This window comes from Curtobacterium sp. 458, from assembly GCF_030406605.1.
GTDB lineage: Bacteria > Actinomycetota > Actinomycetes > Actinomycetales > Microbacteriaceae > Curtobacterium.
This window is the reverse complement of sequence record NZ_CP129104.1, coordinates 3,107,798-3,338,483: the sequence shown is the minus strand read 5'-3', so window position 1 is coordinate 3,338,483 and position 230,686 is coordinate 3,107,798. Positions and strand designations below refer to the sequence as shown.

206 protein-coding genes, 3 tRNA genes, 1 pseudogene and 1 riboswitch (2 of these 211 cut by a window edge) are annotated in these 230,686 nt (G+C 70.7%); of the genes and pseudogenes, 143 read left to right on the top strand and 67 right to left on the bottom strand.

Annotated features, from left to right (window positions below; all coding sequences use genetic code 11):
* From QPJ90_RS16090 to QPJ90_RS16080, 3 genes are all read left to right on the top strand, one after another.
* Nucleotides 1–6 carry the 3' end of a VOC family protein gene (locus tag QPJ90_RS16090; protein ID WP_290132147.1) on the top strand. Its footprint begins 456 nt before the window's first position, so only the last 6 of its 462 coding nucleotides appear in the window; its start codon lies beyond the left edge, outside the window; its stop codon occupies nucleotides 4–6.
* A 166-nt stretch (nucleotides 7–172) separates the two neighbouring features.
* A complete protein-coding gene (locus QPJ90_RS16085; RefSeq protein WP_290132146.1) occupies nucleotides 173–646 on the top strand; it encodes a MarR family winged helix-turn-helix transcriptional regulator in 474 nt (157 codons plus the stop codon).
* Nucleotides 643–1,146 carry a metallophosphoesterase gene (locus QPJ90_RS16080; protein ID WP_290132145.1) on the top strand — a complete coding sequence of 168 codons (504 nt, stop codon included), beginning with the start codon at nucleotides 643–645 and terminating at the stop codon, nucleotides 1,144–1,146. The genes QPJ90_RS16085 and QPJ90_RS16080 overlap by 4 nt, the downstream gene beginning before the upstream one ends.
* Before the next feature lie 40 nt (nucleotides 1,147–1,186).
* On the opposite strand, the gene thiD is transcribed toward QPJ90_RS16080, so the two are convergent.
* The 3 genes from thiD to thiM form a co-directional block, all read right to left on the bottom strand.
* Nucleotides 1,187–2,638 carry a bifunctional hydroxymethylpyrimidine kinase/phosphomethylpyrimidine kinase gene (gene thiD / locus QPJ90_RS16075; RefSeq protein WP_290132144.1) on the bottom strand — a complete coding sequence of 484 codons (1,452 nt, stop codon included), beginning with the start codon at nucleotides 2,636–2,638 and terminating at the stop codon, nucleotides 1,187–1,189.
* Entirely contained in the window at nucleotides 2,635–3,351 is a 717-nt protein-coding gene (gene thiE / locus QPJ90_RS16070; protein WP_290132143.1) for a thiamine phosphate synthase, read from the bottom strand. The genes thiD and thiE overlap by 4 nt, the downstream gene beginning before the upstream one ends.
* Complete coding sequence (gene thiM / locus QPJ90_RS16065) at nucleotides 3,348–4,241, bottom strand: hydroxyethylthiazole kinase (RefSeq protein ID WP_290132142.1); 894 nt, start codon at nucleotides 4,239–4,241, stop codon at nucleotides 3,348–3,350. The genes thiE and thiM overlap by 4 nt, the downstream gene beginning before the upstream one ends.
* Nucleotides 4,230–4,324: riboswitch (TPP riboswitch) on the bottom strand. (Overlaps the previous gene by 12 nt.)
* Nucleotides 4,325–4,428: 104 nt before the next feature.
* Between thiM and QPJ90_RS16060 the strand changes: the two genes are divergently transcribed.
* Complete coding sequence (locus tag QPJ90_RS16060; RefSeq protein ID WP_290134257.1) at nucleotides 4,429–5,337, top strand: NUDIX domain-containing protein; 909 nt, start codon at nucleotides 4,429–4,431, stop codon at nucleotides 5,335–5,337.
* A gap of 70 nt (nucleotides 5,338–5,407) precedes the next feature.
* On the opposite strand, the gene QPJ90_RS16055 is transcribed toward QPJ90_RS16060, so the two are convergent.
* Both QPJ90_RS16055 and QPJ90_RS16050 read right to left on the bottom strand, forming a co-directional pair.
* On the bottom strand, nucleotides 5,408–6,637 hold the full coding sequence (locus QPJ90_RS16055; protein ID WP_290132141.1) for an MFS transporter: 1,230 nt from the start codon (nucleotides 6,635–6,637) through the stop codon (nucleotides 5,408–5,410).
* A gap of 26 nt (nucleotides 6,638–6,663) precedes the next feature.
* A complete protein-coding gene (locus QPJ90_RS16050) occupies nucleotides 6,664–7,305 on the bottom strand; it encodes a GntR family transcriptional regulator (RefSeq protein ID WP_290132140.1) in 642 nt (213 codons plus the stop codon).
* 153 nt (nucleotides 7,306–7,458) lie between these two features.
* Between QPJ90_RS16050 and QPJ90_RS16045 the strand changes: the two genes are divergently transcribed.
* The 5 genes from QPJ90_RS16045 to QPJ90_RS16025 all read left to right on the top strand — a co-directional run bounded on the left by QPJ90_RS16045 (nucleotide 7,459) and on the right by QPJ90_RS16025 (nucleotide 11,168).
* Nucleotides 7,459–8,199: an aminoglycoside phosphotransferase family protein gene (locus QPJ90_RS16045; RefSeq protein ID WP_290132139.1), complete on the top strand. Its 741-nt coding sequence runs from the start codon at nucleotides 7,459–7,461 to the stop codon at nucleotides 8,197–8,199.
* A gap of 21 nt (nucleotides 8,200–8,220) precedes the next feature.
* A complete protein-coding gene (locus QPJ90_RS16040) occupies nucleotides 8,221–9,303 on the top strand; it encodes a winged helix DNA-binding domain-containing protein (protein WP_290132138.1) in 1,083 nt (360 codons plus the stop codon).
* Between the two features lie 128 nt (nucleotides 9,304–9,431).
* Nucleotides 9,432–10,388 carry a J domain-containing protein gene (locus tag QPJ90_RS16035; protein ID WP_290132137.1) on the top strand — a complete coding sequence of 319 codons (957 nt, stop codon included), beginning with the start codon at nucleotides 9,432–9,434 and terminating at the stop codon, nucleotides 10,386–10,388.
* Nucleotides 10,388–10,759, top strand: a complete 372-nt coding sequence (locus tag QPJ90_RS16030; protein ID WP_290132136.1) for a hypothetical protein — start codon at nucleotides 10,388–10,390, stop codon at nucleotides 10,757–10,759. The genes QPJ90_RS16035 and QPJ90_RS16030 overlap by 1 nt, the downstream gene beginning before the upstream one ends.
* A gap of 37 nt (nucleotides 10,760–10,796) precedes the next feature.
* Entirely contained in the window at nucleotides 10,797–11,168 is a 372-nt protein-coding gene (locus QPJ90_RS16025; RefSeq protein ID WP_290132135.1) for a hypothetical protein, read from the top strand.
* Here QPJ90_RS16025 and QPJ90_RS16020 read toward each other — a convergent pair.
* Nucleotides 11,162–11,524 (bottom strand): RNA-binding S4 domain-containing protein, encoded by a 363-nt coding sequence (locus tag QPJ90_RS16020; protein WP_290132134.1) that lies wholly within the window; start codon nucleotides 11,522–11,524, stop codon nucleotides 11,162–11,164. The two genes, QPJ90_RS16025 and QPJ90_RS16020, sit on opposite strands and share 7 nt — an antisense overlap.
* 42 nt (nucleotides 11,525–11,566) lie before the next feature.
* Between QPJ90_RS16020 and QPJ90_RS16015 the strand changes: the two genes are divergently transcribed.
* Both QPJ90_RS16015 and QPJ90_RS16010 read left to right on the top strand, forming a co-directional pair.
* Entirely contained in the window at nucleotides 11,567–11,812 is a 246-nt protein-coding gene (locus QPJ90_RS16015) for a hypothetical protein (RefSeq protein WP_290132133.1), read from the top strand.
* An 80-nt stretch (nucleotides 11,813–11,892) separates the two neighbouring features.
* Nucleotides 11,893–13,047: a hypothetical protein gene (locus tag QPJ90_RS16010; protein ID WP_290132132.1), complete on the top strand. Its 1,155-nt coding sequence runs from the start codon at nucleotides 11,893–11,895 to the stop codon at nucleotides 13,045–13,047.
* A gap of 131 nt (nucleotides 13,048–13,178) precedes the next feature.
* Here the strand turns inward: QPJ90_RS16010 and QPJ90_RS16005 are convergent, their stop codons facing one another.
* Complete coding sequence (locus QPJ90_RS16005) at nucleotides 13,179–14,711, bottom strand: trypsin-like peptidase domain-containing protein (RefSeq protein WP_290132131.1); 1,533 nt, start codon at nucleotides 14,709–14,711, stop codon at nucleotides 13,179–13,181.
* Between the two features lie 176 nt (nucleotides 14,712–14,887).
* Here QPJ90_RS16005 and QPJ90_RS16000 point away from each other — a divergent pair, with 176 nt between their 5' ends.
* From QPJ90_RS16000 to QPJ90_RS15970, 7 genes are all read left to right on the top strand, one after another.
* Complete coding sequence (locus QPJ90_RS16000; RefSeq protein ID WP_290132130.1) at nucleotides 14,888–15,919, top strand: iron chelate uptake ABC transporter family permease subunit; 1,032 nt, start codon at nucleotides 14,888–14,890, stop codon at nucleotides 15,917–15,919.
* Between the two features lie 5 nt (nucleotides 15,920–15,924).
* Entirely contained in the window at nucleotides 15,925–16,929 is a 1,005-nt protein-coding gene (locus QPJ90_RS15995) for an iron chelate uptake ABC transporter family permease subunit (protein WP_290132129.1), read from the top strand.
* A 458-nt stretch (nucleotides 16,930–17,387) separates the two neighbouring features.
* Nucleotides 17,388–19,931: a glycosyltransferase family 2 protein gene (locus QPJ90_RS15990; RefSeq protein WP_290132128.1), complete on the top strand. Its 2,544-nt coding sequence runs from the start codon at nucleotides 17,388–17,390 to the stop codon at nucleotides 19,929–19,931.
* Nucleotides 19,931–21,484 (top strand): carbohydrate-binding protein, encoded by a 1,554-nt coding sequence (locus QPJ90_RS15985; RefSeq protein WP_290132127.1) that lies wholly within the window; start codon nucleotides 19,931–19,933, stop codon nucleotides 21,482–21,484. Before QPJ90_RS15990 ends, QPJ90_RS15985 begins: the two co-directional genes overlap by 1 nt.
* A 305-nt stretch (nucleotides 21,485–21,789) precedes the next feature.
* Nucleotides 21,790–22,200, top strand: a complete 411-nt coding sequence (locus tag QPJ90_RS15980) for an FHA domain-containing protein (RefSeq protein ID WP_242863018.1) — start codon at nucleotides 21,790–21,792, stop codon at nucleotides 22,198–22,200.
* Complete coding sequence (locus tag QPJ90_RS15975; RefSeq protein WP_290132126.1) at nucleotides 22,200–22,904, top strand: MerR family transcriptional regulator; 705 nt, start codon at nucleotides 22,200–22,202, stop codon at nucleotides 22,902–22,904. Before QPJ90_RS15980 ends, QPJ90_RS15975 begins: the two co-directional genes overlap by 1 nt.
* Nucleotides 22,905–23,094: 190 nt before the next feature.
* Entirely contained in the window at nucleotides 23,095–23,655 is a 561-nt protein-coding gene (locus tag QPJ90_RS15970; protein ID WP_058725924.1) for a MerR family transcriptional regulator, read from the top strand.
* A 543-nt stretch (nucleotides 23,656–24,198) separates the two neighbouring features.
* Here QPJ90_RS15970 and QPJ90_RS15965 read toward each other — a convergent pair.
* On the bottom strand, nucleotides 24,199–25,011 hold the full coding sequence (locus QPJ90_RS15965) for a ParA family protein (protein ID WP_027465232.1): 813 nt from the start codon (nucleotides 25,009–25,011) through the stop codon (nucleotides 24,199–24,201).
* 60 nt (nucleotides 25,012–25,071) lie between these two features.
* Here QPJ90_RS15965 and QPJ90_RS15960 point away from each other — a divergent pair, with 60 nt between their 5' ends.
* The 3 genes from QPJ90_RS15960 (at nucleotide 25,072) to QPJ90_RS15950 (ending at nucleotide 29,229) form a co-directional block, all read left to right on the top strand.
* Complete coding sequence (locus QPJ90_RS15960) at nucleotides 25,072–28,482, top strand: pyruvate carboxylase (protein ID WP_290132125.1); 3,411 nt, start codon at nucleotides 25,072–25,074, stop codon at nucleotides 28,480–28,482.
* 1 nt (nucleotide 28,483) lies between these two features.
* Entirely contained in the window at nucleotides 28,484–28,987 is a 504-nt protein-coding gene (locus tag QPJ90_RS15955; RefSeq protein ID WP_290132124.1) for a peptide deformylase, read from the top strand.
* A gap of 110 nt (nucleotides 28,988–29,097) precedes the next feature.
* Nucleotides 29,098–29,229: a hypothetical protein gene (locus QPJ90_RS15950; RefSeq protein ID WP_290132123.1), complete on the top strand. Its 132-nt coding sequence runs from the start codon at nucleotides 29,098–29,100 to the stop codon at nucleotides 29,227–29,229.
* A gap of 114 nt (nucleotides 29,230–29,343) precedes the next feature.
* Here the strand turns inward: QPJ90_RS15950 and QPJ90_RS15945 are convergent, their stop codons facing one another.
* On the bottom strand, nucleotides 29,344–31,308 hold the full coding sequence (locus QPJ90_RS15945) for a long-chain fatty acid--CoA ligase (RefSeq protein WP_290132122.1): 1,965 nt from the start codon (nucleotides 31,306–31,308) through the stop codon (nucleotides 29,344–29,346).
* Nucleotides 31,309–31,452: 144 nt separating this feature from the next.
* Between QPJ90_RS15945 and QPJ90_RS15940 the strand changes: the two genes are divergently transcribed.
* The 3 genes from QPJ90_RS15940 (at nucleotide 31,453) to QPJ90_RS15930 (ending at nucleotide 34,646) form a co-directional block, all read left to right on the top strand.
* On the top strand, nucleotides 31,453–32,406 hold the full coding sequence (locus QPJ90_RS15940; protein ID WP_290132121.1) for an ROK family glucokinase: 954 nt from the start codon (nucleotides 31,453–31,455) through the stop codon (nucleotides 32,404–32,406).
* Nucleotides 32,407–32,439: 33 nt separating this feature from the next.
* Entirely contained in the window at nucleotides 32,440–33,165 is a 726-nt protein-coding gene (locus QPJ90_RS15935; RefSeq protein WP_290132120.1) for a lysophospholipid acyltransferase family protein, read from the top strand.
* 95 nt (nucleotides 33,166–33,260) lie between these two features.
* Nucleotides 33,261–34,646, top strand: coding sequence for a class II 3-deoxy-7-phosphoheptulonate synthase (locus QPJ90_RS15930; RefSeq protein WP_290132119.1), 1,386 nt, complete (start codon nucleotides 33,261–33,263; stop codon nucleotides 34,644–34,646).
* A 317-nt stretch (nucleotides 34,647–34,963) separates the two neighbouring features.
* Here QPJ90_RS15930 and pknB read toward each other — a convergent pair whose 3' ends face one another.
* Together pknB and QPJ90_RS15920 are read right to left on the bottom strand one after the other, a co-directional pair.
* Entirely contained in the window at nucleotides 34,964–37,033 is a 2,070-nt protein-coding gene (pknB, locus tag QPJ90_RS15925; RefSeq protein ID WP_290132118.1) for a Stk1 family PASTA domain-containing Ser/Thr kinase, read from the bottom strand.
* A 128-nt stretch (nucleotides 37,034–37,161) separates the two neighbouring features.
* On the bottom strand, nucleotides 37,162–38,454 hold the full coding sequence (locus QPJ90_RS15920; protein ID WP_290132117.1) for a LysM peptidoglycan-binding domain-containing protein: 1,293 nt from the start codon (nucleotides 38,452–38,454) through the stop codon (nucleotides 37,162–37,164).
* Nucleotides 38,455–38,626: 172 nt separating this feature from the next.
* On the opposite strand from QPJ90_RS15920, the gene QPJ90_RS15915 reads away from it, so the two are divergent.
* Complete coding sequence (locus QPJ90_RS15915; protein WP_290132116.1) at nucleotides 38,627–38,983, top strand: Rv2175c family DNA-binding protein; 357 nt, start codon at nucleotides 38,627–38,629, stop codon at nucleotides 38,981–38,983.
* A gap of 90 nt (nucleotides 38,984–39,073) precedes the next feature.
* Here QPJ90_RS15915 and QPJ90_RS15910 read toward each other — a convergent pair whose 3' ends face one another.
* Nucleotides 39,074–40,171: a polyprenyl synthetase family protein gene (locus tag QPJ90_RS15910; protein ID WP_290132115.1), complete on the bottom strand. Its 1,098-nt coding sequence runs from the start codon at nucleotides 40,169–40,171 to the stop codon at nucleotides 39,074–39,076.
* Between the two features lie 104 nt (nucleotides 40,172–40,275).
* Between QPJ90_RS15910 and QPJ90_RS15905 the strand changes: the two genes are divergently transcribed.
* The 22 genes from QPJ90_RS15905 (at nucleotide 40,276) to QPJ90_RS15800 (ending at nucleotide 66,926) form a co-directional block, all read left to right on the top strand.
* Nucleotides 40,276–40,668 carry a DUF3040 domain-containing protein gene (locus QPJ90_RS15905; RefSeq protein ID WP_290132114.1) on the top strand — a complete coding sequence of 131 codons (393 nt, stop codon included), beginning with the start codon at nucleotides 40,276–40,278 and terminating at the stop codon, nucleotides 40,666–40,668.
* 733 nt (nucleotides 40,669–41,401) lie between these two features.
* The gene (gene mraZ / locus QPJ90_RS15900; RefSeq protein ID WP_290132113.1) at nucleotides 41,402–41,833 is read left to right on the top strand and encodes a division/cell wall cluster transcriptional repressor MraZ; all 432 of its coding nucleotides are present in this window, start codon (nucleotides 41,402–41,404) and stop codon (nucleotides 41,831–41,833) included.
* A 107-nt stretch (nucleotides 41,834–41,940) separates the two neighbouring features.
* On the top strand, nucleotides 41,941–42,900 hold the full coding sequence (gene rsmH, locus QPJ90_RS15895; protein ID WP_290132112.1) for a 16S rRNA (cytosine(1402)-N(4))-methyltransferase RsmH: 960 nt from the start codon (nucleotides 41,941–41,943) through the stop codon (nucleotides 42,898–42,900).
* Nucleotide 42,901: 1 nt separating this feature from the next.
* Nucleotides 42,902–43,588, top strand: coding sequence for a hypothetical protein (locus QPJ90_RS15890; protein WP_290132111.1), 687 nt, complete (start codon nucleotides 42,902–42,904; stop codon nucleotides 43,586–43,588).
* Between the two features lie 88 nt (nucleotides 43,589–43,676).
* Nucleotides 43,677–45,446, top strand: a complete 1,770-nt coding sequence (locus QPJ90_RS15885) for a penicillin-binding protein 2 (protein ID WP_290132110.1) — start codon at nucleotides 43,677–43,679, stop codon at nucleotides 45,444–45,446.
* 14 nt (nucleotides 45,447–45,460) lie between these two features.
* A complete protein-coding gene (locus QPJ90_RS15880) occupies nucleotides 45,461–47,098 on the top strand; it encodes a UDP-N-acetylmuramoyl-L-alanyl-D-glutamate--2,6-diaminopimelate ligase (protein WP_290132109.1) in 1,638 nt (545 codons plus the stop codon).
* A complete protein-coding gene (gene murF / locus QPJ90_RS15875; protein ID WP_290132108.1) occupies nucleotides 47,095–48,624 on the top strand; it encodes a UDP-N-acetylmuramoyl-tripeptide--D-alanyl-D-alanine ligase in 1,530 nt (509 codons plus the stop codon). The genes QPJ90_RS15880 and murF overlap by 4 nt, the downstream gene beginning before the upstream one ends.
* The gene (gene mraY / locus QPJ90_RS15870; protein ID WP_290132107.1) at nucleotides 48,621–49,724 is read left to right on the top strand and encodes a phospho-N-acetylmuramoyl-pentapeptide-transferase; all 1,104 of its coding nucleotides are present in this window, start codon (nucleotides 48,621–48,623) and stop codon (nucleotides 49,722–49,724) included. Before murF ends, mraY begins: the two co-directional genes overlap by 4 nt.
* A complete protein-coding gene (gene murD, locus QPJ90_RS15865; RefSeq protein WP_290132106.1) occupies nucleotides 49,714–51,252 on the top strand; it encodes a UDP-N-acetylmuramoyl-L-alanine--D-glutamate ligase in 1,539 nt (512 codons plus the stop codon). The genes mraY and murD overlap by 11 nt, the downstream gene beginning before the upstream one ends.
* Nucleotides 51,224–52,615, top strand: coding sequence for a putative lipid II flippase FtsW (ftsW, locus tag QPJ90_RS15860; protein WP_290132105.1), 1,392 nt, complete (start codon nucleotides 51,224–51,226; stop codon nucleotides 52,613–52,615). The genes murD and ftsW overlap by 29 nt, the downstream gene beginning before the upstream one ends.
* On the top strand, nucleotides 52,612–53,847 hold the full coding sequence (locus QPJ90_RS15855; protein ID WP_290132104.1) for a UDP-N-acetylglucosamine--N-acetylmuramyl-(pentapeptide) pyrophosphoryl-undecaprenol N-acetylglucosamine transferase: 1,236 nt from the start codon (nucleotides 52,612–52,614) through the stop codon (nucleotides 53,845–53,847). Before ftsW ends, QPJ90_RS15855 begins: the two co-directional genes overlap by 4 nt.
* On the top strand, nucleotides 53,844–55,262 hold the full coding sequence (murC, locus tag QPJ90_RS15850; protein WP_290132103.1) for a UDP-N-acetylmuramate--L-alanine ligase: 1,419 nt from the start codon (nucleotides 53,844–53,846) through the stop codon (nucleotides 55,260–55,262). Before QPJ90_RS15855 ends, murC begins: the two co-directional genes overlap by 4 nt.
* Nucleotides 55,259–56,479 carry an FtsQ-type POTRA domain-containing protein gene (locus QPJ90_RS15845; RefSeq protein ID WP_290132102.1) on the top strand — a complete coding sequence of 407 codons (1,221 nt, stop codon included), beginning with the start codon at nucleotides 55,259–55,261 and terminating at the stop codon, nucleotides 56,477–56,479. The genes murC and QPJ90_RS15845 overlap by 4 nt, the downstream gene beginning before the upstream one ends.
* Before the next feature lie 170 nt (nucleotides 56,480–56,649).
* Nucleotides 56,650–57,816, top strand: a complete 1,167-nt coding sequence (ftsZ, locus tag QPJ90_RS15840) for a cell division protein FtsZ (protein WP_290132101.1) — start codon at nucleotides 56,650–56,652, stop codon at nucleotides 57,814–57,816.
* 115 nt (nucleotides 57,817–57,931) lie between these two features.
* Nucleotides 57,932–58,609: a YggS family pyridoxal phosphate-dependent enzyme gene (locus QPJ90_RS15835; protein WP_290134256.1), complete on the top strand. Its 678-nt coding sequence runs from the start codon at nucleotides 57,932–57,934 to the stop codon at nucleotides 58,607–58,609.
* A 43-nt stretch (nucleotides 58,610–58,652) separates the two neighbouring features.
* Nucleotides 58,653–59,207, top strand: a complete 555-nt coding sequence (sepF, locus tag QPJ90_RS15830; protein WP_290132100.1) for a cell division protein SepF — start codon at nucleotides 58,653–58,655, stop codon at nucleotides 59,205–59,207.
* Nucleotides 59,208–59,324: 117 nt separating this feature from the next.
* The gene (locus QPJ90_RS15825) at nucleotides 59,325–59,624 is read left to right on the top strand and encodes a YggT family protein (protein ID WP_290132099.1); all 300 of its coding nucleotides are present in this window, start codon (nucleotides 59,325–59,327) and stop codon (nucleotides 59,622–59,624) included.
* Nucleotides 59,625–59,803: 179 nt separating this feature from the next.
* Complete coding sequence (locus QPJ90_RS15820) at nucleotides 59,804–60,493, top strand: DivIVA domain-containing protein (protein WP_290132098.1); 690 nt, start codon at nucleotides 59,804–59,806, stop codon at nucleotides 60,491–60,493.
* A 2-nt stretch (nucleotides 60,494–60,495) separates the two neighbouring features.
* The gene (gene lspA / locus QPJ90_RS15815; RefSeq protein WP_290132097.1) at nucleotides 60,496–61,149 is read left to right on the top strand and encodes a signal peptidase II; all 654 of its coding nucleotides are present in this window, start codon (nucleotides 60,496–60,498) and stop codon (nucleotides 61,147–61,149) included.
* A gap of 10 nt (nucleotides 61,150–61,159) precedes the next feature.
* Nucleotides 61,160–62,083, top strand: a complete 924-nt coding sequence (locus QPJ90_RS15810; RefSeq protein WP_290132096.1) for an RluA family pseudouridine synthase — start codon at nucleotides 61,160–61,162, stop codon at nucleotides 62,081–62,083.
* Between the two features lie 510 nt (nucleotides 62,084–62,593).
* A complete protein-coding gene (gene dnaE, locus QPJ90_RS15805) occupies nucleotides 62,594–66,127 on the top strand; it encodes a DNA polymerase III subunit alpha (protein WP_290132095.1) in 3,534 nt (1,177 codons plus the stop codon).
* A 1-nt stretch (nucleotide 66,128) separates the two neighbouring features.
* Complete coding sequence (locus QPJ90_RS15800; RefSeq protein WP_290132094.1) at nucleotides 66,129–66,926, top strand: hypothetical protein; 798 nt, start codon at nucleotides 66,129–66,131, stop codon at nucleotides 66,924–66,926.
* A gap of 115 nt (nucleotides 66,927–67,041) precedes the next feature.
* Here the strand turns inward: QPJ90_RS15800 and QPJ90_RS15795 are convergent, their stop codons facing one another.
* On the bottom strand, nucleotides 67,042–68,496 hold the full coding sequence (locus tag QPJ90_RS15795) for a glycosyltransferase family 2 protein (protein ID WP_290132093.1): 1,455 nt from the start codon (nucleotides 68,494–68,496) through the stop codon (nucleotides 67,042–67,044).
* Complete coding sequence (locus QPJ90_RS15790; RefSeq protein ID WP_290132092.1) at nucleotides 68,493–69,863, bottom strand: glycosyltransferase; 1,371 nt, start codon at nucleotides 69,861–69,863, stop codon at nucleotides 68,493–68,495. The genes QPJ90_RS15795 and QPJ90_RS15790 overlap by 4 nt, the downstream gene beginning before the upstream one ends.
* A gap of 161 nt (nucleotides 69,864–70,024) precedes the next feature.
* On the opposite strand from QPJ90_RS15790, the gene QPJ90_RS15785 reads away from it, so the two are divergent.
* The 3 genes from QPJ90_RS15785 to QPJ90_RS15775 are packed head-to-tail and all read left to right on the top strand — an operon-like array spanning nucleotide 70,025 to nucleotide 74,295.
* On the top strand, nucleotides 70,025–70,846 hold the full coding sequence (locus QPJ90_RS15785) for an ABC transporter permease (RefSeq protein WP_290132091.1): 822 nt from the start codon (nucleotides 70,025–70,027) through the stop codon (nucleotides 70,844–70,846).
* Between the two features lie 11 nt (nucleotides 70,847–70,857).
* Nucleotides 70,858–71,571, top strand: a complete 714-nt coding sequence (locus QPJ90_RS15780; protein ID WP_290132090.1) for an ABC transporter ATP-binding protein — start codon at nucleotides 70,858–70,860, stop codon at nucleotides 71,569–71,571.
* 39 nt (nucleotides 71,572–71,610) lie between these two features.
* Entirely contained in the window at nucleotides 71,611–74,295 is a 2,685-nt protein-coding gene (locus QPJ90_RS15775) for a CDP-glycerol glycerophosphotransferase family protein (protein WP_290134255.1), read from the top strand.
* A gap of 6 nt (nucleotides 74,296–74,301) precedes the next feature.
* Here QPJ90_RS15775 and QPJ90_RS15770 read toward each other — a convergent pair whose 3' ends face one another.
* On the bottom strand, nucleotides 74,302–75,912 hold the full coding sequence (locus QPJ90_RS15770; protein WP_290132089.1) for a hypothetical protein: 1,611 nt from the start codon (nucleotides 75,910–75,912) through the stop codon (nucleotides 74,302–74,304).
* 134 nt (nucleotides 75,913–76,046) lie between these two features.
* Here QPJ90_RS15770 and QPJ90_RS15765 point away from each other — a divergent pair, with 134 nt between their 5' ends.
* Both QPJ90_RS15765 and QPJ90_RS15760 read left to right on the top strand, forming a co-directional pair.
* Entirely contained in the window at nucleotides 76,047–78,134 is a 2,088-nt protein-coding gene (locus tag QPJ90_RS15765) for an acyltransferase family protein (RefSeq protein WP_290132088.1), read from the top strand.
* 17 nt (nucleotides 78,135–78,151) lie between these two features.
* Nucleotides 78,152–79,798, top strand: a complete 1,647-nt coding sequence (locus QPJ90_RS15760) for a glycosyltransferase family 2 protein (protein ID WP_290132087.1) — start codon at nucleotides 78,152–78,154, stop codon at nucleotides 79,796–79,798.
* 6 nt (nucleotides 79,799–79,804) lie between these two features.
* Here the strand turns inward: QPJ90_RS15760 and QPJ90_RS15755 are convergent, their stop codons facing one another.
* The 5 genes from QPJ90_RS15755 to QPJ90_RS15735 form a co-directional block, all read right to left on the bottom strand.
* Nucleotides 79,805–80,857, bottom strand: a complete 1,053-nt coding sequence (locus QPJ90_RS15755; RefSeq protein ID WP_290132086.1) for a glycosyltransferase — start codon at nucleotides 80,855–80,857, stop codon at nucleotides 79,805–79,807.
* A 20-nt stretch (nucleotides 80,858–80,877) separates the two neighbouring features.
* Nucleotides 80,878–81,033, bottom strand: coding sequence for a hypothetical protein (locus QPJ90_RS15750; protein WP_176491703.1), 156 nt, complete (start codon nucleotides 81,031–81,033; stop codon nucleotides 80,878–80,880).
* A gap of 92 nt (nucleotides 81,034–81,125) precedes the next feature.
* Complete coding sequence (locus tag QPJ90_RS15745) at nucleotides 81,126–83,717, bottom strand: glycosyltransferase family 2 protein (protein WP_290132085.1); 2,592 nt, start codon at nucleotides 83,715–83,717, stop codon at nucleotides 81,126–81,128.
* Nucleotides 83,717–85,171, bottom strand: a complete 1,455-nt coding sequence (locus tag QPJ90_RS15740) for a glycosyltransferase family 2 protein (protein WP_290132084.1) — start codon at nucleotides 85,169–85,171, stop codon at nucleotides 83,717–83,719. Before QPJ90_RS15740 ends, QPJ90_RS15745 begins: the two co-directional genes overlap by 1 nt.
* Nucleotides 85,168–86,628 carry a hypothetical protein gene (locus QPJ90_RS15735; RefSeq protein WP_290132083.1) on the bottom strand — a complete coding sequence of 487 codons (1,461 nt, stop codon included), beginning with the start codon at nucleotides 86,626–86,628 and terminating at the stop codon, nucleotides 85,168–85,170. Before QPJ90_RS15735 ends, QPJ90_RS15740 begins: the two co-directional genes overlap by 4 nt.
* 72 nt (nucleotides 86,629–86,700) lie before the next feature.
* On the opposite strand from QPJ90_RS15735, the gene hisD reads away from it, so the two are divergent.
* Genes hisD through QPJ90_RS15720 form a run of 3 tightly spaced genes read left to right on the top strand, consistent with a single transcriptional unit; the run spans nucleotide 86,701 to nucleotide 89,573 of the window.
* The gene (gene hisD / locus QPJ90_RS15730) at nucleotides 86,701–88,008 is read left to right on the top strand and encodes a histidinol dehydrogenase (protein ID WP_290132082.1); all 1,308 of its coding nucleotides are present in this window, start codon (nucleotides 86,701–86,703) and stop codon (nucleotides 88,006–88,008) included.
* Nucleotides 88,009–88,020: 12 nt separating this feature from the next.
* On the top strand, nucleotides 88,021–88,500 hold the full coding sequence (nrdR, locus tag QPJ90_RS15725) for a transcriptional regulator NrdR (protein ID WP_290132081.1): 480 nt from the start codon (nucleotides 88,021–88,023) through the stop codon (nucleotides 88,498–88,500).
* Nucleotides 88,497–89,573: a quinone-dependent dihydroorotate dehydrogenase gene (locus tag QPJ90_RS15720; protein ID WP_290132080.1), complete on the top strand. Its 1,077-nt coding sequence runs from the start codon at nucleotides 88,497–88,499 to the stop codon at nucleotides 89,571–89,573. The genes nrdR and QPJ90_RS15720 overlap by 4 nt, the downstream gene beginning before the upstream one ends.
* A 574-nt stretch (nucleotides 89,574–90,147) precedes the next feature.
* On the opposite strand, the gene QPJ90_RS15715 is transcribed toward QPJ90_RS15720, so the two are convergent.
* Nucleotides 90,148–90,723, bottom strand: a complete 576-nt coding sequence (locus tag QPJ90_RS15715) for a DUF3043 domain-containing protein (RefSeq protein ID WP_290132079.1) — start codon at nucleotides 90,721–90,723, stop codon at nucleotides 90,148–90,150.
* 52 nt (nucleotides 90,724–90,775) lie between these two features.
* On the opposite strand from QPJ90_RS15715, the gene QPJ90_RS15710 reads away from it, so the two are divergent.
* From QPJ90_RS15710 to QPJ90_RS15685, 6 genes are all read left to right on the top strand, one after another.
* Nucleotides 90,776–92,224, top strand: a complete 1,449-nt coding sequence (locus QPJ90_RS15710; protein WP_290132078.1) for a dipeptidase — start codon at nucleotides 90,776–90,778, stop codon at nucleotides 92,222–92,224.
* 241 nt (nucleotides 92,225–92,465) lie between these two features.
* Complete coding sequence (locus QPJ90_RS15705) at nucleotides 92,466–92,846, top strand: iron-sulfur cluster assembly accessory protein (RefSeq protein WP_290132077.1); 381 nt, start codon at nucleotides 92,466–92,468, stop codon at nucleotides 92,844–92,846.
* A 234-nt stretch (nucleotides 92,847–93,080) separates the two neighbouring features.
* A complete protein-coding gene (gene coxB / locus QPJ90_RS15700) occupies nucleotides 93,081–93,980 on the top strand; it encodes a cytochrome c oxidase subunit II (protein WP_290132076.1) in 900 nt (299 codons plus the stop codon).
* Nucleotides 93,981–93,992: 12 nt separating this feature from the next.
* On the top strand, nucleotides 93,993–95,732 hold the full coding sequence (gene ctaD, locus QPJ90_RS15695) for a cytochrome c oxidase subunit I (RefSeq protein WP_290132075.1): 1,740 nt from the start codon (nucleotides 93,993–93,995) through the stop codon (nucleotides 95,730–95,732).
* Nucleotides 95,733–95,736: 4 nt separating this feature from the next.
* Nucleotides 95,737–96,156 carry a cytochrome c oxidase subunit 4 gene (locus QPJ90_RS15690; protein WP_290132074.1) on the top strand — a complete coding sequence of 140 codons (420 nt, stop codon included), beginning with the start codon at nucleotides 95,737–95,739 and terminating at the stop codon, nucleotides 96,154–96,156.
* Between the two features lie 216 nt (nucleotides 96,157–96,372).
* Complete coding sequence (locus tag QPJ90_RS15685; RefSeq protein WP_290132073.1) at nucleotides 96,373–97,746, top strand: glucose-6-phosphate dehydrogenase; 1,374 nt, start codon at nucleotides 96,373–96,375, stop codon at nucleotides 97,744–97,746.
* A gap of 93 nt (nucleotides 97,747–97,839) precedes the next feature.
* Here QPJ90_RS15685 and QPJ90_RS15680 read toward each other — a convergent pair whose 3' ends face one another.
* Nucleotides 97,840–99,735 carry a glycoside hydrolase family 15 protein gene (locus QPJ90_RS15680; protein ID WP_290132072.1) on the bottom strand — a complete coding sequence of 632 codons (1,896 nt, stop codon included), beginning with the start codon at nucleotides 99,733–99,735 and terminating at the stop codon, nucleotides 97,840–97,842.
* Between the two features lie 92 nt (nucleotides 99,736–99,827).
* Nucleotides 99,828–100,877 carry a phosphatase domain-containing protein gene (locus tag QPJ90_RS15675; RefSeq protein ID WP_290132071.1) on the bottom strand — a complete coding sequence of 350 codons (1,050 nt, stop codon included), beginning with the start codon at nucleotides 100,875–100,877 and terminating at the stop codon, nucleotides 99,828–99,830.
* A 199-nt stretch (nucleotides 100,878–101,076) separates the two neighbouring features.
* Between QPJ90_RS15675 and QPJ90_RS15670 the strand changes: the two genes are divergently transcribed.
* The 15 genes from QPJ90_RS15670 to holA all read left to right on the top strand — a co-directional run bounded on the left by QPJ90_RS15670 (nucleotide 101,077) and on the right by holA (nucleotide 120,509).
* Nucleotides 101,077–101,724 (top strand): TetR/AcrR family transcriptional regulator, encoded by a 648-nt coding sequence (locus QPJ90_RS15670; RefSeq protein ID WP_290132070.1) that lies wholly within the window; start codon nucleotides 101,077–101,079, stop codon nucleotides 101,722–101,724.
* 180 nt (nucleotides 101,725–101,904) lie between these two features.
* Nucleotides 101,905–102,819, top strand: a complete 915-nt coding sequence (locus tag QPJ90_RS15665; protein ID WP_290132069.1) for an ATP-binding cassette domain-containing protein — start codon at nucleotides 101,905–101,907, stop codon at nucleotides 102,817–102,819.
* Nucleotides 102,816–103,532, top strand: coding sequence for an ABC transporter permease subunit (locus tag QPJ90_RS15660; protein WP_290132068.1), 717 nt, complete (start codon nucleotides 102,816–102,818; stop codon nucleotides 103,530–103,532). The genes QPJ90_RS15665 and QPJ90_RS15660 overlap by 4 nt, the downstream gene beginning before the upstream one ends.
* Nucleotides 103,529–104,257 carry an ABC transporter permease gene (locus QPJ90_RS15655; RefSeq protein ID WP_290132067.1) on the top strand — a complete coding sequence of 243 codons (729 nt, stop codon included), beginning with the start codon at nucleotides 103,529–103,531 and terminating at the stop codon, nucleotides 104,255–104,257. Before QPJ90_RS15660 ends, QPJ90_RS15655 begins: the two co-directional genes overlap by 4 nt.
* Nucleotides 104,254–105,174 carry an ABC transporter substrate-binding protein gene (locus tag QPJ90_RS15650; protein ID WP_290132066.1) on the top strand — a complete coding sequence of 307 codons (921 nt, stop codon included), beginning with the start codon at nucleotides 104,254–104,256 and terminating at the stop codon, nucleotides 105,172–105,174. Before QPJ90_RS15655 ends, QPJ90_RS15650 begins: the two co-directional genes overlap by 4 nt.
* Nucleotides 105,175–105,453: 279 nt before the next feature.
* Complete coding sequence (locus tag QPJ90_RS15645) at nucleotides 105,454–106,866, top strand: cytochrome ubiquinol oxidase subunit I (RefSeq protein WP_290132065.1); 1,413 nt, start codon at nucleotides 105,454–105,456, stop codon at nucleotides 106,864–106,866.
* Nucleotides 106,866–107,870, top strand: coding sequence for a cytochrome d ubiquinol oxidase subunit II (gene cydB, locus QPJ90_RS15640; RefSeq protein ID WP_290132064.1), 1,005 nt, complete (start codon nucleotides 106,866–106,868; stop codon nucleotides 107,868–107,870). Before QPJ90_RS15645 ends, cydB begins: the two co-directional genes overlap by 1 nt.
* A gap of 59 nt (nucleotides 107,871–107,929) precedes the next feature.
* Nucleotides 107,930–109,579: a thiol reductant ABC exporter subunit CydD gene (gene cydD, locus QPJ90_RS15635; RefSeq protein WP_290132063.1), complete on the top strand. Its 1,650-nt coding sequence runs from the start codon at nucleotides 107,930–107,932 to the stop codon at nucleotides 109,577–109,579.
* Complete coding sequence (gene cydC / locus QPJ90_RS15630) at nucleotides 109,576–111,264, top strand: thiol reductant ABC exporter subunit CydC (RefSeq protein WP_290132062.1); 1,689 nt, start codon at nucleotides 109,576–109,578, stop codon at nucleotides 111,262–111,264. Before cydD ends, cydC begins: the two co-directional genes overlap by 4 nt.
* A gap of 84 nt (nucleotides 111,265–111,348) precedes the next feature.
* Nucleotides 111,349–113,904, top strand: coding sequence for a leucine--tRNA ligase (gene leuS, locus QPJ90_RS15625; protein WP_290132061.1), 2,556 nt, complete (start codon nucleotides 111,349–111,351; stop codon nucleotides 113,902–113,904).
* Between the two features lie 132 nt (nucleotides 113,905–114,036).
* Complete coding sequence (locus tag QPJ90_RS15620) at nucleotides 114,037–115,161, top strand: AAA family ATPase (RefSeq protein ID WP_290132060.1); 1,125 nt, start codon at nucleotides 114,037–114,039, stop codon at nucleotides 115,159–115,161.
* Nucleotides 115,148–115,834 carry a DUF4276 family protein gene (locus QPJ90_RS15615; protein ID WP_290132059.1) on the top strand — a complete coding sequence of 229 codons (687 nt, stop codon included), beginning with the start codon at nucleotides 115,148–115,150 and terminating at the stop codon, nucleotides 115,832–115,834. The genes QPJ90_RS15620 and QPJ90_RS15615 overlap by 14 nt, the downstream gene beginning before the upstream one ends.
* Before the next feature lie 389 nt (nucleotides 115,835–116,223).
* Nucleotides 116,224–116,985: a ComEA family DNA-binding protein gene (locus QPJ90_RS15610; RefSeq protein WP_290132058.1), complete on the top strand. Its 762-nt coding sequence runs from the start codon at nucleotides 116,224–116,226 to the stop codon at nucleotides 116,983–116,985.
* Nucleotides 116,978–119,641 carry a ComEC/Rec2 family competence protein gene (locus QPJ90_RS15605; RefSeq protein ID WP_290132057.1) on the top strand — a complete coding sequence of 888 codons (2,664 nt, stop codon included), beginning with the start codon at nucleotides 116,978–116,980 and terminating at the stop codon, nucleotides 119,639–119,641. Before QPJ90_RS15610 ends, QPJ90_RS15605 begins: the two co-directional genes overlap by 8 nt.
* Nucleotides 119,526–120,509 carry a DNA polymerase III subunit delta gene (holA, locus tag QPJ90_RS15600; RefSeq protein ID WP_290134254.1) on the top strand — a complete coding sequence of 328 codons (984 nt, stop codon included), beginning with the start codon at nucleotides 119,526–119,528 and terminating at the stop codon, nucleotides 120,507–120,509. The genes QPJ90_RS15605 and holA overlap by 116 nt, the downstream gene beginning before the upstream one ends.
* 525 nt (nucleotides 120,510–121,034) lie before the next feature.
* Here holA and rpsT read toward each other — a convergent pair.
* Nucleotides 121,035–121,295, bottom strand: a complete 261-nt coding sequence (gene rpsT / locus QPJ90_RS15595; protein WP_022904294.1) for a 30S ribosomal protein S20 — start codon at nucleotides 121,293–121,295, stop codon at nucleotides 121,035–121,037.
* 236 nt (nucleotides 121,296–121,531) lie between these two features.
* On the opposite strand from rpsT, the gene QPJ90_RS15590 reads away from it, so the two are divergent.
* Nucleotides 121,532–122,698 (top strand): aminotransferase class I/II-fold pyridoxal phosphate-dependent enzyme, encoded by a 1,167-nt coding sequence (locus tag QPJ90_RS15590; protein ID WP_290132056.1) that lies wholly within the window; start codon nucleotides 121,532–121,534, stop codon nucleotides 122,696–122,698.
* 230 nt (nucleotides 122,699–122,928) lie between these two features.
* Nucleotides 122,929–124,776: a translation elongation factor 4 gene (gene lepA, locus QPJ90_RS15585; RefSeq protein ID WP_290132055.1), complete on the top strand. Its 1,848-nt coding sequence runs from the start codon at nucleotides 122,929–122,931 to the stop codon at nucleotides 124,774–124,776.
* A 4-nt stretch (nucleotides 124,777–124,780) separates the two neighbouring features.
* Here lepA and QPJ90_RS15580 read toward each other — a convergent pair whose 3' ends face one another.
* On the bottom strand, nucleotides 124,781–125,269 hold the full coding sequence (locus QPJ90_RS15580; protein WP_290132054.1) for a hypothetical protein: 489 nt from the start codon (nucleotides 125,267–125,269) through the stop codon (nucleotides 124,781–124,783).
* Nucleotides 125,270–125,539: 270 nt separating this feature from the next.
* Here QPJ90_RS15580 and QPJ90_RS15575 point away from each other — a divergent pair, with 270 nt between their 5' ends.
* Entirely contained in the window at nucleotides 125,540–126,187 is a 648-nt protein-coding gene (locus QPJ90_RS15575) for a DUF1990 domain-containing protein (RefSeq protein WP_290132053.1), read from the top strand.
* 118 nt (nucleotides 126,188–126,305) lie between these two features.
* Here the strand turns inward: QPJ90_RS15575 and QPJ90_RS15570 are convergent, their stop codons facing one another.
* A complete protein-coding gene (locus QPJ90_RS15570; protein ID WP_290132052.1) occupies nucleotides 126,306–126,998 on the bottom strand; it encodes an HAD family hydrolase in 693 nt (230 codons plus the stop codon).
* A gap of 28 nt (nucleotides 126,999–127,026) precedes the next feature.
* On the opposite strand from QPJ90_RS15570, the gene hemW reads away from it, so the two are divergent.
* Complete coding sequence (hemW, locus tag QPJ90_RS15565) at nucleotides 127,027–128,244, top strand: radical SAM family heme chaperone HemW (protein ID WP_290132051.1); 1,218 nt, start codon at nucleotides 127,027–127,029, stop codon at nucleotides 128,242–128,244.
* 23 nt (nucleotides 128,245–128,267) lie between these two features.
* Here the strand turns inward: hemW and QPJ90_RS15560 are convergent, their stop codons facing one another.
* Complete coding sequence (locus tag QPJ90_RS15560; protein ID WP_290132050.1) at nucleotides 128,268–128,666, bottom strand: DUF4870 domain-containing protein; 399 nt, start codon at nucleotides 128,664–128,666, stop codon at nucleotides 128,268–128,270.
* A gap of 109 nt (nucleotides 128,667–128,775) precedes the next feature.
* On the opposite strand from QPJ90_RS15560, the gene hrcA reads away from it, so the two are divergent.
* The 15 genes from hrcA (at nucleotide 128,776) to QPJ90_RS15485 (ending at nucleotide 144,469) form a co-directional block, all read left to right on the top strand.
* On the top strand, nucleotides 128,776–129,795 hold the full coding sequence (gene hrcA / locus QPJ90_RS15555) for a heat-inducible transcriptional repressor HrcA (RefSeq protein WP_290132049.1): 1,020 nt from the start codon (nucleotides 128,776–128,778) through the stop codon (nucleotides 129,793–129,795).
* Nucleotides 129,796–129,882: 87 nt separating this feature from the next.
* Nucleotides 129,883–130,992: a molecular chaperone DnaJ gene (dnaJ, locus tag QPJ90_RS15550; RefSeq protein ID WP_290132048.1), complete on the top strand. Its 1,110-nt coding sequence runs from the start codon at nucleotides 129,883–129,885 to the stop codon at nucleotides 130,990–130,992.
* Entirely contained in the window at nucleotides 130,992–131,729 is a 738-nt protein-coding gene (locus tag QPJ90_RS15545; protein ID WP_290132047.1) for a 16S rRNA (uracil(1498)-N(3))-methyltransferase, read from the top strand. The genes dnaJ and QPJ90_RS15545 overlap by 1 nt, the downstream gene beginning before the upstream one ends.
* A 34-nt stretch (nucleotides 131,730–131,763) precedes the next feature.
* Nucleotides 131,764–132,117, top strand: coding sequence for a histidine triad nucleotide-binding protein (locus QPJ90_RS15540; RefSeq protein WP_290132046.1), 354 nt, complete (start codon nucleotides 131,764–131,766; stop codon nucleotides 132,115–132,117).
* Between the two features lie 52 nt (nucleotides 132,118–132,169).
* Nucleotides 132,170–133,231: a PhoH family protein gene (locus QPJ90_RS15535; RefSeq protein ID WP_290134253.1), complete on the top strand. Its 1,062-nt coding sequence runs from the start codon at nucleotides 132,170–132,172 to the stop codon at nucleotides 133,229–133,231.
* Nucleotides 133,228–133,689: an rRNA maturation RNase YbeY gene (gene ybeY / locus QPJ90_RS15530; protein WP_290132045.1), complete on the top strand. Its 462-nt coding sequence runs from the start codon at nucleotides 133,228–133,230 to the stop codon at nucleotides 133,687–133,689. Before QPJ90_RS15535 ends, ybeY begins: the two co-directional genes overlap by 4 nt.
* 4 nt (nucleotides 133,690–133,693) lie before the next feature.
* Nucleotides 133,694–135,016 (top strand): hemolysin family protein, encoded by a 1,323-nt coding sequence (locus QPJ90_RS15525; RefSeq protein ID WP_290132044.1) that lies wholly within the window; start codon nucleotides 133,694–133,696, stop codon nucleotides 135,014–135,016.
* The gene (gene era, locus QPJ90_RS15520; RefSeq protein ID WP_290132043.1) at nucleotides 135,013–135,942 is read left to right on the top strand and encodes a GTPase Era; all 930 of its coding nucleotides are present in this window, start codon (nucleotides 135,013–135,015) and stop codon (nucleotides 135,940–135,942) included. Before QPJ90_RS15525 ends, era begins: the two co-directional genes overlap by 4 nt.
* 92 nt (nucleotides 135,943–136,034) lie before the next feature.
* Entirely contained in the window at nucleotides 136,035–137,270 is a 1,236-nt protein-coding gene (locus tag QPJ90_RS15515; RefSeq protein WP_290132042.1) for a histidine kinase, read from the top strand.
* A complete protein-coding gene (locus QPJ90_RS15510; protein WP_290132041.1) occupies nucleotides 137,267–137,953 on the top strand; it encodes a response regulator transcription factor in 687 nt (228 codons plus the stop codon). Before QPJ90_RS15515 ends, QPJ90_RS15510 begins: the two co-directional genes overlap by 4 nt.
* 173 nt (nucleotides 137,954–138,126) lie before the next feature.
* Nucleotides 138,127–138,879 (top strand): ABC transporter ATP-binding protein, encoded by a 753-nt coding sequence (locus tag QPJ90_RS15505; protein WP_290132040.1) that lies wholly within the window; start codon nucleotides 138,127–138,129, stop codon nucleotides 138,877–138,879.
* Between the two features lie 5 nt (nucleotides 138,880–138,884).
* Nucleotides 138,885–140,279 (top strand): ABC transporter permease, encoded by a 1,395-nt coding sequence (locus QPJ90_RS15500; protein WP_290132039.1) that lies wholly within the window; start codon nucleotides 138,885–138,887, stop codon nucleotides 140,277–140,279.
* 445 nt (nucleotides 140,280–140,724) lie between these two features.
* A complete protein-coding gene (gene leuA, locus QPJ90_RS15495) occupies nucleotides 140,725–142,500 on the top strand; it encodes a 2-isopropylmalate synthase (RefSeq protein ID WP_290132038.1) in 1,776 nt (591 codons plus the stop codon).
* A 335-nt stretch (nucleotides 142,501–142,835) separates the two neighbouring features.
* Entirely contained in the window at nucleotides 142,836–143,675 is an 840-nt protein-coding gene (recO, locus tag QPJ90_RS15490) for a DNA repair protein RecO (RefSeq protein WP_290132037.1), read from the top strand.
* Complete coding sequence (locus QPJ90_RS15485) at nucleotides 143,672–144,469, top strand: isoprenyl transferase (protein WP_290132036.1); 798 nt, start codon at nucleotides 143,672–143,674, stop codon at nucleotides 144,467–144,469. The genes recO and QPJ90_RS15485 overlap by 4 nt, the downstream gene beginning before the upstream one ends.
* 221 nt (nucleotides 144,470–144,690) lie before the next feature.
* On the opposite strand, the gene QPJ90_RS15480 is transcribed toward QPJ90_RS15485, so the two are convergent.
* The gene (locus QPJ90_RS15480) at nucleotides 144,691–145,689 is read right to left on the bottom strand and encodes a LysR substrate-binding domain-containing protein (protein ID WP_290132035.1); all 999 of its coding nucleotides are present in this window, start codon (nucleotides 145,687–145,689) and stop codon (nucleotides 144,691–144,693) included.
* Nucleotides 145,690–145,759: 70 nt separating this feature from the next.
* Here QPJ90_RS15480 and QPJ90_RS15475 point away from each other — a divergent pair, with 70 nt between their 5' ends.
* Entirely contained in the window at nucleotides 145,760–146,809 is a 1,050-nt protein-coding gene (locus tag QPJ90_RS15475) for an aminotransferase class V-fold PLP-dependent enzyme (protein WP_290132034.1), read from the top strand.
* A 66-nt stretch (nucleotides 146,810–146,875) separates the two neighbouring features.
* On the opposite strand, the gene QPJ90_RS15470 is transcribed toward QPJ90_RS15475, so the two are convergent.
* The 3 genes from QPJ90_RS15470 to QPJ90_RS15460 form a co-directional block, all read right to left on the bottom strand.
* On the bottom strand, nucleotides 146,876–147,538 hold the full coding sequence (locus QPJ90_RS15470; protein ID WP_290132033.1) for an ATP-binding cassette domain-containing protein: 663 nt from the start codon (nucleotides 147,536–147,538) through the stop codon (nucleotides 146,876–146,878).
* The gene (locus QPJ90_RS15465) at nucleotides 147,535–149,574 is read right to left on the bottom strand and encodes a hypothetical protein (protein WP_290132032.1); all 2,040 of its coding nucleotides are present in this window, start codon (nucleotides 149,572–149,574) and stop codon (nucleotides 147,535–147,537) included. The genes QPJ90_RS15470 and QPJ90_RS15465 overlap by 4 nt, the downstream gene beginning before the upstream one ends.
* A 68-nt stretch (nucleotides 149,575–149,642) precedes the next feature.
* Nucleotides 149,643–149,993: a lactococcin 972 family bacteriocin gene (locus tag QPJ90_RS15460; RefSeq protein WP_290132031.1), complete on the bottom strand. Its 351-nt coding sequence runs from the start codon at nucleotides 149,991–149,993 to the stop codon at nucleotides 149,643–149,645.
* A gap of 168 nt (nucleotides 149,994–150,161) precedes the next feature.
* Between QPJ90_RS15460 and QPJ90_RS15455 the strand changes: the two genes are divergently transcribed.
* From QPJ90_RS15455 to QPJ90_RS15445, 3 genes are all read left to right on the top strand, one after another.
* Nucleotides 150,162–151,547 carry a glycine--tRNA ligase gene (locus QPJ90_RS15455; protein ID WP_290132030.1) on the top strand — a complete coding sequence of 462 codons (1,386 nt, stop codon included), beginning with the start codon at nucleotides 150,162–150,164 and terminating at the stop codon, nucleotides 151,545–151,547.
* Nucleotides 151,548–151,624: 77 nt separating this feature from the next.
* Nucleotides 151,625–152,359 (top strand): DsbA family oxidoreductase, encoded by a 735-nt coding sequence (locus QPJ90_RS15450; protein ID WP_290134252.1) that lies wholly within the window; start codon nucleotides 151,625–151,627, stop codon nucleotides 152,357–152,359.
* Nucleotides 152,356–152,574, top strand: a complete 219-nt coding sequence (locus tag QPJ90_RS15445) for a hypothetical protein (RefSeq protein ID WP_290132029.1) — start codon at nucleotides 152,356–152,358, stop codon at nucleotides 152,572–152,574. Before QPJ90_RS15450 ends, QPJ90_RS15445 begins: the two co-directional genes overlap by 4 nt.
* A 31-nt stretch (nucleotides 152,575–152,605) precedes the next feature.
* On the opposite strand, the gene QPJ90_RS15440 is transcribed toward QPJ90_RS15445, so the two are convergent.
* Nucleotides 152,606–153,091, bottom strand: a complete 486-nt coding sequence (locus tag QPJ90_RS15440) for a YbaK/EbsC family protein (protein ID WP_290132028.1) — start codon at nucleotides 153,089–153,091, stop codon at nucleotides 152,606–152,608.
* A gap of 47 nt (nucleotides 153,092–153,138) precedes the next feature.
* Here QPJ90_RS15440 and dusB point away from each other — a divergent pair, with 47 nt between their 5' ends.
* The 11 genes from dusB to QPJ90_RS15385 all read left to right on the top strand — a co-directional run bounded on the left by dusB (nucleotide 153,139) and on the right by QPJ90_RS15385 (nucleotide 166,830).
* Nucleotides 153,139–154,293: a tRNA dihydrouridine synthase DusB gene (dusB, locus tag QPJ90_RS15435; protein ID WP_290132027.1), complete on the top strand. Its 1,155-nt coding sequence runs from the start codon at nucleotides 153,139–153,141 to the stop codon at nucleotides 154,291–154,293.
* A complete protein-coding gene (locus QPJ90_RS15430) occupies nucleotides 154,290–155,579 on the top strand; it encodes a deoxyguanosinetriphosphate triphosphohydrolase (protein ID WP_290132026.1) in 1,290 nt (429 codons plus the stop codon). Before dusB ends, QPJ90_RS15430 begins: the two co-directional genes overlap by 4 nt.
* 166 nt (nucleotides 155,580–155,745) lie before the next feature.
* Entirely contained in the window at nucleotides 155,746–157,683 is a 1,938-nt protein-coding gene (gene dnaG, locus QPJ90_RS15425; RefSeq protein ID WP_290132025.1) for a DNA primase, read from the top strand.
* Between the two features lie 584 nt (nucleotides 157,684–158,267).
* The gene (locus QPJ90_RS15420) at nucleotides 158,268–159,884 is read left to right on the top strand and encodes an ABC transporter substrate-binding protein (RefSeq protein ID WP_290132024.1); all 1,617 of its coding nucleotides are present in this window, start codon (nucleotides 158,268–158,270) and stop codon (nucleotides 159,882–159,884) included.
* A gap of 103 nt (nucleotides 159,885–159,987) precedes the next feature.
* The gene (locus tag QPJ90_RS15415) at nucleotides 159,988–161,061 is read left to right on the top strand and encodes an ABC transporter permease (protein WP_290134251.1); all 1,074 of its coding nucleotides are present in this window, start codon (nucleotides 159,988–159,990) and stop codon (nucleotides 161,059–161,061) included.
* A 2-nt stretch (nucleotides 161,062–161,063) separates the two neighbouring features.
* On the top strand, nucleotides 161,064–162,059 hold the full coding sequence (locus QPJ90_RS15410) for an ABC transporter permease (protein WP_290132023.1): 996 nt from the start codon (nucleotides 161,064–161,066) through the stop codon (nucleotides 162,057–162,059).
* Nucleotides 162,056–163,762, top strand: coding sequence for an ABC transporter ATP-binding protein (locus QPJ90_RS15405; RefSeq protein ID WP_290132022.1), 1,707 nt, complete (start codon nucleotides 162,056–162,058; stop codon nucleotides 163,760–163,762). The genes QPJ90_RS15410 and QPJ90_RS15405 overlap by 4 nt, the downstream gene beginning before the upstream one ends.
* A gap of 146 nt (nucleotides 163,763–163,908) precedes the next feature.
* On the top strand, nucleotides 163,909–164,895 hold the full coding sequence (locus tag QPJ90_RS15400) for a dipeptide/oligopeptide/nickel ABC transporter ATP-binding protein (RefSeq protein WP_290132021.1): 987 nt from the start codon (nucleotides 163,909–163,911) through the stop codon (nucleotides 164,893–164,895).
* Nucleotides 164,892–165,920 (top strand): D-isomer specific 2-hydroxyacid dehydrogenase family protein, encoded by a 1,029-nt coding sequence (locus tag QPJ90_RS15395; RefSeq protein ID WP_290132020.1) that lies wholly within the window; start codon nucleotides 164,892–164,894, stop codon nucleotides 165,918–165,920. The genes QPJ90_RS15400 and QPJ90_RS15395 overlap by 4 nt, the downstream gene beginning before the upstream one ends.
* Nucleotides 165,921–166,031: 111 nt before the next feature.
* Nucleotides 166,032–166,104: transfer RNA gene (locus QPJ90_RS15390), tRNA-Asn, on the top strand.
* Nucleotides 166,105–166,347: 243 nt separating this feature from the next.
* A complete protein-coding gene (locus tag QPJ90_RS15385; protein ID WP_290132019.1) occupies nucleotides 166,348–166,830 on the top strand; it encodes a hypothetical protein in 483 nt (160 codons plus the stop codon).
* A gap of 51 nt (nucleotides 166,831–166,881) precedes the next feature.
* Here the strand turns inward: QPJ90_RS15385 and def are convergent, their stop codons facing one another.
* Nucleotides 166,882–167,457 carry a peptide deformylase gene (gene def, locus QPJ90_RS15380; protein WP_290132018.1) on the bottom strand — a complete coding sequence of 192 codons (576 nt, stop codon included), beginning with the start codon at nucleotides 167,455–167,457 and terminating at the stop codon, nucleotides 166,882–166,884.
* A 39-nt stretch (nucleotides 167,458–167,496) separates the two neighbouring features.
* Between def and QPJ90_RS15375 the strand changes: the two genes are divergently transcribed.
* The 6 genes from QPJ90_RS15375 to QPJ90_RS15350 all read left to right on the top strand — a co-directional run bounded on the left by QPJ90_RS15375 (nucleotide 167,497) and on the right by QPJ90_RS15350 (nucleotide 172,561).
* Nucleotides 167,497–168,411, top strand: a complete 915-nt coding sequence (locus QPJ90_RS15375; protein WP_290132017.1) for a DMT family transporter — start codon at nucleotides 167,497–167,499, stop codon at nucleotides 168,409–168,411.
* A gap of 120 nt (nucleotides 168,412–168,531) precedes the next feature.
* The gene (locus QPJ90_RS15370; RefSeq protein ID WP_290132016.1) at nucleotides 168,532–169,743 is read left to right on the top strand and encodes a glycosyltransferase; all 1,212 of its coding nucleotides are present in this window, start codon (nucleotides 168,532–168,534) and stop codon (nucleotides 169,741–169,743) included.
* Between the two features lie 14 nt (nucleotides 169,744–169,757).
* Nucleotides 169,758–169,832: transfer RNA gene (locus QPJ90_RS15365), tRNA-Ile, on the top strand.
* Nucleotides 169,833–169,980: 148 nt separating this feature from the next.
* Nucleotides 169,981–171,111 carry an AI-2E family transporter gene (locus QPJ90_RS15360; protein WP_290132015.1) on the top strand — a complete coding sequence of 377 codons (1,131 nt, stop codon included), beginning with the start codon at nucleotides 169,981–169,983 and terminating at the stop codon, nucleotides 171,109–171,111.
* Nucleotides 171,108–171,914, top strand: coding sequence for a DUF1684 domain-containing protein (locus QPJ90_RS15355; protein WP_290132014.1), 807 nt, complete (start codon nucleotides 171,108–171,110; stop codon nucleotides 171,912–171,914). The genes QPJ90_RS15360 and QPJ90_RS15355 overlap by 4 nt, the downstream gene beginning before the upstream one ends.
* A 167-nt stretch (nucleotides 171,915–172,081) precedes the next feature.
* Entirely contained in the window at nucleotides 172,082–172,561 is a 480-nt protein-coding gene (locus QPJ90_RS15350) for a DUF3145 domain-containing protein (protein ID WP_290134250.1), read from the top strand.
* Between the two features lie 419 nt (nucleotides 172,562–172,980).
* On the opposite strand, the gene fabF is transcribed toward QPJ90_RS15350, so the two are convergent.
* From fabF to aceE, 6 genes are all read right to left on the bottom strand, one after another.
* Nucleotides 172,981–174,225, bottom strand: a complete 1,245-nt coding sequence (gene fabF, locus QPJ90_RS15345) for a beta-ketoacyl-ACP synthase II (RefSeq protein WP_290132013.1) — start codon at nucleotides 174,223–174,225, stop codon at nucleotides 172,981–172,983.
* Between the two features lie 203 nt (nucleotides 174,226–174,428).
* Nucleotides 174,429–174,677 (bottom strand): acyl carrier protein, encoded by a 249-nt coding sequence (locus tag QPJ90_RS15340; RefSeq protein WP_022903951.1) that lies wholly within the window; start codon nucleotides 174,675–174,677, stop codon nucleotides 174,429–174,431.
* A gap of 82 nt (nucleotides 174,678–174,759) precedes the next feature.
* Nucleotides 174,760–175,749 carry a beta-ketoacyl-ACP synthase III gene (locus QPJ90_RS15335; RefSeq protein ID WP_290134249.1) on the bottom strand — a complete coding sequence of 330 codons (990 nt, stop codon included), beginning with the start codon at nucleotides 175,747–175,749 and terminating at the stop codon, nucleotides 174,760–174,762.
* A 44-nt stretch (nucleotides 175,750–175,793) separates the two neighbouring features.
* The gene (locus QPJ90_RS15330) at nucleotides 175,794–176,735 is read right to left on the bottom strand and encodes an ACP S-malonyltransferase (protein WP_290132012.1); all 942 of its coding nucleotides are present in this window, start codon (nucleotides 176,733–176,735) and stop codon (nucleotides 175,794–175,796) included.
* Between the two features lie 133 nt (nucleotides 176,736–176,868).
* On the bottom strand, nucleotides 176,869–178,071 hold the full coding sequence (locus QPJ90_RS15325; protein ID WP_290132011.1) for a PucR family transcriptional regulator: 1,203 nt from the start codon (nucleotides 178,069–178,071) through the stop codon (nucleotides 176,869–176,871).
* Between the two features lie 28 nt (nucleotides 178,072–178,099).
* On the bottom strand, nucleotides 178,100–180,844 hold the full coding sequence (gene aceE, locus QPJ90_RS15320) for a pyruvate dehydrogenase (acetyl-transferring), homodimeric type (RefSeq protein WP_290132010.1): 2,745 nt from the start codon (nucleotides 180,842–180,844) through the stop codon (nucleotides 178,100–178,102).
* Nucleotides 180,845–181,085: 241 nt separating this feature from the next.
* Between aceE and QPJ90_RS15315 the strand changes: the two genes are divergently transcribed.
* Both QPJ90_RS15315 and QPJ90_RS15310 read left to right on the top strand, forming a co-directional pair.
* Nucleotides 181,086–181,574: a peroxiredoxin gene (locus QPJ90_RS15315; RefSeq protein ID WP_290132009.1), complete on the top strand. Its 489-nt coding sequence runs from the start codon at nucleotides 181,086–181,088 to the stop codon at nucleotides 181,572–181,574.
* 167 nt (nucleotides 181,575–181,741) lie between these two features.
* A complete protein-coding gene (locus QPJ90_RS15310; RefSeq protein WP_290132008.1) occupies nucleotides 181,742–182,557 on the top strand; it encodes an alpha/beta hydrolase in 816 nt (271 codons plus the stop codon).
* Between the two features lie 99 nt (nucleotides 182,558–182,656).
* Here the strand turns inward: QPJ90_RS15310 and QPJ90_RS15305 are convergent, their stop codons facing one another.
* From QPJ90_RS15305 to QPJ90_RS15285, 5 genes are all read right to left on the bottom strand, one after another.
* Complete coding sequence (locus QPJ90_RS15305; RefSeq protein WP_290132007.1) at nucleotides 182,657–184,228, bottom strand: alpha/beta fold hydrolase; 1,572 nt, start codon at nucleotides 184,226–184,228, stop codon at nucleotides 182,657–182,659.
* Nucleotides 184,225–185,190, bottom strand: coding sequence for an amino acid--[acyl-carrier-protein] ligase (locus QPJ90_RS15300; RefSeq protein ID WP_290132006.1), 966 nt, complete (start codon nucleotides 185,188–185,190; stop codon nucleotides 184,225–184,227). The genes QPJ90_RS15305 and QPJ90_RS15300 overlap by 4 nt, the downstream gene beginning before the upstream one ends.
* Nucleotides 185,187–186,563, bottom strand: a complete 1,377-nt coding sequence (locus tag QPJ90_RS15295) for an acyl-CoA dehydrogenase family protein (RefSeq protein WP_290132005.1) — start codon at nucleotides 186,561–186,563, stop codon at nucleotides 185,187–185,189. Before QPJ90_RS15295 ends, QPJ90_RS15300 begins: the two co-directional genes overlap by 4 nt.
* On the bottom strand, nucleotides 186,560–186,847 hold the full coding sequence (locus QPJ90_RS15290; RefSeq protein WP_290132004.1) for an acyl carrier protein: 288 nt from the start codon (nucleotides 186,845–186,847) through the stop codon (nucleotides 186,560–186,562). The genes QPJ90_RS15295 and QPJ90_RS15290 overlap by 4 nt, the downstream gene beginning before the upstream one ends.
* Nucleotides 186,848–186,980: 133 nt before the next feature.
* The gene (locus tag QPJ90_RS15285; RefSeq protein ID WP_290132003.1) at nucleotides 186,981–187,358 is read right to left on the bottom strand and encodes a 4'-phosphopantetheinyl transferase superfamily protein; all 378 of its coding nucleotides are present in this window, start codon (nucleotides 187,356–187,358) and stop codon (nucleotides 186,981–186,983) included.
* A gap of 131 nt (nucleotides 187,359–187,489) precedes the next feature.
* Between QPJ90_RS15285 and QPJ90_RS15280 the strand changes: the two genes are divergently transcribed.
* Together QPJ90_RS15280 and QPJ90_RS15275 are read left to right on the top strand one after the other, a co-directional pair.
* Entirely contained in the window at nucleotides 187,490–188,527 is a 1,038-nt protein-coding gene (locus QPJ90_RS15280; protein ID WP_290132002.1) for a hypothetical protein, read from the top strand.
* On the top strand, nucleotides 188,524–190,110 hold the full coding sequence (locus QPJ90_RS15275) for a CoF synthetase (protein ID WP_290132001.1): 1,587 nt from the start codon (nucleotides 188,524–188,526) through the stop codon (nucleotides 190,108–190,110). Before QPJ90_RS15280 ends, QPJ90_RS15275 begins: the two co-directional genes overlap by 4 nt.
* A 30-nt stretch (nucleotides 190,111–190,140) precedes the next feature.
* On the opposite strand, the gene QPJ90_RS15270 is transcribed toward QPJ90_RS15275, so the two are convergent.
* The 3 genes from QPJ90_RS15270 to QPJ90_RS15260 form a co-directional block, all read right to left on the bottom strand.
* On the bottom strand, nucleotides 190,141–190,737 hold the full coding sequence (locus tag QPJ90_RS15270) for a hypothetical protein (RefSeq protein WP_290132000.1): 597 nt from the start codon (nucleotides 190,735–190,737) through the stop codon (nucleotides 190,141–190,143).
* Nucleotides 190,734–191,714: an aldo/keto reductase gene (locus QPJ90_RS15265; protein WP_290131999.1), complete on the bottom strand. Its 981-nt coding sequence runs from the start codon at nucleotides 191,712–191,714 to the stop codon at nucleotides 190,734–190,736. Before QPJ90_RS15265 ends, QPJ90_RS15270 begins: the two co-directional genes overlap by 4 nt.
* 105 nt (nucleotides 191,715–191,819) lie before the next feature.
* Entirely contained in the window at nucleotides 191,820–192,398 is a 579-nt protein-coding gene (locus tag QPJ90_RS15260; RefSeq protein ID WP_290131998.1) for a hypothetical protein, read from the bottom strand.
* A gap of 113 nt (nucleotides 192,399–192,511) precedes the next feature.
* Here QPJ90_RS15260 and QPJ90_RS15255 point away from each other — a divergent pair, with 113 nt between their 5' ends.
* Complete coding sequence (locus tag QPJ90_RS15255) at nucleotides 192,512–192,988, top strand: GNAT family N-acetyltransferase (RefSeq protein WP_290131997.1); 477 nt, start codon at nucleotides 192,512–192,514, stop codon at nucleotides 192,986–192,988.
* A gap of 196 nt (nucleotides 192,989–193,184) precedes the next feature.
* Nucleotides 193,185–193,943: an MBL fold metallo-hydrolase gene (locus tag QPJ90_RS15250; RefSeq protein WP_290131996.1), complete on the top strand. Its 759-nt coding sequence runs from the start codon at nucleotides 193,185–193,187 to the stop codon at nucleotides 193,941–193,943.
* A gap of 21 nt (nucleotides 193,944–193,964) precedes the next feature.
* Here QPJ90_RS15250 and QPJ90_RS15245 read toward each other — a convergent pair whose 3' ends face one another.
* From QPJ90_RS15245 to QPJ90_RS15230, 4 genes are read right to left on the bottom strand one after another with little or no spacing between them, the layout of a single operon-like run.
* Nucleotides 193,965–194,789 carry a carbohydrate ABC transporter permease gene (locus QPJ90_RS15245; protein ID WP_290131995.1) on the bottom strand — a complete coding sequence of 275 codons (825 nt, stop codon included), beginning with the start codon at nucleotides 194,787–194,789 and terminating at the stop codon, nucleotides 193,965–193,967.
* Nucleotides 194,786–195,742 (bottom strand): sugar ABC transporter permease, encoded by a 957-nt coding sequence (locus tag QPJ90_RS15240; RefSeq protein WP_290131994.1) that lies wholly within the window; start codon nucleotides 195,740–195,742, stop codon nucleotides 194,786–194,788. The genes QPJ90_RS15245 and QPJ90_RS15240 overlap by 4 nt, the downstream gene beginning before the upstream one ends.
* An 11-nt stretch (nucleotides 195,743–195,753) precedes the next feature.
* Nucleotides 195,754–197,112: an extracellular solute-binding protein gene (locus tag QPJ90_RS15235; RefSeq protein WP_290131993.1), complete on the bottom strand. Its 1,359-nt coding sequence runs from the start codon at nucleotides 197,110–197,112 to the stop codon at nucleotides 195,754–195,756.
* A 51-nt stretch (nucleotides 197,113–197,163) separates the two neighbouring features.
* Entirely contained in the window at nucleotides 197,164–198,129 is a 966-nt protein-coding gene (locus tag QPJ90_RS15230) for a PfkB family carbohydrate kinase (RefSeq protein ID WP_290131992.1), read from the bottom strand.
* A gap of 173 nt (nucleotides 198,130–198,302) precedes the next feature.
* Here QPJ90_RS15230 and QPJ90_RS15225 point away from each other — a divergent pair, with 173 nt between their 5' ends.
* Nucleotides 198,303–199,112, top strand: coding sequence for a DeoR/GlpR family DNA-binding transcription regulator (locus tag QPJ90_RS15225; RefSeq protein ID WP_290131991.1), 810 nt, complete (start codon nucleotides 198,303–198,305; stop codon nucleotides 199,110–199,112).
* Nucleotides 199,109–200,467, top strand: a complete 1,359-nt coding sequence (locus QPJ90_RS15220) for a 6-phospho-beta-glucosidase (RefSeq protein ID WP_290131990.1) — start codon at nucleotides 199,109–199,111, stop codon at nucleotides 200,465–200,467. The genes QPJ90_RS15225 and QPJ90_RS15220 overlap by 4 nt, the downstream gene beginning before the upstream one ends.
* Before the next feature lie 322 nt (nucleotides 200,468–200,789).
* On the opposite strand, the gene QPJ90_RS15215 is transcribed toward QPJ90_RS15220, so the two are convergent.
* Nucleotides 200,790–201,470 carry a hypothetical protein gene (locus tag QPJ90_RS15215; protein WP_290131989.1) on the bottom strand — a complete coding sequence of 227 codons (681 nt, stop codon included), beginning with the start codon at nucleotides 201,468–201,470 and terminating at the stop codon, nucleotides 200,790–200,792.
* A 53-nt stretch (nucleotides 201,471–201,523) separates the two neighbouring features.
* Between QPJ90_RS15215 and QPJ90_RS15210 the strand changes: the two genes are divergently transcribed.
* Nucleotides 201,524–201,826 (top strand): hypothetical protein, encoded by a 303-nt coding sequence (locus tag QPJ90_RS15210; RefSeq protein ID WP_290131988.1) that lies wholly within the window; start codon nucleotides 201,524–201,526, stop codon nucleotides 201,824–201,826.
* 3 nt (nucleotides 201,827–201,829) lie between these two features.
* Here the strand turns inward: QPJ90_RS15210 and QPJ90_RS15205 are convergent, their stop codons facing one another.
* Complete coding sequence (locus tag QPJ90_RS15205) at nucleotides 201,830–202,675, bottom strand: PHP domain-containing protein (protein ID WP_290131987.1); 846 nt, start codon at nucleotides 202,673–202,675, stop codon at nucleotides 201,830–201,832.
* 53 nt (nucleotides 202,676–202,728) lie between these two features.
* Between QPJ90_RS15205 and QPJ90_RS15200 the strand changes: the two genes are divergently transcribed.
* Nucleotides 202,729–203,166 carry a GNAT family N-acetyltransferase gene (locus tag QPJ90_RS15200; RefSeq protein WP_290131986.1) on the top strand — a complete coding sequence of 146 codons (438 nt, stop codon included), beginning with the start codon at nucleotides 202,729–202,731 and terminating at the stop codon, nucleotides 203,164–203,166.
* Nucleotides 203,167–203,169: 3 nt separating this feature from the next.
* Here QPJ90_RS15200 and QPJ90_RS15195 read toward each other — a convergent pair whose 3' ends face one another.
* Complete coding sequence (locus QPJ90_RS15195) at nucleotides 203,170–203,715, bottom strand: hypothetical protein (protein ID WP_290131985.1); 546 nt, start codon at nucleotides 203,713–203,715, stop codon at nucleotides 203,170–203,172.
* A 242-nt stretch (nucleotides 203,716–203,957) separates the two neighbouring features.
* Nucleotides 203,958–206,300, bottom strand: a complete 2,343-nt coding sequence (locus QPJ90_RS15190) for an AAA family ATPase (protein ID WP_186317533.1) — start codon at nucleotides 206,298–206,300, stop codon at nucleotides 203,958–203,960.
* 164 nt (nucleotides 206,301–206,464) lie between these two features.
* Here QPJ90_RS15190 and QPJ90_RS15185 point away from each other — a divergent pair.
* Nucleotides 206,465–206,537, top strand: a tRNA-Val gene (locus QPJ90_RS15185).
* A 60-nt stretch (nucleotides 206,538–206,597) separates the two neighbouring features.
* Here QPJ90_RS15185 and QPJ90_RS15180 read toward each other — a convergent pair.
* Nucleotides 206,598–207,023: a hypothetical protein gene (locus tag QPJ90_RS15180; protein ID WP_290131984.1), complete on the bottom strand. Its 426-nt coding sequence runs from the start codon at nucleotides 207,021–207,023 to the stop codon at nucleotides 206,598–206,600.
* Nucleotides 207,024–207,250: 227 nt separating this feature from the next.
* Here QPJ90_RS15180 and QPJ90_RS15175 point away from each other — a divergent pair, with 227 nt between their 5' ends.
* A complete protein-coding gene (locus QPJ90_RS15175) occupies nucleotides 207,251–208,441 on the top strand; it encodes a hypothetical protein (protein ID WP_144759186.1) in 1,191 nt (396 codons plus the stop codon).
* Nucleotides 208,438–208,878 (top strand): hypothetical protein, encoded by a 441-nt coding sequence (locus tag QPJ90_RS15170; RefSeq protein WP_186317532.1) that lies wholly within the window; start codon nucleotides 208,438–208,440, stop codon nucleotides 208,876–208,878. Before QPJ90_RS15175 ends, QPJ90_RS15170 begins: the two co-directional genes overlap by 4 nt.
* Before the next feature lie 51 nt (nucleotides 208,879–208,929).
* On the opposite strand, the gene QPJ90_RS15165 is transcribed toward QPJ90_RS15170, so the two are convergent.
* On the bottom strand, nucleotides 208,930–210,015 hold the full coding sequence (locus QPJ90_RS15165) for a tyrosine-type recombinase/integrase (protein ID WP_186317531.1): 1,086 nt from the start codon (nucleotides 210,013–210,015) through the stop codon (nucleotides 208,930–208,932).
* Nucleotides 210,015–210,227, bottom strand: a complete 213-nt coding sequence (locus QPJ90_RS15160; protein ID WP_186317530.1) for a helix-turn-helix domain-containing protein — start codon at nucleotides 210,225–210,227, stop codon at nucleotides 210,015–210,017. Before QPJ90_RS15160 ends, QPJ90_RS15165 begins: the two co-directional genes overlap by 1 nt.
* Nucleotides 210,228–210,453: 226 nt before the next feature.
* Here QPJ90_RS15160 and QPJ90_RS15155 point away from each other — a divergent pair, with 226 nt between their 5' ends.
* Complete coding sequence (locus QPJ90_RS15155) at nucleotides 210,454–211,179, top strand: hypothetical protein (RefSeq protein ID WP_144759176.1); 726 nt, start codon at nucleotides 210,454–210,456, stop codon at nucleotides 211,177–211,179.
* Between the two features lie 17 nt (nucleotides 211,180–211,196).
* Here the strand turns inward: QPJ90_RS15155 and QPJ90_RS15150 are convergent, their stop codons facing one another.
* On the bottom strand, nucleotides 211,197–211,496 hold the full coding sequence (locus tag QPJ90_RS15150; RefSeq protein WP_144759173.1) for a hypothetical protein: 300 nt from the start codon (nucleotides 211,494–211,496) through the stop codon (nucleotides 211,197–211,199).
* An 881-nt stretch (nucleotides 211,497–212,377) separates the two neighbouring features.
* On the opposite strand from QPJ90_RS15150, the pseudogene QPJ90_RS15145 reads away from it, so the two are divergent.
* Both QPJ90_RS15145 and QPJ90_RS15140 read left to right on the top strand, forming a co-directional pair.
* Nucleotides 212,378–213,256: pseudogene (locus tag QPJ90_RS15145) on the top strand (MFS transporter); the annotation flags it as partial.
* Nucleotides 213,257–213,773: 517 nt separating this feature from the next.
* A complete protein-coding gene (locus QPJ90_RS15140) occupies nucleotides 213,774–214,286 on the top strand; it encodes an ATP-binding protein (protein WP_260855656.1) in 513 nt (170 codons plus the stop codon).
* A gap of 47 nt (nucleotides 214,287–214,333) precedes the next feature.
* On the opposite strand, the gene QPJ90_RS15135 is transcribed toward QPJ90_RS15140, so the two are convergent.
* The 3 genes from QPJ90_RS15135 to QPJ90_RS15125 form a co-directional block, all read right to left on the bottom strand.
* Entirely contained in the window at nucleotides 214,334–215,503 is a 1,170-nt protein-coding gene (locus tag QPJ90_RS15135; RefSeq protein ID WP_290131983.1) for a permease, read from the bottom strand.
* Between the two features lie 130 nt (nucleotides 215,504–215,633).
* Entirely contained in the window at nucleotides 215,634–216,248 is a 615-nt protein-coding gene (locus QPJ90_RS15130; RefSeq protein WP_290131982.1) for a DUF305 domain-containing protein, read from the bottom strand.
* A gap of 111 nt (nucleotides 216,249–216,359) precedes the next feature.
* The gene (locus QPJ90_RS15125; protein WP_290131981.1) at nucleotides 216,360–216,830 is read right to left on the bottom strand and encodes a hypothetical protein; all 471 of its coding nucleotides are present in this window, start codon (nucleotides 216,828–216,830) and stop codon (nucleotides 216,360–216,362) included.
* 293 nt (nucleotides 216,831–217,123) lie between these two features.
* Here QPJ90_RS15125 and QPJ90_RS15120 point away from each other — a divergent pair, with 293 nt between their 5' ends.
* From QPJ90_RS15120 to eno, 6 genes are all read left to right on the top strand, one after another.
* Nucleotides 217,124–217,630 carry a universal stress protein gene (locus tag QPJ90_RS15120; RefSeq protein WP_144759161.1) on the top strand — a complete coding sequence of 169 codons (507 nt, stop codon included), beginning with the start codon at nucleotides 217,124–217,126 and terminating at the stop codon, nucleotides 217,628–217,630.
* A gap of 11 nt (nucleotides 217,631–217,641) precedes the next feature.
* The gene (locus tag QPJ90_RS15115) at nucleotides 217,642–218,373 is read left to right on the top strand and encodes a 2,3-diphosphoglycerate-dependent phosphoglycerate mutase (RefSeq protein WP_290131980.1); all 732 of its coding nucleotides are present in this window, start codon (nucleotides 217,642–217,644) and stop codon (nucleotides 218,371–218,373) included.
* Nucleotides 218,370–218,873 carry a CrcB family protein gene (locus tag QPJ90_RS15110; protein WP_031261894.1) on the top strand — a complete coding sequence of 168 codons (504 nt, stop codon included), beginning with the start codon at nucleotides 218,370–218,372 and terminating at the stop codon, nucleotides 218,871–218,873. The genes QPJ90_RS15115 and QPJ90_RS15110 overlap by 4 nt, the downstream gene beginning before the upstream one ends.
* Nucleotides 218,870–219,241: a CrcB family protein gene (locus QPJ90_RS15105; RefSeq protein WP_144759154.1), complete on the top strand. Its 372-nt coding sequence runs from the start codon at nucleotides 218,870–218,872 to the stop codon at nucleotides 219,239–219,241. Before QPJ90_RS15110 ends, QPJ90_RS15105 begins: the two co-directional genes overlap by 4 nt.
* A gap of 47 nt (nucleotides 219,242–219,288) precedes the next feature.
* Nucleotides 219,289–219,774: an inorganic diphosphatase gene (locus tag QPJ90_RS15100; protein WP_144759151.1), complete on the top strand. Its 486-nt coding sequence runs from the start codon at nucleotides 219,289–219,291 to the stop codon at nucleotides 219,772–219,774.
* 135 nt (nucleotides 219,775–219,909) lie between these two features.
* Nucleotides 219,910–221,244 carry a phosphopyruvate hydratase gene (gene eno / locus QPJ90_RS15095; protein ID WP_290131979.1) on the top strand — a complete coding sequence of 445 codons (1,335 nt, stop codon included), beginning with the start codon at nucleotides 219,910–219,912 and terminating at the stop codon, nucleotides 221,242–221,244.
* On the opposite strand, the gene QPJ90_RS15090 is transcribed toward eno, so the two are convergent.
* Nucleotides 221,229–222,155 (bottom strand): LysR family transcriptional regulator, encoded by a 927-nt coding sequence (locus tag QPJ90_RS15090; RefSeq protein ID WP_144759148.1) that lies wholly within the window; start codon nucleotides 222,153–222,155, stop codon nucleotides 221,229–221,231. The genes eno and QPJ90_RS15090 overlap by 16 nt on opposite strands.
* A 70-nt stretch (nucleotides 222,156–222,225) precedes the next feature.
* Between QPJ90_RS15090 and QPJ90_RS15085 the strand changes: the two genes are divergently transcribed.
* Together QPJ90_RS15085 and QPJ90_RS15080 are read left to right on the top strand one after the other, a co-directional pair.
* Nucleotides 222,226–223,383, top strand: a complete 1,158-nt coding sequence (locus QPJ90_RS15085) for a TDT family transporter (RefSeq protein ID WP_144759145.1) — start codon at nucleotides 222,226–222,228, stop codon at nucleotides 223,381–223,383.
* Nucleotides 223,380–223,964, top strand: a complete 585-nt coding sequence (locus tag QPJ90_RS15080) for a uracil-DNA glycosylase family protein (RefSeq protein WP_144759142.1) — start codon at nucleotides 223,380–223,382, stop codon at nucleotides 223,962–223,964. Before QPJ90_RS15085 ends, QPJ90_RS15080 begins: the two co-directional genes overlap by 4 nt.
* 586 nt (nucleotides 223,965–224,550) lie before the next feature.
* Here the strand turns inward: QPJ90_RS15080 and QPJ90_RS15075 are convergent.
* Together QPJ90_RS15075 and QPJ90_RS15070 are read right to left on the bottom strand one after the other, a co-directional pair.
* Entirely contained in the window at nucleotides 224,551–225,606 is a 1,056-nt protein-coding gene (locus QPJ90_RS15075; protein WP_144759139.1) for a hypothetical protein, read from the bottom strand.
* Nucleotides 225,607–226,098: 492 nt separating this feature from the next.
* Entirely contained in the window at nucleotides 226,099–226,785 is a 687-nt protein-coding gene (locus tag QPJ90_RS15070; RefSeq protein ID WP_290131978.1) for a hypothetical protein, read from the bottom strand.
* An 812-nt stretch (nucleotides 226,786–227,597) separates the two neighbouring features.
* Between QPJ90_RS15070 and QPJ90_RS15065 the strand changes: the two genes are divergently transcribed.
* A complete protein-coding gene (locus QPJ90_RS15065; protein WP_144759133.1) occupies nucleotides 227,598–228,110 on the top strand; it encodes a hypothetical protein in 513 nt (170 codons plus the stop codon).
* Complete coding sequence (locus QPJ90_RS15060) at nucleotides 228,107–228,523, top strand: hypothetical protein (RefSeq protein WP_144759130.1); 417 nt, start codon at nucleotides 228,107–228,109, stop codon at nucleotides 228,521–228,523. The genes QPJ90_RS15065 and QPJ90_RS15060 overlap by 4 nt, the downstream gene beginning before the upstream one ends.
* A 58-nt stretch (nucleotides 228,524–228,581) precedes the next feature.
* Here QPJ90_RS15060 and QPJ90_RS15055 read toward each other — a convergent pair whose 3' ends face one another.
* The gene (locus QPJ90_RS15055) at nucleotides 228,582–229,148 is read right to left on the bottom strand and encodes a DNA N-6-adenine-methyltransferase (RefSeq protein ID WP_186317528.1); all 567 of its coding nucleotides are present in this window, start codon (nucleotides 229,146–229,148) and stop codon (nucleotides 228,582–228,584) included.
* A gap of 393 nt (nucleotides 229,149–229,541) precedes the next feature.
* Nucleotides 229,542–230,285, bottom strand: a complete 744-nt coding sequence (locus tag QPJ90_RS15050) for a hypothetical protein (RefSeq protein WP_290131977.1) — start codon at nucleotides 230,283–230,285, stop codon at nucleotides 229,542–229,544.
* Between the two features lie 65 nt (nucleotides 230,286–230,350).
* Here QPJ90_RS15050 and QPJ90_RS15045 point away from each other — a divergent pair, with 65 nt between their 5' ends.
* Nucleotides 230,351–230,686, top strand: partial view of a hypothetical protein gene (locus QPJ90_RS15045; RefSeq protein WP_290131976.1) — the 5' portion only. Its footprint extends 219 nt past the window's final position; only the first 336 of its 555 coding nucleotides appear in the window; its start codon is at nucleotides 230,351–230,353; its stop codon lies beyond the right edge, outside the window.

The following is a 230,686-nucleotide window of genomic DNA, read 5'->3' as shown; positions in this document are numbered from 1 at the left end:
AGCTGACCCGGCGGGCCGTGCAGTCGGGGGCCGGCAGTCGGCCGGGTCTGGCAGTCGGCGGGTCTGGCATTCGGCGGGTCTGGCAGTCCGGTCAGCGACCGATCGGTATCCTCTGACCGCAAGGTACCGGGACGAGCCGGTGCGAGACGGCCCTCGACAGGCAGGAGCCACCATGGACCACCCGAGGTCCGATGTCCGGAACGCCGACGTCGGACGCGCCTACACCGAGCTCTCCCGCATCACGAGGCGGGCCAGCATCCGGGCGCGCGGGTCGGACGAGGTGCTCAGCGTCGTGGACCAGTCGCTCGTGGACTTCGTCGTCGAGCACCCCGGCTGCATGGCCATCGACATCGCCCGCTACCTCCGACTCAACCGGTCGACGATCTCCCGGCAGCTCTCGGGGCTCCTCGCGGCGGGACTGGTGCGGACGACCGACGGCGGTACCGGCAACGCGAAGCCGCTGATCGCGACCGAGGCCGGCTGCGCGGCACTCGAGCGGTCCGTCCGGCTGCACCGCGATGCCCTCGAGGAACGCCTCGCCGACTGGTCCGACGATGACATCGCCCTGCTCGCCGGGCTGCTCGAACGCCTCGGCACCGCGGACGAGGCCGGTCTTCCGATGCCGGCCCGCGGCGCCGCATCGTGACGACCTCGTTCGTCCTGCTGTCCGACACCCACCTGCCGAAGCGCGCGAAGGACCTCCCGGCCGCGCTGTGGGACGACGTCGACGCCGCCGACCTCGTCGTGCACGCGGGGGACTGGGTGGACCTCGCGACGCTCGACGCCGTCGCCGGCCGGTCGCGTCGGTTCGTCGGGGTCCGCGGCAACAACGACGGCCCGGAGTTCGACGACCGGCTCCCGCTCGAGGCCCGCTTCACCGTCGAGGACCTCCGCTTCGCGGCCGTGCACGAGACGGGCGCCGCGACCGGACGGGAACGCCGCGCCGCCGCCGCCTTCCCGGACGTCGACGTGCTCGTCTTCGGCCACTCGCACATCCCCTGGGACTCGGTCGCCGACACCGGACTCCGCCTGCTCAACCCCGGTTCGCCGACCGACCGCCGCCGCCAACCGGACCACACCTGGATGCGTGGGACGGTCGACGGCACGGAGCTGACCGTCGAGCTCGTCCGGCTGCCCCCGCGCTGACGCACGCAGCGGTCGCACGGCGGCGACCGCCCCTCGGCGGTCACAGCGCCATCCGGAAGAACGCCTCCTCCCACACGGTCGACCGACGGTGGGCACGCGCCATGCGCCCTCGCTCCTCGGCGGTCGCCACGGCGGCCAGGCGTTCCACCTGCTCGGTGGCCTCGGCGCTCGCCGCGGCGAAGCCCGGGTCGCCGTACGCCGAGACCCAGTCCGCGTACGGGTGCCCCTCGGGCGCGACGCCCAGCCGCGTCCCGACCCAGGCGTACACCCGGAAGCAGGGCAGCACGGCGGCCGCGAGCACGGCCGTCGAGCCGGAGTCCGCCGCGGCCTGCAGGTGCGCCAGGTAGCCGGCGCACACGGGGTGCACCGGATCGTCGGCGTGCGCGTCCCCGAGGCGTCGGTGGTGCAGGTCCCGCGCCTCGGCGGCACACCCGTCGGCGGCGGTGCGCCAGAACGTCGCGGCCGCGCCGGACGACCGGTCGGCCAGGGTTCTGAGGTGGCGTTCGTACGTCCGGAGGTAGTGCACGTCCTGCGCGAGGTACGCGTCGAACACGGGGGGCGGCAGCGTCCCGTCGGCCAGACGACGGAGGAACTCCCCGGCCAGGGTCGCGTCGCGGACGTCGGCGACGTCCTCCCACCACGTCCGGGTCCACGGGACGGGCGGCAGCGCGGCCCGCGTCGCGGCACCGTGGTCGACGGGGCCGTTCCCGGCGCCGACGTCGAGCGCGTCGGCGTGCTCGAGCGCGGTCGTGAGCCACCGTTTGGCCGCTCCGACCGCGAGCTCCCAGTCGCCGTGCCGTGCGGCGAGCGTGGCGATCGCGCTCGACAGGGAGCAGCCGGTGCCGTGGGTGTTCGCCGTTCGGATCCGCGGTCCGCGGAAGACTCGCGAGCTCCCGTCCGGGGACACCAGTACGTCGTCGGACGTCGGGCCGTCGTCGTGCCCGCCCTTCGCGAGCACGAGTACGTCCCAGGTCCGGGCCACCAGGGCTGCGTCGTCCGGCGCAGCGTCGCCGTCGGCGGTGGCTCCCGCGCTGGTCGTCCGCCGCGCCAGGTCGGCGAGCACCCCGAGCTCCGCCCGGTTCGGCGTGAGCAGGTCGGCGTGCGCGAAGAGGTCGGTGAGCGCGGCCTCGGCGTCGACGGACAGCAGTCGGTCGCCGCTCGTCGCCACCATCACCGGGTCCACCACGACGACCGGCGGTCGGTGCTCGGCGAGCCATGACGTGACCGTCGACACGACCTCAGCCGTCCCGAGCATCCCGACCTTGACGGCGTCGATCGTCACGTCGTCCGACACGGCGTCGAGCTGCTCGCGCAGGAACGTCGTCGCCGGGAGGTGGACGGCGCGCACACCGGTGGTGTTCTGCGCGACGAGCGCGGTCACGACACCCATGCCGTAGCCGTCGTGGGCGGCGATCGCCTTGAGGTCCGCCTGCAGTCCGGCGCCGCCCGTCGGGTCGGTCCCCGCGATCGTCAGGACCCGTGGGACGCTCACCGGACACCGTCCTGGAGGCGCGGTGCACCCGGCCGGTCAGCTCCGGTCCGCCAGGCGGTCACGTACGCGGCAGCGGCCGCCCCGGGGTCGGCAGCCGCGCAGATGCCGGAGACGACGGCCACCCCCGCCGCTCCGGCGGCGCGGAGCGGCGCGACGTCGTCGAGGGTGACGCCGCCGATCGCGACGCACGGCAGCCCGGTGACGGCGGCGATCCGGGCGAACCCGTCGACGCCGAGCGGCGCGGGGTGGTCGGGCTTCGTCGTGGTGGGGTGGACGACGCCCACACCGAGCAGGTCGACCGTCCCGGCCGGCAGGGCAGCGACGGCCGCGAGGTGCTCCGGCGTGTTCGCGGTCAGACCCACGTGGGCCGCCGGTCCGAGCAGGGCACGCGCGGCGGTCACCGGCACGTCGGACTGGCCGAGGTGCACGCCCGCGACGCGGTGTCCGGCGTGCCGCGCGGCGAGCACGACGTCGAGCCGGTCGTCCACCACCACCGTCGCCCGGTCGCCCACCGCATCGGCCACGGCGGCCGCCAATCCCGTGAGGCCTCGCGCCGAGGCCTGCTTGTCCCGCACCTGCACGGTGCGGACCCCGGCGGCGACCGCGGCCCGGACCACACCGAGGACGCCGAGGCCGTGCCGTCCGGCCAGTTCCGTGTCCGTCACGAGGTACACGCCGAGGCCGTCTCCCGCCGTGCGAGCAGCCGCGGTCACCGCTCGCTCCGAGTCGGCACGGCAGGGGTGGAGTCCGCCGTGCCCGTGCCGTCCTCGGTGGACACGCGGGAGCGTTCCACGAGGTCCTCCGGTGTGAGGGACGCGAGCCGGTCGAGGAACAGCGGCTGGAACGTCCCCGGACCACCGGCGTCCCGGGCGGCCAGCTCGGCCGCCACCGTGTACGCCACGGTCGCGGCCACGGCGGCGTCGCCGGGGTCGGCGGTGACCGACGCGAACGCGGCGACCACCGCACCGAGCGCGCACCCGCCGCCGGTGATCCGGGTCAGCAGGTCCGTCCCGTTCGCGACCCGCACGACGGTCCCGTCCGGGGCGACCACCAGGTCGACCGGACCGGACACCGCCACGGCGCCCACGCGCCTCCCGGCCGATGCGCTCGCAGCGGCCCTCGCGTCGTCCGTGGTGGCCGTCGCGTCGGTCCCTCGGCCTCCGGCCGCGCCGTCGAGCAGGGCGAGCACCTCCGAGGCGTTGCCCCGCAGAACGGTCGGCCGCAGGGCCAGCAGCTCGTGCGCGAGCGCGGTCCGGACGGGGAGCGCCCCGACCGCCACGGGGTCGAGCACCCACGGCGTCCCGGCGTCGACGGCCGCGGTCGCCGCCTCGACGGCGGCGTCACGGGTCTCCTCGTGCGGTGTGCCGGTGTTCACGAGCAGCGCGTCGGCGACCCGGGCGAACGGACCGGCCTCGGTGCGTACGTCGACCATGGCGGGGGAGGCCCCGACCGCGAGGAGCACGTTCGCCGTCACGTTCTGCACCACGGTGTTCGTGACGCACTGGACGAGCGGGGCCCGGGCACGGACGGCCTCGAGCAGGTCGGCGCACCGGAGCACGAGGTCCGGCGCAGCGGTGGTGGGTACGGGCGCAGCAGTGCGCATGGACGATCCCTTCGCGAGTACGAGCTCGAGCAGGTTCGACGGGTGTGATCTCAGCCGCGGTCGCGGCACCCCGCGTCTCGATCGTCACCGTACACGACGCTCCGTGACCCACGGCGGTCACACGGACAGCCGTGTGTGGGAAGGTGGACCGGTGCCCGACGTCCCTGGTGTGAACCGCCTCCCCGGTGTGGACGGCACCACGCCGCCCGGGCCGCCGCCGGGCCCCCGCGACCCCGGTGACGCGTGGGCGATCGGCCCCGACGGCACCAAGGCGTGGGGACGCTTCGGCGCGGCGGGCCTCCTGGTCGACGACGGCTCCGGACGCGTGCTCCTCCAGCACCGCGTCGAGTGGAGCCACCACGGCGGCACCTGGGGCATCCCCGGCGGCGCCCGGCACCAGGGCGAGGACGCGGTCTCGGGCGCCCTCCGCGAGTCCGCCGAAGAGGCAGGTGTCCCCGAGGAGGGCATCGACCTCCGACACACCGCGGTCCTCGACCTGGGGTTCTGGACCTACACGACCGTCGTCGGACGCGCCTCCCGGCCGTTCGAACCGGTGATCGCCGACCGTGAGAGCCTCGCGTTGTCCTGGATCCCCGTCGGCGAGGTCGCGGACCTCCCGCTCCACCCCGGCTTCGGTGCCTCCTGGCCGGCGCTCCGCGCGTCCCTCGACACCTCGCCCCGGGTCGTGGTCGACGCCGCCAACGTCGTCGGCAGCCGACCCGACGGCTGGTGGCGGGACCGCGCCGGCGCCGCCGCCCGGCTGGTCGACGGCGTCAGGGTGCTCGCCGCGGACGGCGTCGCCTCGGCCGAGCTCGACCTCCCGTTCGCCCACTGGTGGCCGCGCTGGACGGTGGTGCTGGAGGGCGACGCCCGGGAGGCACGGCTCGCCCCCGACACGTCCCCCCGCCCCGTCGACGTGGTGCGGGCAGCGGCGTCGGGTGACGACGCGATCGTCGCCGCCACCGAGCAGGCACTCGCTGACAGCGACGCGCCCGTGCTCGTCGTCACGGCGGACCGGGAGCTGCGCTCCCGCGTCGAGGCGCTCGGCGCCGGCGTGCGCGGCCCGGCATGGCTACGCGACGCGCTGCCGGGCTGACCTGCCGCGCTGCCGGCGCACCGCACCTGCCCGCACTCGGTGACCCACCGTCGGGCGCGGGGCGGCGCGCTCAGGCCGGGATGTGCCTCCCGGACGACACCGCGATCGCGACCCACGAGACCACGCCGAGCGCGACGACCACGGCGAGGACGACCGGGACGGCCACGAACCCGGCGACCGCCGCGATCACGGCGGGCGCGAGGAAGCCGGCGTACGCCGCGGCGTAGAAGACGCCGGTCAGCCCGGCGAGGTCGCGCGTGCCGGCGATCCGCTGGACCTCGAGCAGTGACGACACGAGCGCGAGGCCGATGCCCACGCCGATGACGACGTTCGCGCCGAGACCGATCCACACGGACTGCAGGGCGATCGCGAGGGCGACGACCGCGATGCCGACCGTCATGAGTGCCACCGCCACGGCGAGGCCCCGCGCGGAGGTCACGGAGTGCACGCGCTTCGCGATCGGCTGCACCGCGCTGGAGACGCCGAGGGCGATCACGGTCGCTGCGGTGGCGAAGACGAGCCCCCACGTGCCGGTCGCGCCGGCGAGCTGCGTCGGCAGGTAGCCGTACCCGATCGCCACCGAGCCGAAGATCCACGGCGCCGCGACGAGCACGACGCGGGTGAACCGACGGTGTCCGGCGCTCGGGATGCGCAGCTGGCGCCACCAGGGACCCGGGAGGCCTCCGGCTGTGTTCGTCTCCGGGGTCCGCCAGACGATGATGGCGAACGGCAGGGCGACCGCGATGTGCACGAGGAACGGCAGGACCTCGGGGATCGGCCCCCACTGGGCGATGACCCCGGCGACGAGTGCTCCCGACGCCGATCCGAGGGTGAACGCGAGCGACGCCCGTCGGGCCCCCGAGCCGGAGTCGGCGCGGGGGTCGAAGCGGCCCTGCGAGAGCTCCTTCACCCAGCTGTTGCCGACCGCCATCGCGATGCCGACCGTGGCGCCGGAGAAGAGCCTCCCGGCGGCGAGGAACGCGGGACTGAACGGCCCGAGCGCCAGGAGCCCGCTCCCGACGACGGCGGTGCCGATGCCCACGAGCAGGAGCGGGCGCCGGCCGTGCCGGTCGGACAGCGACCCGGCGACGAGCAGCGCCGGCGCGAGTCCGAGGACGTAGACCCCGAGGAACACATTCACGAGCACGGACGAGTAGTGCTGCCGCTCTTCGTACATGAGCAGCAGCGGCGAGAACTGGTTGCCTCCCCACGAGCACACGAACACGGCACCCCAGGCGGCCACCCACGGCAGGACGCGGCTGCGCGTCCGCGGCAGCGCGACCGAGCCGGTGGTGGGCACGCTGCCGGTGGTGGCGTCGGCCGCGCTCACAGGGCGCCCCGGTGCGACGCGACGTGGGCGCGCAGGACCTCGGCGTACCGGGCGGCGTCACCGGCCTCGATCGCGGCGGCGAGGGCGTGGTGGTCGTCGAGCGACGCCTGCAGCTGTTCGGGCCGGAGTCGCATGAGGTGGTGGCGGAGTCGTTGCTGGCGGTCCCGCAGGGTCTGCGCGAACATCACCGCGATCCCGTTCCGCGAGGCGCCGATGACCGCGCCGTGGAACTCGGCGTCCACCTCGACGAACCGGTCGACGTCCCCCGCGGCGACCGCCTCCTGCTGCTCCGTCAACATCGACCGGAGGACGGGGACGAGCTCCGCCGCCCGGCCGTCGGTGACCACCCGGGTCGCCGCGGTGGACTCGATCGCCTCCCGCATCTCGAGCACGTCGGCTGCCTCGTTCGGGGACATCGGGCGGACGACGGCTCCCTTCCGGGACTCCAGGGTGATGAGGCCCTCGGCCGCGAGCCGCAGGAACGCCTCGTGGACCGGTGTCCGGGACACGCCGATCTCCTGGCAGAGCGCGTTCTCGCTGATCGCGGTCCCGCCGGGCAGGTCGCCGCGGATGACGGCGCGCTTCACGTGGTCGTAGGCGCGGTCCGACGCTGCTGCGGTGCTGGTCGAGGCTTCCACGACGAACGATCCTACGCCTTGCATGCAACGCTGCACGCATTTCCTCGACGTGACGTTCCCGTGACGTCGTGCGTCGGATCACTCCAGCGGGCAGGCGGCACGGATACGCTGGCGGCCAACGTCAACGTCGACGCTCAACAGGAGGTACCCCTGATGGAACGCATCACCAGGGCTGACGACCGGGTCCACCGCCCGGCGGGCCCGTGGACGCCCACCGTCCACCGGCTGCTCGAACACGTGCACGGTCACGGTTTCGTGGGGGTGCCGGAACCGATCTCGCTCGGGGACGCCCTCGAGACCGTGTCGTTCGTCCCGGGCACCGCCGGTGACTACCCGTGGAACCAGGACATCGCGAGCGAGGCCGCGCTCGTGACCACGGCACGCATGCTCCGCCACTACCACGACGCCGCGGCCGACTTCCCCCGCAGCGACGCCGACGTGTGGTCCCAGGCGGAGCGCGCTCCCGTCGAGACGATCGTCCACGGCGACTTCGCGCCGTACAACTGCGTCTACGACGGCATCGCGGCCGTCGGCATCATCGACTTCGACACCGCACACCCGGGGCCCCGGGTCTGGGACGTCGCGAGTGCCGTGTACCGCTTCGCGCCGTTCACGACCGGCGTCGTCGAGGGCGGCACCGCGTCGCTCGACCTCCGGCTCGGGCGCGCCGCCGAGTTCTGCCGGGCCTACGAGCTCGACGCCCGTTCGCGATCGGTCCTCGTCGACACCATGGTGTCCTCGCTCGTGGCGCTCGTCACGACCATCGAGACCGAGGCAGCGGCAGGCGACCCGAAGTTCGTCAGCGACCTCGCGCACGGACACGTCGAGCTCTACCGCGCCGACGTGGCGTTCATCGAGCAGCACGTGGACGCCATCGCGGCGGCCGTGGCCTGACGCCCGGTGTCCCGGCCGCCCGTGTCCGTGCAGCCGACCCCTGCGCGGCTCCGGGCCGAGCGTCTGGCCGCGCAGGGCATCGCCGCCCCGGGCACCGCGCCGACCGCGGCGGTCGCACGCATGACGGCCGTGCAGGGCCAGGACCTCGGGCAGGTGCTCTGGGCGATCGGTGTCCGCACGCCCGGGTCCACGCGCGACGACGTCCGGGCCGCCTTCGACCGCGGCGAACTCGTCCGGGGCTGGCCGATGCGGGGCACCCTGCACGCCCTCCGACCGGACGACCTCCGGCTGATCGGCTCGCTCACCGCCGACCGCACCGTGCGCTCGATCGCCCGTCGCGCCGCCGAGCTCGGGATCGACGAGGCGCTCGTCACCACGGCCCGCGACGCCACGGTCGAGGCGCTGGGCGGTGGTCGCTCGCTCGTCCGCGACGACCTCTTCGACCGCTGGCGCGCCGTCGGCATCGACCCTGCCGGTGGACGCGGCTACCACCTCCTGCTCCGCCTGTCGCTCGACGGACTGGTCGTCTGGGGGCCGACCGCCCGGGTCGGCCAGGGCATCGTGCTCCTCGACGAGTGGGCGCCCGCCGTCGAACCCGTGCCGGACCGTGACGAGGCGCTCCGCCGGCTCCTCACGGGCTGGCTGCGGGGCAGGGGTCCGGCCACCGAGGCAGACGCCGCCGCGTGGACGAAGCTCCCGCTCGGGGACGTGCGCCGTGGCATCGCCGCCGCCGGCGACGCCGTGGAGCACCTCGGCGGAGGACTGCTCGCACTCGCCGACCGTCCGCCGACGGGTGGCACCCCGACCGGACACCTGCTCCCCGGCTTCGACGAGTACCTGCTCGGTTACGCCGACCGCTCCGTGCAGCTGCCCGCCGAGCACCAGGACCGCGTCGTGCCGGGCGGCAACGGCATCTTCCTGCCGATGGCCGTCGTCCGGGGCGTCGTCGTGGGGACGTGGACCCGAGCGGAACGCGCGTCCGGGGTCCGGGTGACGGTCACGCCCTTCGCCCCGCTCGACCCGTCGGCCGTCCGCGCACTCGGTGCCGCCGCCGACCGGTACGCCCGCTGGCTGAGCGCCCCGGTGACGTTCACGGTCGCCTGACCGTCCGCTCGACCCTGCGCACGCGCGGACACGCGCGGACACGCGCCTCCGCAGACCAACGTCGCCCAGCCAGCACCCAGCGCGTGTGCGGCTGACGCCGACGCTCCCTCGGGTAATGTCGCAGGGCCATGACCGACAGCCCGGCCGACGCCACCCCGTACGAGGTCCTCGGCGTCCCCGCGACCGCCGACGACGACGAACTCCGCCGCGCCTACCGGAAGGCCGCCCGCGAGTCCCACCCCGACCTCGGCGGCGACCCCCAGTCCTTCCGGCGTGTCCAGCTCGCCTGGGAACGCATCGGAACCCCCGCCGCCCGCCGCGCCTACGACGCGGGATCCCGCCACGGCTCGGCCCCGACGTACGAGGCCGGGTCGGCAGGGTCCGGCTCCTCGGCCTGGAGGCACGGATCACCCCGCGACGCCTACGCACCCCCGTCGGCTCGTCGCGACTCACGCCCCCGTGCCCGCTCCCACGGACACCCCGGCGGGCGGTCCCGCGAGGTCTTCCTGCAGGCCGAACGCGAGTGGGTCGGTCTGGGCGACCCCATCGAGGACCCCTACGACCCCGCGCTCATCCGCTCCGCGCCCCGACACATCCGCCGGCTGCTGGGCGAGGCGCTCGCCGAGGAGGCCACGGCGTCGATCGTCGCGGACATGGGCATCGGCGTCACCGTCTGGCACGACCTCGACGCCGGACCCGAGGGCAAGCTCGACCACGCCGTGCTCACGAGCTCGGGGCTGTGGGCGCTCGAGTCCATCGACTGGGGCGGACCCGTGGAGGTCGAGGGCGGCGAGATCGCTGGCGAGACCCTCGCGCCGGGGGAGCGCCCCGTCAAGGAACTCGTCCGCGCCGCCCGGGCCGTGCAGAAGCAGACCCGCGTCCGCTTCACCGGCCGGATCCTCGTCGTGCCGGACTCCGCCGTCGACGAGGACGTCCAGCTCGTCGGCTCGCAGCGGAAGCCCACCGCGTTCGTCGTGAAGCGCAGCGCCCTGGCGTACGTGCTGTCCGGCGCGCTCTCGCCCGTCGGGTCGGTCGACGTGTTCGACGTCCGCGACCGCCTGCAGCAGACGGTCCGCTTCGTCTGATGCCCGAGCCGGTCGTGGTCGAGGTCGGGGGCTGGGAGCACCTCTGCTGCGGCGGGGCCGTCGAGATCGGGGACGAGGTCGAGTACCCGGTCGTGCAGGCCGACGGCTCTCGGCGGTTCGCGGAGGTCCGACACGGCACCGTACGGACGCAGACGATCCGCGGGCGGGTCGTCGAACTGTACGCCGTCGGCCGCTCCGGTCGCGTCGCCGTCGAACGGATCCCGGACGGTCGGGCGCTGCGGGGGTTCGACGAGGATGACGACGGTCACCTCGAAGCACGGTGGACCGGGCAGCCCGTCGAGGTCGAGTGGGACGGGGACCCCGAGTTCGAGGTCGTCGTCGATCCCTTCGGCAGACGTCCTCGTCGCTGACCGCGCCGTGACACGGGCCTCGTCGTAGCATCGCGACATGCGCGAGGAGGTCGAGGTCGAGGTCGGCGGCTGGGAGCACGACTGCTGCGGCCCCGCCTACGAGCGCGACGCCCGGGCGGACTTCACCGCGTACGGCGAGGGGGCGGAGTACTCGGAGTCGCGGCACCACGAGGACGACACCGACATCGTCGAGCTCCGTGGCCGGGTCGCCGACCTGTTCGTCGTCGCCGAGGACGGCACGCGGATCCCGGTGCAGCGCATCCCGTCGGGCAGTGCGATCTGCGGCTTCGACGACCATGACGACGGCCACCTCGAAGCGCCCTGGACCGGGGAACCGGTCGACGTCGACTCCGGTTGGTTCGTCGTCGTCCTGGACCGGTACGTCCCCGGCAGCGGCAGCCGTCAGTAGCCGCGGAGCTTCTCGAGGTCGCGGCGCTCCCGCTTGCTCGGACGCCCCGCACCCCGGTCACGCTGCGGCACGAACCCGGCTTCCTCCCGGGGGAGTCGCGGCGGGGTCTTGTCCTCGAAGTGCTTCGCGGCCTCGGGGGCGCTCGTCCGCTTGAGGATGATCCCGCGCACCACGACGATGCGGTCGAAGCCGTTCTGCCGCACCCGGACCTCGTCGCCGGGGCCGATCGGCTGCGCCGGCTTCGCGCGCTCCCCGTTCACCCGGACATGGCCGGCCTTGCACGCGGCCGTCGCGGCGGAGCGGGTCTTCGTGATGCGGACCGCCCAGATCCAGCTGTCGACCCGTGCCTTCTCCATCCCGACACCCTACGACGCCCCGCCCGCCCTACCCTGGGCAGCATGACCACCGACCCGGCCGCCGTCGCACGGGCCCTCGCGCTGGGCGTGCTGCACGACGCGGCACTCGGCGACCGGCTCGTCGTCCGTGCACACCACGGCGACGGCGCGCGGGACGCCCTCGGCGAGCTGCGCGCTCGGACGGACGCCACGGTGACGATCGACACCCGCCGGGGGCCCGTCGAGGTGGCGCTCGCCGACGTCGTCGCCGCGAAGCCCGTGCCGCCCCCGGCCGTCCGCCGCCGCTGAGCCCGCCCGCTGCCTGGACCGCTGCCGCCGCCCGGCGCGCCGCACCCGACCTCCCGGGTACGCCCCCGTAGCCTCGGAGCATGGCTGTCCCCGTCCCGCTCGGCACCGAGGACCGCACCGCACGCCTCACGCTCCGCCGACCGGACGCCTGGCGTCGCGAGGACGCCCCGCAGGCCGACCTCCGGCTCACCGGCGACGACGTGGTCCTCACCGTCCGCTCCCGCCCGAGCGACCGCACGATCGCCGAGGAGCACACGAGCCTCCTCGAACGCCTGCCGGGGTCGGTCGAGGGCCTGCTGCTCGTCGGCGTCGACGTCTGGACCGTCGCGGGCGCCCCCGCACGGCTCGTCGAGTACGTCCGGCCCGACGAGGACGGCGCCGTCGCCGGAGCCCACCTCGTGTTCGTCACCGGGCGGCACCGCGTCGACCTCACCGTCGAACGGCCGCTGGCCCGCATGCTCGCGACCGACGACCTCGTGTTCGCCGTGCTCGACACCGTCCGCGCGACCGAGCCGACCGAGGCACGACCGCGCCGCGACCTCGAGACCCTCCCGGACGCGCCCGCCGCCGCCGAGCTCGACGGCCCGCGCCTCACCGCCGAGGCCGTGTCGACCCTCCGCAGCCTCGCCGGGCGCCGGTGGAACCCCGGCCTCCTCCGCAGCCCCGCCGGCCGCGAGCTCATCGACGCCGGCCTCGTCGGACGCCTCGGCACCCTGCCCGAGGCCACGCAGTCCCTGATCGGCCCCTGGGCCGAGGACACCCAGCCGACCACCCTGGAGCAGCGGCTGCCCGACGGGAGCGAGTCGCGCCTCCAGGCCTGGGACGGCACCGTCGTCGACGGGACGGACGACCAGGTGGTCGCCGCCGTCCCGCCCGAGCGCGTGGTCGCGGTCATGGCCGGGAGGCTCGGCATCCGCCCGGTGTGGACCTTCCCGTTCCGCACGGGGTCGGTCCGGGCAGACCTGGTGGCGCGCCGCCTCGACGGCGGCGACACCGCGCCGGACCTGCCCGCGGACGTCGCCGAGGGCGACCCGCGGCTCGCCCGGTTCTGGGCCGCGCCGTGGACGGTCGCGCACCTCCGACGGCCCGGGGCGCAGCACCCCGTCACGATCGTGCACGCCGAGGGGCAGGGGTTCGCCCGGGTCGGACGCACCGAGGCCGGGGCGACCGCGTTCTCGGCGGACGCCCCGGCCAACGTGTTCCGGTCGGTGGTGCGGGCGGTGCTCGGCGCGTAGGCGGACGACACCGTCACTCGCGCCAACGTGTTCCGGTCGGTGGTGCGGGCGGTGCTCGGCGCGTAGGCGGACGACACCGTCACTCGCGCCGACGTGTTCCGGTCGGTGGTGCGGGCGGTGCTCGGCGGCGCCTAGGCGGCCGGTCCTGCGGTCAGTGTGATCGTCACCGTGTGGGAGGTCCCGGCGCTGTCCGTGTAGGTGACCGTCACCCGGTCGCCGACGCTGTGCGCCTGGATCGCCGCCGTCAGCGCGTCCGAGGTCGAGACCGCGGTGCCGTCGAGCGCCGTGATCACGTCACCGGCACCGAGGCCGGCCTTCGCCGCACCCGAGCCCTCGACCGTGCCGGCGACGGCGACGCCACCGGTCGTGGCGGTCCCGCTCACCTCGACTCCGAGGAACGCGGGCAGGCCGATCGTGATCGTCGACGAGGACTCACCCGCGAGGATCTTGTCCGCGATCGACTTCGCGGTCGAGATCGGGATCGCGAAGCCCGTGACGTCCGCCGACCCCGAGGACGCCGCGGTCGCCATGCCGACGACCTCGCCCTCGCTGTCGAGGACCGGGCCGCCCGAGTCGCCCGAGACGATGTCCGCCGCGACCTGGATCATGCCCGTGAGGGACTCGGTGCCGGAGCCGGAGTCGCTCTGCACCTGGATGTCCTGGTCGGTCGCGGTGACGGTGCCCTCCGCGGCGACGAGGTTGCCCGTGCCCTCGGCGTTCCCGACGTCGGTGACCGAGTCGCCGGTCTTCGCGCCGCCGTCGTCGTCGAGCGTGACGGTCGACAGGCCGGAGGCATCCTGGAGCTTCAGGACCGCGACGTCGTGGGTGGCGTCCGTGCCGACGACGTCCGCCTTGTACTGCTTGCCGGTCGTCTCATCGGTCACGACGATGCTCGTGGCGCCCTGCACGACGTGGTTGTTCGTCAGCACCGTGCCGTTCGACGTGAGGATCATCCCGGTGCCGGCGGCCTGCGAGGACTCGTCGTAGTTGAGGACGGTGTTGATCGTGACGACGCCCTTCTTCTGGGCCGCGGTCGCGGCGGTGGCGGCGGACTGCGTGCTCGTCCCGGAGCTGCCGTCGCTCGTGCCGGTGCCGTCGCCCGTGCCGAGTCCGTTGCCCGGCACCGTGAAGCCGTTCGTGCCGCTGCCGTCGCTGCTCCCGCTGCCGCTGCCGGTCCCGGGGAGTGTCGTCGTGCCCTGCGACTGGCTCGACGTCGTCGACGTGTGCTGGGAGGAGAGTCCGAGCGCCGTCCCGCCCGCGGCCCCGAGGATCGCGAGCGCCGCGATGCCCGAGCCGATCATGAGCCCGAGGCGGCGCGGGCGCTTCGTCGGCGCGGACGCCCACCCACCGTGGTTCGCGGCGGCGGCCCCGGTCGCCCAGCCCTGCGGGTTCGACCAGCCCTGGCCGTTCGACCAGTGCTGCCCGTCGAGGGCGGGGCTCCCGACGAGGTACGGGCCCCGGCCGTCGTGCGTGTAGGCGTACGGGCCGGAGCCGTCGGGTGCGTACAGGTACGGACCGCTGCCGTCGAAGGCGTAGGCCGGGCGGAGGGTCGACCGGTCGGCGTGCGGAGCCTCCCAGCCGCCCTGCGCGCGGGCGGCGGCTCCGTCGGTCGTCGCGCCGTTCGTCCCGCCAGGGGTGGCGTCGGGGTTCGGGGTCTCGTTCATCGGTGCTCTCCGGTCGTCCCTCGACGGCCCGGTCGGGCGTCGATGGATGCCAGTACAGGCCCGTTCCCCAAGGAGACCCTATGAACGAGCACTGCGCACGCTCACGGCTCGCTCGGGGAAGGCCGAACGTCGGGCCGATCCGCTCGGGGCGCGCACGTTAGGGTTGCCTCACCCCCATGGCAGCTCCCGTCCTCGCTCCTGCGCCCAGCTCCGTCGGCCGGCTCGTCCGCGCCACCGTGCTGGCGGTCGTGGTCCTCGGCGTCGCGGTCGCGCTGTCCGTGGCGTTCGGCTCACGGCCGATCCCGCTCGGGACCGTCCTCGACACGGTCCTGCACCCCGGACGCCGGGACGAGATCGGCCTGATCGTGCTCGGCAACCGCGTGCCCCGCACCGTCGTCGGGCTCCTCGCCGGAGCCGCACTCGGGGTCGCCGGTGCCGTGATGCAGGGCGTGACGCGGAACCCCCTCGCCGACCCGAGCGTGCTCGGCATCAACGCCGGGGCCTCCCTCGCGGTGGTGACCGGCATCGCGGTGTTCGGCATCAGCGGCACGGGCGCGTACCTGCCCTTCGCGTTCGTCGGCGCCGGACTCGCGGCGCTGCTCGTCTACGGGATCGCCGCGGTCGCCCGGCGCGGGCTCTCCCCGGTCGGGCTCGCGCTCTCCGGGGCCGTGGTCGCCGCGGCGCTGTCCTCGGTGACGACCGCCGTCCTCGTGACGAATCAGTCCCTGCTCGACCAGCTCCGGTTCTGGCAGGTCGGCGCGCTCGCGGGCAAGGACCTCGGCACCGCCGGGGTCATCGTCGTCCCGGTGCTGGTCGGCCTCGTCGTCGCGATCGGCCTCGGTCGGTCGCTCAACACCCTCGCGCTCGGCGACGAGCTCGCCGCGTCCCTCGGCCAGCGGGTGGTGCTCGTCCGGGTCGTCGGCGGTGTCGTGACCGTGCTGCTGGCCGGGTCCGCCGTGGCAGCCGCCGGGCCGATCGCCTTCGTCGGACTCGCCGTCCCGCACGCCGTCCGTCGCCTCACCGGCCCCGACAACCGGTGGACGATCCTGCTCTCCGCACTCGTCGCACCGGCCCTCCTGCTCGCGGCCGACGTCATCGGCCGCGTCGTCGCGTACCCGGGGGAGCTGCAGGTCGGCATCGTCACGGCGCTCATCGGGGCGCCGGTGTTCATCGCGCTCGTCCGGTCCCGGGCGGTGCGGGGACTGTGACGGCCGTGGAACCCCGGAGCCGTCGCCGGGTCGTCGGAGCACGCCGCGAGCTGCTCGTGCTCGGCGTGCTGCTCGTGGTGCTCGTCGCGCTCGTGCTCACCGGCCTCGGCGTCGGCGAGATCCCGCTGTCACCCGCGCAGGTGGCCGCCGCCGCGTTCGGGCAGGGGGACACGATCGCGGACTTCGTGATCGGGCAGCTCCGCGGGCCGCGGGTGTTCGGCGCGGTGTTCGTCGGCGCGGCCCTCGGTGTCGCCGGCGCGATCGTGCAGAGCGTGGTGCGGAACCCGATCGCGAGCCCGGACGTCATCGGCATCACCTCGGGAGCGAGCGCCGCCGGCATCACCGCGATCGTGCTGTTCGGGGCGTCCGGGATCGCGCTCTTCGGTACCGTGCTCGTCGGGGCCGTCGTGGTCTCGCTCGTCATCGCCGCACTGTCCTGGCAGCGGGGGATCACCGGCAACCGGGTGGTCCTGGTGGGCATCGGCGTCGCGGCGATCTGCCTGGCCGTGACCGGGTGGATGCTCACGAGCGGCACCGTGACCCAGGCGGGCACCGCGCTGCTGTGGCTCTCCGGCAGCCTGAACGCCGTCGACCGGGACCTCGTCGGCGTCCTCGGCATCGCCTTCGTCGTGCTCATGGCGCTCGCCCTCGCGCAGTCGCCCCGGTTGACGGTGCTCGCCCTCGGGGACGACGTCGCGTCGGCGCTCGGGCTCCGTCCCGACCGCGCGAAGGTGCTGCTGCTCCTCACCGCGGTGGCGCTCACGGCCGGCGCCGTGGCCACCGCCGGCCCCGTGTCGTTCGTCGCGCTCATGTCGGCGCCGATCGCGCGCCGGGTCGTCGGCGGCGGACGGGTAGCGCTCGCCCCCGCGGCCGCCGTCGGCGCGGTGGTGACGCTCGCGAGCGACCTCGTGGCCCAGTTCGCGATCCCGGGCACCGCGCTCCCCGTCGGCGTCGTCACCGGTGTCGTCGGTGCGCCGTACCTCCTCTGGCTGCTCGCCCGCGGCCGCTGACGCACCCGGCCGCCGGAACACTCGGCCGCCGACGCGCGCGATCCCGGGGTCGCAACTCCCCGGGTGCGCGCCGCCCGGGGGTCACGGAACGTCGCTCCCGCGCACTCCGAGCGACCGTTCGTGACCCTCCGCCGGGCGTCGACGGGGCGTCGTGACCACCTGCGCGCGGATCGCGACGGGCGCGGCGGAGCCGAGCCGTGCCTCCAGGCCGACCGTCGGGGGACCGCGCGCGCAACGTGAGCGGCGCGTCGTCCGGAGCCCCGTCGGGCCCGGAGCGACACGCCGCGGACCGGCCGTCCCGCAACATCGTGCGGGTTCCCGCACGAGGAGGCCAGAACCCCCCTTCCGGGTGTCTGCACCGTTCGTTCTGTCCCCATAGGTTCGCAGTCGACCGTCGGGGGCAACCCGACAGCGTGCCGACCCGATGGTGCGCTGACCTCCGCGGAAGAAGGACCGTCATGCCCGAACAGCTCGACGGCGCCCCCGTGCGCCGGAGGCAGTGGGGTTCCGAGCGTCGTACCCGCCCGCTCGACACCATCCACGCCCGTCCCTCCGACCGGAAGCTCGTCTCCGGTCGCGTCGCCATCATCCTGACCATCGCGTTCTGGCTCGCCTACGTCGTCTACACGGTGATCCGCCAGTTCCTCGACTACGGCACCGAGAGCTTCCGCTTCACCACCGAGGCGATCTCGTACCTGGTGGTCGTCACCTTCCTGACCTTCTCCGCCCTCATGCACCTCATCGCCCGCCAGGGTGCGATGGAGCGGTTCGCCGCGCACGTCCGCGTCCCGCGCGCCGAGCTCGACCGCCACTTCGCCGAGGGGCACGAGGCGCCGATGACGGTCCTCGTGCCGAGCTACGCCGAGGAACCCGACGTCGTCGCCACCACGCTCTGGTCGGCCGCGCTGCAGGAGTACCCGGCTCTCCGCGTCGTCCTGCTCGTCGACGACGCCCCCTTCCCGACCGACCCCGAGGTGGCCGACAAGCTCGAGCGCACCCGTGCGGTCGCCGGGCGGATCCAGTCGCAGCTCGCCGCACCCTCCCGGCGCTTCCAGGAGGCCCTGCTCGTCGCGGAGATCGACGCCGACACCGCGCCGCACGCCTCGGTCGACGCGCTCCGGACGCTCGTCGAGCACCACCGCTGGGCGGACGCCTGGCTCCGGCGGCACGCCCGTGAGCACGAGGTCGTCGACCACGTGGACCACTTCTTCCACGACCAGGTGCTCGTCGCGCTGGCCGACGAGTTCCGTCTGACGTCCGAGGCGCTCGAGGCCGCGATCGTGGACGCGGTCGGCGCCGGCGCTCCTGCCGGCCGCGCGGTCGGAGCTGCCGTGGGCGGCGACGCCTTCACCGAGGTCACCAGCGCCCGTGCCCTCGAGCTCACCCGCCGCCTGGCGTGGACCTTCACCGCCGAGATCACGACCTTCGAGCGGAAGCGGTTCGTGAACCTCTCCGACGAGGCGAACAAGGCCATGAACCTCAACTCGTACATCGGGCTGCTCGGCGGCTCGTACGCGTTCGAGGAGACCGCGAGCGGGACGATCCTCCGCACGGTCGCCTCGCCGGAGGACGCCGACCTCGTCGTCCCCGCGTCCGACTACGTCCTGACGCTCGACGCCGACTCCGTGCTGCTCCGCGACTACTGCCTGCGGCTCGTGTACTTCCTCGAGCAGCCGGAGAACGCCCGCGTCGCCGTGACGCAGACCCCGTACTCGTCCTTCCGGGGTGCAGCGACGCGCATCGAGCGGCTCGCCGGTGCGACCACCGACATCCAGCACATCCTCCACCAGGGCATGTCGCGCCACAACGCGACCTTCTGGGTCGGCGCGAACGCGGTCATCCGCACCCGCGCGCTCCGCGACATCGAGGAGGTCGAGACCGTCGGCGGCTTCGAGGTCAAGCGGTACGTGCAGGACCGCACGGTCATCGAGGACACCGAGTCGAGCGTCGACCTCGGCATGCACGGCTGGACCCTGGTGAACTACCCGGAGCGCCTGTCGTACAGCGCGACCCCGCCGGACTTCGGCTCGCTCATCGTGCAGCGACGCCGGTGGGCGAACGGTGGCCTCCTGATCCTGCCGAAGTACCTCCGCCAGGTCCGCGAGCGTCGGCAGCGCGGGGAGCGGGTCGGCCTCGTCGAGATGTCCCTCCGCGTCAACTACATGGCGTCGATCGCGTGGGGTTCGCTCGGCCTCATCTTCCTGCTGGCCTACCCGTACGACTCGCGGCTCCTCAGCCCGATGGTGCTCCTCGCCGCCCTGCCGTACTTCTGGCTCTTCGCGTCCGACCTGAAGTACTGCGGCTACAAGCGGACCGACATCCTCCGGATCTACGGGTTCAACCTGATCCTCATGCCGGTCAACGTCGCCGGGGTGCTCAAGAGCATCCAGCAGGCGCTGACGGCGAAGAAGATCCCGTTCGCCCGCACGCCGAAGGTCCGCGACCGCACGGCGTCCCCCGCGCTGTACGTCCTCGCGCCGTACGCCATGGTCGTCTTCTCGGTGTTCACGTTCCTGCGGGACTACCAGGCGCAGAACTGGGGCAACGCGGTGTTCGCGGCGTTCAACGCCCTCCTCGCGTTCTACGCGATCGTCGCGTACATCGGCATCTGGAACTCGGTCGTCGACGTCTGGCTGTGGGCCACCCGGTGGATGTACTACGACCCGTCCGCCCGGGCCGCACGTCGCGCCGCCCGTCGGCAGGCGAAGCAGGACCGGAAGGCGGCCCGCAAGGGTCTGCTGCCCGAGGCTGAGCCGGTCGCCGAGGACTGGCGTGCCGTCCTGTACTTCGGGCACGGCGGTGCGGAGCTGCCGACCCGCCACGGTGCCGGGACGGTCGGCGCCCCGGCGACCCGCAGTACCCCGACGGTCGTGACCGCACCCGCCGGGCCCACTGCGTCCGACGCGCCGACCGGGCACGCCGCGACGGCCGCCCCCGCCGCCCCCGCCGCCCCCGCCGCCCCCGCCGCCCCCGCCTCCACCGACGAACGGACCGCTGCCTGATGTCCTCCACCAGACGACTCTCCCCGCTGCGGGTCGGCCTCGCGGTCGTCCTGACCGCTGCCGTCGCGGCCGGGGGCTACCTCGGCTTCGACCGCTGGCAGTCGGCGCAGGCCGCGGACGCCCAGAAGAGCTGGTTCGCCGCGTACACCGACGTCACCGCCACCCCGACGTTCGCCTTCGAGGACGTCAAGTCCGCCAAGGGTCGCGACGTGATGCTCTCGTTCGTGGTCGCCGACCACGACGCAGCCTGCACCCCGACCTGGGGTTCGGCGTACTCGCTGCAGGGCGCGTCCGACTCCCTCGACCTCGACCGCCGCATCGCCCGGCTCCAGCAGCAGAAGGGCGAGGTCGGCGTCTCGTTCGGCGGCCTCGCGAACGACGAGCTCGCGACGACCTGCACGGACACGTCCGACCTGGTCGGCGCCTACGAGACCGTCGTGCAGCGCTACGACGTCAGCACGGTCGACTTCGACGTCGAGGGTGACGACCTCACGAACCACGCCGCGGGGGAGCGCCGGGCTGCCGCCGTGAAGAAGCTGCAGGACGCGCGTCGTGCTGCGGGGCACCCCCTCGCCGTGTGGCTCACCCTTCCGGCAGCGCCCGGGGGCCTGACGAGCGACGGGACCACCGCGGTCGCGCAGTTCCTCAAGGCCGGGGTCGACCTCGCCGGCGTCAACGCGATGACGATGGACTACGGCCAGGCCAAGGGCTCGAGCCAGAGCATGTACTCCGCCTCGGTCCAGACCCTGCAGGAGGTCCACCGGCAGCTCGGCATCCTCTACACGAGGTCGGGCACCCCGCTCACCGACGCGACGCTCTGGCACAAGGTCGGCGCGACCCCGATGATCGGGCAGAACGACATCCAGGACGAGGTGTTCACGCTCGCCGACGCGAGGAAGCTCAACGCCTGGGCGCGGGAGCGCGGGCTCGGCCGCATGTCCATGTGGTCCCTCAACCGCGACACCACGTGCGGCTCGAACTACGTGAACCTGTCGACCGTGTCCGACTCCTGCTCGGGCGTCGACCAGGACGGCGTACTGTTCGCCGACGTCCTCGGCAAGGGCTTCACGGGCGGCATCGTCGCGGCGGCCTCGGACGTCACGGAGGCCGAGCCGAGCGCGACCGTCCAGCCGACCGACGACCCGAAGACGAGCCCGTACCCGGTGTGGAGCGCGGACGCGTCCTACCTCGAGGGCACGAAGATCGTCTGGCACCACAACGTCTACGAGGCGAAGTGGTGGACCTCGGGCGACCTCCCGGACGACCCGGTGCTCAGCGCCTACGAGACGCCGTGGCAGCTCATCGGGCCGGTGCTTCCGGGTGAGAAGCCGGTCAAGCAGGTCACCCTGCCGGCGGGCACCTACCCGTCGTGGTCCGGTACGAAGCAGTACGACACCGGGGCGCGGGTCCTGTTCGACGGTGTGCCGTACCAGGCGAAGTGGTGGAACACCGGCGACAGCCCGGAGGCGTCGACGAGCGATCCCGACGGCTCGCCCTGGGTGAAGCTCAAGGACTCCGAGATCAAGGAGCTCCTGTCGGAGCTCCAGCAGTGACGGACCGGCGGTGCGTGTCCGCAGGCGGTGACGGTCCGCCGTGGTGACGAGATGACGGCCGGGAGGCGCGGTGCCAGCTGGCACTGCTCCTCCCGGCCGTCTCGGTGCGCGTTTCGTGGACGTTCGCTGATCGCGCACTGCCGAGTTGTGCACAGCCCCGTTCTGGGCTCCCGCGGGGTCACCCGTTTCCGATACGCTGATGGGCCAAGAGAGGGAGGTCCACGATGTCCGATCCAGTGGTCCCGCAGCAGGGTCCGGCAGGCAGCGACGGTCGCACCCAGCAGCAGCGACTCGTCGACACCACGATGACCTTCAGTCTGGAGCAGGCGGCGGCCCTCACGCCCGAGTCCGGCATCTCGACCGAAGAGCGCGACGCCATCACGGCGCTGCCCTCCGGTTCGGCGCTGCTCGTCGTGCGCCGCGGTCCGAACGTGGGCGCGCGGTTCCTGCTCGACTCCGACGTCACGACGGCCGGTCGGCACCCCGACGCCGACATCTTCCTCGACGACGTCACGGTCTCGCGCAAGCACGCGCAGTTCCTCCGGCACGGCACGAGCTTCACCGTGAAGGACCTCGGTTCGCTCAACGGCACCTACTTCGACGGTGCCCGCATCGACGAGGCCCTGCTCACCGACGGGTCCGAGGTTCAGGTCGGCAAGTTCCGCCTGACCTTCTACGCCTCCCGGGTCGACCTGGCGCGCCTGGCGAACGCGTAGTGCCCGCGCGGTCCGCCGCGGCCCGGGCGGGGTCCGCGGCGTCGGAGCTGCTCACGATCGGGCAGGTCCTCGCTCGCCTGAAGCCCGAGTTCCCGGACCTCGCCGGCTCGAAGCTCCGGTTCCTCGAGGAGCGCGAACTCGTGACTCCGGTGCGCACCGCCAGCGGTTACCGCAAGTTCTCGCCTGCCGACGTCGAACGGCTCCGGATCATCCTCGGGCTGCAGCGGGACCACTACCTCCCGCTCAAGGTCATCAAGGAGTACTTGGCGGACCTCGACGCCGGTCGCGAGCCGACGCTGCCGGGTGGGGGCGAGGCGCCGAAGCCGTCGATCCTCGGCCGTGAGCGTCGCTACACCCGCGACGAGACCGTCCGGGCGGCGGGAGCCACGCCGATGCTGTTGTCCGACGCCGTCTCGTCGTCGTTGCTCCCCGCGACGGACACCTACGGCGAGGACTCCGTCGCGGTGCTCAAGGCGCTCGTCGAGCTCCAGCGTTCGGGGATCGAGCCGCGGCACCTCCGGACCTTCCGTGCGACCGCCGAGCGAGAGGTCGGTCTGATCGAGTCCGCGCTCATGCCGGTGTCGCGCCGCGGGGACGCCACCTCGAAGGCGAAGGCCACCGAGCTCGCGCGGGAGATCGCCGGGCACCTCGAGACCATCCGGTCGCAGCTCATCCGGTCGGCGATCGGTCGTCTCGACGCATGAGGCTCGCGCTGCAGGACTCTCGCGTCGCTGGCGGGTGTCGGAGGGCGGGGCGTATCCTCGACACGCCGGACGCGCCGGAGCGGATGTCCCGCGCGCGACGGCTCGGAGTCGCTACCGTGGACCTCGGAACAACTCTCAACCCGGCATTGAAGCTTCGGGTGAGGGCTCGATCGTCGTGGAAGGCAAGCGCATGAGTGGGACTGACACCCCCGGTACCGGGTCGGACATGACGCGGTACGACCTCGGGCTGCTCTTCACCGACGGCATGCCGGAGCACGACGAACAGAACGGCTACCGCGGCACCGTCGCCGCCCGGGCAGCCGGCATCTCCTACCGGCAGCTCGACTACTGGGCCCGCACCGAACTCGTGCAGCCCACCATCCGCGGTGCTGCCGGCTCCGGCTCGCAGCGGCTCTACGGCTTCCGCGACATCCTCGTGCTCAAGCTCGTGAAGCGTCTGCTCGACACGGGCATCTCGCTGCAGCAGATCCGCACCGCGGTGAACCAGTTGCGGGAGTCGGGCGTGTCCGACCTCGCCCAGACCACGCTGATGTCCGACGGCGCCTCGGTCTACCTCTGCACCTCCGACGACGAGGTCATCGACCTGGTTTCGCGCGGCCAGGGCGTGTTCGGCATCGCCGTGGGCAAGGTCCTGCGTGAGGTCGAGTCGTCGCTCGTGGAGCTCGACGCCGCCCCCGCTGCCGATCCTGACGACGAGCTCGCTGCCCGTCGGGCCTCCCGCGCGTCCTGACCCGTCGTCCCTCGGCCAGTCGGCGCCCCGACGTGGCAGTCGCCTGATGCGCCGCGCGTCGTCGTAGCCGCGCCCAGCGTCGTCCGCGCGTCGTCGTCGTGTCTGACGTTGGTCGCACGACATGCCGCGTGCCGTTCGTCATGGTCGCAGAACGTGTCGCTCCCTCGACGCCGACCCGACACTTCGTGCGACCAGCACGGACGTGAGCGGCACGTCTTGCGACCAACGGCCGGGGCGTCGGGCCGACTCGTTCTGCGACCAATGGGAACGTGAGCGGCACGTCCGGCGACCCCGCTCGGCGCTGGCCGAGGCACAAGCGGCAGGCCAGCGGGGCCGACGACGATCCGGTTGGTCGCACGACGTGCCGCGTGCTGATCACTGCGGTCGCAGAAGCCGTCGCTGCCGGTGCTCCGAGGCGACACGATCTGCGACCAACGCGAACGTGAGCGGCACGTCGTGCGACCAAGCGCCCGCCGAACGCCTGTGCCCGCCAAACGCCCGCGCAATAGCCCGCCCGCCCGCCCGCGCGGACCGGAGCGGACGCTACGCGGCGCCGCCCTCGGCGTAGGGGCCGATCTTGCCCGTGCGCATGATGCGCTCGAGCAGCTGGTCGAAGTTCTTCGCCATCTCCTGCGCGGACTCGCCGGGCCACACGTGCAACGGCTTCGCCGCACCCTGCGCCTGCTGCAGCGACGTGCGCTCCGGCAGCTGCGGCGACAGTACGAGCGGCCCGAACATGTCGCGGAGCTCCTTGATGCGGAACTGGTGCTCGAGCGACTGCACGCGGGCACGGTTCACGATGATGCCGAGCGGCTGGAGGCGCGGCGAGAGACCGCGGCGGATCTCCTCGATCGCGCGGAGGGCACGGTCGGCAGCCGCGACGGAGAAGAGCCCGGGCTCGGTGACGACGGTGACGCGGTCGGACGCGGCCCACGCCGTGCGGGTGAGGGCGTTCAGTGACGGGGCGCAGTCGATGAGGACGAGCTCGTAGTCCTGCTCGACGTTCGCGAGGGCCTCTTCGAGCTTCCAGATGTCGCGGATCGACGGGTGCGGCCCGTCGAAGTTGATGGCCGAGGGCGATCCGACCATGACGTCGATCTTGCCCTGGGAGCCCTTCGTCCACCCGGACGGGGCGATCGCCTGGCGGACGATCTTCTCCTTCGGGTTCTCGAGCACGTCGGCCACGTTGAGGTGCCCGGCGAGGTTGATGTCGAGGCCCGTCGAGACGTCGGACTGCGGGTCGAGGTCCACCACCAGCGTGCGCAGTCCCTTGGCGAACGCGGCCGAGGTCAGGCCGAGCGTCACCGTCGTCTTGCCGACACCACCCTTGAGGGAGCTCACGCTGAGTACATGCACGGTGAGCAACGTTACCGCGACTAGGGTTGTCTCACCTCAACCCGGGCTGAAAGGGACCTCGTGTTCAGCAAGATCCTCGTGGCGAACCGTGGCGAGATCGCCATCCGTGCATTCCGTGCCGCGTACGAGTTGGGCGCCCGGACCGTGGCCGTCTACCCGTACGAGGACCGCAACTCCCTCCACCGGTTGAAGGCGGACGAGGCCTACCTGATCGGTGCGCCGGGTCACCCCGTCCGTGCCTACCTCGACGTCTCCGAGATCATCCGCGTCGCGCGGGAGTCCGGCGCGGACGCCATCTACCCGGGCTACGGCTTCCTCTCCGAGAACCCCGAGCTCGCCGCCGCGGCCGCCGCTGCCGGCATCACGTTCATCGGCCCCGGTGAGCACGTGCTCGAGATGGCCGGCAACAAGGTGACCGCGAAGGAGCACGCGATCGCGGCCGGCGTGCCCGTCCTCGCGAGCACACCGGCGAGTCGTGACATCGAGGAACTCCTGGCGGGCGCCGACGCGATCGGGTTCCCGGTGTTCGCGAAGGCCGTCGCCGGCGGTGGTGGTCGTGGCATGCGCCGCGTCGAGACGAAGGCGGAGCTGCGGGAAGCGCTGGAAGCGGCCATGCGCGAGGCCGACAGCGCCTTCGGCGACCCGACGATGTTCCTCGAGCAGGCCGTCATCCGGCCGCGGCACATCGAGGTGCAGATCCTCGCCGACGCCACCGGCACCGACGAGGGCACGATCCACCTCTTCGAGCGCGACTGCTCCGTGCAGCGCCGCAACCAGAAGGTCGTCGAGATCGCCCCGGCGCCGAACCTCGACCCGTCGATCGCGGCGGCACTCCACCGCGACGCCGTCGCGTTCGCCCGGTCGATCGGCTACGTCAACGCCGGCACGGTCGAGTTCCTGCTCGACACCGAGGGGGAGCGTGCGGGCCAGCACGTCTTCATCGAGATGAACCCGCGCATCCAGGTCGAGCACACGGTGACGGAGGAGGTCACCGACGTCGACCTCGTGCAGTCCCAGATGCGGATCGCCGCGGGGCAGTCCCTCGTCGAGCTCGGCCTGACCCAGGACACCGTCCGGGTGCACGGTGCTGCGCTGCAGACCCGCATCACGACGGAGGACCCGACGCAGGGCTTCCGTCCGGACACCGGGAAGATCACCACCTACCGCAGCCCCGGCGGTGCCGGCGTCCGGCTCGACGGCGGCACGATCGCGACCGGCGCCCAGATCAGCCCGCACTTCGACTCGATGCTCGCGAAGATGACCTGCCGCGGACGGGACTTCCCGGCGGCGGTGTCCCGCGCGAAGCGCGCCCTCGCCGAGTTCCGGATCCGGGGCGTGAGCACGAACATCCCGTTCCTGCAGGCCGTCCTCGAGGACCCGGACTTCGCCCGCGGGGACGTCTCGACGAAGTTCATCGAGGAGCGACCGCAGCTCTTCGGCGGCCACGTGTCGAAGGACCGCGGCACGAAGATCGTGGGTTGGCTCGCCGACGTCACGGTGAACACGCCGAACGGTGTGCGGCGCCCGCAGACGGTGGAGCCGAGCGAGAAGCTCCCCGCAGTCGACCTCTCCGTCGCACCCCCGCCCGGGCAGCGCGACCGGCTGCTCGAGCTCGGGCCGGCGGAGTGGGCACGGCAACTGCGTGCGCAGACCGCCCTCGCCGTGACCGAGACGACGATGCGCGACGCGCACCAGTCCCTGCTGGCCACCCGTGTCCGCACGAAGGACCTCGTCGCCGTCGCGCCGCACGTCGCACGGCTGACCCCGCAGCTGCTCTCGATGGAGGCCTGGGGCGGCGCGACCTACGACGTCGCGCTCCGCTTCCTCGGTGAGGACCCGTGGGAGCGCCTCACGGCGCTGCGTGCGGCGATGCCGAACATCCCGATCCAGATGCTGCTGCGCGGCCGGAACACGGTCGGCTACACGCCGTACCCGACCGAGGTCACCGACGCGTTCGTGGCCGAGGCCGCCGCGAGCGGCGTCGACGTCTTCCGGATCTTCGACGCGCTCAACGACGTCAGCCAGTTGCGACCCGCCCTGGAGGCCGTGCTCGCCACCGGTACGTCGGTGGCCGAGGCGGCGCTCTGCTACTCCGGCGACCTCCTCGACCCTGCGGAGGACCTCTACACGCTCGACTACTACCTCCGCCTCGCCGAGCAGATGGTCGAGGCCGGCGCGCACGTCATCGGCATCAAGGACATGGCCGGACTGCTCCGCGCCGGCGCCGCCGAGCGGCTCGTCGGCGCCCTGCGCGAGCGCTTCGACCAGCCGGTGCACGTCCACACGCACGACACCGCCGGCGGCCAGCTCGCGACGCTCCTCGCCGCCGCGCGGGCCGGGGCCGACGCGGTCGACGTCGCCGCAGCGCCGATGGCCGGTACCACGAGCCAGCCGAGCATGTCCGCGCTCGTCGCCGCCCTCGCGCACACCGAACGCGACACCGGCCTCGACCTCGCTGCGGTCGGCGACCTCGAGCCGTATTGGGAGGCCGTCCGCCGCGCGTACGCCCCGTTCGAGTCGGGTCTGCCCGGTCCGACCGGACGCGTGTACCAGCACGAGATCCCGGGAGGTCAGCTGTCGAACCTCCGGCAGCAGGCGATCGCGCTCGGCCTCGGCGACCGCTTCGAGCAGGTCGAGGACTGGTACGCGGCGGCGAACCGCATCCTGGGCCGCCCGACCAAGGTCACGCCGTCGTCGAAGGTCGTCGGTGACCTCGCACTCCAGCTCGCCGCGGTCGACGCCGACCCCGAGCACTTCGAGCAGCACCCCGAGCAGTACGACATCCCCGACTCCGTCATCGGCTTCATGGCCGGCGAGCTCGGCGACCTGCCCGGCGGCTGGCCGGAACCGTTCCGCTCGAAGGTCCTCGCCGGTCGCGACGTCCGCATCGAGGTCACGCCCGTGCCCGACGCCGAGCGCGCGCACCTCGACCGCCCGGGCCCGGAGCGGCAGCAGGCCCTGAACCGCCTGCTCTTCCCGCAGCCGACGCGGCAGTTCGAGGCCGTCCGGCAGCAGTACGGCGACCTCTCGGTCGTGCCGACGGTCGACTACCTCTACGGTCTCCGTCCCGGGCAGGAGCACACCGTGCCGCTCGGGAAGGGCGTCGACCTCTTCGTCGGCCTGGAGGCCATCGGCGAGGTGGACGAGCGCGGGTTCCGCACGGTCATGACGACCCTCAACGGGCAGCTCCGCCCGGTGTCGGTCCGCGACCGCTCGGTCAAGGTCGAGACGAAGGCCGCCGAGAAGGCCGACCCGTCCGACCCGAAGCACGTCGCCGCGCCGTTCTCCGGCGTCGTGACGCTCAAGGTCGCCGCCGGTGACGTCGTCGCAGCCGGTCAGGCCGTGGCGAGCATCGAGGCGATGAAGATGGAAGCGGCCATCACGGCGCCCGTGGCGGGCACCGTCGGCCGTCTCGCGATCCCGGCGACGCAACAGGTCGACGCCGGAGACCTCCTGGTGGTGCTGCAGTAACGTGACCGTCCGTCCCATCCGCCTCTTCGGCGATCCCGTCCTCCGTTCCCCGTCCGACCCGATCCGCCCCGAGGCGCTCGGTTCCCAGGGCGTCCGGGACCTCGTGCAGGACCTCATCGACACCGTCAAGGAGCCCGGCCGCGCCGGGGTCGCCGCACCGCAGATCGGCGTCGCCCTGCGGGCGTTCTCGTACAACGTCGACGGCGAGGTCGGGTACGTCCTCAACCCCGAGGTCGTCGAGGTCTCCGGCGAGCCCGAGCTCATGGACGAGGGCTGCCTCTCCGTGCCCGGACTCGGCTACCCGACGAAGCGGTACCCGCACGCGAAGGTCCGGGGCCTGGACGTCGACGGGAACGAGGTCGTGCTCGAGGGCGACGGGCTCATGGCGGAGGCCCTGCAGCACGAGGTCGACCACCTCGACGGCACCGTCTACGTGATGACGCTCGACCCGGAGATCCGCCGTCAGGCCCTCCGCGACATCCGCGCGCAGGACTGGTTCCACTGAGTCGTCGGGTGACACCCCCACGGGGGATTGTCGTCTTGTCCTGACGAGGAGGTACCGTACCGTCGTCGGCTTCCCACCGGCGACGTATCCCACACCCCCAGGACAGCATCATGGCCGCTCAGGACAACGAGCTCAGCTCGCACCGCACCCGCACCAACCTCCGACCGCAGACGGTCGCCTCGACGACGTCGTCGACGGCCGTGCTCGACGCACCCAGCACGGAGCAGCCCGCGCAGGGCTGAGCGCAGGAGGGCGCGTCGCGCCCCGCGCACACCGCAACCGCCGGGAGGCCCGGTGCCGGTCCCAGGGACCGGCACCGGGCCTCCCGGCGGTTGCGTCAGTGCTGTCGCGTCCCGTCAGCCGCGTCGGCGACGGCTGGTCACCACCGGCGTGGCGGTGGTCTGCACCTTCGAGCCCGAGTAGATGTGCTCGATGTCCGCGGCGAAGTCCCGCATGATGACCGGACGCTTGATCGTCAGCTTCGGGGTGAGGTGCCCGGACGCCTCCGTGAGGTCGGTGTCGAGGATCGTGAACGACCGGATCGACTCCGCACGCGACACCCGCTGGTTCGCGGTGTCCACGGCCTCCTGCACGGCCTGGTGCACCCGCTCGTCGTAGGCCGCCTCGTGCGGGTCCAGCACGGGGGAGATGCCCCGGGCCTCGCACCAGCCGGGGAGCATGTCACGGTCGAGCGTCACGAGCGCGGCGACGAACGGCTTGCCCTCGCCGACGACGATCGCCTGCCCGACGAGCGGGTGTTCGCGGATGCCGTCCTCGAGCGGGGCCGGGGCGACGTTCTTGCCGCTCGCGGTGACGATGAGCTCCTTGGCCCGACCGGTCACCGTGAGCACGCCGTCGGCGTCGAGGCGGCCGAGGTCGCCCGTCCGGAACCAGCCGTCGGCGAAGGCCTTGTCCGTCGCCTCGTCGTTGTGCCAGTACCGGTCGAAGACGTCGACGCCGCGGATGAGGATCTCGCCGTCGTCGGCGATGCGGACCTCGACACCGGGGAGCGCACGTCCGACGGTTCCGATCCGGAGCTCCGCGGCCCGGTTGACCGTGGCCGGCGCGGTGGTCTCGGTGAGGCCGTAGCCCTCGAGGATGTGGACGCCGATCGAGCGGAAGAAGTGCGACAGCCGCGGCGAGAGCGGCGCCGAGCCGCTGACGGCGTAGCGGACGCGCCCACCGATGGCGTCCCGGAGCTTGGCGTAGACCAGCTTGTCGAACAGGGCGAACCGCAGCCGGAGCCCGAGCGGCACCTTGCCCGTGTTCAGCGCCTCGGAGTGCGCGACCGCGGTGGCCGCCGCCGCGCGGAAGATCCGGCCCTTGCCGCCGAGGTCCGCCTTCTGCTCGGCCGAGTTGTAGATCTTCTCGAAGACCCGAGGGACGGCGAGGAGGAACGTCGGCTTGAAGGTCGACACGGCCTTCATGAGGTCCTTCGTGTCCGGCTCGTGGCCGACCAGCACGCCCGCGGAGAGCGACATCGCCGCGATGAACCGCGCGAACACGTGGGCCATCGGGATGAACAGCAGGGTGGACGACCCCTCGGAGATGACCTCGGGCATGGCCTCGGACGCGCCCTCGACCGTGCCGGTGAAGTTGTCGTGCCGGAGGACGCAGCCCTTCGGCCGGCCGGTGGTCCCCGACGTGTAGATGATCGTCGCGTCGTCGTGCCCGTGCACGGTGGCCGTGCGGGCGTCGAGTTCTTCGTCGCTGACGTCCTCGCCGAGGCGGGCGAGGTCGTCGAGACCGCCGCCGTCCATCGTCCAGTGCTGCCCGAGGTGGGGCAGGTCCGGCGCGATGCCCGCGACCCGGCGCGCGTGCTGCTCCTGCTCGACGACGATCGCGACGGCCTCGGAGTCCGAGAGGATCCAGCGGATCTGGTCGGGGGAGCTCGTCTCGTACACGGGGACCGAGACGAGTCCGGCGGTCCACACCGCGAAGTCGACCAGGGTCCACTCGAGGCGCGTGCGGGAGAGGATCGCGACGTGCGCGCCCGGCTCGAGGCCCGCGGCGACGAGGCCCTTCGCGATGGCACGGACGCGGGCGAGCGTCTCGGCCGCGGTGATGGGCGTCCAGGTGTCGCCCTGCCGCTGCGCGAGGATCGGCCGGTCGGGCGTGAGCCGCGCACGCTCGGTGAGGAGGCGGGCTGCCGAGCCGTGGTCGGGCGCGACAGGACCGGCGCTGGGACGCGAGGCGTGCCTCCCGGACGGTGCGGCGTCCGCCGGGGCCGCGGCAGACCGCGTGGTGGGCTCGGTGCCGGTCGCGGCGGCGTCCTGTTCGGCGGCGGCACTGGTGAGGCGCTCGGGTCGCTGATCGTTCACGGTGACTCCCTCGTCGGCCGGTTCGATTCGAGTACGCCTCATCGTCGAGGCGACACCGCCAGCATAAGGGCCGTCGCACGGAGAACCCCGTGGAGCCGGCCGTGCGTTCGGTGTGGACACGGCGAACCGGTAGGCTCGTGGACCGTGCACGCCATCGGAATCGACATCGGGGGCACCAAGATCGCGGGAGCGGTCGTCTCGGAGCTCGGCGAGATCCTCGCCGAGGACCGCGTCGCCACGAACGCTGCGGACCCGGACGCCATGCTCGACGACGTCGTGACGATGGTCACGCGCCTCCGGGCCTCCCACGAGGTCAGCGCGGTGGGGGTCGCCGCGCCGGGCTTCATCGACGCGTCGCAGTCGATCGTCTACTACACGCCGAACATCCGGTGGCGGAACGAGCCCCTGCGCCAGAAGCTCCAGGAGCGCATCGGCGACCTGCACATCACCGTCGACAACGACGCGAACGCGGCCGGCTGGGCGGAGTTCCGCTTCGGGGCCGGTCGGCTCGTGTCGGACATGACCATGCTGACGATCGGTACCGGTGTGGGCGGCGCGATCGTCACCGAGGACCGCCTGTTCCGCGGTGGCTTCGGCACCGGCGGCGAGATCGGTCACCTCCGGATCGTCCCGAACGGCCTGCCCTGCGGCTGCGGCGCCCGCGGCTGCATCGAGCAGTACGGCTCGGGTCGTGCACTCCAGCGCATGGCGAACGACGTCGCGGACGCCGGCGGCATCGGGTCCGCGCTCGCCGACGCCCGCGAGCAGAACGGTGGACAGCTCGACGGCAAGGTCGTCGGCGACCTGATCCTCGCGGACGACCCGGGTGCCCTCGCGGCCCTCCGGCGGCTCGGGCGGCACCTCGGTGAGGCCTGCGCGTCGCTGTCGGCCGTGCTCGACCCGCAGCTGTTCGTGTTCGGCGGCGGCGTCGCCAGCGCGGGGGACCGGCTGCTCGAGCCGATCAAGCAGGCATACCTCAGCAACCTCCCGGCCCGGGGCTACCACCCGGAGCCCGACTTCGTGATCGCGGAGCTCGTGAACGACGCGGGTGTCGTCGGAGCAGCCGACCTCGCCCGGATCCACGCCCGGACGGCGTAGGGTCGGCCACACCCCACCCCCTCGGAGTCATCGATGACCTACTGGCTGCTGAAGAACTTCCTGCTCGGCCCGCTCATCCTCACGCTGTTCCGACCGTGGGTCGTCGGCCGTGAGCACGTGCCCACCGAGGGGCCGGTCATCTTCGCGTCGAACCACATCTCGTTCATCGACTCGGTGATCCTCCCGGCGGTGCTCGACCGCCGCATCTCGTTCCTCGCCAAGAGCGACTACTTCACCGGGCGCGGACTCAAGGGCTGGGCGACGAAGACGTTCTTCAACGCGATCGGTCAGCTGCCGATCGACCGCTCCGGCGGCAAGGCGTCCGAGGCCTCGCTCCGGACGGGGCTGCAGGTCCTCGCCCGGGGGGAACAGCTCGGCATCTACCCCGAGGGCACCCGCAGCCCCGACGGCAAGCTCTACCGCGGTCGCACGGGCATCGCACGGATGATCCTCGAGGGTCGCGTCACGGTGGTCCCGGTCGCGATGGTCGGCACCCGTGAGGTCCAGCAGATCGGCCAGCGGTTCCCAAAGTTCAAGCGCGTCGGCGTCGTGTTCGGCAAGCCGCTCGACTTCTCCCGCTTCCAGGGGTTCGAGACCGACCGCTTCATCCTCCGCAGCGTCACGGACGAGGTAATGCACGAGCTCGCCGGGCTGAGCCGGCAGGAGTACGTCGACGTCTACGCGACGAGTGTCAAGGAGCGTGCGAGCTCCGCGCGGGAGCAGGTCATGAAGGAGCGCGGCGGGGCCTCCGGACGGTAGGCTCACAGGGTCCGGCAACCCGGCCGGACGGCGGGTCGCGACCGGACATCCGGTCGCCCGACCGGCCGTGAGCCCAGAACACCGAGGTAACGCCCTTGTTCGAGTCGACCGACTTCGTCGCCCTGCAGGATCCGGACGTCATCGAGGGACTCGACCATTGGCGCACGCTCCCCATCAAGCAGCAGCCCACGTGGCCGGACGCGGCAGCAGCAGAGGCCGCCTCGGCGGAGATCGCGACGCTGCCGCCCCTCGTCTTCGCCGGCGAGGTCGACAAGCTCCGTGAACGGCTCGCCGCCGCGGCCCAGGGGAAGGCGTTCCTGCTCCAGGGCGGTGACTGCGCCGAGACCTTCGCCGGCGCCACCGCCGACTCGATCCGCGACCGCGTCAAGACGATCCTGCAGATGGCCGTCGTCCTCACGTACGGTGCCTCGATGCCCGTCATCAAGATGGGCCGCATGGCGGGGCAGTTCGCGAAGCCGCGCTCGAGCGACTTCGAGACCCGCGGGGACGTCACGCTGCCGGCGTACCGCGGTGACATCGTCAACGGGTACGACTTCACGCCGGAGAGCCGGCAGGCCGACCCCCGTCGACTCGTGCAGGGGTACCACACGGCTGCGTCGACGCTGAACCTCGTCCGCGCCTTCACGCAGGGCGGGTTCGCCGACCTGCGCCAGGTGCACTCGTGGAACAAGGGCTTCGCGTCGAACCCGGCGAACGCCCGGTACGAGCACCTCGCGAAGGAGATCGACCGCGCGATCCGCTTCATGGACGCCTGCGGTGCCGACTTCGAGGCGCTGAAGCACGTCGAGTTCTACGCCTCGCACGAGGGGCTGCTCATGGACTACGAGCGCCCGATGACCCGCATCGACTCCCGGTCCGGCCAGGCGTACGACACCTCCGGCCACTTCATCTGGATCGGGGAGCGCACCCGTGACATCGACGGCGCGCACGTCGACTTCCTGTCCCGTGTGCGGAACCCGATCGGTGTGAAGCTCGGCCCGACGACCTCGGTCGACGACATGAAGGCACTCGTCGAGAAGCTCGACCCGAACCGCGAGCCTGGACGCCTGACCTTCATCACGCGCATGGGCGCCGGCAAGATCCGCGACGAGCTGCCGAAGCTCCTCGCGGCCATCAAGGGCATGGACGCGAACCCGCTCTGGGTGACCGACCCCATGCACGGCAACGGCCTCACCACCCCGACCGGCTACAAGACGCGCCGCTTCGACGACGTCGTGGACGAGGTGCTCGGGTTCTTCGAGGCCCACCGCCAGGTCGGCACGTACCCGGGCGGCATGCACGTCGAGCTCACGGGCGACGACGTGACGGAGTGCCTCGGCGGCTCCGAGCACATCGACGAGGCGACGCTCGCGACCCGGTACGAGTCCCTCTGCGACCCGCGGCTGAACCACATGCAGTCGCTCGAGCTGGCGTTCCTCGTCGCCGAGGAGCTCGGGGCACACCCGCACACCGCGCGCTGAGCGCGCTGCGCGGGCGCGGCGCGCGTGCGCGTGTTGCGCGCGCGCCGCGTGCGGCGCATCTGCCCGCGAAAGCGACAGAACCCCGCGACCCCGTCGCGGGGTTCTGTCGCTTTCGCGGGGTACCCGGCGGCGCGCCGCGCGCTCCTGTCGCCTCCGCGGTGCGGTCGCGTCGGGTGGTCGCGAAAGCGACAGTTCTGCGCGGAGCGGTGGCGCACATCTGTCGCTCTCGCGGAGCGGACGGCGGCCGGCAGCGCGCTTCTGTCGCTTTCGCGGGGCGGTCGCCCGCGCGCCTGCGCGTCCGCGCGCCGCGCTCGGCGCTACTGCTCGTACGCGAGGGTGATCGTGTCGCCGCGGTGCACGGTGGTGCCCGCGGGCGGGTCCGTGCCCGTCACGGGGAGCGTGGCCTTCCAGTCGTAGAAGCCGCAGAGGATGTTCGTGCAGTCCGGGACGGAGACCTTGAGCCCGAGGCCCTCGAGGGTGCTCGTCGCGTCGTTGATCGTCTTGTCGTGCACGTCCGGCAGCTGGATCGGTGCCGGACCCTTCGACACGACGACGTCGATCTTCGTGCCCTGCACCGCGGGGTCGTCGGTCGCGGACGCCGAGATGATCTGCCCCTCGGGAACCTGGTCGTCGTACTTGGCGTCCTGCGACCCGAGCTCCAGGCCGACGCCGCTGAGTGTCGAGCGGGCATCGTCCACGGTCTTGCCGACCACGTCGGGCACGGGGCCGAGCGAGACGGTCAGCGTCACAGGGCCGCGCTCGGCGTAGGTCTCCGTCTTGCCGAGGTCGACCGCGCCGGAGGCATCGCGTCCGGTCGCGGCGATGACGGTGTCCTTCGCGGCGTCCGCGGAGAACTGGTACCGGGTGTCCTGCAGCTCGAAGTCGTCGTCGAGCGCGGCGGTGACGGTCGACTCCGGCTGGCCGATGATCGCGGGGAGGGCGATCATGCGCGGCCCGTCGGAGAGGACGAGCTGGATCGCGGTGCCCTTCCGGACCTCGCGCTTCGCGGCCGGCTTCGTCGTGGAGACCTCGCCCTTCGCGATGACCGCGTCGAACCGGTGGCCGTTCGACGCCGCGGTGCGCAGCCCCTGCGCCTCGATCAGTTGGCGGGCCTGCGACACGCTCTTGCCGGCGACCTCCGGGATGCGGACGTTGCCGAGCGGCCCCGGCCCGTACACCCAGCCGATCGTCCCGCCGATGAGCGCGAGCAGCACGACGATCGCGAGGACGATCCACCCGCGCTTGCGGCGCTTCGCGGACTTGTCGGCGAGCCGCTGCGCCGCGGGGGAGAGCACGCCGGGTTGGCCGCCGGTGCGGCGCGGACCGGGCTGGTTCCGTCCGCGCTGCCGTGGTGCGGTACCGGCTGCGGCGGCGCCCGTGCCGACGCCCGCTGCCCCGGAGGCCGCGCGGTCGAGGACGGTCGTGTCGTCGGCGTCGTCCTCCGGTGCCGAGCCGTACGAGGCCGGGGTGTGCGAGGCCGGTCCGTCGGACGGGAGGATCGCGGTGGCGTTCTCGGGGCGGAGCACGGCGGTCCGGTACTGCCCGGTCGCGCGCTGGGTACCGCCCGACATGTGGTCGAGCATCTCCCGCGCATCGGCCGGCCGGTCGTCGGGGTTCCGTGCGGTCGCCCAGGCCACGAGCTCGTCGAGCTCCGGCGGGACGCCGGGGACCGCCGCGCTCGGGCGGGGCACGGTGTCGTTCGCGTGCTGGTACGCGATCTGCATCGGCTGGTCGCCCTTGTACGGCTGCTCACCGGTGAGCATCTCGTAGAGCATGATGCCGAGCGCGTAGATGTCGCTGCGGGAGTCGGCGGCGCCACGGGTCACGAGCTCGGGGGAGAGGTACGCGATCGTGCCGAGCAGCGCGGCCCCGGTCGCCGTGTTCGCCGTCGTGGCGCGCGCGAGGCCGAAGTCGCCGAGCTTGATCCGACCGTCGTCGGCGAGCAGGACGTTCTCCGGCTTGAGGTCGCGGTGCACGATGCCGGCGCGGTGTGCGGACGCGAGCCCCGCGAGGACGGCGCGGAGGATGTCGGTCGCCTGCTCCGGCGTGAGGGCGTGGTGCTCCTGCAGGAGGTCCCGCAGCGTGATGCCGGGGATGTACTCCATGACGATGTAGGCGGTGTCGTCCTCGGCACCCTGGTCGTACACGCCGACGAGGTTCGGGTGCGAGAGCCGGGCGGCGGAACGGGCCTCCTGGATGAAGCGCTCGCGGAACGCCTGGTCGTCGGCGAGGTGCCCGTGCATGATCTTGATCGCGACGCGCCGCTCGAGTCGGACGTCGGTGGCGAGGTAGACCGTCGCCATGCCGCCGCGGGCGATGCGGGAGCGCACACGGTACCGTCGGTCGATCATCCGACCGATCATGGGGTCCGTGGCGTTCGTGGTCATCTGCGGCATTCTACGAATCCGGGCTGCACGAGCCCGTACTGACGCTCCGACCGTTACCCGATCTCGACCTCTGGGATGAGTCGCACTGGCCGATCGGATGAGCGATCGTCAGGAAGAGGTGCCCGCACTCAGAGCGAGGCGAGCCAGGTCTCGGCCGGGCCGGCCCACTTCGCGTACGCCTTCGGGTACGCCGACACCTGCACGGCCTGCGCGGCGTCCGTCACGCTCATCGACGCCCAACCCGAGACGCCGAGCAACCCGCGGGTCTTGCCGGGGTTCCCCGCGAAGAACCGCTTGGCCGCGGTCGAGGGGTCCTGCAGGGAGGCGGCGCTGCCCCATCCCTGGCTCGGCCGCTGCTGGAAGAGGCCGACCGAGTCGCGGTCGCCGTGCGAGAGGTTCCGGAGGCTCGACTCCTGCATCGCGGCGGCGAGGGCGACGACGAGCCCGCGCTGCGGGACGCCGAGCGAGCGCCCCACGCTGACGATCGTGGCCGCGTTCCGCCACTGCTCGGCGCTGAGGACCGTGCTCGAGACCGACGCTCCGGTGGACCCGGTCGAGGTCGCCGCAGCGGTCGACACGGTGGCTCCCGGCAGTACGAGCGTCTTGCCCGCGTAGATCGTGCTCGTGTAGCTGAGGCCGTTCGCGGCGAGGAGCGCCTTCACCGACACGTGGTGCGCGGCGGCGATGGACGCGATCGTGTCGCCGGAGGCGATCTTCACGTGTCCGCTGCTGGTGGACGCCGTGGATGCGGGCCGCGGGGAGGCACTCGACGACGAGGTGCTCGGAGTGCTCGGGGCCGAGGCGGAGGGCACCCGGAGGGTCTGCCCGGGGTAGATGACGCTCCGCTGCGAGAGGTTGTTGGCGCGGAGGAGGGCCTGCGTCGACACGCCGATCCGGGAGGCGATGCCCGACACGGTGTCACCCGAGCGCACGTGGTAGCTCCCCGTGGTCGACGTCGTCGTCGTCCGTGCCGGAGCGGCCTGCACCGCGGGGGTGCTGGCGAGGTGGAGGGTCTGCCCGGGGTGGATGATCGTGTTCCAGCCGAGGCCGTTGCGCACGAGCACCTCCTGCGCGGAGAGGCCGTAGCGTGCCGCGATCGCGGACACGGTGTCGCCCTGCCGCACGGTGTAGTTCGTGGGCACAGCGGTGGTGGGGGCCTTGGAGACGGCGGCGACCGTCGTGACCGTGGTCTCGGCCGGACGCGCGACGGCGGTGGTGAACACCGGGCCGTCGCTCTCGTTGCGGTCCTGGTCCACGTGCCGCTTGTTGGCACCGCCCTCGTCGTCGTGCCGCGCTTCGAGGTGCGCGACCGGTCCGGTCAGGCCGGCGGTCACGGCGATCGTCCCGGCGAGGACGATCGGCATGGTCGCGAAGCGGGCGGATCGCGCGCGTCGGGCGGCCTCGTCTGCAGCGTTGTCCACGGTGGTCTCCTGTCCTCGGTGAGCCGGTCACGCGCGCGTGTGCGCACTCACAGGTGGCTCAACGCTGGCATGGGCTGATTCCCAAGTCAACCAGAGAGTCGAATGTTGCGTGTGTGACTCGTGTGACGAACGGGGTGCACGACACCTCGCGTCGCTCTGGCAACATGGGCGTGTGAGTCCTGCACCCACTGACGACGCGACCCTTTCCGAACGCTGGCTGACGGTCCCCGACCTCGTCGAGCTGTTCGGCGTGACCCCCGGCCGGGTCCACCGGCTCTTCGAGCAGAAGACACTGCTGCCCGCCCGGGTGGACGGTGTGCTCCGGGTGCCGAGCGAGTTCCTCGACGGCTCCGAGCCGCTCCCCGAGCTCCGCGGCACGCTGATCGTGCTCGCCGACAACGGCTTCTCCGACGACGAGGCGGTGCGCTGGATGCTCGCCGTCGACGACGCGATCGGCGACTCGCCGATCAACGCGCTGCGCGCCGGCCGCAAGGCCGAGGTGCGCCGCATCGCGCAGTCACTGCTCTAGCTGCGACCGCGGCTCTGGCGGCGACGCGCTGACGGACTGGAGGCGCGGTGCGGGCCCGCACCGAGCCTCCAGTCCGTCCGTCGGTTCCGTCTACGCGACGCGGCGCGTGACCGTGTCGGCCAACGACGCGAGCTGCTCACGCGCCGACGGCGTGAGCGGTGCTGCGTCGAGCGCGGCCTTGGCGCGTTGCACGTGCCGGTCGATCGAGCGCTCGACCGCCGCCACGGCGCCCGAGTCGGTGAGGGTCGCACGGAGCATCTGCACCTGCGCCTCGTCGAGGTCCGGGTCGCCGAGCAGCTCGTCCAGCAGCTGTCGAGGGCCGGGGGAGAGCGTCTTGCGGGCGCTCGCGATGAGGACGGTGCGCTTGCCCTCGCGGAGGTCGTCGCCGGCGGGCTTCCCGGTGACCTCGGGGTCGCCGAAGACGCCGAGCATGTCGTCGCGGAGCTGGTACGCCACGCCGAGGGGCAGTCCGAAGGAACGGAGGCCCTCGAGCTGCGACTCGCTCGCGCCGGCGACCAGGGCGCCGATGACCAGCGGGGCCTCGACCGAGTACTTCGCCGACTTGAAGACGATGACGCGCTGGGCGCGGAGGAGGTGCTCACCCTCGTCGATCGCCGGCCACGCGGTCTCCTCGTGCACGTCGAGGTACTGCCCCGCCGTGACGTCGAGGCGCATCGCGTGGAACTCCCGGCGGACGATCCGGGCGCGGGCGGGGTCGAGGAGCGCGAGGCCCTCGTCGAAGACCGCGTCGCTCAGGGAGAGCAGCAGGTCCCCGAGCAGCAGCGCCGAGTTCGTGCCGTACTGCGCACGGTCGCCGGTGAACCCCGAGTCGCTGTGGAGCGCCTCGAACCGACGGTGCACCGCGGGGAGGCCGCGGCGGGTGTCCGAGCGGTCCATGATGTCGTCGTGCACGAGCGCCGCGGCGTGGAACACCTCGAGCGCTGCGGCAACGGTGACGACCGCCTCGGCCGTGGTCTGGCGGGAGCCCTCGGCGAGGGGGTCGAACGACCCGGAGCGCCCGGCCACGGACTGCCAGCCCCAGTAGCAGAACAGGGCCCGGAAGCGCTTGCCGCCGGACAGGAGGTCCCGCGCGTACTCGTCGAACGGAGCGAGGTCGGGGCTGATCGCGAGGAGCCGTTCACGCTGCTCGTCCAGGGCCCGTTCGATCCGAGCGGAAACGAGGTCCACTAATCGCGTACTCTCAGCCACACTCCCTACCCTAGTGGAGTGGTCGGGACGTAGAATCGGCCGACCAAGACCTTGCGTCGATCCCAGGAACAGAGGGAACACAGATGCCACTCTCGGAGCAAGAGCAGCGCCTCCTCGAAGAGATGGAGCGCAGCCTCTATCAGAACGACTCCGACTTCGTCGCGCGCGTCACGCGCCGCCAGGGTCGTCCGACCTACACGTCGATCGCGCTCGGGGTGCTCGGTGCACTCGCGGGCGTCGCCGTCGTCATCGTCGGACTGGTCCTCCGCCAGCCGCTCGTCGGGATCCTCGGGTTCGTGATCATGCTCGCCGGTGTGTTGTTCGCGCTGCGCCCGGGCATGCGGGCCCCCAAGGCGAAGCCGGGCCGGACGCCGAGGTCCGGCGGCTCGTCGGGGTCGAAGCGGTCGTCGTCGGGCGGGTCCTTCATGGACCGCATGAACGAGCGCTGGGACAAGCGCAACGAGCAGGGGCAGTAGCTCCACCTCCTCCACACGTCGCAACGGGGTCGGTCCTTCGGGACCGGCCCCGTTCCGTGTGTCCGGGGCGCGTGGCGCCGAAGCGCGGAGCGCGCGGGAGCGGCGGGGTGGCTGGGCCGAGCGACGGTCGAGGGTTGGTCGCAAGACGTGCCGCGTGCGGGTTGCCGTGGTCGCACGAAGTGTCGGCCGCGGCGCAGGTGAGCGGCGCGTTGTGCGACCAAGTGCTCGGCGTCGTCCGGAAGTACGGAGCGTCGCGCGGCGCGCATTCGGCTCGCCTGATCGCGAGACGTGCGGGGCGGTGAACTGGGTTTGGTCGCACGACGTGCCACGTGCGGGTCGACGTGGTCGCAAGAAGTGTCGGCCGCGCCGAAGGTGAGCGGCACGTTGTGCGACCGACGCCGGGCGGGCGCGCCGGGCGGGCGCGCGCCCGACCGACGGGCGCGGGGCACCGGGGTGAGCGCACGGCGGAGGTGAGCGGCGTGGCGGGGGTGCGGCGCGCCTCCAGGCCGTGCCGGGGCCGTGAAAGTCCTCCACTTTCCTCCACACCCTCCACTGCCCTCCACACCCCCGGATTTCCGGGGGTACTGCGCGTTTGAGCGGCTGAGTATCTCGATGGAAGCCGCCCCAGAAGGGGGCACAGGGGTGTTTTCGGGAGCGGAAACCTGGGCACGGGGAGGGGAGTGGAGTAAAGTGGGGCCAGCAACGGTCCGGTGGAGCGGAGGGGAGGCCCGACGTGCTGCTCGGTACCTACGCCCCGAAGCTCGACGAGAAGGGTCGCGTGATCCTCCCCGCCAAGTTCCGGGACGAGCTGTCCGGGGGGCTCGTGATGACCCGCGGGCAGGAGCGCTGCGTCGTCGTCTTCAGCGCGGACACGTTCGAGGAACTCCACGAGCGCATCCGCACCGCTCCGATGACGTCGAAGCGCACCCGGGACTACATGCGTCTGTTCCTCTCCGGAGCGAGCGCCGAGCAGCCCGACAAGCAGAACCGCGTCACGATCCCGCAGAACCTCCGCGACTACGCGGGGCTCGAGCGGGACCTGACGGTCATCGGCTCCGGTGACCGTGCCGAGATCTGGTCGACCACCGCGTGGGAGGCCTACTACGCCGAGGTCGAAGAGGGCTTCGCCGACAACGACGAGGAGGTGATCCCGGGGATCTTCTGATCCGCGGATCGGGACTCCCAGCCGTGGTGCCCTGACGTCACTTCCCCGACGTCAGGTCGCATGGATGGGGATCCGGACCCGCGGCCCGGAAGGACACAGGGGCTGACATGGCCGAAGACCAGAGGGAACGCTTCCCGCACACGCCGGTGATGCTCGAGCGCATCGTCGAGCTGTTCACACCGACCCTCGAGGGACCCGGCAAGGTCGTGGTCGACGCGACGCTCGGCATGGGCGGCCACTCCGAGGGACTGCTCGAGCGATTCCCCGAGCTGACGCTGATCGGTCTCGACCGGGACACCGACGCCCTCGGGATCGCGGGGGAGCGGCTCGCACGGTTCGGTGACCGCGTCCGGCTCGTGCACACCGTGTACGACGGCATCGCCGACGCGATCGCGGGCGAGGGCTTCGACGAGGTCGACGGTGTGCTGTTCGACCTCGGTGTCAGCTCGCTGCAACTCGACCGTGCCGAGCGTGGCTTCGCCTACAGCCAGGACGCCCCGCTCGACATGCGGATGGACCGCACCGAGGGGCAGACCGCGGCCGACGTCCTCGCGACGTACGACGAGGGTGAACTCCGTCGGATCTTCCAGCGCTACGGCGAGGAGAAGCTCGCCGGCCGGTACGCCCGGGCCATCGTCGAGCGTCGTGCGACGAAGCCGTTCGAGATGTCGGGCGACCTCGTGCAGGTCCTCCACGACGCCACGCCGGTGGCCGTCCAGCGCCAGGGCCACCCCGCGAAGCGCGTGTTCCAGGCGCTGCGCATCGAGGTGAACGCCGAGCTCAGCGTGCTCGAGCGGGCGATCCCGGCAGCGCTCGACGCGATCGCGGTGGGCGGCCGGATCGTCGTCGAGTCGTACCAGTCCCTCGAGGACCGCATGGTGAAGCGCGAACTCGTGGCTCGCACGACCTCGAGCGCCCCCGCGGGCCTCCCCGTCGAGCTGCCCGAGCACCGTCCCACCTTCCAGCTGGTCGTCAAGGGCGCCGAACTGGCCGACGAGGCCGAACGCGCCGCCAACCCCCGAGCCATCCCCGTGCGCCTGCGCGCGGCCGAACGGATCCGGAAGTGACATGAGCACGAACCTCGCACTCGTCGACCCCGTCGTCCCGTCCCGCGCGCCCCGACCGTCCCGCCAGGACCAGCGTGACCGGCCCGAGCTCGTCGAGGTCGCGCCGAGCAAGGCGCAGCGTCGTGCCCGGCCGCGGATCGCGTACGCCATCGTGGCGGTGTCGGCGCTCGGCATCCTGCTCCTGGCGCAGCTCGGGATCAGCATGGTGCTCAGCCAGGGGGCCTACACGCTGAACTCGCTCGACGCCGAGCAGACCAAGCTCACGCGGACGCAGCAGTCGCTCTCCGAGGAACTGCGCGTGCTCGACTCGCCGCAGAACCTCGCCCGGAACGCGCAGGGCCTCGGGATGATCGCGAACTCGACGCCGGTGTACCTCGACCCGAAGACCGGGCGGGTGTACGGCACGCCGACGCCGGCGAAGGCGGACGAGGCGACCGCGGCGACGGAGAACCTCGTGCCGAACTCGCTCCTGCAGGACGTGCCGCTCGTCACCAAGGGCAAGGGGACCGAGAAGGCCGCAGCGGAGGAGGGCGACGCGACGAGCAAGACCGACGCGACGAGCAAGACCGACGCGACGAGCACGACCGACGCTGAGAAGACCGGCGGCGCCAGCGCGTCGGACGGGGCAACGTCGAAGTCGTCCGTAGAGTCCGACCCGAACCAGCTCCAGGCACCCACCACCCGGTGACCGTGGCGCTGGTGGCCGCCACCACCGGCACCGCCATCACTGGGACCGGCACCACCGGGACCGCCACCACCGGGAAGGACCGCGCCGCGTGACCAAGACGATCCGCAACCGACGACTGCGCTACAGCGTGGTGATGATCGCCGTGATCGCCCTCGTGGCGGTGTTCGTCGTCCGGCTCGTCGACATCCAGGTGGTCCAGGCTGCCGACCTCGACAAGGCGTCCGAAGCGAAGCGGAGCATCCCGGTCACGGTGTACGGGGACCGCGGCTCGATCGTCGACCGCAACGGCGTCGAACTCGCCGACAGCGTCACCCGGTACAACATCACGACGGCGCCCCGCCTGGTCTCGAAGTTCACGGGCAAGCTCGGTGGCACGCGGGTGAAGGAGGTCAGTGTCGACACGGCCCTGGACGCCCTCGTCAAGGCCTCCGGCGGCGACCTGAAGACCATGCGCGAGAACATCGCGGCCGACCCGAAGTCGGACTTCGCGTACCTGGTCAAGGGCCTCGACGTGAAGCACTACGAAGCCGTCATCGCCCTGCAGATCCCGTGGGTCTACGCCGCACCGCAGGCCGCCAGGGTGTACCCGACCGGCGCCACCACCGGCAACATCACCGGCTTCCTGGGCACCGACGGCGCCCAGGCCGGCCTCGAGTACGCGTACGACAAGTGCCTCGCCGGGGTGAACGGCTCGCAGACGTACGAGCGCGGCGCGGACGGCGTGCAGCTCCCCGGTTCGACCGTGACGACGAAGCAGGCCAAGGACGGCGGGACGCTCGAGACGACGATCGACAGCGACCTGCAGTACATGGCGAACCAGACGATCGCGTCCGCGGGCAAGCAGCTGCAGGCGCAGTCCGCGACCGCCACGGTCACCAACGCGAAGACCGGCGAGGTCCTCGCGGTGGCCGACTGGCCGACGGTCGACCCCAACGACGTGGACGCGACGACCGACAAGGGCGCCTACGGGTCCAGGGCGATCACCGACACCTACGAGCCCGGGTCGACGATCAAGGCCGCCATCGCCGCCGCCCTGATCAACGAGGGCAAGTCGAGCCCGACCGACGGCACCACCGTCCCGTACTCGCGGACGTTCCCGTGGGGTGGGACCATCCACGACGCCGAGTTCCACCCGACCGAGCAGCTCACGCTCACGGGGATCCTGCAGGACTCGTCGAACGTCGGCATCACCGAGCTCGGTGAGCGCCTGACGAAGCAGCAGCGCTACGACTACATGAAGAAGTTCGGCCTGTTCGAGCCCGAGTCCGCGATCGACTACCCGGGCCAGCCGGGGATGCAGTACGGCTCGACCCCCGACTGGGACTCCCAGACGAACATCAACTCGATGTTCGGGCAGGGCATCTCGACGACGGCCCTCCAGGTGGCGAGCATCTACCAGACGCTCGCGAACCAGGGTGTCCGGATCCCGCTGCACTTCGTCAAGGGCTGCGAGACCGCGGACGGCAAGACGATCGACGCGCCCGACGTGCAGCCGGAGCGGGTCGTCTCGGCCAGCGCGGCCCAGCAGACGGTCAAGATGCTGCAGAGCGTCGTCAAGGGCGGCACGCTCGTGGGCATGCAGCCGATCTCGGGCTACAACGTCGCCGCGAAGACCGGTACCGCCGAGGTGGCCGAGGGCTCGAAGGGCTACGGCGGCCAGCGCATCATCTCCGTGGCCGGAATGGCACCTGCGGAAGACCCCCAGTATGTTGTCACGGTGACGTTCACGAAGCCGCAGACGAGCAAGTTCTCGTCCGGTGCGGCTCCGGCGTTCCGAACCCTCATGTCCCAGGTGCTCGAGAAGTACCGAGTAACCCCCTCCGCGTCCGAGGCGAAGCTGTACCCGTCCACGTGGTGAGGAAGAAGGAGCACTTGTCCGCACGGATCCCCCCGGTCCTCCGGCCCGAACACCCCACCCCCCGATCGGTCGCCGAACTGGCGAACGGCTTCGGGCTGCGCGTCGTCGGCTCGCTCGACGGCGTCGAGACCACGGGTGTCACCCTGAGCGCTGCCGAGGTGCAGCCCGGTGACCTGTTCGTCGGTGTGCACGGCGCGAACCGCCACGGCGCCCAGTTCGCGACCGAGGCCGCCGAGCGCGGTGCGGTCGCGGTCCTCACCGACGCCGACGGCATGGCGCTCGCGGAACCGTCCGGCCTGCCCGTGCTCGTGGTCGACGACCCCCGTGCGGCGCTCGGCGACGTCTCGGCGTGGGTCTACCGGACCCACCCGGACGAGGCGACCGACCTCCCGCAGCTCTTCGCGACGACCGGGACGAACGGCAAGACCAGCACCTCGTACATCCTCGAGGGCATCCTCAAGCAACTCGGCCTCGTCGCCGGCCTGAGCTCCACCGCCGAACGGCACATCGGCGCCCTCAGCGTGACGAGCCGTCTGACCACACCCGAGGCGAGCGAGATGCACGCGCTCCTCGCCCGCATGCGCGAGGCCGAGGTCCGCGCCGTGGCCGTCGAGGTGAGCGCGCAGGCCCTCAGCCGCCACCGTGTCGACGGGATCGTGTTCGACGTCGCCGGGTTCACGAACCTCTCGCACGACCACCTCGACGACTACGCCGACATGGAGGAGTACTACCAGGCCAAGCTGCCGCTCTTCCAGCCCGAGCACGCCCGCCGCGGGGTCGTCTCGCTCGACACCGACTGGGGTCACCGCGTGGTGCAGGACTCCCGCATCCCGGTGACGACCATCACGGTGCACCCCGAGGTCGAGGCCGAGTGGCACGTCGACATCCTCGAGGCGCACGCGGCGTACACCGAGTTCCGGCTGACCGGGCCCGAGGGCCGCGAGCTGACCACCCGCGTGCCGCTCATCGGCTGGCACATGGCCGCGAACGCCGCGCTCGCGATCGTGATGCTGGTCGAGGGCGGGTTCGAGCTCGGTGCGATCGCGCAGGCGCTCGAGACCGGCCACCGCCGCTACCCCGACGAGGACGAGCGTGAGGGACGCGGCGAGCGGACGAGCGCCATCGAGTGCTACCTCCCCGGACGCACCGAGCGCGTCTCCGGTGAACACGGCCCGAGCGTCTACGTGGACTTCGGCCACAGCCCCGACGCGTTCGAGAACACCCTCGCGGCCGTCCGCCAGTTCACGCCCGGTCGGGTCCTCATGCTGTTCGGCGCCGACGGCGACCGCGACACCACGAAGCGTGCGGACATGGCGCGGGTCGCCGCCGCCGGCAGTGACGTGCTCGTGATCACCGACCACCACCCGCGCTTCGAGGACGCCGCGTCGATCCGGAAGACCCTGGTCGACGCCGCACGCGAGGCGTACCCGGACCACGAGCTCTACGAGGTCAGCCCGCCCGAGGCCGCGATCCGGAAGGCCGTGGGTCTGCTCGGCGAGGGCGACTCGATCCTCTGGGCCGGCCCCGGCCACCAGGACTACCGCGACATCCAGGGTGTCCGCACGCCCTACTCGGCTCGCGACGAGGCCCGTCAGGCCCTGCGCGAGGCTGGCTGGGAACCGAACAGCGGCCCGGTGGAGGAGACCCGATGATCCCCATGACCCTCGCCGAGATCGCCGCCGCGGTCGACGGCGAGCTGATCGGTGGCGCCCAGGCGGACCTGGTCGTCGACGGCTCCGTCGAGACGGACTCCCGGCTCGTGACCCCCGGCAGCGTCTTCTTCGCCCTCCCCGGCGAGGTCACCGACGGCCGCCGCTTCGTCCCGGCCGCGACCGAGGCCGGCGCCGCCCTGGTCATCACGCCCGAGCGCGTCGAGACCGCCGCGCCGCAGATCGTCGTGGCCGACGGGTACGCCGCCCTGGCCGCCCTCGCCCACGAGGTCGTCGCCCGCGTGCGCGCCTCCAGTGCCGACCGCGTCGACGCCGACGGCCGTCCCGCGCCGCTGCGCGTCGTCGGCATCACGGGCTCGAACGGGAAGACGAGCACGAAGAACATGCTCGCCACCATCCTGTCGACGCAGGGCGAGACGATCGCGCCGAAGGGCTCGTTCAACAACCACGTCGGCGCACCGATCTCGATGCTCCGGATCACGCACGACACCCGCTTCCTCGTGGTCGAGATGGGCGCGAGCGGCAAGGGCCACATCGCCAAGCTCGTCTCGATCGCGGAGCCCGACGTCGGCGTCGTCCTCAAGGTGGGCCTCGCGCACGCCGGCGAGTTCGGCGGGATCGAGGCCACCCAGAAGGCCAAGTCCGAGATGGTCACCGACCTCCCGGAGACCGCCACGGCGCTCCTCAACGTCGACGACGACCGCGTCGCCGCGATGCGCGACCTGACGCGCGCTCGCGTCGTCGGGTTCGGCACGTCGGCCGACGCCGACTACCGCATCGGCGGCATCGAGACGGACCGGACCGGCACGCGGTTCACGCTGACCGGGCCGACGGGTGACCAGCCTGGGCCCACGCCGCCGGTTCCGGATCGACGCGCCAGCGGCGAGACGGCCGTGCCGGTGGGGAGAGGCACGGATCGCCCCGCCGAGACCGCCGACGTCCGCCTCGCCATCATCGGGGAACACCACGCGATGAACGCCAGCGCGGCGCTCACGGTGGCGAACCTGTGGGGCGTCCCCCTCGCCACCGGCGCCGAGGCGCTCGCGTCGATGACGCGAGCCGAGCGCTGGCGCATGGAGATCCTCCCGGGAGGCCCGGAGGGCGTGACCGTCATCAACGACGCGTACAACGCGTCCCCGGACTCGACCGCAGCGGCGCTGCGGACCCTGGCGCAGATCGTGCGGCCGGGGGAGCGCGCGGTCGCCGTGCTCGGCGAGATGAGCGAGCTCGGCGAGTTCGCGACCGAGGAGCACGACCGGCTCGGCCGGCTCGTGGTCCGGCTCGGCATCGGGCAGCTCGTGGTCGTCGGCCGCGGCGCGATGCCGATCCACCAGGCCGCCACCCTCGAGGGATCGTGGGACGGCGAGTCAGTGTTCACCGAGGACGTCGACGAGGCCGTCCGCACCCTCGAGACCATGCTCCGCCCCGGCGACGTGGTCCTCGTCAAGTCCTCGAACTCCGCCGGACTGCGCTTCCTCGGAGACCGACTCGGAGGAGTCACCGAATGATCGCGCTCCTGGTCGCCGGCGCCGTGTCGCTGGTGTTCACGCTGCTGCTCACGCCGCTCTTCATCAAGCTGTTCCACCGTCTCGGGTGGGGGCAGTTCATCCGCGACGACGGACCCCAGTCGCACCACACCAAGCGCGGCACGGCCACGATGGGCGGCATCGTCCTCATCATCGGCTCGGTGATCGGCTACTTCGTCGGACACCTCGTCGGCCGCGACTCGGTGACGCTCTCCGGCCTGCTCGTGCTGTTCCTCATGGTCGGCCTCGGGTTCGTCGGCTTCGTAGACGACTTCCTCAAGGTCCGGCGCCAGCGGAGCCTCGGCCTCGGCGGCTGGGCCAAGGTGCTCGGCCAGGTGATCGTCGGCGTCATCTTCGCCACCGTCGCCCTCGTGGTGCCCTCCGGCAACGGCAAGCCCCCCGCGTCGACGATGATCTCCGCGATCCGGGACATCCCGTGGCTCGACCTCATGGCGCTCGGGACGGTCATCGGGACGATCCTGTTCCTGGCGTGGATCGTGCTGCTCACGGTGTCGACGTCGAACGGCGTCAACGTCGCGGACGGCCTCGACGGGCTCGCGACCGGGTCGAGCATCCTCGCGATCGGCTCCTACGTCATCATCGGGTTCTGGCAGTCGAACCAGCAGTGCGGCAGCCCGCGCCTCGACGAGACCACCGCCCACGCCTGCTACACGGTGTCGAACCCGCTCGACCTTGCGGTGGTCGCCGCGGCCGTCGTCGGCGGGCTGATCGGGTTCCTCTGGTACAACACGTCCCCGGCACAGATCTTCCTCGGCGACACCGGCTCGCTCGGCCTCGGCGGTGCCCTCGCCGGCCTCGCGGTCCTCAGCCGCACCGAGCTGCTGCTCGTCCTCATCGGCGGTCTGTTCTTCATCGTCACCGGTTCGGTCATCCTGCAGCGGGCGTACTTCAAGATCACGCACGGCAAGCGCATCTTCCGGATGAGTCCGCTGCACCACCACTTCGAGCTCAAGGGTTGGGCCGAGGTGACGGTCGTCGTGCGCTTCTGGATCATCGCCGGGCTGTGCGTCGTCGGCGGCGTCGGCCTCTTCTACCTGGAGTGGATCACCCGTGTCGGCTGACGCCACGACCCCCGACCGGCTCAGCGGTCTCGACAGCTGGTACGCGGAGGGCTGGAAGGGGCTCCGGGTCGCCGTGCTCGGCCTCGGGTCGACGGGCTTCTCGGTCGCGGACACCCTCGTCGAGCTCGCCAGCGAGGTCACGGTGTACGCACCGGACGGCCCCGCGGACACGATCGAGCTGCTCGACGTGATCGGGGCACGGTTCGAGCGCACCCCGCTCGACGCCGTCCCGGACGCGCTCGTCGAGCAGGCGCCCGACGTCGTCGTGGTCTCGCCCGGTCTGCCGCCGCACAACGCCTCGGTCCGGTGGGCCGTCGAGCACAGCACAGTGTGGGGCGACATCGAGCTCGCCTGGCGGGTGCGCGACAAGGTCGTCCGCGGCCCGGTCGCCGCCCCGTGGGTGACCATCACCGGCACGAACGGCAAGACCACCACCACCCAGCTGACCACCGCGATGTTCGAGGCCGCCGGGCTCCGTGCCGTGTCCTGCGGCAACATCGGTGTGCCGGTGCTCGACGTCGTCCGCGACCCGGACGGCTTCGACGTCCTCGTGGTCGAGCTGTCGAGCCACCAGCTGCACTACATGGCCGACGCCGGCGACGGCGCGGTCGTGCCGCTCGCGAGCGCCTGCCTGAACATCGCCGACGACCACCTCGAGTGGCACGGCTCGGCCGAGGCCTACCGCGCGGCGAAGGCGAAGGTCTACGAGCGCACCGTGATGGCGTGCGTCTACAACACGACCGACGAGGTCACCCGGACCATGGTCGAGGGCGCCGACGTGGTGGAGGGCTGCCGCGCCGTCGGGTTCACCCCCGGGGTCCCCGCACCCGGTGACGTCGGGATCGTCGAGGACGTCCTCTGCGACCGCGCGTTCGGGGAGGACCGCCGGTCGAGCGCCCTCGAGCTCGCGACCCTCGCGGACCTCGAGGAGGCCGGGCTCGCGAGCCCGCACATGACGATGAACGTCCTCGCCGCCGCCGCGCTCGCCCGAGCCGCCACCGTGCAGCCCGCCGCGATCCAGCAGGCCGTCCGGGGCTTCCGCGCCGACCACCACCGGACCGAACTCGTCGCCTCTGCGGACGGCATCACCTGGGTCGACGACTCGAAGGCGACGAACCCGCACGCGGCGACCGCGTCCCTGGCGTCGTTCGACACCGTCGTGTGGATCGTCGGGGGGCTCTTCAAGGGCGTCGACGTCGACGGGCTCGTGCAGCGGTTCGGCCCCGGTGTCCGCGGCGTCGTCGTCATCGGCACCGACCGTGCGCCGGTGCTCGAGGCATTCGCGCGACACGCGCCGTCGGTCCCGGTCCTGCAGGTCGAGGCATCGGACACTGATCAGGTCATGCCCGAGGCGGTCCGGCATGCCGCATCGGTCGCGAGGCCGGGCGACACGGTCCTCCTCGCCCCGGCGGCGGCGTCGTTCGACCAGTTCGACTCGTACTCCGACCGGGGGCGTCGGTTCGCGGCGGCGGTCCACGAGCACCTGGGAGGAAACGGCGATGGCGGACCTTCCGGCGAACGGCCCTAGCGGCGCAGCGGGCGCGCGCGGCACGAGTGCGACCGGCACGTCGAGCGCGCGCGGCACGGGCGCGACCGGCACGTCGAGCGCGACCGGCGCGGGATCGTCGCGGCGCCGCCCGACAGGCGCCGTCGTCGCGGTGAAGAACGTGTTCGTCGCCGAGTCGGCCACGTTCTACACGATCCTCGGCGTCACGCTCTTCCTCGTCGTCTTCGGCGTCGTCATGGTGCTCTCGTCCTCCAGCGTCGAGCAGTACGCCGCCACGCACGACTTCTTCGGCGCAGCGTCCCGGCAGGGGCTCTACGCGGTGCTCGGCGTGCCGCTCATGCTCATCGCCAGCCGGGTGCCCGCCCGCGCCTGGCGGAAGTGGGCGATGGGGATCCTGGGCGCGGCGCTCGTGCTGCAGCTGCTCGTCTACACACCGCTCGGCGTGGAGATCCAGGGCAACCGGAACTGGATCTCGATCGGCTCGTTCAGCGCGCAGCCCTCCGAGGCCGTGAAGCTCGGACTCGCCCTCGCGGTCGGCGCGATCATGTACGTCAAGCGGGACAAGCTCGACAACTGGAAGGAGCTGTTCGTCCCGATCGGCATCGCCATCGTGCTGCCGCTCGGCCTCGTGCTCCTCGGCGGCGACCAGGGCACGGCGATGATCATGCTCATCCTCGTCCTCGGCGCCCTCTACGTCGGTGGCGCGCGGGCGAAGCACCTGCTCGTGGTCGTCGGCACGATCGCCGTCGTGCTGCCGTTCATCACGATGACGTCGGCGTCGCGGTCGTACCGCATCAACGCCTGGCTCTCCGGCTGCACCGACTCGAACCAGTTCCAGGACCTCTGCTGGCAGCCCGTGCACGGCATGTGGGCGCTGGCGTCCGGCGGCGTCTTCGGTGTCGGACTCGGCAACTCCAAGGCGAAGTGGTCCTGGCTGCCCGAGGCCGACAACGACTACATCTTCGCGATCATCGGCGAGGAACTCGGGCTCATCGGCGCCGTCGTCGTCCTCGCGCTCTTCGTGGTCCTCGCGGTCAGCATGATCAAGGTCATCCGGCAGAGCCGCGACCCGTTCGTCAAGACCGTCACCGGCGGCATCCTCGCGTGGATCATCGGGCAGGCGCTCGTCAACATCGCGGTGGTCCTCGGGCTCCTGCCGGTGCTCGGGGTGCCGTTGCCGCTCATCTCCGCGGGTGGCTCGGCGCTCATCATGACCCTCGTCGGCATCGGTGTGGTGCTGTCGTTCGCGCGGGACCTGCCCGGCAAGCGCTCCGACGACCCGGGCATCGACCACCGGACCGCCCTGCGCGGCTCGGGCGCCAGCACCGGCGCCCGCGCCGGCACCACCCCGCGCAGTCCGCGCACGAACGGAGCCCAGCGGTGAGCCGCTACCTCTTCGCCGGCGGCGGGACCGCCGGCCACGTGAACCCCCTGCTCGCGGTCGCCGACCGGCTGACCGAGCGCGACCCCGACGCCGAGGTGCTCGTCCTCGGGACCGCCGAGGGCCTCGAGTCCCGGCTCGTCCCGATGCGCGGCTACGAACTGCTGACGATCCCGCGCCTGCCCTTCCCGAGGAAGCCGAACGCCGCAGCGCTGCGCTTCCCCGGCGCCTTCCGGCGCGCGGTGCAACGCACCGAGCAGATCATCCGCGACCGCGGCGTCGACGTCGTCCTCGGGGTCGGCGGCTACGCGGCCGCTCCCGCCTACATCGCGGCCCGTCGCACCGGCACGCCGATCGTCGTGCACGAGCAGAACGCCAAGCCCGGCCTCGCGAACCGCCTCGCCGCGTTCCTCACCGAGCACGTCGGCGTCACGTTCTCGAACACCCGACTCCGGCACGGCCGCGTCGTCGGCATGCCGCTCCGTCGCGAGGTCGAGTCCCTGGACCGCCGTGCGAGCCGGGCCGAGGGGCTCGCGGAGTTCGGCCTCGACGCCGACCGCCCCGTCCTGCTGGTGACCGGTGGGTCCTCGGGAGCCCGGAGCATCAACCGCACGGTGAACCGCAGCGCAGCCGCGATCGTCGGCGCCGGGTGGCAGGTGCTGCACGTCGTCGGTGCGAAGTCGGACATCGGGCCGAGCGACCTCGACGGCTACCACGTGCTGCCCTACTGCGACCGCATGGACCTCGCGTACGCCGCGAGCGACTTCGTGGTCTCGCGGTCCGGCGCCGGCATGGTCTGCGAGCTCACCGCCGTCGGGCTGCCGAGCGTCCTCGTGCCGTACCCGGTCGGCAACGGCGAACAGCGGCACAACGCGAAGGACGTCGTCGACGCCGGGGGAGCGGTCCTCGTGGCCGACGGGGAATTCGACCAGGACTGGGTGACGTTCCAGCTCCTGACGCTCCTGCAGGACCGCGCCCGCGTCGCGAGCATGGCGGTCCGCGCGGGCAGCGTCGGACACCGCGACGGCGCCGACCGGATGACCGACCTCGTGCTCGACGCCGCACGGAGCGCAACCCGCGCCGGGCAGAGCGAGACGACCGGCGACGCAACCCGCGCCGGACAGAGCGACACGTCCGGCGACGCAGCACGGAACGCACCGCGCGCCGAGACCGGCGACACAGCACGCGACGCCGACGGCCGGCCGACCACCGGCAGCACCACGGAGGAACCATGACCATCAAGCCGGACCTGACCCAGCCGATCCCGGACGACCTCGGTGCCGTGCACTTCGTCGGCATCGGTGGTTCCGGGATGAGCGGCATCGCCCGGATGTTCCTCGCCGCCGGCCACCGCGTCAGCGGGAGCGACGCCCGCGAGACCGCGACCACGCAGACGATGCGAGAGCTCGGCGCCGACGTGCACATCGGTCACGACGCCGCGAACGTCGCCGAGGCGGACACGATCGTCGTCACGAGCGCGTTGTGGCCGGACAACCCCGAGCTGCTCGAGGCCCAGCGCCGCGGCATCCCGGTGCTGCACCGGTCCCAGGCCCTCGCGGCGCTCATCGCCGGGCAGCGCCTCGTCGCGGTCGCCGGTGCCCACGGCAAGACCACCTCGACGGGCATGATCGTCACCGCCCTCGTCGAGCTCGGCCTCGACCCGAGCTTCGTGAACGGCGGCGTCATCCAGTCCCTCGGCACGAGCTCGGCCCCGGGTTCGAGCGACCTCTTCGTCGTCGAGGCCGACGAGTCCGACGGCTCCTTCCTGCTCTACGACGTGGCCGTGGCGCTCGTCACGAACGTCGACGCCGACCACCTCGACCACTACGGCAGCGTCGAGGCGTTCACCGAGGCGTTCGTCGACTTCGCCGCGAAGGCCTCCGAGCGCCTGGTCATCTCGAGCGACGACGGCGAGGCCAAGCGCGTCACCGCGGGAGTCCGTGCCCGACCCGACGCGCCGGAGATCGTCACGTTCGGCGAGGCGGACGACGCCGACGTCCGCATCGAGCGCATCACCGAGTCGGCCGGGGTCGAGGTCGACTTCCGCGCCGGCGGTGAGTCGCACCACCTGACCCTGCGGGTGCCCGGGCGGCACAACGCCGTGAACGCGGTCGGGGCCTTCGCGGTCCTCACCGGCCTCGGCGTCGCGCCCGCCGACGCGATCCGTGGGATCGAGGCCTTCGGCGGCACCCAGCGACGCTTCGAGCTCCACGGCGTCGAGCGCGGGGTGTCGGTGTACGACGACTACGCGCACCACCCGACCGAGGTGGCGGCGGCGCTCCGGGCAGCGCGCAACGTCGTCGGGGACGGCCGGATCATCGCGATCCACCAGCCGCACCTGTACTCGCGCACACGGCTCATGGCCGGCGACTTCGCGAAGGTCTACGAGGAGCTCGCGGACCACACCGTCGTGCTCGACGTCTACGGTGCGCGCGAGGACCCCGAGCCCGGCGTCACGGGCGCGCTCGTGCAGGAGCGCTTCGCGGACCAGTCCCGCGTCGACTTCCTGCCCGACTGGGACGAGGCCTCGGCCCGCGCGGCCGCGGTCGCGCAGGACGGCGACATCATCATGACGCTCAGCTGCGGTGACGTGTACCGGATCATCCCGCAGGTGCTCACGGCGCTGCACGACGGAGCGCAGTCCCGGTGAAGCGTCCCGAGGGGTTCGACGAGCGTCCGGAGCCGACCGCTCCGGACGAGGGCGCCCCGGCGCCCCGGCAGCGTCGTGCCCCCCGGCTCCCGCGTCGACCGGTCGCGCCGACACCCGAGGACGGCCTGGAGGCACGGGTCGACCCCGCCCCGCCGGCTGCGGGACCCGAGGCGGCCGGGCCGGAGGACGAGGCAGCGCCGTCCTCGCGTGACCGCGCCTCCGCCCTCGCCGGTGCCGCCGGCCGCCGCCTGGGCGCCGGGCTGTCGTCCGTCGCCGGGCGACTCCGCGAGTACGCACCGGACGAGGACCACCCCTCCGACGACCGCGGCGGACCGCGCCCCCGTCCGGACGATGCGACGTCCGGCGGCTCCGTCCACGACGATGGCCGGGTCACCGACGTCCTGGAGACCCCGATCGGGACGAAGGTCCGCGCCGCCGAGACCGCTCGAGAGGCCCGCATCGCCAGGCGCCGCCGCCGTCTCCTCGAACGCGCCGAGGTCCGCCGCTTCACCCGGCGCAGCCGCCACCGCCGTGCCGCGTGGATCACGGCGGCCGGGATCGTCGTGGTGCTCGGCGCTTCGATCCTCGTCGCGGTGTACTCGCCGCTCATGGCCCTGCAGACGATCGAGGTCAAGGGCACGAACCGGGTGGACGACGTCGCGCTCCGACGGGCGCTGTCCGGTCAGATCGGCACGCCGCTCGCCCGACTCGACTTCGACGAGGTCAAGCGCGACATCGCGCAGTTCCCGCTCGTCGAGAGCTACGTCACCGAGGAGGCGCCGCCGCACACCCTCGTCGTGACCGTCACCGAGCGCACGCCCGTGGTCGCCGTGCAGTCCGGCCGCACCTTCGATCTCGTCGACCCGGCCGGCATCGTCGTGCAGTCGGCGAAGGACCGCCCGGCGTCGATGCCCCTCGCCGACATCGGCAGCGCGAAGCTCGGTTCCCCGGTGTTCCGCACCATGTCCGAGGTGGTCCTGGCGCTCCCGTCGTCGGTGCGCTCGCAGACGAAGGCCGTCAAGGCCTCCACCGCGGACGACGTCACCCTGACGCTCAAGGACGGCTCGAAGGTCGTCTGGGGGAGCCCCGACGCGTCGGACGCGAAGGCCCGGCTCCTGGCCGCGCTCGTGCGGGACCACGAGACCCGTGACCCGGGGTCGGTCGTCGAGTACGACGTCAGCGCGCCCGACAACGGCGTCATCCGCTCGGCGAAGTAGGCGTCGGAGCCGTCCCGGGCACCGGAGTCGGGCGGAATCGGGCGACACGCGGCGTGGCGGCTGTGCCTCGTCGGGAGGGCACCCGTAGCGTCGACGCAAGCACCACACCTAGCAGCAAAAACCCTGACTTTCAAGTAGAGGTTGAGGGTTCAACCGGAGGCCGGACTGACGTGACCACGAACCACAACTACCTCGCCGTCATCAAGGTCGTCGGTGTCGGCGGCGGCGGCGTCAACGCCGTGAACCGCATGATCGAGCTCGGCCTCCGCGGCGTGGAGTTCATCGCGATCAACACCGACGCGCAGGCCCTGCTGCTCAGCGACGCCGACGTCAAGCTCGACGTCGGTCGCGAGATCACCCGCGGCCTCGGCGCCGGCGCGGACCCCGAGGTCGGCCGTCGCGCCGCCGAGGACCACGCCGAGGAGATCGAGGAAGCCCTCGCGGGTGCCGACATGGTCTTCGTCACCGCGGGCGAGGGCGGCGGGACCGGTACGGGTGGTGCTCCCGTGGTGGCCCGCATCGCGAAGTCGATCGGCGCGCTGACCATCGGCGTCGTCACGAAGCCGTTCAGCTTCGAGGGCAAGCGTCGGCAGTCCCAGGCCGAGAACGGCGTCGCGTCGCTCAAGGACGAGGTCGACACGCTGATCGTCGTCCCGAACGACCGCCTCCTCGAGATCTCCGACCGCGGCATCTCGATGGTCGAGGCCTTCGCGACCGCCGACCAGGTCCTCCTCGCCGGCGTCCAGGGCATCACCGACCTCATCACGACCCCCGGCCTCATCAACCTCGACTTCGCCGACGTCAAGTCGGTCATGCAGGGTGCGGGCTCGGCGCTCATGGGCATCGGCTCCTCGCGCGGGGCCGACCGGGCGATCAAGGCCGCCGAGCTCGCGGTCGCCAGCCCGCTGCTCGAAGCCTCGATCGACGGCGCGCACGGCGTGCTCCTGTCGATCCAGGGCGGATCGAACCTCGGCATCTTCGAGATCAACGACGCCGCCCGCCTGGTGCAGGAGGCCGTCCACCCCGAGGCGAACATCATCTTCGGTGCGGTCATCGACGACACCCTCGGCGACGAGGTCCGCGTGACCGTCATCGCCGCCGGCTTCGACGGTGGCGAGCCGACCGCGCAGCAGAAGGAGCGTCGCTCGAGCTGGGTGGAGGCGGACGGTGGCGGGTCCACCGGCGCCGCGGCCGGTGCCGCCGGCGCGACCGGTGCCATCGAGGACTCGTCGTCCTCGTGGGCGTCGCAGGAGCACGAGGCGCCGGCGCAGCGCGCCGCCGACCCGGCCTTCGACGATGACGACGACGAGCTCGACGTCCCCGACTTCCTGAAGTAACACTGCCGTGGCAGGTGATCCGCGCCTCTCCCAACCGGCACGGCCGGACCGCCGCTGGCGCGTCGCTCCGGAACCGGCGGTCGGGGCCCAGTCCGACTCGTCTCCAGACGACGGACTGGAGGCGCGTCTCGCGTCCGTCAGGAGCGGCATCGCCGACGCGGCGCGGGTCGCGGGGCGCAGCCCCGACGAGCTGACGCTCATCGTCGTGACGAAGTACCACCCGGCGTCGCTCGTCCGCGAGCTCGCCGCGCTCGGCGTCACCGACGTGGGGGAGAACCGCCACCAGGAGGCGCAGGCGAAGGCCGCCGAGCTCGCCGACCTGCCGCTCACGTGGCACTTCGTCGGGCAGCTGCAGTCGAAGAAGGCGCGGCAGGTGCGTCGGTACGCGCACGTCGTGCAGTCGCTGGACCGGGATTCGGTGGTGGACGCCTTTGCCCCGACGGACGCCGAGCCGGAGCCGCCCGTGATCGACGGTTTCGTGCAGGTCAACCTCACGGACGACCCCGAGCGCGGAGGCGTCCGTCCCGATGCCGTCGAGGCCATGGTCGACCGCGTGCTCGGCACCGGGACGATCCGGCTGCGGGGCGTGATGGCGGTCGCGCCGCTCGACGAGGAGCCCCGGGCGGCGTTCGCCCGGCTGCGCGGGATCTCGGAGCGCGTGGTCTCCCTCGCGCCCGGTGCGACGGACATCAGCGCCGGCATGAGCGGCGACTACGCGGAAGCGATCGCCGAGGGCGCGACACACCTCCGGATCGGGACCGCAATCACGGGGAAACGCCCGGACGCACCGTAGCCTCGACAGCAGGGCAACCACGAGCACGAACCCGGGAGGAACCATGGCTGGTCCGCTGAAGAAGACGATGGTCTACCTCGGCCTCGCCGACGAGGAACTCGAGTACGAGGACGAGCCGCAGGCCGCCCCGGCGCGTGCCCAGGCCGCCCCGGCGGCGACTCCCGCTCCGGCTGCTCAGGAAGCCCCGGCGGCGGCTGCACCCGCACCGACCCCGGCCCCCGAGCCCAAGGCGCACACCCCGCAGCGCGGTGCCCAGGTCACCCCGCTCCGCCGCTCGCACACGACCGCACAGAAGGCGACCCCGGTCCAGGAAATGAACGAGATCCTCACCGTCCACCCCCGTGAGTACAAGGACGCGCAGTCCATCGCCGAGAGCTTCCGCGACGGCATCCCCGTGATCATCAACCTCACGCAGATGACCGAGGCGGACGCGCGGCGCATGATCGACTTCGCCTCGGGGCTGTCGCTCGGCCTGTACGGCAAGATCGAGCGCGTCACCAACAAGGTCTTCCTGCTCTCCCCGGCCCACGTCGCAGTGAGCGGTGAGGCGCCTGAGGTAGAGTCCGACATCGAGGCGAACTTCTTCGCCCAGTCCTGAGCCGGACCCGGCGCGCGCTCACCGCCTGCGCCGTACCGGCCGGCCCACCCGCCCGTGACCGACAGTCCGTGAGCAGCCAGCGCGGCTGACGGTCACCCGAGACGAGCGAGCCCCACCGTGACCGCGATCCTCCTGGTCTTGTACTACGCACTCCTGCTCTACATCATCGTGCTCTGGGGTCGGTTCGCCCTGGACCTCGTGCAGACCTTCAACCGGCAGTGGCGTCCGCGGGGCGGGATGCTCGTCGTGGCGGACGTGGTCTACACGATCACCGACCCGCCCATCCGGTTCGTGCGCCGGCTCCTCCCGCCCATGCGGATGGGGCCCGTGGCGCTCGACTTCGGCTGGACGATCGTGCTGCTCGTCGCGATCATCGTCCGGTTCATCGTCGGACTGCTCATCACGGCCTCGGCCTGATCGACAGCCCCGACACGCGCCACGCCAGGCGCGGTGACGACTCCCCACCCCCGTCGGTGTACGGTGGTCGGGATCGATGCTCGCCCCGGCGCGGCATCCGCACCACACGGTACGACTGGTAGATTCGGTCGCACCGGTAGTGGTTCCACACGTTCAGCAGTTCTATTGAGGTGACGGCAATGGCTTTGACGCCGGAAGACGTAGTCAACAAGCGGTTCCAGCCGACGAAGTTCCGCGAGGGCTACGACCAGGACGAGGTCGATGACTTCCTCGACGAGGTCGTGGTCGAGCTCCGCCGCCTGACCGCGGAGAACGACGAGCTCCGTCAGCGCCTGCAGGCCGCCGAGTCGGCGCCGAAGCCGGCCGCGACCGAGCAGGCCGCGGAGCAGCCCGCCCCGACCCCCGAGCCCGAGCCGGCCCCCGTCGCCGCCGCTCCGGAGCCCGCGCCGGTCGCCGCTGCCGCACCCGCCGCTGCCACGGTCTCCCCGGACGAGGACACCGAGGGCACCACGAACCTCCTCACGCTCGCTCGTCGTCTGCACGAAGAGCACGTCCGCGAGGGCATCGAGAAGCGTGACGCGCTCATCGCCGAGGGCACCGCGCAGGCCGCTCGCCTCGTCTCCGACGCCGAGGCCAAGCAGCGCCAGATCATCGCCGACACCGAGAACACCAACCGTCAGCGTGTGGCGGTGCTCGAGCAGGAGCAGCGCCAGCTCGAGGGCAAGATCGACGAGCTCCGCACGTTCGAGCGCGACTACCGCGCTCAGCTGAAGAGCTACATCCAGGGGCAGCTCAACGAGCTCGACACCTCTGGCGGCACCGAGCAGTCCGGGTTCGCCCCGGCCTCTGCCTCGGGCGTCGGCAACTGACGTTGTCACGACCAGCACCACGAGCGAAGGTCAGTGTCCGCGCGATCGCGGCACTGGCCTTCGCCGCTGTCGTCGTGGTGGCACTCGACCAGGTCGTCAAGGCGATCGTCGTCGCGAACCTGCCGTACGGCCGGCCCGTGGCGGTGCTCGGCAACGCCCTGCAGTTCTTCTACGTCCGGAACCCCGGGGCCGCGTTCTCCTTCGCGGTGAACATGACGTGGGTGTTCTCGATCGTCTCGGCGGCCGTCGTCGTCGCGATCATCGTGTTCGCCCGACGGATCCGGTCGATGTGGTGGGCGATCGTTCTCGGCATGCTGCTCGGTGGCGCGCTCGGGAACCTGCTCGACCGGCTCTTCCGTGAGCCCGGCTTCGGCCGCGGGCACGTGGTGGACTTCATCTCGACGCCGTGGATGATGCCCGCGATCTACAACATCGCTGACTCGTTCATCTGCGTGAGCATGGTCATCTTCGTGCTGCTCGTCATCCTCGGGGTGAACCTCGACGGCACGCGCGCGGTCAGCGAGAAGCAGCGTCGCGAGCAGGACGCCGCGGTCGCGACCAGCGAGGCGGAGGCGAGCACTGCCTCCCGGCCGCTCGTCGAGGACCCGCGTGCGCCGCGCGACGGCCGCGACCCGCTCGGCCACGACGCGACGTGAGGTCCCGCACGTGACCGAGTCCCGTTCGCTCCCCGTCCCCGACGGTCTCGCCGGTGAGCGTGTCGACGCCGCCATCGCGAAGCTGCTCGGGTTCAGCCGGTCGTTCGCGGCCGAGGTCGTCGCCGCCGGCGGCGTGACCGTCGACGGCGTCACCGTGGACAAGTCCGACCGGCTGCACGCCGACTCGTGGCTGCAGGTCGAGTGGACGCCGAAGGAAGCCCCGCGGATCGTCCCGGTCGAGGTGCCGGGCATGACGGTCGTGCACGACGACGAGGACATCGTCGTCGTCGACAAGCCCATCGGCGTCGCAGCGCACCCGTCACCCGGGTGGGACGGCCCGACCGTCCCCGGGGGCCTCGCCGCCGCGGGCTTCACGATCGCGACCTCCGGGGCCGCCGAGCGGGCGGGCATCGTGCACCGGCTCGACGTCGGCACGTCGGGGCTGATGGTCGTCGCCAAGACCGAGCTCGCCTACACGCACCTGAAGCGGGCGTTCAAGGAGCGCACGGTCGACAAGGTCTACCACGCGCTCGCGCAGGGCCACCCGGACCCGACCTCCGGCACGATCGACGCCCCGATCGGCCGGCACCCGTCGAGCGACTGGAAGTTCGCGGTGACGGCGGACGGCAAGCCGAGCGTCACGCACTACGAGACCCTCGAGGCCTTCCGGTCGGCGACCCTGCTCGAGGTGCACCTCGAGACCGGGCGGACGCACCAGATCCGCGTGCACATGGCGGCGACGCGGCACCCGCTCGTGGGCGACACGATGTACGGAGCCGACCCGGTGCTCGCCGAGGAGCTCGGGCTGACCCGGCAGTGGCTCGACGCCGTGCGGCTCGGGTTCGAGCACCCGCGCACCGGGTCGTGGGTGGAGTTCGAGGCCTCGTACCCGGACGACCTGCAGCAGGCGCTCGACCGCATCCGCGCGGCGTAGGGGCGCCGGGGGCGCTCGGCGTCGTGCCGAGGTTCCGGGATCGCGGCACCTCGCGCCGCGTACGGCCGATCCGTGGAACCTCGGCGACACGGGGGCGGCGAGTCGTGGGACCTCGGTGGGCGCCGGGGCGGGACCGCTCGGCGTCGCGCCCGCGCGGCGCGGCGCGACCACGGCCTGGAGGCGCGGTGCCCGGCAGCCACGCGCCTCCCGTCCGTCAACGGGGCGCCCTGCCGGCCTGCGCCGCGCCCGGCTGGAGGGCGACGCGCCGGCTGGCGGCCGACGCGCCCGACCACGTTCGCCGGGGTCGCAGAATGTGTCGCTCTCGACTGTCCGAGGCGACACTCTGCGCGACCTCGGCGGCACGCACGCGGCGTGTCGTGCGACCTCGGCGATGCGTGCCCGCGCGTGTCGCCGTGCACGCACGCACCGCCACGCCGACGCGCCGTGGATGTGGGTGGTCGCGGTTAGGCTGTTCCCACACCGCAGCAGCTCCCGCGAACCGGAGGTTCCGTGTCGGATTCCGACTCCTTCGTCCACCTGCACGTGCACAGCGAGTACTCGATGCTCGACGGTGCCGCGCGTCTCGGCGACCTCGTGGCCGAGACGGCCGCGCAGGGCATGCCCGCCGTCGCCGTCACCGACCACGGCAACATGTTCGGCGCGTTCGAGTTCTGGAAGGCCGCCAAGGCCGGCGGCGTGAAGCCGATCATCGGGACCGAGGCGTACATCACGCCCCGCACGCACCGCTCCGACAAGACCCGCGTGCGCTGGGGCGACGGTGGTGGGGACGACGTGTCCGGTGCGGGTTCGTACACGCACATGACGATGTTCGCCGAGAACACGACGGGCATGCACAACCTGTTCCGTCTGTCGTCGAAGGCCTCGCTCGAGGGGTACTACTTCAAGCCCCGCATGGACATCGAGCTCCTGCAGGAGTACCACGAGGGCATCATCGCGACGACGGGCTGCCCCTCGGGGGAGATCCAGACGCGCCTGCGCCTCGGACAGTACGACGAGGCCGTCAAGGCAGCGGCGGACTACCGCGACATCTTCGGCAAGGAGAACTACTTCGCCGAGGTCATGGACCACGGGCTCGAGATCGAGCGGCGGATCATGAGCGACCTGATCCGCCTCGCGAAGGACCTCGGTATCCCGCTGGTCGGCACGAACGACCTCCACTACACGCACGCCCACGACGCGAAGTCGCACGCGGCGCTCCTCTGCGTGCAGTCCGGCGCGACGCTGAACGACCCCAACCGGTTCAAGTTCGACGCCGACGAGTTCTACCTGAAGACCCCGCAGCAGATGCGGCACCTCTTCCGCGACACTCCCGAGGCCTGCGACAACACGCTGCTCATCGCCGAGCGGTGCAACGTCGAGTTCGACACCGCCGCGAACTACATGCCGAAGTTCCCGGTGCCCGAGGGGGAGACCGAGCACTCCTGGTTCGAGAAGGAGGTCCGCGCGGGCCTCGAGTACCGCTACCCGAACGGCATCACGCCCGAGGTGCAGGAGCGCGCCGACTACGAGGTCGGCATCATCAACCAGATGGGCTTCCCGGGGTACTTCCTCGTGGTCGCCGACTTCATCAACTGGTCGAAGAACAACGGCATTCGTGTCGGCCCCGGCCGCGGTTCCGGCGCCGGCTCGATGGTGGCGTACGCGATGCGCATCACCGACCTCGACCCGATCCGGCACGGCCTGATCTTCGAGCGGTTCCTCAACCCCGACCGCGTCTCGATGCCCGACTTCGACGTCGACTTCGACGACCGGCGCCGCGGTGAGGCGATCAAGTACGTCACCGAGAAGTACGGCTCGGAGCGCGTCGCGCAGATCGTGACGTACGGCACGATCAAGGCGAAGCAGGCGCTGAAGGACTCCTCGCGCGTCCTCGGCTTCCCGTTCGGCATGGGCGAGAAGCTCACGAAGGCGATGCCGCCGCCCGTCATGGGCAAGGACATCCCGCTCACCGGGATCTTCGACAAGGACCACCCGCGCTACAAGGAAGCCGTGGACGTCCGCACCGTGGTCGAGACCGACCCCGAGGCGAAGACCGTCTTCGACACCGCGCTCGGGCTCGAGGGGCTGAAGCGCCAGTGGGGCGTGCACGCGGCCGGCGTCATCATGTCGAGCGACCCGCTGATCGACATCATCCCGATCATGAAGCGGGAGCAGGACGGCCAGATCGTCACGCAGTTCGACTACCCGGCAGCGGAGTCGCTCGGCCTGATCAAGATGGACTTCCTGGGGCTCCGCAACCTCACGATCATCAGTGACGCGCTCGACAACATCCGGACGAACCGGGGGATCGAGCTCGACCTCGAGACCATGGGCCTCGAGGACGACGACGCCTACAAGCTCCTGCAGCGCGGCGACACCCTCGGCGTGTTCCAGCTCGACGGCGGCCCGATGCGTGGCCTGCTCCGACTGATGAAGCCGGACAACTTCGAGGACATCTCCGCGCTCATCGCCCTGTACCGTCCGGGGCCGATGGGTGCGAACTCGCACACGAACTACGCGCTCCGCAAGAACGGCGAGCAGGCGATCACGCCGATCCACCCCGAGCTCGCCGAGCCCCTGGCCGACATCCTGGACCAGACCTACGGTCTGATCATCTACCAGGAGCAGGTCATGGCGATCGCGCAGAAGGTCGCCGGCTTCTCGCTCGGACAGGCGGACATCCTCCGCCGTGCGATGGGCAAGAAGAAGAAGTCCGAGCTGGACAAGCAGTTCGCCGGCTTCGAGCAGGGCATGAAGGACAACGGGTACTCCGACGCGGCGATCAAGACGCTGTGGGACATCCTGCTGCCGTTCTCCGACTACGCGTTCAACAAAGCGCACTCGGCGGCCTACGGCGTGGTCTCGTTCTGGACGGCATACCTCAAGGCGCACTACCCGGCCGAGTACATGGCGGCGCTCCTCACGAGCGTCGGGGACGCCCGCGACAAGCTCGCGCTGTACCTCAACGAGTGCCGGCGCATGGGCATCAAGGTCATGCCGCCGGACGTCAACGAGTCGATCGGCTTCTTCGCGGCCGTCGGTGACGACATCCGCTTCGGCATGGGCGCCATCCGCAACGTCGGCTTCAACGTGGTCGACGACATCGTGAAGGCCCGCACCGAGAAGGGCGCGTTCGAGTCGTTCCACGACTTCCTCCGCAAGATCCCGATCTCCTCGGCGAACAAGCGCACGGTCGAGTCCCTCATCAAGGCCGGTGCGTTCGACGAGTTCGGCAACACCCGGCGCTCCCTGGTCGAGATCCACGAGGGATCCGTCGAGTCCGCGGTGAAGGTCAAGCGCGACGAGGCGAACGGCAACGTCGGGTTCGACTTCGACTCGCTGTTCGCCGAGGTCGCCGAGGAGCAGCCGTCCGCCGCGCCGGTGTCGCAGGTGCCCGACCGACCGGAGTGGTCGAAGCGCGACAAGCTCGCGTTCGAGCGGGACATGCTCGGCCTCTACGTGTCCGACCACCCGCTGGCCGGCCTCGAGATCGAGCTCGCGAAGCACCAGTCGATCACCATCGCCGACCTCATCGCGGCCGACGACTCGGTCGAGGGCGAGACCGTCACGGTCGCGGGCCTCCTGACGAGCGTGCAGCACCGTGTGGCGAAGTCGTCGGGCAACCCGTACGGCATCGTGCAGATCGAGGACTTCGGCGGCGAGATCGGCGTCATGTTCCTCGGCAAGACCTACCAGGAGTTCGGCCCGTCCCTCGTGGCGGACTCCATCGTCGTGCTCCGTGGGCGGGTGAACGTCCGCGACGACGGCAAGGCCCTGCACGCGGTGAGCATGTTCCAGCCGAACGTGGGGGACGTCATGGGTTCCGGCCCGCTGACCCTCAGCCTGCCCGAGCGTCAGGCGACGACCGAGATCGTCACCGAGCTCGCGGCGGTGCTCGGACGGCACAGCGGTGCGACGGAGGTGCGGCTGAAGCTCCTCAAGGACGACGTCGCTCGGACGTTCGAGTTGCCGTTCCCGGTCAACCTGACGCCGGACCTCTTCGGCGAGCTGAAGAGCCTGCTCGGACCGCGCTGCCTGGTGTGACGTGACGCCTGACCGCCCCGACGCCGCCGTCCTGCGTGCGTTCGGGGTGGCCGGCGTCACTCCTGTCCGGCTGGACGGGGGCCGCGGGCTGACCTGGCGTGCGGGCGACGTCGTGCTCCGGCCCGACGACGGCGCCACGGTGACCGACTGGCGCGCGGAGGTCCTCGCGACGCTCGCGCACACCCCGGCGTTCCGCACATCCCGCCCCGTCGCGACGGCCGACGGCGCGTGGCGCTCCGGCGGCTGGGAAGCCTGGGAACACCTCGACGCCCGTGCCGACCCCTCCCGCGTCGAGGACGTCCTCGACGCCGGCCGCGCCTTCCACCGGGCGATCGCGCACCTCGAGCGGCCATCGTTCCTCGACGACAGCGCGTCGGAGCGTTCCGGCGACGCCTGGTCGCGTGCCGACCGGATGGCGTGGGGCGAGCTGCCGCTCCCGGCTGACCCGACGCTCGCCCGGCTCGCGCGGGCGTTCCGCCCCGTCGACCTGCCGTCGCAGCTCGTGCACGGCGACCTGCTCGGCAACGTCCTCTTCGCACCCGGCGCACCGCCCGCCGTCATCGACTGGCCGCCGTACTGGCGGCCCGCCGCCTTCGGGGAGGCCGTCGCCGTCGTCGACGCCGTGTGCTGGCACGGCAAGCCCACGGCCCGCATGCACACGCTCGGCCACGGCACGGCCGACTGGCCGCAACTGCTGGTCCGCGCCCTCGTGTTCCGCATCGCCACGCTGCACCTGCTGGGCGCGTGGGACGCGGCCGCGGCGGCGCACCACCGACCGGTGGTCGACGCGGTCACGTGACCAGCGATCGGACGGGAGGCGCGGTGCGGGCCCGCCACGGGCCTCCCGTCCGGCGACCGGCCGCCGGTCAGGCGACGAAGCCGTCAGGTGACGGATCGAGCGGCGCCGGTCGGTGTCAGGCCCCGCGGCCGATGATCCCGCGCAACCGCTGCGCGATCCGCGGGTTGCGCGCACCGAAGGTGAGCGCCGTGAGGCGACGGATCGACACCGTCGCACGGTGCACGAGGAGTCCCGTCGCCTCCGCGATGTCGGACACCGCGTGCCAGCGCGCGCGCAGTGCGGCCGCGTCGATCTCCGTCCCTGCGGTGGTGCGGACGAGGTTGAGGAGGTCCTCGCCGGTCGTCCAGGTCGTGCTGCGGTTCTCGAAGCGGCGCAGGATGCGGTCGATCGCGGACGCACGGTGGTTCGAGACGGCGTGCGACCAACGGACGTCCTGCGACACGGGGTCGACCAGGATCCACCGGGGTGCGTTCGCGTTCAAGGCCGAGAGCTGTCCGAAGGTCGTCAGCGCTCCGAGCGCGATGGCGACGTCGAAGATCTGTCGAGGGCGTCCGCCGACCGCGATCGCTGCGCCGGGGAACGCCTGACGCGCGGTCCGGAGCTGCGGCTTCGCGACGATGAGCGTCACGACGACGTCGTCGGGAGCCGCGGCGAGGATCTGGTCCGTGCGGTCGATGACGTTGCTGGTGAGCGCCTCGGGGAGGTGCAGTGCGACGCGGACCACGTCGTCGTCCGGCAGGAAGGCGTCGGCGAACACGTCGACCGCGTCCCGGTAGCGCGCGAGGAACAGGGCGACGGCGCCGGCGTAGAACGGGTACCGCTCGAGCAGGATGCGCTCGTGCTCGAGTCGCAGCGACGGGCCCCGGTCGCCGCTGAAGCTCGTCGACCCGGTGTGCAGGACGAGGGCGCGGTTCGCGAGGACGGACTGGAAACCGTACTCGTTGATGCGGAGGCAGAAGTCGTTCTCCTCGCCGTAGCCCGGCGAGAACACGTCGTCGAACAGGCCGAAGCGGTCGACCATCTCGCGGCGGATGAGGAAGCAGAAGCCCATCGCGACGGGGGAGACCGTGTACTGCGGCAGCAGGTACTTCGTGCGGCCGTGGAGCTCGCGGGTGCGTCGCGGTGCGAGGCTCGCCCGCGGGTTCCGCCGTGCGTACGGGTAGGAGGCGATCGTCGCGTTGTCGCTCCGCGCGCACACCACGCCGATCGAGTCGTCCGCCTGGAGGACGGCCGTCATCTCGTCGAGGAAGCCGGGCAGCGGCACGGTGTCGCTGTTCAGCAGCAGGACGTCGTTGCCGGTCTGGTCGAGTTCGAGCACGGCGCGGTTGCAGTTGCCGACGAAGCCGAGGTTCCGCGCGTTGCGCGTGTACTCGAAGCCGGCGTGGTCGCCCACGAGCTCCAGGACGCGGGCCTCGATCTTGTCGACCCGCGGGCCGACGTCGTTCGCGAGGAGCACCCGGTCGACGCTGAAGTCGACGGTCTCGAGCAGCGCCTCGATGCAGCGCTCGAGGCCCGGCAGGTCGTCGTAGACCGGGACGACGATGGTGACCGGCCGACGTGCCGCGCTCACCGGCGGACCAGCTTCCGGACCACGGCACCGGGCCGCGCCAGCATCCGGCCGACCGCACCGCTGCGGGTCCGCACGCGGTTCGCGAGGAGACCGACCGCGGCACGGGCGCTCGTCGCGCCGAGGGACGCGTACGCGCCGGGCAACTCGAACCAGTACCGCGCTGCCCGGGGGAGTCGGTAGCCCTCGGTGCCGACCAGGGCGGACAGGCGGGCGATCGCGGCCGCGTTGTCGTGGCCGGCACCGAGGACCGACGTGAGCCGGTCCCGGGCAGCCGCACCGTGCCTCCCGGCCGAGTCGGGGTCGGCTGCGTAGGCCGCCAGGGCGTCCGCGAGGGCCGTCGTGTCGTCCGCGTCGACGAGCATGCCGGTGACGCCGGGCTCGATGAGCTCGGCGCTGCCGCCGGTGCGGGTGGCGACCACGGGCTTGCCGAGCGTCATGTACTCGGCCGTGGTGCGACCGAACGCCTCGATGGTCGACGGCGTGACGCAGACGTCGGCCGCCTCGACGAACGGTGCCGGCGCGGCCTGCTCGCCGGCGAACACGACGCGGTCCGCGACGCCGAGCGAGCGGGCGCGGTCGGTCAGGCGCTGGTCCTCGCCGGGGTGCTTCCACCCGCCGACGAAGCAGACGCTCGCCGCGATGCCGCGCTCGTGCAACTGACCGAGGGCGTCGATGACGCGGTGCTGGCCCTTCGACTCCTCCACCCGGCCCACGACCGTGATCCGGAGCCCGGGCTCGGCCTGCGGGAACGGCGCGACCGCGGGGGCGTCCGACCGCGTGGCGAGCAGCCGCTCGGTGTCGACGGTCGGGTAGGCGATCGAGAGCTTCTCGTCCGGGATGTACTGCGCGAGGTGCGTGCGCATCGCCTCGGAGTTCGTGACGACGGCACCCGCCATGAGGCCGATGTCGCCGAGGACGCCCGCGCGTCCGGTCTGGAAGTGCAGGCCGTGGTCGAGGTCGCCGTACTCGCGGACGAACCACGCCTGGGGGATCCCGAGCACGGCGGCGGCGAAGGACGCCCACGGGGCGACGAGGGTGTTCGTGACGACGAGGTCGGGACGCTCTCGCTCGTACAGCCGGATGATCGCGTTCACGGCGGCGTAGTCGACCGTCGCGAAGGCCGCGCGTTCCGCGGCGGGGGCCGGCTGGGGGCTCGGGAGGGCCCAGCCGCGGTACCGGAACGCGGCGTACTCCCAGCCTCGCTCGTCGAGCGCGGCGGTGAACTTCCCGCGGGGGGCCTTCGTGACGAAGGTGGGACGCATCGACGGGTCGGCGGCCTGCCAGTCCTCGACGAACCTGAGCAGGCTCCGCTCTGCGCCCCCGAGGCTCACAGGCGCCGTCGAGTGATTGACGAAGCTGATGAGCACCGGGACAGCCTACGCGTTCACCGAGGGTTCTTCATGCAGTCACATGAACGGACTTGCAGGCGTGGCATCCAGGCTCGGGGTCGGGCTGTGCGAGAATACCTCGTCACCCTACCGATCAGGAGCGCGGTCGAACGCGCCCCGGAGGAGCCTTCGCCCCAAGCATGTCCTACCTGAACGAGCTCGTGTCGTCACGGGAACTCTTGGCGAACCTCACAGCACGAGAGGTGAAGGGCAAGTACCGCCGCACCGTCTTCGGTCAGCTGTGGTCGCTCATCAACCCGCTGGCGACGATGCTGATCTACACCATCGTCTACTCGTTCATCTTCCGGGCGCGGCTCGAGGTCGGTGACCCCAGCGGGCTCAACATCTACCCCCTCTGGCTCATGTGCGGTCTGCTGCCGTGGATCTTCGCCAGGAACGTCATCAACTCCGGCATGACCTCGATCGTGTCGAACGGGTCGCTGATCAAGAAGGTGTACTTCCCGCGGATGACGCTGCCGCTCGCGGCCGTCGGGTCCTTCGGGTTCACCTGGGTCGTCGAGATGGGCGTCCTGCTCATCGCCCTCGCGATCGCCGGCTCCAAGTTCTGGTTGTTCATCCCGCTCATCGCGCTCACGATGGTGTTCCTCGCGATGTTCGCCGCCGGCCTCGGGCTCATCCTGTCGATCGTCAACGTGCACTTCCGCGACATGCAGCACCTCGTCGGCATCGCCCTGCAGATGTGGATGTACCTGTCGCCGATCATCTACCCGCTGTCGCTCGTCGAGGATGCTGCGAACAAGGCCGGGCACCCGTGGATCATCCACGTCTACAAGCTCAACCCCATCGAGCGGTTCTCCGAGGTCTTCCGCAACCTCATGTACGACAACCGCCTCCCGAACTGGACCGACCTGGTCGCGTGCGCCATCGCAGGCTTCGCATCGCTCGCACTCGGCTACTTCGTGTTCTCCCGCAACGAGAAGAAGCTGGCTGAACTCCTGTGACCGATGCTGCAGTGTCCGTCGAACACGTCTCCAAGCGGTTCCGCATGTACCACGAGCGGAACGACTCGCTGAAGAGCATGGTGATGCGCGGGAAGAAGTCCGTGCACGAGGACTTCTGGGCCCTTAAGGACGTCTCGTTCGAGGTGCCGCACGGCACGACCTTTGGCCTCATCGGCAAGAACGGGTCGGGCAAGTCCACGCTCCTCAAGTGCCTCGCGAAGATCCTCTGGCCCGAGGAGGGCTCCATCACCGCCCGCGGCAAGCAGGCGTCGCTGCTCGAGGTCGGGTCCGGCTTCCACCCGGAGCTGTCCGGCCGTGAGAACGTCTTCCTCAACGGTTCGATCCTCGGGATGAGCCGCAAGGAGGTCGCGCGGAAGTTCGACGAGATCGTGTCGTTCTCCGGCGTCGGCCACTTCATCGACCAGCCCGTGAAGAACTACTCGTCGGGCATGTACGTGCGGCTCGGGTTCTCCGTGGCCGTCGCCGTGACGCCGGACATCCTGGTCGTGGACGAGGTGCTGGCCGTGGGGGACGCGACGTTCCAGAAGCGGTGCCGGACCAAGTTCAAGGAGATGAAGGAGGAGGGCCGCACGGTCATCCTCGTCTCCCACTCGATGAGCACGGTCAAGGACATGTGCGACGAGGTGGCTTGGCTCAACGAGGGCGAGCTGAAGATGATCGGCAAGACCGACGACGTCGTCAAGGCGTACAACGAAACCGTCTGAGCGCGAGCTCGACCGCAAGAGGGGACACCCGTGTCAGAGATGACGTCCGCCATGCCGCCGACGCAGCACCGTTTCAAGGTCGGCGCGGTGTTCGCCGTGTACAACGTCGCGCGATTCCTCCCGGACCTGCTCGCGTCACTCGAACGCCAGTCGTACCCGCTCCGGCAGACGCAGCTCGTCTTCGTCGACGACGGCTCGACCGACGACAGTCTCGCGATCCTTCGCGGGTGGGCCTCGGGGCGCGAAGACCACGTCGTGGTGACCACGCAGGCGAATGCATGGGTTGCGGCAGCCCGGAACACCGGTATCGAGCTGGTAGATGCCGAGTGGGTGACGTTCGCCGATCCCGACGATGTCTTCGATGACCGGTACTTCGAGGAAGTCGTGAAGTTCATCGATCTGCACGGAGCGCCCCGGGTCGGCATGCTCGCGACGCACCAGATGCGACTCAACGAAGGACAGGAGCTGCTGAACACCCATCCCTTGCGCATGAAGTTCGCGAAGGGTTCCCGGATCATCGACCTTGAGCAGGAGCCGGTCATCCAGCTCGCGGTGAACTCCGCGTTCTTCCGGCTCGACGACGTCCGAGCGCACGGGATCGAGTTCGACGGGCGGGTCCGTCCCGTCTTCGAGGACGCCCACTTCATCGGGCGGTACCTGCTCGCGACCGGGAAGAGCGACATCGGAGTCCTCGCCTCCGCGAAGTACCACTACCGGATGCGTGGCGACGGCACATCGTTGATGGAGACGCACTTCGACCACCCGGGCAAGTACACGGACGTTCTCCGTCACGGTGCCCTGGACCTGCTGGAGCGGGCGGAACGAGCCGGCTCCGTGCCCCGCTGGCTCGAGAACACCGTCCTCTACGACCTGTTCTGGTACTTCAAGAACGAGCGCGCGCTCAATTCTCCGTCTGCCCTCGCCCCGCCGACGACCTTCGATGAGTTCCACCGGCTCGTCGCGGCGATCCGCAGCAAGATCTCGGACGACGCAATCCATTCGTTCGACATCATGTGGGTCGAGTTCGCCGTCCGCCGGGCGCTGCTCGTTGGGTACTCCGGGGTGCCCGAACGGCCGACCTACGCGAAACTCGAGCGGGTCGACGAGGTCCGTCAGCACGTCAAGATCACCTATTGGTTCACTGGTGACCGTCCGACAGAGCGGATCGTCGTCGACGGGCGCGAAGGAGAGCCCGTCTACGCGAAGGATCAGGACTTCGTCTTCTACGGACGCACGGTGCTACGGCAGCGACACCTCTGGATCGAACGAGCGCGGCTCACGCGGTTGTGGGTGGATGGCCGTGTGGTCCCGTTCACGCGAGGTGAGCGGTACGAGCCGGACGAGGCGCTGACGCTCCGGCAGTTGAAGCCGCAGATCCTCGGGCAGCGCAAGCGACTCGAGAACAAGTGGGCGGATGTCGACACCCCGGCGACGCGGCACCTCCGTCGAGCGGCTGCAGCCGTGTACGGGAAGGCGCGGCGCGGGGTCTACAAGCGCAAGCTCGAAGACGCCATCCTCGGGGTCTCCGTTCGTGCAAAGAGCGTCCGCGATCGCTTCCAGGACGCCTGGGTGTTCATGGATCGCAACACCGACGCGAACGACAACGCGGAACACCTGTACCGATGGGTCCGGCATCACCACCCAGAGGTCAACGCCTGGTTCGTCCTCGACGAGAAGTCGAGGGATTGGGCACGACTCGAAGCCGAGGGCTTCCGCCTCGTCGCGCACAAGAGTCGTGATTGGCGGAAGCTCCTCCTCCACGCCAAGCACCTTGCCTCGTCACACATCGACGTCTACGTGGTGAGCCCGCTCGACCGCCGACGGTACGGCGAGCCGCGGTTCACGTTCACTTGGCTCCAGCACGGCGTGACCAATTACGACATCTCCCGCTGGGTGAACGCCAAGCCAGCCGAGCTCTTCGTGACGGTGACGCCGCAGGAGAAGCAGTCCATCGCGGGGGACGGGCCCTACACGTTCACCGAGCGTGAGGTCGTGATGACCGGTTTCCCTCGGCACGATGAACTCTTGCGGAAGCGCCGATCGACGGTGCCCGAGGACCAGGACCTCATCCTCATCATGCCGACCTGGCGGAAGAAGCTCGCTGGCGTCCAGGTTCCCGGCAGCAACGAGCGGTTGAAGAACCCGGCGTTCCTCGTGAGTGATTACGCCAAGCAGTACAACGCGCTCATCGGGTCAGAACGTGTCCGTGACCTAGCAGCGCGTACCGGGAAACGGGTCATCTTCATGCCGCACCCGAACATGCAGCCTTACCTGCCCGACTTCGACATCCCAGCATGGGTCGATGTTTGGGACTTCGCGACGAAGAACGTCCAGGACGTTCTTGCGAGGGCCGCGGCGTTGGTCACCGACTACTCATCCCTAGGCTTCGAGGCGGCGTTCCTCGACGTGCCGCTGGTGTACTTCCAGTTCGATGCAGCCTCTTTCTTCGACGGGACGCACGTCGGCCGCAGGGGGTACTTCGATTACGCCCGGGACGGCTTCGGACCCGTCGCGGAAGACGTCCCGGGGGTGGAAGCGGCTCTCGAGCAGATCGGCGCTGCCGACTACACCTCGGCCCCGGTGCACCAGGCACGCACCAGGGAGGCGTTCGTCACGCGCGACGAGCACAACTGCGAACGGGTGTTCCGTGCGATGCAGGCACTCGACGGCGGTCCGCGCATCGACGAGCCGACTGGAACGCGGAGCGCCGTCGGAGCAGCCTGACCTACCTCAGCGGACGAGGGGTACGTGCACGACGGCCTCGATCATGTTGTGGTCCGACGGTACGACCGGCGTGCCCGGGTTCCAGTTGTTGACGAACTCGTCGCTCCCCTGGAACCCCTGCGTGAGGATGTAGTCGATCCGCTGGCCGTCCTTGTTCGGGTCGTCGGCCTGCTGGCTCGCCGGCTTGTAGTCGTTGTAGGTGGCCTTTGCAGTGCCGTACCGGTGCTGCGATGCCGACGAGTCGTAGAAGCCTCCTCGGATGAGGGTCGGCTGGGCTCCGTCGGTTGCGTCCTCGGGGTATCGGTTGTCGTTCAGGTCTCCGCCGAGGACCACCGGCAGGCGCTTGCCGTTCGCGTCCGGTGGGTTGACCCGGTTCAGAGCGCTGAGGAGCTGGGCCGAGTTCTGTCCCAGCAACGTCTTGCGAGCCTGCGAGTACGAACCGTTCGGGATGCCGTAGTGCGCGGCGACCACGATGAAGGTCGTTCCAGAGCCGTCCTTCGATTGCAGCTTGGCCCACGGCGTGTTCGTGTCGGGAGCAGACGACGCCGGGTACACCTCGTAGTCCTTGATCCCGGTGAGCACACCGTGAGCGAGGACGGAGTACTTCGCCGGGTTGTAGAGGATGCGATTGCCCTGGTGCGACTTGCTCACGGTCATCGGGGCGTCGTCCACCAGCTGCAGATCGGGAAGCCTCCGATCGAGGTCCACGTACGCCTGGCTCGACCCGCTGCCGTTCGAGTACCCGCTCGCCTCGAGCACCGTCAGCACGTCGGGGTCCTTCGCGTTGATGGTGCTCGCGATCGCCGGAGCCCGCGTTGTCCAGCCGGGGGCACCGGGCTTCTCGCACCCGGAGCACATCACGTTGTAGCTCGCCACGTGGACGACTGTGTCCGAGGAGACCGGCTTCGCCGGGATCGGCCAGGCGCTGACCTGGGTGGACTTCCGGACGTAGGACGAGTCGAAGTAGGTGTTCCTCGCCATCGCCCGCACGTAGATCGGGTTCCCGTAGGCGACCGAGGTGAGGTCGCCGTCCGACGCGGGCAGAGTCCAAGTGCGAGTCGCCGGGTCGAACGCCGACGACCAGGAAGTGAAGTGCGGCGTCCAGCGGTCCGGGGTACGGTTCTCGTTCGCGCCGGCGGACCATCTGACCTGGTAGTCGCTCGCATTCGCGACTTCCGGGATCGACACCGACACGGCGTTCTCAGCTGGCTTCGCGCTGATCGTGCCGAATGTCGACACAGCGTTCGGTTGGAGCTTCGTCGTGACCGTCTTCGCCCACGCCCCCGCAGTCGAACCGTTCTTCGCCGCCACCGTGACGTAGTACGTCGCAGCGGGCTGCAGCTTCGTTATCCAGGCACCGACCGTCGTCGTGTCCTTGTAGATCGGGCTGCCGAGGTCTGAACGAGTCGACCACTTCACGACGTAGCTCGTGGCGTTGGAGACCCCCTTCCACGTCACCTTGACGCTCTTGCCAGCCCAGTCCTGCGTGCTCTTCGTCACACCGGTCACCTGGGCGGGTTTCGTTGCCGCGGCGGCTGGTGCTGCCGCGGCGAGCACGATCGCGACGATGGCGAAGGCGCTGATGGCAGCACCGCGGATTGTCCGATGACGGGACATGTCGACCCCCTGACCTGGTCCTGCGTCGACGCTAGACCGTGACGACTGTCCGCGGTACCCGCAGAACGGGGGACGACCGAAGTGCCCTCCATGACAGTTCAATGACGCGCGCTCGCGTCCACTACAGTGCTCTGGTGCAGAAGCGAGCGAAACCGCACCTTCGGGCCGACATCCAGGGGCTCCGTGCCGTCGCGATCGGACTCGTCGTCCTCTACCACCTCTGGCCGAATCGACTTCCCGGGGGCTTCGTCGGGGTCGACGTGTTCTTCGTCATCTCAGGCTTCTTAATCACCGGTCACCTGGTGCGGTCCATCGGATCGCAGCCCACTCCGCGGCTACTGGTCGACTTCTACGCTCGTCGGATCCGACGTCTGGCACCCGCCGCCGTTCTGGTGATCGTGTTCGTGTTGATCGCCTCAGTTCTGTTGCTCCCCCCGACGAGTCTCGCGCCGACCGGGTGGAGTGCCCTCGCATCCACGCTCTTCTCGCAGAACTGGTACCTCGCCTCCCAGTCGGTGAGCTACCTCGAGGCGGCTTCCCAGCCGAGCGCGCTCCAACACTTCTGGTCCCTCTCTGTGGAGGAACAGTTCTACATCGCGTGGCCGCTCGTCCTGCTCGCGGTCGCGCTCGTCGCTCATCGTCGGCGTGTGCCGATGCGCCGTGCGCTCGGGACGGCCGTACTGTTCCTCGGGGCGGTGAGTTTCGTATGGTCCCTCGTCCACACCGCGACCGATCCTGACGTCGCATTCTTCGACACGACGGCTCGAGCCTGGCAGTTTGCCGTCGGGGCCGTCATCGCACTCCTGCCGGAGCGTGTTCGTGTCCCCGGCTGGCTCGCGTGGGCCGGCATCGCAAGCATCGCGATCGCGACGCTCGCGTTCTCGGACTCGACCCCGTTCCCGGGTGCCGCAGCGTTGCTCCCGACAGTCGGCGCGGGGCTCGTCATCGCAGCACGATCGTCCGAGGACGGAGTGTGGTCGTGGGCCTACGTGTCCCGCTTCGGCGCCGTGCGCTGGCTGGGTGACATCTCCTACTCGGCATACCTCTGGCACTGGCCCCTGATCGTGCTTCTACCGGTCGCTGTCGGGCACGCCCTCGGAACCCGCGAGAAGGTCGCGATCATCCTTGCGACGCTGGTCCTCGCCGGTGTCAGCCAACGGTTCGTGGAGGACCCGTTCCGGCGCGCCCCGTGGCTCACCGCTCGACGGCGTCGGAGCTTCGTCGCCGGCGCGACTGCTGCGGCCGTGCTGGTGATCGGCTCGATCGGTTCAGTCGGGGTGAGCAACGCAGCGACCGCCAGCGAGAACGCGGCACTGATCGCGAAGGTCACGAAGGGCGACAGCTGCTACGCGGCGGCGGCGCTCGGGAACCCCGATTGCGGCAACGCCTTCGGCAAGCTGGACCGCGCACACCTGCCGGAATCCCTCGCGGACAAGCCTGTGGCATGGCAGGACGACTGCATCGACGACATCACCGAGAACACCGAGAAGCTCTGTTCCTTGGGTGATCCGGCCGGCACTCAGACGGTCCTCCTGTGGGGAGATTCCCATGCGGGTGCATGGTCGTCGGCTTTCGACATCGCGGGCAAGATCAACCACTGGAGGATCATCGTCGCCGCGCGCAACAAGTGCCCCTCGTCGCTCGTTGCGCCGGACGAGACGGCCTGGGGAGAGAAGCTTCCACAGGACCAGCAGCGTTGGTGCGCCGACCGCAACGCGTGGGTGCTCAAGTCCGTCGTCCCGAAGGTCGATCGCGTGGTGCTCGCGGACCTCTGGGCGAACTACGTGTTCGACGGCGGGCGTGGGAACCAGGCGAAGGGGTACGAACGACTCGTCGAGTCGACCCGAGCCGTCGGGCGTGACGTCACGGTGATGCAGCATGTCCCGCTGACCGGCCCGACCCTCGAGAAGAAGGTATGGGGGCCAGACTGCTTGGCGAAGCAGACGCCGTCGTCGTGCTCGAACCCGCTCGCTTCGGCCTACCCAGCATCGACGAGCGCTGTGTTCCGTGCGATGCGGGACGACGGTCTCGGCAATGCTGTCGGTTACGTGCCGGTCGAGGACCGATTCTGCGACGAGTCCCGCTGTTACTCAGCCATCGGCGGGGTGTCGGTGTACTTCGACGGATCGCATCTGTCCAACACGTACAGCACCTCCCTCGGCCCGTGGCTCGCGAAGTCGCTCCGTGAGAACGACACGCTGAACAGCGCAGACCTCGGATGACCGCGAGGCCGCGGCCGATGCTCTCCGCAGTCGTTCCAGCGCGGAACAGCGCTTCGTGGATCGCGGAACTGCTGCAGAGCATCAGCCAGCAAGCTGTCGCCGAGCTCGAGGTACTGGTCGTGGTCAACGGTTCGTCCGACGGCACGGCCGAGATCGTTCAGGGCTTCGTCGATCGGGATCCTCGGTTTCGTCTGATCCCGTCGAGTTCGGCGAGTGCCGCCGAGAGCAGGAACCACGGCATTGCGGCTGCCTGCGGCGAGTACCTCGTCTTCGCCGACTCCGACGACATCATTCCGGATGGTGCCTACCGTGCCATGCTCGACTCTCTCCAGGCGAGCGGCTCGGACATGGTGATCGGCGACCACCTCAAGTTCTCTCCGACGAACACGTGGAGCCCGACACGCCGTTGGCACCCGTTCGACGAGCACCTACAGGCAATCGATCCGAGCGACGTCCCGCAGCTGCTGTCCGGACGTCCGTGCTGGAACCGGATGTTCCGGCGATCATTTTGGGACCGCGCCGGCCTGCGTTTCCCGGAGGTTCCGAGCGTCGAGGACATCGAACCGATGACCCGGGCGTTCGTCACCGCGCAACGTATCGATGTCGTTCGCGAGTGCGTGTACCTCTACCGGGATCGCGGTGACGCATCGTCGCTGTCGCTCCACGCGGATGCGGCGGTGACCGTGCGGTACCTCGAACAGGAACTCGCGTGTGCTGCACTGGTCCGGGATGTCCCCTCGCTGCGGGCACAACACGCGGAGATCGTCCTCGACGCGGACGGCTGGGCGCACCTCCACCGGTTCCTCACCACCGATCCTGCGGACGATGAGGTAGCTGAAGTGGCTCGCGCCACCGAGACGCTCCTGTCGGCGCTTCCCCCCGATGCACTCGCTACGGTGGCACCGTCTCGACGCGTGCTCTGGGAACTCGTGACCCGCAACGAATGGGACACTGCACGGTCGTTCGTCCTCGGGACCGCGAGCGCCACTGAGCAGGACCGGATCGGCGCATGGTGCGCTGCGGTGCACCGCCTGAAGCACTCCGATCTCGCCGTGGCCGAAAAGCTTGCCGTCGATGGTCTCGTCCCGGCCCTCGTCAACGGCGCAGACCAGGTGGACCCCAGCTCACTCGGGCGACTGCTGACCGGGCTCGTCGTTCTCACGCTCGAACCGACCGGGAACGCGCTCTTCGACGCCCTGCTCACTGCGCTCCGTTCCGAGAACGCCGAGCTCGTCTCCAAGGTCTCGGCGTTGCGGCGGATCGTCCCGTTGGTCGTCGACCGGGCGGAGGCATCTGCCGAAGGGCTCACCGTGGGCGGTCCTGCCGACCTGCAGGAGGGCGGCAGGGCGCGCCTCCACCTGACGGGAGCAACCGGCGAGGATGAGGCGATCGACGTCGTCACGGGGGCCGACGGATGGCGCGCAGACGTCCTGGCGGCCGGTACCGGCGCGGGCCGCTACTCCGTGACGGCATCGTTCGACGGTGTGGCAGGGCGGTTCCCCGTAGTGACGGCCCGGATGGCTCTGCCTCCGGTGGCTGAGTCGCTCCCGATGCAACCACTGGCGGACCGGAAGGACGGCTGGCGATTCCTGGTCGACCGCCGACCAGAGCAGCGCGGGAGGCTCGGCGGGTTCCTCGGCAAGGTGGCGCGCAAGCTGCGGTGACCGGTCTCAGCGGGTCACGGCGTCGAGCAACCCCGCGTACTCCCGCGACCGCCCGAACGGCGCCTGCCGCCGACTGAACCCAGCGGCACCCTCCGCTGCACCCACGGGCTCGGCGAGCACCCCCGCGAGCGCCCTCACCGCGTCGGCCGGGTCGAACCACCGCACCCACCCCTCGCCGCCGAACTCCGCGCGCAGGTGCGGCTCGTCCGGCAGAACGGCCGGCACCTCGAACGACGCGGCGAGGTGCAGCGCACCCGAATTGAGGACGCGCCGGTAGGGGAACACCGCGAGGTCGGCGGCACGGAACCACCGCTGGACGTCGACGTCCTCGACGTGGTCGTGCTCACGGACGGCGCGGAGGTCGTCGCCGAGCATCGTGTCGATGGTCGCGCGGTCCTCGTCGGAGGTCCGGCCAGCCAGCAGCAGCACCGGACGCTCGGCCGGCGCGAGTGTCCGCACGGCTTCGATCAGCAGGTCGAGGCCCTTGTACGGGCGCATCTGCCCGAAGGCGAGCACGGCCCGGTCGTCGGGCGCGAGCCCGAGGGCGTCCCGTGCGTCGTCCCGCGACGAGGTGGCCGGGTAGACGCCCTGGTAGCTCGGGTGGGGGATGCGCACGACGCGCGAGGGGTCGAGCTGGTAGTACTCCGAGACGGCTGCGGGGGTGTCGGAGTTCATCACGTGCACCACGTCGGCGGTGGCGGCGAGGTACCGGTCGAGTTCGAGTTCGAGGTCGAGGTGCCGGGCGTCGTGGGGGAGGACGTTGTGGATGGTCCAGACGAGTCGGGCACCGCGCGAACGGGCAGCATCGACGGCGGCCCGGAAGCGGTCGAGCCGTGCGCGGGCGGCCTCGTGGTCGTCGTCGGCGCGCTGCACGATCGGTGACGTCCAGTGCATGTGGAACACGTCACCGGCGCCGAGGTGCCCGAGGTGCCCTTCGAGCTGTTCGAGCCGCAGTGTCTCGACGACGTTCCACCCGGCGGCCCTGGGGGCGAGGAGCATCAGGTTGAGGTAGGGGTTGTCCCGGTAGGCCGGGAAAACCACGAGGGAGCGATCGGGCACCGCCCGATCCTACGGGGCGCTCAGTCGAGCGTGGCGACGATGTACTCGGCCTCGTGCAGGACCGAGCAGAACGCCAGTCCGTCGTGGTCGAGTGCAGCTCGCTTGCTGATGACGGCGCCGCAGACGACACACCGGACGGTGAACGTCGAGCGGATGGCATCGGAGAGGAGCGACATGAGGAGATCGTCCTCCGCCATGGTTAACAGACGGCTGCGGAAGCCTCGGAGAACCGTGAACGAATCCACTGGATCAGCGGACTGTCGGCTGGCTAGCCGATTGCTGTGATCGACTCCAGGATGGCCGCTGCCGGACGATCGGACGGCAGGACGACTGCGTAGTCATCCTCAGCTCCCACAGCGCCCCACGCGACGTTCCGCGCCCCGGGCTGCGGCACCCACGAAGTCGTGCCGGTCGCGACCAGCACGGTCACGTCGTCGAGCCCGCTCGAACCGCGGTACCAGGCGGACGCGACGTCGACCTGCACGAGGTGACCCAGCGCCTCCAGGCCGGACACCAGGGCGGCGACGTCCTGCGGACGTGACCCGTCGTGCTTCACCGCGACGCGCAGCGAGGCGCCGGCGTCGTACGGCACCAGCGCAAGGGGCCGCACCACGACCGGTCTCGAGGACCGCACCATGACGGCGTGCCCCTTCGGCATCCCCGGCGCGACCCCGGCGTAGCGGAGCCCCGCGGCCTCGTACCGCGGTGCGGCGTCGGAGGCCGGGTAGCGTCCGCGCCACCGCTCGTCGAACACCCGGCGGTTCTCGATGCGGGCGTCGTCGCGGCCCTCGGTGCGGCTCTCGTGGTGGACGACGACGGACGTGGGCTCGACGAGGAACGCCGAGCCTGCGGGGGCGTCTGCGAGGGCGCGGAGGCAGAGGTCGACGTCCTCCAGGCCGTTCGCGTACACGGGGTCGAAGCCGTGCCAGCGGAGGAGATCCGAGGCGCGGAAGGCGGCGGCGGCCGCGGTGATCGCCGAGAAGCGACGGGCGGCAGGGTCGGACAGCGCCGTTGTCGCGTCGTACCGCGGGTGCTCGCCGAGGAAGTGCCAGGGCAGGACCTTGTCGCCGCCGAACACGGTGCCGGCGGCCTGCACGATGCCGTCCGGGTAGAGCAGTAGCGGCTGGACGCCGAGCACGGTCGGGTCGTCGAGCGCGGTGACGAGCGGTCGGAGCCAGCCGGTGGTGACCTCGGTGTCGTTGTTGAGCATCACCACGACGTCGCCGGTGGAGCGGGAGAGCCCGAGGTCGCTGCCGAGCGCGAAGTTGCGGTTGCGGTCCTCGCGCTGCAGCACCACGCGGGGTTCGTTCCGGAACCAGGCGTCGAGCACGGCGGTGACCGAGCGGGGCGAGCCGTTGTCGACGACGACCACCTCGACGTCGTCGCCGTCGTGCTCGGCGGCCCCGAGGACGGCGTCGACGGCCCGACGGGTCATCGTCCAGTCGCGGTACGTCGGGACGACGACGGACACGCGGCCCTCGGTCCGCGGTGCGGCGGCGAGGGCATCCCAGTCGAGGCGGTGGCGTGCGAGGGCGACCTCCTGCCACGACGCCGGCTGCCCGGACGAGACCCGGCGGACGTCGCGGACGTTGTCGTAGTCGACGCCGATCACCGGCACGTACGCGGGCATCCCGGCGTGCCGCGCGATGCGGAGCAGCCACTCCCAGTCGATCCAGCGGCGGAGCGTCTCGTCGAAGGGCCCGACGGCGTCGGCGACGTCACGCCGGACGACGAGCGCGTTGAGGTCGATGAAGTTGCCGGCGAGGAGGTCCTCGACGGTGCCGTCCTCGCCGCGGAACGTCTCGGTGGGCGCGGTCGCGTCGTCGTCGTTGTTCGCGCCGACCATCCGCAGGCCGGTGTGCGCACCGGGCGCGTCGGTCTCGAGGACCCCGGCGACGGCGGCGGCGAGGTGCTCGGGTCGCCAGGTGTTGTCCGCGTCGAGGAACGCGACGAGCTCGCCCCGTGCCGCGGCGAGCCCGGTGTTGCGGGCCGCGCCGGCGCCGCCGTTCAGGCGCTCGTGCACGTGGACGCGGTCGTCGCCCTCGGCTGCGGCGCGCACGATGTCGAGCGTGTCGTCGCCGGAGCCGTCGTCGACGACGAGCAGCTCCCAGTGCGGGTACGTCTGCGCCTGCACGGAGCGGATCGCGGCCGTCACGACGTCGGGTCGCCGGAACACCGGCATGACGACGGACACCAGGGGGCGTTCCGCGTCACGGCGAGCGGCCCCGCGACGGAGCGCCGCGAGCGCCTCGTCGGTGCTCGGCCCGTCCCACTGCTGCCGGTAGCGGCGGCGCGTGCGGTGCTGTGCGGCCGCGTACGCGCGTGCGTTGGCGAGGGCGTCGTCGCGCGCAGCGGCCCACGTCGGTGCAGCGCCGCGTCGGCCGGGAGGCACGGGGAGCGCGGTCTCGTCGGTCGCCTCGCGCAGGAAGTCGCGGAGGGCATCGAGCGTGCTCGCAGGTCGGCGACCCTCCGGCCGCGACGCCGCCCACACCCCGGCGTCGAAGAGCGGACCGGTCTGGAAGAGCCCGGGCCCCTCCTGGTGGAGCGCGTCGTACCAGGACATCCGGGCGTCGGGCTGGTGCTCGCGCATCCACTCCGGTTCGACGAGCGGGCTGAGCGAGAGCCCGCGCCGACCGTCGTTGTGGACGTAGAACGACACCGCCTCGGCGTCGGTCGGGAAGGTCCGGCCGGTCTGCGCCTCGAGGTACGCGCGGTCGACGATGCCGAACTCGACGATGCGGGCGGCCCAGCGGTCGAGCCGGTCCGTCACGGTGAGGGGACGCTCCGGACCGCGGAGGCGTCGGGCGAGGCCGCGTGCGATCCGGCCGAGGCCGTCCTGGCCGTTCCTGCCGCCGGGCATCAGCGGCGCCCCGGGAGGCGGGACGCGACCTTGGCGATGGCCTGGCCGGTGCGGAACGAGCGGCTCGCGCGGAGGTCGTCGAGCTCCCGGCGGAGCCGCGTGACCTCGTCGGACGACGACACCGCGCTCGCCTGCGCCGCGGCGAGGTCGAGCGGCAGGAACGCGGCCCAGCGCCGTTCGAGCGCGGCCGAGGTGCCGTCGAGCGGAGCGAGCATGCTGTTCTCCACGCCCTCCCGCGCGCTGTCGAGCTCGTCGGGGGTCACGACCTCCGCGAACGGCTGGACGAGGTCGGCGACCCGAGCCGATCCGGCGCGGTACTGCGCCGACGACCAGGGGACGTCGGCGGCGCCGGTGTCGACGAGGACCCAGTGGGCTGCGCGGCGGTTCGCCGTCACGAGGTCGGCCGGGGAAGGGTCGACGAGCAGCTGGACCGTGACGAGGTCGTCCGGGTCTGGCTCGTCGGAGGTGACCGTCCACGAGTCGGGGGCCGACGTGCCGGAGGGGAGCCGAGCCTCCAGGGCGAAACCGTCCCCGAAGGCCGCGTCGATCCGCCGGACCAGCGCGTCCGCGTCGGCGACGTGCCGCAGGTCGACCGCCAGCCGCGCTGCCGGACCGGCCGGGACGAGCACGTCGGCGAAGCGCTCCGTCGCCGTCGTGCCGTGCCGCTGGTAGGCGGCCACCGCGTCCGGGAGGAACGGCCAGCGCCGCTCGAGCTCGCGCTGGTGGGCGGCGCGGAGCGCGTTCCGGTTGCCCGAGAAGCTCTTGCCGCCGGCGTGCAGGACGAGGGCGTGGTTGGCGATCTTGGCGAGCCAGCCGTGCGCGGCGATGCGGAGGCAGTAGTCGTTCTCCTCGCCGTAGCCGGGGGCGAACGCCTCGTCGAAGAGGCCGTGCTCGCTGACGAGCTCGCGGCGGGTCAGGAAGCAGAACCCCATCGCGACGGGGAGGACCTGCGACGCGGGCAGGAGCGGCGCGATCGCGGACCAGACCGCGCGGGTGCGTTCCTCGGTGCGGGCCGCGCCGCGGTTCGTCAGGCGGTAGGGGATGCTCGCGATCGTGGCGTTGTCGCTGCGGGCGGTGACGACGCCGGTGCGGTCCTCGTCGAGGACGGCGAGCATGGCGTCGAGGAACCCGGCCGTCGGGACGGCGTCGCTGTTGAGGAGGAGGACGGCTTCGTCCGCGTCGTGCCCGCTGCCCGTGTCGAGCTCCGTCACGGCGCGGTTGCACGTGCCGACGAAGCCGAGGTTGTGGTCGTTGCGCTCGTACCGGAACCCCCGGAGGCCGGCGGTGCGGTCGAGGAGTGCACGCTCGATGGTGTCGGCGTCGGGGCCGCAGTCGTTCACGAGCAGGACGCGGTGGCGGTCGGTGTCGAGGTGCTCGACGAGGCCGTCCACGCAGCGGAGGAGCGATTCGAGGTCGCCGTACACCGGCACGACGACGAGGGTGGTGCGGGTCATCGGGGCTGCTCCTCGGCGGGGTCGGTGGTGCTCTCGCTGGTCGTGGCGGCTGCGTCGTGCGCTTGGGCTGTGGTGTGCGCTCCGGCTGCGCTGTGCGCTCCGGCGGCTGCCTCGCCCTGCTGCAGTGCCGTGGCGAGAGCGTCGACGGCGGCGTCGAGCGGGCCGCCGAGCGCACCGTCGGCGACGGGAGCGAACGGGGTCGGGCCCTCGGCCGCTGCCCGCCGGACCGCGTCTGCCACGGCGAGACCCAGGGACCGTGCGTCCGCCGGCACCGCCGTCAGGTTCGGGTGCAGGTGACCCCGGGTGTCGCGGAACTCGTTCGTGACGACGCGCGCGCCCGAGATCGCCCCGTCGAACGGCGGGTGGCTCGGGTGCGGGCTGTGCTGCAGCGACAGCACCACGTTCGTCGACGCGATGAAGCGGAAGTAGTCGTCCCACGGCATCGTCCCGTGCGACACGAGCTTCACGTCGCCGGCGCCCCCGTCGAGCTCCACGTCGCCGTGCTGCTCGCCCGCGGAGTGGAACTCCACCCGGAGCCCGTCACCCGCGAGCTCCTGCACCGCGACGCGCAGGGCCGCGACGCCGAGCCGGAACAGGTTGCGGTGCTTGCTCGGACGCCCGTAGAAGAGGACCCGGACGGTGTCCTCGTGGCGCCGGGCCGCCGCGACCCGTTCGAGCAGCTCGAGGTCGAGGTGCGGGGCGAACGACCGGTCGCGGGGGACGTCGACGTCCTCGACCTCGGCGAGGTACTGCCGGAGCGGCTCGGAGTTCACGAGCATCCGGAAGCCGGCGCGGTAGGTCGAGGCAGCGACGGCGTACTCGGTCGACCACGGGCTGAAGCCGGGCTCGTAGTCCTGCACGAGGTAGACGACACGGTCGCGCGGCACGACCCCGGCGGTCACGGCGACGTCGAGCGGGTGGGCAGTCTTCCAGTGCGTGGCGATCCACACGTCGTCGCGGCCGAACGTCTCGTCGAGGACGTCCTCGCGACGCACGACCCGGACGCCGGGACGTCCGTCGACGCGGGTCTCCGGGAACCGCTCGGCGACGAGGGCCTCGGCCGCGGCGGCGCTGTTGCCCGGCGTGGTCCAGCGGACCATCACGACACGGACCCGGCGGCCGGTGCGCTCGCCGAGTGCGATGGCGACCGCGAGGGCGGTCTGCACGCCGGCGAACGCCGCGCCCTCGCGCAGCTCGTCGACGACGAGGACGACCTCGGGCTCCCGGTCGACCGTGCGGATGCCGGCGATCGCGAGGCTGGTCTCGACGAGCCCCTCGAACGGTCGGGCGGCGAGCGGCGCACGGTCGCGCTCGCGTCGCGCCACGCGGACGTCCACGCGGGAGACCGTGCGTCCCAGCCGCTCGCGGACGTCGTTCCGGTAGTGGCCGTCGCGTGCGTACCGTTCGTTCACGCGCACGAGGTCGGTGACGAGGCGTCGCGCCTTCTCGAAGTTCATCGACCCTCACGTTAGCGGCCGTCCACAGGCCGCAGGGGCCGGTCGGGGGTGCTCGGTAGGCTTGGCGACCTGATGATGCAGCGAATCGACCTCCGCGGCGGCCTGCCCGCCCGTGCCGAACTCCTCCGACTCATGCCCCGCGCCGCCGGCGACGTCTCGCACGCCGTCGATGCCGCACGCGAGCTCGTGGACGCGGTGCGGGAGCACGGGGCCTCGGCGTTGCACGAGCAGGCGGAACGGTTCGACGGGGGAGCGCCGTCGCACGTCCGGGTCCCCGCGGCGGAGATCCACGCCGCAGTGGCCGGGCTGACCCCGGCCCTGCGGGAAGCGCTCGACGAAGCGATCCGCCGCGTCCGTGCCGCGAGCGCCGCACAGGTGCCCGCCGGCTCGGTGACGACCCTCGCCGACGGCGCCGAGGTCCACCAGCGCTGGCAGCCGATGCGCCGTGTCGGGCTCTACGTCCCCGGCGGAAAGGCCGTGTACCCGTCGAGCGTCGTCATGAACGTCGTGCCGGCGCAGGTCGCCGGCGTCGGGTCGATCGCGCTCGTGTCCCCGCCGCAGCGAGACCACGGCGGACACGTGCACCCGACGATCCTCGCGGCGGCCGGACTCCTCGGCGTCGACGAGGTCTACGCCATGGGCGGGGCCGGGGCGATCGGCGCGCTGGCGTACGGCGTGCCGGAGATCGACCTCGAGCCGGTCGACCTCGTGACCGGGCCCGGGAACAACTACGTCGCGGCGGCGAAGCGGATCGTCCGCGGCAGCGTCGGCATCGACTCCGAGGCCGGGGCGACCGAGATCCTCGTGATCGCCGACGACACGGCCGACGCCGGCTACGTCGCGGCCGACCTCGTCAGCCAGGCCGAGCACGACGAGCAGGCGGGCGCCGTCCTCGTGACCACCTCGGCGACGTTCGCCGACGCGGTCGAAGCGGCGATCCCGGAACGCACGGCGCGCGTCGGGACCGCCGCGCGCCTCCAGGTCGCCCTGGACGGACCGCAGTCGGCAGTCGTGCTCGTGGACTCGCTCGCGGACGCCGCGACCGTGAGCAACGCGTACGGGCCGGAGCACCTCGAGATCCAGACCGCCGACGACGACGCGGTCCTCGCCGACATCGACGCCGCCGGAGCGGTGTTCGTCGGGCCGAGCACGCCGGTCAGCCTCGGCGACTACCTGGCCGGGTCGAACCACGTCCTGCCGACCGGTGGGCAGGCCCGCTTCGGGTCGGGGCTCTCCGCGTCGACGTTCCTCCGGCCGCAGCAGGTCATCCGGTACTCGCCGGAGGCCCTCGCCGAGGTCGCGCCGCACATCGTGGCGCTCGCGACGGAGGAGCAGCTGCCGGCGCACGGTGCCGCCGTGACGGAGCGCACGAGCCGGTAGCCTGGGTCCGACATGTTCTGCCCCTTCTGCCGCCACCCGGACTCCCGCGTCGTCGACTCCCGCACGAGCGACGACGGCACCTCCATCCGTCGCCGTCGCCAGTGCCCGAACTGCGGGCGCCGCTTCTCGACCACCGAGACCGCGTCGCTCAACGTGGTGAAGCGCAACGGCGTGACCGAGCCGTTCAGCCGCGACAAGATCGTCTCCGGCGTGCGGAAGGCGTGCCAGGGCCGCCCCGTGACCGACGGTGACCTCGCGGTCCTGGCGCAGCGGGTGGAGGAGACCGTGCGCTCGTCCGGGTCGAGCCAGATCGACGCGAACGACATCGGGCTCGCGATCCTCGTCCCGCTCCGAGAGCTCGACGAGGTCGCCTACCTCCGCTTCGCGAGCGTGTACCAGGCCTTCGACTCCCTCGAGGACTTCGAGGACGCCATCGGGCAGCTCCGCCTCGACCACCACGCAGCCTCCCGCGCCGAGGGTGCTGACGCGTGAGCGTCGGCGTCGAGCGGGCCATCCGCGGCGGGTACGAGGTCGTCTTCCGCTCGGTGTTCGCGAACATGGACCCGGAACGGGCCCACCACCTCGCGTTCGCCGTGATCCGGGTGATCCCGCACGTGCCGTTCATCGGCAGGCTCGTCGAGCGGTCCTCCCGCCCGTCGGCGGCGGACGGCATCACGACGATGGGGATCCACTTCCCGTCGCGGTTCGGCCTCGCCGCCGGGTTCGACAAGGACGCCAAGGGCATCCGAGGGCTCGGGGTGCTCGGATTCGGGCACGTCGAGGTCGGCACGATCACGGCGAAGCCGCAGCCGGGCAACGAGAAGCCCCGGCTCTTCCGCCTCATCCCGGACCGCGCGCTCGTCAACCGCATGGGGTTCAACAACCACGGCGCTCCCGCGGCGTCGCGCCGGCTCGAACGGGCCCGGCGCAACCCCGGTCGCCCGGTCATCGGCGTCAACATCGGCAAGAGCCGCGTGGTCGACGTCGCGGACGCCATCGACGACTACCTCGAGTCCACCCGGCTCCTGGCGCCGTTCGCCGACTACCTCGCCGTCAACGTCAGCTCGCCGAACACCCCGGGGCTCCGTGGCCTCCAGGAGCTCGACCAGCTGCGGCCGCTCCTGACCGCCGTGCGGGACGCCGCCGGCCGGACGCCCGTGCTCGTGAAGATCGCGCCGGACCTCACGGACGAGCAGATCGACGCCATCGCCGCGCTCGCGGTGGAGCTCGGGCTCGCCGGGGTGATCGCCAACAACACCACGATCGACCGCTCGGGGCTGAAGACCCCCGCGGCCGACGTCGAAGCCATGGGCGCCGGGGGACTCTCCGGAGCGCCCCTCGCCGCGCGCTCGCTCGAGGTCCTGCGCCGCGTCCGTGCGGCCGTGCCCGAGGACTTCTGCGTGATCGCGGTCGGCGGGGTCACGAGCGAGCGGGACGTGCAGGACCGGATCGACGCGGGGGCGACGCTCGTGCAGGGCTACACGGCGTTCCTCTACGAGGGGCCGACCTGGGCGGCGCGGATCAACCACCTGCGTCGTCGTCGGCTGCGGCGCGCCGCGCGCTGACGCCGCTGGGTGGGGCCGGCCCGCCGAGGTCATGACACCCCGCTCGGTTCCGGCGAGTGGTCGCGGAGTGTCGCTCTCGGCGTGGTCAAGCGACGGTTCGTGACCGTCGGCCGTCTCGGTGACGGGGAGTCGCGACCCTCCGGAGGGCGGCCATGCGGCCGCGTCGGCGAAAGACGTCGTGCTCGCTGGCGGTCTCGTGGACGGCGAGCCGAGGAACCGCGCCGACCGACCACCGGTCGGGAGGCACGGTGCCGGTCCGCCCCGCGCCTCCCGTCCGGTGTCGGGTCGTGTCGTGTCGTGACGTGTCGTGTCGTGACGTGACGCGTTGTCTCGTGTTGTCCCCGCCGTCTGGTCGCACGACGTGCCGTGCGCGGGTCGAGTTGGTCGCACGATCGGTCGGCCCAGCCGAACATGAGCGGCATGTCGTGCGACCAACCCGCGTCACCCGCCGGGTGCGTCCGGGCCCGCACACGACGGGCCGCCCGCGCCGCGCCGCGCCGCCCGCGCCCTCGCCCGACACGCAGGAGCGCCGCCCGACCGAGGTCGAGCGGCGCTCCGCGGGGGACGAGCCCGGTCAGACGGCGGGGTACTGCCCGCGGCGCACCTGCGGCTTCGGCAGGCGGAGGAACCGCAGCTGCCACGCCCGCGTGAGGATGTAGAGGAACGTCCCGCGCTGCATCGAACCGAACTTGTTCGTGAGCTTCTTGCGGAGGGACAGCCAGAGGACGACGCAGTCGAGCACGAACAGCGCCACGAACGCCCACACGAGCAGCAGCGCGTACGAGGCGAGCACGGTCTGCGCGGCGGCGAACCCGAGGATGAGGAAGATCACGAGCACGGGCATCATGACCTCGCCCACGTTCCAGCGGGCGTCGATCCAGTCGCGCACGAACCGACGCTGCTCGCCGCGGTCCTTCGCCGGGAGGTACCGCTCCTCACCGTTCGCCATGCCGACGCGGGCCTTCTCGCGCTCGGTGTTGAGGCGTGCACGCGCGGCCTTCTTGTCGGCGGGGGAGTTGCCGACGAGCGGACGACGGTTCGCGGCCTCACGCTCACGACGGCTCGGCGTCGGCCGGCCCTTGCCCTGCTCGAGGAGCTCGTCCTCGGTGGGGTTGACGGTCGTGTTGGTCTTGGGGGCTGCCTTCGCCACGGTGCGTTCCTGACTGCGGTTGCGTGCTGGATCGTCCTCTAGATTACGGGACATGACCGACACCGACCAGCACGCAGCAGCCACCGACCCCGCACTCCTCGACGCCCTGCGCGAACACGTGCAGGGGGCGCTGCCGGCGACCATCGCCGACCTGTCCGCCCTCGTCCGCCTGCCCTCGGTGTCGTGGTCGGCGTTCGACCCGGCGAACGTGCGGGCGAGCGCCGAGGCCGTCGCGGACCTGGCCCGGTCGACCGGGGTCTTCGCCGCGGACGACGTCCGGATCGTCCGCTCCGCGTTCGAGGGCTCCACGTCGGACGTCGCCGAGGAGCACGCGGACGAGCAGCTCGGCCAGCCCGCCGTGCTCGCGGTCCGCCCGGCACGGAACGGGAAGCCGACGGTGATGCTCTACGCGCACCACGACGTGCAGCCGCAGGGCGACGACGCGCTCTGGGAGACGCCGCCGTTCGAGCCGACCCTCCGCGGCGACCGCCTCTACGGCCGCGGCGCCTCGGACGACAAGGCCGGCGTGATGACGCACATCGCCTCGCTCCGCGCGCTGCACGCCCAGTTCGGCGACGACCTCGACCTCGGTGTGGTCCTGTTCGTCGAGGGCGAGGAGGAGTTCGGCTCCCGGTCGTTCCGCACGTTCCTCCGTGAGCAGAAGGAGCACCTCGCCGCCGACGTCATCGTGGTGGCGGACAGTGACAACTGGTCGGCCGAGGTCCCGTCGATCACGGTGTCCCTCCGCGGCAACGTCACGTTCAAGGCCACCCTCACGACGCTCGAGCACGCGAGCCACAGCGGCATGTTCGGGGGAGCGGCCCCCGACGCGATGATCCCGATGGTGCGGCTGCTCGCCTCACTGCACGACGACGACGGGTCGGTCGCGGTCGAGGGGCTCACCTCGTACGACGGCCCGGTCCCCGAGCGCACCGACGAGGAGCTCGCGGCGGACGCCGCCCTGCTGCCGGGCGTCCGTCCGGTCGGCACCGGTCCGGTGCTCAGCCGGATGTGGTTCCAGCCGTCGATCACGGTGACGGGCATGGACGTCCCGAGCGTCGCGAACGCGTCGAACACCCTCCTGCCCACGGTCTCGGCGCGCGTCTCGGTCCGGATCGCCCCCGGGCAGTCCGCGGCCGACGCGTACGAGGCCGTCGAGCGCCACCTCCGGGCACACGTGCCGTTCGGCGCCCGCCTCGAGATCAGCGAGCCCGACGCCGGTGACGGCTTCCTCGTCGACACCGCCGGCTGGGCCGTGCAGGACGCGCGGACGGCGATGCGCGAGGGATGGGGCGCCGACGCCGTCGAGCAGGGGATCGGTGGGTCGATCCCGTTCGTCTCCGACCTCGCCGCGGAGTTCCCGGACGCGCAGATCCTCGTCACCGGCGTCGAGGACCCGGACACCCGCGCGCACAGCCCGAACGAGTCGCAGCACCTCGGCGTCCTGCACCGCGCGATCGCGTCCGAGACGATCCTGCTGGCGCGGCTCGCGACGCGCTGACGCGCTGCAGGACGGACGGGAGGCCCGTGGCGGCGCCGCCACCGGCCCCACGCCCGCCGGTGCCGGCGTGACGCGCCAGCGGCACGTCGGCCGTGCCGGGTGGGGAGCCTCCTGTCCGTCCGTGCTCTCCACAGGGCCGCGTCCCTCCACAGCGCGCACCCGCCTGCTGCGCGCGTCGGTGGCGCGTGCTTACAATCGTCACGAGGCGCGGTGATCCGCACCGCCCGGAGGGAGACGCGCGATGAGCGACACCATCACCGAAGCGCAGACCGCCGCGGCGACCGAGATGTCGACGCACGGCGTGCAGCTGAGCGACGCGGCCGCGGCGAAGGTGGCGAGCCTCCTCGAGCAGGAGGGCCGTGACGACCTCCGCCTGCGCCTCGCCGTGCAGCCCGGTGGCTGCTCGGGACTCATCTACCAGCTCTACTTCGACGAGCGCATGCTCGACGGTGACACCACCGCCGAGTTCGAGCCCGGGGTCGAGGTCGTCGTCGACAAGATGAGCGTCCCGTACCTCGACGGCGCCACGATCGACTTCGAGGACACCATCCAGAAGCAGGGCTTCACGATCGACAACCCCAACGCGCAGGGCAGCTGCGCGTGCGGCGACAGCTTCCACTGACGCCCACCAGCCGACACGCGAGCGGGGAGTGACCGGACAGGTCGCTCCCCGCTCGCGTTCGTCCCGGTCAGAGCGGCGTCGACGGCTGCGGATCGGGGCCACGCGGGACCCGGGTTGGCACGAGCTGTCCCCGGCTGCGAGTAAGCTAGGAGTGTTCCAACCAAGCTGGGAGCGGGCCATGAGCGACCTTCGTGTCGCGGCCGCTCCGGGTTCACGTCTTTGCGAGAGGTCATAGTGCGTTCGAATCGCCGTATACGTTGGGCGGCCATCCCGGTGGCCGTCGGTCTGGTCGTCGCACTGGCTGGCTGCACGCAGCAGCAGCTCAACGGATGGCTCCCCGGCACGGAAGAGACGCGCGACGTCACGAACCACACCAGCCGCATCGTCGGTCTGTGGACCACCAGCTGGGTCGTCCTCCTCGCGGTCGGTCTGATCGTCTGGGGCCTCATCATCTGGGCCGCCATCGTCTACCGCCGCCGCAAGGGCCAGACCGGCCTGCCGGTGCAGATGCGGTACAACATGCCGCTCGAGATCTTCTACACGATCGTCCCGCTCATCCTCGTGCTCGGCTTCTTCGCCTTCACCGCGAAGGACCAGGCCGCGATCGAGCAGCCCTTCGCCAAGGCCGACGCGACGATCCACGTCTACGGCAAGCGCTGGGCGTGGGACTTCAACTACATCAACGAGGACGACAAGTCCAAGAGCGTCTACTACCAGGGCATCCAGGCCCAGGAAGAAGAGAACGCCAACGGCGCGATCGACGAGTCGCAGCTCCCGACGCTGTACCTGCCCCAGGGCAAGAAGGTGCACATCGAGCTGTCCTCGCGCGACGTCAACCACTCCTTCTGGGTGATCGACTTCCTCTACAAGAAGGACATGATCCCCGGCAAGCAGAACGACGAGTACTTCATCCCCGAGAAGCTCGGCACGTACCAGGGCAAGTGCGCGGAGCTCTGCGGTGAGTACCACTCCCTCATGCTCTTCCAGGTGAAGGTCGTCACGCCGACCGAGTACCAGAAGTACCTCGACTCCCTCGCGGAGCAGGGCAAGACGGGGCTCCTCGGCGACGAGTACAACACCAACACGAACGAACCGAACAACAAGGCGCCCGTGACGGCGTCCGAGAACGATTAGGGGCTCCGTCAGATGACCACGTCGCTCGTCGGCCAGCCGGCGGCAGGCACCACGACCCTGGACTTCCAGGCGTCGAAGGTGGGCCGCAAGGGCAACATCATCGTCCGGTGGATCACCTCCACCGACCACAAGACCATCGGGTACATGTACCTGATCGCGTCGTTCATCTTCTTCCTGCTCGCGGGTGTGATGGCGCTCGTCATCCGCGCCCAGCTCTTCGAGCCCGGCCTGCACGTGGTCGCGACGAAGGAGCAGTACAACCAGCTCTTCACGATGCACGGCACGATCATGCTGCTGCTCTTCGCGACGCCGCTCTTCTCGGGCTTCGCGAACGCGATCATGCCGCTGCAGATCGGTGCGCCGGACGTCGCCTTCCCGCGACTCAACGGCTTCGCCTTCTGGCTCTACGTCTTCGGCGCGCTCATCGCGGTCGGCGGCTTCCTCACCCCGCAGGGTGCGGCCTCGTTCGGTTGGTTCGCATACGCGCCACTGAGTGACACGACGTTCACACCAGGACTCGGTGGGACGCTGTGGGTCTTCGGTCTCGGGATGACCGGCTTCTCGACCATCCTCGGCGCCGTGAACTTCATCACGACGATCATCACGATGCGTGCCCCGGGCATGACGATGTTCCGCATGTCGATCTTCACGTGGAACACCCTCGTGACGGCGCTCCTCGTCCTGATGGCCTTCCCGGTCCTCGCGGCGGCGCTGTTCGGCCTCGGCCTCGACCGCGTGTTCAACGCCCAGATCTTCAACCCGGCGAACGGCGGGGCGCTCCTCTGGCAGCACCTGTTCTGGTTCTTCGGCCACCCGGAGGTCTACATCATCGCACTGCCGTTCTTCGGCATCGTGTCCGAGATCTTCCCGGTGTTCAGCCGCAAGCCGATCTTCGGCTACAAGACCCTCGTCTACGCGACCATCTCCATCGCGGCCCTGTCGGTCACGGTGTGGGCGCACCACATGTACGTCACCGGTGGCGTCCTGCTCCCGTGGTTCTCGCTCATGACGATGCTCATCGCGGTCCCGACCGGCGTGAAGATCTTCAACTGGGTCGGCACGATGTGGCGCGGCTCGGTGACCTTCGAGACGCCGCTGCTCTGGTCCGTCGGCTTCCTCATCACCTTCACCTTCGGTGGTCTCACCGGTGTGATCCTGGCGTCGCCGCCGCTCGACTTCCACGTGTCCGACTCGTACTTCGTCGTCGCACACTTCCACTACGTGGTGTTCGGCACCGTCGTGTTCGCGATGTTCGCCGGGTTCTACTTCTGGTGGCCGAAGTGGACCGGCAAGATGCTCAACGAGCGCCTCGGCAAGATCCACTTCTGGCTGCTCTTCATCGGCTTCCACACGACGTTCCTCATCCAGCACTGGCTGGGCGTCATCGGCATGCCGCGTCGCTACGCGACCTACCTGCCGAACGACGGCTTCACCTGGATGAACCAGCTGTCGACGATCGGCTCGATGATCTTGGCGATCTCGTTCCTGCCCTTCATCTACAACATCTACGTCACCGCGCGGAACGCGCCGAAGGTCGCCGTGAACGACCCGTGGGGCTACGGCCGCTCGCTCGAGTGGGCGACCAGCTGCCCGCCGCCGCGCCACAACTTCACGTCGATCCCGCGGATCCGTTCCGAGTCCCCGGCGTTCGACCTGAACCACCCCGAGGCCGGTGTGCCGATCGGTGTGGGCCCGGCGAAGGACGCCCCCGACGCCCCGACCTACGACGCCGCGAAGGGCGAGGTGAAGTAACGCCATGCGCGCCAACAAGAACCTGTTCTGGATCCTGTTCGTCTTCTTCATCCTCGCGGATGCCGCGTACACGATCTGGTCGATCATCTACTACAACGGTGTCATCGAGTGGGTCGGCACGGTGTCGATCGGCCTCACCGGGATCATGTCCGCGTTCATCGCGTTCTACCTCGGCAAGGTCATGTCCTCGCAGGGCGGTGTCCTCCCCGAGGACCGCGCCGACGCGAACATCGAGGACGGTGACGCCGAGCTCGGGCACTTCAGCCCGTGGTCGTGGTGGCCGATCCTCCTGGCCTTCGCCGTGGGCATCTGCTTCCTCGGCGTCGCGGCCGGCCTCTGGCTCGTCCCGATCGGCATGGCGTTCGTCGCCGTGACGCTCGTGGGCTGGGTCTACGAGTACTACCGCGGGAACTTCGGACACTGACGTTCCCCAACCCCTGACGGACTTCGGGCGGCACCACATCCGGTGCCGCCCGAAGTGCGTCCGGACCACGGCCGACGGTCGCTCGACCGAGCGGCAGCGCCCCACCCGGGCGACACACCAGAACGACTCCCCGGCCCCGAACCGGGAACAACCCGGCCCGCAAGCGGCTTGACTCGAAGCGGACCACCCCCACCACAGCGAAAGGAGTCACCTCAGGTGACCGACAAGCGCACCCTCATCATCTTCGGCGCGACGGGCGACCTCGCCTCCCGCCTGCTGCTGCCGGGCCTCGGCACGTTCCTGCAGAGCGGTCGAGCGGTCCCCGTCCAGCTGATCGGTACGGGCCGCAGCGCCCGGAGCGAGGAGCAGTGGAAGGACGTCGTCACGAAGTCGTTCGCGTCGCAGGACGTGAAGGGCCCGGAGGTCGACGCGACCCTCGAGTCGACGCAGTTCATCCAGGGCGACCCGACCGACCCGAAGCACCTCGAGGCGCTCCTCGCGGCCGCCGACGCCGAGCCGATCCTCTACTTCGCGCTCCCGCCGCAGATCGCCTCGGACATCTGCGAGGCGCTGCAGGAGGTCGAGCTCCCCGAGGGCACGACGCTCGCGTTCGAGAAGCCGTTCGGCACCGACGTCGCCAGTGCCGAGGCGCTCAACAAGACCGTCCTCGAGCTCGTCCCCGAGGAGCGCGTGCACCGCACCGACCACTTCCTCGGTCGCACCACGGTGCTCAACATCATCGGCCTGCGGTTCGCGAACCGCCTCTTCGAGCCGATCTGGAACGCGGACAACATCGAGAAGGTCGACGTCTTCTACGACGAGACCCTCGGCCTCGAGAACCGCGCGCAGTACTACGACGAGGCCGGCGCCCTCGTCGACATGATCCAGTCGCACCTGCTGCAGATCCTCGGACTCGTCACGATGGACGCCCCGGCCGCCATCGACGCCGTCGAGTTCCGTTCCTCGCTCGCCCGTGTACTGCGGTCGACGCGGCTCAAGGGCGACGACCCCAAGGTCGCGTCCCGCCGTGCCGTCTACACCGAGGGCACGATCGACGGCAAGGAACTGCCGTCCTACCAGGACGAGGACGGCGTCGACAAGACGCGTGGCACCGAGACGCTGGCCGAGATCGAGGTCGAAGTCGACACCGCTCGCTGGGCCGGTGTGCCGTTCACGCTCCGTTCCGGCAAGGCGCTCGGCGCCAGCCGCAAGGAAGTGCTCATCACCTTCAAGCCCGTCACGCGCCTGCCCTCCGGTCTGACCGGTCGGCCGAAGCAGGACACGCTGCGCATCGTCCTGAACCCGGACGAGATCGAGCTGAGCGTGTCGGCGAACGGCGGCGGCAACCCGTTCGAGATGGGCCAGGTCACGCTGTCCTCAACGTTCGACGACGGCGAGCTCACGCCCTACGGCGAGGTCCTCAACGGCATCTTCCACGACGACCCGCTGCTCTCCATCCGCGGTGACGTGGCGGAGCGCTGCTGGGAGATCGTCGAGCCGGTCGTCGACGCCTGGAAGGCGAACGACGTCCCGCTCGAGGAGTACCGCGCCGGTTCGCGCGGCCCGGCGGACTGGGTGAGCTCGTCCTGACGGACGCACCTGTCGTGCCCTGAACGGGCGCAGGAGACGGACGGGAGGCACGGTGCCAGCTGGCACCGTGCCTCCCGTCCGTTGCGTGCGGTCTCAGGACGCGGTGCCGGCGCGCTCGCCCTCACCGGTCCAGGAGCGCGTGCCGCCGTCGTGGACGGCGAGGCGCGTCCGGTGCCCCGCCGACGCGCCGCGGGCGCGCGCGATCGCATCGGCCGCCGAGACGAGCGTCAGGTGCGACAGCGCCTGCGGGGTGTTGCCGATGTGGTGCCCCGTCGCGACGTCGATCTCCTCGGAAAGCATGCCGACGTCGTTCGCGAAGCCGACGAGCACGTCCATGAGGCGTTCGGCGTCCTCGATCCGGCCGGAGGCGGCGTACTGCTCGACGAGCCAGAACGAGCAGGCGAGGAACGGGTGCTCGCTGCCGGACAGGCCGTCGAACCCGGCCTCTGTGCGGTAGCGGAGGACCAGTCCGTCGTCGCCGGTGCGGAGGTCGTGCTCGATCGCGGCGACCGTGCCCGTCATGCGTGGGTCGTCGGCCTTCACGTAGCCGATCTGCGGGAGCACGAGCAGGCTCGCGTCGACCTCGTCGGTGTCGTAGTGCTGCCGGTAGCTGTTCCGCTCCGGGTTCCAGCCGTGCTCCTCGATCTCGGCGCGCACCTGTTCGCGGAGCGTGCGCCAGCGGTCGACCGGGCCCTCGAGGCCGAACTCCTCGACGGCTGCGACGCCGCGGTCGAACGCCGCCCAGATCATCGCGCGGGAGTGCGTGAAGTGGCGCCGGGGTCCCCGCATCTCCCAGATGCCGTTGTCCGGCTCCTGCCAGTGCTCCTCGACGTACCCGAGCAGGGCCCGCTGGAGCGCCCAGGAGTCGGCGTTCTCCTCGACGCCGAGCTCGCGGGCGTCGTGGAGGGCCGCGAGGACCTCACCGAACACGTCGCCCTGGTACTGCGTGTACGCCCCGTTGCCGATCCGGACCGGCGTCGAGTGCGCGTACCCGGGCAGCTCGTCGAGGGTGCGCTCGGGCAGGTCCCGCTCGCCCGCGACGCCGTACATGATCTGCACGTCGGCCGGGTCGCCGGCGATCGCGCGGAGCAGCCAGCCGCGCCAGTGCGCGGCCTCGTCGCGGTACCCGTGCGCGATCAGCGAGGCGAGGGCGAGCGAGGCGTCGCGCAGCCACACGTACCGGTAGTCCCAGTTGCGTTCGCCGCCGGGGTCCTCCGGGAGGCTCGTGGTCGCGGCCGCCACGACGCCGCCGGTCTCACCGTGGGTCATGGCACGGAGGAGGAGCAGCGACCGTCGTGTCGCGTCGACGTACCGGCCGTGGGTGCGGACCGGCGTCATCCAGTCCTCCCACCAGCGCGTGGTCCGGTGCAGTGCCGCGGTCACGTCGAGGGGCTCCGGCGGCTCGCGGTGGGACGGGTACCAGGTCAGGACGGTGTCGAGGACCTCGCCGTCCCGCACGGTCGTGGTCACCCGGTGGTGGCGGTCGTGCGAGCGGAAGCGCGGACCGCGCACGACGACCGAACCGGGGCCGGCCGTGGCGAGGAGCGCGGGGTCTTCCTCGCCGCCGATCTGCCGCACCCACGGCAGGGCCCGTGCGTAGTCGAACCGGATCGTCAGGACCTGCTCGACCTCGACCTCCCCTCGGAGTCCGCGGACGCGACGCACGATCGAGGCCCGGTGTGCGCCCATCGGCATGAAGTCCGTGACCTCGACGACGCCGGTGCTCGTCGTCCAGACCGTGGAGAGGACCAGGGAGTCACCGACGTAGCGACGGTGGACGGTGGCGTCCTGGTCGGTGGGACGCAGTGACCAGCCGCCGTGCTCGGCGGACCCGAGCAGCGCCGCGAAGGTGGACGGGCTGTCGAAGCGGGGGAGGCAGGCCCAGTCGACCGTGCCGTCCCGCGTGACGAGCGCCGCGGTGTAGGTGTCGCCGATCAGGGCGTGGTCCTCGATGCGCGCAGAGTGCATGCCCCGATCGAACCACGCCACCGCCCGGCGGACGCTGCGCTGAAGAGGTGCTCAGCCGGGTGCGCCGACGTCGTGCATGAGGTCGGGCCGCCGCGAGCGTCTCCGGGGGCGTGTCAGTCCGCCTCGACGACCCCGACGCGCTGCAACTCCGTCCAGAGTCCGGCGCCGTCCGGCGCGAACACCCACGGTGCCGCCGAGTCACGCGACCGCTCCTGCGCCTTCGAGCGGCCACCGGCGAGGACCGCCTCGCTCGTGGAAAGCTGCCGGATCGCCACCGCGGCGACGTTGTCCGGGTGCTCCCGCGAGAACTCGCCGTACAGCGACTCGTCGTGCTGGCCGTCGTCGCCGACGAGCAACCACTGCACGTCCGGGAAGTCACGGGCCAGACGCCGGAGGTTCTCCTGCTTGTGGAGCTGACCGCTGCGGAAGAAGCGGTCGTGCGTCGGACCCCAGTCCGTCAGCAGCAGGGTGCCGGTCGGGTACATGTTCCGGGTGAGGAACCGCTGCAGGGTCGGCGCGACGTTCCACGCGCCCGTGGACAGGTAGACCGTCGGGGCACCGGGGTGCTGCGCGAGCACGCGTTCGTAGAGGACGGACATGCCCGGGACCGGACGTCGTGCGTGCTCGGTGAGGACGAACGAGTTCCACGCCGCGAGCATCGGGCGGGGGAGGCTCGTCACCATCACGGTGTCGTCGATGTCCGAGAGCAGCCCGAAGCGGGTGTCCGGGTGCACCACGAAGACGTCGGCCTGGACGGCGCGCGTGCCCCCGGCGGAGAGCTCGATCGTGCGCCACCCGGGCTCGAGGTCGATCGGGACGATGGCGTCGACCACACCGCCGCGGTCCGACTGGACGACGTGGCTGCGACCGCCGGCCGTGATCGTGACCTCGGCCGAGTCGACCGCCACGCTCGTGAAGCTGCGCCACCCGCGGACCCCGATGTACGAGGCGTCCGAGGCCAGGCCGCGGCGGGTGAGCAGCACGCGCGCGAGGACGCGGACCCAGCCCGGGGCACCGTACCCGGTGTAGGGGATCACGGTGGGGACGAGTCCGCGGCGACGGGCGCGCTGCTCGCGGAACTCCTGCACGGCGTCCTCGATGCGTGCCGCTCGGTGCAGGATCGGCTCGGCCAGCGACGGCTCGTGGGGAGTCGGGTCGGGCATCGCCCCATCATTCCACGCCGGGGCGTCGCCGGACCCGAGGTTGCTCATCCTCGACCGGGAGAGTCGCAGCCGAGTTCCAGACGAAGTCTGCGACCATGGGCCGGACACCACCGTGCACCTGTCGTGTGGACGGTGAAACACAACGCACCGCGCGGGCCACCGCGTGGGGAGCGCGTCGAGGACGCGAGAAGGAGTACACGTGCTCGTCACCGAGGTTTCGAACGCACTGCCGGGGGGATCATCACTGCTCAGGAACGAGCCGGTCCAAGCCCGCAGTTCGGCGCGCCTCGCCGGTCTCCTCGACGCCGCCGCCGCGGTCATCGACGAGATCGGGTTCGAGCGCCTGACCACGGCCATGGTCGCCGAGCGCGCCGGGGCGTCGATCGGCACCGTCTACCGCTACTTCCCGGACCGCATCGCCGTGGTCGAGGCCCTGGCCATCCGCTGCACCCAGCGTCTGGCCGCGCGCTTCGTCGACGCGCTCGAGTCCAGCGGCGCGACCGACTGGAAGGCCGGCTGCGACGCGCTCATCGACATGACGGCCGAGATGTACCGCACCGAGCCCGGGTTCCGTGCGATCGGCTTCGGCGACACCGCCGACGCCGGCACGGGGGACGACGAGGACCGGATGGCCGCGCTCGGGGGCGCCGTCAGCCAGGTCATGCGCGAGCGCTTCGACCTGCCCGCGGGCGAGGCGGTGGACCGGGCGTGGACCGTCCTCGCCGAGTCGGGGCACGCCGTGCTCGCGCGGGCGCACGCCGACCGCGACCAGCCCGACCGGGCGCTGGTCGAGGCCTACCGCACGATGACGCACAGCTACCTCGAGACGGTCCTCCGCGACGCCTGAGTCGCAGCCGCCCATCCGCCGACGCCCGCGCTCCGAAGAGGAGTCGCGGGCGTCGTCGCGTCGGCGTCCCGGTCGTGCTCGCTGTCCCTGAGGCGACACGGGGCGTCACGACGGAACCCGTGTCGGTCCTCGCGGGTACTCTCGTGCGGAGTCGGGCTACCTCCGAACAGAAGGGCACCCATGATCGAGTTCCGCTCGGTACGCAAGACGTACCCGGACGGCACCACCGCGGTCGAGGACTTCAACCTCGTCATCCCCTCCCGGACCACCACGGTCTTCGTGGGGTCGAGCGGTTGTGGCAAGACGACGCTCCTCCGGATGATCAACCGCATGGTCGATCCGACCTCGGGCTCGGTGTCCATCGACGGGGAGGACGTCGCCTCCGTCGACCCGGTGCAGCTCCGCCGCCGCATCGGCTACGTGATGCAGAACGCCGGCCTCCTGCCGCACCGTCGCGTCGTCGACAACATCGCGACCGTGCCGCTCCTGACCGGCGTGTCCAAGGCGAAGGCGCGCGAACGTGCCCTCGAACTGATGGACACCGTCGGGCTCGACCGCGCGTTCGCCACCCGGTACCCCTCGCAGCTCTCCGGTGGCCAGCAGCAGCGCGTCGGCGTCGCCCGCGGACTCGCGGTCGACCCGAACGTCCTGCTCATGGACGAGCCGTTCGGGGCCGTCGACCCGCTCGTGCGGAACGACCTCCAGGACGAGCTCATCCGTCTGCAGCGCGAGCTCGGCAAGACCGTGGTCTTCGTCACGCACGACATCGACGAGGCGTTCAAGCTCGGTGACCAGGTCGTCATCCTGAAGAAGGGCGGCGAGATCGCGCAGCAGGGCACCCCGGCCGAGATCCTCGCCGAGCCCGCCGACGACTTCGTCGCGAACTTCATCGGTGCCGGCCGTGGTCGTCGCGCACTCCGGGTCGAGCAGACGCCGACCGGGCCGATCGTCGTGGACGGCGACGGCCGTGCTGCCGGGGTCCTGACGGGCCCGGTGCAGGTGGTGGACGCCGCGGCCGCCGTGCCGCAGGGAACAGAGGCCGGGGCGCGTGACACCGCCCCGGGTGCTCCGGCGCAGGGTGGGGGGCCCCGGTGAACTGGGTCCTGTCGAACCTCGACACCATCGGCGACGCGACCGTCGCGCACCTCGCGATCGCCATCCCGCCGATCTTCATCGCGTTCCTGCTCTCGATCCCGATCGGGTGGATCGTCGTCCGGTTGCAGCGCCCCGGGGGATCCCGTTTCTCGTCCGGTCTCGGCAGCGGCATCGTGACGTTCGCCGGGCTGCTCTACGCGATCCCGTCGCTCGCGCTCTTCGTCGCGCTGCCGGGCATCATCGGCACGAGCCTGACCAGTCCGGTGAACGTCATCATCAGCCTGACCATCTACGGCCTGGCCCTCATGGTGCGGTCGACGGTGGACGGTCTGACCTCGGTGGACGCCGCGACGGCTTCTGCCGCGACCGCGATGGGGTACTCGTCCGGTCAGCGGTTCTTCCGCGTCGAGCTCCCACTGGCCGGTCCGGTCCTGCTCGCCGGCCTCCGCGTCGTCGCCGTGTCCACGATCTCGCTCACCACCGTCGGTGCCGTGCTCGGCATCCAGAGCCTCGGGTCGCTCTTCACGGACGGGCTCGCCCGCGGGATCTACGAGGAGATCATCTCGGGGATCGTCATGGTGCTCGTCCTCGCGTTCGCGCTCGACGGGTTGCTCGTGCTGCTCGGGAGGCTCGTGATGCCGTGGACCCGCCGAGTCCAGACCGGTCGGCGGTCTGCCCGACGAGTGCTCCAGCAGGCGGAGGTGACGTCGTGATCATCGGCAGCGCGTTCGCTTGGGTGTTCGACCCGCAGAACTACTCCGGCTACAACGCCATCCCCGGCCGCCTCTGGGAGCACGTCTGGATCACCCTCCTCGCAGTGCTGATCGCCTCGCTCATCGCGGTGCCCCTCGGGTACGCGATCGGGCACACCGGGAAGCTCCGGGGCTTCTCCATCGCGACCTCTGGTGGCGTCCGAGCGCTCCCCACGCTGGGTGTCCTGTCGCTGTTCGGGCTCCTGCTCGGCATCGGGCTCGAAGCACCGCTCCTCGCACTCGTGATCCTCGCGATCCCGTCGGTGCTCGCCGGCGCGTACTCGGGGATCGAGTCCGTCGAGCCGGTCACCGTCGACGCCGCGAAGGCCCAGGGCATGACCGGCTGGCAAGTGCTGTGGAAGGTCGAGATCCCGCTCGGGCTCCCGCTGCTCATCGGGGGCATCCGAGCGGCCGTCCTGCAGGTCGTCGCCACCGCGACGCTCGCCGCATACGTGGGGGCCGGCGGGCTCGGCGGGTACTTCTTCCTCGGGTTGAAGACCCAGGACTACGCCGAGATGCTCGGCGCCTCAATCCTCGTGATCGCACTCGCGATCGCGTTCGAGATCGTGTTCGCCGCACTCCAGCGGGCGGCGGTGCCCAAGGGCACCGCTGACCCGTCGGCTCGGCGGCGCCAGGGGTCGCGCGAGCGGTCCCGCAATCCCATCCCGGAAGGAAATCCATCGTGATCACAGCAAAGATCCGTGCCGGCGTCGCAGCAGCGCTGGCACTGGGCGTCGCGGCAGCCCTGACCGGTTGCGCGTCGAGCAACCCGCTCGACAGCGGCTCCAGCGCCTCCAGCGACTCGAAGACGATCGTCATCGGGTCGCAGCAGTACTACTCGAACGAGATCATCGCCGAGATGTACGCGCAGGTCCTCGAGAAGGACGGCTTCCAGGTGAAGCGGAACTTCAACATCGGGCAGCGCGAGATCTACCTCCCGCAGCTCCAGAAGGGCGCGATCGACGTCATGCCCGAGTACAGCGGCAACCTGCTGCAGTACTACGACAAGAACTCCGACGCGAAGACCTCGTCGGAGATCGACTCCGCCCTGACCAAGGCGCTGCCGTCCGGCCTCCGCGTGCTCGACGAGGCCGAGGCGACCGACCAGGACAGCTACACCGTCACCAAGAAGTTCTCCGAGGACAACGACGTCACCAGCCTGGCGGACCTCAAGAACGTCAAGGAGAAGCTGACCGTCGGCGCGAACTCCGAGTTCCAGACCCGTCCGTACGGGCCGAAGGGCCTCAAGTCGGTCTACGGCGTGGACGTGGACTTCAAGGCCGTCGAGGACTCCGGCGGAGCGCTCACGGTCAAGGCCCTCAAGGACGGCACGGTCCAGCTCGCGGACATCTACAGCGCCGACCCGAGCATCAAGGCGAACGACTTCGTCTCGCTGAAGGACCCGGAGAACCTGATCCTCCCGCAGAACGTCATCCCGGTCGTCTCGAAGAAGGTCGACGACAAGGCGGCGGCCGACATCGACAAGGTCAGCAAGGTCCTCACGACCGACGCGCTCATCGACCTCAACGCGAAGAGCGTGAACGACAAGGAGAAGGCGTCCACCATCGCCAAGGACTTCCTCACCGAGAAGGGTCTCCTCTAGGCGTACCGGCACGGCACGAAAAGCGACAGGCGTCGGGCTTCGGCCCGGCGCTTGTCGTCGTTCCGCGAGACATCGTCGCAGCACGCTTGTTCCGCACAACCGTGCCGTGCAGTTCATCTGCACGTTCGTGCAGAGGGCGGTTCTACAACTTGTCGAAGCAGGTGTCCGGACGGTAGCGTGGAGGTGTCCCAACGGCCTGTGACACCAGAAGTTCCCCCTTCCACAGGAAGCAACTGACGTGCACCAACAGCGCGCGGCGACCCGGCTCGGAAACGCCGCATGAACGACATCCTCGATCCGCTCATCCTGTCGCGGTGGCAGTTCGGTCTGACGACGATCTACCACTTCCTCTTCGTGCCCCTGACCATCGGCATGGCCGTGGTCGTCGCCGTGTTCCAGACCGCCTGGGTCCGGACGGGCCGGGCGCACTACCTGCAGCTCACCCGGTTCTTCGGGCGCATCTTCCTGATCAACTTCGCGATGGGTGTCGTCACCGGCATCGTGCAGGAGTTCCAGTTCGGCATGAACTGGTCGAACTACTCCCGCTTCGTCGGTGACGTGTTCGGTGCGCCGCTCGCGCTCGAGGGCATCCTGGCGTTCTTCTTCGAGGCGGCGTTCATCGGCCTCTGGATCTTCGGCTGGGACCGCCTGCCGAAGAAGGTGCACCTCGCGACGATCTGGTGCGTGAGCATCGGCACGATGCTGTCGGCGTACTTCATCCTCGCGGCGAACGCGTTCATGCAGCACCCGGTCGGCTTCGCGATCAACGAGGCCAAGGGCCGCGCGGAGCTCACCGACATCTGGGCCGTGCTGACGAACAAGGTGGCCCTCGCTGCCTTCCCGCACACGCTGTTCGGGGCGTTCATGGTCGCGGCGTCGGTGATCATCGCGGTCGCCGCCTGGCACCTGGCGCGCAACCAGAACCTCGAGACGATGATGCCGGCGCTCAAGTTCGGCATGTGGACGATGCTGGCGTCCGGGGCGCTCACGGTCCTCACCGGCGACCAGCTCGGACTGACGATGGTCGACACCCAGCCGATGAAGATGGCGGCGGCCGAGGCGCTCTACAACACCTCGACCGGCAAGGACGCCTCGTTCTCGATCTTCACGCTCGGGACGCCGGACGGGGTGCACGAGCTGTTCTCGATCCGCATCCCGTACCTGCTGTCGTTCCTCTCGACGCACACGTTCAACGGCACGGTCGAGGGCATCAACGACCTCCAGGCGCAGTACTCGCAGGTGTACGGCGCCGGCGACTACAAGCCGATCATCTGGGTGACCTACTGGGCGTTCCGCTGGATGATCGCCCTCGGCGTGGGTGCCGTCCTGGTCTCGCTCGTCGGGCTGTGGCTGACCCGCAAGGGCCGCTTCCCGCAGCAGCGCTGGGTCTGGCGGATCGCCACCTGGGCGATGCCGCTGCCGATGGCCGCGATGATCATGGGTTGGATCTTCACCGAGATGGGTCGCCAGCCGTGGCTCGTCTTCGGGCTGCTCAAGACCGCGGACGGCGTCTCGCCGAACGTGACCGGGCTCGAGGTCCTCATCTCGCTCGTCGTGTTCACGCTCATCTACGGCGCCCTCGCGGTGGTCGAGTTCCGGCTCATCAAGAAGGTCGCACAAGAGGGCCCCGCCGCCCCGGCGGAGGTCGACGAGGAGACCGGTGAGGTCAAGCACGAAGTGACGGTCTACTGATGGATCTGCCGGTTCTCTGGTTCGCGATCGTCGCGCTGTTCTTCGTCGGCTACTTCGTCCTCGACGGCTTCGACTTCGGCGTCGGGATGTCCCTGCCGTTCCTCGGCAAGGACGACACCGACCGTCGGGTGCTCATCAACACGATCGGCCCCGTCTGGGACCTCAACGAGACGTGGGTCATCGTCGCGGGCGCCTGCCTGTTCGCGGCCTTCCCCGAGTGGTACGCCACGATGTTCTCGGGGTTCTACCTGGCGCTGCTCCTCATCCTCGCGGCGCTCATCGCCCGCGGCGTCTCCTTCGAGTACCGCCACCAGGAGAAGCACCTGGAGTGGAAGCGCCGCTTCGACCTCATGATCATCGTCGGCAGCGCGCTCCCGTCGTTCCTCTGGGGTGTCGCGTTCGGCAACGTCGTCCGGGGCATCCCGATGGACGCCGGCCACAACTTCACGGGCACGCTGTTCGACCTGCTCAACCCGTTCGCGCTGCTGACCGGCCTCGCGACCCTGATGGTGTTCTTCACGCACGGCGTCGTGTTCGTCGCGCTGAAGACCGAGGGCGAGATCCGGGTCCGCGCGAAGCGCCTCGCGACCCGTGCGGGCATCCTCACGATCGTCGTCGGTGCGGCGTTCCTCGTCGCGATGGCGTTCGTCCGGGCGACGCCGGCGAGTCTCGTGCTGTCCGTGGTGGCGGCGCTGGCCCTCGTCCTCGCGGTCCTCTGCAACGTGTGGGGCAAGGAGGGGCGGGCGTTCACACTCATGGCGGTGACGATCGCGGCGGTCGTCCTGGCGATGTTCACGGCGATCTTCCCGAACGTGATGCCAGCGTCGAACGACCCGGCCAACAGCCTGACCGTGGTCAACGCTGCGAGCGGGCAGTACACGCTGACCGTGATGAGCTGGGTGGCGCTGATCTTCGTGCCGCTCGTGCTCGCTTACCAGGCCTGGACCTACTGGGTGTTCCGCAAGCGCGTCTCGCGGGCACACATCGGCCAGGCGGCCCACTAGCCGGCAGCCCGGACGAAGCACGCAGACCCGGACGACGACCACAGGCCAGGAGGACGCTCGTGAAGCCGCTCGACCCGCGACTGCTGCGACTGTCGCGCACGGCACGCGGCTTCATCGTCGCGGCCGCCGGCACCGGTCTGCTCCGGACCCTGGCGACCATCGCGATCGCCTGGGGCATCTCCGCTGCCGTCACGATCGGGGTCGACGCGGTCCGTGACGGTGCGCTCCCCACGACGTTCGCACAGGCGCTCGGCCTGGTCGGCGCAGCGTTCGTCGTGCGGGCACTCGCCGCATGGGCGACGGACGACCTCGCCGCCCGTGCCGCGGCGCGCGTGAAGAGCGAGCTGCGCGCGACCGTCCTCACCCGGGCCGCCGAGCGTGGTCCGACGTGGCTCGCCGAACGGTCGAGCGCCGGGTTCGCCACGACGCTCGGGCCGGGCCTCGACGCCCTCGACGCCTACTTCGGCCGGTACCTGCCGCAGCTCGCCCTGACGGCCGTCGCGACCCCGGCGCTGCTCGTGGCGATCGGCATCGGAGACCTCACGACCGGGCTCATCGTGCTGTGCGCGCTGCCGGTCATCCCGGTGTTCATGATCCTCATCGGCCTCGCGACCCAGGCGCTGCAGCGGAAGCAGTCGGACGCCCTCGCGACCCTCGGTGGCGCGTTCACCGAGGCCGTCGAGGGCCTCGCCACGCTCAAGGTGTTCGGGCGGGCGCGTCGCCAGGTCGGACGGATCGGGACGCTCACGGACGCGTACCGGAAGCAGACGATCGGCGTCCTCAGGCTCTCGTTCGTCAGCGGGTTCGCCCTCGAGCTCGCGGCGAGTCTCGCGGTCGCGCTCGTCGCCGTGTCGATCGGCGTCCGGCTCGTCGACGGGTCGCTCGGGCTCGGCGCCGCGATGTTCGTGCTCGTCCTCGCCCCGGAGGCCTTCGCTCCGATCCGACAGGTCGGCGCCGACTTCCACGCGGCGCAGGACGGTGTCGAGGCCTCGGCAGCGGTCCTCGACGTCCTCGACGACGACACGGCCGGTGGCGTGCACCGAGCGCCCGCGGTCGCCACCGCGGAAGCGGCCGCCCTCGTCCTCGACGGGCTGAGGATCCACCGTCCGGACGTCGTCATCGGGCCGATCGACCTCCGCGCCGAGCCCGGCACCGTGGTCGCGCTCTCCGGCCCCAGCGGCTCCGGCAAGTCGAGCGTCATCGCCGCGATCCGCGGCGCGCTTCCGCACGAGGGGTCCGTGACGCTCCCCGGACCGGCCGGCAGCACCGCAGCGGAGCGCACGGCCTGGGCGGACCAGCGGCCGCGCCTCGTCCGCGGGACCATCGCGGAGAACGTCGCGCTCAGCGCGACCCCCGACGGAGCGGCCGTGAGGTCCGCGCTCGGTGCGGCGGGGCTGGGACTCGACCCGGGCCTCCCGGTCGGATCCGGCGGCGCCGGCCTGTCCGGCGGGCAGGCGCAGCGCGTCGCCGTCGCGCGCGCCCTGTACCGCGCCGCGCGCGCCGACACGCCCCTCGTCCTGCTCGACGAGCCGACCTCCGCGCTCGACGCGGACGCCGAGGCGCACGTCGTCGCCACCATCCGTCGGCTCGCCGCCGACGGCCGCGTGGTCGTCGTCGCCAGCCACCGACCGGCCGTCCTGGCCGCGGCGGACGTCCGGGTCGACGTCGGATCCGCGTCGGTCGCCGTGACGAGCGGAGCACGAGCATGAGCCGGGAGGCCCGACCCGCATCCGTCCTGCGGCTCGCCATGCCCCACGGGGCCGGCTGGAGCAAGGCCGTGGCAGCCGGCGCGCTCAGCGCACTGTGCGCGGTCGCGCTGCTCGCCGCGAGCGGCTACCTCATCACGCGGGCGGCGGAGCACCCGCCGATCCTGTACCTGACGCTCGTCATGGTCGGGGTGCGCGCGTTCGCACTCGGCCGCGCCGCACTCCGCTACGTCGACCGGCTCGCGGGGCACGACGCGTCGTTCCGTCAGCTCGCGGTCGTGCGCACGGAGATGTACCGCCGGCTGTCGTCGGTCGCGCCGGCCGGGCTCGGGTCCACCGGACGCGGCGACCTCCTCACCCGACTCGTCACCGACACCGACCGGCTGCAGGACCTGCCGATCCGGGTCGTCGGTCCGCTCGTATCCGCCGGGATCGTCGCCGTGCTCTCGGCGGTCGCGGTCGCGCTCGTGTCGGTGCCGGCCGCGGTCGTGCTGCTGCTCGCGCTCGCGGTCGCGGCGCTGCTCGGCTCGGTCGTGACCGCCGCGGTGGCCCGGCGCTCCGACGAGCGGACAGCGGCGGAGCGGGGTCGGGTCGCGGACCTCGTGCTCGACACGGTCCGCACCCTCGACGTGTTCACCGCGTACGGCACCCTCGGCGAGCGGCTCGACCACATCGCACGGCTCGACGCCCGCGTCACCGCAGCCGTGCGTCGTCGCGGCGCCGTCGAGTCGCTCGTGGGTGCACTCGTCGGGCTGATCGGCGGCGGTGCGGTCGTGGGGATCCTCGCGGTCGGGGCGCCCGCCGTCGTGTCCGGCGCGCTCGACGGCCCGCTCTGGGCGCTCGCGGTCTTCGTCCCGCTCGCCCTGTTCGAGGTCGTCGGGGGCGTGCCGCTGGCGGTCCTGACCCTCCGCCGGGTCCGGGCGGCAGCGGACCGCGTCGAGCAGGTCGTGCCCGCGACCGTGCCGGACGGCATCGTGCCGGAGCCCTCGGAGCCCGCCGACCCCGCCTCGCTCGAGGTCGACGGCCCGGTGTCGGTGTCGGTGCGTGACCTCTCGGTGCGCTGGCCGGGTGCGAGCGTCGACGCCGTGTGCGGGGTCTCGCTCGACCTGCGGCCCGGCGAGGTCGTGGTCCTGGAGGGACCGAGCGGCGCGGGCAAGAGCACGCTCGTGGACGCGCTCGTGCGGTTCGTCGACCACCGCGGCTCGTTCACGATCGACGGGGTGCCGGCGAAGGACCTGCACCCCGACGTGGTCCGTGCACGCATCGGGCTGATCGAGCAGGACCCGTTCGTCTTCGACCAGTCCGTGCGGCAGAACCTGCTCTTCGCGCGCGACACCGCCACCGATGCCGAGCTGCTCGACGTGCTCGACCGGGTCGGCCTCGGGTCGTGGGTCGCTGCCCGCGGCGGTCTCGACGCCGGCGTGGGGGAGCGCGGCGTCCTCGTCTCCGGTGGTCAGGCGCACCGGCTCGCCCTCGCGCGGGCGCTCCTGCACGCGTTCCCCGTACTCGTACTGGACGAGCCCACGGCCGACATCGACCCCGACCTGGCGGACGCGCTGCTGCGTGACCTGGTCGGCGCGGCCCGGCGGGCCGGACGGACCATCCTCGTCGTGTCCCACGTCCCGGTGGCGGCCGACCTCGTCGACCGGACCCTGCGGATGCGGGACGGACGACTCGTCGGGGCCTGACGCGGTGCCCGCCCGCCACCTGGCGGGCCGGTGCCGGCGTCACGGGGCCGGGCCGTGCCTCCAGGCCTTGTAACCTTGGTGACCGTGACCACCGAGCAGTACGCCGAGGACCCGAACGCCTACGACTTCCGTCGTCTCCAGGAGAAGTGGCAGCCCCGCTGGGAGGAGCTCGGGCTCTTCACCACGGACCTCGACGACACCCGGCCGCGCAAGTACATCCTCGAGATGTTCCCGTACCCCTCCGGCGACCTCCACATGGGGCACGCCGAGAACTGGGCGCTCGGCGACTTCGTGGCGCGGTACTGGCGGCAGCAGGGCTTCAACGTGCTGCACCCCATCGGCTGGGACTCGTTCGGCCTGCCCGCGGAGAACGCGGCGATCAAGCGCGGTGTGGACCCGAAGGAGTGGACCTACGCGAACATCGAGCAGCAGAAGGCCTCGTTCAAGCGGTACGCGCCGTCCTTCGACTGGACGACCGAGATCCACACCTCGGACCCCGAGTACTACAAGTGGAACCAGTGGCTGTTCCTCAAGATGTACGAGAAGGGCCTGGCGTACCGGAAGGACAGCTGGGTCAACTGGGACCCGGTGGACCAGACCGTGCTCGCGAACGAGCAGGTGCTGCCCGACGGCACATCCGACCGCTCCGGGGCCGTCGTCGTCAAGAAGAAGCTGACGCAGTGGTACTTCAAGATCACGGAGTACGCGGACCGGCTGCTCGACGACCTCAACCAGCTCGAGGGGCGGTGGCCGGCGAAGGTCATCGCGCAGCAGCGGAACTGGATCGGCCGGTCCGTCGGTGCCGACGTCGACTTCGTGATCGAGGGCCGCGCCGAGCCCGTCACCGTGTTCACCACGCGGCCGGACACGATCCACGGGGTGACGTTCCTGGTCGTGGCGCCGGACTCGGACCTGGCGGCGTCGCTGGTGGCCGACCCGTCTGTGTCGTCCTCGGTCCGTGACGACTTCGACGCGTACCTGACCGCGACCCAGAAGACCTCCGAGATCGACCGGCAGAACGCCGACCGCCCGAAGACCGGTGTGCCGCTCGGCCGCTTCGCGATCCACCCGCTGACGGGGGAGCGCCTGCCGATCTGGGCCGCCGACTACGTTCTCGCCGACTACGGCCACGGCGCGGTCATGGCCGTGCCCGCGCACGACCAGCGCGACCTCGACTTCGCGCGGGCGTTCGACCTGCCCGTGAAAGTCGTGGTGGACACGACCGCTCCGGTGACCGGGGCGATCCCGGTGATCCCGGACGGCGCGACGCTCGAGGACCTGCCGGCGCTCGACCCGGTGTCAACGGGCGAGGCCCTGACCGGCACCGGTCGGATGATCAACTCCGGGCCGCTCGACGGCATGTCGAAGCAGCACGCCATCACGGCGGCGATCCGCCTGCTCGAGGAGCGCGGCACCGGCCGTGCTGCCAAGACCTACCGCCTGCGCGACTGGCTCATCTCGCGCCAGCGTTTCTGGGGCACCCCCATCCCGATCATCCACGGCGCCGACGGCACCGAGCACCCGGTGCCGATCGACCAGCTGCCGGTCCGGCTGCCGTCGACCGAGGGGCTCGACCTCAAGCCGAAGGGCACCTCGCCGCTCGGTGGTGCGACCGACTGGGTGAACGTCCCGAACCCCGTCGACGGCACCCCGGCGACGCGCGACACCGACACGATGGACACGTTCGTCGACTCGTCGTGGTACTTCCTGCGCTTCCTCGCCGCGAACGACGACTTGCAGGCGTTCGACCCGGCGACCGCGCGGAAGTGGGCGCCGGTCGACCAGTACATCGGCGGAATCGAGCACGCGATCCTGCACCTGCTGTACGCACGCTTCGTCACGAAGGTCCTGTTCGACCTCGGCTACCTCGACTTCACCGAGCCCTTCACGGCGCTGCTCAACCAGGGCATGGTGCTGTCCGGCGGCTCGAAGATGTCGAAGTCGAAGGGTGGTGTCTCGCTCGGCGACGAGCTCGACGCGAACGGTGTCGACGCGATCCGCCTCGTGATGGGCTTCGCCGGCCCGCCCGAGGACGACATCAACTGGGAGGACGTCTCCCCGTCGGCGTCCGCGCGCTTCCTGGCCCGCGCCTACCGGCTCGCGCTCGACGTGACGAGCACGAAGGACGCCGTGTGGGCCGACGGCGACCGGGCGCTCCGCCAGGTGACGCACCGGTTCCTCGCCGACGCACCCGGGCTCATGGAGTCGTTCAAGTTCAACGTCGTGATCGCGCGGCTCATGGACCTCGTGAACGTGACGCGCAAGGCGATCGACAGCGGCCCCGGCGCGGGTGACCCCGCCGTCCGCGAGGCCGTCGAGACCATCACGCTCGGGCTCGCCGTGTTCGCGCCGTACGTCGGCGAGGAGATGTGGGAGAAGCTGGGCTACGAGCCGACCGTCGCCACGTACGGGTGGCGCAAGGCCGACCCGACGCTGCTCGTGCAGGACACCCTGACGGCGGTCGTGCAGGTCAACGGCAAGGTGCGCGACTCGTTCGAGGTCTCGAAGTCGATCGAGCCGTCGGAGCTCGAGTCGCTCGCGCGGGAATCGGCGAACGTGCAGCGGTACATCGGGGACCGGGAGATCGTGAAGGTGATCGTGCGGGCGCCGAAGCTGGTGAACATCGCGATCAAGGGGTAGCTGCCCCGGAGTCGCGGTGGATGCTCGCCTCACCAGGACTCAAGGCCGCCGATGTTATGTTGAGCCGTGCCGCTCTAGGAGGACGACAGGAGTGCAGATGTCTGGCGAGAGTGATTTCTTTTGACAACGCCTTTGAGTTCCGTCAAGATCGAAGGCTTTCGGTCCATTGATTCTTTGACGCTGGAACTGACGAGCAGCGTGACTCTGTTGATAGGTGCCAATGGCGCGGGCAAGAGTAACCTCGTTGATGCCTTCGAGCTCCTGGGTTACGCGGTGGATGGCAATGCGCCTGCGCACATCGCAAGAGTCGGCGGGATGTCTCATCTGCTTCATCGGAGTGTGGGTGGTGAGGCGGAGGAGATCTCCTTGAGGATCTGGGGTGACTGGGTCGATTCTGTTCGTGGTGCTGTTCGCAACGGCTACAGGCTTCGACTCGAGCCGGCCGCAGATGACTCAGCGGTGCTCACGGAAACGACGTACATGCAAAGTGAGCAGTACGCGTCGCCGTACTCGACTTCGTTGGGCACGAGCAGGAGCGGACGCCTGAAGGCGAAAGTTTCTGAGCATGTCTCAAATCAATACTTGTTCGACGTTCTGTCTGGCTGTCGTGTGTATCACTTCGATGACACGAGCATCACCGCCCCTCCTCTGCGCCGCGTGGATGTCGCGGACAGTGAGATGTTGCATGACGATGCTCGTAATCTGGCAGCGGTACTGCTGGACATGCGAGAGAACAACTCGCGGCAGTACGACAAGGTCATTCGGTCCATCCGTAATGTAGCTCCGTTCTTCGACGATTTCGTGCTCCGACCGAGAGCTGATTCTGTAGTACTTCGGTGGCGAGAAAAGGGAATAGACGACATCTTCTCGGGGAGTGCACTGAGTTCGGGAACTCTCCGCTTCATCTGTCTGGCGGTCTTGCTACAACAGCCACGGAAGCCCGCGACAATCGTTCTTGACGAGCCAGAGTTGGGACTACACCCGGCAGCGATTCACCAACTAGCAGCGCTCTTTCGTGGCTTGGGTTCCGAGCACAAGTTGATCGCCGCTACACAATCGGTCACACTCCTCGGTCAGTTCAGCCTCAATGAAGTCGCTGTGGTTGGCCGATCCGACGGGGCAACAACTGTTGAGCGGCCAGATGCTTCGGAGTTGGAGGGGTGGCTCGCTGATTATTCAGTTGGTGAGCTCTGGGAGATGAACCTCCTCGGTGGTAGGCCGTCTTCGTTACTTGCGAAGAAGCATGGCGATGGTTGATCAAATCGCCTTGGTGGTTGAGGGGCAGACCGAGGAAGCCTTCGTCAATCTCGTCATGCGACCACTCGCGGCGCGGTCCGGCGTTTTCTTGACGCCCATCGTCGTGCACACGTCGCGAGCAGCAGATGGACAAGCGCGTCGTGGCGGCGGCCTTTGGAAGCATTACGAGCGCCATCTGAGAAATCTTTTGGCACAGCCTCATTGGACTCGTGTCACCACGATGATCGACTACTACGCGTTCCCGAGTGACGGTCCTGCCTGTAAGTGCGGCGGCCCGCATCGACAGCCAACCTGTGTCGAAGAGATTGAGAAAGGAATGGTCGATCTCGTTGGATCAGATCCCCGTTTCGCGCCCTTCGTCATGCTTCACGAGTTTGAGACGCTCGTGATCGCTGCGGGTTCGCTGTCCGGCGACGTATTCGGTGACTCGTCGATCGTGCGCGAATTCCAGTCCATGGTCGACTTCTACGATGGCAACGCGGAGATGATCAATGATGGTCCGAGTACCGCGCCATCGAAGCGGGTGTTGCAGGTGTTGCCGGACTATGACAAGGTTCGCGACGGAGTGGCGCTGATCGAACCGAATCTCGAGGCTGCTCTGGGACTCACTCCGCGGTTCTTGGCGTGGTTCGAGGAGCTCGGCGTCACGCTTCCTCGCACATCCGGATCGTAGCTGCTCCGAGCTGAGGTCGGCTGTGTCGGTGATGGAGGGCGTTCTCATGTCGGTTCTGATCACCGTGTACCCGCGAGAGGGCGGATAGGACGGTGCGCAGACGGCATGGTCCTGAGTGCTGCCCCCGACGGGCACGGCGGGAGATATTCGTGCGGTGTGTGCAGTCGACGGCGCCAAGACATCTCGGAAGTGTTCCCATGAGCCGGCGAGCGTGCAGCGTTACATCGGGGAATCGGAGATCGTGAGAGTGGCAAGCCGGCGCCGGAGCTTGTGGACATCGCGATCAAGAGGTAGCGCCCTTTCCTGCACACGGCGGATCGTGATGGTGTTCTCCACGGGCCACGCTGACGGAGCCCGGCCGGGCGATCGGGCTCCGTAGCGTTCCGGGCATGTCCTCGTCCATCGGTCCCTCGTCGTCGGATCCTGCGTCGCCCTCGGGTCCTCCAGCTCCGAGTCGTTCGTCGTCGGGCTCGTGGTCGTCGCGCGTCGCGTTGTCGCCGCGGGCAGCGATGCTGCTCGCCGGGGTCGTCGCCGCGGTCGCGCTGGCGGTCGTCGTCCTCAGCGCCGGTCTGGGCAGCGGAGCCGGGCCGAGCGAGGTCGTGGTGAGCGGGGCGGTCGGAGGGCCGGGGTCGCCGACGGCGTCGGGGCTGTCGGGAGCTGCTGCGGTACCCGCACCGTCGTCGCCGGCGACTGCTCCGGTGGTCGTCGTGCACGTCGCCGGTGCGGTGGCCGACGCGGGCATCGTCAGCCTGCCGTCGGGCAGCCGGGTCGCCGCCGCCGTCGAACGGGCGGGCGGCGCTGCTCGCGACGCCGACCTCGGGCGGCTGAACCTCGCCAGACCACTGGTGGACGGGGAGCGGGTGTACGTGCCACGGGTGGGCGAGGGCGACCCACCGGCAGCGGTCGGGCCGGCTGACGGCGCGACGGACTCGGCGGCCGGTGGGCCCGTGGACGGGTCGGACGTGGTCGACCTCAACACCGCCGACGGCGCCACACTCGAGCGCCTGCCGGGGATCGGGCCCGCGCTCGCGGCGCGCATCGTCGCCTGGAGGGAGGAACACGGGCGCTTCGCCGCGGTGGAGGACCTGCTCGACGTCAGCGGGATCGGTGATGCGAAGTTCGCCGACCTGCGGGACCGCGTCCGTGTCTGACGTGGTCGGCCGGGTCGGGCGAGCGGCCGGTGCCCGGCCGGCGGACCTGCGGATCGCGCTCCCCACGGTCTCTGCCTGGGCCGCCTCAGCCGTGCTGATCGGGAGTCCCGAAGCTGCCGTCACCGCGGCGGTCGGCGCCGGCGTGGTCGCAGCCGTCGGCATCGTGGTCCTGTTCCTCCGCGGAGTCGGCGACGATGCGGCCGCTGACGCCGGGTGGCTCGGCGCCGCGCTGAGCATCGTCGTGACCGGTGCGCTCCTCGTGGGGTTGGTCGCCGTCGCGGTCGCCGTCGGCCAGGAGCGCCGGGCTCCGGCGGCATTCTCCGACACCGAGGGGCCGCGTGCCGTTCGTGTGACGCTCGACCGTGACCTCGAACCCGGCGCGCGCTCGGTGACCGGGACCCTGACCGCGGTCGGCGAGGTGACGGCGCTCCGCGTGCCGGTGCGGGTGGTCCCGGACGGCCTCGCCGACCACGGACCGCACCGACTCGCCGCTGGCAGCACGGTCCGAGGGTCGGCCGCGATCGAGGCGGACGACCCGGGGTCACCGACCGCCGCCGTCGTGTTCCTGCGGGGTCCGGTGCGGGTGGACCAGCCCACGGGGCTCCTCGCCGTCACCGATCGCTCGCGACAGGCGTTCGTCGCGGTGACGGCGGAGCTGCCGGGACCCGGGGCCGCGCTGCTCCGAGGCATGGCGATCGGTGACCGGAGCGGGCTGGACCCGGCGACCGTGGCCGCGATGGAGACCACCGCGCTCACCCACCTGACGGCCGTTTCCGGTGCGAACTGTGCCGTGATCGTTGGCCTGGTCGTCCTGTTCGGTCGCGCGGTGGGGCTGCCGCGACTCGTCCGCGCGTCCGTCGCCGTCGGCTTCCTGCTCGCGTTCGTCGTGCTGGTGCGCCCCGACCCGTCGATCGTCCGCGCCACGGTGATGGCGGTCGTCGTGCTCGTGGTGCACCTGTCCGGGCGTCCGGTGCGCGGTGTCCCGCTCATCGCCCTCGCCGTCACGGGGATGCTCGTCGCCGATCCTTGGTACGCGAGGTCGTTCGCGTTCGCCCTGTCGGTCCTCGCCACCGCCGGGATCGTGGTCCTCGCACCGCCCCTGACCGGACTGCTCGCTCGCCGTGTCTGGCCACCGGTCGCCGCGGTGGTCGCGGTGCCCGTGGCCGCGCAGGTGGCGTGCTGGCCGGTGACGATCCTGCTGGCACCGCTCCTGCCGACCTACGGTGTGCCGGCGAACCTACTGGCGGAGCCGCTCGCCCCGATCGTCACCGTCGTGGGCCTCGGGGCGTGTCTCGTCGCGCCGATGTGGCCGACCGGGGCCGCTGTCCTCGCCGCAGTCGCGTGGTTGCCGGCCAGCATCGTCGGTTGGATCGCCCGCACGGCGTCGGCGCTCCCCGGGGCATCGGCGCCGTGGCCCACCGGGTCCACCGGCGTTGTGCTCGCCGTCATGGTGTGCGCGGGCATCGCGGTGGCCGTCTTCGTCGGCACGACCGGCCGCGTCCGCCTGCTGCTCGCGTCGGCCGTCGTCCTGGTCATCGGTGTCGGGTCGGTGGGTGTCCCGCGGGTCGTCGTCCGGGGGAGTGTCCCCGTCGACTGGACCACGGCGGCGTGCGACGTGGGTCAGGGCGATGCCGTGCTGCTCCGCTCCGGCGGCTCGGTCGCGCTCGTGGACACCGGCGACGACCCCGAGCTCCTGCGCGCCTGCCTGGACCTGCTCCGGGTCGACCGCTTGGCCCTGCTCGTCCTGACGCACTTCGACCGCGACCACGTCGGAGCCGTGGCCGAGGTCGAGGGGGCTGTGACGACGGCGCTCGTCGGCCCGGTCGGGCGGCCCGCTGACGACCGGGTGGTGCAGGAGCTCCGGCGAGCCGGGGCCGAGGTGCTCCGTGCCGCCGCCGGGACGTCCGTCGGGCTCGGCAGCGCCCGCATCGACGTCACGTGGCCGCCGGCGACGTCGTCGGACTCCGGGAACGACGCGAGCCTCGTCCTCCGCGTCCGGGCGAGCGAGCGGGACGACCCGGTGCCGTCCGCGCTGCTGCTCGGGGACCTCGGCGAGACGGCGCAGCGTCGGATGCGGGCGTCGGACGGCCGGAACGCTGGACCACTCGGGCCGGTCGACGTCGTGAAGGTCTCGCACCACGGATCGGCCGACCAGGACGCGGGACTGTACCGGGCACTGGGGGCACGCGTGGCGTTGATCGGCGTCGGTGCCGACAACTCGTACGGGCACCCGACGCGGCGGACGCTGGACATGCTGGCTGCGACCGGTGCCGCCGTCTTCCGGACGGACGTGCACGGAACGGCGGTGGTGGCGCCGGGCCCGGACGGGCCGCGCGTGTGGACCGAGCACCCGGTCGACAGCAGCGCCGGCCGGGCGTCGCCGGTCAGCTTCACCGCCGGCGCGGCGTCGTCGGTCGCCTGCTCGGCCAGCGCCGCGTCACCGGTCGGCCGTAGGATCGTCAGCGCGACCGGAGCCCCGCCGTTCGCACCACCGGAAGGACCGCATGCCCGCCAAGAAGCCCGCGCGCGCCGCCGCGAAGATCGACCAGGTCTCGTGGTCGGGCGTCCGGCCGGCGCCGGTCGTCCTCGTCACCGGCCCCGAGGCGTTCCTGGCCGACCGGGCGACCAGTGTGCTGCGCGACCTGCTCGTTGGTGAGGACCCCGCGCTCGAGATCCACGACCTCGAGGCCGACCAGTACGCTCCGGGCCTCCTCGCGACCCTGGCCAGCCCGTCGTTGTTCGGTGAACCCCGGCTCGTGCGGGTGACCAACGTCGAGAAGTGCACCGACGCGTTCATCACCGAGACGATCGCGTACCTCCAGGGGCCGGCGGACGACGTCACCCTCGTGCTCCGACACGGCGGCGGCATGCGCGGGAAGAAGCTCCTCGACACGATCCGCAGTGGCGTCGGTGGTGGCGTCGAGGTGCAGTGCGACGAAGTCAAGCGCGAGACCGACCGGATCGACTTCGTCAACGCGGAGTTCCGCGCCGCCCGACGCAAGATCGCTCCCTCCGCTGTCCGCACGCTCGTGGCAGCGTTCGCCGACGACCTGGCCGAGCTCGCGGCGGCGTGCCGGCAGTTGCTGGCCGACTCCGCAGAGGAGATCACCGACAAGGTCGTCGACAAGTACTACGGCGGACGTGTCGAGACGAACGCTTTCAAGGTCGCGGACATCGCCCTCGCCGGCCGTTCGGCTCCCGCGATCGTGGAGCTCCGGCACGCCCTCGCCACGGGGGAAGCACCCGTGCCGATCGTCGCCGCGTTCGCGAGCAAGATCCGGACGATGGCGAAGGTCAGCGCGTTCCGCGGGCCCAGCGGCCAGGCGGCATCGGCACTCGGTATGGCGCCCTGGCAGGTGCAGCGGGCGCAGCGAGACGTCGCGGGCTGGAGCGAGGCCGGGTTGGCGAACGCGATCCTCAGCATCGCCGCGGCGGACACCGCGGTGAAGGGCGGCTCGCGCGACGCCCACTACGCGCTCGAGGTCATGGTCCGGACGATCGCCCGGCGCGGCGAGGACCGCTGATCGGTCGGTCCGGCGCACGTCCGTCGTCGGGGCCCGGCGCCCACTGACATGGTGATGCTCGCCCGTGTCGCGGGTGGGCGGGGCGTCGGACCCCCGCCGTCCTGAGGTCACTCGGTGGTACGGCCGAACGACGGCGCCGTTGTCGTACGGACGAGGGCGGGCTCGTTCTTTGCGGCCGCTGGCTGCGAGCGTGTGCAACGGAGGGCGATGTCGCTGTCGTAGGACGCCGGCGTGGTCGTGCACGAGCGAATTGGCCGTCCGACCTGTGCCTGTCCGGCGTCGGACCCACAGTGGACTTCCCCTGGCCTCGCGCGACGCCGTCGAGCCGACGACGCACCTGTCGATCGACGCGTGCGACGTCGAACCCATGCAGCAGCCGAAGCCCGAGATGCCGGTGCGACGAACCGCGCGTCGATCGACCGGTCCAATGTCGAACCGCGCGCGTTTCGGCGGACGACCCCCACACCCCGCGAACGACGAAGGCCCCACACCGAACGGTGCGGGGCCTTCGAGCAGGAGTCAGTCTCAGAGAGCAGAGACCTTCTTCGCGATGGCCGACTTGCGGTTCGCGGCCTGGTTCTTGTGGATGACACCCTTGCTCACGGCCTTGTCGAGCTTCTTCGACGCGAGGGCCAGGGCCGCGACGGCCTTGTCCTTGTCGCCCGAGGCGATCGCCTCGTTGGTGTGGCGGATGTGCGTCTTGAGCTCCGAGCGGTACGCCTTGTTCCGCTCGGTGGCCTTGAGGTTGGTCTTGATGCGCTTGATCTGCGACTTGATGTTCGCCATGCGTGTTGCTCCTGTTCGTCTCTACGGGTGGTCGCGACCGCTGGGTAGAGGGGCCCTTGGTCGCATCGCGTTCCACCCGTGGGCGGGGAACGCGGAAGCCAGCCACCAACACTACCAGGAGCAGGCCCAGCGGCCAAAGCCCGACAGGCCGCGAACCGCTGCACGGCGACCACGACGACACGGCACCCGGACCGGCCGAAACCGCCCGGCAACACGCGGTCGCTACCGTGGCGAGCATGCCGTCCCTCGCACCACGCATCGACACCGTCCCCGCCTCCGGCATCCGGAGGGTCTTCGAACAGGCCGCACTGCTCCGCGCGGACGGCACGGACGTCACCATGCTCGTGATCGGCGAGCCCGACGTCCCGGTCGCACCGCACATCGGCGAGGCCGCCCGTCGCGCGTGGTCCGAGGACCGGACGGACTACACGCCGAACGGCGGCATCGCCCCGCTCCGGCAGGCGATCCGCGAGAAGCTCCTCCGTGAGAACCGCATCGAGGTCGACCTCGAGCAGGTCTGGATGACGATCGGCGCGACGCAGGCGCTGTTCCAGGCGATGACGCTCGTGCTCAGTCCGGGCGACGAGGTCCTCGTGCCGGACCCCGGCTACACGACGTTCACGATGAACGCGCACATCCTGGGCGCGACACCGGTGCCGTACCAGCTGACGCCGCAGCACGGCTTCGAGCCGGACCTCGCGGCACTCGAGGCGAGCATCACCGAGCGGACGCGGGCGATCATCGTGAACTCGCCGTCGAACCCGCTCGGCTCGGTGTTCGGCGAGGACACCCTGCGCGAGCTCCTCGCACTGGCGAAGCGGCACGACCTCTGGGTGATCAGCGACGAGGTCTACGAGTACTTCACCTACGGCACCCGCCACGTGAGCATCGCTGCGCTCGACGACGATGACCGGGTGTTCTCGGCGTTCTCGCTGAGCAAGACGTACGCGATGACGGGGGTCCGGGTGGGGTACCTCGTGACGCCGAAGGGTCTCGGGCCGACGATGCGCACCACCCAGGAGGCGATGATCAGCTGCGTCGCCGAACCCGACCAGTACGCCGCCCTGGCCGCGATCGTCGGGGACCACTCGGCGGTCCGTGACGCCCGGGAGCACTACCGAGCGAACCTCGAGGTGGCGAAGGAGGTCCTCGACGCCGCTGGTGTCCGCTACCTCGACCCGCGCGGCGCCTTCTACCTCTGGGTCGACGTCTCGCACGCTTCGGGAGGGGACGTCGCCGAGTGGGCGCTCGCGCTGCTGCACCGCGAGCACGTCGCGGTCGCGCCGGGGAGCGCGTTCGGGCGCACCGGCGAGGGGTGGATCCGCATCTCACTGGCCGCGACGGCGGAGGACCTGCGGAGCGGCCTGGGCGCGCTGCCCGCACCTGCCACGGCGGCCGTCTGACGAGACGGCGCGAGCAGCCGGCCACCGCCACCGCCCGAGGACACGGCGCGAGCCGCCGTGTCGGCGACCATCCGTCGGCCTGGAGGCGCGGTGCGGGCCCGCCCCGCGCCTCCAGGCCGTCCTGCACAGCGTCCAGGGCCGCACCGCGTCTCCACAGGGCGGCCCGCGGTGCGCGCCGCCGGCGCGCGGACGTGGGACAATCGTTCGACCGTCCCGACCCCTGAGGAACCGTGAGCCCACAAGCATCCGCGCCGCTCGAGCCCGCCGCGACCCCGGCCGAGGCGATCCGCAACTTCTGCATCATCGCGCACATCGACCACGGCAAGTCCACGCTGGCCGACCGCATGCTGCAGATCACCGGCATCGTCGAGGAGCGGGCGATGCGCGCGCAGTACCTCGACCGCATGGACATCGAGCGCGAGCGCGGCATCACGATCAAGTCGCAGGCCGTCCGCATGCCGTGGGAGCTCGACGGCAAGACGTTCGCGCTGAACATGATCGACACGCCTGGTCACGTCGACTTCTCGTACGAGGTCTCGCGTTCGCTCGCCGCGTGCGAGGGCGCGATCCTCCTCGTGGACGCCGCGCAGGGCATCGAGGCGCAGACGCTCGCGAACCTCTACCTGGCGCTCGAGAACGACCTCGAGATCATCCCGGTCCTCAACAAGATCGACCTCCCCGCAGCGGAGCCGGACAAGTACGCGGCCGAGCTCGCGCAGCTCATCGGCGGCAAGCCGGAGGACGTGCTACGCGTCTCCGGCAAGACCGGTGTCGGCGTCCCCGAGCTCCTCGACCGCGTCGTCGGCACGGTCCCGCCGCCCGTCGGCACGGTCGACGCCCCGCCCCGCGCGATGATCTTCGACTCGGTCTACGACAGCTACCGCGGCGTCGTCACGTACGTCCGCATGGTGGACGGCACCATCTCGCCGCGCGAGAAGGTCCAGATGATGTCGACGAAGACGACACACGAGATCCTCGAGATCGGGGTGTCGTCGCCGGAGCCGAAGCCGACGAAGGGCCTGAGCGTCGGCGAGGTCGGCTACCTCATCACCGGCGTGAAGGACGTCCGCCAGTCCAAGGTCGGCGACACCGTCACGAGCGCGCAGAAGCCCGCGACCGACCCGCTGGCCGGCTACACCGACCCGAAGCCGATGGTGTTCTCGGGGCTGTACCCGATCGACGGTTCCGACTACCCGGACCTCCGCGAAGCGCTCGACAAGCTCAAGCTGTCGGACGCAGCCCTCGTGTACGAGCCCGAGACCTCCGTGGCGCTCGGGTTCGGGTTCCGCTGCGGGTTCCTAGGGTTGCTCCACCTCGAGATCATCACCGAGCGTCTGAGCCGCGAGTTTGGCCTCGACCTCATCACCACCGCCCCGAGCGTGATCTACGAGGTCACGAACGAGGACAACTCCGTGACCGAGGTCACGAACCCCTCCGAGTTCCCCGGCGGCCGCATCGTCGAGGTCCGCGAGCCGATGGTGCGCGCGGCCATCCTCGCGCCGAAGGACTACGTCGGCGCGATCATGGAGCTCTGCCAGTCGCGCCGCGGCTCCCTCCTCGGCATGGAGTACCTCGGCGAGGACCGCGTCGAGATCCGCTACGAGATCCCCCTCGGCGAGATCGTCTTCGACTTCTTCGACCAGCTGAAGAGCAAGACGCAGGGCTACGCGTCGCTCGACTACGAGCCCACGGGCGACCAGGCGGCCGACCTCGTCAAGGTCGACATCCTGTTGCAGGGCGAGCAGGTGGACGCGTTCAGTGCGATCGTCCACCGCGACAAGGCGTACGCGTACGGCACGCTCATGACCGAGCGGCTCCGCAAGCTCATCCCGCGGCAGCAGTTCGAAGTGCCGATCCAGGCCGCCATCGGCGCACGCATCATCGCGCGCGAGAGCATCCGGGCGATGCGCAAGGACGTCCTCGCGAAGTGCTACGGCGGTGACATCACCCGCAAGCGCAAGCTCCTCGAGAAGCAGAAGGAGGGCAAGAAGCGCATGAAGATGGTGGGTCGCGTCGAGGTGCCGCAGGAAGCCTTCATCGCGGCGCTCTCGGGCGACGTCGAGGAGAAGAAGAAGTAGCGCCTCAGCGGGTGCGCTCGGTGCGCGCCCGCAGGGCTGCCAGGCAGACGGCCGGGAGGCACGCGGCGGCCAGTCCCGCCAGTGCGGTCCGCCAGGTGCTCCACTCCGTCATCGCGACGAACGTGGTCTGCTCGCTCGCCACCACGGACGCGACGGCCGCGCCGAGGGCGAGCAGGACCGCTCCGCCGACGAGCCAGGGGACGACCGGGCGTCGCCGGGAGCGTCGGACGACGACCACGAGCAGCGCGCCGAACAGCAGGACGCCGACGCCGATGCTCGCGACGGCGACCTGCGCGAGCAGGGTACTGACGACCGGGTACCGGTCGACGGGGAGCTCGCTCGTGTACCGGACGAGGAGCGCGGCGCTCGCCTCGTACCGGTCGAGGGCGAGCCGCGCGATGACCGCGATCGCGAAGGCGATCGCGGTGAGGGTGCCCAGCGTCCGCGGGGTGCGGCCGGTCCGAGGTCGGGGGACGGCGGTCGCGGTGGGCACGGACCGACGATAGCGGTGTGGCGGGAGCTATCCGAGCCTCCAGTTCGGGGTTCGCCCGTTCCGCGGGCGGATCCCTTCCCGAGGAGGCTGGTCGGCATGCGTTCCCGCGGCAGCTGGGTCGTGACGGTTCGCACCGCCGAGGAGGCTGGTCGGCATGAGTTCCCGCGGCAGCTGGGTCGTGACGGTTCGCACCGCCGAGGAGGCTGGTCGGCATGCGTTCCCGCGGCAGCTGGGTCGTGACGGTTCGCACCGCCAAGTAGGCTGGTCGGCATGAGTTCCCGCGGCAGCTACCGGACCGCCCTGACGTACGGCGCGGTCGGCGCGACCCAGGCGTCGGACCTCATGACGTACCCGCCGGAGGGCTTCACGCCCACCGAGTCCCGCGCGCGGATCGGCCACGGCGACGCCCGCTTCGAGACCGCCGTGACGCAGGCGCTGTCCTGGCAGATCCAGGAGCGCAGCGGGATCCGCGTGCAGGTCGACGACCAGCCCGACGACGACGAGGTCCGCTACAACCCGGTGACCTTCGACGAGCACGGCGTCCCGATCGCCCCCGCGTCGATCGGCACACCGAAGGTCGAACGGTTCGCGCCCGACGGCACGCCGCTGTTGACCGCGGGGACGACCGCGACGCTCACGATGCACGCGTTCGGGCAGACCGTGCACGCGCCGGTCCGGGTCGTGTCGATCATCGACGAGACGGACCGGAAGGGCTTCGCGTACGGCACGCTCGAGGGCCACCCGCTCTCGGGCGAGGAGTCGTTCGTCGTCGAGCGCACGTCGGACGGTTCGGTCTGGCTGCAGTTGCGGCAGTTCTCGCAGCCGGCGAGCCGGAAGTGGCGCCTCGTGGAGCCGCTGCTCCGCCGGCAGCGGCGGGTCATGGCGGAGAAGTACCTCGCGGCGCTGCGCGGAGACTGACCCCTCCGCGCCTGACATCGCCCACGCCGAGACTCGGCTCGGCGGACAGTTCCGCGGCCCGGACAGCGCGCAGGTGTCCGCGGAGCGGAGTCTCGGTGGCCGCCCGGGCCACTGCCCGTCAGCGCAGGGGCGCGAGCGCGGCGATCGCGTCCTCGATCAGCTGCACGTCCTGCACGCAGTCGCGCGCGACCGCGACCGCACTCGTCGACCGGAGCGCCTCGACGTCGTAGCCGCCTGTCGCGACCGCCAGGAACGGGATGCCCGCCACGTCGGCGGCCTCGCCGTCCCGCGGGGTGTCGCCGACGATCACGGCCCGCTCGCCACGGAGCGCAGCGGCAGCACGTCCGGTCACGCCGGCTCGGTCGACCTCTTCGTCGCCGAAGAACGAGTGGGCCCAGTCGAACGCCTCGAGGTCGAACCCCGCGCCACGAAGCTTGACGCGTGCCCGGTGCTCGGAGTTGCCGGTGAGCAGCCCGTTGCGCCAGCCCAGCACGGCGAAGCGTCGGAGGAGGTCGCGGGCACCCGGCGCCGGCTTCCGGTGGTCACCGGCACGGAAGCGTTCGTCGGTGAGGTCGCGCAGATGCCCGGACACGGTCGGGATGAGTGCGTCGTCGAGGTCGTGCGCCCGGACGTGCTCGGCGATGAGGCCGGCGTCCGTCCGTCCGTGCTGGTGCCCGACGCGCAGGGTGAGGTCACGGCCGACCGCCCGCTCGAGCGCCAGGTGGTACAGGTTGCCCGGCGAGGAGGCGTTCAGCACGAGGGTGCCGTCGATGTCCCACAGCACCGTGGTGGGGACGGTGTGGTGCTCCATGCCTCCATCATGACCGAGAATGGAGTCCATGCCGAGCGCCCTGCCGATCGCCGATCCTGCTCCGTCGGACGGGCTGATCACCCCCGGACCGGGAGCGGGTGACGTCCCGTTCGGCGTCTACGTGCACGTGCCGTTCTGTCGGGTCCGGTGCGGGTACTGCGACTTCAACACGTACACGGCGTCCGAGCTGCGCGGGGTCCGTCGTGACGACTACGCGGGCCACGCGGTGCAGGAGATCCGCTTCGCCGCCTCGGTGCTCGAGCGCTCCGGTGTCCCGCGTCGTCCGGTGTCGACGGTGTTCTTCGGCGGTGGGACCCCGACGATGCTGCCGGCCGACGACCTCGTGATGATCCTCCGCGCGATCGACGAGACGTGGGGCATCGTGCCCGGCGCCGAGGTCACCACCGAGGCGAACCCCGACTCGGTGGACGGCGCATCGCTGCAGACGCTCCGCGAGGGCGGCTTCACCCGGGTGAGCTACGGCATGCAGTCGGCGGTGCCGCACGTCCTCGCCACGCTCGACCGCACGCACGACCCGGAGCGGGTGCCGCTCGTGGTGGACCTCGCGAAGCAGCAGGGCCTCGACGTGTCGCTCGACCTCATCTACTCGACGCCGGGGGAGTCCCTCCGCGACTGGCGGACCTCGCTCGATGCGGCGATCGCCTGTGCGCCCGACCACGTCTCGGCGTACTCGCTCATCGTCGAGGAGGGCACCGCGATGGGGCGGATGGTCGCCCGGGGCGAACTGCCCGCTCCCGACGACGACCTCGCCGTCGACATGTACGAGCTCGCCGACGACGTCCTCGGTGCGGCCGGGTACTCCTGGTACGAGGTCTCGAACTGGGCACGGGGCGAGGCCCACGCGAGCCGCCACAACCTGTCCTACTGGAAGGGTCACGACTGGTGGGGCGTCGGCCCGGGCGCGCACTCCGCGGTCGCCGGCACCCGCTGGTGGAACGTCAAGCACCCGGCCGCGTACGCGAACCGGGTGCTCGCGGGGGAGTCGCCGGCAGCCGGCCGCGAGACCCTCGACGACGAGACACGGTACGTCGAGCGCGTGCTCCTCGCGGCGCGGGTCCGCGGGGAGCTCGCCACGTCGGAACTCCGCCGGGAGGCCCGTGGCCGTGTCGCCGGGCTCATCGCACGTGGTCTCGTGGACGGCTCGGCCGCGGTGCGCGGTCGGGTCGAGTTGACCAGGCAGGGCCGGCTGCTCGCGGACGCGGTGGTCCGCGAGCTGCTCGACTGAGCCCTCGGCGCCCGGGTGATCCGCTACTGCTTGATGAACTCGATCGACAGCGGGTACTTGTAGAAGCGGCCCTGGTTGGCGGCGATCGCGGCGAGGATCGAGAACACGATCACGAGCACACCCAAGATCGGCAGCAGGATCAGGCCGATGAGGATGATCGAGAGCAGGCCGCACACGACTCCGGCGATCGCCGCGGTGATGTGGAAGTTCAGTGCCTGGCGAGTGTGTTCGCGCACGAACTGGCCCCGATCGCGCAGCACGAGGTACGCGACGATCGGCACGAGCAGGCTGAAGAAGATCGCGCCGACGTGCGTCAGGGTCGCCCAGAGTCGCTGGTCCTCGGGGCTCATCGGCTGGGGCGCCTGGTAGTTCGGCGGGTACTGGGGGCCGCCTGGGCCGCCGGGCTGCTGTCCGTGGGTCATGCGGGAAGCGTACCGACGAGCGCCGACGGACGTCCCGTGTTGTCGGCCGTCGGGCGTAGGATCAGCAGTCGACACACGAGAGTGCCAACGCGAACGGAAAGGGGATCGAGTGGTCAGCGAACGCAGCCTCGAGGTCCTCAAGGCCATCGTGCGGGACTACGTCGCTTCCCGCGAGCCGGTCGGGTCGAAGTCCATCGTCGACCGCCACGCCTTCGGGGTCAGTGCGGCGACCATCCGCAACGACATGGCCCAGCTCGAGGACGAGCAGCTCATCGTCGCCCCGCACACGTCGTCCGGACGGGTGCCGACCGACAAGGGGTACCGGGTGTTCGTCGACCACCTGGCCGCCGCCCGCCCGCTCTCCAGTGCACAGCGTCACGCGATCGAGACCTTCCTCGGTGCGTCGGGTGACCTCGACGACGTCCTCGGCCGCACGGTCCGCCTGCTCAGCCAGCTGACGAACCAGGTGGCCCTCGTGCAGTACCCGTCGATGGTGCGCGCCCGGGTGCAGCACGTCGAGCTGGTCCGGCTCGGTGACACACGGCTCATGGTCGTGCTCATCACCGACACCGCGCGCGTCGAGCAGCGCGTCGTCGAGAGCGACGTCGGCCTCGACGAGTCCGCGCTCACCGAACTCCGCACGGTCGTCAACGGCGCGACGGTCGGGCTGCTCCTGCAGGACGTGCCCGGGGCGCTCCGGGCGGTGCCCCAACAGCTCCGCCCCGACGTCCAGCCCCTCGCCGGGGTCGTCGTCGCGACCCTCATCGAGCAGGTGGCGGCGAACCGCCAGGACCGCCTGCTCATGGCCGGCGCGGCGAACCTCGCGAAGAGCGAGTCCGACTTCTCCGGCGGACTCTTCCCCGTGCTCGAGGCGATCGAGGAACAAGTCACCCTGCTCCGACTGTTCGGGGAGATGCAGGTGGACGACATCGCCGTGGCCGCGCGCATCGGGGTCGAGAACGCCGAGTACGGCCTCGACGCCACGAGCATCGTCGCGGGCGGGTACCTCGCCGGCGGCGAGGTGGCACGGCTCGGAGTGCTCGGGCCGACGCGGATGGACTACGGCAGCAACATGGCCGCCGTCCGGGCCGTCGCACGGTACCTGTCCAAGCTCCTGGGCGAACATTGACCGGCCCGCACCGCGATCGGCGCGACCCACGCGCACGACCCGCACCGGGCCTCCAGACCGACCGAACCGAAACTCTCTGAGGGATACGTGGCAGACCACTACGACGTCCTCGGCGTCCAGCCGGACGCCTCCGATGCCGACATCAAGAAGGCCTACCGTCGCCTGGCGCGGGAACTCCACCCGGACGTGAACCCCAGCCCGGAGGCCGCCGAGCGCTTCAAGGACGTGACGCACGCGTACGACGTGCTGAGCGACCCCGAACAGCGCCGTCGGTATGACGCCGGACCGCAGGCGGACAGCCCGTTCGGTGGCGGGGCCGGCGGCTTCAGCGACATCTTCGACGCCTTCTTCGGCGGTGGTGGCGGCGGTCGGGGCTCCGGTCCCCGCAGTCGTGCCGAGCGGGGGCAGGACGCCCTGCTGCGCATCGACGTCGACCTCGACGAGGTCGTCTTCGGCACCCACAAGGAGGTCGAGGTCGACACGGCCGTCCTGTGCGAGACCTGCCACGGCTCGTGCTGTGCGCCGGGCACGAGCCCGCGCACCTGCGACATCTGCGGCGGCTCCGGACACATCCAGCGCCAGGTCCGTTCGCTCCTCGGCAACGTCGTCACGAGCGCGCCGTGCGGCACCTGCCGCGGCTACGGCACCGTGATCCCGAACCCGTGTCCGACGTGCCAGGGCCAGGGCCGCGTGCGTGCCCGTCGCTCGATCCCGGTCGACGTGCCCGCCGGTGTCGACTCCGGGCTGCGCCTGCAGATGCCGGGTCAGGGCGAGGTCGGTCCGGCCGGCGGCCCCTCGGGTGACCTCTACCTCGAGATCCGGGTGCGGCACCACGACGTCTTCAGCCGCGACGGCGACGACCTGCTCGCGACGCTCGAGGTCGGGATGACCGACGCGATCCTCGGCACCACCGCGACGATCGACGGTCTCGACGGGCCGGTCGAGCTCGAGATCCGTCCCGGTGTCCAGAGCGCGGACGTGCTCGTGCTCAAGGACCGCGGCGTCACGAAGCTGCGCGGCGCCGGGCGCGGTGACCTCCGCGTCGGCGTGCAGGTCGTGACGCCGACGAAGCTCTCGCACAAGGAACGCCAGCTGGTCGAGCAGCTCGCGAAGTCGCACAAGGCGACGAAGCCGCAGCTCGCCCGGTTCCAGCAGGGCATGTTCGGCAAGCTCCGCGACCGCTTCTTCAACTTCTGATGGCCTCGCTGTACCTCGTGCCCGCGCTCGACGGCGTGACCGTCGGCGACCAGGTGTCGCTGGGCGGGGCGGAAGGCCGTCACGCGGTGTCGGTCGCGCGGGTGCGGGTCGGCGAGACGCTGCGCCTGGGCGACGGGAACGGCACCGTGGTGACCGGACCGGTGGTGACCACCGACCGCGACGCCCTCGTGCTCGAGGTCACGGCGGTGGACGTCTCCCCGGCGCCGTCGCCCACGCTGACGCTCGTGCAGGCCCTGGCCAAGGGCGGTCGCGACGAGATGGCCGTGCAGGCGTCGACCGAGATCGGCGTCGACCGCATCGTCCCGTGGTCGGCGGCCCGCAGTGTCTCCCGGTGGGAGGGGGCGAAGGTCGAGAAGGGCCGTGCGCGGTGGGAGGCCATCGCGCACGAGGCCTCGAAGCAGGCGATCCGTCCGCGGGTGCCGGCCGTCGAGGCGCCGGTGACGACCGCGCAGCTCGTGGGGACCGTCGGCGTCGGACGGGCGGTGCTCGTGCTCGACCCGGTCGGCGACGTCCGCCTCTCCGCGTGGGAGCCGCCGGCCGACGTCGAGGACATCGCGCTCGTCGTCGGGCCCGAGGGCGGCATCGACGGCAGCGAGTTCGACCGCCTGGTCGCCGCGGGCGCCGTGCGGGTGCGACTCGGCGACACCGTGCTCCGGACCTCGACCGCGGGTCCGGCGGCGCTGTCGATCCTCCAGACGCGGCTCGGGCGCTGGTAGGCCCGCCGTCGGCGGCGCGTTCTACGATGGGGACATGAGCACCAGCACGCCCAGCGTCTTCTCGAAGATCATCGCGCGCGAGATCCCGGCGACCGTCGTCGCCGAGGACGACCGCGTCATCGCGTTCGAGGACATCGCGCCGAAGGCTCCCGTCCACGTGCTCGTCGTCCCGAAGACCGAGCAGTACCGCAACGTGACGGAGCTCGCCTCCGGGGACCCCGACCTCCTCGCCCACGTGGTCGCCACCGCGCAGCGCATCGCCGACGAGCGTGCCGGCGGCCAGTACCGTCTCGTGTTCAACACCGGCGAAGCAGCCGGTCAGACCGTGTTCCACGTGCACGCGCACGTACTCGCAGGTGAACTGCAGGAAGGCACCCTTGCCGGATAACGAACCACTCGAGCAGGACGCCACGTCCGAGCTCACCGTCGACGGCATCGCCATGGTGCAGCTGCTGGGTCCGCAGGACCGGCTGCTCAAGACCGTCGAACGTCAGTACCCCGGGGTCCGCGTCGTCGTGCGCGGCAACGAGGTCAGCCTCACCGGCCCGGAGCGCGACGTCGCCCGCGCCCGAGCCCTCGTCGACGAACTCGTCGGCATGGTCAAGCGCGGTCAGGACATCGGCCCTGCCGACATCCCGATGTCGGCGCGCATCCTCGACGACGACCGCAAGCCGTCGGACACCTTCGGGACGCCGATCGTGTCGAGCCGGGGCAAGTCGGTCCGCCCGAAGACCGACGGCCAGCGGGCGTACGTCGACGCGATCGACGCGAACACCATCACGTTCGGGATCGGACCGGCGGGTACCGGCAAGACGTACCTGGCGATGGCGAAGGCCGTGCAGGCGCTGCAGCGGCGCGAGGTCACCCGCATCATCCTCACGCGTCCGGCGGTCGAGGCGGGCGAGCGGCTCGGGTTCCTGCCCGGCACGCTCACCGACAAGATCGACCCGTACCTGCGGCCGCTGTACGACGCCCTCAACGAGATGATGGACCCCGAGCTCGTGCCGAAGCTCCTCGCGGCCGGCACCGTCGAGGTCGCGCCGCTGGCGTACATGCGCGGGCGGACGCTCAACGACTCGTTCGTGGTCCTCGACGAGGCGCAGAACACCACGCCCGAGCAGATGAAGATGTTCCTCACGCGCCTCGGGTTCGGGTCGAAGATGGTCGTCACGGGTGACATCACCCAGGTCGACCTGCCCGGCAACCTCTCCGGGCTCCGGCTCGTGACACGGATCCTCGACGAGGTCGACGACATCCACTTCGCCCGCCTCGGCAGCGAGGACGTCGTCCGGCACACGCTCGTCGGGCGCATCGTGGACGCGTACACCGTCTACGACGAGGAGCGCCTCGCCGAGCAGGCCGGGTACCGTCCCGGCGGTCGCGGCTCGGCAGCGGAGGGCAACCCCGCAGGCGTCAACCGCGCCGAGCGTCGCGGCCGTCCGCCGCAGGACCGGCAGCGCTCCCCGTACCCGCAGAACGACTCCCGAGGAGGGAACCGGTGAGCATCGAGCTCAACAACGAGTCCGGGGTGGAGGTGGACGAGGCCGCGATCCAGCGCCTCGCCTCCTTCGCGCTCGACGCGATGCACGTCCACGCCGACGCGGAGCTCGCGATCGTGCTCGTGGACGAGGGCGCGATGGAGCAGCTGCACGTGCGGTGGATGGACGAGCCCGGTCCGACCGACGTCCTGAGCTTCCCGATGGACGAACTGCGCCCGGGCACCGAGGACGACCCGACGCCCGCCGGACTCCTCGGCGACATCGTGCTCTGCCCGCAGGTGGCGGAGGAACAGGCGAAGACGGCCGGACACTCCACGACCGACGAGATGCTGCTGCTCACGTGCCACGGGATCCTGCACCTCCTCGGCTTCGACCACGCGGAGCCGGAGGAGAAGGCCGAGATGTTCGGCATCCAGGGCGAGATCCTCTCCGCGTTCGCCGCCCAGCACCGAGGGCGGTGACCTGATGCTGCTCGTCGCCGTCCTGCTCGCGGTGGCGTTCGTGCTGGTCGTCGGCGGCGGTGTGCTCGCGGCGTCCGACGCGGCGCTCTCCGTGCTGTCCCGCGCCGACCTCGACGAGATCGCGCGGGGCGCCAAGCGTCGTCGTGCGATCGAGGCGATCGGCGACGACGTCGGCGCGCACGTCAACGCCCTGAACTTCGTCCGCGTGCTCGCCGAGACGGCCGCCGCGGTGCTCGTGACGATCGCCCTCGTGACCGTCTTCGACACCTGGTGGGTGGCGCTCATCGTTTCCGCCGCCGTGATGACCGCGGTGTCGTTCGTCCTCGTCGGCTCGAGCCCCCGGAGTGTCGGACGCGCGCACGCCGAGCGCCTGATCGCGGTCACGGGCGGCCTCGTCCGCGCCGTCCGCATCGTGCTCGGGCCGCTCGCCGGACTCCTCGTGGCCATCGGCGACCGGGTCACCCCCGGCCGTGGTCGCAGCGCCTCGACGGTGTCGAGCGAGGAGCAGCTGCTGTCGCTCGTCGACGAGGCCGCCGAGAGCAACGTCCTCGAAGCGGACGACCGCGAGCTCATCCACTCCGTGTTCGAGTTCAGCGACACGCTCGTGCGCGAGGTCATGGTGCCGCGCACCGACATGATCACCGTCGACGGCGCCGACACGCTGGCGGCCGCCATGGAGCAGTTCCTCGTCGCGGGCGTGTCCCGGATGCCGGTCACGGGGAAGGACAGCGACGACGTGCTCGGCGTCCTGTACCTCCGTGACGTGTCCCGTGCGCTCTACGAGCGTCCGGGAGCCGGCGCCGAGCCGGTGACGGGTCTGCTGCGCCCGGCCGGGTTCGTCCCGGAGTCGAAGGCCGCGGACGACACGCTGCGTGCGATGCAGGCGGGCAAGAACCACCTGCTGCTCGTGGTCGACGAGTACGGCGGGGTCGCCGGGCTCGTCACGATGGAGGACCTCATCGAGGAGCTCGTCGGCGACATCTCGGACGAGTACGACCGCGCCGTGGTCGACCGGGTCGAGGTGGAGCCAGGCGTCTGGCGCATCTCGGCCCGGATGCCCGTCGACGAACTGGGCGACCTCTTCGGCATCGAGCTCGATGACGACGACGTCGACACGGCGGGCGGCCTGCTCGTCAAGGAACTCGGCCACCTCGCCACCCGTGGCGACCGGGTCACCGTCGACGGCATCGTGCTCGTCGCCGAGCGGGTGGAGGGCAAGCGCCGCCACCTCGTCTCCGTCCTCGCCGAGCGGACCGACGCCCTCGCCGACGTCGAGCACGCCCTCGACGACTCCACGCCCACCACGACAGGGAACACCTCCGCATGACCGACACCCCCACGCCCGAGGGCCAGCCGTACCGAGCGGGCTTCGTCTCCTTCGTCGGCCGGCCGAACGTCGGCAAGTCGACGCTGACGAACGCGCTGGTCGGCGAGAAGGTGGCCATCACCTCGTCGAAGCCGCAGACCACCCGTCGGGCCATCCGCGGCGTCGTGCACCGGCCGAACGGGCAGGTCATCATCGTCGACACACCCGGTGTCCACCGACCGCGGACGCTGCTCGGGGAACGGCTCAACGACCTCGTGCAGTCGACGCTCGGCGACGTCGACGTGATCGGCTTCTGCGTGCCGGCGAACGAGCCGATCGGCCCGGGCGACCGCTTCATCAACGACTCCCTCGACCAGTACCCGCGGGCGAAGAAGATCGCCATCGTCACGAAGATCGACCGCGTCTCGAAGGACAAGGTCGGCGAGCAGCTCCTGGCGGTGTCGCAGCTCCGCGAGTGGGACGTCATCATCCCGACGTCCGGTACCCGCGGGCTGCAGCTCGAACCGCTCCTCGACGAGATCACGGCGCTGCTGCCCGAATCTCCGCAGCTCTACGACGACGCGACCGTCACGGAGGAGACCGACGAGGACCGGATCGCCGAGCTCATCCGCGAGGCCGCGCTCGAGGGCGTGCGCGACGAGCTCCCGCACTCGCTGGCCGTCGTCGTCGAGGACGTCGTCGAGCCGGACGAGGACGACGACCCCGACGGTCCGCTGCGCATCTTCGCGAACCTCTTCGTCGAGCGCGACAGCCAGAAGGCGATCGTCATCGGACGCGGCGGCGAACGTCTCAAGGACGTCGGGTCGCGCGCCCGGGCCGAGATCGAGTCGCTGCTGGGCGGTCGGCACGTGTACCTGAACCTCCGGGTGAAGGTCGCGAAGGAGTGGCAGCGCGACCCGAAGCAGCTCGGCCGCCTCGGCTTCTGAACACTCGTCCACCGGGGACCGCGTCGGGCGGTCGAGGACACGTCAGCCGATCGACTGACGCGCGTCGGGTCGGCGCGCCGTACCGTGGTGTGGTGTTCCGTCCCGTGCTGCGCTCGCAGGTCCTCTTCGACGTCATCGTCGCGGTCCTCCTCGGCGTGGTGCTGCTGCTCCTCCGGACCGGTGGTGGCAACGGCCTGCTGAGCATCGTCGTCGTCGCCGGGCTCACCGTGTCCCTGGCGCTCCGTCGGCTCTCCCCGGGCCTCGCGCTCGGCATCGCGTGGCTGTTCGCCGTCCTGCAGATGGCGACCTGGCAGACCCCTGATCCCGCCAACGTGCTCATCGCGGGCGTGATGTTCACCACGAGCGCGTACGGCAGCAGTCGGGTCCGGCTCGCCGGGCTCCTCTCGGCGGTCGGCGGGGCACTCGTCGCCGCGGGCTACACCGGGCTGCAGGATGTGCAGCAGCAGCACGACGTCGGCTTCTCCCGGACCCCGATGGAGTTCGCGCAGCTCGTGCTCGGCACGTTCGCCGGCGTGCTGCTGGTCCTCCTGCTCCCGTGGCTCGCCGGGCTGGTCCGGCGGACCCGTCGGCTCGCGAGCGTCAGCCGTGAGGCCCAGCTCCTCGCCGAGCGCGACGCCGCACGGGCCGACCGTGCGGTCGCCGTCGAGCAGGAGCGCGTCCGCATCGCCCGCGACATGCACGACATCGTCGCGCACTCCCTCGCGGTGGTCATCGCCCAGGCGGACGGTGCCCGCTACGCGCTCAAGGCCGACCCCGCGATCGCCGACCAGGCCCTGACCACGATCTCCGGGACGGCCCGTCGGGCACTCGGCGACGTCCGTGAACTGCTCGGGACGCTGCGGCACGAGCAGGGCACCGCGCCGACGCCGGACATCGACGACATCGAGCACCTCGTGACGGAGATGCGCGACATCGGGCTCGACGTCGACGTCGAGCGTGAGGGCGACCCCTCGACCCTGCCGACGACCACCCAGCTCGCGGTGTACCGGATCGTGCAGGAGAGCCTCACGAACGCGTACAAGCACGGGCAGCGCGGCGCTCCCGTGCGTGCGCGTCTCACCTACCGACCGGACACGGTCGAGATCCAGGTCGTCAACGAGCGCGCCGACGACGGCCGCGCCGGCCCGGGGACCGGCCACGGCCTGGTGGGCATGCGCGAGCGTGCCACCATGACGGGCGGGACGATGACCGCCGGGCCACGCGGTGACGACTTCGTCGTGGCGGTCCGGATGCCCTCGGTCCCCGCCAGCGGGCAGATGCCCCGCGACCGCATCACCTCGATCCAGCAGGAGCACACCGCACGATGACCACGACCCCGAACCCCGAGGCCCGCATCCGTGTGGCGCTCGTCGACGACCAGGCGCTCTTCCGCACCGGGATCCGCATGCTCATCGACTCGCAGCCGGACCTGCAGTTCGTGGGCGAGGCCGGCGACGGCGCCGAGGGCGTCGAACTCGTCCGGCGTGCCCGTCCCGACGTGGTCCTCATGGACGTGCGCATGCCGGTGATGGACGGCATCACGGCGACGTCCCGGATCGTCGAGCAGTCGGGCACCGACGGCGCGAAGGTCCTCGTGCTCACGACGTTCGACTTCGACGAAGCTGCCGCGAAGGCGATCCGGGCGGGGGCCAGCGGCTTCGTGCTGAAGGACGCGGACCCCGAGTTCCTGCTCGCGGCGATCCGCACGGTGCACGCGGGGACCGCGGTCTTCGCGGCGTCGGCGACCCGGGAGCTGCTGCGCCGGTACGAGGACTCGACGCCGTCGGCCGCGACGATCCCGCCCGCGTTCGCGGAGCTGACGCCGCGGGAGCGGGAGATCTTCGACCTCGCGGCGAAGGGCATGAGCAACAGCGAGATCGCATCGCACGAGTTCGTGAGCGAGGCCACCGTCAAGACCCACATCTCGCGGGTGCTGACGAAGCTCGAGCTGCGGGACCGGGTGCGGCTCGTGGTGTTCGCGCACGAGCACGGGCTCGTCGCGAAGGACTGACACCGACGCGCCAGCGCCGCCTCGCGACGGCACGTCGCCCCGCGCAGCGCCCGCAGCACGACGGCCCGTCATCCGGAGGGATGACCCGTCCACAGGGGAGCAAGCCGAGCGGACCATCCACAGGAGCCGACCGACCGACGCGGGACGAGCCTCCAGGTCGTCATCGTGGAGTCATGACCAGCAGCCACGCTCCGATCATCCGCCTCGACCACGTGTCCAAGCACTACGGCGACGCCGCGCGCCGGGTGACGGCGCTCGACGACGTCAGCGTCGACATCGGCTCGGGGGAGTTCACCGCGGTGATGGGGCCGTCCGGGTCGGGGAAGTCGACGCTCATGCACGTCGCCGCCGGCCTCGACGCGGTCTCGAGCGGCCGGATCCAGATCGACGGGGTGGACATCACCGGCCTCGGCGACCGCGACCTCACCGAACTCCGACGCCGTCGTCTCGGGTTCGTGTTCCAGTCCTTCAACCTCGTGCCCACCCTCGACGTCGGTGAGAACATCCGGTTGCCGTTCCTGCTCGGCGGACACCGGACGTCGCGCGAGGAGAACGCGTGGATCGACCGGCTCGTCGACATGCTCGGGCTGGGCAACCGGCTGACGCACCGGCCGCATCAGCTCTCCGGCGGTCAGCAGCAGCGCGTCGCGATCGCCCGCGCACTCGCCTCGCGGCCGGCCGTCGTCGTCGCCGACGAACCGACCGGCGCGCTCGACTCGCGGACGGGGCGGGACGTGCTCGGCATCCTGCGCGGCGCCGTCGACGAGTGGGGACAGAGCGTCGTCATGGTCACGCACGACCCGGTCGCCGCCGCGAACGCCGACCGGATCCTGTTCCTCGCCGACGGACGCATCGTGGGCGACCGTCCCGCGATGGACGCCGCCGAGATCTCCGCGACGATGCTCGGGATGGAGGCGGCAGCGTGAACACCATGACCTCCCTGCGGGAGTTCCGCCCGACGATCCTCGTCGCGGCACTCGGCACGACGTTCGGCTCCGCCCTGGTGATCGCGCCGGGCATCGTGTCCGCGGCACTCGCGACCACCGGACTCGACGGCATCGCCACCGTGAAGGCGATCCTGTCGGTGATCGGGTGGTTGTTCCTCGGCATCGCGCTGTACGTCGGCGCCATCGTCACGGCGAACACGTGCGCGACGCTCATCGCAGGGCAGACGCGTGTGATCGCCCTGCAGCGACTGGTCGGCGCGACCGGCGCCACGCTGCGGTCCCGGATCACCCGGGCGGGGCTCGTCGTCGGCGTCGTCGGAGGGCTGCTCGGTGCCGTCGTCGGCACCGGCCTGAGCGCGGTCTTCGTCATGGTGCTGCGGGGGAACGGGTTCCTCCCGGACACCGCGTACACGCTCGTCCCGTGGGAGCTCGTGCTGCCGATCGTGGCGGTCGTCCTCGCCACGTGGGGTGCCTTCGCGGTGGGGTCGCGACGGGTCCTCACGGTCACGCCGCTCGAGGCCCTGTCGTCGAGCGTCGAGCCGAGCCACGACGACGTCCGGTCGGGTCGTGCCCGCAGCGTGTGGGCGGTCGTGCTCATGGTCCTCGGCGGCGGTCTGATGGCCATCGGCCTCGCTGCCAGCGCGGCGTCACCCATCGCGGTGCTGCCGGCCGCACTCGGCGGCTTCGTGTCGTTCGCGGGGGTGGCCATCGGTGCGACGATCGTCATGCCGCCCGTGCTCCAGCTGATCGGTCGGATCGGCGCGAAGGACCCGGTGGTCCTGCTCGCCGGACGCAACGCGATGCGTGCGCCGGGTCGGTCCTCACGTGCCACGTTCGGGCTCGTCATCGGCGTGACACTGCTCGTGACCTTCGCGGTCGCGCTCGGCATCATGCAGCACACCCTCGAGACCGTCACCTCCGGGCAGGACGGCATGACACCCGCGATGGTCGAAGCGCAGCGCGACTTCTTCGCCCAGCTCAACGGCGTGGTCAGCGTGATCGTCGGGTTCTCCGCCGTGATCGCCGCGGTCGGTGTCGTGAACGCCCTCGCCCTCGGCGTGCTGCAGCGTCGTCGCGAGCTCGGCCTGCTCCGTGTCCTCGGCCTCACCGGCGCGCAGGTTCGTCGGATGATCGTCACCGAGGCGGTGCAGATGGTCGTCGCGGCCGTGGTGACGGGGCTCGTGCTCGGCACCGTGTACGGGTGGGTCGGCGGGCAGACGCTGCTCGGCACGCTCGGCACCGTCGTCACGCCCGTGCTGCCACCCACGACGGTCGGCATCGTGGTCGTCGGTGCGTTGGTCCTCGCGGTCGTCGCGACGATCGCGCCGGTGCGACGCGCGATGCGCGTGCCGCCGACGGAGGCGCTGGCGGTCGACTGACGGTGCGGGTCGCCGCCGACGGGGGCGCTGGCGGTCGACTGACGGTGCGGGTCGCCGCCGGCGAGGGCGCTGGCGGTCGACTGACGGTGCGGGTCGCCGCCGACGGGGGCGCTGGCGGTCGACTGACCGTGCGGGTCGCCGCCGGCGAGGGCGCTGGCGGTCGACTGACCGTGCGGGTCGCCGCCGACGGGGGGCGGTGGCGGTCGCTCGACCGTGCGCGTCGCCGCCCGGTCGGGTGACCACGTCCCGGCCTGGAGGCGCGGTGCGGACCCGCCCCGCGCCTCCAGGCCGCTTGCACACGCCTGGTACACCAGTGCTACGGTGGTCCCGATGTACTCGGCACTCCTCCTCCTTCGCTGCCGCGACGAGGCCTGACACAACGGCCCACCTCGTCGCGGAGTCCGTCGTGGCCTGACCCACACCTGACGACGAAAGCGACGAAACGATGCAGAACACGCAGCGGCCCTCCGGGATGCCGATCCACAAGTACGTCCCGTTCCACGAACAGATCCGCGTCGAGCTGCCCGACCGCACCTGGCCGACGAAGCGGATCGACCGAGCGCCCCGGTGGTGCGCGGTGGACCTCCGCGACGGCAACCAGGCCCTCATCGACCCGATGGACTCCGAGCGCAAGCGGGCGATGTTCGACCTGCTGGTCCGGATGGGCTACAAGGAGATCGAGGTCGGGTTCCCCAGCGCCTCGCAGACGGACTTCGACTTCGTCCGCTCCCTCATCGACGAGGGCGCCATCCCCGACGACGTCACGATCCAGGTCCTGACGCAGGCGCGCGAGCACCTCATCAACCGCACCTACGAGGCGATCGACGGTGCGAAGCAGGCCATCGTCCACCTGTACAACTCGACGTCGATCGTGCAGCGCGAGGTCGTCTTCCGGACCGACGTCAAGGGCGTCGTCGACATCGCGGTCCACGGTGCCGAGCTCTGCAAGGCCGCCGAGGCGAACCTGCAGCACGACACGCAGGTGTTCTACGAGTACTCGCCCGAGTCCTACACGGGCACCGAGCTCGAGGTCGCGGTGCGGATCTGCAACGCGGTGCTCGAGGTCTTCCGTCCGACGCCCGAGCGCAAGGTGATCATCAACCTGCCCGCCACGGTCGAGATGGCGACGCCGAACGTCTACGCCGACTCGATCGAGTGGATGTCCCGCAACCTGGCCCACCGCGAGGACGTCATCCTCTCGCTGCACCCGCACAACGACCGCGGCACCGCAGTCGCGGCCGCCGAGCTCGGCTACATGGCCGGAGCCGACCGCATCGAGGGGTGCCTGTTCGGCAACGGGGAGCGCACCGGCAACGTCGACCTCGTCGCGCTCGGCATGAACCTGTTCACGCAGGGCATCGACCCCGAGATCGACTTCAGCGACATCGACCAGGTCAAGCGCACGGTCGAGTACTGCAACCAGCTGCCGGTGCCCGAGCGGCAGCCGTGGGCCGGCGACCTCGTCTACACGGCGTTCAGCGGCTCGCACCAGGACGCCATCAACAAGGGCTTCGACGCCATGCGGGCCAAGGCCGACGCCGCGGGGAAGTCGATCGACGAGATCGCGTGGGCGGTGCCGTACCTGCCCGTCGACCCGAAGGACATCGGCCGCTCCTACGAGGCCGTCATCCGCGTGAACTCGCAGTCCGGCAAGGGCGGCGTCGCGTACCTGCTGAAGACCGACCACGCGCTCGACCTGCCCCGCAAGCTGCAGATCGAGTTCTCGGGCGTCGTGCAGCAGCGCACCGACTCCGAGGGCGGCGAGTTCTCGTCGGAGCGCATCTGGGACCTGTTCCGCGACGAGTACCTGCCCGCCGACGACGAGTCGGACAAGTGGGGCCGCTACGAGATCACGAAGACCGCGACCTCGAGCGACTTCGACGGCACGACCTCGCTGTCGGTGGCGATGCGGGTCGACGACGGCGCCATCACGGCGGACGCGGTGGGCACGGGTCCGATCGACGCCTTCCTGCAGATCCTCGCGGGGCAGGGCATCGCGGTCACGCTCTACGACTACTCGGAGCACACGATGAGTGCCTCCGGGGACGCCCAGGCCGCGTCCTACGTCGAGCTCGACGTGGACGGCACCCGGCTGTGGGGCGTCGGCATCGACGCCGACATCGCGACGGCGTCGCTCAAGGCGATCGTCAGCGCCGTCAACCGCGCGGTGCGCGCGGGTGCCGCGTCCGGCACGGCGTCGCCGGAGCTGGTCTCGGCCTAGTCACGGTCACTGCCTGGAGGCGCGGTGCGGGTCCGTCCCGCACCGCGCCTCCCGTGCGTGGTCGCGTCGGTGCCTGGTCGCGCTTCCCGGCCGAACGTTCCCACAACGGTTGTGATCACTGGTTCATCCGGGCGTCCGTGGTGGGAAGGTCCGACCAGGCACGCCCGGTTCCGCCACGGATGCCCGGTTCCGCCAGGCACGCGCGCACGACGCGCGCGCGTGCGCGCACCCGCGCGCACGCGCACGCGCACGCGGGGGCGCACGCGCACGGGTCCGCGCCCGCCCGCCCCGCCCCGCAGCACGCCGGCGTCGGTGGACCGGGGGATACTGGAGCAATGCCGCTGTACCGGGACGAGTGCGTCGTGTTGCGCACCCACAAGCTCGGTGAAGCCGACCGCATCGTCACGATGCTCAGCCGCCAACACGGCAAGATCCGCGCGGTCGCGAAGGGTGTGCGCAGGACCGCGTCGAAGTTCGGCAGCCGCCTCGAACCCTTCATGGTCGTCGACGCGCAGTTCTACGAGGGCCGGTCCCTCGACATCGTGACGCAGGCGGAGTCGCTCGGCTCGTACGGTGCCCAGATCGTCGCCGACTACGGTGCGTACACCGCCGCGAGCGCGATGGTCGAGACCGCCGACCGGCTGAGCGAGGCCGACGCCGGACTCCAGCAGTACCTCCTGCTCGTCGGAGCCCTCCGTTCCCTCGCACGCGGGGAGCACGCGGCGACGGCGACGCTCGACTCCTACCTGCTCCGGGCGATGAGCATCGCGGGGTGGGCGCCCTCGTTCGGCGACTGCGCGGTGACGGGGGAGCCGGGGCCGCACTCGGCGTTCGTCGTGCAGCTCGGCGGGGTCGTCGCGGACCACGCAGCACCGCCTGGGACGCCCCGGCTCGACCCGGTGACACTCGGACTGCTCGGGTCCCTGCTCGCGGGCGACTGGGCCACGGTCGACGCCGCAGACGAGCGCACCCGTTCGCGGGCGTCCGGCGTGGTCGCGGCGTACGCCCAGTGGCACCTGGAACGATCGCTCCGGTCGTTGCCCCACGTCGACCGCACCGAGCACCCGGCCCCGGTCGCGCCGACCCCGGGCGGGGTCCCGGCAGCCGTGGCGGCCACCCCGACCCCCGCGGTGCCCACCCCGACACCCGCCGACGCTGAAGGAACCCCTGCATGAGCCCACGCCGGTACGCCGAGTCCGAGCCGCTCCGACCCGTGGACTGGACGGGGGAGCAGCCGCCCGCGATCCCGGCGCGGTTCGTGCCGCAGCACGTGGCGATCGTCATGGACGGCAACGGCCGGTGGGCGAACCAGCGCGGGCTGACCCGGGTCGAGGGGCACAAGGCCGGCGAGGCCTCGCTGCTCGACGTCGTCGCCGGCGCCGTGCAGATCGGCGTCAAGCACGTGTCGGCGTACGCCTTCTCGACCGAGAACTGGAAGCGCTCCCCGGAGGAGGTCCGCTTCCTCATGGGCTTCAACCGCGAGGTCCTGCACCGCCGCCGCGACCAGCTGAACGCCTGGGGTGTTCGCATCCGCTGGGCCGGTCGCGCGCCGAGGCTCTGGCGCAGTGTCGTCGACGAGTTGCAGACGGCAGAGCGGATGACCGCCCACAACGACGTGTGCACGCTGACGATGTGCGTCAACTACGGCGGTCGCAACGAGATCGTCGACGCGGTCCGGGGCATGGCCGAGGACGTCGCCGCCGGGCGCCTCAAGCCGAGCCAGGTGACCGAGAAGGCCCTCGCGAAGCGCCTCTACGTGCCCGACCTGCCGGACGTCGACCTCTTCCTCCGGAGCTCCGGCGAGCAGCGGACGTCGAACTTCATGCTCTGGCAGTCGGCGTACGCCGAGATGGTGTTCCTCGATCGGCTCTGGCCGGACTTCCGCCGCACCGACCTGTGGGGAGCGATCGAGGAGTACGCGCGCCGCGACCGACGCTACGGCGGTGCCGTGGACGCGCCCACCGCCTGACGGGAGGCCCGTGGCGGCGCCGACCCGCGCCTCCCGTCCGACGCGTGCCGGGCCGGCGCCGGGGGCGACGCCGATCAGCCGAGCAAGTACGCCGCCGCGCCGCGGCTCGCGGCGGCTTGGTCGCGAGAGGTGTCGCCTCGCTCGGCCTCCGACGGCATGTCGTGCGACCACGGCGACAGGCGCGCGGCACGTCGTGCGACCAGCGCGCGGTACCTCGCCGGTCAGCCGAGCAGGTGCGCCGCCGCACCGACCGCCGTCAGCGCCGCGCCGACGCTCGGCACGCGTTCGGCGCCCCGGGCGACGACCACCTCCACCCGGCGGGCGAGCTCGTCGCGCGCCGGCGTCACCGTCACACCCGGTGGCACGATCGTCGTCGTGAGCGCGAGCCGCGGGAGGAGCGCGACGCCCAAGCCGGCCGCGACCAGACCGACCACGGCCGCCGCGTTGTCCGTCTCGAGCACGATCTCGGGGGTGAAGCCCGACGCCGCGCACGACGCCAGCAGGTGTCCGCGGCAGCGGGGGCAGCCCCCGATCCAGCGCGCGTCCCGTTGCGCCGCGAGGTCGGCGACCACGTCGTCGCCGCGCTCGTCGACGGTCGCAGCGGAGACAACGCTCGCCGCGCTCGCCGCGCTCGCCGCACTCGTTGCACTCGTCGAACTCGTCGAACTCGTCGCGCTCGCCGGGGTCACGAGCGCGAGCGGGTCCCGGCCGAGGACCCGCGCCGTGAGCGTCGGATCGGCGAGCACGTCGTCGTCCTGCGGCGCGTGCGAGAACGTGATCGCGACGTCGACCTCGCCGCGGCGGAGGAGGTCGAGGGCCTCGGGCGGCTCGGCCTCGACGTAGGACGTGACGACGCCGGGGCTGTCGGCGGCCAGCGTCGCGAGCACCGGCGGCACGAGCGTCGACGACGCACTCGGGAACCCGGCGATCCGCACCCGCCCGCGGGCGAGACCTCCGACGGCCTCGAGGTCCTCGCGAGCGGCGGCCAGGGCAGCCTCGACCGAGAGGGCGTGCTCGGCGAGGACCCGACCGGACTCCGTCAGCGTGACGCCCCGCGCCCCGCGCAGTACGAGGTCGTGCCCGAGCCGCCGCTCAGCCCGTGCGAGGAGCTGACTGACGGCGGGCTGGCTGTACCCGAGGGCTGCCGCGGCGCGGCTGATCGAGCCCGTGTCGCGGACGGTGCGGAGGACACGCAGGAGCTGGGGATCGAGACCTTCCACAACGCCATGTTATGGGGGATCGAACGAAGCTGCCCTGGTGTGATGGAGAGTCCGACGCCACCGTGGAGGCATGGACTCCTTCGTCGACGGCTCCGGCTACCTCGCCGCCTGCACCGCAGGACTCCCGACGCTCGGGACGCTCGCGGCCATGCGCGCGGACCTCGACGAGTGGGAGCGCGCTGCGTCGTCCCCGGTGGCGTACGGCGCCCTCGTCGAGGAGGGCCGCGCGCTCTTCGCCCGCATCGTGGGGGTCGACCCCGCGCGGGTCGCCACGGGTTCCCAGACCTCCGCGATGGTCGCGGTCGCCGCGGCCGCGCTGCCCGACGGCGCCGAGGTCGTCGTCCCCGACGGCGACTTCAGCTCGGTCGTCTTCCCGTTCCACGCACAGGCGCACCGCGGTGTCCGCGTCCGGAGCGTGCCCATCGACCGGCTCGCCGACGCGGTCGGCCCCGGGACCGCCATGGTCGCGTGGTCCGCGGTGCAGTCCTCGAGCGGCGCCGTCACGGACCCGGAACCGGTGCTCGCCGCAGCCCGTGCCGCCGGGGCGCTGACGCTGTGCGACCTGACGCAGGCCGCCGGGGTGCTCCCGGTGTCCGCAGCACCGTTCGACGTCACGGTCACGCACGCCTACAAGTGGCTCTGCGCGCCGCGCGGCGTCGCGTTCGCCACCTTCTCCGACGCAGCGCTCGAGCGGCTCCGCCCGGTGCAGGCCGGCTGGTACGCGGGCGCGGACGTGTGGTCGTCCTGCTACGGCCCGACGATGCAGCTCGCCGACGACGCGCGCCGGTTCGACGTGTCGCCGGCATGGCAGGCCTGGCCCGGGGCGGTCGCCGCACTGCGGCACCTCGCGTCCGTCGACGCGGCCTCGGCCTGGAGGCACGCCACCGGACTCACGGACCGGCTCGCGGACGCGCTCGGATCGCCTCGGAGCGGTCAGGCGATCACGACGTTCCCGGACCCGGCCGGTGCGGCGCTGTGGGCGCTGACGGACGCGGGGGTGACCGCGAGTGGGCGGGCCGGGCGGCTCCGCCTGGCGTTCCACCTCTGGAACGACGACGAGGACGTGACGCGCGTCGTCGACGTGCTCGGGGGACTGCCCGGCTTCAGACCTGTGGGGTGAGACGACCTGTCCACAGGTGCCGCGCTTCCCGTCCGCCGACGGCATATCCGTGGTCGATGCGGCTCCTCATGATGCTGCACCGAGATCGAGGACACGATCGCAGGCTCCTGCCGCGGCACCCGAGTGCGTCGCGAGGAGCACCGTCGCGCCCTCGTCGGCGAGCTCGCGGAGGAGATCGAGGACGCACTGTTCGTTCACCGGGTCGAGTGACGCAGTCGGCTCGTCCGCGAGGACCACGAGCGGGCGCTTGACGAGGACCCGAGCGATCGCCACGCGCTGGCGTTCACCCCCGCTGAGCGTGTGGACCAGATCACGCTCTCGGCCGCCGAGCCCGACAGCGTCCAGCGCTCGCGGGATCCGGGACGCTCGCACACGGCGGGACCGTCGGTCCGGGGACACGAGTTCGAGGTTGTCCAACAGCGTCGTGTCCTCGACGAGTCCGCCGTCCTGGAAGAGGTAGCCGATGACGTCTCGCCGGAGACGTCGCCGAACCCGCGGGGGAGCGCTGGCCGTGGGCGTTCCCAGCACGTCGATCTGGCCGTCGTCGACCACACCGAGCTGTCCGACGCATTGGAGCAGGGTCGACTTCCCACAGCCGCTGGGACCGACGATCGCGGTCATGGTCCCTGCCTGGGCGTCGTGATCGAGACCGGACCAGAGCACGCGGCCAGCACGGCGTGCCGTGACGTTGCGGATACGCACCGCCGGTGAGCGATCTGGATGACTCATGAGAGTTCCTCCCTGATGGTTGCGGTGATCCGGCGGTGTGCGAGCCACTCTGATGCGATCGCCGCTCCGCCGAGTGCGCATGCGCAGGCGACGGTGACGAGGAAGGCAGTGGTGGCGTGGGCGACGACCGGGTCGAGTTCGAGATTCAGCCCTTCGACGTCGGGCGCGAGCGATGCCCGCTCGTACCAAGCGACCAGGCCGACGAACCCGACGAGGGTGCTCTCGACGAGGACGGCCCCGCGTCGACTTCGGAGGAACGACCAGCCGTGCGCGTGCTGGACGGACACCCGCCGCCGGTCCCGCTGCACCCGCGCGGTCACACTCGTCGCGGCGACCAGCGCTGCGATCACGAGCGCGGTGATCGTAGCGCTCCAACCGATCGCTGCCTCTTCCGCGAGCCGACGTTCCGCGTCCGCTGCGGCCTGAGCGACGAGCTGGACCGAGAGCACCGCCGTCGTCAGCTCGTCCGCTTCGATCGACGCTCTCGCCCACCGGTCATCGGCGATCACGATGTCGCCCGTCGAGATCCAGGAGGCCAAGTCGACGCGGTTCTCAGCGCGCTGCAGGACCGCTGAGGAGACGACGACGAGGACGGGATCATCGACCCAGGTCGGCGCGACCCTCCCGGGGGTCGCGTAGGTGAAGAGTCGACGTGGCATCGATGCTCGTTCGATGCTCGTCTCCGCCTGGCCGACCCTGAGCTTCAACGCGGCTCCGTCGATGAGTGCGGGACCCACCTCCGACTCCCGCAGGGGCGACCGTTCCGGGACCACGAAGCGGACCCCCTCGGCCGGAGCCCTGACGCCGTTGATGCCCTGTTCCTGCAGGTACCGGTCGTTCACGAAGACGACGGGGACGTCCGGTCCGGACCAGGACCCGAGCTCACGGAGGCCGAACGCGGCGGTCAAGACCAGCTCGCCCCCGCGTTCGGCACGCTGGGCCCAGGAGCCGAACCGCTCCCAGACCGACCCGGACCCGTCACGGAGTTCGGATTCGCCCAGACTCCCGCTGATGCCCACCGTGACCGCGCTGCCGGCGGCCTCCCGCGTCAGCTCGGACGTCCGGAAGCCATGGAGTTGTGCACTGGCTGCGACCGCCACGCTCAGCGATGACGCCACGAGGATCAGCGCTGGCAGCCGGACCGCACCGATGGCTCGAGCGCTCCACCGCGGCGGCCGGCGGTTGGACAGCGAGGTGACGATCGTCTCCGAGCAGCCGAGGAACGTCGTGCCGACGTGCCCGATGACGAGCAGAGCGACCGCGACCACGGTGAACACCCCAGCCATCGGGATCAGCACTTCTGCTTGTGGCGAGCCACTCGCTGCGTACGGAAGCCCGACGCCGACCCAGGCCGCCGGGAAGGACAGGAGCCATGGACGCGCTCCGCGGAGATCTCGAGCAAGAACTGAACCGACGCCTCCGCCGTGCAGTCGCACGACGGCTCGTTCGCGGTGACGCGACACTGCGCCTGCGGAGCCGAGGGCGACGATGCCCAGAGCGGTGGCGCCCAACAGTGCCGCGGTCGGTGCGGGGAGCAGCACGAACAGGTCGGTGATCGCCGAGGGCTGAGGAAGGAGTGTCCCCGTCAGGCCGAGATCGCCCAGCCGAAGTTCGAGCGCCCGTGCTTGGTCGATCGTGCCGAACACGTAGTAGTAGCCGCGTGGATCCGTCGGGCCGATGGCGGACAGGGGCGCGACGGCCGTCGAGACGAGCTCGGTCAGGTCGGGGTAACCGTCTTCGAGCCACCCGGCGCGCGGCCCGTCCCGTTGTCCGAGGGCGAGGAACAGGTGTCGCTTCGTCTCCGGTGATCGCAGATCGACCACCTCGCGAGCAACGTCGAACCGGCGTCGCTCAGCAACGTCCGAGACTGCCGCGAACACTTCCTCGGCGCTCACCGCGCCCGCGTTCTCAGTGATCTTGAGGACCGTCGAAGCGCCGACGTACGACTGGCGCTCGACAGCGAGGTAGGCCAACGCGGCCAAGAGGACGGGCACGATCGCCACGACGACGATCCCGTAGCGGGTCAACCGGTTCACGCAGTTCCTTCGATTCGCGTGCTGGGCCGACCGCGGTCGGCCCAGCACCTCGGTCAGCAGGTGTGGTATTAGGCCTTGTTCCCGCTGGCGGCCGACGGGACGGCCGCCTTTGCCCACTTGCCACCCGGGACTCTCGTCACCCGATGCGTTCGCTTGCCGACAGCCGTGGCCCCGTGACAGGAGCGCTCGCGGAAGTAGTGCGAGAACGTCTTGCCGCCGATGCCGCCCGCTCCCCAGACCCAGTGCGAGCCGTCTGCGGCCCTACCGCCACCGCTCGAGACGGACTGCGTCTCGAGAGTCGCCTCTGCCGCTCCGCTGTCCGCGTCGAACAGGTTCGTGCCGTTCGCGGCCGCAGCTGTTGCCGGCCCGACCACCGCCCCGACGACGATGATCGCGGCTGCGACGGTCTTCCAGTTCACCTGCATCGTTCCTCCATCTCCGCCCCGTTCGGAGCAGGAGCAGACTGGCATGGAAGATGTAGAACATCAAGTCTACGGGCCGTTACTTGCCCGGTGGTCGGGTCCCGGTACGCTTGGCCGGTACCTTCCCGCACCGGGCACCCAGTCCGGCGAACCATGGAGTCCCTCTTGGCACAGTCCTCCCGTCTCGACAGCGTCATCGCCCTGGCCAAGGGTCGTGGCTTCGTCTTCCAGTCGGGGGAGATCTACGGCGGTTCCCGCTCCGCGTGGGATTACGGGCCCCTCGGCGTCGAGCTCAAGGAGAACATCAAGCGCCAGTGGTGGCAGCGGTTCGTCCGCGGCCGCGGCGACATGGTCGGCCTCGACTCCGCCGTGATCCTGCCCCGCAAGGTGTGGGAGGCCTCCGGTCACGTCGCGACCTTCACCGACCCGCTCGTGGAGTGCCTGCACTGCCACCACCGCTTCCGTGAGGACCACCTGCTCGAGGCCTTCGAGTCGAAGAAGGGCCGGAAGCCCGAGGGCGGCATGGCCGAGATCGCCTGCCCGAACTGCGGCACCCGTGGCGAGTGGACCGAGCCGCGCGAGTTCTCCGGCATGCTCAAGACCTACCTCGGCCCGGTCGAGTCCGAGGAAGGGCTGAACTTCCTCCGCCCCGAGACCGCGCAGGGCATCTTCGTCGACTTCGCCCAGGTCGTCACGACGAGCCGGCAGAAGCCGCCGTTCGGCATCGGGCAGGTCGGCAAGGCGTTCCGCAACGAGATCACGCCCGGCAACTTCATCTTCCGCACGCGCGAGTTCGAGCAGATGGAGATCGAGTACTTCGTCCCGCCGGCCGACGCCGAGACCCACTACGAGCAGTGGATCGCGGACTCCGTGGCGTTCTACACCGACCTCGGCATCGACCCGGAGAACCTGCGCCGCTTCGACGTGCCGGACGGCGAGCGGGCGCACTACTCCGACGCGACCGCCGACATCGAGTACCGCTTCGGGTTCCAGGGCTCCGAGTGGGGCGAGCTCATGGGTGTCGCGAACCGCACCGACTTCGACCTCAAGAACCACATCGAGGCCTCCGGCAAGGACCTCCGCTACTTCGACCAGGCGGCGAACGAGAAGTACGTGCCGTACGTCATCGAGCCGTCCTTCGGTCTCACGCGTGCGCTCATGGCGTTCCTCATCGACGCCTACCACGAGGACGAAGCTCCGAATGCGAAGGGCGGCGTCGACAAGCGCACGGTCCTGCGGATAGACCCGCGCCTGGCCCCGGTCAAGGCCGCGGTGCTGCCGCTGTCGCGCAACGAGCAGCTCTCGCCGGTCGCCCGCGGGCTCGCCGACGACCTGCGGAAGCACTGGAACGTCGACTTCGACGACGCCGGTGCCATCGGCCGTCGCTACCGCCGCCACGACGAGATCGGCACGCCGTTCTGCATCACGGTCGACTTCGACACGCTCGACGACAAGGCCGTGACGGTGCGCGAGCGCGACACGATGGGCCAGGAGCGCGTCTCGCTCGACCAGCTGCAGGGATACCTCGCGGCACGGCTGCTCGGCGCGTAGCACCCGGCCGACTGACCTGGCCGACACACGCGGCCGCGCCCCGGGAATGCCCGGTGCGCGGCCGCGTTGTCGTCGGGGTGAACGATTCGGTGAAGGTCGATGTCTGGTCCGACATCGCGTGCCCCTGGTGCTACATCGGCAAGCGGAAGTTCGAGTCCGGCGTGGCCGCGTTCGCCGCGTCGGGTGACGCCCGTCCGGTCGAGGTCGAGTACCACTCCTTCGAGCTCAGCCCCGACACCCCCGTCGACTTCGAGGGAACCGAGGCCGAGTTCCTCTCCGGCCACAAGGGCATGCCGGTCGAGCAGGCGCAGCAGATGCTCGACCACGTGACCGGCATCGCGAACTCGGTCGGGCTCGCGTACGACTTCGAGGCGATGCACCACACGAACACGGTGAAGGCGCACCAGGTCATCCACCTCGCCAAGGAGCACGGCAAGCAGCTCGACATGGTCGAGCGCCTGTTCACCGCCTACTTCGAGCGCGGCGAGCACGTCGGACAGGACGAGTCGCTCGCCGAACTCGCCGCCGAGGTCGGTCTCGACCGCGACGAGGTGCTCACGACCCTCCGTGACGACACCCAGCTCGCCGCCGTCCGCGCCGACCAGGCGCAGGCGCAGGCGTTCGGGATCAACGGCGTCCCGTTCTTCGTCATCGACGGCAAGTACGGCGTCTCCGGGGCGCAGGACCCCGCCGCCTTCGCACAGGTCCTGCAGCAGGTCGTGCAGCTGCGCGAGGCGACGCCCGAGGAAGTCGCGGAGGCGGCGCAGCGCGCCGCGGACGACGCTCACGCGGACGCCGAGGCGACCCGATGACGGCCCTGCGGCCGACCGGTGCCGTCGAGCCGCGCCTCCAGGCCGCGCCGCCGGTCTCGGTGCCGGACGCACTCACGGGTGCGTTGACGGTGATCGACCTGGAGACCCGCCCCGGCCTGCTCACGCTCGTCACGCCCGGCGGTGCACCGGTCTGCGAGGGCGACACCTGCTTCGTCCCCGGCGCCGAAGGCGTCTGGGCCGAGGTCCCGGACTGATCGTCGGCTGCTGACCGTCAGCTGCAGAGCGTCAGGCGCGGGCGGGCTCCTCGTCGGTGATGTCGGCGACCGTGGCGGTGTACGCCGCGACGAGCTCGTCGGCGTCGACGAAGGCGCTCGCCCCGTGCCGGCCGGCGCCGAGCGCGACCCGACGCCCGAGGATGCGCTCGTCGGCGTAGACCGGCAGCTCGCCGGTCGCTCCGATGGGCGAGATCGTCCCGCGTTCGTAGCCGGAGGCCTCGAGGGCGGTCGCGGCGTCGGGCATCGAGAGCTTGTTCACGCCGACGACGGTGCGGAGCTTCTTCCACGCGATGCTGCGGCCGCCGGGGACGAGCGCCAGCAAGAAGCCACCGTCGTGGCGCTTCACCACGAGCGTCTTGACGATGTCGCCGGGTTCGATGCCGAGCAGGTCCGCGGCTTCCTCGAGGGAGTTCGCGGCGGGCCGTTCGACGACGTCCACACGGAGCCCACGGGCGGTGGCGTCGGCGTCGAAGCGGGCGATCGCGGTGTCGGTCATGTGGAGAACGCTACCGGCGCGCACCGACGTGGGAGAATGAGCAGCGTATGACGATCACACAAGCGCCTCCGAAGGGTTTGCGCATCGGCCCGATCGAGGTCGAGGCGCCGGTCGTGCTCGCGCCGATGGCGGGCATCACGAACATGGCGTACCGCCGACTGTGCCGTGAGTACGGCGCCGGCCTGTACGTCTGCGAGATGATCACGTCGCGGGCGCTCGTCGAGCGGACCCCGGTGTCGATGCAGCTCATCCAGCACCACGAGTCCGAGACCCCGCGTTCGATCCAGCTGTACGGCGTCGAGCCGAACACCGTGGCCGAGGCCGCGACGATCCTCGTGGGCGAGGACCGCGCCGACCACATCGACCTCAACTTCGGTTGCCCGGTCCCGAAGGTCACCCGCAAGGGCGGCGGGGCAGCGCTGCCGTGGAAGCTCGACCTCTTCAAGGACCTCGTCGAGAAGACCGTCCGCGCGGCCGGTGACGTCCCGGTCACGGTGAAGATGCGCAAGGGCATCGACGCCGACCACCTCACCTACCTCGACGCCGCCCGCATCGCCCGGGACGCCGGCGTCGCCGCGATCTCGCTGCACGCCCGCACGGCGAACGAGCACTACTCCGGCCACGCCGACTGGTCCGCGATCGCCACCCTCAAGGAGACGATCACCGACATCCCGGTGCTCGGGAACGGCGACATCTGGTCCGCTGCCGACGCACTGCGGATGGTCGAGGAGACCGGCTGCGACGGCGTCGTCGTCGGGCGCGGGTGCCTGGGGCGTCCGTGGCTGTTCGGTGACCTCGCGGCGGCGTTCCGCGGCGAGGACGTCCGCGCGATGCCGACCCTGGGCGAGGTCGCGGTCGCGTTCCGGCGGCACGCCGAGCTCCTCGTCGAGTTCTTCGGGTCCGAGGACCACGGGTGCCGCGACGCCCGGAAGCACGTGTCCTGGTACTTCAAGGGGTACCCGATCGGCGGCGACGTCCGGTCGGCGCTCTCGATGGCGTCGAGCCTGCAGGAGATCGACGACCTCCTCGGACAGCTCGACTGGTCGGCACCGTACCCGGGCGCCGACGTCGAGGGGCCCCGCGGTCGTGCGGGTCACCCGAAGCGGACCGCCCTGCCCGACCGCTGGCTCGAGTCACGCGACGTCGACACCGAGTTCCGCAAGGTGCTCGCCGCCGCCGAGCTGCACCACAGCGGCGGATGAGCGCCACCGCCTCGTACGGTCCGGCCGACGCCGAGCGCTGGCTCCCCGAGCAGCACTCGAACCGCCGGTCCGACTTCGCCCGCGACCGCGCCCGACTGCTGCACTCCAGCGCGCTCCGACGCCTCGCCGCGAAGACCCAGGTGCTCAGCCCCACGACGGGGCTCGACTTCGCCCGCAACCGCCTGACGCACTCGCTCGAGGTCGCCCAGGTCGGCCGTGAGCTCGCGGACTCGCTCGGGCTCGACCCCGACGTCGTGGACACTGCCTGCCTCGCGCACGACATCGGCCACCCGCCGTTCGGGCACAACGGCGAGACGGCCGTGAACGCCTGGGCCGCGGGCATCGGCGGGTTCGAGGGGAACGCGCAGACCCTGCGACTCCTCACCCGCCTCGAGCCCAAGGTGTACGGCTCCGGGCCGGACGACGACCGCGCGTACGGGTTGAACCTCACGCGGGCATCGCTCGACGCGAGCTGCAAGTACCCGTGGCCGGCGTCGCAGGGAGTGTCGGAGGCGTCCTCCGGTCGCACGAAGTTCGGCTTCTACGACGACGACCACGCGGCGTTCGAGTGGCTGCGTGCCGGTGCTCCCCGCCGGCAGCGGTGCATCGAGGCGCAGGTGATGGACCTCTCCGACGACATCGCGTACTCGGTGCACGACTTCGAGGACGCCGTCGTGGCGGGCTTCATCGACGTCGCGGCCCTCGGCGACCGCGTGGGGGAGAACGACATCGTCACCGCCATGCACGCCTGGGTCGGGGACGACCTCAGCCGCGAGGAACTGCTCGAGGCGTTCGACCGGCTCCGGTCGCTGCCGCTGTGGATGACGTCGTACGACGGCTCCCGGCGCGACCTCGCCCGGCTGAAGAACCTCACCTCGCAGCTCATCGGACGGTTCGCGCGGACGGCGACGGCGGCGACGCGGGAGTCCTACGCGTCGGGGTCGCTCGTGCGCTTCGCCGCCTCGGTGGTCACGCCGCCGGAGATCATCGGCGAGATCGCGGTGCTCAAGGGCATCGTCGCGGCGTTCGTGATGACGCACGGCGACCGGCAGCCCGTGTACGAGGAGCAGCGTCGGGTCCTCACCGAGTTGCTCGACGCCCTCGCGGCCACCGGCAGCGCGGACCTCGAACCGGGCTTCGCGGCCGACTGGCGTGCGGCCTCCGACGACGCCGGACGACTGCGGGCCGTGGTCGACCAGGTCGCGAGCCTGACCGACCAGGGTGCGCTCGCGTGGCACCGGCGGCTCGTCGTGGGGGAGCAGGAGCGCACGCACATCGCGGTGTGACGCGCGACGGGGCGGGCGCATGGCTCCCGGGGAGCGCACCGCGCCCGACGAGCGTCCCTGCCCGCTGGACGGGCTGACGGTCCTGCACCGGGCCTCCAGGCCGGAGCGCCGTCCACAGGCGGACCGACGGCCAGCGGGGGTCGGTCGCACGAACTAGGATCGAGGGGTGGCTGGCAGGATCGCGCGGAACGACATCGACGAGGTCCGCTCGCGTGTCAACATCGCGGACGTCGTCGGTGACTACGTCACGCTGAAGCACGCGGGCGTCGGTTCGATGAAGGGCCTCTGCCCGTTCCACGACGAGCGGTCGCCGTCGTTCCACGTCCGACCGCAGGTCGGGCGCTACCACTGCTTCGGCTGCGGCGAGGACGGCGACGTCTTCAGCTTCATCATGGCGCAGGACCACACCACCTTCGCCGAGGCCGTCGAGCGCATGGCCGCGAAGATCGGGTACACCCTCCACTACGAAGAGGGCGAGGGGCCGCGCACCGACTACAACACGCGTGCACGACTCATCGCCGCGAACGAAGCCGCGCTCGAGTTCTTCACGTCGCAGCTCACCACCGGCGCCGCCGACCCCGCGCGACGCTTCCTCGGTGAGCGCGGCTTCGACCCGGGTGCGGCGCAGCACTTCGGCGTCGGCTTCGCGCCGAAGTCGTACGACGCGCTGAAGGACCACCTGCGGGGGCGCGGCTTCACGCTCGAGGAACTCACGAGCGCCGGACTCGTCAGCCAGGGTGACCGTTCGCCGTACGACCGCTTCCGTGGTCGGCTCATGTGGCCGATCCGCGACGTCACCGGGGCCACGATCGGCTTCGGCGCGCGGCGGCTGCTCGACGACGACAAGGGCCCGAAGTACCTCAACACCCCCGAGACGCCGATCTACCACAAGAGCCAGGTGCTCTACGGGATCGACCTCGCCCGGCGGGACATCTCGAAGCAGAAGCAGGTCGTCATCGTCGAGGGGTACACCGACGTCATGGCGTGCCACCTCGCCGGCGTGACGACCGCGGTGGCGACGTGCGGGACCTCGTTCGGCGTCGACCACATCAAGGTGCTGCGGCCGATGCTCGGCGACGTGAGCGGTGCGGACCCGAACGCCAACGGCGAGGTCGTGTTCACCTTCGACCCGGACGACGCCGGTCAGCGTGCCGCCTCGCGGGCGTTCGCGGAGGAGCAGCGGTTCGCCGCGCAGACCTTCGTCGCGGTCGCGCCGGAGGGGCTCGACCCGTGCGACCTCCGGCTCGCGCGCGGCGACGACGCGATCCGACGCCTCGTCACGAACAAGCGGCCGATGTTCGAGTTCATGATCCGGCGCACGCTCGACGGGCACGACCTCGAGACCGTGGAGGGGCGGGTCGGCGCGCTCCGGGCCGCGGCCCCGGTGCTCGCGACGATCCGCGACCGCTCGCTGACCCAGGGCTACGTCCGGGAGCTCGCCGGCTGGCTCGGCCTCGACATCCCGGAGGTCCGTCGTGCCGTCGAGAACGCGCGGCAGCGTGCGCGCGGCGCACAGGACGACCGGACTGGAGGCACGGTGCCGGTCGCGCAGGCGGGCCCCGGCGGTGAGCTGGTCGCGCCCGTCGACGAGCCCGTGGCGGGTCTCCGGTCCCTCCCGAACGACCCGATCACCCGCATGGAACGCGACGCGGTGATGGCGATGGTGCAGCAGCCGAGGCACGTCGGTGCGCCGTTGCTCGGCCTCGCAGCCGCCGCGACCTTCTCGGCGCCGATGCTCGCCGTCGTACGGGACGCCGTCGTGGCGAACGTGGACGCGATCGGAGCGGGTGACTGGCTCGATCGCTTGATCTCCGACGTGCCGGCGCCGCTCCGTGGCCTCGTGCAGGAGCTCGCACTGTCACCGATCCCGGCCCGCACCGACGAAGACCTGGCGCTCTACTGCCGGAGCATCGTCGTGGCCCTGGTCGAGCGGGACCTCCTCGCGCGCAAGGCGTCGTTGCTCGGGCAGTTGCAGCGGGCGGATCCGCACGAGCAGGCTGACCGTCGCGCGGAGATCCAGCGGCAGCTCGTCGACATCGACGCGCAGCGGATGCGGTTGCGCGCCGACTCCGAGGCCGCTGCGGCCGCGGCCGGCCAGCGCTGACGCGAACCCGCACTGCGCTCCGCCGGGCGGACTGCGCTCCGCCGGGCGCACGGCGCTCCGCGCTCCGCGCTCCGCGCTCCGCCGGGCGCACGGCGCGGACGCCGAGCGCGCCGGACCCGACGGACCCGCCGGATCCGGCGGACCCGACGGACCTGCACGTTGCGCGACCAGCGCAGCACGCGTGCGGCACGTCCCGCGACCACGCGCGCCTGCCGAGGGTCACGAATCCCCGCCCGCTCGACGTCGAGTGGTCACGAACGGTCGGTCACATGCGCCCGGAGCGACAGGTCGTGACCGACCGGCGAAGCTGAGCGGGGAGTCATGACCCCCCCCCCGGCCGGCCCGACACGCCCGGCCACCAGCCACTGTTGCCCGACGCAACAATCCTGCGCGACACGCCGCTCAGAACCGGCGACATGATGCGCCACGCGACGCGGTCCTGCATTACAGCGGTGTAAACAAATCGCCCTCGGTTCGTTCGGTTCCGTGACAGGGTGGTACCAATGAGCGTTCCTGACCGGGCACACAGTCGTTCCACCCGCCGGTCAGGACTCCTGCAATCATCACCAGAGAGGTACACGGACATGGCATCCGTCACCAAGTGGGGCAAGCGCGGCATCGCGCTCGGCGCCGGGGCAGCAGCGACGGCGCTGGTGCTCACCGGCTGCGCGAGCGGCAGCGTGTCGTCCACCGACCTGAACGGCATGACGATCGGCACGACCGACAAGATCACGTCGCTCGACCCGGCCGGCTCCTACGACAACGGCTCCTTCGCCGTGCAGAACCAGGTGTTCCCGTTCCTGATGAACACCCCCGTCGGCAGCCCGGACGTCAAGCCGGACATCGCGACCAAGGGCGAGTTCACGAACGACACCACGTACACGGTGACGCTCAAGAAGGGCCTGAAGTTCGCGAACGGGCACGACCTCACGTCGAGCGACGTGAAGTTCTCGTTCGACCGCGAGCTCAAGATCAACAACGAGAACGGCCCGCAGTCGCTGCTCGCGAACCTCAAGAGCATCGACACCCCGGACGACACCACGGTCGTGTTCAACCTCGACCACGCCGACCAGACCTGGCCGCAGGTGCTCTCGAGCCCCGCCGGTCCGATCGTCGACGAGCAGGTCTTCTCGGCCGACAAGCTCACCCCCGCGGCCGACATCGTCAAGGGCAAGGCGTTCGCCGGGCAGTACGAGATCACCTCGTACAAGGAGAACGACACGATCCAGTACAAGGCGAACAAGGAGTACGACGGCCTCCTCGGCAAGGCGAAGACCGACGAGGTCACCGCCAGCTACTACACCAAGGAGACCGACCTCAAGCTGGCCGTGCAGCAGGGCGACGTCGACGTGGCGTACCGCTCGCTCACGCCGACCGACATCGCCGACCTGCGCAAGGACAAGGACGTCAAGGTCACCGACGGCCCCGGTGGCGAGCTCCGCTACCTCGTCTTCAACTTCAAGACACAGCCGTTCGGCACCGGCCAGTCCGACGCCGACGAGGCGAAGGCACTCGCGGTGCGCCAGGCGGTCGCGGACGTCGTGGACCGCGAGAAGCTCGCGAAGGACGTGTACAACAACACGTACTCGCCCGTCTACTCGATGGTCCCGGACGGCCTGACCGGTGCGGCGACGCCGTTCAAGACGCTCTACGGCGACGGCGACGGCGGCGCGGACGTGGACAAGGCGAAGAAGACGCTGTCCGACGCCGGTGTAACCGGCAAGGTGCAGCTCGACATCCAGTACGCGCCGGACCACTACGGTTCGACCTCGGACGACGAGTACGCCGAGCTCAAGACGCAGCTCGAGAACTCGGGCCTGTTCACCGTGAACATCCAGTCGACGGTCTACACGACCTACGCGGTCGACCGCACGAAGGACGCCTACCCGGTGTACCAGCTCGGTTGGTTCCCGGACTTCTCGGACGCGGACAACTACCTGTCGCCGTTCTTCACGAAGGACAACTTCGTGCAGAACCACTACGACGACCCGACGATCCAGAAGCTCATCTCCGAGGAGCAGGCGGAGTCCGACGCGTCGAAGCGCGCCGACCTCATCGAGCAGGCGCAGCAGCGCGAGGCCGAGCAGATCTCGACCCTCCCGCTCCTGCAGGGCAAGTCGATCGCCGTCGCCGGCAAGGACGTCAAGGGCCTGACCCTCGACGCCTCGTTCAAGTTCCGCTACGCGACCCTCTCCAAGTAACACCGATGTGACCCCAGGGGGCGCTCCACGACGGAGCGCCCCCTGACCACGTCCCGAAAGGCACCCACCCGTGACCCTCAGCACCCCGGAGGCGAGCTCGGACCTGGCCACCGACCCCACCAAGCCCCAGGCACAGCGACGTGCCAAGGGGCAGGGCGGCGGACTCGGCCGGTACGTCCTCGTCCGGTTCCTCCTGATCTTCCCGACCGTCTTCATCCTCGTGACGCTCGTGTTCTTCCTGATGCGCGTCATCGGGAACCCGATCACCGCGTCCGTCGGCGGTCGCCTCACGCCCGACCAGCTGCAGGAACGCCTGCACGCGGCGGGCTACGACCGGCCGGTCCTCGTGCAGTACTTCGAGTACCTCGGCAACATCGTCCGGCTGGACTTCGGCGAGACGACGACGGACCACCGACCGATCACCGAGATCATCCTGCAGTACGGCGGCGCGACGGCCGAGCTCGTGTTCTACGCGCTCATCGTCGCCCTCGTCCTCGGCATCCCGCTCGGCATGCTCGCGGCGTACGTCCGCGACAAGTGGCCGGACGTGCTGTTCCGTGCCCTCGCGATCCTGACGTACGCGACGCCGGTGTTCTTCGGCGGTCTGCTCCTCAAGCTCGTGTTCTCGGTGTGGCTCGGTTGGTTGCCGCTCGGTGACCGCGCGTCGACCCGGGTCAGCCTCGTGCTCGACAACATCCCCGGCGCGAGCGGCATCTACATCGTCGACGCGCTCCGCACCGGCAACGCCCAGATCATCGGCGACGTGCTCGCGCACGCCGTCCTGCCCGCGCTGACGCTCGGTCTGCTCACAGCCGGCATCTTCCTCCGCCTCGTGCGCGCCAACATGATCGGCTCGCTCGGTTCCGAGTACGTGGATGCGGCCCGCTCGCGCGGCGTCCGGGAGGCACGGCTCGTCCGGACGCACGCCTTCCGTCCCGCCCTCGTGCCGATCATCACGGTGATGGGGCTCCAGATCGCCATGCTGCTCGGTGGTTCCGTCCTGACCGAGACCACCTTCGGGTGGCGCGGGCTCGGCTTCGAGCTCAACCAGTACCTGTCGGCCCGCGACTTCGTCGCGGTCCAGGGCATCGTCGCGATGCTCGCGGTGATCGTCGCGGTGACGAACTTCGTCGTCGACGTCGTCGCCGCGCTCATCGACCCGAGAGTGAGGTTCTAGCGATGGCCGACACCGCCCTCGTCGACCGCCACGAGCCGCTGTGGAAGCGCCTGCCCGTGGTCGTCCAGCTCCGCAGGAGCACCGGCTGGCAGCGTGCCATGCTCATCACCGGCGTGGTCATCTGCGCCCTGTACCTCATCGTCGCGATCGCCGCGCCGCTCATCGCCCCGTACAGCTTCGGCCAGCTGCAGGGTGCAGACGGCCAGGGCTTCCCGCGTACGGCGGCGCCGAGCCCCGAGCACATCTGGGGCACCACGGTCGGTGGGTTCGACGTGTTCAGCCGCGTCGTCTACGGCGCTCGCACGGCCGTCCTCGTCGTCATCGTCGCGGTCATCGTGTCGATCACGATCGGTGTGATCCTCGGCATGGTCTCCGGCTACCTCGGCGGCTGGCTCGACCGGATCCTGGTCGTCGTCGCGGACGCGATCTACGCCTTCCCGTCGCTGCTCCTCGCGATCGTCGTCTCGATCGTGGTCTCCGGCGGGAACTCGAGCTACGCGGGCGGCATCATCGCCGCGGCGATCTCGATCACGGTGGTCTACGTGCCGCAGTACTTCCGGGTCGTCCGCGCCGAGGCCGTCCGCCTGAAGAACGAGGCGTTCGTCGAGTCGGCCCGCGTCATGGGGACCAACCCGTGGCGGATCATGACCAGGCACGTCCTGCGCAACAGCACGCGGAGCCTCCCGCTCATCCTCACCCTCAACGCGAGCGACGCGATCCTGACGCTCGCGGGCCTCGGCTTCCTCGGGTTCGGCATCGGCCCGACCGCCGGCGCCGAGTGGGGCTACGACCTCAGCCGCGCGCTGTCCGACGTCGCGTCGGGCGTGTGGTGGACGGGTGTCTTCCCCGGTGTCGCGATCGTCGTGCTCGTGCTCGGCGTGACCTTCATCGGTGAGAGCCTCAACGACATCTCCGACCCCCGTCTGCGCGCCCGCCGCCGGCTGAAGCAGCTCGTGTCGCGCAAGCAGGCGGCCAGCACGGAAGGAGCGGCCGCATGACGGACGCAACCACGGGCCTCCCGGCCGACGCCCGCGCACCGCGCGCCGAGCCGGTCGCCGTCGTCGACGACCTGACCGTGACCTTCGCCACCGACAACGGTGCCGTCGACGCCGTCAAGGGCGTCAGCATCGACGTGCGGCCGGGCGAGGTCCTCGCCCTCGTCGGCGAGTCGGGTTCGGGCAAGTCGGTGACCGCGCGGAGCATGCTCCGGCTCATGCCCGAGACCGCGACCCTCGGCGGGGCCGTGTACCTCGACGGCACCGACGTGGTGAGCGTCGGCGCGCAGAAGCTCCGCGAGCTCCGCGGCACCGCGGGCGCGATGGTCTTCCAGGAACCGAGCACCGCGCTCAACCCGGTCTTCACGGTCGGGTGGCAGATCGCCGAGGGACTCCGCGCCCACGGCGGGGTCTCGAAGAAGGACGCCCGGGCGAAGGCGATCGACTACCTCCGCCGCGTCGGGATCCCCGACCCGGAGGAGCGCGTCGACCACTTCCCGCACCAGTTCTCCGGCGGGCAGAAGCAGCGCGTCGTGATCGCGTCGGCGCTGGCCCTCGAGCCGAGCGTCATCATCGCCGACGAGCCGACCACCGCGCTCGACGTGACCGTGCAGGCGGAGATCCTCGACCTCCTCCGGCGCTGCCGCGACGAGTTCGGCGCGGCGATCGTCATCATCACCCACAACATGGGCGTGGTGGCCGACCTGGCCGACCGCGTCGCCGTGATGTACCAGGGCGAGATCGTCGAGGAGGCCCCGGTCCGCGAGCTCTTCGCGAACCCGCAGGCCGACTACACGAAGCGTCTGCTCGCTGCGGTGCCCCGACTCGAGGCCTCGACGGGCACGGCGCGCCGAGCCGCGATCTCGGAGGACGTCGAGCCGCTCGTGTCGGCGAAGGGACTCGAGATCGAGTACCCCGGCCGGCTCGGGTCGCACGCGTTCAAGGCGGTCAAGGGCGTCGACCTCGCGATCCGCCCCGGTGAGGTCCTCGGCCTGGTGGGGGAGTCCGGCTCGGGCAAGACCACCATCGGTCGGGCGATCGCCGGGCTCACCCGGGTCACGGGCGGCTCGCTGAACGTCCTCGGCACCGAGATGCTCGGTTACCGGGAGCGGGACTTCAAGCGGCACCGCAAGGACATCGGGTTCGTGTTCCAGGACCCGGCGACGTCGTTCAACCCACTGCTCACGATCGCGGAGTGCGTCGCCGAGCCGCTCGTCGTGCACGGCGAGGTCCGCAGCCCGCGAGCGGCCCGGAAGCGCGTCGACGAACTGCTCGAGGCGGTGCAGCTGCCGGCGGCGTACGGCGACCGCTACCCGCACGAGCTGTCCGGCGGTCAGCGTCAGCGCGCGTCGCTCGCCCGGTCGCTCGCGCTCCGGCCGAAGCTCCTCATCGCCGACGAGCCGACGAGTGCGCTCGACGTGTCGGTGCAGGCACGCGTGCTCGAACTGTTCCTGGAACTCCAGCAGGACCTCGGGTTCGCGTCGCTCTTCATCAGCCACGACCTGGCCGTGGTCGGCGCGCTCTCCGACCGGATCGCGGTGCTGTACCGCGGTGACCTCGTGGAGACCGGGACCACCGCGCAGGTCCTCGGCGCGCCGCAGCACCCCTACACGCAGCGTCTCCTGGCGTCGCTCCCGGTGCCGGACCCGGCCGAACAGGCCGAGCGACGGCGTACGCTGGAGCGACTGGAGAACGTCGGGTCCTGACCCGACCGCGCCAGCCTGGAGGCGCGACCCGCGTCGACGACGCGCGCCGCGCCTCCAGGCTGTCGCCTCCACTGCTGTGCACACGCGGCGACGTCTCCCACGTCGCCGCGCGGACCGCCGCCAGGGGGCGGCGTGGAAGGGGACCCATGATCGCGGTGAACGGCCCGGCGGTCGTCGCGGACGACGTGTCGATCGAGTACCGGAGCGGCCGAGCGGGGGAACCGATCCGCGCGGTCGACGGCGTGAGCCTGTCGCTGCGACAGGGGGAGATCCTCGCCGTCCTCGGTGAGTCCGGATCGGGCAAGTCGACGTTGGCGGCGGCGATCGCCGGCCAGCTCGGCGCGCACGGCGAGGGCGAGGGCGCGTACCGGCGCCAGATCATCGGCGGCGAACTGACGGTCCTCGGGCAGAAGACCCGCGGCCTGCGGGCGTCGTCGCGGAAGCTCGACCGGCTGAGCGGGCGGATCGGGTACCTCCCGCAGGACGCCGCTGACCGGCTGAGCCCCGACCTCACCGTCGGCGAGGCCGTCGCCGAGCCGATCTACGTGCGCGACCGCCGGTTCGACCGCAAGGAAGCGGGCCTCATGGTCGCTCGGCTGCTCGACGCCGTGCACCTGCCGCTCGGGTCGATGCGCCTCAACACGTGGGAGCTCTCGAGCGGTCAGCGGCAGCGTGTCGCGCTCGCCCGTGCGCTGATCCTCGAGCCGCAGCTGCTCGTCGCCGACGAACCGGCCCGTGGCGTCGACGTGCTCGTGCGGCAGTCGGTGCTCGAGGCCCTCGCCAACCTGCAGCAGGGTCGCCAGTTCTCGGCGGTCGTCGTGTCGAGCGACCTCCGCGAGGCACGTGCCCTCGCCGACCGAGTCGCCGTCATGGCCGACGGTCGGCTCGTCGGGCTCGGGACGTTCGACGAGGTGCTCGACAACCCGGTCGACCCCTACGTGAAGACCCTCGCCGCCACGGCCTCCCGCCCGGTCAAGCGCCGGCCGGCCGGAACCGGTGCCGCTGGTGCACCCGCGGCGCCCCGACGTTCGTCGGCTCCGCGACGGCCCGGCTCAGCACCATCCGCCGGTGCGTCGTCGCTCGGTGTGCCGGCCGCGACCGTCGCTCGGCTGGAACGGCAGGAGCAGGCGTGAGCGCCACGCCCGGTCGTTTCGCCGCGTCGGAGGGGGTCCGCGGGCACCGCGCGGTCGTCACCGACGCCGGGGCTCCGCTGCCCGTCGCCCCGCCGCAGGCCGGCCCGGTCGCGATCCTGCCGTCCGAGGCCGACCTGCACGTCTCCGCCGTCGTCGAGGCCGGCGGGACCGTCGCCCCGCTCGGTCCCGACACCCGCGGGATCGTCTGGCTCGACCCGCGCGACCCGGACGGACTCGCGTCGGCGCTCGACGACGCTCCCGACGTGTCCTGGGTGCAACTCCCGTTCGCCGGGGTCGACGCCTTCGCCGGGCTCATCGAGGCGCACGGGGACCGCGTCCTGTTCACCTCCGCCAAGGGTGCGTACGCCGAGCCGGTGGCCGAGCACGCCCTCGCGCTGACGCTCGGCACGCTCCGGGTGCTCCAGAAGCGGGCCCGGGCGACCTCGTGGGCGACGGAGCCCGAGGGCGTGTCGCTGTACGGCCGGAACGTCGTCGTGATCGGCGCCGGCGGCATCGCGCTGGAGTACATCCGGCTGCTGCGCCCGTTCGACGTGCACGTGACCGTCGTCCGGCGGTCGTCGGCGCCGGTGGAGTCCGCCGACCGCACGGTGCCGACCGACCAGCTCGACGAGGTCCTGCCCGACGCCGACGTCGTGATGATCGCCGCCGCGATGACCTCCGGGACGTCCAAGCTGTTCGGGGCGCACCAGTTCGCCGTCATGAAGGACTCGGCGCGGCTGGTGAACATCGCGCGCGGGGGCCTCGTCGACACCGACGCGCTGCTCACCGCGCTGCGGGACGGCTCGATCGCGGCCGCTGGACTCGACGTCACGGACCCGGAGCCACTGCCGGACGGGCATCCGCTCTGGAGCGAGCCGGGAGCGATCATCACCCCGCACCAGGCGGACACGCCGGAGATGGTGGCGCCGCTCCTGGCCGAGCGCGTCCGGACGAACACGACGGCGTTCCTCGGCGGGGACGGCTCGGGCTTCGTCGGCGTCGTGGACCCGGCCGCGGGGTACTGAGCCGGTCGTCCGGCGTCGCGGCGGCTCGCCACGCCCGGGGTGTGCTCCCGATGCGGTGGGCGGGGTCCGCGTACTGCTATGCTGTTACCCGTTGTTCAGCAGAGCAACTGATCCTCGATAGCTCAATTGGCAGAGCAGCCGGCTGTTAACCGGCAGGTTGTTGGTTCGAGTCCAACTCGGGGAGCGACAGACCCTCACCGTTCGCGGTGGGGGTCTTTTGCGTGCGCGGTGCGTGGCCTGCGTCCCGCTGCCGGTGTCGCGCCGAGTCTCGTCGTCGGCGACGTCTCTCGTGGTGGGCGACGTCTCTCGTGCTCCCCGGGGCGAGATGAGTCGCTGGAGCCGAGACTCGGGGGAAGGCTGACCGAGACTCGGGGTCGGGCGTGCCGAGACTCGGGTCGCACGCGGGGGAGCCTGTTAGCGTTCTCAGGTGCGCTCGATCCGGCCCGTCCTCACCCTGGCGCTCGTCGTCACGGCGAGCGTGCTGCTGAGCGCGTGCACGTCCGCCGAGGCCGAACCCGAGGAGCCGTCGAGCACCCGGGCCGCGGGCGCAGCGGTGACGGGGACCGCGCCGGTCATGTTCGCCTTCAGGTGCCGTAGGGGGACGGGCGACGCGACCGAGACCTACACGACGTACTCCGCCGCGTGGGAGGACCGTCGGGCTTCGTGCACGGCGACCCGCACCACCGGGAGCGCGATGTCCGACCAGCAGGCCGATGCGGTCCGTGCTGCCGACGGCACGGCGACGCTGGACGAACTCGCGGCGTGGTGCGCGGTGCGCGGTGCCGGCCCGTGGGTCGAGCGGGTCCGCACGGCGGACGCCGCGAAGCGTGCAGCGGGTCTGCTCGCCTACTGTCCCGGACACCCCGAACGCGACCGCCTGCAGGAGGCGTTGGCGACCTACCGGGGGTGAGCCGTGCCTCCAGGCCGGTGATCGCGCGTGCGGAGCGCGGGTGTGGGCCGCTCAGCCCTCCGGGTGGTCGCGACCGGGCAGCCACGACTTGCCCGGTCCGCCCCAGCTGTTCTTCCGGACGGCCTTCGTGACCTGCTTGCCGTACGGGTGCCCGAGTCGGTCCGCGTAGAGGTAGCCGTCGAGGTGGTCGTACTCGTGCTGGAAGACGCGGGCGAGCCAGCCGTGCGCCTCGACCTCGAACGGATCGCCGTGCTCGTCGAACGCGCGGAGGAGCGCACCCCCTGATCGCCGGAGCGGGAAGCGCTCACCGGGGATCGAGAGGCAGCCCTCGGACTCGTCGTCCTCGTCGAGTTCCTCCACGGCCTCGGGGACCGGGGGAGTGATCCACAGGACGGGGTTGATCGCCGCGCCGCGGTGCTGGACCTCGTCATCATCGGTCCATGAGTAGACGAAGAGCCGCTTGCCGATGCCGACCTGCGGACCGGCGAGTCCGACTCCGGGGGCCAGGTCCATCGTCTCGAACATGTCCGCCACGAGCTCGCGGAGCGCGTCGTCGAACTCGGTCACCTCCGTGGCGCGCTCGTGGAGGACGGGTTCACCGGTGATGCGGATCGGGAGGACGGCCATTCACCCAGGTTATCCGGCGAGGACCGGTAGCCTCGACGCGTGACGACGGACCTCCCGCTCCCCGACGCGGTCAGCAACCTGACCCCGTTCCAGGCGCTCATGATCCCCGTCGCACTGCTCGGTGCGGTCTTCCTGTCGCTCGGCGCGCAGTTCCAGAGTCGCGGCGTCCAGCGGGTCGAGGCCCGGCTCGGACGGCAGTCGAAGGGCCTCAGCATCCGGCACGTGCTCGCGCTGGTGTCGAGCGGCTACTGGGTGCTCGGCACGCTCATGCTCGGGTTGGCCGTCGTGCTGCAGCTGTTCAGCATCGCCAACGCGCCGCTCATCGTCGTGCAGCCGCTCGGTGCCGTCGCGCTCGTCATCACCACGTGGTTCTCCTCGCGTGCCAGCGGCGTCCCGCTCGGCCGTCGTGCGCGCCGGGCGGTGTGGACGTGCATCATCGGCGTCGGCATCTTCGTCGGCATCGCGGCCTTCGTCGGGCACGAGAGCGCGATCACGAGGCAGCAGCTCATCACGGTGCTCGTCATCCTCGCGGTCGTGCTGGCGCTCGTGCTCGTGTCCTTCCGGTTCGTGGCGCAGCACCGCAACGCGCTGTACTACATCGTCGGTGCCGGCGTGCTCTACGGTTTCGTGGCGACGCTGGCGAAGGTCGTCCTGAACCGCCTGCTCAACGGCACGTTCGACTGGCTGACGGTCGTCGCGATCCTCGGGGTCGTGGTCGCCGCGTCGCTCGGCGGGTACTTCGTGCAGAACGCCTACTCGAGCGGCTCCGCCGACCTCGTGATCGCCGGTCTCACCGTCATCGACCCGATCGTGGCGGTCGGCATCGGCGTGATCGTCCTCGACGAGGCCACCGGCGCACCCGTCGGTGCCGTGCTCGGGTTCGTCGTCGCGGCCGCCATCGCGATCACCGGGGTGTTCCTCCTCGCGAAGCACCACCCCCAGACACGGTCCTGACGTGCAGGGTGGTGACGTGGGCGGCCCAGGGTCCACCGCGAGGCGGACGCCGGGCCGGGAGCGCATACGGTAGCGTTCCACACCGACCAGGACACCGCCCACGAGAGGACCTTGCCCGCCGTGTCAGCAGATGCCACCACCGCCACCGCCGAGTCGACGGGTGCGACGGCCGGACGCCGACCGCTGCGGGTCCTCATCGCGGCGGACACCTTCCCGCCCGACGTCAACGGCGCCGCGACCTTCGCCGAGCAGCTCGCCGTCGGGCTCGCCGAGCGCGGCCACGAGGTCCACGTCGTCGCGCCCGCGTCCTCGAGCCACCACGGCACCGCCGAAGAGGAGCACCGCGGCGTCCAGCTCGTCGTCCACCGGTTGAAGTCGTACAAGTGGCCGACGCACGCCTGGCTCCGGTTCGTCTGGCCGTGGAGCGTCCGGAAGCTCACCGCGCCCATCCTCGACGCCGTCCGCCCCGACGTCGTGCACATCCAGTCCCACATCGTCGTCGGCCGCGGCGTCGCCCGTGAAGCACACGACCGCGGCATCCGCGTCGTCGCGACGAACCACTTCATGCCGGAGAACCTGCTCGACTACGTGCCGCTGAGCAAGTGGATCATCCCGACCGCGATCCGGATCGCCTGGCGCGACGCAGCGAAGACGTACCGCATCGCCGACGCGATCACGACGCCGACGAACCTCGCGGCCGACTACCTGCGGAAGGCCATCGCCGGGCAGCGCGTCCTCGCGATCTCCTGCGGACTCGACGTCACACGGTACGTCGCCCGCGAGGGCCGTCCCGTGAACAACGAGATCGTGTTCGTCGGTCGGGTCGCGCCGGAGAAGAACCTCGACGTCCTCGTCCGCGCGCTGCCGCTGCTCCCGGCGGAGCTGCACGCGCACCTGACCATCGTCGGCGGCGGCGAGATGATCCCGAAGCTGACCGCGCTCACCCGCGAGCTCGGCCTCGAGGACCGGGTGCGCTTCGCGGGGTTCGTGACCGACGAGGACAAGCGCACCGCACTCACCAACGCGACTGTCTTCGCGATGCCGTCGACGGCAGAGCTGCAGAGCATCTCGTCGCTCGAGGGCATGGCGTCCGGGCTGCCGGTGGTCGCGGCCGACTCGATGGCGCTGCCGCACCTGGTCGACGGCAACGGGTACCTGTTCCGTCCCGGTGACGAACGCGACCTCGCCGAGAAGCTCACGACGGTGCTCACCGCATCGGACGAGGACTACGTCGCCATGCGGCAGCGGAGTCTCGAGATGATCCAGCCACACGACATCAACCGCACGCTCGCGACGTTCGAGGCGCTGTATCGTGGGGAGCCGGTGGCCTGACGGGTCGCCGGCGAGGGGCGGTAGCCAAGCTGGTCAAGGCAGTCGGCTCATAACCGAACGATCCGCGGGTTCGAGTCCCGCCCGCCCTACGATCCCGACGCGGGTTCGAGCAAGTCCGACCGACTGGGCCCGCCCTACGATCCCGACGCGGGTTCGAGCAAGTCCGACCGACTGGGCCCGCCCTCGATCCCGACGCGGGTTCGAGCAGGCCCGCACAACGAGACAAGGCCGACCCGCATGCAGCTCCCACGGCGCAAGCCCCACGACCACGAACCACTCGGGCCGACCCCGAACGTCACGTTCGAGGTGACCCGCGGCGGCACCGGCGTCCGCGTCAACGCGTTCCGCATCGGCTTCATGGGCGCGATCGGCGTGCTCGTCGCCCTCGCGGCCGGCGCCGTCGTCCGCGAGCTCAGCACCGTCCTCGTCTACATCGGTGTCGCGCTGTTCCTGGCGCTCGGCATCGACCCCCTCGTGTCGTTCCTCGAACGGTTCATCCCGCGCTGGACGGCCATCCTCGCGGTGGTCGTCGCGGTGCTCGCAGCGTTCGTCGGCGTCATCTTCGCGGTGGTGCCGATCCTGATCCAGCAGGCGACGAACCTCATCCAGAACTTCCCGGACATCATCCAGGACATCTCGCAGCAGGACTGGTTCCAGGACCTCTCGAAGCAGTTCAGCGGGTCGTTCGACATCGACCACGCGCTGCAGTCCGTGCAGTCGTTCGTGGAGAACCCGAGCAACTTGCTCAACCTCGGCGGCGGCATCCTCGCGGTCGGTGGCGGCATCCTGTCCGGGCTCACGGGCGCGCTCATCGTGCTCATCCTGATGCTCTACTTCCTCGCGTCGATGCGTGGGCTGAAGTCGATGACCTACCGGTTCGTGCCCGCGTCCCGCCGCGAGAACTTCGTCGACGTCAGCGAGCAGATCACCCAGGCCGTCGGCCGCTACGTGGTCGGGCAGATCTCGCAGGCGCTCATCAACGGCGTCCTCAGCCTGGTCTTCCTCCTCATCATCGGCGCCCCGCTGCCGGTGCTGCTCGCGTCCTTCGCCTTCCTCGGCTCGCTGATCCCGCTCGTCGGGACGCTCAGCGCCGCGGTCGTGATCTCGTTGCTGTGCCTGTTCGCCTCACCGGCGACGGCGCTGACCGCAGCGGTGTACTACCTCGTGTACATGCAGGTCGAGGCGTACGTCATCTCCCCGCGCATCATGTCGCGTGCGGTGCAGGTGCCCGGCGCCCTCGTGGTCATCGCCGCGGTCGCGGGCGGCACCATCGGCGGTGTGCTCGGCGCACTCGTCGCGGTGCCGATCGCCGCGTCGGTGATCATCATCGTCCAGAAGGTCATCTACCCGCGGCAAGAGCAGCTGTGACCGACCTCGCCGACCACGTCGCGGACCGGGACCGTTGGGCGCGCGGACCCCGCGGCCCGCTCGCCCTCGTGAACGCACAGCAGGTCGACGTCGAGCAGCCGGTGTGGCCGGTGCCCGGCCGCTGGGCTCCGGCGCCGGGCGGCCTGACCGTCACCGCGGACTCCGCGGACGGGGTGGTCGTCGACGACGTCCCGGTCGACGGCACCGTCCTCGTCGCGGGTGACCAGGCCGTGGTGCCCTCGGTGGTGACCTTCCCGGACGGCCTCGCCGGCACCGTGACGGACCGCACGCTGCGCGTGTGGGACCCTGCCTCGGAGGCGATCGGTCGCTTCGCCGGGATCGCCCGCTTCGACCACGACGCCGCGTGGGTCACCGCCGGCAGGTACGTGCCGGTGCGTGACGGCCTGGAGGCCCGTGGTGCCGTCCTCGACGCCGCCGGCGTCGCGCTCCCGGTCGCCGGGCACGTCGACACCACGGTCGGCGACGTCGCCGTGCGCCTCGTGGTGGTCCGGTCCGCCGCGTTCCGCGGTGTCCCGCGGTTGCAGCTCATCGTGCAGGACGCCACGAGCGCCCTGCCCGAGACCGATCCGTCGAGCACGTACTCGATGGGCCGCTTCCTGTACCTCGACGACCCGGGCGAGGCCGCCGACGTCGTCCTCGACTGGAACACCGTCGTCCTGCCGCCGTGCGCCTTCTCGTACTTGTTCGCCTGCCCGGTGCCGCCCCCGGAGAACCGCATCGCAGCAGCGGTCACCGCGGGGGAGCGGCACCCCGTGGACGCCTCCGGAGCGGTTCTGCACTGATGCCGGCGTCGACCTGGCGTTCCCAGCGCTGACGCTGCATAATGGGCGTGTCCGCCAGGACATCACAATCGCATACCGATGGTTCCGCGGACGGTTCCGAGTGCTCAGGTCGATGGGGAAGTCGCACCTGACGAATCGGAGGAATCGTGAACGGAACGACGACCGGGGTGCTCTACGTGCACTCCGCACCACGCGCGCTCTGCCCGCACGTCGAATGGGCAGCAGGTCGCGCCATGAGTCGTGCCGTGAACTTCTCGTGGCTCGACCAGCCCGCGCAGGACGGCGCGCGACGCACCGAGTTCACGTGGACCGGCTCGGTCGGTACCGGTGCGGCGATCGCTTCTGCCCTGCGCGGCTGGGAGCACCTGCGGTACGAGGTCACCGAGGAGCCGACCAGCACCTCGGACGGCGGCCGCTGGATGCACACGCCCGACCTCGGAGTGTTCTACGCGCAGACCGACGTGACGGGCAACATGGTCGTGCCCGAGGACCGCGTCCGCTACGCCATGGAGGTCGCCGGCAGCAACGCGCTCGAACTCCACCGCGAACTGCGCCTGGCGCTCGGTCAGGCCTGGGACGACGAACTCGAGCCGTTCCGTCACGCCGCCGAGGGCAACCCCGTCGTCTGGCTCCACCGCGTCGGCTGACCCGCTCCCGCGCTTCCTCCGCTCCCTCGAACGCCGCCCGGCCTCGTGCCCGGCGGCGTTCGTCGTCCCCGCACCGCCGAGAGCCGCGTACGACGCTGCCCGAGTCCGGCCGGCTTGCCCGATGCCGAAAGCGACACTTCGTTGGCCTGCGCCAGCGCTCATCTGTCGCCTTCGCGATGGCGACAGGTCGCGGTCGACGAAAGCGACAGAAGGTCGTGACGGCACGCGCGGAACCTGTCGCTTTCGTGGGAGCGGGCTCGCGCTACCCAGGCCCGACCTGGCCGCCCGGCGGCACGGCACCAGACCGGCCACGGAACCAGCTGGAGGCCCGCCCCGACGATGCGGGGCGGGCCTCCAGGCCGGAACGAACGCGACCGGCGCGACCGGCGTCGCGGACGCGACCAGCGCGACCGGCGCGACTACGCGTTGCGGAACGCCACCACGGCGTTGTGCCCGCCGAAGCCGAACGAGTTGCTCACCGCCAGCAGGTCGCCGTCCGGCAGCTGGCGCGGCTCGCGCGCCACGTCCATGACGATCTCCGGGTCCTGGTCCGTGAGGTTGATCGTCGGCGGCGCCACCCGGTTGTGCAGCGCGAGGACCGTGAACACGGCCTCGATCGCGCCGGCGCCACCGAGCAGGTGCCCCGTCGACGCCTTCGTGGCCGAGACCACGACGTCGTCGAGGTGGTCGCCGAAGACGCGACGCATGGCGTGGTACTCGGCGACGTCACCCACCGGCGTGGAGGTGGCGTGCGCGTTGACGTGGACGACGTCCTCGCGGGCGGCACCGGCGTGCTCGAGCGCCTGGAGGACCGCACGGGCGGCGGCGCTGCCCTCGGGGTCCGGCGCGGTGATGTGGAACGCGTCCGACGTGATTCCGGCACCGGCGATCTCGGCGTAGATCTTCGCGCCGCGTGCCTCCGCGTGCTCCTTGGTCTCGAGGATGAGCGCCGCGGCGCCGTCTCCGAGCACGAAGCCGTCGCGCGTGACGTCGTACGGGCGCGAAGCCGTCTCGGGGGAGTCGTTGCGACGCGACAGCGCCTGCATCGCTGCGAACGCGGCGAGCGGCAGCGGGTGCAGCGCGGCCTCGGCGCCACCGGCGATGACGATGTCGGCCTCGCCGGTCGCGACGTGGCGGTACGCCTCGGCGAGGGACTCGGTGGAGGAGGCGCAGGCGGAGAGGTACGTGCGAGCACCGCCGCGGGCGCCGAACTCCATCTCGATGGCGGCGGCCGGGCCGTTCGCCATGAGCATCGGCACCGTCATCGGCATGACGCGGCGCGGACCCTTCTCGCGCAGGGTGTCCCAGGCGTCGAGGAGCGTGTTGACGCCGCCGATGCCGGTCGCCCAGTCGACGATGAGGCGCTCGGGCACGACGGACTCGGCGTCGATGCCGGCGTCGGCCCAGGCTTCGCGGGCGGCGATGAGCGAGAGCTGCGACGAGGGGTCGAAGCGCTTGGTCTCCGGACGGGTGAGCTGGTCGGTGACGAAGCGGCGCGCCTGGCCGGCGAACTCCACGGGGAGTTCGAGCTCGGCGTAGCGCGGGTCCTCGATGCGGGTGATGCCGGACTTGCCGGCGAGCAGCGCCTCCCACGTCTCCGGGGCGGTCGCGGCGAGGGGTGTGATCGCACCGATCCCGGTGACGACGACGGTCTTGTTGGTCATGGAACGACGTGTTCTTTCGTGAGGACGTCCGGCCGCTCGTGGCGGAGCCGGACGGAGCCGGGTCGGACCGACGAACGCCGGGCCGGGTCGGACCGACGAACGCCGGGCCGGGTCGGGCCGGCGCTGCCGGTCCGGGGGTGGACGAGTCGAGCGCCGCGGCCCGCGGCTGTTCCGCCGGGGCCGCGGCGCTCAGGAAGCTCGCGTCAGGCCTGCGCCTTGACGATGTAGTCGACGGCGTCGCCCACGGTCTTGAGGTTCTTGACCTCTTCGTCCGGGATCTTCACGTCGAACTTCTCCTCGGCGTTCACGACGATGGTCATCATCGAGATGGAGTCGATGTCGAGGTCGTCGGTGAACGACTTGTCGGCGGCGACGGTGTCGGTCGCGATGCCGGTCTCGTCGTTGATCAGCTCGGCCAGGCCGGCGAGGACTTCTTCGTTGGACAGGGCCATGGGGATTCTCCTTGAGGGGGGTGTCGTTTGACCGTGGACCAGCCTAGGGCACGGGCAGTGCTCGTGCGCGGAGGCTCGGGGACTAGGGGAGGACGACGACCTGGGCGCCGAACACGAGACCGGCACCGAAGCCGATCTGCAGGGCCAGGCCGCCGGACAGCTCGGGGTGTTCCTCGAGCAGCCGGTGGGTCGCGAGCGGGATGCTCGCGGCGGAGGTGTTGCCGGTGGTCGTGATGTCGCGGGCGATGGCCACCGTGTCGGGCAGACCGAGCTGCTTGGCGAACTCGTCGATGATGCGGATGTTGGCCTGGTGCGGCACGAACGCGGCGAGGTCCTCCGGGCGGACGCCCGCGGCCTCGATCGCCTCGCGGGCGACCTTCACCATCTCCCAGACGGCCCAGCGGAACACCGTCTGACCGGCCTGCCGCATCGTCGGGCGCGGCGCGCCGGCTGCCCACTCGTTGTAGGTCGCGGTCATGCCGATCGCGTCCCACTTCGAGCCGTCCGAACCCCAGATCGTCGGCGCGATGCCGGGGAACTCGCTCGGACCGACGACGGCCGCACCGGCGCCGTCCCCGAGGAGGAACGAGATCGAGCGGTCGGTCGGGTCGACGACGTCGCTGAGCTTCTCGGCACCGATGACCAGGACGTGGTCGGCGAGGCCGGACTTGATGAACGAGTCGGCCTGCGCGATGCCGTACGCGTACCCGGCGCACGCGGCGCTGACGTCGTACGCGGCGGCGGGGGTCGCGCCGATCCGCTCGGCGAGCAGCGAGGCCATCGACGGGGTCGCGACCGTGTGCGTCACGGTGCTCACCAGGACGACACCGATCTGCGACGGCTCGATGCCGGCCTTCGCGATGGCCTCACGTGCGGCGGCCTCGGCGAGGTCGACGGCCTCGGTGTCGGCTCCTGCACGCTTGCGCGTGACGATGCCGGTGCGCTGCCGGATCCACTCGTCGGAGGAGTCGATCGGGCCGACCAGGTCGTCGTTCGGCACGACGTTCTCGCCGCGGGCGGCGCCGTACGCGAGGATGCGGGTGAACTCGTGGCCGCGACGCTGCTGGAGCATCGGCCGGGAGGCACGGGTCGGGTTGGTGCTGTCGGTCGCGTCCGTCACGCGGTCGCCTCTGCTTCCGTCTTCGCGGCCTGCAGCAGCTCGATGGCTGCGGGCAGGTCGTCGGGGGTCTTGATCGCCACGGTCGGGGTGCCGCGGAGGCCGCGCTTGGCGAGGCCGACCAGCGCACCGGCCGGGGCCAGTTCGATGATGCCGGTGACGCCGGCGGCGGAGAACGTCTCCATCACGGCGTCCCAGTGCACGGGGTTCGCGATCTGCTGGACCATCAGGTCGACGAACTGTCGGCCGTCGTCGACGCGGGAGCCGTCGGCGTTGGTCCAGATCGGGAGCGTGGGGTCCTGCACCGTGGCGGCCGCGGCCACCGGCGCGACACGGTCGACCGCCGGGGCCATGTACCGCGTGTGGAACGCACCCGCGACGGCCAGCGGCACGACCCGGGCCTTCGCCGGCGGGTCCGCAGCGAGGTCGGCGATCGCGTCGGCAGCTCCGGCGACGACGGTCTGGCCGCCGCCGTTGTGGTTCGCGGGCACGAGACCGCGGGCGTCGAGCGCTGCGGCGACCGCGTCCGCGTCGCCACCGAGGACCGCGGCCATGGAGGTCGGTTCGAGCGCTGCGGCGTCCGCCATCGCGCGGCCGCGTTCGGCGACGAGCGTCAGGGCGTCGGTCGGCTCGATGATGCCGGCGACGGCGGCGGCGGTGAACTCGCCGACCGAGTGTCCGGCCACGCCACCGACCAGCTCGCGGCGACCGTCGGCGAGCAGTGCGTCGGCGGTGATCAGCCCGGCGGCCACGATGAGCGGCTGCGCGAGCGCGGTGTCCTTGATCGTCTCGGCGTCCGAGACGGTGCCGTGTTCGACGAGGTCGACGCCGACGGCGTCCGACCAGGCTCCGACACGGTCACGGACTGCGGGGTCCTCGAGCCAGGGGGCGAGGAAACCTGGGGTCTGGGAGCCCTGTCCGGGCGCGACGACGACGATCACCGGACAATCCTGCCGGGGACGGCACGCGGGGTCCGTGTGGGCTTCCCACACGAATCCCCGCGCGACATTGTGCGATGTCCTACAACCTGCGATGCGTTCCGGGGCCGACCCACGGCAGCGGGTGCCGTACGGCTCAACGGCGCTGGGGCAGACGGCGCCGGCCGGACGCCGACTCGGACATGGCGCCGAGGATGAGTGCCGACTGGACGATGAGGGCGTCGCGGGCGTGCGTGGCGTCCCATCCGATGATGTCCGCCACGCGACGGAGGCGGTACCGGACGGTGTTCGGGTGCACGAAGAGCTCACGGGCGGTGGCCTCGAGCGAGCGCCCCGTGTCGAGGTAGCACCAGAGCGTCTGCAGGAGCTCGGTCGACTGGTCCTTGAGCGGGACGTAGATACGCTGGACGAGGGCGGACCGTGCGAGCGGATCGCCGGCGAGGGCCCGTTCGGGCAGCAGGTCGTCGGCGAGTGCCGGACGGGGTGCCCCGCGCCACGCCCGCGCCACGGCGAACCCGGCCAGGGCGGCCTTGGCGCTGGTCGATGCGTCGACCACACCGGGGACCTCGTTGCCGAGCACGAGGTGGCCCTCACCGAACGACGGCTCGAGGGCCTGGGCGATCGCGGTGAAGGACACCGGGTCCTCACCCTCGGGGACGTCGTCGCGAGGGGTGGCCCGGCCGATGACGACCACGAGCCGTGACCCCTGCACGCCGATGAGCACGTCGGCGTCCATGTGGCGCGCGGTCCGGCGGATCTGGTCGACCTCGAGCTGCTTCGGTGCGGTGCCGACGAGCACCGCGACCTCGCCGTGGCCGTGCCACCCGAGCGCCGCGATCCGGGAGGGCAGCTCGTCGTCGTACTCGCCCGAGAGGATCGAGTCGACCACCAGCGCCTCGAGTCGGGCGTCCCAGAGCCCGCGGGCCTCGGCCGCACGGGCGTAGACGTCGGCGGCCGCGAAGGCGATGTCCCGCGAGTACTTGAGGATCGCCTCCTGCAGCATCTCGTCGTCCTTGGCGCGCTCCTCGACCACGGTCACGACCACCCGGATGAGCTGCAGGGTCTGCTGCAGGCTCACCGAGCGGAGGAGTTCACGCGGTGCCGAGCCGAAGACGTCGGCCGCGGCGATCCACGGGGTGGACGCGGTGCCCTCGAGCCAGCTGATGAACGACGTGATGCCGGCCTGTGCGACGAGGCCCACGGCCGAACGACGACCCGGCGGCATCTCGCTGTACCAGGGCAGCGTGTCCTCGAGCCGCTTGATCGTCGCGGTGGAGAGTTCGCCCGACACCTGCCGGAGCCAGGAGAGCGCGCGGTCGCGGTCGCTCTGCTGGCTCACGGCAGGGTCGGTGCGGGGAGTCGACAACTCAGCTCTCGCCGCCCGCGCTGCCGGTGGTGCCGGCGGTGACGTCGTGCAGGCGGTACTTGTCGATGGCCTGCTGCACGAGGGCGTGGTCGACCTTGCCCTGCTTCGCGAGCTGCTGCAGCGTCCGCACGACGACCGAGGGGCCGTCGATGTGGAAGAAGCGGCGGGCTGCCGGACGGGTGTCCGAGAAGCCGAAACCGTCGGCGCCGAGCGTGGCGTAGTCGGTCGGCACGAACGGGCGGATCTGCTCCTGCACCTGGTGCATGAAGTCGCTCACCGCCACGACCGGGCCCTCGGTACCGAGCAGGCGCTCGGTGACGTACGGCGTCCGAGGGGCCTCGTTCGGGTTGAGGAACGCGTGCTGCTCCGCGTCGAGACCGTCGCGGTACAGCTCACCCCAGCTCGTGACGCTCCAGACGTCCGCCGACACGCCCCAGTCCTCGGCGAGGAGCTGCTGCGCCTCGAGGATCCACGGCACGGCGACACCGGAGGCGAGGAGCTGTGCCTTCGGCCCGTCCTGCTCGCTCGGCTTGAGGAGGTACATGCCCTTGACGATGCCCTCGGCGTCGACGCCCTCCGGCTCGGCCGGCTGGACGAGCGGCTCGTTGTAGACCGTGAGGTAGTACATGACGTTCGGGTCGGCGTGCTTCGGCGAGCCGTCCTCGTTCGTGCCGTACATGCGCTCGAGGCCGGCCTTCACGATGTGGCCGATCTCGTACCCGTAGGCGGGGTCGTAGGACACGACGGCCGGGTTCGTCGCCGCGAGGAGCAGCGAGTGGCCGTCGGCGTGCTGGAGGCCCTCACCCGTCAGGGTCGTCCGGCCGGCGGTCGCGCCGATCATGAACCCGCGGGTCATCTGGTCGCCGGCGGCCCAGATCGCGTCACCGGTGCGCTGGAACCCGAACATCGAGTAGAAGACGTAGACCGGGATGAGCGGCTCGCCCTGCGTCGAGTACGAGGTGCCGACCGCGGTGAACGCCGCGAGGGCGCCCGCCTCGTTGATGCCGACGTGGATGATCTGGCCCTGCGGGCTCTCCTTGTAGGCCAGGAGGAGCTCGCGGTCGACCGACGTGTAGTGCTGACCGTTCGGGTTGTAGATCTTCGCGGTCGGGAAGTACGCGTCCATGCCGAACGTGCGCGCCTCGTCCGGGATGATCGGGACGACGCGGTCACCGAAGTCGGGCGAGCGCAGCAGGTCCTTGAGCAGGCGGGCGAACGCCATCGTGGTGGCGACCTCCTGCTTGCCGGAGCCCTTCTTGACGACCTGGTACTTCGAGTCGTCGGGCAGGGTGACCTGCGTGTACTTCGTCCGGCGCTCCGGCACGTAGCCACCGAGTTCGCGGCGGCGCTCGTGCATGTACTGGATCGCCTCGTCGTCGTTCCCCGGGTGGTAGTACGGCGGCGTGTAGGGGTTCTCCTCGAGCTGCGCGTCGGAGATCGGGATGCGCATCTCGTCGCGGAACTGCTTGAGGTTGTCGAGCGTGAGCTTCTTCATCTGGTGGGTCGCGTTGCGGCCCTCGAAGCTCGGGCCGAGGCCGTAGCCCTTGACCGTCTTCGCGAGGATGACGGTCGGCTGGCCCTTGTGCTCGGTCGCGGCCTTGAACGCGGCGTAGACCTTGCGGTAGTCGTGGCCACCGCGCTTGAGGTTCCAGATCTGGTCGTCGGTGTAGTCCTTGACCAGCTCGAGCGCCTTCGGGTCGCGCCCGAAGAAGTTCTCGCGGACGTAGGCGCCGTTCTCGGCCTTGTACGTCTGGTAGTCGCCGTCCGGCGTGGCGTTCATGAGGTTGAGCAGCGCACCCTCGGTGTCGCGGGCGAGCAGGTCGTCCCATTCACGGCCCCAGACGACCTTGATGACGTTCCAGCCGGCACCGCGGAAGAACGCCTCGAGCTCCTGGATGATCTTGCCGTTGCCGCGCACCGGACCGTCGAGACGCTGCAGGTTGCAGTTGATCACGAAGTTCAGGTTGTCGAGACCGTCGTTCGCGGCGACCTGGAGCTGCCCGCGCGACTCGACCTCGTCCATCTCGCCGTCGCCGAGGAACGCCCAGACCTGCTGGTCGGACGCGTCCTTGATGCCACGGTTCGACAGGTACTTGGCCTGCTGCGCCTGGTAGATCGCGTTGATCGGGCCGATGCCCATCGACACGGTCGGGAACTGCCAGAAGTGCGGCATGAGACGCGGGTGCGGGTACGAGGACAGCCCGCCGCCGGCGTGGGACTTCTCCTGCCGGAAGCCGTCGAGCTGGTCCTCGCTGAGGCGGCCCTCCATGTAGGCGCGGGCGTACATGCCGGGGGAGGCGTGGCCCTGGAAGAAGACCTGGTCGCCGCCGGAGGGGTGGTCCTGCGCGCGGAAGAAGTGGTTGTAGCCGACCTCGTACATCGCGGCGCTCGACGCGTAGGTCGAGATGTGCCCGCCCACGGCGATGCCCGGGCGCTGGGCACGGTGCACCGTGATCGCGGCGTTCCAGCGGATCCACCGGCGGTAGCGGCGCTCGAGCTCCTCGTCGCCGGGGAACTCGGGCTCGTTCTCCGGAGCGATGGTGTTCACGTAGTCCGTCGTGGGGACCATCGGCACACCGAGGTGCAGTTCCTTGGACCGCTTGAGCAGGCTGAGCATGATCTCGCGGCCACGCTGGTGGCCGTGGGTCTGCACCAGACCGTCGAGGGACTCACGCCACTCGGCGGTCTCCTCCGGGTCCTGGTCGTTGCTGCCGGCGCTGTACGGGTCCTGGTCGTTCACCGTCACCCTTGACCTCGTTCGTTCTCGTGGTGGTGGACATGGCGGGTTCCGGCGGTCGGGTCGGACCTGAGGGAAACCCCCACCACTCTAGGCCCCACCACCGACCGTGAGCCTGATGGTGACGTGCACGTGGACGTGCGCTTGCATTCGGGTGACGTCGGCGTACGATTGCCGATCGTGCACGCGTGACCCGCGCCTGCACGGGACACGGGCACACACCACGCCCGAGGAAGAAGCACACGCACCGATGGCACTGGAGATCGGCTCCCTCGCGCCGGACTTCGAGCTCCCGAACCAGTTCGGCGAGCACGTCCGCCTCAGCGACTTCCGCGGCATCCGCCCCGTCGCCCTCGTCTTCTTCCCCCTCGCGTTCTCGTCCGGCTGCACCAACGAGCTCTGCGTCCTGCAGGACAACATCGCGATGTTCCAGGACCAGCGTGTCGAGCTCATCGGCATCTCCGTCGACTCGAAGGCCACGCTCCGCTCCTTCGCCGAGGCCAACGGCTACGACTTCGAGCTCCTCGCGGACTTCTGGCCGCACGGCGCGGTGTCGAAGGAGTACGGCGTGTTCCTCGACAAGAAGGGCTTCGCCACCCGGGCGACCTTCGTCATCGACGTGCAGGGGCGCATCAAGGCGTCGATCATCACCGAGCCCGGCCTGCAGCGCGACGTCGCCGAGTACCGCGCTGCCCTCGACCGGCTCGCCGCCTGCGCGGCACCCGTCGCCGTCGGCTAGCGTTCCGAACCCCTCCTGAGGACGCTGACGCGTCCGGACGGACTGGAGGCACGGTGCGGCTCACCGACGGACGACCGGTCGACGGCGCGGTCGCTCCGCGCAACGGCGCCTACGCGCCGTCCCCGCTTCGGGACGACCCCGCTCGCTGGTCGCTCGACCGTACGACCGTGTCCACCCCGGTCGGCTCCGTGGTGGTCCACCACCGGCCCGGTCCGGACCCCGTCCTGCTCCTGCACGGCGTCGCCGGGTCGTGGACCACGTGGACACCGCTGCTCGACGCGGCTGACGGCTTCCGCGGCCGCGGGGTGGTCCTGCTCGACCTGCCCGGCTGGGGCGCGTCACCGACCCCGCCGGCGCCGGTGTCGATCGACGACGCTGCCGTGGCCGTGTCGACGGTCCTCGACGCGCTCGGCACCGGGCCCGTACAGGTCATCGGGCACTCGATGGGCGCGTTCGTCGGACTCCACCTCGCGGTCGTGCTGCCGGCGCGCGTGCACTCGCTCCTGCTCGTCTCGCCGACGACCGCCGCCACGGTCCGTGCTGCCCGGCACCCGTGGCGGGCCCTCCGGACGCTCCCGGCCTACACGCTCCTCCGCGCCGGACTCCTCGTGACCGGGCGTGCAGCGGTCCCGCTCCTCCGCGGACTCGCTGCCGTCGGGCTGCTGCGGCTGTTCGCGGCGCCGGTGTTCACGCACGTCGGTCGGCTCGACCGCAGCGTGCTCGACGCGTTCGTGCGCGAGCTCCGGCCGCGGGGGTTCACGGCCGCTGCCCGCTCCGCTGCGGCGTACGACACCGGGCGCTGGGCGACGATCGGGTGCCCGGTGGTCGCCGTGCTCGGGCGCGACGACGTGTTCGCACGCCCCGCGGACCTCGACGAGCTCCGCGCACTCGTCCCCGATGCCCGGACGGTGCTCCTCGACGACTGCGGCCACTTCGCCCACGTCGAGCACCCTGCTGCGGTCGCCGCGCTCCTCGCCGCCTGACCCGGACCTCGGGGCCCACGAAACGCGCGCGTTTCGACGTGCCACGTGTCGAACGACGGGCGGGACGTCGAAACGCGCGCGTTTCGTGGAGCAGGGACGTCAGACGTGGGCGGGGAACGTCGCGGCGACGCGGGAGCGGACCTCGGCCCGGACGGCGGCGCGCATGGCGGGGGAGAACAGCGCGTGGTCGCCCTCCGGCACCCGCACGACGTCCACCTGGCCCGACCACCGCTTCACCGCGCGGCGGCCGCCGAGCCGGTCGAACAGCTCGGCGTCCTCCGGTGCCACGACGAGCACGACGTCGGTGCCGTGCTGCACGAGCGGACGGACGTGGCTCACCACACCGCCCACCCGGTCCCGACGAGCGATGCGCGCACGGAGTCGTTCGGGCACCCAGCGGTTGTAGAGCTCCCGGACCCGGAGGCGTCGGGCGGACGGGGAGTCCACCGCACGGACGTGGTCCGCGTAACTCCCCGGGGCCGCCGGCGTCCGTCGGTAGTCGTTCGGGCTGATCTCCACGACGAGCCGCGGAGCCTCCTCGACCGCACGACCGGCGAGCCAGGCGCCGGCGCACATCCCGACGAGGGCGAGCCGCTCCGGCGGGACGTCGAGCGCGTCGACGACCGCCGACTGGTCGTCGATCCACTCCTGCGCGAACATGAAGTCCCGCTCGTCCGCGCGCACCACCGAGCTCTCGCCGGTGCCGCGTCGGTCGATGCGGAGCACCCGTGCGCCGTCGCGCGCGAGGTCCCGGGCGAGTGCGACCTGGTAGTCCGTGGCACCCACCCGGTGCTCGGCCGAGCCGTTGTGCAGCAGGACGGTCGGAGCGTCGTGGTGCTGCGCGGACGAGACCGTCTCGATGCCGAACAGGGCCTCGGGACCGATCCGGACCATGCGCTCCGACACCCGCCCGTCGACGTCGAGCACCTCGTGCAGTGCGGGTTCCCGGACGGGCACGGGGGCCGCCGGGGCCCAGGTGTCGAGCCAGGAGACCACGGCGTCCACCGCGGCGTCGGGGATCCGGGCGTGCATGCTCGTGCGGTCGAGGAGCTCGGCGCTGCCGGTGACCTCGATCCGCTCGACCGGGCCGAGCGCACGGGGCGCCGGAGCACCCTCGCGGACGAACGCCACGGTCGGCGCGGACCGCGGGGTGTAGGCGAGCGCGCCGAGCACGTCCGCCTCGGCCGCGTCCAGGTCGATGCCGACGAGCGTCTCGTACCCGTCGACCACGCGGTCGGGACCGATCGTCATGGTCGCGAGCGCCCGTTGGCCGCGGAGCCACGCACGACCGGACGCCGGCGCGTCCCACACGACGAGCGCGTCGTCGTCCCCGGCAGCCTCGGCGGCGATCAACGCCGCGGAGGCCAGCCCGACGAAGGCGATCCGCTCGACACCCGTGCTGCGGAGCAGCGCGGCCGCGTGTCCCGCGGACCGGACCTGCGCGTGCGGGTCGGTGTCGGGGGCGGCGTCACCACGTCCGGACGGGTCGTAGCGCACCGCGGCCACGCCACGGGCCTCCAGGCGGTCCGCCAGCAGGCGGAGGGTGCGGTACGCGATCACGCCCTCCTGTCCGAGCGGTGGGACGACCACCACCCCGGCCCGCGCGGCGGGCGGCAGCTGCACGGCCACGCGGACGGCTGGGGAGCCGGACCAACCGTGCAGGGTGCTCACAGCGCCAGCGCCGAGCGGACGGCAGCCGGCCACTCGTCGGGGTCGGTGCCGTGCGCGGCGAAGAGCGCGATGGTGATGCGCTCCAGGCCGAACGCGATGCAGGCACTGTGGGCGACGGCGCCGTCCGCGCTCCGGATGCCGAACGCGGTGCCGAAGTGGTCCTCGTGCAGGTTCGCGGAGCTGATGGCGGTCGCGTCGTGGTCCGGGCCGTAGACCGGGGTCACGAACTCGAACTTCAGCGCCTGCTCGACCTGGTTGCGGGCAAGCATCTGGCCGACCCGGCCGAAGAACGGGTCGTTCGCGGGCACGACGTCGATCTCGAGGCCGAACGACTCGAGCAGTGCGCGCATCACCGGGATGCGGTCATCGCGGTGCGCCTTCGCGGACGCGGGCGTCCCGATGTGCACGAACTCGTGCATGTGGAACGCCTGGAGCCGCATCGGGTCGAGTGACGGCTCACGGCGGAACGAGTCGCCGAGGATGTCGAACGAGCGGCCGCCCTCGGGCACCGAGTCACCGACCAGGCCGTACACGGGGTGGCAGACGGCCGGCGTCAGCATGAGGTCCGCGGGTTCGAGGAAGCCCTCCCAGCGCTCCCCGCGCTCGCGGGCGGCCAGGAGCGCCCGGTGCGTCCGGTCGTCCCCGGTGAACCCGGAGATGGAGGCGGCGAGGTCCGGGAACGAGGCGATGTAGTCGGTCCGCTCGAAGGACGCCAGCGGCTCGACCGGCGGGAAGCGCAGGACCTCGGCGTCGAGGTCGGCCTGGCTGCGGACCGCGGCGGCGTCGACGGCGGAGTACACGCGCTCGAACACCCCCGTGCGGCCGTAGAGGCCGGGGGAGCCGAGGTCGAGGAGGACGCCGTCGGCGAGCAGGCGGCCGCGCAGCTCGGCGCGGGCCGCGCCGAGGGCGTCGGCGCTGTCCACGGCGGGCGCGGCGGTGTCGTGGTCGAGGTGGATGGTCACAGGAGTGCTCCCGTCATGAGCGCCATGCCGGCGTCGTTGTGGAGGAGACGGTCGTTGCTCACCATGACGGCGGCGCCGTGGGCGTCTCGGAGGTGTCGGGCGATGCTGGCGGGACCGCTCGCGGCGTACCCGGCGATCCCGACGATGCGCAGGGACCGGGTGACGAGGTCGGTGACGCGCTCGGACGCCCCGATCTTGAGGGCGTTCGCGGAGAGGGCGTACGCCGTGGAGTCGAGGACGTCGGTGTCCTCGGCGACGACGTCGTACCGTTCCGCGGCGTGCCGGACGGTGTCGGCGAGCGACTGCAGCTCGACGAGCAGCTCGGCGAGCCGGAGCGCGCCGGGCGGGGTCGACCCGACGGTGGCGCGTGCCTGCTTCCGGACGGCCGTGCGGGCGCGGTCGGCGGCGTCGGCGGCGATGCCGAGCCACACCGACGCCCAGAGCACGTGCGACACCGGGAGCACCGTGCGGGCGCTGACGGCGGCGTAGTCGTCCCGGAGGACGTGGTCGGCCGTGGTCTCCGCGTCGAGCACCCAACCGTTGCTGCAGGTGCCCCGGAGTCCGAGGGTGTCCCACGTCGACGTCTGCGTGAGCGTGGTCTGCTCGGGCAGGCAGACCACGACGCGCTGGTCGGAGGCCGCGGCGTCGACGTCCCGGCGAGCGGTGACGAGGATCGCGTCCGCCTCGGTGGCGTAGGAGATGACCGGGGCGTCCTTGCGGAGCCGGATGCGTCCGTCGGCGTCGGGCTCCAGGGCGCAGGTGCTCCGGCGGGCGTCGCCGCCGATGCCGCGCTCGGTGGTCGAGGACGCGAGCAGCGCACCCTCGCGCACCCGTGCCACGAGGTCGGTCACGCCGGCACCGTCGCCGCCGTGCCGCCACAGGGCCATCGCCTGGCCCTGGTGCATCGCGAAGACCATCGCGGTGGCGGCGCAGGCCCGTCCGAGCTCGGTCGCGATGACCGACAGCTCGGCGACGGTGGCGCCTTCGCCACCGAGCTCCACCGGGACGGCCGCGGCGAGGAGGCCGTGCTCCTTCATCGCGGCGATCGCCTCGCGCGGGGGTCGGGCGTCCCGGTCCACCTCGTCGGCGAACAGCCGTGCGACGTCGGCGACGAGCGCGGTGCGGGCCGCGAACCGGCCGCAGGGGTCCGTGCCGGTGACGGCCGCCTCGGCGGCGCTGGCGGCGCTCGCGACCGGAGAAGCGGCGGCGGCGGGAGCCGCAGCGGCGGCGGGAGATGCGGTGGCGGCACCCGCCGCGGAGGCGGGAGCGGTGGCCGGGGTCGCCGCGCGGCGAGCGCGACGTCCGGACCCGCTGCGCGCTGCCGTGACGACCGGGACGGGCGCGGTCGGCGGAGCCGTGTCGATCACGGTCACGATGCGAGCCCGGCGGCGTGCACGATCGACTCCACGGTCGCGAACGTCGATCGGTTGAGCACGGCGTCGGGGAACTCCACGTCGAGTTCGTTCTCGACCGCGAGCATCACGTTCACGGTGGCGTGCGACGTCAGCCCGAGCGCGTAGAGGTCCGCGATCGAGGCCACGTCCCACGCGTCGACGACGAGGCGTCCGTGGTCGGCGAGGGCGCGGCGGACGGCCTGTTCGGTGCTGGGGTCGGCGAGCGCGACGGCGGTCGCGCTGGTCTGCTGGTCCTGGTCCATGCGGCAACCGTAATGAGGATGGCTCCCCGGAAAGCCGCTTCCCGGGTGCGCGAAACCGCACGACCCCGCGAGGCGCCTGAGCGGACGCACAGAGACGTCGAGGGCGGGCGGCGCCGGGCCTCGCGTCGCAACGTCAGCGCTCGGACAGTGCCACGGCCGTCGCGACGGCGAGGCCGCGCTCGTGCGACAGCGAGATCGCGATCGGTCCGCAGCCGATCGCCCCGGCGAGGGCCGCGGCCGCCCCGGCGAGTTCGACGGTGGGTGCTCCGTGCTCGTCGAGGACGACCGCGACGTCGGTGAGGGGAACGGGGTCGGTTCGCGTCGGGCGGAGGAGCTTGACGACCGCCTCCTTGCCGGCGAAGCGGGCGGCGAGGCGCTCGGGGTCGTCGACGGTGTCCACGCGCTCCTGCACGGTGAACACCCGGGCGAGGTAGCGCTCGCCGTGGGTCGCGATGCCGCGGATGACGTCCTCGACGTCGGCCAGGTCGGTCCCCGTCCGGATCACGGTCATGTCGTCAGGCTACGCGTGGTCCTGCCCCGTGTGGCCGCCCACGTGGCGCGTGGGGGCCCCGTGCATGTCGCCGGGGGCATGCGCGTCGGAGGGGTGTGGGTAGCATCGGCGCACGACACCGAGGGGGAACGATGGCATCACCGTGGACCGGCATCGTCGAGGACGCCCGGCACTACCCGTCACCGCACAACTCGCAGCCGATCGTGCTCCGCGTCGAGGACGACCGGACCGCGACCGTGCACTACGACCTGCGGCGGGGCTTGCCGGCCGAGTCGTTCGGCATCCCGTTCGGGCACGTGTGCGCCGGGGTCTTCCTCGCGGGGCTCGACGTCGTGGCCCGCGCGCACGGCTTCGCGGTGACCGAGGACCTCGACCACGCCGAGATGGACTTCTCCCGGCTCGACCGTGACCCGACGGACCACCTGCACCGGCTCGGTCGGGTCACGTTGCGTCCGCACGCGGTCACCGCGGACGACCGGGAGGCACTGGCCCGGTTCTCCGCGCGGCGCACGTCGCGCAGGCCCTACGACGCGACCCTCGTGGACGCCGCCGCCGTGTCCGCCGCCGCCGACATCGCGGCGGCCTCCGGGCACCGCTTCCGGTCGACCGCCGACCGTGCGACGGTCGACGAGATCGTGCGGGTCAACCAGGAGACGCTGTTCGACGACCTCCGGAACGACGCCGTCCACGAGGAGATCCTGCACTGGTTGCGCTTCTCGAAGCGGCAGTCCGCGGAGACCGGTGACGGTCTGTCCGCCGAGACGATGCTCATGCCCGGCCCGGTGCTGCGGTTCGCGATGGAGCACCGCGGGCTGTGGGAGGCGCCCGGTGTCGGCGGGCTGTTCAAGCGCGTGTACCTGGCGACCATGCGGGGCGTCCGGCAGCTCGGCTGGTTGGAGGGCCCGTTCTCCTCGCCGGCCGAGTACGTCGAGGCCGGCCGGGTCTTCATGCGCATCTGGCTCGACTTCACGGCGCGGGGCATCGCGCTGCACCCCTTCGGCACGGTGATCACGAACCCGCGCTCGCACGCAGCGTTCGTGGAGCGAGCGGGCGTCGACGAGTCCGGGGGTGACATGGCCTGGATGCTCTTCCGCTTCGGGCACAGCGCGCCACCGCCGCTGGCGCACCGGCGTCCGGCGTCGGCGATGACGATCGGGGCGGACTCGTGAAGCGCGCGGCGGTGTTCTCCGTCGTGTGGGTCGTCGAGACCTTCGTCGCCCTGTTCATGCCGCGGGTGCAGACCCACAAGCTCCTGCTCGCCCCGGGGATCGAGCCGCTGCGGTGGACCCTCGGGCGCTGGCGTGCCTGGCGGACGGCGGAGCGCGCGGCGAAGCGGGTGCCCGCGTACCGGGCGTTCCTGGAGGAACAGGGGCGTGCCTCCCGTCTGGACACCCGCGGTGGCATCGCCGCCGCGCTCGCGGGCCTGCCCGAGATGGACAAGGACTCGTACGTCAAGCGGTGGAGCATCCCGGAGCGCTGCCTCGACGGGCGCCTCCCGCGCCGCGGTGTGGTCGTCGACGAGTCGAGCGGCTCGAGCGGCACGCCGACGAGCTGGGTGCGCGGCCCGGACGAGCGCCAGGCGACCCGGCAGCTGTTGCAACTCGGGTTCTCGCGGACGGCGAAGGACCTCCCGAAGCAGCCGTTCGTGCTGAACGCCTTCTCGCTCGGGGCGTGGGCGACCGGCATGAACGTGACGGCGTCGCTCACCGAGTCGTCGATGATCAAGTCGATCGGTCCGGACCGCGACAAGATCGTGCAGACGATGCGGGAGTTCGGCCCCGACTTCACGTACATCATCTGCAGCTACCCGCCGTTCCTGAAGGCGCTGTTCGAGGACGACCGGCTCGACTGGAGCCGCTACACGATCGTCGCGGCGTTCGGCGGCGAGGGCATCAGCGAGAACATGCGCGCCCACATCGAGCAGTACGCGCAGGCGGTGCTCGGGTCGTACGGGGCGAGCGACCTCGAGATCAACCTCGGCATCGAGACGCCGTTCTCGGTCGCGCTGCGGCGGGCGATCGCGGCGTCGCCGGAGCTGTCGGCGGCGCTCACGAAGCAGGGGGAGTACGGCGTCCTGCCGATGGTGTTCCAGTTCAACCCGTTCGGCTACCTCATCGAGACGAACGACCGCGGCGAGCTCGTCGTGACGATCACCCGGTCGGAGAACATCAGCCCGCGGATCCGCTACAACATCCACGACCGTGGGCACGTCGTGCGGATGCGCTCGCTGCAGCAGACGCTCCGGTCGCACGGGTTCGACGAGCTCGCGGACTCCGCCGAGCTCGACCTGCCGCTGCTGTTCCACTACGGACGCTCGGACCTCTCCGTCGACTACAACGGTGCGGTGGTCGCGCCCGACGTGGTGCGGGACGTCGTGTACGGCGATCCGGGGCTCCTCGAGGCCGTGGAGAACCACCGGCTCATCAGCTACGAGGACGACTACGGGGACCGTCAGCTGCACATCGCGTTCCAGTTGGCATCCGGTGCGAGCGGACACGCGGACGGCTTCGACGCGGACGCCGCTCGCCCCGCGGTCATTGCCGAGCTGCGGCGGTTGAACAAGGACTTCTCGAACGCGATCCGGACCGCGCCGCCCGGCACCCTGCCGACGGTGGCGTTCTACCCGTACCGGACGGGGCCCTTCCGCGACGACGGGCGGAAGCTGAAGAACGAGTACGTGTGGCAGCTCGGTGCCGGTGCCGTCGCGGAGTGGGAGCTCGACCTGTCCTGGACAGCCCCGAAGGAGGCCTGAACCCGCGGCAGCCGCGGCCGGGAGAGCGCGTCAGTGGTACTGCGGCGGCCAGTCGAACGGGGCCGGGCGGCGCGGGACCTCACCGATCGTGGTGACCTCGAGCACGACCTGCCGCAGGTTCGTCAGCTCGATCGACCGCGGGTTGCCGAAGAACCGGCGCCCGTCGATCCAGACGGTGAGGTCGCCGTGCAGGCCGCCGACGTGCGCGGGCCCGATCGACACCCCCCACTCGTCGAAGAACTGCCCGAGCGTGAACGTGTCCTGCGTGGGCGACTCGACGTGGATGATCCCCGAGGTGTCGTGCGTGTGGATCTGCGCCGCGAACTTCGCCCGGTCGGAGTGCCCGATGTTCCCCGGCACCGTGACCGGTTCGCCGCCGTCGAGGATCGTCAGGTGCGTGTGCACGTGCTCGGCGAGCTTCTGCCCCCAGACGTTCGACAGCCCGGCGGCCTCGGCGCGGGCCGTCAGGTCCGTCGGGGCGGGCCACGGCGGCGCATCGGTCGAGGTCCTCGCGGTCACGCCGCCGTGCGTCGCGCCGACGACGGTACCGTTCGCGCACCCGCCGAGGAGCAGCACGGCGGCGACACCCGCGACGAGGACCCGGCCGACGCGCCGCACCGGGCTCACCACCGGTCGTGGACGGTGGCGCGGAACCACTCGTCGTAGAGCTCATGCACCGTCGTGTCGAGGCCGTCGACCTCGGGGAGCGACGCGGCCTCGGCGTTCGACCGTGCCTGCTCGGGGTTGCGCGCGCCGGGGATCGCCGCGGTGACCCCGTCTTGCGCGATCACCCACGCGATGGCAGCCTGCGGGACCGAGACGCCCTCGGGGAGTGACGCCGCGAACGCCTGTGCGGCGCGGACGCCGTCCTCGAAGTCGACGCCGCTGAAGGTCTCGCCCTGGTCGAACGCCTCGCCGTGCCGGTTGTAGTTGCGGTGGTCCTGCTCGGGGAACGTCGTGTCCGGTGTGTACTTGCCGGAGAGCAACCCCGATGCCAGCGGGACGCGCGCGAGGACGGCGACCCCTGCCTCCCGTGCGGCCGGGAGGACGCGGTCGAGCGGCTTGAGCCGGAACGCGTTGAGGATGATCTGGACGCTGGCGACGCCGGGCCGGGCGATCGCGGTGAGCGCCTGGTCGGCGGTCTCGACCGAGACGCCGTAGGCGGCGATCGAGCCATCGGCGACGAGCGCGTCGAGGGCGTCGTACACGGCGTCGTCCTCGAAGACCGGCGTCGGCGGGCAGTGCAGCTGCACGAGGTCGAGGGTGTCCTGACGGAGGTTCGTCCGGGAGCGGTCCACCCACCCGCGGAAGTTCGCGGCGACGTAGTTCGCGGGTTCCTGCTCGGCGCGACGCCCCATCTTCGTGGCGATGGTCAGGGGCACCTCGGAGTTCGACGCCCGCCAGGCACCGATGAGCTGCTCGCTGCGGCCGTCGCCGTACACGTCGGCGGTGTCGAAGAGGGAGACACCGGCTTCGACGGACGCGTCCATCACGGCGTTCGCGTCCTGCTCGCTGACGGGTCCCCAGTCACCACCGAACTGCCAGGTGCCGAGGCCGACGGGGGAGACTGCGCGGCCGGTGCGGCCCAGGGTGCGACTCTGCATGCTGTCGAGCGTAGTCACGCGGTCCCGCCCGGCTGCCGGGCAGCGCGCAGGGCGGACCGTGCTCGGCCGCGGTCGGACAGCGCGTGGGGACCGGCGGGCGTGGGGTCAGGAGAGCGCGGCGACCCGCTCACGCAGCAGCGCCCGCGCCGCTCGGGCCCGCGGGACGACGACCACGCCGCCCCACAGCGCCAGCCCCACCCAGAGCCCGACGAGCATGGTCGTCACGAGCGGCCCGTGCTGGTCGCGCATCGACCACGACATCGCGATCCACAGCACGCCGAGCAGCACCTTGCCCCACCCCGCGCCTTCGCGGTCGGCCTGCGCCTGGAGCATCGGGATCCAGACCTCGGCGGGCACGCCGGCGGGGACCGCCCCGTCGGCCACCCAGCGCTGCGCCTCGACCGAGCGTTCGTAGCCGCCGTCGAGTCGCCACGAGCGCATCGTCGTCAGCACGCCGATCGCGGCGCCGGCGGCACCCGCGGGCACGCCGACGACGACCAGCACCGTCGGGGTCGCCGGTGTCCACGACGACAGCACGAGCACGACGAGGACCACGCCGAACGCCGCTCCCGCAGCTCCCGCGCCGATCAGGCGGAGCCGTCCCGCCTCGTCGACCATCCCGATGCCCTGCACGGGGTCGACGGTACCCGCCGTCCCCGTGCCGCGGGCGTACGGTGTCGGCATGGAGTGCTTCGCGAGCTGGCGTCCGCGCCGCTGATCCACGGCCCCGGGCCGTCCCCGCTCTCGTCCACCCCGACGGGAGCCGATCAGCACGCTCACGAAACGAAAGGACTCCCATGCTCATCCGCGATTGCGCGCCGTCGGACCTGCCGGCGCTGACCGACCTCACCATCGAGGTCTTCCGACCACTCTTCACGACGGCGCTCCCCGCCGCGCGGCCCACCGTCACCGCCCACGACCACGGCCGCTGGGAGGACGACTACCGTGCCGAGGTCCCCGCCCTGCTCGCGCCGGACGAGGACCGCTTCATCACTCTCGCCGAGGACGACGGCCGTCCCCTCGGCTACGTCGGCTGGAACGTGACCGGTGGGACCTCCGGACGCCTCGAACTCGTCGCCGTCCACCCGGACGCCCGCCGCCGCGGCATCGCTCGCGCGCTGTGCGACGAGGTCGTCGACCGGCTCCGTGAGCGCGGTGTCCGCGTCGTCCACATCGGCACCGGCGGCGACGCGTTCCACGCGCCGGCCCGCGCGCTCTACGAGTCGCTCGGCTTCGTCGCCTACCCGACGGTCGACTACGCGCGCGCCCTCTGACGCGGGCATCCGTCTCGGGTGACCAGCGGCCGGCCGGGAGGCACGGTGCGGGCCCGCACCGTGCCTCTCGTCCGGCGCACACGCGCCCTCGCCGGCCACCGCATCCCGCCACGGACGTCGCGTCCCCTCCTCGCGAGGCGGGTCGTCCGCCGCAGTGTGCGATCGCGCGCAGCGCGGGGTCTGCCAGGCTGCACGCATGCGCGAACTGACCGAAGTCGCTCCGGGCGTCCTCGTCGCGACGAGCCGGACGATGTCGACGACCTCCACGGTGATCCACGACGGACGCGCCGCGTTCCTCGTCGACCCTGCCTGGATGCCGGACGAACTCGCCGGACTCGCGTCGACCATCGGTGACCGGGGCCTGTCGGTGACCGGTGGTTTCGCGACCCACGCGCACCACGACCACCTGCTCTGGCACCCGGGCTTCGGGGCAGCGCCGAGGTTCGCCTCCGCGGCGACCGCGGCCCTGGCGGTCACCGAGCGGCCCGCCCTGCTGGACTCGCTCGGTGCGGAGTTCCCCAGGGGCCTCGTCGACCTCTTGGGCCGTGTCACCGGTGTCGAGCAGATCCCGGAAGCGGCTTTCCCGCGAGACACGCCGGTCGAGCTCGTCGTCCACGACGGACACGCGCCTGGACACACGGCATTGTGGCTGCCGGAACAGCGCGTCCTGCTCGCCGGGGACATGCTCAGTGACATCGAGCTCCCGCTCCCGTTCTGGCCCGACGACCTCCCGTCGTACCGTTCGGCCCTCGACGTGCTCGCCCGCTACGCCGAGGAGGCGGCTGTCGTGGTCCCTGGCCACGGCGAACCGGGACCCGACGCCCTTGCGAGGCTCGACGCCGACCGGCGGTTCCTGGACGACGTCGCCGCCGGCCGCGTCCCGAACGACCCTCGGCTCACCAACCCTGGGATGGCCGAGGTTCTCGATCACCTGCGGGACATGTCCCGGAGGTGACGGACGCGATCGGGCACGCGCTCAGCGGTCGGCGATGCCGCCGAGCATCCCGGAGATGAAGCGCTTCTGCAGGAAGAAGTAGAGCAGGACGATCGGCAGGGCCACGATCACCCCGGCGGCGGAGAGCAGCGAGAAGTCCGTGAGGTGCGCGCCCTTGAAGAAGGCGAGGCCGAGTGGGGCGGTGCGGTGGTCCTCGCTGGTGATGAGGACGAGGGGGAGCAGGAACTCGTTCCACGTCCACATCGTGATGAGGAGCGCCATGGTCATGATCGGCGCGACCGACGACGGCACGATGACCTGCCAGAGGAGTCGGACGTCGCGGGCACCGTCGAGGCGTGCTGCTTCGATGACCTCGCCGGGGAAGCTGCGGAACTGGTTCCGCATCCAGAAGATGCCGAACGCGAGGGACTGCGCGGTCTGCGGGAGGATCAGGCTCGTGTAGGTGTCGGTGAGGCCGAGGGACCGCAGGTTGAAGTAGAGCGGGATGATGAAGGCCTCGGCGGGGAGCATGAGGCCGGCGAGCATGACGAAGAAGATGACGTTCGAGCCGAAGAAGTCGAGCCGGGCGAAGGCGAACCCGGCGAAGACGGCGAGGACCGCGGTGAGCACGACCACCGACACCGTCACGAGGACGCTCGAGAGCATGTACGACGCGAAGTGGCCCTGGTTCCACGCGGCGCCGAAGTTGCCGAGGTCGATCGTCGTGGGGACCGTGAACCCGCCCGAGTTCTGGGCCGAGGGCGTGACGGAGGAGAGCAGCACCCCGACGAGCGGGATGATCGCGAACAGGGCGAAGAGCGACAGGATGACGTAGTCGACGGTCTTCTCGCGGAGGGAGAGCCTCATGCGACGTCCTTCGGCTGGAGACGGCTGATGAGAGCCGTCACGATCATGATCACGACGGTGAGCGACACCGCCACGGCTGCGGCGGATCCGACCTGCCCGGTCTGGAACGCCCGGTTGTAGGCCTCGAACGCGGGCACCGACGTCGAGTTCCCGGGGCCGCCGCTCGTCGTCACGTAGACGAGGTCGAAGGTCTTCAGGGCGGACACCACGGTCAGCGTGAGCGCCGCGGCGATCTGCCCGCGGAGCGACGGCAGGGTGATGGACAGGAACTCCCGGGCAGCGCCCGCGCCGTCGATGCGAGCGGCCTCGAACAGGCTCGGGTGGATGTTGCCGACCCCGGACAGGAACAGCACGAGGCAGAGGCCGACGTTCAGCCAGGTGCCGACGAAGCCGATGGCGGGGAGGGCCGTGTCGTACCCGCCGAGCCAGACCTGGGCGAACTGCCCGAGGCCGACGAGCCGGAGCGCGTCGTTGAGGAGTCCGTCGGCCGAGTAGATCGACACCCAGATCGTCGCGACGACCACGGACGCGATCACCTGGGGGAGGAACAGCACGGTGCGGAAGAACGACATGCCCCGGAGTGCGTTGGCCCGGGAGATGAGGGCGGTGAGGAAGAGCGCGACCACGACGGGCACCACGGCGTAGAAGACCATGAGGACGAGCGCGTGCCCGAACGACGCCCGGAGCTGCGCGTCGGTGAACACGCTGGCGTAGTTCGCGAACCCGGCCCACGTCGCCACGGACAGGCCGTCCCAGTCGTAGAACGAGTACTGCACGCTCTGCAGGAACGGCACGCCGAGGAACACGGCGAACACGACGAACGCGGGGAGGACGTAGAGGTAGGCGACGAGGCTCCGCCGCCGCTTGCGGACGCCGCCGGTGGCCTGGCGGGTCCGGCCACGGCGGGTGCTGCGGTCAGCAGCGCCCGCCGTGGTGCCGGTGAACTGGGTCACGGTGCTCCTGCCTACTGCTTCACGAAGCCGGCGTAGTCGTCCTGGAGCGTCTTCGTGTACTGCTCCGGGGAGGCCTTGCCCGCGACGAGGTCCTGCATCGCCGCCGTGATGGTGTCGTAGAAGGTCGGGGTCGCGTAGTCGAGGTACGGGGTGATGCTGTTCGACGACGAGATCGACTCGTAGTTGCTCGTGATGTCGCCCGCGATCGTGCCCGGCTCCGGCCGATCGCCCTCGGGGACCACGGTCGGCAGGTTGCCCTTGTCGACGAGCACCTTCGCGGCGTCCTTGTTCGTGACGAAGTCGATGTAGGCCGCGGCGGCGTTCGCGTTCTTCGTCTTCGAGGTGATCGCCCACGCGAGGCCTTCGCCGCCCATCGTCACCGGGCCGCTCGCGCCGTCCGGGGTGAGGGCGGTGAACCCGATGTCCTTCGCGGAGGACGCCGCCTCGAGGGTGGCCTGGTACCAGGTGCCGGTGATGAGGAACGCCGACTGGCCCTTGCCGAACGCGGCGACCGCGTCGTCGCGGGAGACGCCGTTGGCGCCCTCGGTCACGTAGCCGTCGTCGACCCAGCCGGCGATGGTCTTCGCGGCCTGGACCTCCTCGTCACCCGTCCAACTGCCCGACTTGCCCGCGACGAGGTCGTTCACCGCGTCGTGACCGGCCAGGGCGGAGAGCACCAGTCCGTAGAGGTGGATGCCGGGGCTCTTCTCGACGTCGCCGTAGCTCAGCGGCAGCGTGCCCGCGGCCTTCACCTTCTGCATGTCCTCGGTGAGCTCCGCGACGGTCTTCGGCGGACTGTCGATGCCGGCCTTCCGGAGGACCGCCTCGTTGTAGTACAGCCCGACCAGCTCACCGGTCTGGGAGACACCGTAGAGGTCGTCGCCCTGCCAGGTCTTGCCGTCCGAGGAGAACGAGTTGAGCTTCAGCAGACTCGACGGGTAGTGGTCGTCCCAGCCGTAGAGCTTCGCGTAGTCGTCCACGGGTCGGAGAAACCCGGCCTTCACGAACGCCCCCATGTCCGGGTAGCCCTGGTTCGCCTGCACGACGTCCGGCGGTGTGTTGCCCGAGAGTGCGAGCTTGAGGGTGGTCTTCAGGTCGGCGAAGGACCGGGACACCCGCTTGATGGTGATGTTCGGGTGCGCCTTCTCGAACTCGTCGTTGAGCGCCTGCTGCGCGTCGTTGATGCCGGTGTCGGTGTTCTGGTCCCACACGGTGAGGGTGGTCTTCCCCGACCCGACGTCCTTCGACACGGGGCCGAGGCTCTGCGAGGCGGCCGGCGCTGCGGATCCGCCCGGCGTGCAGCCGGTGAGACCGAGGGCGACGACCGCCGCGACACCGAGGAGGAGCGTCGCCTTGCTGGAGTGCTTCATGGTGGTCCGTTCTTCGAGTGGGAGGGAGCGAATCGGGTGTGGGCGGGAGGGTCAGGCGTCGGTGAGGGCGACGGCGTCCAGGAACGACCAGTCGTCGTCCGGGGCCGCGCGGCGGACGAACGTCCGGAGCTGGTCGGGGTGCGGGGCGCTCGCCGCACCACCGAGTCCGGTGACGGCGAACGCGGCGGAGGCTGCGCCGAAGCGCAACCGCGTCGGGAGGTCCCAGCCGTGGTGGTCGCCGGCCATGAACGCGGCGACGAACACGTCACCGGCGCCGGTCGGGTCGACCACGTCGACCGGGATCGTGCTCGCGGTGACGACCGTGTTCGCGGAGTCGACCGCGACCACGCCGTCGGCACCGCGGGTGACGACGGCGAGCGGCACGCGCTCGGCGAGGACCTTCGCGGCGTCGAGCGCCGTGTCGGTACGCGTGTACCGCATCGCCTCGACGTCGTTCGGCACGAAGACGTCGACCTCGGCGAGCCGGTCGAGCACGTCGCCGGACCACTCGCCGGTGTGGTCCCAGCCGACGCCGCCGACGACGGTCGTGCCGCCGCGTCGGAGGGCGGCCACCCAGTCGGGGAGCGGGCGGGCGATGCCGACGTGCGTCGCCGCGACCGGGCCGAGGTCGTCCGGCACGTGGAGGGGGCCGGGGTGTTCCTCGTAGGTGATGAAGCTGCGGTCCTCGGGGCCGGTGAGCGCGACCGAGACGGCGCTCTGCAGACCGGGCACGAGCTCGAGCAGGGTGGTGTCGAGCAACGGTTCCTCGGTCAGCACCTGGTGGACGTGCCGCCCCAGGACGTCGTCACCGAGTCGGCTGAGGAGCTTCGTCGGTGCTCCGGCCCGCGCTGCGGCGACCGCACGGTTCGCCACTCCGCCCGGCGTGACCGTGAACGCGTCGGCGAACACCTCCGCGCCCTGCTCGGGGGCGGTCACACCGGCGAAGACCAGGTCGCAGTACACGTCGCCCGCGAAGAGCAGCGCTCCGGGGACCGGCGTCGGGTTCGGCTGGGTCACGGCTGCTCCTCGTCATCGCGGATCAGGGGATCGACCGCGTGTGTTCGAGCCTGCGCGATCGGTGTTGCGGCGACGTTACTCGATTGCGCCAGATTTGTTAAGTCTGTTCGAGTGCGCCATTTTAGATGTCCATTTGTGCGTGAATCTGCGCGATCGGGGGTATGGTGGGCGGCATGATCCTGCGCGAGCGGCAGAACCGCATCATCGACGCCCTGCGTGCCGACGGCGCGGCCTCGGTGCAGGAGCTCGCGCTCGCGCTGCGGGTCAGCGCGGCGACCATCCGGCGGGACCTCGAGATGCTCGACCGGAACGGCGAGCTCGTCCGGACCTGGGGCGGCGCGGTCGTCGCTCCTCGCCGGACCTCGCTCGATCCCGCTCCCGGCCCGTCCGGGAGCGCTGGCGACCCGGGCGACGAGGTGGTCGAGGCCCCGTTCGAGGCCGCTGGCGACCACGACCTGAAGCACCGCATGGCGGTCGCGGCGGCGGGCATGGTGCAGGACGGCCAGGTCGTCATCCTCGACATCGGCACCACCACGCCGCTCGTGGCCGAACTCCTCCGCGGGCGCGACATCACCGTCATCACGACGAACCTGGCCGTCTTCGACGTGCTGCGCGACGACGACGCCGTGCGGCTGGTCCTGCTCGGCGGGGTCGTTCGCCGCAACTACCGAACGCTCGTCGGGTCCCTCGCCGAGGCCGCGCTCGAGCAGGTCAGCGCCGACGTCCTCTTCCTGTCGTGCACTGGTGTCCGCGCGAACGGGCACGTCGTCGACAACATGGCGGTCGAGGCGCCCATCAAGCAGTCCATGATCGCCGCGGCGGAGCGTGTCGTCCTGCTCGCCTCCGAAGCGAAGTTCCCCGGGACCGGAGCGCTCCGGCTCTGCTCCCTCACCGACGTCGACACGCTGATCACCACGACCGGCGCGCCCGACGACACACTCGCCCACAGCCGGAACGCCGGCGGAGAGGTCATCGCCACATGAAGCTCTGCATCCTCGGGGGCGGCGGGTTCCGCACGCCGTACGTGTACCAGGCCCTGCTCCGCGACACCGGCAGCCCCCGGGTCGACCGGGTCGCGCTCTACGACGTCGACGAGGTCCGGCTGCACGCCATGGTCGCGATCCTCACCGAGCTCGCCGCCGAGTTCCCGGACGCACCCGTGCTCGAACCGACCACCGACCTGCACCGCGCGGTCGAGGGCAGCGACTTCGTGTTCGCGGCGCTCCGGGTCGGCGGGCTCGAGGGGCGCCGCTGCGACGAACACGTCGCGCTCGACCTGGACGTCCTCGGGCAGGAGACCACCGGCCCCGGCGGGCTCGCGTACGCGATCCGCACCGTGCCGGTGATGGTCGACGCCGCGAAGGTCATCCGTGACCTCGCCCCGGATGCCTACGTCATGAACTTCACCAACCCGGCCGGCATCATCACCGAGGCCATGCAGACGGTCCTCGGCGACCGTGTCCTCGGCATCTGCGACACCCCGTCCGGACTCGGTCGTCGGGTCGCGGGCATGCTCGGGCTCGACCACACGCGGGTGCAGATGGACTACGTCGGGCTGAACCACCTCGGCTGGATGCGCCGTGTCATGTACGACGGCCGTGACGTCCTGCCCGAGCTGATGGCCGACGACGGCCGGCTCGGCGCGATGGAGGAGGGCCACGTCTTCGGCCTCGACTGGATCCGCTCGCTCGGGTCGATCCCGAACGAGTACCTGTACTACTACTACTTCAACCGCGACGCGGTCCGGTCGATCGTCTCGTCGGGGAAGACCCGTGGCGACTTCCTCGCCGAGAGCCAGTCCGCCTTCTACGAGCGCGCCACCGCCGCGGGTGACGGCGTGGCCGACCTCTGGCGGGAGACCGTCGCTCGGCGCAGCGCCTCGTACATGGCTGAGGCGAAGGGCGGCACGCAGGACGACCCGATCGACCCGAAGGAACGTGAGACCGACCCGTCGCACCAGGGCTACGCGGGTGTCGCGCTCGGCGTGATGGCCGCGATCAGCCGGAACGAGCGCCAGACGATGATCCTCAACGTTCAGAACAACGGCACGATCGCCGGACTCCCGCGGGACGCGGTGGTCGAGGTCCCCACGATGGTCGATGCGAACGGCGTCCACCCGATGACGACCGACCAGCCCGACCTCCATCAGATCGGGCTCATGTCCCAGGTGAAGGCGGTCGAGCGGCACACGATCCAGGCGGCGCTCACCGGCTCGAAGGACGAGGCCCTCAAGGCGTTCGCGCTCCACCCGCTCGTCGACAGCGTCAGTGTCGCGCGCGACCTGGTGCGCGGCTACGTCGATCGCATCCCCGAGGTGGCGGCGGTGCTCACGAAGTAGGAGGTGTGCACGGAGGCGGCGGTCCTCGCGCAGTGGGTCGTGCTCACGCGGGACTCGGAGGCCGCGGGAGAGACCGGGCCGCGACCGCGGCCCCCACGACCGCGGCCGCGGACGACCGGATTCCCCTCACCGGGACCAGCATCGCGCGGGTCGCGCCGACGGCGCATCATCCGGAGGGATGAGAAGTCGACGCACCCTCAGGCGGGTGCTGGGTGCGCGACGCGGGCACGGTGGGGTGCTGGCGTCCTGGTGTGGCGAGGGCGCAGCGGACGGGAGGAACGGTGCGGGGCCGACCCGTGCCTCCCGTCCGGCCTTGGTCGCGTCAGCGACCCCGCGTCCGTGCGTCCGCCGCGGCGAGCGCCGCTCGCATCCGTTCGGCGTCGCCGGGCGCCCACCCGCCGGAACTCGCGAGCGGGAGCTCGGTCATGTGCCTGCGGAGGTGCTCGGGGTAGTCACGGACGATGCGGTCCGGGTCGCTGCGTACGGTCGCGTACAGCGCTGGGCCGTCGGCGTAGTACAGGTCGGCGACGACGATCCGGCCGTCCGATCCGCGCATGACGTTCGCGGGGTTGTCGTCGAGCGGTCCCCACCACGGCTGCTCGGCCCGGCCCAGGGCGTGCACGTCCTCGATGTGGGCGGCGAGCTCGGCCACCGACGGGTCCCGCGTCGCGAGGGCGCGGTGGAACGCGGTGCCGACGTCCTCAGGGACGGGTTCGAGGTACTCCATCACGGTGAGGTCGGCGCCGCCCTCGAGGACGCGGTGCTCGACGAGCGCGGGCACCTGCCGGGTGTGGGCCGCGCGGCGGTACAGCAGGGCGGAGTAGGGCCCGGCGGGGTCGAACGGGCTGATGCGCGCGGCGAGGGTGCCGGACGGGGAGCGGAGCGCCGTCGCCCAGTCGCCGGTCCCGCAGGGCGTCCAGCCGAGTCGCTCCAGTGTGGCGACCACGTCGGTCCACGGCTGCTCGGGGGTGAGGTGGTGGAGGAACGCGTCGGCGGGGTCCATGTCGCCATCCTGCCGTTCGAACGTGCGTTCGAATCCGTGGCACGATGGTCGGCATGGGTCAGAACCGCCGGTACGGAATCGATGTCTCCCGCGCCGCGGTCAATGAGTTCCTGACGCGCCCGTACCCCGTGACCCTGACGCGCGAGGAGATCGGTCCGGAGCCCGCGGTCCCGGTGTCCGACGGCGAGGTGGTCGACGTGTGGTTGCGGTTCGTGGAGGTCCGCGTGCAGGAGCGGGCGGTGGTCGTCGCGTACACCGATCGTGCCGTGCAGGTGGAGGTCGCGCGGCGGGACGGTTCCCGGTACCGGGTGTGGGTGTGGCAGGGGGCGGTCACGACGCCCGGCCGGGGCCGCTGAGCGTCAGCGCGTCCAGAAGTCCTCGGGTCGGCGGCCGGGGCGGAACCCGAAGTGCTCCACCATCGCGACCGCTTCGGGGAAGCCTGCCGCGAGGCCGTCCGCGCTGTGGGCGTCGCTCCCGAAGGTCACGGCGCGTCCGCCCTCCTCGGCCCACCACTGCGGTACCCACGGCCAGAGCCGCCGGGTGTTCATCTCGAGCGCCCGACCGGAGGCAGCGAGTGCGCGCATCCCGGCGCGGAACCCCTCCTCGAACGCGCGCGGGTCGAACGGCCCGGCGGTGGCGGTGGGCCATGCCCGGGCGGCGTAGTCGATGTGCGTGAGGACCGCGAAGGAGTCCGAGCCGGCGATCATCCGTGGGAGTTCCTCGAGGTACGCCCGCACCACATCTGACGGTGACCGGTGCCGGTAGAGCGTGATCGGCTCGGTGCGGTCCGTTCCCTCGAACGGCAGCATGTGCAGCGACCCGTTCACCCGGTCGACCCGTTGCAGCACGTCGGCTGCGGCGGTGTCCCACAGATGGGGTTGACCGAACTCGACGCCGGTCAGGATCGTGAGCTCCGGGAAGTCGTGGCGGCAGCGCTCGACCGTGTCCAGGTAGCCATCGACGTCGAAGGGCGGCAGCCGGACCGCTCCCTGCTCGTCGACGAGTGCGCGGGCGTGCGGTCCGAGGTCGTCCGGTTCGGCTCGCCAGTGGTCCTCGAGGTCGAGGTGCTCGGTGAACACGAGGGCGGGGAGCCCGATCCGGACCGCTCGTTCGCAGGTGCGTCGCATCGAGCCGGGCGAAGCCGGGTCCGATCCGGCGTCCCAGGAGAACTCGCTGTGCACGTGCGCGTCGGCGGGCAGCGTCATGCGACCGACCCTGCCATCCGACGCCGAAGCCGACAACCCCTACGCTGAGTCGGATGGACACGTCGCTCCGACCAGCCGTCGCCGCCGACATCGACTGGCTGGTCGAACTCCGCGCGGTGGTGCTCCGTGATGACCTCACCCGGCTCGGCGTCTTCGACGAGGTCCGGGTGCGCTCGCGGATGCGGGACGCGTGGCAGCCGGAGTGGAGCCGCGTGGTCGTCGTCGACGGTGCCGACGTCGGCTCCGTCACGACGCGGCTCGACGGAGACACCCGGTGGATCGAACACCTCTACCTCGCGCCCGAGCTGCAGGGGCAGGGGATCGGCTCCGCCGTGCTCCGGACGGTGCTCGACGAACCGCACGCAGGGCCGACGCGGCTGAACGTGCTTCAGGGGAGTGCCGCCCGTCGCCTGTACGAGCGGCTCGGGTTCGTCAGCGACGAGGAGGACGACGTCGACGTGTTCATGACCCTCCGTGCCGGCGAGGTGTGACCGTCAGACGTCGCCTGCGGTGAGCTCGAAGTGTCGCAGGACGACGTCAGCGACGTCGGCAGGCGCGATGGTGTCCGTGTCGACGACGAGTTCGTCCAGGTCCGCGGCTGCTTGTCGTTCGGCGATCCGCTCGAACCTGTCCAGATGCCACTCGAGGTGGTGCTGACGGCGCTGGTCGTACCGGGTCCGCAGCCGAGCCTCGATCGTCGCCGGGCTCGCGACCAAACGGATCGACCGCACGGGCAGGTCGACCGCCTCCGCGTACCGGTCGAGGTCCGCGCTGCTCGTGAGGACACCGCTGAGGACGAGCTGCCGCGGGCCCGCGGCCCGGTAGTTCGCCCAGGCGGCAGCGATGTTCCGCGCCTCGAGGACGGTGTTCTCCGTGTCGCCCTCCGCGACCGGCCACGACCGGTGGAACCAATCCACGTCCATCAGGCTGAACGCGCGTCCGGTCGCAGCGAAGCGGTCGCCGACAGCATCGAGCACCGCGGACTTTCCGACGCCGTACGAGCCGTTGAGGAAGATCGCGTACTCGCCATCGCGCGCCATGCCCCCGACCCTACGGTTGCCGGGGGCGTTTCGCTTCCGAACGCCCCTAGGATGGTGCGGCAGGGGCTCTTAGCTCAGTTGGTAGAGCGCTTCGTTTACACCGTGGATGTCAGTCCCGTCGCTCGCGCTCCGCTGGTCGCCGAAAGACCAGGTCAGGACGGTGATCGTCCCGTTCCCTCTGACTGGTCCGAGCGTTGCTCCGTGTCCGTGTCGGTTTGGTGTCGGTGCGGAAATGGCAACGGCTAGGCGGCAGCGACCGGTTCCACCGTGACCGAAGCCGCACCGATGTACGAGAGGCCCGGCACGACGGCGGCGCACATCTGCTCGAAGTGCGGCCGATCCACTGCCGCGATGAAGCGGAACACCGACTCGAGGACGACCACCGCCTCGTGCACGTCCACGGGCCGAGAGATGTCCGCTTCTTCGCTGTGCGACGACTGGTGAAGGAACCGCACCAGACGCTGGCGGAGTGGCTGCTCGATCTGGTGTTCGTCGAACGCCGTCCGCATGCTCCCTTCGAAGTCGCCCATGAGCACTGGCAACCGAAAGGCCAGGAACGACTCCAAGAGCCGCCTCGCGGCGTTCGGTAGGAGCGCAGCAGCTTCAAGCTCAGCCTCGAACTGCGTACCGGAGTTCCGCTCGAGGACGGCACTGCCGACTCGCCAGAACAGGTAGTGGTACTGGGAGCGCAGCTTCTTGCGGAGCTGAGGGTCGCTCCAGCTCCGCAGCACAGGCACACGACGGGGAACGTCCTCAGCGTCGCGACTCACCCTCGAGCGCAGTTCGTGCAATGAGTACGAGTTGTCCCGGCGGAGCCGCGAGTTCAGCCGGTCCAGTTGGTTCACCCACATCCGGAAGAGCTCGAAGCTGTGCGTGAGCAGGATCAACTGGTGGCGGATGCCCGCTCCGACGAAGGTGTTCCAGAGGTGCCCGGAGACGCCGACCATGATCTCCTGGTCCAGACTCGACACCGGATCGTCAATGACGACGGTCAGGTCGGCGCCACGCATCGTCTCGTCGCGGAGGCTGCACAGGAAGTGGAGCAGCGAGATCGCCGTCCGCTCGCCCTCGCTGAGACCGACGGCCGGGCGCCCGTCCCGTTCGATGGCGTAACGCCCATCGACGGCGGTGAAGCGGAGCTCGTCGCGACCGAGGAGGACGGCAACGTCTCGGGTGAGCTCGCTTGCAAGTGGTCCCGCGTCGAGCCCGGCAGAATTCAGGCGCCCACGTTCGCGGGTCAACTGCTCGCGCTCGGCGCCGTGGTCTGCCGCTTGTTGCTCGGCGCCGAGCGCTCGCTCCGACAACGACACGTACTCCGAGCGGATCAACTCGACCCGAGCGCGCTCGACACGGTCGGCGGCGTCCGCGCGGATCGACTCGAACGCCGCCGAACGCTCGTTGTGGTCCCGCAGCACGAGGTTGATCGCGGCCACGTCGTCCGATTGGCCGTCGACAACACCGGGATCGAACGTGACCACGTCGAACATCGCGGAGCGCTTGGTCTCGATCGCACGGCGAACCGCGTCGAGGGCCTCGCTTCGAGACGTGGTGGCCTCTCGCACCCCGGCGAGCAGCTCACCGTACGACTCCCGGAGCGGCGGGTACAGGAGATTTGCTGCCGGCGCGCGGGAGATCATGCCCTGCTGAGCCGCGATGACCGCTGCGACGCGGCCGTCCAGCATGTCGAGCGTGCGCTCCAGCTGCCGGAACCGGCCGTCGAAGTGCGCGGCCAGAGCACCTCGGCGTTCGTCGGTCACCACACCGCCACAGAACAGGCACCGATCGCGTTGCTCGTGCCTCGACATGCCTTCACTCACCCAGGTGCTGTCCTCGGGATGCGCGGCCAGGTCGTCGAGGACCACGTTCGACACCGAGGTGGCAAGCGCGTCACCCACCTCGGCGACGAGCGGAACGACACTTTCACCGGTGATGGTGAGGAGGGCGACTGGCTCCATCTTCTGCGGACGAACAGTGCCGAGATGCGTCGAGATGACCTCGTCGAGGGGTTCGTCGAACCTGGTCGGCAAGGCATCCAGCAAGGTCTTCACCTGGCGACGGTTGTAGGCCCGGCCGTACCGTGCGCTCACGTGCTGCAGCTCGCTGTGGATCGTCGTCGCGGTCGCAGTTGCGAGACGGTCCGCAGCGTTTCTCGCGCGGCCGGCGTCCTCAACCGCGAGACGCTCCTCGCTCTCGATGATCTCGAGGCGTTCGGCGATCTGCGCGAGCCGTGTCTCGCGACCAACGCTCTTCTGGCCGAGGACGAGAAGCGGTGCTGCCTCGCTGCGATCGGTGCCGAAGCTCAGGTTGTTCTCGACGTAGTCCTGGTTGAACACGCGGACGCGTGTCCAGAAGGGGTCCTCGCTCGACGTGACTTGGCGAAGCCTGTCGCCGTCTTCGACTGAGACGTGCACGGTCGAGGCCGATGATGCCGCGGTCGCCTCGCCGAACGCGCGTGCGACTGACGACTTGCCGGTGCCGTTGCCGCCATAGACGACGTTGATCCGTTCGAAGTTGGAGGAATCGCTGCCGGGCTGCCAACGCCGGAAAAGACCGATGCCGTCGATACGGACGATGCGCTTGATCACGGGACCCCCGGCCCTTCGAGTGTGGACCCGGTCGGGTCGAACGAGCGCCGCAGCGCCGAGGGCAAGTATCGCGCAGGCGAGAGTCGGCCACCGTCGTCGGCGACGGCGAGTCAAGTCGCTCGTCGTCACGATGTCAGCTCATCGCCAAGTAGGATCGGCCTTGAGGGCTCTTAGCTCAGTTGGTAGAGCACTTCGCTTACACCGAAGTGGTCGGCGGTTCGAGCCCGCCAGAGCCCACCGGACCCTGGCAATGGTTCCGGCTCGAGCACGGGTCAGGTCCGCCGACTCGGCTCGTGATCAGCCGACGTAGAACACGTGGGGCGCACGGGCCTGCACCGAGAGCTGTCCGCCGGGACCGTTGCCCCCTACGATGACTTTGAACGGCTGCCCCGAGCCGTGATTTCGTCCAGCGCATGCGCACTCACACAGCCATGCGTTTTCGGGGAGTCCCGTCTTCCAGCACGCTTCCACGCACTTCTCGACACCGCCATGCTGAATCAGCGTTACCCGGCCGTATAGTGCGGCGAGACCGTGGATGACAGCGTTCGTGTGCGGCCGCGAGACCGACCATGATCGGGAGCTGGGGGAGTAGTTGACCTGACCCCGCCGTGAAGCGTTGAACATGTCTCCGAGGATGGTGTAGCCGCGTCCGTTGCCCTCGAACGGCATGTTCTGGATCTCCGTGCGCCGACCAGGACGAATCGTCACCGTGAGATCACCCATGCTCGGAGCCTAGAGGCTCTCGAGCGGTGCGAGCCGGAGGTCTGGAGCGGGATTGGGGCAAGGCGCACTTGTACGCGTCACCTTCTTGATGGCCTCCGGTCGGCGAGTTGACTTGCTCGACACCCGAACTCGGGGTCGCTTCGAAGGCCGACATGAGGGATCGTCGGTCGGATGGGGAGCACGGCAGCCACCGAGTCTGGATCGTTGAGCCACCACGCGGTGTTGCCGTGAGCGCCGACCAGCCAGGGACGATCGCGGTCACTCTGCACGGGAGCCGCGTGATGATCGACCGCGTCGTCTTCGTCGAGCTGTTCGAGAACTCTGTCGTGAGTGCACGCGTTCCGTATCGCCACGCCCTCGAACGGTCAACGATCAGCTTTTCTGATCTCGTCGATCTGGCGCGCACCGCACAGGTGCCGTACGCACTCTGCTTCGCGCCGCGCGAGCTGGTTCGGGCGCAGGTCGAAACGAAGACGCAGAAGCTGCTGCAAGGGTTGAGCAAAGACACCTTCGCCGTCAACTCGCGTACGACGATCGAGCTCAGCGACGTCGAGCTCATCGTCAAGGATCTTGTGCGGAAGCAGATGATGCTGCGCACTCACGACGAGTCGCTCGCCGAGAACAAGATCGTTGGAGTCCTCCGGAAGCCTCGGGCGACGATCGAGGAGGACGTCGCCGTGCTGCTCACAGCTCTCGACTTGGATGTGGCCGTACTCCGCTTGGCTCGATCGAAGGGCGCCGCCCTGTCGTTGCTCATCGAGACGCTGGAGTCGCACCAGATCCTCGTCTCGCGCAGCGTCCGCGGCTTCATGCCGCAGCTCATCGAGGTCAAGTTCAGTGGGCTGACCATCAAGGACAAGAAGGTCCCGTACATCTTCCTCTCGCGGGGGAGTCACGGCGACGACGAGGAGCCGGAGGGGCGTCAGCTCTTCACGCTTACCCTTCTCACCGTCTTGGTCGCTCGCGGCATCTTCGCCCCGGTGACCTACGACGGCCGGAACCTTGCGTCGGACCCGGGCCGCGAGTACGACATCGTTGGCGAGGTCCTAATGCCGGCGGCGGAGATGCGAACGGTTCCGTCCGACGACCTCGGGAAAATCAGGAGCACCGCCGACTCGTTCAAGGTGACTCCGAGCGCGCTGGTCGTGCGCCTCCAGCGGCTCGGACTCATCAGTTGTGTCGGTGCTCAGCAACACCTCGAGGAACTTCGCCTCGAGTTCGCCAACCGGCCGAAGTCGCAGGGCCGCCAACCGAAACCCGTGAACGGGGTCCGGACGTACAACGGCCGGGAGCTGTCCGTTCGCATGCTCGGCGCGCTGGATGCCGGCAAGATCACCGAAGGTGAGTTCTGCCGAGCGGTCTGCGCGAACAAGATCCGACCGCGAGAGATCCGGGACTTCCGGGAGGCGCTCGGATGATGGGGACGTTCTACCTCCTCGACAACAACGCGTTGACTCGGCTGACGCCGGAGCAACGCTCCTCGGCGTTCGTGCACGAACAGTGTCGGCTACCGTCCGAAGTGCTCCACGAAGCACGATTCCTTCCGGACGTCGATTCGCTGCGCGCGCTCGAATACTCGACCGATGAGGGCGTCCTCCTGCACCTCGCTGCCGTCCTTCAATGTGTTCCAGCCGACGACACGACCCTCATCGACCTCTACGCAAATCTCGGGAATGCCGACCCGATGTTGCTCGCGTGCGCGCTCGACGCGATGGCCGAGGCTGAGCTGGGTCTGTTCGGTGCGGAGTGGGTGGTCGTGTCGAACGACCGCGCCGTGGTGACGCTGGCTGGTGACCTAGGCGTGCCGACACTCTCGAGCGACGAGTTCTCGTTGGTGCTCATCGAGGAGGGCTGAGACGGAGCGGCCGGGCCGGGCCGGGCCCCGTTCGGTTCCGCTGCCTCCGCCTCATGACAAGTCTCGCTCCTCGGAGCGCTCGCGTCGAGCTCGCATCATCCGGGCGATGGCGGCCATGTCGCCGTCGTCGTTCATCCAGTGGGAGTAGCGGTTGACGGTCTGCTGTGTCGTGCTGTGACCGAGCCATACAGAGATGGTCTTGACGTTGATTCCGTCGCTCATCCACGCCGTCGCGGCGGTGTGGCGAAGGTCGTGGACACGATGGTTCCCTGCCGTCGTCTTCCAGCGAAGGTCGCGGGTGAAGTTCGGTCCGCTCAGTTCGGAGCCGCCGGTCGACCGGAACAGGAACGCGTCGGGCGACTTGCCATCAGCATGGCGCATCGCGATTTCCTCTGCGTTGCCCATGAGAGGGACCTTCCGGCTTCGCCGTCCTTTCGTCTGCTTTTCGGGGTACCCGTCGCTCTTCGAGCGCTCGACCATGACTGCGGGGAAGGGGTTCGTGACGATGTTGCGGACACGGAGCGCCTTCATCTCTCCCCAGCGCAGACCGGTCTCCCGAAGAAACTCGACAACGTCGGCGTAGTTCGGGTTCAGGGCTCGCTGAGCCACGAGCATCGACCTGAACTCCGACTCGGTGAAGGGCCGGACGGTGTTCGTTTCCGTTCCGTCCCCGCGACCGAGCGGTGCATCCAGGACTGGGTTGTGCGAGATGTACGCCTCCCGCACCGCGTACGCGAAGACCCCACCGAGCGACTCCCGAATTCGCTTCGCGGTGCTGTGCCGCTTGGTGCGCACGAGGTTGGCGACGTACCTTCGCAGCTGCCGGCCGTCGATGGAACCGATGGGAAGCCGCTTCATCTGGTCTGAGACGTGGAGGCGGAGGTTTGTCTCATCGGTGTCGTAGGTCTGTTGCGAGACGAGTCCGCGCCGCTCGGTCAGGAACTCCTTGATGAGTTCTGCGAGCGTCATCTCGGCGTTGCGAGGGTCGGACCAGGTTCCGGATGCGAGAGTCGTCTTCTGGCCGAGCTCCCAAGCGTCGGCGTCCTTCTTCCGGTCGAACGTCGCCATCGAGACCTGCTTGCCGCGGTGGTAGACGCGGGCGCGCCAACGTCCGTTGTCCGCCTTCTTGACGCTCATCAGGCTGCCTCCGCCTCGTCGCTCAGCATGTTGAGCCATGCATCGACGTCGGACGTCCGAAACCTGAGGGCTCGACCGATGCGGACGCCCCTCGGGCCGCGTCCCTGGCTTCGCAGCGAGTAGAGCGTGCTCTTCGAGGTCTGCGTGTAGTGGCTGAGCTCGTCCATCGTGAGCATTGGCTCCAGCTGGGGGTTCGCGCTCGCGTCGGTCATGGATTGTGTATGCGCGGACGCATTCGGTACGCCGCACGTCGCGCAGCGGGTCTGGGTTTCGGTCATGGGAGGCCTATGCGTCGCTCACGGGACCAGCACCCGGAAACCGGGTTTTGCCTGGTCAGGCGGTAACTCGGGACGATCGTCGCCAGTCCAGTCGGTCACGATCGCACGCGAGACCGGGGCGTGGGGCGCCCGTTCCTTGAACATCTGGCACCCTTTGAGCGTGGCAACGATCATGACGAAGACAAAGGCAGCCGCGACCATCCGGGAGCACCTCGCCCAGAGCGGCGTCGATGTGACGAAGCTCCACACGGTCACGAACACCGCTCAGCTCGTCATTCTCGAAGACGACCTCGTCGTTTCTGCAGCGTTGCTTCGGCCGCGCGGCGTGACCGCCGACCAGGTCACGCCGGTCCTCGAGCGAGCTGAGATGCGAGCGGTTCGGGTGTACGTGGTGTCTGGCTGGAACGAGGATGCAACTGCGGCTCTTGACGCGGTAGGCATCGAGCGATTCAGCATTGGGTCAAACGGTGTTGTCACAGCGGACAACGTGGTGGCGGAGATCTCGGCTGCCTCGGGAGCGCTGCTGGACGAGGCTAGGGCGCTGAGCGTTGTCAACGACATCGCGGCCGCCGCACACCGGCTCCAGGCTGCGGCGGAGCAGCTTGTCGATCTGGCTTTGCGAGTCCGTATCGCGCAACAGCGCGGAGCTGTCACGTCGACGGAATGGTTGGACGTCGTGGACATTCGGAGACGAGTAGACGACGCGCGGAACTTGCTGGCTCCTGCTCTTGATCGTGCGAAGGTGGCGGTGCCCTTCGGCCGTGTTCCAGCGAGTCGGATCGCTCGTTGGCTTCCGGTCAGATCTGCGAACGAGACGCTGGCGGAAGTCATGGCAATCGGTCGCCGAGAGATCGACGCGTCGCAGAGGGCGCTCGGGCTGGCGTAGCGTCGCCAGCCCTGGCGTCAGGGCTCGTCGGGCAGCTCCGTCAGGGTGCGTCGAATGAGCTCGTGGGAGAGCACTCCGACATCCGTTCCGGCGTGCAAGGCCTTGAGTGCTCCGATGAGCTCCTCCCGCGCGATGTTCGCAACCTCCCCGCTGTCCCAAACTTCGGCCGCGCGCACCCGCCATCGGGTGCGTCGGATGACCTCGAACGCGGTCTCGTCCGACTCCGGGTCCTGCGCGGCGAGAAGAACGAGTCGTTCGAGTTCACGTGAGGTCTGGAGCAGCGCCCATCGTGCGCGCAGTTGAGATGCGATATCCATGCTCGTCTCTATGCGCGGAGTTCCTCGACCTGCTCCTCCGAGCCGTGCGAATTGGGCCTCAGAATGCCACGCCGGGGCCAGCGCCAGCTCGCCAATCTCGCCCAGAACAGGGCCGAATTTTCGCTCGACGCCTCACCCATGTCGGAGACGGCGGAACCGTTGCGTCTTGTGAGGAAAGACCAACGGGCCAGACGACGTGGCACGCGGCGATGCGATCCTACGAGGCTCCCGCTGGTCCGTTGCGCCCGTGTCAGGCTCCGGTAGAGGAGCGGCGCGACGACGATGTCGTAGAGGCCTGAGGTCACCTCTCAGACCGTTCATGCGCGGCTCCTGTCGTCGACACGTCAGCGCTTCGCCTTCGCCGAGCCCGCTGTCGTACACACCACGGGTCACGGCGGACGCACCGCGAGTGTCCTCGTCTCGTCAATCCACGTCGGGCCGACATCAGGGTGCTGCCGAAGACGGCCCCGCATGCTCGCCGCCCAGGTCGTGATCTCCCGGCAAGGCGTCGTGCGCCTGCCACGCGCGTCACATCTTGGTGATGTCCTTCTGGACACTGTGCCGACGTGAGCGCACCGACGTGGCGCTGCCGTTTGCGGTTCGCCGACCGTTCCTCCTGGACGATTCGACATCATCACACCGCTCGCTACGACGCTGTCGGCCAACACGCGATCTTGGCTGACGATCTCGCGCCGGTCCTACTGCCTTGGCACGACCAGGCTCCACCCATTGATGGTCATTAGCGGCGCTACCGCGCACATAAGGAGAACCGGGACCGCGGATACTCCGACCCTCCCTAACGTTGACGGTCGAGGGGTGACACGTCTGGCAGTGACGCCGACTGGCCCAGCCCTCGTGTCCGCTCAACGAGGAGAGGCCCAATGCAGTCCACCCGCACCGTCGCGCGAGCACGACGCGCAGCTTTCGCCAGCTTCCTCGGCGGCACCCTGGAGTACTACGACTTCTTCGTGTACACGACCGCGGCATCGCTGATCTTCGGCCGGGTGTTCTTCCCTGCGGGGGATCCGACCGCCGCGCTGATCCAGTCCTTCGCGGTGCTCGGAGTCGGATACGTGTTCCGGCCGATCGGCGCCTTCATCTTCGGGCACCTCGGCGACCGCGTCAGCCGGAAGAACACGCTCGTGGCGACGCTGACGATCATGGGCGCCTCGACGTTCCTCATCGGCGTCCTCCCCACGTTCCAGACGGCCGGCTACCTCGCGCCGATTCTGCTCGTCGTGCTCCGGATCCTGCAGGGCTTGTCCGCCGGTGGCGAGACCGCCGGCGCTTCCACGTTGACGGTCGAGGAGTCGCCGGAGGGTCGCCGGGCGTTCTACGCGAGTTTCACGTCTTCGGGCATCAGCGCCGGGATCGTCCTGGCATCGCTCGTCTTCCTTCCCGTCGCCGCGCTGCCGGAAGCCGCCCGCGACAGCTGGGGATGGCGAGTCCCGTTCCTGCTTTCCGTCGTCGTCCTGATCGTCGCGTACCTCGTGCGCCGCCGCCTCGAGGAACCTGAGGTGTTCGTCGACGAGAAGGACGCCCATCGGCGCGCCCGTCTGCCGATGGTCGGGCTGTTCCGGTCGAATCCGAAGGCGTTCCTGGTCGTCGTACTGATGTCGCTGGTGATCGTCATCACCACGTTCATGCAGTCGTTCGGCCTCGCGTACGCGACCCAGATCAGCACGCTGTCACCGGCGGACATGCTCTGGACCAGCGTCGCGGGCAACGTGCTCGCTGTCGTCTGGGGACAGCCCGTTCATCGTCGCGGCCCCGGGGACATCGCGGAACTCGAATCAGGACACTCCGACGACTGGGGTCCACGAGCGCTTCTTGCCTGTCTACGGAAGCTTTGTGGCGGCGGGCCCACGGAGGCCGAGCGGGTGGTCGTTGAATACGCCTGGGCCACAAACGATGAGTTTCGCGTCATCTACTCCTGGACCGGTGGCCGACGAGTCGGCATCATCCGGAATAGAGAGACCACCATCGACCGGATGGACGTCTACGCAACCGGAGACATTGCGACACCCGAAGAGTTCGGCCAGGAGGTAGCGGACTTCAACGTCGGAGAGCCCTGGGGGCGTACGGCGACATCCTCGATGTTGATGCCGACGGTCTCGGGTGGTGGGGCCACATCCCCCTTTGCCGCCGCTCGTGACCGCCCGTTGATGGATCGATCTTCGGACACGTCCTCAGTGGTCCAGCGTGCGTATCCACGTCGCTGGTGCTGCGCGTCCGCGAGCGATAGACAAGGAGCTACGGCCGCCGAAGGAGTTGTCGATGCTGGTTCAGGTTTGTGGTCTTCCTGGTGCAGGGAAGTCGACGCTGTCTGCTGCTATCGCGGAGCTGATGCCCTCGCTGACGCTCCGCGTCGACGCGATCGAGGGCGCGATGTGGAAGTACCAAATCCCACGCGAGCAGTCCGGTATCGCTGCGTACTCGATCATGCATGCCATCGTGGTACCGAACCTCCGTCGCGGTCAGGTGGTCATCGCGGACGCGGTGAGCGGCGTTGAACCTGCTCGGGCTGGGTGGGTGTCCACGGCTGATGCCGCCGGGGTGCCGCTGCGCGTGATCGAGGTCGTGTGTGCCGACGTCGACGAACACCGCCGCCGCGTGGAACAGCGTGCGAACGACCTGCCCGGGTTCACGTTGCCGACGTGGGACGAGGTACAGCGCACCGCCGACGAGTACGAGCCCCGCACGGACGATCGGCTCATCACCGACAGCACCCGCCCTCTCGAAGAGACGGTTCGCCAGGCACTCGACTACCTCGAACTCCACGCCCGGTAGGCGATCGGCTACCGGACGGCGGAGGGGGGGGCGGTCCTACGGAATGGTCAGGTGTGCGAGTGGCCGTGGCTGTTCTCCTCGGGTGCGTCGCTCATCATGCGGAGCATCGACCAGGAACCGCTGCGGATGAACACGACCAGCAGGAACGCGGCGATCAGGAGGCACACGATGTTGAGCCAGGTGGTGTAGTTCCAGCTGATTGTGGTCGCGACGATGCTCAGGTGCCGGTTCGTGGGAATCAGGCCCAGCGGAGTGAACAGCAGCTCGACGGCGTACCCGGCGAGGACCATGGCGCCGTAGAAGATGCCGGTGATCCGGAGGGCGGCCTTCCAGCCGTAGTACTTCCGGTAGATGACGATGATCGGGATGATGATCAGGTCGGCGAAGATGAAGCTGATCACGCCGCCGAAGCTGATCCCACCGTTCCAGAGCACTGCAGCCAGGGGCACGTTACCGACGGAGCAGACGAAGCTCACCATCGCCAGGATCGGTCCGATGATTGGGTCGATGATGAACGCGAGCGTGGGGTGCCCTTCGAGGAAGATCGCTTGCAGCCAGGCTTTCGGCACCCACGCGTCGAATGCGCCGGCGATGAGCAGACCGATGATGATGTCGCGGATGACGGATGCCCAGTCCATGACGAAGTACTGCGACACACTTGTCAGCCCCGGCTTCGAGAACAGTCGCCGCCAAAACCCCTGGTTGCCCTGCACGGACATGTCCATCGCCGCGTGGCCCTCCATCGATCCGGCAAGGCCCTTGTCGGCTTGCTCGCGGGCGGCGTCGAGGATCTTGCCACGCATCCAGAGTCGGAAACCGAGGGCGATGAGGATGATCATGATTGGGCCGCCGATGAACTCCGCGAGGGTGAACTGCCAGCCCATCACGAACGCCAGGATCAGGCCGAGTTCGACGACGAGGTTCGTCGATGCGACCTCGAACGCCATCGCGGATGACAGGCTCGCGCCTTTCCGGAACAGGGCTCGTGCGAGTGCGACTGCGGCGTAGGAGCAGGACGATGACAGGGCGCCGAGTCCGGTCGCGACGCTGATCGCGCGAGGCGAGTCGTCGTGCATGAGCTTCATGATCCGGTCCGTGCGGACGACGGCTTGGATGATACCGGACAGGGCGAAGCCGAGGATGAGGGGCCAGAGGATCTCCCACCCCATGGAGCCAGCGGCTGCGAGGGCGTCGCCGAGCGCGTTGAGGATGAACATGTACACCTACTTCGTTGCGGTGCGGGAAGAGTGTCCCGCAGCGTCGTGAGAATGAGGGAGACCGGACCGGGTCGGACCGGACCGGTTGCGCGCCGAGGAGGCGGTCAAGCCTGCCTCGGCGCGCGCCGGGTCACTTGGATGCGAGCATGTCCTGCATCTGGGTGATCTGCTCGGTCTGGCTCTGCACGATCGACTTCGCGAGTGCGACCGCGTCTGCGTTCTTGCCCTTGGTGACTTCGGTTTTCGCCATGTCGACGGCGCTGGTGTGGTGCTGGATCATCTGCTCGAGGTAGAGCTGCCCGGCTTCCCGCGGGGACGCGTTCTGGAGGTCCTGCATGTCGGAGTCGGACATCATCCCCGACATCGCAGAGTGGTTCATCCCAGACATGCTCGGCATCTGGGTCGGTTTGTTCCACGCCTTCAGCCAGCCGGTCATTTCCGTGATCTCGGGGGCCTGTTCGGCCTTGATCTGCTTCGCCAGCGTCCCGACGTCGGCCTGCACGCCGGAGCCCTTCGCGAGGAGCATGTCGCTCATCTCGATGGCCTGCTGGTGGTGGGGCAGCATCTGCTGCGTGAACTTGACGTCCTGATCGTTGTGCGACGCCGCGGAGGTGGATTTCGACGACGAGGATTCCGACGACGACGTCTCTGGGCTGCTGGTGTTGTTGGTGGAGCAGCCCGCGAGAGTGAGCCCGATGGCCAGGGCTGCGGCGGCCGCGAGAGCGCGCATGGTGGTGGTCTTCATGGTGGATTCCGCTTCCGTGGATGCGTCAGATGGGTGCGGGCAGGCGACTGCCTGCCCGGGTTCTGGGCATGCGGGTGCTCCCGGAGGGTGGGAGGACCCGCCGGGGTGGAATCAGACTCGGATGATCTGCAATGCCGATAGTGACGGCGGCCGCGGCGCCGCGACACGGCGTGCCACGTGGGCTGCGAGGGCGAGCAGCTGCGCGAGGAGATGCAGCACCCCGCCACTCCGGGCGCGGAGCAGCACCCACGCGAACAGGGCGATCGTCAGCATGCACGCCATCCCCATCAGCGAGCACATCAGCGCACACAAGCCACCATCGCAGCCGGCATCGCTCAGGACGTTCATCACCGCAACCGCGGGAACCACGTCTTGAGCATGACCGGTGGCCGCGGTGTGACTGGTGGCAGCGGCCGGGTGGTGCTCCATCGCGGCGGTGGGAGCTGTCATCGGATGCTCAGGGTCGGCGGTGTGCCCGGCCATGGTGTGCATCAGGACCGTGAACCCGACCAGCAGCAGCAACGCCATCGTCGCCGTGACCTGCAACAGCAGTCGGCGACGCGGAGACGTGGTGATGATCATCTGGTTTCAGTGGGTCGGAGAGCGGAGAGCGGAGAGCGTCAGCCGTGCGAGGCGACAGGTGACCGTCATGATACCCCCAAGGGGTACCCGCCGTCCGAGGATCGTGGAGGGCAGCAGCCAGCACAGGTATCGAGGTGCGGAAGATTGTCGGTGCAGGCATGGGGTGGTGGGTGCATACTTGTGGGGTCTTCGGACCCGGCAGTGGGGCTTGCCGGACCCAACCTCGACAATCGTCGACAACAGTCCCTATCTCAGCTGGTCGCGCTTTTGCGCGCCTGAGGTAGGGATATGTCATGGTCGAGTCGAACACTGCCGGTGTTGTCGTCGTCGGTGTGCAGCCAGGGCAGGCGCACGACGTCGTCGGTGTCGCGGCTGCCGTCGCTGAACGCTTCAGCGCCCGCCTGGTGTGTGTGGTCATCGATCCGGCGCTGCTGTCGACGGGGTTCCGTGCGGATGGGTCGGAGATCATCGAACCGATTGACCCGGACACGGCGGACAGCGACCCGCAGCAGCTCCCCGACGAAGACGTGCGGGTCATTCAGGAGCTCGCTGCAGCGCGATCAGTGGACGTGGAAGTTGCCTTCCGGGTCGGGGATCCGAGTCGCGCACTCGCTGCGGTGGCTGAGGAACGTGATGCGGTGATGATCGTCGTCGGATCGCAGACCGGCCGACGCCGGGTGACGGAACTGCTCAATGGGTCTGTCGCCGCGCACTTGACCCATCAGCAGCACCGGCCGGTGTTGGTCGTCCCGCATGACCCGGTTGGTGCCACCGTGGTCCGGCCGTCGGATGCCCCGTGACGGGCACGCTGATGCTTCTGCGGCATGGGGAGAGCACCGCGAACGAAGCCGGCACTTTCACCGGGCTCCTCGACGTCCCGCTCACGCCTCACGGTGAAGAGCAAGCGGCAGCGGCGGGGCAGCTTCTTCGGTCGAAGCACATCACGCCGGACGTCGTGGTCACCTCCACATTGCGCCGAGCCGTCCGCACCGCCGAACTGGTCTGCGACGCCCTCGGGACACAGATGCCCACAGAAGCGGTGTGGCAGTTCAACGAACGCAACTACGGTGCTCTGACCGGGATGACGAAGACCGACGCCCGTCGGATGCTCGGTGACGACAAGTACTTGCGGCTCCGCAGGTCCCGTACCGGCGCGCCGCCACCGATGTCGCTGCAGCCGTGGGAGGAACTGCGGTCAAGTTCCGCGCTGCGCGGCCTGCCCGACGGCGCTCTCCGACGCACCGAGGCCCTCTCGGACGTCATCGAGCGGGTCCGCCCCGTCCTGCACGACCGGCTCCTGCCGATGCTGCGGGCAGGGCGGAGCGTCCTCGTCGTCGCGCACGGGAACTCGCTCCGTGCGTTGTGCGCATGCATTGACGACCTCACCGACCCGGAGCTCGAGCAGCTGAACCTGCCGACCGGGCAACCCGTGCAGTACCACCTCGCCCCGACGGGTGCTCTCGTCCCGCGGGGTGGGGCGTTCCTGGATCCGACAGCAGCACAGCACGCCGCGGCGTTGGTCGCGGCAGAAGGCGGAACATGACCACCCGAACGGACACCCCGATGCCCGACGACCAGCTCCCCTCCGACCCGGACGTCGACGTCTCCGACCCCGCAGCGACCATGCGGCCGGTGCATCTGCGGTGGCGGTACGTCGGCCTCGTCGCAGTCGGTGGGGCCGCTGGTACTGCCCTCCGTGACGTCATCAGCATCGTGCTTCCTGCCGATGGCGGGGTGAGTTGGTCGATCTTCTGGATCAACATCACCGGCGCGTTGGCCCTCGGTGTGCTGTTGGAAGCGCTCGCGCACCGTGGGCCCGATGCCGGCCGCCGGAGGGTGCTGCGGCTGCTCCTCGGGACCGGGGTCCTCGGCGGGTTCACCACCTACAGCACCCTCGCCGAGTCCACCGCCGCCCTGTTCCTCGACGGGCACGGACTCGCCGGCACCGGGTACGCGCTCCTGACCGTCCTGTCCGGCGCGATCGCGACCGCCTGCGGTCTCGTCGTCGCCGGCTGGTTCCGACCCCGAACGGAGGACGCATGAACGCCGCGCTCATCCTCGCCGTCGCCGTCGCCGGCGGTGCCGGCGCTGCCGGCCGGTTCCTCCTCGACGGGGTGATCAACACCGGCCGGGAGTTCCGGCTCCCCGTCGGCACGTTGACGATCAACGTCACCGGGTCGCTGCTGCTGGGGATCATCGTCGGTGCCGCCACCCACCTCGGTGCGGTGCCGGTCGCGGTCCTCGGCACCGGGGTGATGGGCGGCTACACCACGTTCAGCACCGCCAGCTTCGAAACCGTCCGCCTCGCCCGCAGCGGCCGGATCACCGCCGCCGCGATCAACGGGCTCGGGATGCTCGTCGTCTCCGTCGCCGTCGCGACCGCCGGCATTCTCCTCGGCGGCACCCTGTGACCACCCCGCCCACTGACCACACACCCGCTCCAGAACCGGAGGCGCTGATGCTGTTCGACGTCACGATCGAGATTCCCCGCGGCAGCGGCAACAAGTACGAAGTCGACCACACCACCGGCCGGATCCGGCTCGACCGGGCGGTGTTCACCAGCATGGTGTTCCCCCAGGACTACGGCTCCATCGACAACACCCTCGGCGAGGACGGCGACCCCCTCGACGCCCTCGTGCTCCTACCCCGTCCCACGTTCCCCGGCGTCGTCATCACGGTCCGGCCGGTCGGGATGCTGCGCATGGTCGACGAGAACGGCGGCGACGACAAGATCCTCACCGTCCCCGCTGGCGACGACCGCTTCGCGCAGCTGCAGGACATCACAGATGTGCCGGAGCCCACGCTGGCGGAGATCGAGCACTTCTTCGCCCACTACAAGGAGATCGAGCACGGCAAGCACGTCACCACCAACGGGTGGGCCGACCGTGCTGCTGCCGAAGCCGTCATCCGCACCGCACAGGAAGCCCACACCCGACACCCGTGACCCACGGGTCCACAGACTGCCGCGGGGAGGCACTGGCGCTGAGTGATCGCTAGGAGGTCGTCCCTCCGCCTCCCCGCGGCTTCCCCGCAACCACCCGCCAGCTCGACGCATGACCCGAACCGAAGGAGCGTCACCATGAACGACTACATCAGCGGCATCCACCACCACGGAGCACATCAGGGCGAGTACGTCACTCACCACGACCACCCCGTCACCATCGACGCCGTCCACGGCGCCCGCATCCTCGACTCCCGCGGCCACCCGACCGTTCGCGTCTCCCTCGAGCTCGACGACGGCCGCACCGTCACCGGGGACGCCCCCGCGGGCGCATCCACCGGCGCCCACGAAGCCGTCGAGCTCCGCGACGGCGGTTCCAAGTTCGGCGGCCGCGACGTTACTCAGGCGCTCCACCTGATCAACACCGATATCTCAGGGCTCCTCACTGGCCGGTCATGGTCTTCGATCGGGCGGATCGACGCCGCCCTCGCCGAACTCGACGGCACCACCGGGTACCGCCGGCTCGGCGCGAACAGCGTCGTCGCCACCTCGATCGCCGCATCCCGGGCCCTCGCCCACGCCGCGGACCTGCCGCTCTGGAAGTGGATCGCCGAGATCACCGGCTCGACGCCGCGCCTGCCGGTCCCGCACTTCAACGTCCTCAACGGCGGCGCGCACGCAGCGAACGCCCTGGACTTCCAGGAGTTCATGATCGCCCCCGTCGATGCCGACTCGATGGCCGACGCCGTCCGCATCGGCGCGGACGTCTACCACGCGCTCGCGGCCCTGGTGCGGGACCGGTTCGGCAGCCTCGGCCTCGGCGACGAGGGTGGCTTCGCACCGTCAATTGCCGCCCCCGAGGAAGCGCTCGACCTGCTCGTCGCCGCGATCCGTGCCGCGGGCTACGAGCCGGGCGTCGATCAGGTGGCGATCGCGCTCGACCCGGCAGCGAACGAGTTCTCCCAGGGCGCCGGATCCTACCGGATGCTTGACGACAGCCTCGACCGGGACGGGCTGGTCGACTACTACCGGCACCTGGTCGACGCGTATCCGATCCGGAGCGTCGAAGACGGGTTCGCGGAAGACGACCATGAGGGGTTCCGCCGCATGCAGGCAGCGCTCGGCGACCGGATCCAGATCGTCGGCGACGACCTCTACGTCACCGACCCGCAACGGATCCGCGACGGCGGCGAACAGCAGCTGACGAAGGCGGCACTGATCAAGCCGAACCAGATCGGCACCGTCTCCCAGACCCTCGGCGCGATCGCCACCGCCACCAGCATCGGGATGGCCAGCATGGTGTCGCACCGTTCCGGGGAGACCACGGACACGTTCATCGCGGACCTCGTCGTCGGAACCGGCACCGGGCAGATCAAGTCCGGCGCACCCGCCCGCGGGGAACGCGTCGCGAAGTACAACCGGCTCATCGAAATCGCCGAACAGCACCCGGAGCTGCCCTACGGACTGATCTGACCACTGGCGCTCGAGCTGCGGGCGGTGTCTAGGAACGCCGTCACAGCGGGCCCCGGGCGGCCCGTCCAGATTGCGCGCAGCGGCCGGATCAGTGGCGGGCCGAGCAGCGCTACTCGGACGAGGGCACCGTCGGCGAGGTCGGTGTCGACGGTGCGGAGACTCATCACCGCCGGCGCGATGCCGGCCCGCGCGTTGGCGCGGATGATGCCGGTCGTCTCCAGCACGGCCGCTGGGGCGACCAGGCGGAGCCCAGCACGGTCGAGCCACGCCTCGACCGTGGCGCGGGTCCCGGACCCTTCCTCACGCAGCAGCAGCGGCGTCTCCGCGAGGTCATCCGCGGTGATGCCCGAAGCGCTTGCCCACGGGTGGTGCGGGGCGACGACGACCACGAGTTCGTCCTCGTCGACCACCAGCGAGGACAGGTCAGGTGGCGCAGCAGGTGTCTCCGTGAATCCGACGTCGGCAGCGCCGGAACGGACGAGGTCGGTCACGTCGGCGGAGTTTCCCGCGATCAACCGCACCGACGCCTCGGGTGCGACGGCCCGGTGGACGAGCAACCATCCAGGGAGCAGGAGTTCGGCGATCGTCTGCGACGCTGCGACCACGAGAGATCCCGCGGGTTCTCGAAGCGCGGCGACTCCTACTTCGAGCCGCCGGGAGGCCTCCAACACGGGAACGGCCAGACCGAGCACCACCCGGCCGGCGTCGGTCAGCGCGGTCCCGGATGCCGTCCGGTGCGCCAGCGGCTGACCGGTCGCCTGTTCCGCGGCACGCAAGCGCGCCGAGACCGCCTGCTGCGTCACCCCCAACGCCTCGGCCGCGCGGGTCAACGAACCGGTCTCCGCGACGCGGACGAGGACCTCGAGGGTGTCGAGGTCCAGAGTCCGGTCCGTCAACCGCCGCAGTGCCACAAGCAACCATTGTGCCCTGCCAACGAGTCCGCCGTTCCCGAACCACGGGGAACGCGCGCACGATGGGTGCATGTCCGCTCACCTCGCCCACGCACCCGCGACGTCCGAGCACTATGCGCGCGACCGGCGGCTGTTCCGGGAGCTGGAGCAGCCCGGTCTGATCGTGTCGAACCTGACCCCGAACTGGTTCGCGTCGATCATGGGCACCGGGATCGTCGCCGTCGCGGCCGCATCGCTGCCGCTGCAGTTCCCCGGTCTGCGCACCGCGGCGACGATCGTGTGGGCGATCGCCGCGGTCCTGCTCGTCGCCCTCACCATCGCGACGGTCCTGCACTGGGTCCGCTACCGGAGCACCGCAGCGAAGCACCACCTGCACCCGGTGATCTCGCACTTCTACGGCGCACCGCCGATGGCGTTCCTCACCGTCGGCGCCGGAACGATCCTCCTCGGCAAAGACTGGATCGGCCTCCCCGCCGCCGTCACCATCGACTGGGTCCTCTGGAGCCTCGGCACCATCGGCGGACTCCTCACTGCGGTCCTGGTGCCGTACCTGGCGTTCACCCGCCACGAGAACCGACCCGACTCCGCGTTCGGCGGCTGGCTGATGCCGATCGTCCCGCCGATGGTGTCCGCCTCCACCGGCGCCCTCCTGCTGCCCTACGCCCCCGCCGGGCAGGGGCGCGAGACACTGCTGTGGTCCTGCTACGGCTTCTTCGGCCTCAGCCTCATCACGTCCCTGGTCGTGATCACGCTGATCTGGAGCCGACTCGCGCAGCACAAGGTCGGTGCGGCCGGGATGGTGCCGACGCTGTGGATCGTCCTCGGACCGGTCGGGCAGTCGATCACCGCGGTGAACCTCCTCGCCTCGAACGCACCGACCGTCGTCGACGCCTCGACCGCCCACGCGCTGCTGGTCGTGGCGTTGGTGTACGGGTTCGCGATGCTCGGCTTCGCGCTGCTGTGGACCGTCATCGCCCTCGCCATCACCATCCGCACCGCTCGAGAACATCTGCCGTTCAGCCTGACGTGGTGGTCGTTCACGTTCCCCGTCGGTACCTGCGTCACCGGGCTGAACGGCCTGGCCCTGCACTCCGGACTCACCGTCGTCGCTGTGCTCGCGGTCGTCTACTACGCCGGCCTCGTCGCCGCGTGGATCACCGTTGCCGTCCGCACCTTCCACGGCTCCGTCATCCGCGGCACACTCCTCGCACCACCACAGCCGGCGTGAGCACCCCCGACGAACTCGCGGATGAGGTCGCGGACGTTCGATCGCTGAACGTCCTCGCGGAGGCATGGCGCACCGCACCCGACGGCTCGCGACGGTTCGTCCCGAGCTTCGACCCACGATCCGGCGGCACGTCCAGCCGAGTGCTGGTCCTCATGCAGTCACCCGGCCCCCAGACCATTGCCGCAGCGCACTCGGCGGTCTGCAGCGAGGACAACCCGGGGCCGACCGCGGCCGCGTTCCGCGCAGCCCGCATCGAGTCCGGACTCGCACGCAACGCGTACCTCCGCTGGAACCTCATCCCGTGGGAACTCCCCGGGCGCATACGACCTGCAGACATCGACGAGGGACGACATGCCCTGAGCGTTCTCCTCAAGGCGCTCCCCTCCGTCGAAGCGATCGTCACGTACGGGAGCATCGCTCTCGACGGAGTCATGCGGTACCTCACCCTGGACGAGCACGCCCGACTCGTCCCCGTCATCGCGGCACCACACCCCTCTCCCGCCAACGGCCGCCACCGCGCGGAACAGCACCGACGTTCCGTTCAGGCACTCCGACTCGCCGCACGGATGCGTCGAATGTAGCGAGGCTTCAGCTGCCTCCACTGGCAAGGCACGAGTGACCGATAGCCGGTCGTCGACCGGCCGGCTGCGGACCGCCGCTCGATCGAGGGTCCGAGTGTCGCATATAGATGGTCCGCTTTGATTCTCTCAAGGCTGCCCCATACGAACGCTTCTGGCCGGCGGGCGCAGCGCGTCTGCTCGGCATTCAGAGGCCGAGGTCGTAGCGGCGCAGCGACGGACTCCAGGCGCCCGCGGACTCCTTTGATCGCGGGGCTCCCGTCGTGGCTAGTTGGATCTGTGCGGAGGAGAAGCCGATTGCTGTGTCGTCGAGGTCAGGCCTGTCGGCGCGGTCACTCCGAGTGGTTCGTTGTCGTGCTGAGGCGCCTTTTCGTCGCCCGACGGTCGCCAACCGAGGCCTGGTCGACTGAGGTGACGCGTCACGGGCTCGAGGCGACGTGCCACACCCCGTCGTTGGTCTCAACGAGTCCCGGCACGGGCGCGGGGTCCGCGGTTCGGCAGTTGTCGCACGAGACGCCGGCGCAATCTGGGGCGCCCACAGTCGTGGGTGACACTTCCGATGCTTGAAGCGTGCTGTCGTACGGGCCTGTCACGAAGGAAGATGGTGGATGAGGTCGTAGTGGACGTCGGTGCGGAAGTGGATTCGGCTGCGGAGCTGGTTGGCGAGGTCAGTTTCGTGGTAGCCGCGCATGAGAGTGGCTACGGTGATGGTGTCGTCGGTGATGCCGCCGGCGGAGAAGTTCGACGTCGCGAAGATGGTCTCGTCCTCGGGGACAGCGACGGTGAACTTCGGTCGCGCCCTCCCATCCCTTGGTGGGACGGCGGGCGTGAATCCCAGCGCGGCCATGTCGGGCATGGTGCGGGTGAACGCCACCCGTGTTCGTCCGGTTCCGACGTCGTCTTTCCGGCCGAGATACGAAAGGCCAGGGAACGGGGTCATCGCCGCCCAGGCGCCGGAGACGAGTGCGCCGGCGTCGATGAGGAGGCGCGCTTGTTCTTTGACGGTACCGGGGTGGTGCCAGCTGGTGGCGGTACCACCGGGCCCGTTGTAGGTCATCGCCCAGTCGGCGAGGGCGAACATGTCGACCGCTTCCCATCCGATGTCGACGTGCCGAACGGTGTCGCCGAGAACGCTGAGCGCGTCACCGACCCGTCCAACGCTCATCCCCGTGTGGGCCGCGATCTGATCGATACGGCCGCTGGCAACAGGGAGGGTGCGTGCGACGGCGAACACCGCGTACCGGTCACTTCGGAGCTCTTGGAACGCAGGCTCTCCGGCGATCTGCCGGCCGTCCTCCCATACCTGGGAGCCGTCAACGAGCAGCACGTTCGGTGCGGACCGCGCTACTTCGACGAAGGTGCGGCGGTTGACGTACGCCGGTGTCGGCACGAGCAGCAGTTCTGGCTCGTCGTCGAGACTCAGGCCGGGTTGGCGGCGGGGGGATGCGGCTGGTGCGACGCGGGCGCGGCGGCCGTCGGCGAGGCGGATTGTGTCGTGGGTCTCGATCGTGGCGGGCAGGCCCGCGCGTTCGAGGGCGACGAGTTCGCGCGTGATGTCGACCGGCCACGTGGACCAGTCCCGCAAGTCGAGGATGTCGGTACGTTGCCGGGCTTGAGACCACCATTCGTCGCTGGCGCTGTGCATCAGATTCCCTTCGAGATCGGATCTGCCGTGCCGGCGACTGTCTCGGATGGAGACCGGCGGGGCTACCTGCGATATGTGCGGAGGTAGCGAGGTCATCGACAACATGCCTCGAGTGACCCCTCGAGGCGAGTCAGCATTCACAACCACGGAGGTCACGTCAGATGGCACCCCGGTTCGCGACTTGCGGCGCTCCCAAAGCCCGTCCTGTCCGCGCATAGGAACGGCGCCGCCGATGTCCGGCCGGCTTCAAGAGAGGAACGACCATGATGATTTCCGCCGGAACCGTTGTCGCTGCGAGCAAGGACCATGGGGGAACGAGCAGGACGTTCGTACCCGGAGGGTGTCGTGGCGTCGTCACCAAGGGTGGCGGTTGGCCTCTCCAGGTGCGTTGGGAAGGTCTCGCGTGCGCACAGCCCGCATACCGTGACGAGATCATCTGACGAAGGCCGAGCTCGTGGCGGTCGGCTGACATCGCTCGGCCGACCCCCACCCTCACGCGGCCTGCGACCGGTTCAGCGCGGCGCCGAGGCGTCGCCCGTTGGCGTTGTCGGCTTCGATCGACGCGGAGAAGTCGGCGACCCAGTTCTCGCCGTCCTCGCGGGGCATCCGCATCTCGTTCCCGGCGTAGAACGTCGAGTCCGGCAGCGGAACGATGTTGATGATGTAGTAGAGGGACTGTCGAGGGCATCCGATTTCATCAGCGAGCCACCCCAGGCCCACTGTCGCTCGCGATGCCTGTCGGCGCCTTGGGAACGGGCGTCGTCGGCGGCTGCGCTGCTCCTCGGCAAAGGTGCGTGCGTCTTCGATGGGCATCTGGATGGATCGCCCGATCCGTCGCGCGGATGCAGGCAGCGCGCCCTCTGCACTCAGGGCCCACACCCGGCGCAGTGACACGTTCAACTGAGCGGCGAGCCACTCGAGCCCGACTGTCTCGACATCCGGCGGGAACGGTTCGGTGTTCTGTCCGAAGAAGCGCTGCTTGTCCGCACGCCGTTCTGCGATGAGCACGTCGGCGTCGGCGCGAGGGATCCAGAACTTTCCGTCGACCTTGGATGCAGACTCGGGGAGCATGCCCTTGGCGCTCCAGGCGTAAACGGTGCCGAGGGTGACGTCAGCCGCCGCAGCGAGCTCTCGGAGTGACATGGCGCCGTTGCCGGCGGGCTGATTGGTGGGGGACATGTGTTCGCTTCCTCGTGGTGGACGGACAGGCTGTTTGCTGTCCACCCACCTCTATGCGGCGAAAATGTCGGAGTGACCGAGACGGGCTGAGTTGACCTGTGTTTCGGTCCAGTCCAGCGACGGCGAGGCCGGTGTGTCATAGCCGCCGTCCTCAGGGAGGAACCGGGCTGATGGCCCTTGTCGTCGGGGCTCCTGACATGCACCCAGGGTGCCCGGATCGTCGTTCCTGGCGGATAGTGCTTGCCCGTGATGAGCCCTGAAAGTGTCAGAAAAGTCGGTCTGAACTGGGGAAACCTCTCGTGGCTTCCGTGCATGACCGTTGCGGGGAGGTACAGCTATAGACCTTTTAGGGGGTATATAGGTGTGGGGATCTAGGGCCGATCTACTTCTTCTTCTTCTTCTTTGTATCCTCTATACATAAGTCTTCAAGTCAAAGGGCCCTCTACCCCTTCCGATCGGCTTGCCACCGGCGATCTGCGGTGACTTGACGATCCCGTCCACGCGTCGAGCACCGGCAAGTCACCGCTTGCTCGATGACGGCCGGATCGCGCCGGCCCTCGAGAAAGTCGCGTCAACGCCGCGGTTCGCCGCATAGAAGCGTTCGTGATGAACTCAGCCCCCGCCGCGCATTCGGACCTTCGACGCGCGGACGCACCGCGTGCGGATGATCAGCACCAGCCCGAATGCTGTCGTCGTTCCGTCCGTCCGTCCGTACGCACGCATGTCGTGCAATCCGCGCATACATCTCTCGTGAACGGATCAGGATCGACCGGGGCGCCACGCGCGATCACTCCGGCAGCCGTGGACCTCGCATGAGCGGCTACCCCGAGGCCAAGCAGCACCTCGCGGCGGAGACGCTCTCCGTGCTGCAAGCGGGCGGCGGTACGTGGCGAGCCATCTCGTGGGGGCGCCTGCGTTCGACTGTCGATGCGCATTCGTCGTCGCCGACCACCGGCGAGCCGATGCTCATCGAGTACCGCAGTGGGCCCGAGGACGACGCGGAGGTCCGCGTTCGTGCGCAGGTCCTCACGCTTGGTCCCGGCGTCGGGTTGATAGTCGAGCTCGTCACCCCGCAGGAAGGCGCTAGGGAGTACGCGCGCGTTGCGAAGCGAGATGCGCCGGACGAGGTCCGCCGCGTCCACATCCGCGCTGGTTGGACCGCGGTGGTGCGGGCAGGCGAGATCTTCTCACCCGCTGAGGCGACCGCTCTCCTCGGCTGGGCAATGCCGGAAGACGGCCGCCTGCTCGATGCGCTGTGGTCGCTGCAACAACCGCTCGACTACCTCGCCGACATTCGCGCAGGACGGCGTCGGCCGCCGTCGTGACCATCGAGCCGTCGGCCCACACCCTCGTCCACATCAGCGGAGACTGGATGCTGTTCGATGACCCGCGAGCCGCGCTGGCTCAACTGCTCCCGGGCGCCTCGAATCGCGCCGAGCTGATGATTGCCGTCGCACAGAGAGCACAGCACGCCGAACTGGAACACTGGGAGCGCGTGCATCGCCGTCAGGGCACCGCGTCGATGACGGTTGAGGAGCTGGCCATCTACACGGCACCGAAGGGCGAGCGATTCGAATCCGACCTCCCGGAGCAGTGGGTCGGAAAACCGGCCCTCTACCTCACCGTCATGCAGCTGCACGGTGCGCCGTTACCGCTGGGTTCGGTAGAGCGGGTGGGGCCGAGCGACGGGCAGATGCTTCTGATGTTGGAGCGCGCTGGCATTCTCGACGTGATGTGAGCGCGCGAAGAGGCCCTCGACGCGAACTCGCATCGAGGGCCTCTGGGGAACCCGGTGGTCAGCTCAGAACGGAGAAGCAGAGCCCGAGGTCGGCCTGGCGGAGAACTCTCGCGGCCCGCTCTCCCCACGCCAGGAACATCGACCCCGCGCCAGGCGACCCCTGTGGCCGGCCCGTCCGGCCGTTGATGAACTTGATGCGGCCAGCGGTGAAGCAGACGACGTCGGCCGAAGCCATCGCCTTGTGCGCCCACTTGGTGTCCGTGCGTGCGAAGACGAGTGCGATGCCATCGCCGTGTGCAGCCAGCTTCTCGAGCCATGCGTCCGTGTCGTCGTAAGGCGGGTTTACCCAGCACATGCCGTGCCACGGGGAGGTCAGCCCGTCATCGTTGATGGTGAAGCAGTTCACGGCCGGAACGTTCGAGAGCGCGGAACCGGGGGAGCAGGGGTCCAGGTCGAAATCGACGCCCAGAGCGTCGAACACGGCGGCCGGGGTGTACCACTCGATGTTCGGGTTGTTCGGGCCCGACTCGTGGGTGAAACCTCGGCCTCGACGAGAAGGGGCGGTCTGGCCGTTCGACGTCTGAGCGCTGCGGGCCTTGATGGTGTGGGTGTTTGCGTTGGTCATGCACGCCCTATGCATGACCCGACGCCGCGGGGGCCTTGTTCGAGGAAAGCCCAGGTCAAGTCGGGTGTCGTCGAGCACCCGGCGCAGCTGACTCGTCGCGCGGACCCTCGCCGCCTACAGTGCCGACGCCGCGAGTCCTGGTGTGTGCGGTGGAGCTTCCGCGTGTCGGTGTGGTGTTGGTGAAGACGCGGAGGCGGTGGCAACTAACCGCAAAGAACCGGACTTTGAACAGCTGCGATGGTTGCGGTTACTTGCCTACCGGTCTGGCAGCGTCCAGGGACAAGGACATTTACACCGAAGATGTCGGCGGTTCGAGTCCGTCAGGGCCCACCACCGCCACCGCGGCCGTCAGGGCCCACCACCGCCACCCGGCAGCGGCCCGCACACACCCGTTCATGCCCGGTTCGCCAGCCACTCCGAGAACGACGGTCCCTGCACGACCGCGTCCGGTCCGGGGAGCAGCGCGCCACCGCGGAACGCGGAGCCGAGTCGCCCGGGGATCGGCAGTGGCAGCGGCCACGGTCGGTGACCGCCGAGCCTGCGCGTCATCGACCAGAGCGTGGTGGTGTCCGGGCCTGCCACCTCGTCGACGGGCGCATGGTCCGCGTCGAGTGCTGCAGCGGCGATGACGTCGGCCACACTGTCGAGCGCGACCGGCTGGATCAGCATGCCCGGGACGAGGGCGATCGGTCCGGACCGCATCCGCTCGAGGTTCTGCTCGGTGAACTCGAACCACTGGGTCGACCGGACGATGCGCAGGTGTCGGCTGGTCGATCGAGCGAGCGTCTCCTGGGCCGTCTTGCCGGCGAAGTACCCGTACCCCTGCACGTCCGGTCGGGTGCACTGCGCGATGGACAGCAGGACGTGTCGTGCGCCGGTCCGGTTCGTGGCGTCGGAGACCGCCTTCGTCGACGCCGTGAAGAACGCCGAGGCTCGTCGGCGGCTCGTCGTGAAGCGCCCGGTGGCCTCGACCACGGCGATCGCGTCGCCGATCGCGGACTCGACGTCGTCGCGGGTGACGTCGAACCCGCGGGAGGGTGAGAGCAGGACCGGGGTCCCGCCTGCTCGCTCGATCGCGGCGGCGATCGCCGCGCCGGACCGACCGCCGCCGATGACGGCCACCCGCGCTGTTCCCATGACGTCCTCCCCATCCTCTACAAATGTAGAGGATGGTACGCTCGGGCGTCCAGAGGGGGCCAGGCATGACCAGACGCGACGACATCGGTGACGCCGGCATCCGTTGCATCGCCCGAGGCGGCTCGCGAGCCCTCACGCACCGTGCTGTCGATGCCGAGGCATCCCTGCCGCCGGGATCGACGTCGTACTACGCGCGGTCACGACGCGAACTCCTCCGGCTGGTCACCGGGCGGATCAGCGCACAGCTCGACGCGGACCTCGACGCGCTGGTGCTCCCGGCCGAGGGCGATCCGGCTGTCGTCGCAGCGACGTTCCTCGACACGATCGCCGAACGTCACGCCGCCCAGGTCGCCCGGTACCTCCTGCTCGTCGAGCTGCGCGACGACGACGAGCTCCGCAGC

Coding starts and splice junctions, on each gene's coding strand:
- rpsT (WP_022904294.1), bottom strand. CDS start 121,295: ATGGCGAACATCAAGTCGCAGATCAAGCGCATCAAGACCAACCTCAAG.
- QPJ90_RS15125 (WP_290131981.1), bottom strand. CDS start 216,830: ATGATCATCACCACGTCTCCGCGTCGCCGACTGCTGTTGCAGGTCACG.
- QPJ90_RS15710 (WP_290132078.1), top strand. CDS start 90,776: ATGACCGACACCGACCAGCACGCAGCAGCCACCGACCCCGCACTCCTC.
- hemW (WP_290132051.1), top strand. CDS start 127,027: ATGCCGAGCGCCCTGCCGATCGCCGATCCTGCTCCGTCGGACGGGCTG.
- murF (WP_290132108.1), top strand. CDS start 47,095: ATGATCCCCATGACCCTCGCCGAGATCGCCGCCGCGGTCGACGGCGAG.
- QPJ90_RS15430 (WP_290132026.1), top strand. CDS start 154,290: ATGAGCGCCACCGCCTCGTACGGTCCGGCCGACGCCGAGCGCTGGCTC.
- QPJ90_RS16085 (WP_290132146.1), top strand. CDS start 173: ATGGACCACCCGAGGTCCGATGTCCGGAACGCCGACGTCGGACGCGCC.
- QPJ90_RS15340 (WP_022903951.1), bottom strand. CDS start 174,677: ATGGCCCTGTCCAACGAAGAAGTCCTCGCCGGCCTGGCCGAGCTGATC.
- QPJ90_RS15775 (WP_290134255.1), top strand. CDS start 71,611: ATGACGTCCGCCATGCCGCCGACGCAGCACCGTTTCAAGGTCGGCGCG.
- pknB (WP_290132118.1), bottom strand. CDS start 37,033: ATGACCACGAACGCCACGGACCCCATGATCGGTCGGATGATCGACCGA.
- QPJ90_RS15315 (WP_290132009.1), top strand. CDS start 181,086: ATGGCACTGGAGATCGGCTCCCTCGCGCCGGACTTCGAGCTCCCGAAC.
- QPJ90_RS15150 (WP_144759173.1), bottom strand. CDS start 211,496: ATGGATATCGCATCTCAACTGCGCGCACGATGGGCGCTGCTCCAGACC.
- QPJ90_RS15980 (WP_242863018.1), top strand. CDS start 21,790: ATGACCTTCAGTCTGGAGCAGGCGGCGGCCCTCACGCCCGAGTCCGGC.
- QPJ90_RS15560 (WP_290132050.1), bottom strand. CDS start 128,666: ATGACCCACGGACAGCAGCCCGGCGGCCCAGGCGGCCCCCAGTACCCG.
- QPJ90_RS16025 (WP_290132135.1), top strand. CDS start 10,797: ATGCGCGAGGAGGTCGAGGTCGAGGTCGGCGGCTGGGAGCACGACTGC.
- QPJ90_RS16000 (WP_290132130.1), top strand. CDS start 14,888: ATGGCAGCTCCCGTCCTCGCTCCTGCGCCCAGCTCCGTCGGCCGGCTC.
- QPJ90_RS15205 (WP_290131987.1), bottom strand. CDS start 202,675: ATGACGCTGCCCGCCGACGCGCACGTGCACAGCGAGTTCTCCTGGGAC.
- QPJ90_RS15260 (WP_290131998.1), bottom strand. CDS start 192,398: ATGCCGACACCGTACGCCCGCGGCACGGGGACGGCGGGTACCGTCGAC.
- QPJ90_RS15100 (WP_144759151.1), top strand. CDS start 219,289: ATGCTGTTCGACGTCACGATCGAGATTCCCCGCGGCAGCGGCAACAAG.
- QPJ90_RS15115 (WP_290131980.1), top strand. CDS start 217,642: ATGCTTCTGCGGCATGGGGAGAGCACCGCGAACGAAGCCGGCACTTTC.
- QPJ90_RS16045 (WP_290132139.1), top strand. CDS start 7,459: ATGGAACGCATCACCAGGGCTGACGACCGGGTCCACCGCCCGGCGGGC.
- QPJ90_RS16035 (WP_290132137.1), top strand. CDS start 9,432: ATGACCGACAGCCCGGCCGACGCCACCCCGTACGAGGTCCTCGGCGTC.
- QPJ90_RS15140 (WP_260855656.1), top strand. CDS start 213,774: ATGCTGGTTCAGGTTTGTGGTCTTCCTGGTGCAGGGAAGTCGACGCTG.
- QPJ90_RS15335 (WP_290134249.1), bottom strand. CDS start 175,749: ATGCTCCAGCAGCGTCGCGGCCACGAGTTCACCCGCATCCTCGCGTAC.
- QPJ90_RS15290 (WP_290132004.1), bottom strand. CDS start 186,847: ATGGACCAGGACCAGCAGACCAGCGCGACCGCCGTCGCGCTCGCCGAC.
- QPJ90_RS15820 (WP_290132098.1), top strand. CDS start 59,804: ATGGCTTTGACGCCGGAAGACGTAGTCAACAAGCGGTTCCAGCCGACG.
- cydB (WP_290132064.1), top strand. CDS start 106,866: ATGGATCTGCCGGTTCTCTGGTTCGCGATCGTCGCGCTGTTCTTCGTC.
- QPJ90_RS15285 (WP_290132003.1), bottom strand. CDS start 187,358: ATGACCGTGATCCGGACGGGGACCGACCTGGCCGACGTCGAGGACGTC.
- QPJ90_RS15535 (WP_290134253.1), top strand. CDS start 132,170: ATGGTGCAGCTGCTGGGTCCGCAGGACCGGCTGCTCAAGACCGTCGAA.
- QPJ90_RS15500 (WP_290132039.1), top strand. CDS start 138,885: ATGACCTCCCTGCGGGAGTTCCGCCCGACGATCCTCGTCGCGGCACTC.
- QPJ90_RS15935 (WP_290132120.1), top strand. CDS start 32,440: ATGACCTACTGGCTGCTGAAGAACTTCCTGCTCGGCCCGCTCATCCTC.
- QPJ90_RS15110 (WP_031261894.1), top strand. CDS start 218,370: ATGACCACCCGAACGGACACCCCGATGCCCGACGACCAGCTCCCCTCC.
- QPJ90_RS15970 (WP_058725924.1), top strand. CDS start 23,095: ATGAGTGGGACTGACACCCCCGGTACCGGGTCGGACATGACGCGGTAC.
- QPJ90_RS15065 (WP_144759133.1), top strand. CDS start 227,598: ATGAGCGGCTACCCCGAGGCCAAGCAGCACCTCGCGGCGGAGACGCTC.
- QPJ90_RS15280 (WP_290132002.1), top strand. CDS start 187,490: ATGGCATCACCGTGGACCGGCATCGTCGAGGACGCCCGGCACTACCCG.
- QPJ90_RS15210 (WP_290131988.1), top strand. CDS start 201,524: ATGGGTCAGAACCGCCGGTACGGAATCGATGTCTCCCGCGCCGCGGTC.
- fabF (WP_290132013.1), bottom strand. CDS start 174,225: ATGACCAACAAGACCGTCGTCGTCACCGGGATCGGTGCGATCACACCC.
- QPJ90_RS15130 (WP_290131982.1), bottom strand. CDS start 216,248: ATGAAGACCACCACCATGCGCGCTCTCGCGGCCGCCGCAGCCCTGGCC.
- QPJ90_RS15400 (WP_290132021.1), top strand. CDS start 163,909: ATGATCGCGGTGAACGGCCCGGCGGTCGTCGCGGACGACGTGTCGATC.
- QPJ90_RS15250 (WP_290131996.1), top strand. CDS start 193,185: ATGCGCGAACTGACCGAAGTCGCTCCGGGCGTCCTCGTCGCGACGAGC.
- QPJ90_RS15705 (WP_290132077.1), top strand. CDS start 92,466: ATGAGCGACACCATCACCGAAGCGCAGACCGCCGCGGCGACCGAGATG.
- QPJ90_RS16010 (WP_290132132.1), top strand. CDS start 11,893: ATGGCTGTCCCCGTCCCGCTCGGCACCGAGGACCGCACCGCACGCCTC.
- QPJ90_RS15950 (WP_290132123.1), top strand. CDS start 29,098: ATGGCCGCTCAGGACAACGAGCTCAGCTCGCACCGCACCCGCACCAAC.
- QPJ90_RS15570 (WP_290132052.1), bottom strand. CDS start 126,998: ATGGAGCACCACACCGTCCCCACCACGGTGCTGTGGGACATCGACGGC.
- QPJ90_RS15525 (WP_290132044.1), top strand. CDS start 133,694: ATGCTGCTCGTCGCCGTCCTGCTCGCGGTGGCGTTCGTGCTGGTCGTC.
- QPJ90_RS15485 (WP_290132036.1), top strand. CDS start 143,672: ATGAGCCCACGCCGGTACGCCGAGTCCGAGCCGCTCCGACCCGTGGAC.
- QPJ90_RS15195 (WP_290131985.1), bottom strand. CDS start 203,715: ATGGCGCGCGATGGCGAGTACGCGATCTTCCTCAACGGCTCGTACGGC.
- QPJ90_RS15905 (WP_290132114.1), top strand. CDS start 40,276: ATGCCACTCTCGGAGCAAGAGCAGCGCCTCCTCGAAGAGATGGAGCGC.
- QPJ90_RS15745 (WP_290132085.1), bottom strand. CDS start 83,717: ATGCCCGGCGGCAGGAACGGCCAGGACGGCCTCGGCCGGATCGCACGC.
- hisD (WP_290132082.1), top strand. CDS start 86,701: ATGATGCAGCGAATCGACCTCCGCGGCGGCCTGCCCGCCCGTGCCGAA.
- QPJ90_RS15085 (WP_144759145.1), top strand. CDS start 222,226: ATGTCCGCTCACCTCGCCCACGCACCCGCGACGTCCGAGCACTATGCG.
- QPJ90_RS15360 (WP_290132015.1), top strand. CDS start 169,981: ATGCAGCTCCCACGGCGCAAGCCCCACGACCACGAACCACTCGGGCCG.
- QPJ90_RS16015 (WP_290132133.1), top strand. CDS start 11,567: ATGACCACCGACCCGGCCGCCGTCGCACGGGCCCTCGCGCTGGGCGTG.
- QPJ90_RS15750 (WP_176491703.1), bottom strand. CDS start 81,033: ATGTCGCTCCTCTCCGATGCCATCCGCTCGACGTTCACCGTCCGGTGT.
- QPJ90_RS15590 (WP_290132056.1), top strand. CDS start 121,532: ATGCCGTCCCTCGCACCACGCATCGACACCGTCCCCGCCTCCGGCATC.
- QPJ90_RS15105 (WP_144759154.1), top strand. CDS start 218,870: ATGAACGCCGCGCTCATCCTCGCCGTCGCCGTCGCCGGCGGTGCCGGC.
- QPJ90_RS15215 (WP_290131989.1), bottom strand. CDS start 201,470: ATGGACCCCGCCGACGCGTTCCTCCACCACCTCACCCCCGAGCAGCCG.
- QPJ90_RS15675 (WP_290132071.1), bottom strand. CDS start 100,877: ATGCCCGACCCGACTCCCCACGAGCCGTCGCTGGCCGAGCCGATCCTG.
- QPJ90_RS15220 (WP_290131990.1), top strand. CDS start 199,109: ATGAAGCTCTGCATCCTCGGGGGCGGCGGGTTCCGCACGCCGTACGTG.
- QPJ90_RS15235 (WP_290131993.1), bottom strand. CDS start 197,112: ATGAAGCACTCCAGCAAGGCGACGCTCCTCCTCGGTGTCGCGGCGGTC.
- era (WP_290132043.1), top strand. CDS start 135,013: ATGACCGACACCCCCACGCCCGAGGGCCAGCCGTACCGAGCGGGCTTC.
- eno (WP_290131979.1), top strand. CDS start 219,910: ATGAACGACTACATCAGCGGCATCCACCACCACGGAGCACATCAGGGC.
- recO (WP_290132037.1), top strand. CDS start 142,836: ATGCCGCTGTACCGGGACGAGTGCGTCGTGTTGCGCACCCACAAGCTC.
- ftsW (WP_290132105.1), top strand. CDS start 51,224: ATGGCGGACCTTCCGGCGAACGGCCCTAGCGGCGCAGCGGGCGCGCGC.
- QPJ90_RS15985 (WP_290132127.1), top strand. CDS start 19,931: ATGTCCTCCACCAGACGACTCTCCCCGCTGCGGGTCGGCCTCGCGGTC.
- QPJ90_RS15050 (WP_290131977.1), bottom strand. CDS start 230,285: ATGGGAACAGCGCGGGTGGCCGTCATCGGCGGCGGTCGGTCCGGCGCG.
- QPJ90_RS15055 (WP_186317528.1), bottom strand. CDS start 229,148: ATGACCAACGCAAACACCCACACCATCAAGGCCCGCAGCGCTCAGACG.
- QPJ90_RS16030 (WP_290132136.1), top strand. CDS start 10,388: ATGCCCGAGCCGGTCGTGGTCGAGGTCGGGGGCTGGGAGCACCTCTGC.
- QPJ90_RS15770 (WP_290132089.1), bottom strand. CDS start 75,912: ATGTCCCGTCATCGGACAATCCGCGGTGCTGCCATCAGCGCCTTCGCC.
- QPJ90_RS15470 (WP_290132033.1), bottom strand. CDS start 147,538: ATGAGTCATCCAGATCGCTCACCGGCGGTGCGTATCCGCAACGTCACG.
- QPJ90_RS16005 (WP_290132131.1), bottom strand. CDS start 14,711: ATGAACGAGACCCCGAACCCCGACGCCACCCCTGGCGGGACGAACGGC.
- QPJ90_RS15475 (WP_290132034.1), top strand. CDS start 145,760: ATGGACTCCTTCGTCGACGGCTCCGGCTACCTCGCCGCCTGCACCGCA.
- QPJ90_RS15405 (WP_290132022.1), top strand. CDS start 162,056: ATGACGGACGCAACCACGGGCCTCCCGGCCGACGCCCGCGCACCGCGC.
- dusB (WP_290132027.1), top strand. CDS start 153,139: ATGACGATCACACAAGCGCCTCCGAAGGGTTTGCGCATCGGCCCGATC.
- QPJ90_RS15510 (WP_290132041.1), top strand. CDS start 137,267: ATGACCACGACCCCGAACCCCGAGGCCCGCATCCGTGTGGCGCTCGTC.
- QPJ90_RS15665 (WP_290132069.1), top strand. CDS start 101,905: ATGATCGAGTTCCGCTCGGTACGCAAGACGTACCCGGACGGCACCACC.
- leuA (WP_290132038.1), top strand. CDS start 140,725: ATGCAGAACACGCAGCGGCCCTCCGGGATGCCGATCCACAAGTACGTC.
- QPJ90_RS15410 (WP_290132023.1), top strand. CDS start 161,064: ATGGCCGACACCGCCCTCGTCGACCGCCACGAGCCGCTGTGGAAGCGC.
- QPJ90_RS15540 (WP_290132046.1), top strand. CDS start 131,764: ATGAGCACCAGCACGCCCAGCGTCTTCTCGAAGATCATCGCGCGCGAG.
- QPJ90_RS15075 (WP_144759139.1), bottom strand. CDS start 225,606: ATGCACAGCGCCAGCGACGAATGGTGGTCTCAAGCCCGGCAACGTACC.
- QPJ90_RS15200 (WP_290131986.1), top strand. CDS start 202,729: ATGGACACGTCGCTCCGACCAGCCGTCGCCGCCGACATCGACTGGCTG.
- QPJ90_RS15545 (WP_290132047.1), top strand. CDS start 130,992: ATGGCCTCGCTGTACCTCGTGCCCGCGCTCGACGGCGTGACCGTCGGC.
- QPJ90_RS15740 (WP_290132084.1), bottom strand. CDS start 85,171: ATGACCCGCACCACCCTCGTCGTCGTGCCGGTGTACGGCGACCTCGAA.
- QPJ90_RS15265 (WP_290131999.1), bottom strand. CDS start 191,714: ATGCAGAGTCGCACCCTGGGCCGCACCGGCCGCGCAGTCTCCCCCGTC.
- QPJ90_RS15165 (WP_186317531.1), bottom strand. CDS start 210,015: ATGAGCGTCAAGAAGGCGGACAACGGACGTTGGCGCGCCCGCGTCTAC.
- sepF (WP_290132100.1), top strand. CDS start 58,653: ATGGCTGGTCCGCTGAAGAAGACGATGGTCTACCTCGGCCTCGCCGAC.
- QPJ90_RS15785 (WP_290132091.1), top strand. CDS start 70,025: ATGTCCTACCTGAACGAGCTCGTGTCGTCACGGGAACTCTTGGCGAAC.
- ctaD (WP_290132075.1), top strand. CDS start 93,993: ATGACCACGTCGCTCGTCGGCCAGCCGGCGGCAGGCACCACGACCCTG.
- QPJ90_RS15610 (WP_290132058.1), top strand. CDS start 116,224: ATGTCCTCGTCCATCGGTCCCTCGTCGTCGGATCCTGCGTCGCCCTCG.
- QPJ90_RS15735 (WP_290132083.1), bottom strand. CDS start 86,628: ATGAACTTCGAGAAGGCGCGACGCCTCGTCACCGACCTCGTGCGCGTG.
- QPJ90_RS15645 (WP_290132065.1), top strand. CDS start 105,454: ATGAACGACATCCTCGATCCGCTCATCCTGTCGCGGTGGCAGTTCGGT.
- QPJ90_RS15120 (WP_144759161.1), top strand. CDS start 217,124: ATGGTCGAGTCGAACACTGCCGGTGTTGTCGTCGTCGGTGTGCAGCCA.
- QPJ90_RS15760 (WP_290132087.1), top strand. CDS start 78,152: ATGCTCTCCGCAGTCGTTCCAGCGCGGAACAGCGCTTCGTGGATCGCG.
- QPJ90_RS15690 (WP_290132074.1), top strand. CDS start 95,737: ATGCGCGCCAACAAGAACCTGTTCTGGATCCTGTTCGTCTTCTTCATC.
- def (WP_290132018.1), bottom strand. CDS start 167,457: ATGGCCGTCCTCCCGATCCGCATCACCGGTGAACCCGTCCTCCACGAG.
- QPJ90_RS15255 (WP_290131997.1), top strand. CDS start 192,512: ATGCTCATCCGCGATTGCGCGCCGTCGGACCTGCCGGCGCTGACCGAC.
- QPJ90_RS15225 (WP_290131991.1), top strand. CDS start 198,303: ATGATCCTGCGCGAGCGGCAGAACCGCATCATCGACGCCCTGCGTGCC.
- QPJ90_RS15445 (WP_290132029.1), top strand. CDS start 152,356: ATGACGGCCCTGCGGCCGACCGGTGCCGTCGAGCCGCGCCTCCAGGCC.
- murC (WP_290132103.1), top strand. CDS start 53,844: ATGACCATCAAGCCGGACCTGACCCAGCCGATCCCGGACGACCTCGGT.
- QPJ90_RS16020 (WP_290132134.1), bottom strand. CDS start 11,524: ATGGAGAAGGCACGGGTCGACAGCTGGATCTGGGCGGTCCGCATCACG.
- nrdR (WP_290132081.1), top strand. CDS start 88,021: ATGTTCTGCCCCTTCTGCCGCCACCCGGACTCCCGCGTCGTCGACTCC.
- mraY (WP_290132107.1), top strand. CDS start 48,621: ATGATCGCGCTCCTGGTCGCCGGCGCCGTGTCGCTGGTGTTCACGCTG.
- QPJ90_RS15180 (WP_290131984.1), bottom strand. CDS start 207,023: ATGGGTGATCTCACGGTGACGATTCGTCCTGGTCGGCGCACGGAGATC.
- rsmH (WP_290132112.1), top strand. CDS start 41,941: ATGGCCGAAGACCAGAGGGAACGCTTCCCGCACACGCCGGTGATGCTC.
- QPJ90_RS15170 (WP_186317532.1), top strand. CDS start 208,438: ATGATGGGGACGTTCTACCTCCTCGACAACAACGCGTTGACTCGGCTG.
- QPJ90_RS15505 (WP_290132040.1), top strand. CDS start 138,127: ATGACCAGCAGCCACGCTCCGATCATCCGCCTCGACCACGTGTCCAAG.
- QPJ90_RS15990 (WP_290132128.1), top strand. CDS start 17,388: ATGCCCGAACAGCTCGACGGCGCCCCCGTGCGCCGGAGGCAGTGGGGT.
- QPJ90_RS15890 (WP_290132111.1), top strand. CDS start 42,902: ATGAGCACGAACCTCGCACTCGTCGACCCCGTCGTCCCGTCCCGCGCG.
- cydC (WP_290132062.1), top strand. CDS start 109,576: ATGAGCCGGGAGGCCCGACCCGCATCCGTCCTGCGGCTCGCCATGCCC.
- QPJ90_RS15440 (WP_290132028.1), bottom strand. CDS start 153,091: ATGACCGACACCGCGATCGCCCGCTTCGACGCCGACGCCACCGCCCGT.
- QPJ90_RS15135 (WP_290131983.1), bottom strand. CDS start 215,503: ATGTTCATCCTCAACGCGCTCGGCGACGCCCTCGCAGCCGCTGGCTCC.
- QPJ90_RS15245 (WP_290131995.1), bottom strand. CDS start 194,789: ATGAGGCTCTCCCTCCGCGAGAAGACCGTCGACTACGTCATCCTGTCG.
- QPJ90_RS15420 (WP_290132024.1), top strand. CDS start 158,268: ATGGCATCCGTCACCAAGTGGGGCAAGCGCGGCATCGCGCTCGGCGCC.
- QPJ90_RS15070 (WP_290131978.1), bottom strand. CDS start 226,785: ATGTCCCCCACCAATCAGCCCGCCGGCAACGGCGCCATGTCACTCCGA.
- QPJ90_RS15160 (WP_186317530.1), bottom strand. CDS start 210,227: ATGACCGACGCGAGCGCGAACCCCCAGCTGGAGCCAATGCTCACGATG.
- QPJ90_RS15575 (WP_290132053.1), top strand. CDS start 125,540: ATGAGTTCCCGCGGCAGCTACCGGACCGCCCTGACGTACGGCGCGGTC.
- QPJ90_RS15615 (WP_290132059.1), top strand. CDS start 115,148: ATGGCGATGGTTGATCAAATCGCCTTGGTGGTTGAGGGGCAGACCGAG.
- thiM (WP_290132142.1), bottom strand. CDS start 4,241: ATGCGCACTGCTGCGCCCGTACCCACCACCGCTGCGCCGGACCTCGTG.